This is a genomic window from Ruegeria sp. BC1 (assembly GCF_056539305.1).
The window spans coordinates 54,127-269,113 of the sequence record NZ_JBQFUT010000007.1 but is presented as its reverse complement, the minus strand read 5'-3'; the positions used below and the strand labels follow the sequence as shown (position 1 = coordinate 269,113).

Genomic DNA, 214,987 nt, shown 5'->3' with positions numbered 1-214,987 from the left:
CCGTCCCAGAACTGACCGAGAAACTCGGCTGATCACAACAACCGGTTTTCCAACAAACTCCAAAAAAAGGCCCGCCAACGCGCGGGCCTTTTTTAGTGGAGGTTTCGGATCGGTCCAATCAATGCTTCCGCAATAGATTTGTGCGCAGCCGGGCCAATCATATGTTCTGTCATAGGCTGTTGAAGCGTTCCGAACAGCATGTCTTCAAGTTCATTGGAATGACCTGACACGTGGGCCGTCACCTCAACGCAATCTGCGCTGAACGGGCGCAGAGCTGCCAGCATCTCCTGTGATACCGCGACCGTCTCTTTCCAGCCCCGATCTTCGCCGTCGTTTTGATGCAAAACCCGCAAGCCCAAAAGTACGACCGGGATTTCCAATCTGCTGAGCAGCCCACTCATTCTGAAAACCCAGCTACGGCGAAGCTCCTCGGCCACGGCTTCGAAACGGGCATCGCGATGGGCCTGCAAAAGGCTCATCAGGTGGCCCACGAAATGAACATCGGCAAAATCGATTTCGGGATACAGATCGATCAAATCCGGCGTTGGTGCCAAAACCCGGTCATTGCGCCGAGGGTGGACGCGGTAAAAGTGATTCGATTGACCCAGCACGCCCGGCGCTTCTAGAACGCACAGTTCAGCCGCGTTCAACAGGGTGAACAGCCCTTCATCGCTGCACAACGCTTCAACCCCGCAAAACAGGCTGCCAAAGTTCAGACAGCGCCGATCCAACCTGTTTTCGAGAATTGTCGCAAAAGGTCTTTCAACAAACCGTCCGAACGTCTCGTCCCCGCCCGCGCAAGCCACGTAAGCCGTGTCCAAAGACCGTTCTGGCCCACGAAACCAAAGACGTGAATTACCATAGTTGCACACGGCTTGCCCGGCCCCCGCCGAGCCTGTTTGATGATAGCTCATAACACTCACCTATTTTCACCCGACTGCCATCTTGCAGCCGCATGTCTTGAGAAAATCCTAATGCGCGCATTTGAAGCAAATTCGATGCGCCTGATCCCCTTGCCGCTTCTACCGTTCTGTCGATATTGTCGCCGTAATCCTTTGCATAGAGGCACCAGAACATGGATGTAAAATCAGTCGGAGTTATCGGCGCAGGTCAAATGGGTAACGGCATTGCCCACGTTCTGGCACTAGCGGAATATGACGTTCTACTGAACGATGTGAGCCAGGACGCACTGGACGCTGCTGTCGCGACGATCGAGGGCAATATGGCGCGTCAGGCATCGCGTGGAAAAATCACGGACGACGCCATGCAGGCGGCGCTAAAGCGGATAAAAACCACGCTTAAATTACCGGAACTTGGTCAGACGGACTTGGTGATCGAAGCCGCAACTGAACGCGAGGCAATCAAACAGGCGATTTTTGAAGACCTGCAGCCACATCTTCAGCCTCACACGATTCTGACGTCGAACACATCGTCGATTTCTATCACACGGCTGGCCAGCCGCACCGACCGGCCCGAACGCTTTATGGGCTTCCACTTCATGAACCCGGTGCCGGTCATGCAACTGGTCGAGCTTATCCGTGGTATCGCCACCGACGAACCGACGTTCAGTGCTTGTAAAGGCGTCGTTGATCGTCTGGGCAAGACGGCGGCCAGCGCCGAGGATTTCCCTGCCTTCATCGTGAACCGAATTCTGATGCCGATGATCAATGAGGCGGTCTACACTCTGTATGAAGGCGTAGGCAGTGTGCAATCCATCGACCAGTCGATGAAACTTGGCGCGAACCATCCGATGGGGCCGCTGGAATTGGCGGATTTCATTGGATTGGATACCTGTCTTGCGATCATGAACGTGCTGCACGAAGGGCTTGCAGATACCAAGTACCGGCCCTGCCCGCTGCTGACCAAGTATGTTGAAGCCGGTTGGCTCGGGCGCAAAACCCAACGGGGGTTCTATGACTACCGGGGCGAAGTACCGGTCCCGACGCGGTAATGTGGGGGCCAGCCCCCCACGCCCCGGATATTTCTAGCCAGGTGAAAAGGCGAATTAACGTTTGAACGTTCCGCCCAATGCCATCGTGTGCTTTCTGAGCCATGCCATAAAGCCGCGCGGATCGCGTTCGAGCAATTGCATATCCTCGTCAGAGATCGGATCGCCAATCACAGGTGATTGCGGCTTGTTGCAGGAACGAACGATCTCATGCAGGAGCAGTCCCTGTCGCAGGATTGGCGACAATTTATTGGCGATCTGATACGCGCGAGAGTTCCTGCCAGGGAAGAAAATCGGTACCACCCGAGCGCCAGAGCGGCGAATCATCTTGGCGGTAAACACGTTCCATTCCTGTTCAATTGCCGGGCCAAACCAGTCGTCCGATGACATCACAACACCCGACGGGAACAGGGCCACGACGCCGCCATTCTTCAGATGCTCCATCGCCTTGCCGCGCATCTCCAGCATTTTGGTCTGCGCTTCGGGATCGTGAGGGAACGGAACCGGGATCATGAAGGACGTCGCAGCCTCATCCAAACCTGTCAGCACCGAGCGCGTCAGGATACGGTAATCGCTGCGCACCTGTCCGATAAGCTCTGCCAAGATCATGCCATCGACCATGCCGTGCGGATGATTTGCCACGACGACCACGGGGCCCTCTTTCGGAATACGGGCAATCTGTTCCTTGGGGGTGGTCAGGTCGATACCCATAACCTCAAGCGCGCCGCCCCAGAATCGCTGGCCACGATAGTATTCGTTCTTTTTCTCAAACTTGTTGACCATACGCAAAATGGTCAGCTTGCCTGTGCACCATTCGATGGCGCGAATGGCGGTCGAGGTCCAGGCGTCGTCAAACGAGTTCGCGTAGGTCAGGGTTCTACGATCGTAGATTTCGCCCTGATCCGTTGTCCCATCAACCACCGGGCCTGTCTTGGTCTCGTGCGTTGTTTCCGCCAATTCCTGGTCTTCCCGTTTTCATCGCGTGGCCGATATGGTCAGAACCCTTCCCCGAACTTGTCGTTCACCAGGGTTTCCAAAGCATCGGCCAACGCCTCAGCATCCGGTCCGGACGTCTCGACGTCAATAGTCGTTCCGCGGGAGGCTGCCAACATCAAAAGGCCCATGATACTGTCACCTGACGCAGAAAATCCGTCTTTTGATACCTCGGCCTGCGCGTCGAAGCCCTCGACCACCTCAACCAACTTGGCCGAGGCACGCGCGTGCAGACCCTTTTCATTAATGATTTTCAAGCTACGGTTGGTCATTCTCAATCAGCCCGGTCTTCTTCTAATGTCACATTTTGCGCATTGATATATTTGCGTCCAGCCTCCATTGCCTGCCGCACCGCATCTGCGATGGGCAAGTGGCGGGATTTGGCCAGTTTGATCAACATAGGCAGGTTTGCACCGTAAAGGATGCGGCGATCCTGAGGGGCGCAGGCGCGCAGACTCAGATTCGAGGGACTGCCGCCAAACAGATCCGTCACGACAACTACCCCGTCCCCGACATCGACACTGTCGGCAGCAGCACAGATTTCTGACTGCTTCGCCTCGCGATCATGGTCAGCCTCGATCGAAATCGCGACCAGGCCGGGTTGCTTTCCGACCACATGCTGCACCGCCGCCAAATACTCTTTGGCCAGCCCGCCATGTGCTACGAGTACAATCCCGATCAATCCGGCCTCACATTCAACGATCGACGTTCCATTTCGCGGTGTCTAATTGCCACTTGCTGCCCCTCCTCTGCAAGGGCTTTTGCGACCGCCTCGGCCATGGCCACGGATCTGTGTTGCCCTCCGGTACAGCCAAAGGCCACCGACAAGTGCGCTTTGCCCTCGGCCCGGAAGGTCGGCAGCAACAGCTTCAGAAGATCAACCACCCGGTCAAAAAACGGCGCGTAGTTCATATCCGACTGAACATAGTGTGCCACATCCGGGTTTCGACCATCTTCCGCCCGCAATTCGGGGCGCCAGTATGGATTGGCCAGAAACCGGCAGTCGAACACCATGTCCAATCCCCGCGGCAGACCGCGTTTGTATGAAAATGACTCGATAGAAACAGCCAGATGCCGCCCGCCCTGAGGCGCAAACCAGCGCTCAACCTCTTCACGCAACTGGTGAACGTTCAGCGAAGTCGTATCGATCAGAATGTCGGCGATCTCGCGGATAGGGGACAGCAGTTCTTTTTCCTGCCGCACACCGGTTTCGGGGCTCGCATCGACCGCCACCGGGTGCCGCCGACGGGTTTCCGAGAAGCGCCGCAGCAACACTTCATCACTGCAATCCAGATACAGAGTGGTCAGTTCGACCTGCTCCATGTGGCGCAACCGCACTGCCAACTCAAGGAAGCCGGTTGTTGAAAAGTCCCGATTTCGGGCATCGATGCCCAGCGCCATCGGGCGGTCACCTTGGGGGGCTTCCAACAGGCGCATCAACAGACCCATCGGCAGGTTGTCGATGGCCTCAAAGCCCAAGTCTTCCAGCACACGGATCGCCGTCGAGCGACCTGCGCCTGAGGGGCCAGTCACCAGAACGATACGCTGTTGCATTGTCATGTCTTGGGCCATTCCGGGTCCACGCGCCCCATTTTCATGAGTTGTAAAAGTGCTGCGGCCAAGTTGGGGATATCCGCCGCCCGCAGCAAGGGAACAGTTTGCTTCAGCACAACGGTTGTAATCGGGTTCGGTAGCCGCGCTGGTTCGGTTTGGTCCAGATCCACAACATGGCTGATCGGGGTAGGCCCTGCGGACGCAGCGCGCAACAGGCCGATACCCCGCGCCTCGATCAGCCCCCGAATGTTTGGTGCAGCGTCGGCAACGGCTTGCCCCTCGACCATTTGAATATTCACCCGGTCATCAGCGACCAGCACCGCCCCAACGGCCATCATCTGCAACGCCAACCCGGATTTACCCGCACCCGAAGGCCCCACGATAAGGACGCCACGTCCATCAATCGCAACGCAGCTGGCGTGTAGGATGGCCGATTCCTGATATCGAATATCTGAGAGCGCTTGACCACTCATGCTCTTACACAGGCAGCCCCACAACAAACCGCGCGCCCTGCGGGTCCGAGGTGATATCCGCCTCGGTTGGACGAATGTTCTCAGCCCAGATCACACCACCGTGCGCCTCGACAATTTGTTTTGAGATCGCCAACCCAAGGCCCGAATTGTTGCCAAAATGCTCTTCGGGTCGTTGTGAATAAAACCGCTTGAATACTTTGGTCAGGGCCTGCTCCGGGATACCGGGACCAGTATCTTCAACAACGATCAGAACACGGTTTTCCCGACGCCGCACCCAGACGCGGATCGCATCATGTTCTTCACAGAATGAAATCGCGTTGGTGATCAGATTGACAAAAACCTGCGCCAGACGCGCCTCAAGCCCGTTCACAATAATCGGCTGATGCGGCAGATCGGTGATATAGTCGATACCTTTGGCGCGGGCATCTTCGCCCAGATATTGGCCGATATTGTCCAGAAGCTTTAGCAGGTCGAAGGGTTGCTCTTCTTCCTTGACCAGTTCAGCGTCCAGTCGGGAGGCGTTGGATATATCACTGACCAGACGGTCCAGCCGCCGAACGTCATGTTCGATCACGCCCAGCAGCTTTTCGCGCTGGTCGTCGCGTTTGACCATGCGCAAAGTGCCAACTGCCGATTGCAAGCTGGCCAGCGGGTTCTTGATTTCGTGCGACACATCGGCCGCAAATTGTTCATTGGCGTCTATGCGGTTGTAAAGCGCGGTCACCATTCCGCGAAGTGCGCGGCTGAGTCGCCCGATTTCATCCGGTCGCGCGCTGAGATCGGGAATACGGATGCGTCCTGGATTGACACCGGCACCTCGGTCCTTGCCCATCTCGGCAGCGGCAGCCAGATCGGCAAGAGGGTTGGCGATGGTCGAAGCAAGGACAAGGCTGAGGCCGATGGATACCAACAAGGCAACAACGAACATTTGCAGAATGCGCTCCTGCTCGCGCCGGGCCAGTGCGTCGATTTCGCCAGGAGGCCCGGCCATTGCCACCGCGCCAACCGGTTTTCCACCCAGAACGATCGGCGCTGCCGCGACGATGACCGTCTGCCCCAGGTCGTCCTGTACGGCCTGAACGTGCATCCGGCCTTCCAAAGCCGTCGGAATGATCCCTTGAACCCGTTGCGCGAGCGTCGGAGAATCGCCCCCTCCGGAGCCCGTAAAGACGCGGGACAACCCGGTCCAAACCGCATTAAGCGCGTCGCTTATCAGTGTACTGCCCGTCTGAACATCCGCGTCGGACCTGAGAAGGACCGGCATCTGATCCGAAGTCGGCGCGCCGCGTGTCCAGCCGATCAGCGTCCCGCCTGCGTCATAGACAAAAACCTCTCCTCCCGCCGGAAGGCTTAGGCCAGCCAAAGTATCTTTCACATCCAGCGTCGAGGCATCTCCGGTGACACCTGACTGGTTTTGACGCAACTGAGCCTCGAAAACGTTGCTGACCAGCTGCGCGTCACCAGACAGATTGCGCGCCGTCTGTTGGACTTGCTCGTCGCGGGAATCGTCCAGGTACAGCAATCCCGTGACAAGGATCACAAGCGCAATCAGATTGAAGGTGATAATCTTCCGCGCCAGCGGCGATCCGCGGAGCGAAAACAGATTGCGACGACGGCGCGATGCACGCAACTCGGCCGAATCGGGATCCTGTGGGATAACCCAGTCATCCCCCAGAACGACATCACCGTCCCGCATTTCGCTGGCTTGTTCCGTATCGCGCACGAGACCCGTCTACCCCTTACTAAGCGGCCACGCTTATTCTTCGTTGTACCGGTATCCGATACCGTACAGCGTTTCGATAGCTGAAAACTCAGGGTCGGCTGCGCGCATCTTCTTGCGCAGGCGTTTGATATGGCTATCGATGGTGCGGTCATCCACGTAGACCTGATCGTCATACGCGACATCCATCAACTGATCCCGGCTTTTGACAAAACCTGGACGCTGCGCCAGCGCCTGAAGCAACAGAAACTCGGTCACGGTCAGCGAGACATCCGACCCTTTCCAGCTGACCGCGTGGCGCAGTGGATCCATTCGCAGATCGCCCCGCTCCATCACCTTGGTGTCGCCAGTGTTGGCACTTGCAACATCGCCTTCAGTCGCTTCCTGACGACGCAACAGCGCACGGATGCGTTCCACGAGCAGTCGCTGGGAAAAAGGCTTTTTGACATAGTCGTCCGCACCCATCCGCAGGCCCAACACCTCGTCGATTTCATCATCCTTCGAGGTCAGAAAGATAACCGGCATCTGGGTTTTCTGCCGCAGCCGCTGCAACAGATCCATGCCGTCCATGCGGGGCATCTTGATATCCAGCACGGCCATATCCGGCAATTTCTTGTTGAATGCATCCAGGGCAGCCTGCCCATCGTTATAAGTTTCGACCTCAAACCCTTCGGCTTCGAGAGTCATGGAAACGGACGTCAGAATGTTTCTGTCGTCGTCCACCAGTGCAATCTTTGACATCGGGATTACCCCTATTCCTGCTCACTCATGCAATATTCTGCTTATTAGTAGGGCATTTTTGGCGTTTTTATGGCCGCGAATCAATGCGTATCTGCGAATCGTGCGATTGTTGTCACACATATGCGGCAAAAAAGCCGTTAACCCGCGCCGAAAAGCGCTATGATTTTGATCAGAAAAACCTTGGTGGCGCTAAACTTGAACTTGGTGGCGCTAACTGCGCCAAACCGTCCTGTTCATGCCCCAAACGACCGTGATAAGAGGCGCCTGACCGCCGGGCTTTCCGGCAAAATGCCCCAAGAGCGCATTTGGCCCCAACTGCCACCGCGCCGCCACAGGAGAAGACACACATGACATCTGGACGGGTTAACCCGCAATTCCGCCTCGAAGATCAGGGCATCGAGGGTCTGGGCAATGTCTATTACAACTTCATGGAACCGGCGCTGATCGAAGAAGCGCTCAAGCGGGGCGAAGGCACCCTGGGCAATGGCGGTGCGTTTCTGGTCACTACCGGCAAGTTCACCGGTCGTTCGCCCAAAGATAAGCATGTTGTCAAAACCGACAGCGTCGCCGACACGATCTGGTGGGAAAACAACGCCGAGATGACACCCGAAGGGTTCGACGCGCTATATGCCGACATGCTCGAGCATATGAAGGGCGGCGACTACTTCGTTCAGGATCTCGTCGGTGGTGCTGACCCGGCCTATTCGATCAATGTCCGCATGGTCACCGAGCTGGCCTGGCACAATCTGTTCATCCGCCACCTGCTGCGCCGCCCGGATCGCGAGGATCTGGATGACTTCACCGCCGATTTCACCGTCATCAACTGCCCCAGCTTCCAGGCAGACCCAGCCAAGCACGGTTGCCGCAGTGAAACCGTGATCGCGCTGAACTTTGACCGCAAGCTGATCCTGATCGGCGGCACCGAGTATGCGGGCGAGAACAAGAAATCAGTATTCACCCTGCTGAACTACATGCTGCCCGAAAAAGGCGTGATGCCGATGCACTGCTCGGCCAACCACGCTGTTGGCAACCCGGTCGACACGGCCGTGTTCTTCGGCCTGTCCGGCACTGGCAAAACCACTCTGTCCGCCGACCCGGCGCGTACGCTGATCGGTGATGACGAACATGGCTGGTCGGATCGTGGCACCTTCAACTTCGAAGGCGGCTGCTATGCCAAGACCATCAATCTGAACGCCGAGGCCGAGCCCGAGATCTACGCGACGACCAGCAAGTTCGGTACCGTGATCGAAAACATGGTCTTTGACCCGGAAACCAAGGAACTGGATTTCGACGACGATTCGCTGACTGCGAACATGCGTTGCGCCTATCCGCTCGAGTATATCTCGAACGCGTCCAGCAGCGCCTTGGGCGGCCACCCCAAAAATATCATCATGCTGACCTGTGACGCCTTTGGTGTTCTGCCGCCGATCGCACGGCTGACCCCGGCGCAGGCGATGTACCACTTCCTGTCCGGCTTCACCTCGAAAGTGGCCGGGACTGAACGTGGCGTGACCGAGCCACAGCCGACCTTCTCGACTTGCTTCGGCGCTCCATTTATGCCGCGCCGCCCCGAGGCCTATGGCAACCTGCTGCGGGACAAGATTGCCCAGCACGGTGCGACCTGCTGGCTGGTCAACACCGGCTGGACCGGTGGTGCCTACGGTGTGGGCAGCCGGATGCCGATCAAGGCCACTCGCGCGCTGCTGACCGCCGCGTTGGAAGGTTCGTTGCGCGATGCCGAGTTCCGCAAGGACGCCAATTTCGGTTTCGACGTGCCCGTGTCGGTGCCCGGCGTGGCCGAGGTTCTGCTGGACCCACGCCGCACATGGGACGACCAAGCCGCGTTTGACAAACAAGCGGAAAAACTGGTGCAGATGTTCGCCGAGAACTTTGAACAGTATCTGCCGTTCATCGACGAAGACATCAAAGCCGTCGCAATCGGCTAACTGGATTGAGGGGGGGCACCAGCCCCCCTTTTGCGTCAGGAGAGTCGCGGCGATCAAATCTTCTTAGGGTTGCATAATGATGAATGCGCTTACAAATGCGTTGCCCGCTGCCCTTGATTGGGGTATTTCACGAGGTCATTGAACGAATAAGCCCGGCGCTTGCGCACCGGGCCAAAGTAAAAAGACCTTTGGGTGGCTCATGCAAACTCTCACATCAGCAAATTGAGCAACCTAATCAGATAACTAGTGAATGCAAATGGGATGTGTGTCAATACGATACTTACTGAATATACACTCTAATCAGTAATTCTGAATGGGTCGCATATCAGCGGCAATTGGCACTAAGTGATGGGTAGAATATGACCGAAATCTCAAAACTGACTGAACTACGCAAATTGATGCAGAGTATGGAGCGGACGCTGGGTCTGGAACATCTCTCTCCGGTTGAGCGTGACATTTATTACGCGGCAGAGGAATTGTCCAAATCCGACCAGGAGGTTCGCACATTCGGATTGATCGAACACACATTGGTTCAAAGCGTTTCACGCCCGACATTTTTCCGCGCGCTCAAATCGTTGGTGAACAAGGGATACCTGTCGCAAAGTGGCAGCGCTAACCGGGGTCGGTACATCGTTCATGCCCCCAAGTGATGCCTTTAAACTGCGTAGCGGTGGCTGATCCCCGTGCGCAGATGGGTCTCTGACACCTTCTTTGCCTCATTGGCTTATGTGGTCGCTTCGTTCCTTACGTTCGAGGTTCTGATGCCACTTCAGAATGTGTTCTTTCCTGAATACCCCAGCCGGGCCAGCCTGCTGTTTTTGCCGCATGGGGTGCGGGTTCTGTCCGCGTGGTTGCTGGGGTGGCGAGCGATCTTCGCACTACTGCCGGGCGTCTTTCTTGTATTCGCGTATCTGGGTGGCAGCGACGTTTTCCTTCCGAACCGACTGATGGCGATAGCCATCGCTGTTACTACGGTTCCTGCAGTGTTCTACCTGTGCAAATGGGTGGGTTGGGATTTGTTCCCCAAACCGGATCGCAAGCCCTGCTGGTCCTGCGTCATGGGGGTTGGAGTTGTCACGTCCTTCCTCGTCGCCGGACTGACAAACATGGCCTTTGGCAGCGCCGGTGTCGAATACATCGCCTTTCTGATCGGCGATATCTCTGGCCTCTTCTTCCTGATGCTGGGGCTGTATTTCACCCTGCGCGCTCTGGATAGCCGCAGTTAACCCATCATCCCGCGCCGCAACAGGTTCAGCCCTGCAATCAGTAGGATCAGCAACGTTACCTTGCGAAACAACGCTTGATCAATTCGGGCTCCCAACAGAAATCCGACCCACATCCCAACCATCGCTGGTGCAATCAGAAACGCTGAAAACGGTGCCGTCTCGGCCCGCATGATACCCGACCCCAGATGCGCTACCATCAGGGCCACTGCACCTAGCCCATAGATCACCCCCTGAATCCGCATCTGCACCGCCTTGGGGGTGTTCAAAGCTGTCAGATACGCCACTGTCGGCGGCCCCCAGACGCCGGACATGCCGCCTACAAACCCGGCAACCGCGCCGACTCCGGCCTCGACCGTCGCTGACTGGTTGCTCAGTGTCACCTGCGCGCCCAGGATCTGAATCAGCGCAAAAAACGTGACCGGCAGGCCGATCATCATCAGAAATGTCGAAGCTGAAACAGCGCTGACGACCTGAGCTCCGGCCATCAGAAAGACCAGGCCCACAAGCAAAAAAACACGGAATTGCCGGATCGACGACATCGCTGCCGGAAGTCCTTCGCGCAGCGCCTGAACGCCATTGGTGACCAGAGTGGGCAGGATCAACCCGGCTATCACCAGATCGGGAGGCAGGAACATGCTCAGCCCCGAAACCAGAACCATGGGCATTCCAAAACCGACCGTACCCTTGATGCACCCCGCAATGAAGGCAACGAGCAAAGCCAGCAGCATATCCTGCGGAGTGAGCAAGGAAAACAAAGTCATATGCCAGTGATAGCATTCTTGGCGCGCGCTGCACTGCAAAATTGCTTAAGCAATTTTCGAACTTTTTTGCCGCATAATTCGCATTTTTGTTGCGCTGCACATGCAGCATGATATGACCGAGCGACACCAGAGAAGGACTGATTCATGGCCCATGACGGACAGGATATGACCCAGATGACGACATCCGCAGTTTTGCCCGACCTTCTGACATTGACCCGTGCGGCCCTGCCCGCAGTCGAAACCGTTTTTGAACGCGCCCGCGAGTCAGTCCGCGCAATGGTCACCGCTGATGGGCGGGTCTCTGGCGCGCTGATCGAGGCCAATCAGACCGCCGCCCATGGTTTGTCCTGGCTGGCGACATACAATCAATCACTGCAACAGATGCAACGCTGGGCCGAAGCGCTGAAGACCGACGGCAAGTTCGGTGAAATCGAGCAACTGCTGCACCAGATCGCCTTTGGTGAATATCTGCATCAGGTCGCTGGCGGCATCCCCATGAACCAGGGTGAAGTTGTGCGCCTTCAGGACATGGGCCTGGGCTGGGACGCGCTATCCGGGTTCCAGAGCGCAGAAGTCCAAACATTAATGGCGCAAGCCAACTCGCAGGCAGCCCGCACTCGCCTGGTGGCCTTGATGGGAGATCAGGCCGGCGCAACTATGTTTGGCGCATCCGGTCTGGATGAAGAACTTGAAATGATCCGCGACCAGTTCCGCCGATATGCGCAGGAAAAGGTCGAGCCGAATGCCCATGACTGGCACCTGAAAGACGAGCTGATCCCGATCGAAATCATCGAAGAACTGGCCGAGATGGGTGTCTTCGGCCTGACCATCCCCGAAGAGTTTGGCGGGTTCGGTCTGTCCAAAGCCTCGATGTGCGTGGTCTCAGAGGAACTTTCGCGCGGCTATATTGGCGTCGGCTCGTTGGGCACCCGCTCTGAGATCGCTGCCGAGCTGATCATCGCTGGCGGCACTGATGAGCAAAAAGCCAACTGGCTGCCCAAGCTGGCCAGCGCCGAGATCCTGCCGACCGCCGTGTTCACCGAGCCCAACACCGGATCGGACCTTGGCAGCCTGCGCACCCGCGCCGTCAAGGATGAAAACGGCGATTATGAGATTACCGGCAACAAGACATGGATCACCCACGCGGCACGCACACATGTGATGACCCTTCTGGCGCGGACCAACCCGGACACAACCGATCACCGTGGCCTGTCTATGTTTCTGGCCGAGAAAACCCCCGGCACCGACGAAAACCCATTTCCCACCCCCGGCATGACCGGTGGCGAGATAGAGGTTCTGGGTTATCGCGGCATGAAAGAATACGAACTGGGCTTTGACGGGTTCAAAGTCAAAGGCGAAAACCTGCTGGGCGGCGAGGAAGGCAAAGGCTTTAAGCAGCTGATGGAGACCTTCGAATCCGCCCGTATCCAGACCGCCGCCCGCGCCATTGGCGTAGCGCAAAGTGCGCTGGATATCGCCATGCAGTACGCACAGGAACGCAAGCAGTTCGGCAAATCTCTGATCAACTTTCCTCGCGTGTCCGGCAAACTGGCCATGATGGCGGTCGAGATCATGATCGCTCGTCAGCTGACCTATTTTTCGGCCTGGGAAAAGGATCACGGCCAACGCTGCGATCTTGAGGCCGGAATGGCCAAGCTGCTGGGCGCCCGTGTGGCTTGGGCTGCAGCGGATAACGGGCTGCAGATTCATGGCGGCAACGGCTTTGCGCTGGAATACAAGATCAGTCGCGTTCTGTGTGACGCACGCATTCTCAACATTTTCGAAGGGGCTGCCGAAATTCAGGCACAAGTCATTGCGCGGCGTTTGCTGGGCTGATGTGAATCGGCACCCCGTTTCCCCACCTGAGCCCGGCCTTGCGCCGGGCCATTTTTTTGGACAGGAAACCAAAACCTTCCTTAGGCTGGGAAACTCTCCTTGAATAATGCCTGGTCCGGCACAACATGGCCGCCTTGGCCACTGCCCTGCAAACTTCCCCTTTGCTTGCCCCCGGAACCCCGGTAGAGCACGATGCGAACCACATCCGGCTGGGGACTGATGAGCACAAAAATGATCCGAGTTTTTTTCGCACTTTGGGCGACGATCACAGCACTGGCGCTGGCCGGCTGTACGCCTAGCCATCCGACCGCCACTCAGGATGACATCAACGAACTGGCGCGGTCGATTCAAGCCCTCGGCCCCAACGTCGACCCGCGCGAGGCGCAAGAGGCCGCTACGATCGCCTATACATACTCCCAGCAGCTGAAACGGGAATGGCAGGTGACCGATCCCGCCATCATTCATAACACAAAAATCATAAACGGTTTCCGGGAACGGGGCCTGTGCAACGATTGGGCCCAGGCCATGACGACGCGCCTGCGGCAGGAAAACTTTCGCACGCTGGATCTGCATTGGGCAACTTCTCCACCGACAGCGTTTCGGATCATTCATCATTCGGCTCTGATCAGCGCCAAGGGCGACTCGATGTATGACGGCATCATCCTTGATCCGTGGCGCAACAGCGGTGCATTGTTCTGGGCGCCGGTTCGCGAGGATACCAGGTACAACTGGAGGCCTCGCAGCGAAGTGCGGGAAGAACTGATAAGCGGCGAGAACCCCTTTTGACCGGATCCCCGACAGTTCCCCAATACTCTCGAACAGGGTAAGAGACAGTTATGACACGCCTGATCCTTGCACTACCGGTTTTGGCTCTGTTTCAGTGCGACAGGGACGAATCCGTTGCCGCATATGGCGCCGCGGATCAGACTTGGGCTTTGCAGGAGATCGACGGCCAACCCTATGAAGCCAGCGCCCTGCTGCGCTTTCCCGAAGAGGGCAAGATCGACGGCAACGCCCCCTGCAATAGCTACAGCGGCAGCCTGAACGCCCCCTATCCTTGGTTTGAAGTCACCGACCTGACTGCCACCCGCGCGGCCTGTGTGGGGCTTGAAGCTGAAGGTTTCTATTTCGCTGCACTCTTGGCGATGACCCAGTCCGAAGTTTCAGGCGATGTACTGATCCTGCGCAATGAGGACGGGAATGAGATGGTGTTCAAAGCCGTCGAATGAATTGATCCACAAACCGCGCCCTTGCCTCGGGCAGCGGATGGTGCCCAAGCGACCGGGCCAGATGGTTTTCCAGAAAATAACCCGTCGTATGTAGACCCTCGGCAATTTCCGCATCCGGCGCTGCCCCCTCGCCACGCAAGCACGGCGGCAGAGGCAACAGTTTGTCCGCCCATTCCCCCGCCCCTTTTGCACTGATTGCGCGACCGCTCTTGGGCGACACATAAACCAGCCCCTCGGCGGACCCGGTCACCGCGCAAGCGGACAGGTCGAGGCCGAAACCCAATTCCTCAAGCAGCGCCAGCTCCCATCGCAAATAGGCCAGCGGCCAGATATCGTCCTGCCCCAGCAGGTCCATCAATTGCTCGGTCTGTTTGTAGATGCCCGGATGCGGTTCCCGTTCGGGCAGGCAAAACGACAGCAGCGACACCACCGCATTCAACCCAGCCAGCGCCAAACGCCCCGAAAACGCAGCCGCCGCACGCGAGCGCAAAGGCTCGACCTGAAAGGTTCCGATATGCTCCTCAAGCCGCGCCCGCCACAGAACATACAACTGCGCGCCGGGTTGCAGGATCGGAGCGATCTTGCGGCTGGTCCCCCCACGCACGACACCAGCATGACGCCCGTGGCCTTCGGTAAAGACCTCAATGATCGCCGCTGTCTCGCCGTGGCGGCGGGAGTTCAGAAGTATGCCGTGATCGCGCCAGTCCAAGTGTGGATCCTTTTAGTGATTTTAGTCGCCTTCACTACCAGATCGTGCTGACCATCAATCTGCAAGCCTTAAGCCTGTTTATTGAAAGCAGTTGAGTTTACCGGGAGGTTCGAAGGTGCGACTCAATGCCCGCTATGCGGACAAAGCAGACTTTGTCATCCGCAACAACTATCGCCATTCTGGATCGGCGGGCAAGGCACCGTGGCATAGGAGCAGTAGACACAACAGTCCCCTTCCAACGGCTTCAAGACCGCTGCGCAAGACTTGCATTCATAGAACCACTGGCAAGCATCCGTCGGCATTAATTCGGTTTCGCTGTGACCGCATTTCGGGCATGTAAGGGTGCTTTCAAGCACTACAGTTTGCTCTGTCATTGTTTCACATCTGCATTATCAGGTAATCGTTGATCCGGGCCTCGTTAAAGACGACGACCCAAGCTAACGCGGTGATTGCGGTCGTCCCCGAAAGCCACCATTTCAACTTTGTTAGGGAACCGCGCTGATAAGATACAAGCCACGATATAGCGACAAGCGCCGTCGAAATCGCCAATATGTAGTAGCTTGCCGCCGCGATCTTTCCGAAAATGGCCAGCCAACTGCCTCCTAGTCCCAGCAACATCATTGTCATGGGCAATACACAGCAAGTCGCGACGCCGAGTGCTGACAGTGACCCCAGATAACTAACGCTAAGGTACTTTTGCATTTCATTCCCTTGACTGGTTGGAGTTGTCGAAGTGTCAGCCTCTCGTATAACTTCTGTAGTCGCTACAGGATCAAGACGGGAAAACTCACATGTTTGCGATTGGGGAAGCATCCCGGCAAAGCGGTGTCGGCATTGAAACGATCCGCTACTATGAACGCGAAGGGATCGTGCCCAAACCAGAACGGGCACCGAATAACCGGCGGATGTACTCCGCGCACGACGTTGGAAGGCTTCGTTTCCTGAAGAAATGCCGTGATTTGGGCTTTCCACTAGCCGATACAAAGACGCTTCTCAGCCTGTCCGAAGGCGGCGGAGAAGATTGCCGATCCGTAAAAGAGCTGGCTGAGATTCATATCTTCAATGTGCGTAAAAAGATAAACGAGCTGAAGCGATTGGAAGCAGCGCTAAACGAACTCACAGCCAACTGCGACAGCGGGAATGTCTCCTGCCCCATGCTCTCAAAACTGCGTACCGACTAGTGAAACTTTGGGCTCGGTGCGATCGTTCGTCGAATTGTCGTGAGAAACCGCAAGCGGACATAGTTGCCATTCACCCTCGACCAATAACTCTCTTTTCGTCGCGGTCTCGCGTCTGACGTGCGCTTGACGACGCAACTCATATCAAACGATCATCGTCGAACTATTTTGCGGCGGCCCAAAGGATAACCCATGGAAGTGTTTGGAAGTGATGCACAGCGACGCATGTCGACCATGGGTGAGCATCTTATCCAGCTATTGGGTGATGACCCTCGATTTTGTAGCCATGGGCGCGGTATTCAAATTGCCAACGAGTACAGCGGGGCTTTGGATGATGCCGTTGCAATGGCCCGAATACTTGGCATCACGGCGATAGAAAGCATACCGCGTCAAGAGGTGGCAAAGGCGCGAGAAGTCATTGAAAGTCAGGGATTAAAAACTGACACAATAGCTTGTTATCTTGGCGGGCTGAACTGTGTTGACATTGCTCGGAAAATAATTGCCACACGAGCGTTGCCCGAGGATTTGACTGTACGTGTGATTGATCGAGACTCTCCGCCAGAATGGCTCGAAGCTTTCGCAGAGGTCGCGATGAGCCACGGTGTTCTGCCGCCAATAGGGCCGGTTATGCGCGGATTGTCTCGCCCCGGATTTGCGATGGTCGTCTTTGACAGCTCAGGCGCTCCCGTTGCAACCGCGGGCTCAGTTCTGTGCCATCCGCCCAGCAGTAGGCTGCATCGTCGCGCTCAATGGGGGCAACTATCGACCAAACCTGAACGCATGGGTGAAGGTGTAGCAAAAGTCTTGGGGGCCAAAGCTATGATACACTCTCATGAAAAGCTTGGAGCAACTGGGTTCAAGACAGGCATTGCTCCGGGCAACGTTGCATCAGCACGGTTGTGCGAAAGACTTGGCTTGGAGGATAGCGGCAGCGACATAGTCGCGATCATCGACCCGAATGTATACTCGGAAGATCGGTTGACCAAGTGAGCCATTCGGAAGTTTGTTGTCGCGGTATATCAACGACACTCGCGCGAACCTGACTGAAACTTCTTAAAAAACTAAGATAGGACGAGTTCTAGTCTGCATTGGGCTAGTTGTAGCCGCTTGCTGGAGGTTACTGGCCAATTGCTTTGCCGAATCCAAGGCCGCGTCCAGATTTCATCGAAAAATCTCCAAGGATCGTCATGTGGGCGAAATTGCTATACGGAGCTGGATCTCGCGGTATGGCAGCCGTTAATAGGAAACGATAAAGTGGTATGCGGCGCAGGGCTGGTGTAAAACAATCTTCCCATCAAAGGCTTGGACCGACCGGTTGAATGCACCTTCCACGTCGGAAGAAACCTTTTCATAAGCTCTAGAACGATCTGGATCCGGCCAAACAATCTTTTCCAGGAACGCTTCGAAAGTCGGATATTCACGGGTAAGGACGTACTCAATTTTTTTTTCCAGCCGAAACCCGTCTACTCCGTCCAATTGGTTAAGTGTTTTATGAGAATGAGTTCGAACGAGGGTTTCATCTTCCACCAATCGAACAACGTCAAACATTGTCCCGTAAGGATAGGGCTCCACTATGTGCAACCGCCCACTGTTTCCAAGAACGCGGCGAATTTCAGTGAAAGCAGTGTGCTGAACTTCCACTGGAATGTGATGAAGTGAGAAGAACAAACACGCGAGGTCCTGCGAGCCGGACTCGAGGGGCAGATCTTCAGCAGCCCCAAGCCTAACGTCGATGTTTCTTGGTAGATCTTCTTTGGCTTCAGCAACTTTGTCCGGATCTATCTCTATTGCGGTGACTTTGGCTCCTGCAGCGTACAAGTCTCGCGAATAGACGCCGTCACCCGCACCAACATCGACGACTTGAAGCCCATTAAGTTCGCATATCGATTTTAGGTGATCGATGTGAGTCATTGCCAACTCCAGAAAATCTGAATGGTCTTGCAACAGTTTAGCACACCAGCTCCCCTATTTCCGCTTAAGGTTCGGAGCGGACCTTAATCTCCCGCAGAAAATGTTTGTCCGGTGACGTGTTGAAAATCGCTCTGCGGTGGCATTTATCCATCCTGTGAAGGCACCAACGTTTACTCAGGCGAGCGTGATCAGCCACCCGCCCCAGGCAATCAAAACCACGCCCAATCCGCGGCTCAGAAACCGCCCGAATTGCGACGTCTTTTCTGCCAACACTACGATTGTAAGTACGGCAACCCACGGCAGGTTCATAACGCCCAATACAAACAACAGCACCATCAGCATCCAGCAGCAGCCAAGACAGTAGGCCCCATGGTGAAGCCCCATCTTCGCGGCACCCAGGGTTCCCTCGTGCCAATGAGTCGTCAGAAAACTCATGGGCGAGCGGCAATGCTCTAGGCAAGCGTTCTTGAGCGGCGTCCATTGGAACAACCCGGCAAGTATCAACATCACGCCGCCCACAGTCGGCGCAACTCTCCCCATCATTGAGGAAAGCGCGCCACCAGTGTGCAGCCACCAATTCAATACAGTCGCCGCCAGCGAGAACCCCAGCCAAACCAACAGATACCCCGCCACGAAGCTGCCCGTTGGCACGAAGGGTCGCCCTGCCTCCTCCCGCTTCGCGCGGACCCGCTCGTAGATCATTACGGCGGGTGTAACCGAAGGCAGCATCATCGCGAACATCATCACCGCCCACATGACAAACATGAAGACAAAATCCGCGACGGACCACTGCATCATCATCGGCATGGCCATGTCGCCAACCATCGTCATCGAGGACGAACCAAGCCCGAGGTAGATTGTATAGGCCCACGCCAGCGCCGTGAGCGCGACTAGCGCTGCCAGCACCAGCGCCCGATCTCGTCGTGCGACCCCTACAGCTTTCATTATGATGGCCTGAAGATCCGGCCCGGCCTCAGCCGGCCCAAGCGACTTGTCCGACCACACCCGACCGGCCCGTCCAGGTCACGGGCATATCAGCGTCGTTCCAAGTGGTTCCTTCACTGGGGGCCAGATCACCTTCATGCTCCTCATGCCCGAAGGCGAGGCTGAACGCGGCGTTCTGCAGTTTCATCTTGTTGCCGAGGTCATTGACCAGGCGACGGGATTTCATCTCGCCCACACCGGCCACGCTTGCAGTTATTTCGCCATCGGCCTCGGTCACGCTGATCCCGGCGCGTTTGGTCGGAAGCCAGGTCGACAACAGGCTTGCCGGCACCTCCATGCCGCCGCCGGACGCACCCTGCAAGATAGTCTCCAATGCCGCCGCCTGCGCATCGCTGGCGTTTTCGTCAATGTACACTCGCCCGGTGCCGTTGGCGTCGAACAGTGTCGGCCCAGGGAAATGCAATGAGACAATCGCGTTTTGGCCAGAAAGGTCCACGCCTTCATGAGAGCCCTCGCGAATGCGTATCAACAGGGAAGTCGCGCAATACCCTTGGTCCAAGAGCATGAGGTCAGCTTGTCCGAACCAGCATGGGCAAAGCATGTTGCAATTGCAGGTTTCGACGAGTTCACCTGAAACATTCCAAGACATGATTTCTCCTCCCATCCCACGTTTTCCACGGCTGTATTTTAGCAGAAAGGCTGCTTTTCACCAATCAACCAGAAGGTTAACTATGTCTCCTTAGGGCACAGAGCTGCCTATCCCTACAGCTTACATGATTAGCTGGTTGGCAGCCCAAGCCTGTCCTTCGCAACAATACCGCCATTCGTCACCAAGCGATCCAAACCGAAATATCATTGGGTTCGAAGCTTAACTGATTTGATCATGCTGGTTTTATCAATGTTCCCAGATATGCCCGAGTGTCGGCATCCCACGAGCTGGGGTCCTCTCCATGAGCGACCACCGCGTGGAGCTCCATGAGTTTCCATACTTCATCTTTGGTCGCTGCGATCACTTTGCCTGGGCAGGCCTCCATGCCCTCGCAATCCTTGCAGGCATATGAAAATGCGGTGTTCATCATTTTCTCCTCTTTCTGGACGGGAAAGTTGATCAAAACTCAGGAAACGTCGGGAGACCGTCGTCGAGTTTTATCCATGGCTGCTGGCGTGATACGAAGACATGGGCCTTGGGTTGCGCAATCGATGGGTCATCCAACGTCACAGCAGAAAACCAAGCATCTGCGCTCCAGTCTTGGCCCTCAACTTCATTTAGGGCAGCATAAGTCAACGTCGTTCCACATTCCCGACAAAACCCTCGGCGAATACCCGGAGTTTTCTCAATGTGTTGGATTTCGCCTTTGATCACTTCAAAGTCTTCGGCGGCCACTTTAGCCCAAGTTACAAAGGCACCGCCAAGGGCCATTTGGCACGAACGGCAATGGCAATGACCCGACCAAACTGGCGGTGTCGCTATCTGATACCGAACGGCACCACAGTAACATCCACCTTGAAGTTTTTCCATCGTATCAAACTCTCCTGACGTGCGGCTCTGCAAACATCAGCGTTGAAGCGTTCGCCTTTTCCCCAGCACAAAAACAGATTTCACTGTGAATATTGTCAAGAAAACCGTTATCATGCGAAGCAAATAGTCTGAGGATACATAAGAAAAACTATAGTATGGATTGGCTGCACCTTCCCCCGATGAACGCTTTGCGCGCTTTCTCAGCGGTTGCGGAAGCAGGGAGTTACACCGTGGCGGCTGAACGCTTGAACGTGACCCAAGCAGCTGTCAGCCAGCAGGTGAAATCGTTGGAAAGGCATTTGGGTGTAGCTCTCGTTGCTAAACGTGGGCGCAGCATTGAGCTGACCGAGCCAGGCATCATACTTGCACGTGAACTGGGTATCGGGTTTGAAATCATTGGAAGGGGTGTCGAACGACTGGCAGAACACACAGCAAAGCGTCCCGTTCAAGTGACCATGTCACCAGCATTCGCGGTGGAGTGGCTATTGCCGAGAATGGCAGAGTTTCAACGTGAACACCCAGAGATCACTTTGATGCTGAACCCAACTTCGGAACTGGTTCAGATACGCCCCGGCGGTATAGATGTCGCCATTCGGTATCACGACAGACGCATGCCAAGAAAAAAAGAGGATACTGTCCTTGTCACCGACATGGTAGTGATCGGAGCACCTTCATTGGTGAGAGACCAAGACCTGCGTGACCCGGCCTTTTTAACGAAGCTGCCCTGGTTACAGGAACTGGGCACCAACGAGGCGGCTGACTGGTTCACCTATCACGGGGTTGTTCCTGCCGAGCCATTGACCATAAACCACATGCCGGGGAACCTGATCATGACTGCGGTTCGCCGGGGTGACGGTATCACGTATTCTGCCAGAGCTTTTTTTGAGGAAGATCTTTCATCTGGTCGGATGATTGAATTGTTCTCTGAGCCACTCTTCGGCGTCTACTACATCCAGACTCAAGCAGAATTTCAGCGTCCCGAGGCTAATGTGTTCGTCAACTGGCTTATATCTCAGTCGCAAGTCGTCTCGGCAAACACGTCCGAAAACTGATCCAGTTGCAGTTGGAAACCTTCGAACCAAGCTAGGCTCGAGGCTGTCGCGCACCTCAATTGTTCGAAGTGGAATTCAAGTGATCAACTACATACTCCGCGTCCTCGCCCACGCCATAAAACAGGCCTGACCCTTGTGTATGCATCCAATGCAGTCCGCAGAAGTACATGCCATCTACGTCTGTAATACCTCGCTCATATAGCGGATAGCCAGTCTCATCGAAGACTGGCAAGTCGATCCATCCAAAATCGCGGTGAAACCCGGTTGCGTATATGACGGTTGAAACATTTGCTGCAGCCAAGTCGAAGAACGGTGGTTCAGGTTTGGGCTGCCAGTTGATCGGGACAACAATTTCCTTGGGATCATCGAGTCCATTCTCTGCAACAAACGTGTCGATGCTCTCCATTTCCGCGCGGCACACATCGTCCACTGCCTTGAGCGTCTCTTCAAGTCCGCCCGCCAAAATCAGACACCCGTCTTGAACACCCTCAATCTTGCTGTGTAGTTTGACCCCGTCGAGCGCCATCTGGCGAAGATCAATAATACGACCACCCTCTCGCCCAGAGAGATGTGGATGGGCTTTGAACCGGATAGCTGTCCCTTTGGGATGGTCCTTTACCGCCATGTTCATGTACCCAGTCGCCAAGTCCCATTCAAAAATGTCGCGCCCCCTATAGCGACGTGGGATGCGGCCAGCACTGCCCACTGCGAGATGTACGTCGCGCCCGGATAAGTGCAGGTCCTCAGCGACCTGACACTCTGACTGACCACTTCCAATAATGAATACCGCGCCATCCGGTAGGCTCGCTGAGTTGCGATAGTCACACGTATGAATGCCAGTAACCCTTTCAGGCAGATCGTAATGCCAACTTGGTATATTCGGGTGTTGATGCGTGCCGACGGTGACGATCAAGTTCTGTGCTCTGATTTCGCCATCTGATGTGGTTAGTTTGAACCGACCCGGTCCTGCACTTGCCTCGATTCTAGCTACCTCAACGCCCCCTCGATAGGGCGGACCAAAACTGCTCGCATAATCTTCGATGTACTTGACGATCTCATCGCGGAGCATGAAACCATCGGGATCATCCCCATCGTAATGGAAACCTGGAAGTCGGCAGAGTTTGTTAGGAGAGACCAGGCAGAACGAGTCCCAACGGTTACGCCATGTATCGCCGATCTGCCCGCGGTCCAAAACAACGTGATCATGACCAGCCTGCTTTAAGTGCCAGCTAACAGAAAGACCAGCTTGACCTCCGCCCACAACCACAGTGTCAATCAGGGTGTACATAGCAGCAAACCTCTCTATGAAACTCTATCGGCGACAGCTAGTTGCTTCAACGTATCAATGTCCGCTTTGGGCTCAGAGCAGCCGTTCACGGGGTTGCTACTCCAACCCTTCTTCCCCCAGCAGATGCCGTCCCTGCCGGTCCTCGACCTCAATCACCCAGAGGTCGGGGTCAAAGCTGCGTTGGCGCTGGATGGCCTCGTCCACGTCCGCCTCGAGGCCAGAGGACAGCTCGACCCATTTGCGCTCACCGCTCATCAGGTCAAAGCTGCGTTGATAAGCCACCGCCTGCCCGTCCAGCGTGTTGAGTTTCACCAACACCGCCCCTGCCGTATCGTCTCCGTGCGTTACGACAAAAGCAGGGATCTCCTGAAACCGCAGCCGTGCCAGATAGGCGTGGACCCAGAAATCAGCTGTCAGGCGGGTCATGCGTTGCCGTCTTTGAAATCCAAACCCATTTCCGAATACCGCTCGGATTCCTCCAGCCAGTTGGGGCGGACTTTGACCTGCAGGAACAGGTGAATCTTGCGGTCGAGGAATTCTTCCAGCTCGGCCCGCGCGGCCTGACTGACCGCCTTGATCGTCTCACCGCGTTTGCCCAGCACAATACCCTTGTGACCGTCGCGCATCACATAGATGACCTGATCGATTTTGGCTGAGCCGTCCTTGCGCTCTTCCCAGTTCTCGGTCTCGACGGTCAGTTGGTAAGGCAGTTCCTGATGTAGGCGCAGGGTCAGCTTCTCGCGCGTCATTTCAGCGGCGATCATGCGCAGGGGCAGATCAGCGATCTGATCTTCGGGATAAAGCCACGGGCCTTCGGGCAGTTCCGAGGCCAGCCATTTGCGCAGATCGTCAACGCCGTGACCTTTTTCGGCAGAGATCATGAAGGTTTCGGCAAAAGGATAACGGGTGTTCAGGTCGCTGGTCAGCGCCAGCAACTTCTCGGACGGCACCTTGTCGATCTTGTTGATGGCCAGCGCGATGGTGCGGCCCTGCCCGATCTCGTCGAGCCCTTCGAGGATGCGTTCAACCCCTTCAGTGATACCACGATGAGCCTCGACCATCAGCACAACAACATCGGCATCCGCTGCCCCGCCCCATGCGGCGGCAACCATGGCGCGATCCAGACGGCGGCGAGGTTTGAACAGGCCCGGCGTGTCGACGAACACCAACTGCGCATCGCCTTCCATCGCCACGCCGCGGATACGGGCGCGCGTGGTCTGCACCTTATGCGTCACGATCGAGACCTTGGCCCCGACCATGCGGTTCAAAAGGGTGGATTTGCCTGCGTTGGGCTCTCCGATCAGGGCGATAAATCCGGCGCGTGTGGTCATGTGTCCTGCGATCCTGTTTGCAAGTGCGCACCCCTATAGCAGAAAAGACCTATGGGCCAGAGGGATTTGTCGCATTGCAGCCATGCATTGAGGGTGGCAGGAACTGGGCTGAGCCAAGCCAAACTCAGCCAGGAAAATGTCATTTCAATGAGGCAGTGATGAAACGTCGTGAGTTTCTTTTGGGCAGCGGTGCCACAGCCGGAGCAATTGGGTTGGCCGGTTTCGGATTGGCGGACAGTACGCAGGAGCTTGTCGTCCAACCAGCCAGCTTTGCGCTACGCGATCAAGTCACAACAGGCATGGTGAGCTTATCGCCGAATGCGCCACCTCCGGTTATATACGGTACTCAGGGCAAAACCATGAGGATGCGGGTGCGCAACACCCTGCCTGATTATACCGCAATGCACTGGCACGGATTGCGCATTCCCAATGGAATGGACGGAGTGCCCTATTTGACTCAAATGCCAATCGGTTCGAATGAGGTGTTCGAGTATGAATTTACCCCACCTGACGCGGGCACCTACTGGTATCACCCCCACTGTATGACGATGGAGCAGATGGCCCGTGGACTGACTGGGGTCATGGTCATTGCGGAACCTGAGGATCCCGGTTTCGACAGTGAGCAGGTGATTAACCTACGTGATTTCCGGCTGGATGAGGATGGCAGTTTTCTTCCGGCATATACCGCACGTGGGGCAGCCCGTGCTGGAACCTTTGGCAACACACGGACTGCCAATTGGCTGGATGCACCGGTTTACGATCATCAATCGGGCGGTCTGGTGCGGTTGCGCGTTGTCAACACTGACACCACCCGCGTTTACAAACTGCATTTGGTAGGTTCCGAGGCGCGGATCATCGCCTGGGACGGACATCCTGTGAATTTTGATGTCCCAATGCCCAGCGCGGATGAGCCGCTTTTGGTCGGGCCGGGTCAACGCGTAGACATGGCGGTCGCAATGCCTGAGATCGAAGGGCAAACGGTCGATCTGATGGCTAAATTCCCCGGCCAAGCGCATCGGCCGATGACCCGGTTGCGCGCCTTGGGTGCATCCGGTGCCCGCGATCTGCGTGAATTGCACCCGTTACCGGAAAACCCAACTGCGAAGCCCGATTTGGTCAATGCCGAGACACACGAGTTTGTGTTCGGCTGGACACCCGAGGGCGGCGAACCAGCAAACGGGTTCTGTGGATCACTTGGATACAATTTCTGGTCGATTAACAGAAAACCCTGGCCCGGTGACGCCGCGCAGGACGTTGGACCGTTGGCGACACTGGAACTTGGAAAAAGCTACGTCTTTCGGCTGCGCAATGAATCCCCGAACCTGCATCCGATACACCTGCACGGGTTGGTCTTTGTGCCGTTGAAGTCGAACCTGAGAAGGTTGCCCCCGCTGCTGACCGACACCATGCTGTTGTTAAAAGACGAGGTGGTCGAGATTGCTCTGGTTGCCGACAATCCCGGAAACTGGGCGTTTCATTGTCATGTGATCGAGCACCAGAAAACCGGGCTGACCGGATTTATTCGGGTGGTTTGACTGTCGAATTGGCCACGCCAATCCTACTGATCGAGGGGCCAGCCCCCGCGCCCGAGAAAATTTCAATCAGATGAAGCTGGATCCTGCAGATCACTTCGGCAGGCGATCCAATAGTGCCTTCGCCGCCGCTTGTTCGGCCTGACGTTTTGAGCCAGCGGTGGCCTGCATCTCGGTCCCATCCTGCAGGCGGGCGGCGATTGTGAAAACTGGGGCGTGATCGGGGCCGCTGCGGTTGATTTCAACATAGCTGGGTGGCTTTTGCCCCCTCGCTTGCGCCCATTCCTGCAATGAGGTTTTGGCGTCGCGAGCATCGGCTTCGACCGTGTGAACGCGATCCCCCCAGAGAGAAAGAATTACATCGCGCGCAGCCTCAAACCCGGCATCGCGGTAGATGGCGGCGATCACCGCCTCCATCGCGTCACCCAACAGAGCTTGTTTGCGACGGCCACCGGACAGCATTTCAGACCGACCCAGTTTCAGGACGGCGCCCAGATCAATCTGGCGGGCCACGTCAGCACAAGCCTCTTTTCGAACCAGCGCGTTGAAACGAGGGGCCAGTTGCCCTTCAGAGGCTTGCTTGTCGGCCTCAAGCAAAGCAGTCGCCATGACCAAACCCAGCACCCGGTCGCCCAAAAACTCCAAACGTTGGTTGTCGGCGCGAGTCGGGGATGACACCGAGCCGTGGGTCAAAGCCCGAACCAGCAACTCGGGGCTGTTAAATTCGTACCCCAGGCGTTGCTGAAACGCTTTTATTTCGGCCGAAAGCTTCAATTGACCGCCTTGAAAAAGCGATCACCGCGCCAGGTCCAGAAAAACAGCATCGACCGGCCCGCGGACGAGAACATGATGCGGTCAGCACGACCAATCAGATTTTCATAAGGCACATAGCCGACCCCACCTGCGGATTGTGGCAGGCGGCTGTCACTTGAATTGTCACGGTTGTCGCCCATGAAGAAATAGTGACCTTCGGGCACAGTATAGATGCCGGTGTTGTCTGCACCTTGATTGCCAATGTTCAGAACATCATAGGCCACGCCGTTGGGCAAAGTTTCAACAAAGCGCGACTTTTCGCAAACGCCACCGATCCCAACAGGGCCGTTTTCACAGCGCGGGCGCAGGCCTTGCGGCCCCTGCGGTGCGGCAATTTCAGTAAACACCCCATCGGGTTGTTGCGGCACGGGGGTGCCGTTCAGAATGATCTGACCTTCTCGGACCTGTATCCGATCACCCGGCAGGCCGATCAAACGTTTGATATAATCGCGTCCGGTGACGGGATGACGAAAGACGATGACGTCGCCGCGCTCGGGCTGTGCGCCCCAAATGCGAGTGTTATCGTCGCCCTGCATCCAACCGCAGATATCCTCGGCATCAATATTTAGACCGACGCTGGGGATGATCAGACTGGGGCAGGAAGCGTAGGAATAGCCATAGGCCATCTTGTTGACGAACAGGAAATCTCCGATCAGCAGGGTTTGTTTCATCGAACCCGATGGGATCCAGAACGGCTGGAAAAACAGGGTGCGGAATACGCCCGCGATCAACAGGGCATAGACGATAGTTTTTATCGTCTCCCACACGGGATTTCCGGTTTTGACGTCCTCGGCCATACTGCTCTCCGGTCCTTGGTTTGTTGGAGTGCTACATGCGTGGCGGATTGGGCCAAGTCAAGGCCACGCCAGGATCAGAGGCTGGGCGCGCCTCGATCACCACAAAAGCCTGCGCCCAGGGGTGATCGTCTGTCAGGGTGACGTGGATGATCGCCTCATGCCCTTCGGGGGTCATCTCCTTGAGGCGCTCAGCGGCCCAACCGGTGACATGCATCACTGGCTGGCCGGTGCGCAGGTTGCTTACGGCCATATCTTTCCATGAAATGCCCATTCGCAGACCGGTACCCAGCGCTTTGGAACAGGCCTCTTTCGCGGCCCAGCGTTTGGCGTAAGTGCCCGCAACATCCGCTCGGCGTTCGGCTTTGCGCTGCTCAATCTCGGTAAAAACACGATTGCGGAAGCGGTCGCCGAACCGCTCGAGCGTGCCCTGAATACGGTCGATATTCGCGAGGTCTGTGCCTATGCCGAGGATCATGTGCTTCGGTTTTCTTTTTTCAGAACAATCGAATAGCCACTTTTGACACCAAGTATGAATGCGAACCGGCACGAAACGAGCGAGATGCAGCCGGCGACAACAATCTGGACACCGTAAAGTACCAGAGCCGTTCCATCCGCAAAAACCGCAAAAAAACCAAACGCAAAAACCTGAATCAGAAAAAGGCCCAGAACGACACAGAGGCCCGTCAGAACCATTTTTTTGGCTAGAACCCAACTTTTGAAGGACGGTCCGCGTTGCTTACCATTTGTGCCGACCCACCCCCCGTAGAAGTACGCCGCAACAATAAGTGCGATGCTCATGGGCATCAGCGAAACAGGAAAGTCCACGTCGAACAGGCGCCGGATCAACGACAAAAACACCAGCACTGAAAAGACAAACGCCAAGTACGTGACGTAGTCTAACCTTACCTTGTCCTTTGTCGTAGATATGGCCATTGCTCGTTTCAAGCGCGCGCCTCGTCCATCAGTCGACGCATCTCGGCGATGGCCGGGGTGAGCCCCAAAAAGATCGCTTCACCGATCAGGAAGTGGCCAATGTTCAGCTCGCGCACCTCGGGGAAGGCGGCAACCGGTTTCACGGTGTCATAGGTCAGGCCGTGGCCTGCGTGAACCTCTAGGCCCAGAGAATGGGCATAGGCAGACATCTCGCGCAGGCTTTCCAGTTCGCGCGCGGCTTCATCGATGTGGCCGTCGGCGTGGGCATCGCAATAGGCGCCGGTATGCAGTTCGATGACCTCAGCTCCGATGCGATGTGCGGCGTCGATCTGGCGCTGGTCGGCGGCGATGAAGATAGACACCCGGCAACCGGCTTCGCGCAGAGGGGCAATGAAATGGGCGAGTTTGTTTTCCTCGCGGGCGACTTCAAGCCCGCCTTCAGTCGTGCGTTCCTCACGCTTTTCCGGGACGATACAGACCGCGTGCGGCTTGTGGCGCAAGGCGATTTTCTGCATCTCAGGGGTTGCCGCCATCTCAAAGTTCAACGGCACCGACAGGACTTCCATCAGACCATCGATATCGGCGTCCGAAATATGGCGGCGGTCTTCGCGCAAATGCGCAGTGATGCCGTCGGCCCCTGCCTCTTCGGCCAGTTTGGCCGCACGCAACGGATCGGGATAGGCCCCGCCGCGCGCATTACGGACCGTGGCCACATGATCAATGTTCACGCCCAGGCGCAGGGGGTTGTCAGACATCACGTGATTCCTTTTCCGAATTCCGGCCCGAGCCTAGTGGGTTTGTCACGGAAACGGCAGCCCTGGATTCGGCAAGCCGTTTGATTTCTTCAAACTTTGCCTTGATCTTGGACCGGCGGCGAAGCTGATAGGTGCGTATCAGGGGAAGGCTGAGATAATAGCAGACTACGCCCGCCAAAAGCCCCGGAATGATGCCGCCGATCATATAGGGAAAGAACACCTCGTCATAGAACACGCTAAGCCCGCGCCAGTCCGCATCACGGTCGGTGAACATGGCGATGAAGTTGTTTTTCAGATCGCTGAGCGCCCTAGCGAAACTGTCCATCAGACCGTGGGTCTCGCCTTCTTCAAAATCGTCGCCAAGCAGAAAGTGGCCCGTTTGCAGACACACCACACCGATGGGAACATATGTCAGCGGATTGCCAAAGAATGTGCCGCTGAGTGCGGCCAGCATATTGCCGTTGATCAGGCGGGCGATCACCGCGGCAACGACGAAATGCAAACCGTAGAATGGCGTGAAGGCAGTAAACACACCGGCCCCTATTCCACGCGCAATGCGTTCAGGCGTGTCCGGCAAGCGTCGGACGCGGTGTTTGACGTAATGGAACGCCCGGGTCCATCCCCCGCGGGGATAGACGAATTCCGAAGCGATCTGGACAGGCGAGCGTCGATCTCGGCGCTTGAAAACCACTCCTGATCACCCCTTCTCAGCCAGCCGCGACCGCGGTTTTTTCTCTTTCCCGGTACCGCTCGACCGCAGCAACATCGCTTTCGGCCTCAAGCATCAGCATCAGCGAATGCAACTGTTCAAGGTCGCGCAGTTCGACACTGATCAGAAGGCGATAAAAATCCGGTTTACGGTCAACGAATTCCAAGTTTGAGATATTAGCCTTTTTCTCACCTATCAATGTGCAAATACGCCCCAGAACGCCAGCATCGTTACCGATGGTCAAATCCAGCGTAACACCGTACACGGCCGGGTGTGTGCCCGAATGCCAGTGCAGATCAACCCATCGCCCCGGTTCGCTTTCGAATTCGGTCAAACGGTCACAATCGATGGCGTGTACCACAACGCCCTTGCCGCGATATGTAATGCCGACGATACGCTCGCCCGGCAACGGCTGGCAACAGGGGGCACGATCGAATTTCTGACCCGGCTCAAGGCCAATCACCGCGCGGCGTGGGGAAATGGCATCGCCGTCGTCCTGAGTGAGTTCGGGATAGACTGCGCTAACCACGTCATGCGCTGTCAGTTCGGCACTTCCGAGGCGGGCCAGCAACTCGTGCCGGTCCTTCAGGCGCAGGTGTTTTGCAGCGGTGTCCAGCGCCTTGTCGGTGGCCTTACGACCGACGTGATCAAATCCCGAGCGCGCAAGCTCTTTGCCCAGCTTGATGAACCGTTCGCGATCCACTTCGCGCAAGGCGCGGCGGATTGAGGTACGGGCCTTGCCGGTCACTGCAATCTCAAGCCAAGTGACCTGCGGTGTCTGACCATCCGCGGTGATAATATCCACGGATTGACCATTCTTGATCCGGGTCCACAGCGGCACGCGGATGCCATCCACCTTGGCCCCAACACAGGCATGGCCGATCCGGGTGTGAATCGCATAGGCGAAGTCAATCGGCGTCGCCCCGCGCGGCAGCTTGACCACATCCCCCTTGGGCGTGAAGCAGAACACCTGGTCCGAATACATCTCAAGCTTTACCGCTTCGAGGAAGTCTTCGTGATCATCTTCGCTGTCGAATTGTTCGGTCAGGTTCGCGATCCATTTGGCCGGGTCTACAGCAAAGGGGTTTTCCGAGCGCACGCCGTCGCGATAGGACCAGTGTGCCGCGACGCCGGTTTCGGCCACGTCGTGCATCTGGCGGGTACGGATTTGGACCTCAACCCGTTTGCCGTCACGCCCCGATACGGTGGTGTGGATCGAGCGATAGCCGTTTGACTTCGGCTGGCTGATGTAATCTTTGAACCGCCCCGGAACGGCGCGCCAACGCTGGTGGATCGCTCCAAGAGTGCGATAGCAGTCTTCCTCGGACCGCGTGATGATGCGGAAACCATAGATGTCAGACAGGCGCGAAAATCCCTGATCTTTTTCCTGCATCTTGCGCCAGATTGAATAGGGTTTCTTGGCGCGGCCGAACACCTCGGCCTCAATACCGGCCTTTTCCAATTCATGCCGCATATCGCCGGTAATGCGATGGATCACATCCCCGGTTTCGCGTTGCAGCGTGATAAAGCGGCGAATAATCGACTGACGGCCTTCGGGGTTCAGGACGCGGAACGCGAGGTCTTCGAGTTCTTCGCGCATCCATTGCATACCCATGCGGCCCGCAAGCGGCGCGTAGATGTCCATCGTCTCTCGCGCTTTGACGATCTGCTTTTCCGGGCGCATCGCCTTGATCGTGCGCATGTTGTGCAGACGGTCGGCCAGCTTGACCAGAATAACTCGCAGGTCCTTGGACATAGCCATGAACAGCTTACGGAAGTTTTCCGCCTGCTTGGTTTCGCGGCTAGAGAGTTGCAGGTTGGTCAGTTTGGTCACGCCGTCGACCAGCTTGGCGACCTCATCCCCGAACAGCTCGGCAATCTTGCCATAGCTGGCCTTGGTGTCCTCGATCGTGTCGTGCAGCAGCGCGGTAATAATGGTGGCATCATCCAGACGCTGTTCCGTCAGGATGGCAGCAACAGCAACGGGATGGGTGAAATAGGGCTCGCCGGAATGGCGGAACTGCCCTTCATGCATCTGTTTGCCGAACTCGTAGGCACGGGCAATACGTTCAGCATTTGTTTTTGGATTGTAGTTGCGGACCAGCGCAATCAGGTCGTCAGCAGAAATCATCCGGTCCGCACCTTCGTCTTTGGGGATTACCCCTGGCCTTGAGCCTCCATCAGAGCGCGCAGCAGCTTCTCTTCGGACATGTCGTCATCAGCAGGCTTGTCTGATTCCGCACCCATTAGCAGAGCCATCTGATCTTCTTCGGGCTCGTCCACCTCGATCTGAGTCTGGTTGGCCTCGATCAGACGCTCACGCAGCTCGTCTGCGCTCTGAGTTTCATCGGCGATTTCGCGCAGCGACACGACAGGGTTTTTGTCGTTGTCACGATCCACAGTGATCGACGCACCAGCGGAAATCTCGCGCGCCCGATGGGCTGCAAGCATCACCAGTTCGAACCGGTTCGGGACCTTGTCTACACAATCTTCGACCGTAACGCGGGCCATGAGGCGCTCTCCGTAAATGAATCCGTGGCAAGAAGGGGTTTATCTAAGCGCGATTCCCCGCCTTGACAAGCAGGAAATGGTGCTATTGCGCCAATCACAAAGGAGTGACGGCCTCAATATCTTCGGCAGGCAGGTCCGCCAGCATTTCACTGACGCTTTTCCCCAGCACCGGATGCCGCCAGTCAGGTGCCACGTCCGCCATCGGGACTAATACAAAGGCCCGGTCCTGAAGGCGTGGATGCGGCAGAATAAGCTGGTTTGGCGCCTGCTGTTTCTGCCTATCCGGCGGCAAAGTCAGCCACCGGTAAAATTCCGTGCTATCGGGCAGAACAAGATCGTTGAAACAGACGAGGTCCAGATCCAGTGTCCGCATACCCCAGCGCTGAACCCGCTCGCGGCCAAATTCTTGCTCAATCTCGTGCAGCAAACGCAGCAACTCGACCGGGGTCATTTCCGTCTCCAGCAGAGCCGCCGCATTCACATAGTCCGGACCTGCTCCGGCTGGGAAGCAAGGGGTCTGGAAAAAGCGGCTGATCGCGCGAATCACCACCCCCTGACGCAAAATCGCGTCAATTGCCCTTTCAAGTGTCACCTTGGGCCCTAGTTCTCTCAATTTGAGATTCGCACCCAGTGCAATTACCGCATTAGATGTAATTTTGCTCATTCTACTCCCTATATTCGGCGAATTGCATGCTTGCGATACAAGTTAAAAGCCCTAATTATAGGCATATCAGCGCGCCGCTCTTTTTCTAGCTCACTCACCTAACATCCGGCGTTCTGGTTTGTACCGGAAGGATCTATTTATGTTTTATAAAGACGAACGGCTAGCGCTGTTCATCGATGGCTCGAATCTTTATGCAGCCGCTAAAGCACTGGGGTTTGATATCGACTACAAATTGTTGCGCCAGGAGTTCATGCGCCGCGGCAAGATGCTCAGGGCTTTTTACTACACAGCGCTACTGGAAAATGACGAGTATTCGCCGATCCGTCCCCTGGTTGACTGGCTGCATTACAACGGCTTCACCATGGTGACCAAACCGGCAAAAGAATACACCGACAGCATGGGGCGTCGGAAAGTCAAAGGAAACATGGACATCGAACTGACGGTGGACGCCATGGAACTGGCGCCGCGCGTCGATCATATCGTGCTATTCTCGGGCGATGGGGATTTCCGCCCGCTGATTGCCAGCCTGCAGCGTCAAGGTGTGCGCGTTTCGGTGGTTTCGACCATTCGCAGCCAGCCACCGATGATTTCGGACGAACTGCGCCGCCAGGCTGACAATTTCATCGAATTGGAAGACCTGCGCGACGTGATCGGACGACCACCGCGCGAAATGCCGATGGAACCGCGCAGCGTCGCGGCCGCTGGCGGACAGTAAGACCCGGCCACTCACTACCGGGGGAAGAATTTGGCGCGGTCAGGATACGAAATCCGGACCGCGCCATTTTTAACTATGAACAGGTGCTAAAACACCTATTGCCTAACACTGATTCATGTCAGGGAAATGACAAGCTCCTGTCTGGACCATGGCCGGGAAAAGACTTACCTGTGACCTATGGAGACCGCGACATGACGAAGCCCCCCCTGACCCTTTACCTCGCCGCCCCCCGCGGATTCTGCGCCGGTGTCGACCGCGCCATCAAAATCGTCGAGATGGCGCTGCAGAAATGGGGGGCACCTGTCTATGTGCGTCACGAAATCGTGCACAACAAATTTGTTGTCGACGGGCTGCGCGCCAAGGGCGCTGTTTTTGTCGAGGAACTGGACGAATGCCCCGATGACCGTCCAGTGATCTTTTCGGCCCATGGCGTGCCTAAATCGGTACCAGCCACTGCGGAACGGCGCGAAATGATTTATGTCGATGCCACGTGCCCGCTGGTCTCCAAGGTTCATGTCGAAGCACAACGCCACGCCGAGGCTGGCTTGCAGATGATCATGATCGGCCACAAAGGCCACCCTGAAACCATCGGCACTATGGGTCAGCTTCCCGAAGGAGAGGTTCTGCTGGTCGAAACCGTCGACGACGTGGCGCAGGTTCAGGTGCGCAACCCGGACAAGCTGGCTTTTGTCACCCAGACCACTTTGTCGGTGGATGACACCAAGGACATCATCGCTGCGCTGGAAACGCGTTTCCCGGCAATCGTCAGCCCCCATAAAGAAGATATCTGCTACGCCACCACCAACCGACAAGAGGCCGTCAAGGCCGTAGCGCCGAAATCGGATGCCCTGTTGGTTGTCGGCGCGCCCAATTCATCCAACTCGCGCCGTTTGGTCGAGGTCGCCTCGCGCGCCGGATGCGATTATGCGCAATTGGTGCAACGCGCGTCCGAAATCGACTGGCGGGCACTCGAAGGCATTTCGTCCGTGGCTATCACTGCAGGCGCTTCGGCCCCCGAAGTGCTGGTCAACGAAGTGATCGACGCGTTCCGGGATCATTACGACGTGACGGTTGAACTGGTCGAAACCGCCGTCGAAAACGTCGAGTTCAAAGTGCCCCGCGTGCTAAGGCAGCCTGCATGAGTGGTATTCCAAGGGTCCCGCTGATCCTCGGGCTGGCAGGGTTGATCCCATTTGTCTGGGGTGCATTAACGTATCTGAGCGACGACCTGCACAGTTGGGGCACTCAGGCACTGGGCGCGCGGTTTGTGGGGCCGTATGTGCAGCTGTTCTATGGGTCTGTGATCCTGAGCTTTATGTCCGGCGTTCTGTGGGGGTTCTCCTCGAAAACCTCCGGCAGCAAGGCGGCCACATGTTACACGCTGTCGGTTCTGCCTGCGTTGTGGGCCTTCTGGAAAACCGGTGGCGGCCCGGTTAGCGCTGGCACCAACCTGATGTATGGGTTCGCCGGGCTGCTGGTGCTGGACGCCATGTTCGCCTATTGGCGGCTGACACCAACTTGGTGGATGAGGCTGCGCCTGTTGCTGACTGCAATTGTATTGGCCTGCCTTGCTGTAGGGGTTTATCTGTGACCGACAAAAGAACAATCGACGCCTACGCGGCCCGCGTGGCCGACTATCTAAAAGTCCCCCTGCCCCCGGAACAGATCGAGGCCCGTCTGGCCTTTGCCGAAGCCGTTGGGACAGGCCATGTGCTGGATTTGGGTTCAGGCCCCGGATCGGACAGCGCATTCTTCATGCGTGAAGGGCTGACAGTACGGGCGCTGGACGCGACCCCGGCCTTTGTTGAATACGCTCGGGACAACGGTGTGGACGCACATCTGGGGACCTTCGACGATGTAACCGAACTGGATGCCTATGACGGTATTTATGCCAGCTTTTCTCTGCTGCACGCCCCGCGCGCTGATTTTCCGCGCCATCTATCTGCCATTCACAAGGCCCTCAAACCCGGCGGCATCTTTTTTCTTGGCCTGAAACTAGGCACAGGCGAACATCGCGACGATCTGGATCGCCACTATACGTATTTCTCGCAGACCGAAATCGAAGAGGTGCTAGCAGAAATCGGGTTTACGATCGACCGGATTACTACCGGCATGGGCACAGGCCTAGCCGGATCATATGACGGTTTCATTCTGGTCCTGGCCCATGCCTGAACTGTTTGCCTATACCGACGGCGCCTGTTCCGGCAATCCCGGCCCCGGCGGCTGGGGCGTTCTGCTGCGGGCAGTAGAGGGCGATAAAGTTTTGAAAGAACGGGAATTGAATGGCGGTGAGGCCGAAACCACCAACAACCGCATGGAACTTCTGGCCGCCATAGCCGCGTTGGAAACACTCGAACGCGCCTCGAAGATCACCGTCGTTACAGACAGCGCCTATGTCAAAAACGGTGTGACAGGGTGGATTTTCGGTTGGAAACGGAACGGCTGGAAAACCTCGAACAAGAAGCCGGTCAAAAATGTCGATCTGTGGCAGCGACTGGATGAGGCGCAGACCCGCCACGACGTCACGTGGGAATGGGTCAAAGGCCACGCGGGCCATCCAGAAAATGAAAAAGCTGACGAGCTGGCCCGCGCGGGAATGGCTCCGTTCAAACCTAAAAAGACACAGGCATGACCTGGCTTGCCTTTCTAGACTATGCCTCGGTTCTGGTGTTTGCCCTGACCGGCGCGCTAGTGGCCAGCCGGGCGCAGTTAGACCTGGTGGGGTTTGCCTTCATTGCCTGCCTGACCGCTGTGGGCGGAGGCACAGTGCGCGATCTTCTTCTGGACCGGCATCCGGTTTTCTGGGTCGGGCAGCCGGATTACATTCTTATCGCCGTTGCGGCGGCAGTCCTGGTGTTCTTTACCGCGCATCTGGTTGAAAGCCGGTATAACTGGCTGATCTGGCTGGACAGCTTTGCCCTTTCAATCGCCGCGGCCGCAGGCACCGGTGCGGCCATATCTTTGGGCCACTCAGGCGTGATCGTGGTGCTCATGGGCGTGACCACTGGTTGCCTTGGAGGATTGATGCGGGACGTTGTTTGTAACGAGGTGCCGCTGGTTCTGAAGCAGGGCGAGCTGTACGTCTCTTGCGCGTTTGCCGGGGCGCTTACTGCAGTGCTGGTCACTCGTTTGGGTGCCGAAACTCTGTTTGCGCTGGGCCTATGTGCCTTGGTTTGCTGGGCTTTGCGCGCTGGATCGATGCTGTTCGGTTGGCAGTTGCCCGTTTACAAAGCACGTCCGCCGCGCCGCTAGAAACCCAATTGCACCATTGAAATCCTTTATGATCCGCTGCCCGATGTGACAGGATGGCAGGAAATCAACTTACCCGATTTTCACGCCGGAGCAGACATCATGGATATGAAAAAGATTCTTGAGGATTTTGACGCCGCCTACAACGACGCGTTCAACCGTGGCGATGCTGCCGGTTGCGCCGCCTTCTTTACCGAGGACGTTATGCTTTTACCACCGGGCGAAGCTATGACGCGCGGGCGGCAAGCGTTTGAAGATACCAACGCGTCAAGGATCAAGGACAATAGCGGCGGCACGCATACCAACAAACTGGTCGATTTCGGCGTGTCCGGAGATATGGCCTATCAGATCGGCACATACGCCATCGAAGACAGCGATCCGCCCGAGCGAGGCAAGTTTGTCAACATCCTGAAACGCCAGCCAGACGACACCTGGAAAGTCAGCATATCCATCTTTAACAGCGACCTGCCCTAGGCCGGTATCACCGCCGAAAGTAGGTCTGCCAGATCCATATCACCAGTAGCGCACCCAGCACGGCGCCGACAAAGCCTGACAGCCATCCCGCCAGTGTCACCAACGCGCGCAGCAAGAAACCACCCACCAACGCCCCTACTATGCCGATCAGCATTGTCGTCGGAATGTCTGCCTCGATCCGCATCACGCGCGTGGCGAGAAAACCCGCTGCTGCTCCGATAATGATCAGGGCGATAACCGACATCTCACTTCCTCCAGTGAGTCGGGACAATGATCAGGGCGCCAATGGATGAGATCACCGCATCCAGACCCGGCGGACCAAAGCTGATACCGAACATTATACGGACAAAGTAGAACAGGAACGCGCCGCCGACGCAGATGATGATCGAAGGCAGGTAACCGTTATGGGTAAAGCCCGTTTTCTCGGACAGGTATCCCACGATCCCAGCGATCGCTACAGTTCCCATCAGGATCATGAACATTAGGTATCACTCCGATGAAAAACGGGTGCCGACCGCGATGGGCCAGCCACGCAAAAAGGTTTCTCTATCCTGTGCGCCTTTGCCCGCCCGTTGCAAGCGCAGCAGTTCGACGGCCCCAGTACCACAAGCGATGCGCAGCGAGTCGTCCAGTACTTCACCCGGCGCGCCCTGCCCGTCTGCCAGACGCGATGCCAACAGTTTGATACGCGTGCCATCAACCTCGGTCCAGGCACCCGGAAAGGGTGACAAACCGCGAATTTGCCGGTCGATTTCGGTGGCCGGGCGGGTCCAGTCAATTCGCGCCTCGGCCTTGTCGATTTTAGTGGCGTAGGTCACCCCGTCGTTTGGCTGCGGTTCAGGGGCCAAATCGGGCAAACGCTCCAGCGCTTCGACAATCAGCTCAGCACCCATGTCCGACAGGCGATCATGCAATTGATCAGTTGTCTCCTCGGCCCCGATCCCGGTCGTCTTTCGCAGCAAAACCGGACCGGTGTCCAAACCAGCCTCCATTTGCATGATACAGATACCAGTTTCCCCATCGCCCGCCATGATAGCCCGATGGATCGGAGCGGCACCGCGCCAACGCGGCAACAGGCTGGCATGAATGTTCAGACACCCCTTTGCTGGCGCGTCAAGAACGGGCTGCGGCAAAAGCAGGCCGTATGCAACGACTACGGCAACGTCAGCGTCCAACGCGGCAAATACCTGCTGTTCATCCTCGGATTTGAGTGACACCGGGTGGCGAACGGGCAGGCCCAGCGCCTCAGCCCGTGCATGGACAGGCGTCGGGCGATCCTTTTTCCCCCGACCTGCGGGGCGCGGAGGCTGACAGTAGACCGCAGCGATCTCGTACCCGGCTTCGACCAGCGCATCCAGCACCGGGACCGAGAAATCGGGCGTTCCCATGAAAACGACGCGCATCTCTACCCCTGCTTTTTGGCTTTACGCAGCAGCATGTCGCGTTTCACTTTGCTGAGCCGGTCGAAATACATCCGACCATTCAGGTGGTCGATCTGATGCTGAACACTGGTGGCCTCAATGCCGACAAAATCGCGGCGGTCGATGATGCCCTGTTCGTTCAGGAACTTCACCGTCACCGCACGGGGGCGTTTCACCTTGGCCGAGACACCGGGCAGGTTCGGGCTGGCCTCATCATGTTCACGCAGCTCGATCGAACTGTGCAGGATTTCCGGGTTTGCCAGCCGTACCGCCTTGCCCCGTTCAGTCGAACCATCAACCACCGCCAACCGCAGCATCACGCCAATCTGAGTGGCGGCTAGGCCAACACCCGGCATGGCCTCCATTGTGTCGACCATGTCGTCCCAGATCGCTCGGATTTCGTCTGTGACCTCGGCCACAACCTCGGCCTTGGTCCGAAGACGCTTGTCGGGCCAGGGCAAACAGGTACGGACGGTCATGTGCGGGCCTGCTCGCGTTTCAGCTTTTGCATTTTCCGGGTGATCATCTGCCGCTTGAGCGGCTTGAGGTAATCGATGAACAGCTTTCCGTTCAGATGATCGATCTCGTGCTGGACGCAAGTGGCCCAAAGACCATCGAAGGTTTCCTGGTGTAAATTGCCATCGCGATCCATCCAAGAAACATCCACCACTTTGGGGCGCGTTACCTCGGCGAATTGTTCGGGGATCGACAGACAGCCTTCCTCGTAGACGTTGGTTTCGTCAGATGAGGCGATGACCTCGGGGTTGAACATGACCAGAGGGCGGGGTGTTTCGCCTTCTTCCTTGATACAATCCATTACGATCAAGCGGTTAAGAATACCGATCTGCGGTGCAGCCAGACCGATACCCGGCGCGTCATACATCGTCTCCAGCATGTCATCGGCCAGTTTGCGCAGCTCGTCCGTGATGTCGGCCACTGGCGCGCAGACCTTTTTCAAGCGGGGATCGGGATGGATCAGGATATTGCGTTTCATGGGGCTGATTTAGGCCATCCCGCGCCCCGCCGCAACGCCCCCCTTGCACCCGCTGGAATTGTGGCTAGCTTTCGGCAGGACAGATGGAGCAGACATGACTTTCAACGACCTGATCGACCGCCGGGAAACCAACACCTCGAAATGGGATAAAATGGAGCGGCTCTATGGCGTTTCCCCCGATGAGGGGCTGGCCATGTGGACGGCAGATTCCGACTATGCCACGGCGCCATGCGTAATCGACGCGGTGCGCAAGGCTGCTGATCATGGGGCGTTTGGATATTCCTGGGAATATCCCGCATATCTGGAAGCCGTTCAGTGGTGGATGAAAACCCGCCACAACTGGCAAATCGACACCGATTGGGTGCTGACCTCGCAAGGGCTGGGCAACGCCATCGCGCTGTGCCTAGACGTCTGGAGCAAACCCGGCGATGGCGTAGTCATCTTCACTCCCGTCTACCATGAGTTCGCTTACAAGGTGAACAAATCGGGCCGTCGCGTGGTTGAATGCCCGCTGGTACGCGAGGGGGACACTTATGGGGTTGATCTGGACGACGCGCAATCGCGGCTGGATGGGTCGGAAAAGCTGTTGCTGTGGTGTTCGCCGCAGAACCCCTCGGGGCGGGTCTGGACGCCCGAGGAACTGCGCGCGGTGGCCGCGTTTGCGGAACGCAACGGGCTGATCCTCGTTTCGGACGAAATCCACCACGACCTGGTTTATCCCGGACATACCTTTGTGCCGATGGACATTGCGGCCCCTGACGCGCGCCCGTGGACCGTGACACTGACCGCAGCATCCAAGACCTTCAATATCGCAGGCCAGCGCACCGGCAACATGATTATTCCTGACGCTAAACTGCGCGCCACCATGCGGCACCGGCTGGCAACGCTGGACTACGCCCCCAGCGCCTTGGGCGTGGCTATGATCACAGCCGCTTACAGCCCCGGAGGTGCAGAATGGGTCGATCAGCAGGTCGCTCATCTGGACAGCAACCGGAACCTGTTTGACGCAACTATCGCCGAAATCCCTGGTCTTTGGTCGATGCCACTGCAGGCCACGTATCTGGCGTGGGTCGATTTTTCGGGCACCGGAATGGATCATGGCGAGTTCACACGCCGCCTGCGCGAGGATGCAAAGATCGCCACCTCTCCGGGCCCGGGTTTCGGATCCGGAGGAGAGACATTTGAGCGGTTCAATCTGGCCACTCAGCGCGCCCGGGTCGAGGACGCTTGTGAACGTCTGAAACGCGCGTTTGGCGATCTGCAGTAAGGCATGCGCCGGATTGCGCTGATATCGCTGTTGGCGGTATTGACGGCTTCCCTGTGGGTAGGCTGGCACCTACTGGAACAACAGTCGAAATCCGCCCTTAGTCGTCGTAGCCAAGTAACGCAATCGGCGCATCCGGGTCACGATAGAAATCCAGAGGCGCTTTATCGGTAGCAGCGGTGCTGCGTTTGAATTCGTAACGCATCTCGCCTGAATCCTCATCATCCGCAATGATTAGGCATTGGTACAGATGGTTTGCGCCATCAAAGATATCTACAAGTCCTCGCAATTGCGGTGTGGTTTCCGCCTCGACAGTGAACCCATTCTTCCACAATCTCAGTATTTTAAAGCTATTGTTGTCGAATTCGACACGTAAGCGGCTGGTCTTCTTTAGGGCCGCGATTCGCGCCGCACCCAATTCAGCGCGTATTTCCTTTGAAACATAGGTACTCATACCAAATCTTCCCTCGCAATATCTTCTATTGTGCGGCAGGATTTGTAAAAATCCAATGATGCCGCGCGTACAGAGCCGTTCGGATTCAATCTGTTGCGCGGCAATCCCACCTGGACCTGTGCACGAACGCAGGTCCGGTGCGCGTCCGCATGCATAGGAACGGGGCAGCCGTACCCCTATTTTCTTCGAAACGGAAAACGGAGGATACCCAATGGGTCTATTGGTCGATGGCGAATGGCACGACACCTGGTATGACACCAATTCTACCGGAGGCGCCTTCAAGCGAAGTGCGGCACAGTTTCGGAACTGGATTACGACAGATGGCCAGGCCGGTCCTTCTGGCAAAGCCGGATTTAAAGCCGCCCCCAATCGGTATCACCTATACGTCAGCTATGCCTGCCCATGGGCGCACCGAACATTGATCTTTCGCGAGTTGAAAGGGTTGAGCGATCTGATTTCCGTTTCCGTAGTGCACCCCGACATGCTGGAAAAAGGTTGGACGTTCGAAACTGACGATGCCGGTGCGACCGGGGATGCGCTCTATGGCCTTGACTACGCACACCAGATCTATGCCAAAGCCGATCCCAGCTATTCAGGCCGTGTCACCGTGCCGATTCTTTGGGACAAGGAACAGGAAACGATTGTTTCGAACGAAAGCTCCGAAATCATCCGCATGCTGAATTCGGCCTTCGACAAGATAACTGGCAACACGGACGACTACTGGCCCGAGGCCATGCGGGATGACATCGAAGAGGTCAATGCGCGCATCTATTCAAACATCAACAACGGTGTTTACAAAGCCGGTTTCGCCACCAGCCAAGCGGCCTACGATGCCGCTGTGGAGCCGCTGTTCGACACACTGGATTGGCTTGAGGATCGCCTGACTCATAACCGGTATCTGATGGGTGACCGCGTGACCGAGGCCGACTGGCGTCTGTTCACCACCCTGATCCGGTTCGACCCTGTCTATCACCTGCATTTCAAATGCAACAAACGGCGTTTGGTCGATTATCCCAACTTATGGGCCTATACCCGTGAGCTGTACCAATGGCCCGGCGTCGCTGCGACGGTAAATTTGGATCATATCGTGCGCCACTATCACTTTAGCCACGACACAATTAACCCTCACAGGATCATCCCTGTGAACCCCGAGCTGGACTACCTAGCCCCCCATGGGCGCGGTCAGCGACCCGCAGCGTAATGTTCGACCATTGCCGCCAGATCCTCTGGCGGCGTCGCACTTTGCACATATGCGCAGGCATTTGGGCTGTGGGCGAAAATCGAACCATCTGAGAAAAAAGTAGTGTTGGTTACGAAAATCACACGCGTCCCTGGTCGGCGGTAGCTGGCAAAATCGGCAACTGCCAACGCGCTGCCGGTTTCCAGAACAAGATCCAGCACGATGATATCAAAGTCGCGGCCATACAACGCGAGAATGGCGGCCTCCTGACCGTCGACAAGCGCCACATCTGCGCCGTGCCTTTCAAGATGCCTTTTCCAGACCTGACCCAGGTCGGGGTTACTTTCAACAATCAAAACATTCATTTTCAACAACCTCGGCACTTGCTAAAATGTTTGCGCCGACCCCCATAGATTGTGATCACGCTTATTCGTTAACAAAGTGTTAATGACGCTGATCGAAGACTTCGTTCACGCGGATTGGCTTGTGTAAGCGGCAAAAATCCGCTTGAAGCAGGCTGAAACAGGCGATTCCGGCGAGATACCCATGACCAGCCCTGACGAACATCTAAACCCGCGAGCCGTTCGCGATCATGGCGGCGGGCTGGACAGTGCCATCGCAGCCTATGGTGGCACCCGTTCGAACTGGCTGGATTTGTCCACGGGTATCAACCCACTCCCCTATGAGGTGTCTGGGCTGACCGCCTCGGACTGGACCGAACTGCCCGATCACGGTGCCTTTGCGCGTTTAACCGAGGCTGCACGCAGGTTCTGGTCGGTGCCGGAGAGTGCGGCAGTTCTGCCCGCACCCGGCGCGTCCGCCCTGATCGCCCGCATTCCGGCATTGGCCACCCGGGGTCACGTTCAGATCACGACCCCCACCTATAACGAACACGCCGCCGCTTTTGCGGCACAGGGCTGGACTGTCGCATCCGAGGGCCCAGCCGAAACCCGTGTGCTTGTGCATCCAAACAACCCAGATGGGCGCATCTGGCAGGCATCCGATGTGAGCGCCCCCTTAACCATCATTGACGAGAGCTTTTGCGATGTGCGCCCCGACATTTCGCTGACTCATCTTACCGCCAAGCCGGGGGTGATCGTTCTCAAGAGCTTTGGCAAATTCTGGGGGTTGGCCGGGTTGCGGTTGGGTTTTGCCATTGGCCAACCCGATCTGATCGCCCGGTTGAACGACCTGACCGGCCCATGGGCGGTGTCCGGCCCAGCGCTGCGGATCGGCGAGCGTGCCCTGCGCGATGTCGAATGGGCCGATGCCACGCGCCGCGACCTTTTACAAAGCGCGGACAGGCTGGACAAACTCGTCACCGCCAAGGGCGCCGAACTGATCGGTGGCACCGCGCTTTTCCGCCTGTATCAGGTCGATGACGCTGCGGCGTGGCAAAACCGGCTGGCCCGCGCCCAGATTTGGAGTCGCGTCTTCCCCTATTCCCAAACCTATCTGCGGCTGGGCCTGCCTCCTGCGAACAGTTGGGACAGATTGGAGGCCGCGCTGTGAGCACGGCCTTTCTGCTGGTCTGCGCCCTGTGTCTGGATGCAGCACTGGGCGAGCCGGGCTGGTTATGGTCACGGGTGCGACACCCTGCAGTGTTGATGGGCAACGCCATCGGCTGGTTGGATGCGCATCTGAACCAAGGGGCACAGCGGCATCTGAAAGGGGTTGCCGTGGTCGTGCTGCTGGTTTTCGGCGCGTTGATCCTCGGGCGTGTGTTGGCGCTGCTGGGTCCGGTGGTCGAAATCCTCGTTTGCGCCATCTTGGTGGCGCAGAAGTCTCTGGTCTCGCACGTGTGGGATGTGGGCGACGGGCTGCGCACCTCGCTGGACGAAGGCCGCGCCAAGGTGGCGATGATCGTCTCACGCGATACCCGCGACATGACCGAGGCACAGGTCGCCCGCTCTGCAATCGAAAGCGCCGCGGAAAATCTGAGCGACGGGGTCATTGCCCCTGCTTTCTGGTTTCTGGTTGCCGGGCTGCCGGGATTGCTGATCTACAAGGCCGTCAACACTGCAGACAGCATGATCGGTTATCGCACCGAGAAATACCACGATTTCGGTTGGGCCGCTGCCCGCCTGGACGATGTACTGAACCTGGTACCTGCCCGTCTAACCAGTGTGATGATCGTGGCCCTATCCGGCCAATGGGTGCGCTGGTCTGAGATTGTCGCGGACGCGCGCCGCCATATCTCTCCCAACGCAGGCTGGCCCGAGGCCGCAATGGCCCGCGCCCTGAACGTGGCCCTCGCCGGGCCGCGCAGCTATGATGGGCAGATGCGTGATCTGGCCTGGGTGAACGGCGATGCGCCGCGCAACATCGGCGCGCCGGAGGTTTTCCGCGCATGTGATATACTATGGAAGGTTTGGGGGCTTGCGTTGGGCGTCCTGTCGGTGTGGGTTGGGTTCAGCTTTATCTTCTGACGGACCCGCTCATGCGTTTTCTCTCTGGCCTTGTCGCCGCCGCCCTTTTCGCCTCGCCCGCTTTTGCCCAATGCGGTGGCGGGTTCAATTCCTTTGTGAAGGGGCTCAAGGCCGAGGCAGTTCAGCAGGGGTTCGACAAGTCCACCGTGAACAGCTTTTTCAAGGGCGTTCAGCAAGATCAGGCGGTACTCAAGGCCGACCGGGCGCAGGGCGTGTTTCAGAAACCCTTCATCGACTTTTCCCGCCACTTGATTTCACAAAACCGAATTGATCGCGGTCAGGCCATGTCGCGCAAATACGACGCGGTGTTTGACCGGATTGAGCGGGAGTACGGCGTCTCGCGCGGCGTTCTCTTGGCTTTTTGGGCTTTTGAGACCGATTACGGCGCGTTTCAGGGCGATTTCAATACCCGTAACGCGCTGGTGACTCTGGCCCATGATTGCCGCCGTCCCGAGTTATTCCGGCCTCAGATATTTGCGGCCATCGAATTGTACAGCCAAGGGAATTTCGACCCCGCCCGAACCACCGGAGCTTGGGCCGGAGAGATTGGAATGGTGCAAATGCTGCCCCGTGACATACTCGAGAACGGGGTCGACGGTGATGGCGATGGCAAGGTGTCTCTAAAAACATCGGCCCCGGATGCATTGATGTCGGGGGCCAAGATGCTGTCGCATCTGGGATGGCAACCTGGCCAACCCTGGCTGCAAGAGGTCACAGTCCCCGCACAGATGGATTGGTCGCTGTCCGGCCCCGGCAAACCACGCCCGGTGTCCGACTGGCAAGCGATGGGCGTGCAGGCCCGCAGCGGATCACTGGCCAACCTGCCCGCCTCGCTGATCCTACCGCAGGGGCGCAACGGCCCTGCCTTTCTGGCCTATCCCAATTTCGACGTCTATTTCGAATGGAACCAGAGCTTTGTCTACGTCCTGACCGCCGCCTATTTCGGGACACGGCTGGAAGGTGCGCAGATATATAATGCGGGCAATCCGGCGCAGGGCTTGTCTGGGGCGCAGATGAAGCAACTGCAGGGTAAGCTGCAGGCGCGCGGGTACGACGTGGGCAAGATCGACGGTATTTTAGGAGCTGGAACGCGGGCCGCTGTGCAGGCCGAGCAACAACGGTTGGGGCTGCCTGCGGATGCGTGGCCGACGGCAGAGTTGTTGGGGCGGTTGTGACGAGACGTCGGCTTTGAGCCCATGTGATCAGTACGGAGTGATCTACGAATGTCTGCTTTTGTGACGGGCGTGCGCCATTGTTTATCTAACTTGTCAAATCAATCCCGCACCCTAGCAGGTTGGGGTTATTCTCAAGGATGCCTGATGATGGCGAGTCAGCGTAGTCTTCAATACTTTGATCATTTGTGATGTCGATACAGATGATCACTTCTAGCATTCGCTTTGCAATCGCAGCAAACTTTGGGCCGTACTCCAACACGGTACCGGGGTGGTGTCGGCGGCCATTTAGAACTATGTTTGTTGCATAGGGGTAGACGACGATGACGCTACAGATATCCAACTGCCCGGCCTGAGAGTTCTCCCGCGCAAGAGAACATTTGAAACCGTGAGCAATCTCGCTATCCTTTGGGACAAAAAGCAAAGAGCGAAACCCGTTAGAGTATGTGTCGTATCCTTCTACTTGCAAGATTGGGTCAAGAGTTGCATCGTAGAAGCAGGTTTTGCAGTCCAAGGTTGGATCAGGGGCCAACTCCATTTGAGATGCAAGATACCGAGCCCCGGTGAGACTCGAGTCTTGGGTACGTCGAAGAACGAAGTCTTGGTACTTCAATACTGGGTCATTATCTAAAAATTCTCTTAGCCAAATCGATGAGCGGACCATAAACGAAACGCGGTAATCATGAGTCGCTTTCGGCCACTCGTGAAGATCACCCATCCAAAACATGCGCCTATTCACGTGCATCACACCGCCTTCGAACTTGTTTTGAAGAACTTGCTCTTCTTGCAGAAAGGCCGCGTATCCTGCTTCGTCAGCGCGCGCGGGTTCTGATGCGATTAGTGATATGACAATCAGGAAAAACCTCATGATGCGTATTTCCGTAACCAATACAAAACTTTAATAGTAGCGAATGCAGCCAATTTTATGGCGAAATTTAACATACCAGGCATTGGAGCACTTGCAACGTACGTCCGCTTTGTCCGCTAAGCAGTCGTTCATGCCGAATGCACCGAATGACCGCACCGAGCCCAAAGTGGCATTAAAAAGAGGTCACCTTGCTACCGGCTTGCTCCAATAAGTGACAAGTTCCATGCTGGTTCGAGTCGATGTCCCAATGGACGTCAGCAGTTAAATGGCTCATCCGTGTGTCATGTCGGCTTCTAGTAAAGGAGGCAAGAAAGAAAGAGTGCTCGCCAGGGTTGTGCAATTCATAGTATTAGCACTGGCAGTGTCTCTGGCCGGAGCGATTTTGCTTGGATTTACCGGTAAGGTCTTTCCGCCGGGCGACTCGTTCGCGGTTGTTCGTCCGGTCTCTGCAGCTCTACTCGTGTTTCTTGCCGCTGCGCTTTGGGTTCTGAATTTCCGGCGTTTCTCTCTTGTGTCCTTGGTGCTCGCAAGTGTTGCCATTACCTCCATTGCACCGGATTTCTTGCGCGCAGAGGAGAATTGCGAAAGCCACTGCATTACACTTTATCAAAAGAATTTACACTCAAAGGCTTGGCCGCGATATCAGCTTGCCGACGATATTGTCTCTTCGACTGCCCAGGTGGTGACCCTTCAAGAAGTATCCGATCACAATCGCCAATACATGGCCAAACTGTTCGATCATTACGCTTTCTCCATATCCTGTGAGTTCAGGCCCAAACAAGAGGTGGCTATCCTGACGTCGTTGGCCACAGTCCCCGGATCAGAGTTCTGCTTTCCGGTTGAGGGAATTGCCGGCGTTAAAGTCGTACTTCCAGACAATCGTCTGGTCTGGTTCATGTCGGTACACCTAGAATGGCCCTTTCCTTACGGGCAGTTCAACCAAAGCCGCAATGTTTCGGAGAGGATCAAAAAGCTGGATGGTCCAGTTGTTATTTCCGGTGACTTCAACATGGTTCCCTGGGGTGCAAGCGTTCAGAGGATAAGAAAGGCTGCCGGTAATGAATTTTTGGGAAGGGCCCGAAGCTCGTATTCGCCTGGAATTTGGCTACTACCACTGCCGATTGACAATGTTATCGTGCCAAAAGGTGCTATAGGCTCAATTGAGATGCGCCCAAAGTTGGGTTCCGATCACCTTGGCGTTTTAGCCAGAGTGGAACTCCGCTGAGCGAAGAGTTTCTTTCGTCCGTAAAGCAGTCGTTCATGCCGAATGTACCGAATGACCGCACCGTGCCAATTTCGCCAAATGCTGCTGATCGTTTCTGAAACCATAGGCATCCCTCTGATTTCTTGAAGAATGCGGTCGGTAGTCGACGCAACCAAGCTTTTGTATGGTCGAGAAAGACGGATACCGCGACTTCGTTCCATGACAAGTATTATCTCCCCGATGAGCCCGGATATTATGAACACACCTGGTATGATCGTGGCGAAAAACGTTTCGATACCGCTCGTCTGCATGGTACGCGGCTTGGTGTCCAAATCTGTACTGAAATGTGTTCTTCGAATGGGCGCGACACTATGCTGCTTCGCGGGTGGATTTGCTGTGCGTTCCGCGTGCCACGCCTCATGGTTCAGTTGAAAAGTGGCTGGCAGGTGGGCAATCGGCGGCTGTTTGTTCAGGCGCGTACTGTCTTTCTTCAAATCTATGGGCACCTAAAGGCAACGGCCCCGATCTTGGTGGTTTGGCCTGGATCATCGCCCCTGAGGGAAACGTCTTGGCGACGACTGACACAGACGATCCCTTCGCTACCGCCGAAATCGACTTGGACTTCGCCAAAACGAGCAAGGCGACCTATCCACGATACGTACCGGAGTGAATGCAGAGATAGGTGATCGGAACAGGATCGGCTGCTTTAGTCCGCACACCAGCCATTCATAGAAAACACTAGCAACGCATGTTCGCCCTCACTCCGGTCGCACCGGATACCGATCCCCTTTCTCATCAATCAGAATCAGCCTCTCGCCGTTGCGCACATACAGGTCGCAGCGACTGAAACCGTTGCGGTAGGCAATGCAGACACTGCCGTCTTCCGCAATGGAATAGGTGCCATAAGCAGCATCTCCACTGGCATAGGTATAGGAATACGCCCCTCCGGCTGAGAACTTGGCCTGACCGTCATCGTAGAAGGTCAGTGTTCGGCCCGCCAATGCATCCAATTGCTCGGCGGTCAGAGGAATGTCTCCGGGTTTGGTAGGCCACTCAGCGGCCAAAACCGGGCCTGTGGACAGAAAGGCAAGGATCAGAATTCGGGTCATGCTGCCAGCTTAACCCGTTGCACCCAAAGAAGGTCATAACGTTGAGGTGAGCGGTCAGGCGACCATCTGCTCGGCTTTCTTCAGATCGACCGAGACCAACTGACTGACACCTTGCTCCTGCATGGTCACACCGAAGAGCCGGTCCATCCGTGCCATTGTCACCGCGTGGTGGGTGATGATCAGAAAGCGGGTATCCGTTTGGCGGCACATCTCGTCCAGCAGATCGCAGAACCGTGTGACGTTGGCGTCGTCCAACGGCGCGTCGACCTCGTCCAGAACACAGATCGGGGCCGGGTTGGCAAGGAAAACACCAAAGATCAGCGCCGTGGCGGTCAGGGTCTGCTCACCCCCCGACAGCAGGCTGAGGGTCGACAGCTTCTTGCCCGGCGGCTGGCACATGATCTCAAGCCCTGCGTCCAGTGGATCGTCGCTTTCAACCATGACCAGATTGGCCTCGCCACCGCCGAACAGGTGCTTGAACAGCATGGCAAAATTCGAATTCACCTGTTCAAACGCGGTCAGCAGGCGCTCACGACCCTCACGGTTGAGGCTGGCGATGCCGCTGCGCAGGGCCTTGATCGCCTCTTCCAGATCGGACTTTTCTGAGTTCAGCGTGTCGAACTCTTCCTGAACTTCTTTGCTGTCTTCTTCAGCGCGCAGGTTTACCGCGCCCATCGCATCACGCTGGCGTTTGTGGCGGTTCACTTCGGCTTCCAATGCATCTGCTGCAGGCATCTGGTCCGGGTTTACATCCAATTGGTTCAGCAATTGGTTTGGGGTCAGTTGCTGATCCTCGGCAATGCGCTCTGCCGCTGCGGTGACACTCTCTTTGGCCGCATCACACCGCGCCTCAGCCGCAGCACGGGACTCTCGCGCCTCAGAAGCCATCCGTTCCGCTTCGCGCTCAGCCAGAACAACCTCGCGCTGCTGGGTTTCGGCCTCGGCCAACTTGTCGGCGGCCTCGGCGCGGCGGGCTTCAGCCGCTTCGATCAGTTCGTTCAGTTCCTCACGCGCCTCGGCAATCTCGGCGGGCGCAGCCATCGCCTCGGTCAGTTCCTCTTCGGAGCTTTCCTTGCGTTCGGCCAGTTCGGAAATCCGCTTCTCGGCGGTTTCCAGGCGGTGTTTCCAACCGCTTAGGTCCTTTGTCACCTCCTGCGACCGGCGCGTACGGGCATCGCCCTCCCGCCGCAACTCATCATGGGACGAGCGGTGGGTCAGCATGGTGATCCGAGCGGCTTCGACTGTTTGCTTGATGTCCTCGACCTGAGCACGGGCGCTGTCGAGGTCACCAAGACCGGTCAATGCGCCTTCGGCCTCACGCAGTTGCGCGCGGGCGGACATGGCATCTTCTTTGTGCCGGTCAACTGCAAGGCTAAGCGTTTCCAGCTTGCCCTGCGCAAGATTGCGATCCGCCTCGGCCCGGCTGAGCAAACGCGCGGTTTCTGCCATGCGCTGATCGGCGGCACGGCGGGCTTCGCGGGCACGGCGATCAGCCTCGGTGACATCGGCCAGTTGTTGCGACAGCGCCTCATGCGCAGCACGGGCACCTTCGGCCTGCGCCTCGGTGCGGGTGAGTTCCTGTTTCAGCGCCTCCAGCTTGTTCAGCTGTTCCAACCGCAGGGCCGCAGCGCTTGGTGCATCCTCGGCCCACGCGCGGAACCCGTCCCAGCGCCACAGATCACCGGACCGTGACACCAACCGCTGCCCCGGTTTCAAAGACGCCTGTAAACGAGCACCCTGATCCGCATCCACCAGCCCTATCTGAGCGATCCGGCGGCTCAGGCGATCGGGACCAGACACATGCAGCGCCAGCGGCTCAGCCCCTTCGGGCAACGGTTGATCGGCATCGTAACCAGCCACCTGCACCCAACCTGACGGCCCATCGCCTTCGACCAGCGGCGCGCGCAGATCATCGGCCAACGCCGCGCCCAACGCCTTTTCATAACCCGGCGCCACCCGCAGCAGGTCCAGCACCTGCCCTCCTTCGGCAGTGTCGCGTTCAACCAGCTTGGCCAGCGCCGTCGTCTCAGCCCGGATCGCGCCCAACTCGCCTTCGGCCTCGGAGCGTTGCGCGCGGGCCTCGGCCTCTCGCGCTTGAGTGTCATTGCGCAGCTCATCGGCAGCGGCCAGCGCCTCTTCGGCGGCCTCGGCTGCCTCGCGGGCTTCTTCTTCGCCTTCTTGCGCAGCTTCAAAAGCTTCACTGGCACGCGTCAACGCCGTTTTGGCGTCCGCAACGGCAGCACGAGCTTTTTCCTCTTCGCCCTCAGACCGGGCAAGCGTCTTGCGGCTGTCCTCGACCAAGCGTTGAGCGGATTGGTGTCGGGCGACAAGGCGCGCCATGTCCTCGGTTTCCTGCGACAGGTGCTCCTCGCGATCCTGCAGGACGGCAGCGGCATCATGGGCAATTTCCGCGGCCTCGGTCAGCTTGTCCTCATGGCCTTCGGCGGCCTTGGCCAGTTCCCGGGCTTCCCATTCCAGCCGCTCAATCATCTGGCCCGCATCGCGGTTCAGGCCAGTTTCGCGTTCGATATCATTGCCCAGCTGCTGAATGCGGTTGGTCAGGGTTTCGATGGTCTGACGAGCGCGAGTTTCCTGATCCGCCAGCGCATCACGCTGCACCTGCTGGCGCTGCAAGACGGCGGCGGCAATGGCCTCCTCTTCGCGCAGGGGTGGCAGGGTTTCTTCGATCTCAGACCGCTTGGCGGCAGCGGCGCGGGCGTCGGCCTCGGCGCGGGAGGCTTCGGTGATCCGTTCACGCAGCTTGTCCTCGGCTTGCTGGCGGGCCTCGTCCGCCTCTTTCCAGCGACGGTACAGCAGCATCCCTTCGGCCTGACGCAGTTGTTCTCCGATTTCGCGATAGCGAGCAGCCTGCCGTGCCTGACGGGCAAGTTGCGCCAGTTGCGTGCCCAGCTGTTCCAGTACGTCATCGACGCGGGTCAGATTGGCCTCGGTGCCTTTTAGCTTCAGCTCTGCCTCGTGCCGACGCTGATAAAGGCCCGAGATCCCGGCGGCCTCTTCCAGAATGCGGCGGCGGGCGCGGGGTTTAGCGTTGATCAGCTCGGCAATCCGGTTCTGCCCAACCAGCGCCGGTGAATGCGCACCGGTCGAGGCGTCGGCGAACAGCATCTGCACATCACGCGCCCGCACGTCCTTGCCGTTGGTCTTATAGGCACTGCCCACATCGCGCGTGATCCGTCGGATGATTTCCAGCTGGTCGCTGTCATTAAACCCCGAAGGCGCCAGCCGTTCCGAGTTATCCATGGTCAGGACAACTTCGGCAAAGTTACGGGCCGGACGTGTGGCCGCTCCGGCGAAAATCACATCCTCCATGGCACCACCACGCATGGATTTGGGTCGGTTTTCCCCCATCACCCAGCGCAAAGCTTCCAGAAGGTTGGACTTACCGCAGCCATTCGGACCCACCACGCCGGTCAGACCGTCAGCGATGATCAGATCGGTCGGATCAACAAAGCTTTTAAAGCCCGTCAGTTTGAGTTTGCTGAAACGCAAAGGCAATGAGTCCCGTGATTCCTATATCTGAAAGTCTGCGCAACAGATTGGGGCTGAGTCAACGGAGTTACGCAGGATATGGGATAACACCCCGACTTATCCACAATATCTTGCCGAAATGCGCAGGAAAACGCGTAAATCAGTAAGGCGTGCACTCAAAAACCTGATAGCCCGAGTTCTTTCCCACATTCTCATAGATGCCATAGTCGACGCATTCATAGTTCGGGGTCGAGATTGCGGTCAGCAGCAGCCTTTCCCCGGCTTCGCGATCACATGCTAATACACCGACCGTCACTGCCGCATCGCCAAGAACATCTAGGATGGGACAGCGGGAAACCTGCGCCATGGCCAGCCCGGCCCGATCGCGGATCGGGCCCAACCGTGGGGCGTATTGCATGTTGACCCGCACCGCCTCGGCCAGTTCCCCGCGCACGCGCACATCAAAGACACTACCGTTCACGGCAACACGGGTGGCGGGTGCATCTCGAAAATAAGGGGTGCCCGCCGAACATGCGGCCAGCAACAGGAGGGACAGATACCGGATCATGTGCCCAGCATTGGCGCAATTTGGTTAACAGATCCTTTCCATTGCTCAGGCGCGCAAAACGTCTCCCAAACGGCGAATACCCTCGGGGATCGTGGCCTCGTCTGAATTCGAAAAGCTCAACCGGATTGTGTTGGCGCCAGAGCCATCGGGAAAGAAGGCCTGACCGGGTACAAACGCCACTTTGACCGTCTCAAGCGCGCGTTCCAGCAAATCAGCCCCGCTCATACCTTTTGGCAGTGTCACCCAGATGAACATGCCACCCTCGGGCTTGGTCCATTCCACGCCTTCAGGCATATGGTCTTTGAGCGCGCTCAGCATGGCATCACGGCGCGCACCGTAGACTTGGCGCAGCATGGGAATATGCGTGTCAAAACAAGCCCGCGCAACATGATCAATGGCCATTTGGTTGATCGTGGCAGAATGCAGATCGGCGGCCTGCTTCATCAACACCAATTGCGAGATTACCGGCTTCGCCGCCACAACCCAACCGACCCGAAGGCCTGGCGAAAGGGTTTTCGAGAAAGTGCCGCAATAGATGGTCCGGCACTTTTCGATTGAGCCCTTGCGGGCCAGTTCCAGGGCCAGAACCGGCGGGATCGGTGCCCCGTCATAACGCAGGGCCTGATAGGCGCCGTCTTCGATGACTGCACAGTTGAGATTCTCGGCCAAGTCCAGCAAGGCTTCCCGACCACGCAGGTCAACGGTTTCACCCGTCGGGTTCGCGAAATCCGGCGACAGATAAGCGAATTTGACGGCCCCATCACCGGCCGCGGCCTGATATTCAGCCACCCCTCTGTTACCATTGACAGAGAGCCTGTCAAAACGTGGTTCATACGCGTTGAAGGCCGCAAGCGCGCCCAGATAAGTCGGCCAGCCAACCAGCGCCGTGTCGCCTGGAGACAGGTACAGCTTGCCCAGATAGTCCAGCGCCTGTTGCGAGCCCGACGTGATCAGGATGTTATCCAACCCGCAGTCTATACCGATCTGGCGCATGTGATCGACCAGCCACTCGCGCAGCGACACGTATCCTTCGCTGACCGAATATTGCAGCGCTTGCGCCTGACTGTCCGGCCCCAAAGCACTCTGAAACGCCGCTGCAAACCCATCTGCAGGAAACAAGGCCGGATCGGGAATACCGCCCGCAAAGGAAATGATCCCCGGCTGGTCCAGCAGCTTGAGCAATTCGCGTATCTCGGACGCCTTCATCCGCGACGTCCGCGTGGCAAACAGGTCTTTCGTCGACATGAGTCTCCTCCCCTCTCACAGCCGGCAGACTAGGTATCGCGGCATTAAAGTCAATAGTTCTGACCTATTAATTCAACACACCGGTACCGCTTTCTTGAAACAACCCGGATTACGTGGTCATATGATTTGACCAATTTTGGAAATACCCGCATGCCCTTTCAGAAAATTCAGACCGAAAAGCTCTCAATATCCGTCGTGAAACAGATCGAGCTATTGATTCTGCGCGGCATCTTGCGCCCCGGAGAGCGCCTTCCGGCTGAACGCGAACTGTCCGAACGGCTAGGCGTATCGCGCCCGTCGCTGCGCGACGCCATATCGGACCTGCAACAGCAAGGGCTTCTAACGGCCAAAGCCGGATCGGGCATATATGTAGCCGAGGTTCTTGGCTCGGCCTTTTCCCCTGCGCTTGTGCGCTTGTTTGGCAGCTATGACGAGGCGGTGTTCGACTACCTCTCGTTCCGCCGCGATATGGAAGGGTTGGCCGCCGAACGCGCCGCGCGACTGGGATCGGACAGCGATCTGAAGGTCGTTCAGGCAATATTCGACAAGATGAAGGCGGCCCATGCACGCAATGCGCCCGATGACGAATCCCGACTGGACGCCCAGTTCCATATGGCCATCATCGAAGCCAGCCACAACGTGGTGATGCTGCACATGATGCGATCGATGTATGACCTGCTACAGCAAGGCGTATTCTACAACCGGCAAATGATGTTTCAGCAACACACGACCCGGGATGCCATTCTGGACCAGCACAGCGCTGTCAATACCGCCCTTCAGGCGCGCGACCCCGAGGGGGCACGGAACGCAATCCACCAACATCTGGACTTTGTACAGCGTTGCATGGAGGACCATCAGAAAGCCCTTCGCAATGAGGCTGTCGCGCAGCAGCGGTTGAAGCACGAGACTGGAGAGGCCTAATGTTCATCGGGCATCTACCAAGTGCTTATTTGATCTTCCGAGCAACAGCGCCCAACTTGAGCAAGCTTGCCTTCACGGCTGCAATGATCGGGGCTGTTGCACCGGATATCGACATGCTGTGGTTCTATCTGGTTGATGATCGCGGACACCATCATCACTCTTATCTGACACATCGCCCGATCATCTGGGTGGGCTTTCTTCTAGTCGGCCTTCTGATCCGGCGATGGCTTGAGCAGACCGGCACCTTCCTGACCTTCTTTGGTGCTGGCGGGGTGGTTCACATGCTGCTGGATTCGATCGCAGGTGAGGTTGCATGGTTGTGGCCCTTTTCGGACGCGACACGTCCTTTGGTCTCGGTGCAGGCGACTCATTCACATTGGGTTTTTTCATTTCTCAGTCACTGGACTTTCAAGGTTGAGATTTTGATCACAGTGATTGCCCTACTCGTTTGGGTCATGACCTGGCGCAAATCAAAGAAAAATATCTAGAGTCGCAAACAAAAAAACCCGAGAGTCCTAGACCCTCGGGTTTTTCTTAAGTCATTTGATCAGTACGATCAGTGCAGCTTGTCGCCAACATCTGCGATCGCAGCGTCGATCAGCTTGTTTGCCTGGGTCGCAGTCATCTGCTTGGCCAGAACCGCATTGGCTGCTGAAACAGCTACGGTGATGGCCTGATCGCGAACCTCTTTGACAGCCGAAGCTTCAGCCGATGCGATCTGATCCTGCGCCGCGGCCAGACGGCGGGCTATGGATTTCTCCAGATCAGCCTTGGCCTGTTCAGCTGCAAGCACGGCGTCGTCCTTCGCTGCGGCCACGATTGCGTCCGCCTGCGTCTGAACTTCACGCTGCTTGCGCTCGTAAGAGGCCAGCAGGCTGCGGGCTTCTTCGTGCAGGGCGCGAGCTTCGTCCAACTCGGACTTGATGCCTTCGGCACGGTTGTCCAGGGCCCCGCCGATCATACCGGGGACCTTAAAGTAGAACAGGACCGCAATGAAGACGATGAAGCCCAGCAGAACGACAAAGTCGGTGTTGCCAAGCGAGAAAAACGGACCGCTTGCGGCGAATGCCGGGCTGGCTGCACCGACGGTCAGGATAAGGGCAAGAGTGTTCCGCATGTCACTTATCCTTTCATCTGCGTGTCAACGGCACCGTCGATGGCTTTGGCATCCGCCTCGCCGCCCAGTGCGGTAACCAGTTCAGCCGCCGTGTCCTTGGCAACCACTTGAATGCTTTCCAGCGCACCGGCACGGATTTCGGCAATTGCCTTTTCCGATTCAGCCGCCTTTGCAGCGATTTCCGCGTCCGCCTTTGCAATCGCGTCATCCAAGTCAGACTGGATTTCAGCACGGGCTTCGGCAGCGATCCGCTGCGCTTCGGCACGGGCATCGGCCAGCGCCTTGTTATAGGCCTCTTCAGCCTCGACCGCTTTGGCCTTCAGATCTTCGGCCGCAGCCAGGTCATTTGTAATGGTCCCCTGACGTTCAGCCAGGATTGCCGCGATGCGCGGCAGTGCCACGCGAGACAGGACCAGAAAGATGACGACCAGCGTAATGACCAGCCAGAAAATCTGGTTGGGGAACCAATCGAAGCAGAGCTGCGGCATACCAATCGCCGACCCATGAGAGTCAACGCAGGTGCCTGCAATCTCTTCGTATACGGGTTCTGTCGCCATGATGTCCTCCGTCGGAACGTTGTCTTTACAACAGGTGGGCCGCTATGGCTTGGGCCCACCTGCGCGTAAGGATCAGGTTCCGCAGATTAGACGGCGAACATCAGCAGCAGCGAGACCAGGAATGCGAAGATGCCCAGCGCTTCTGCGAATGCGATACCGATGAACAGGGTTGCGGTCTGCGAAGCAGCCGCCGAAGGGTTGCGCAGGGCGCCGGCCAGGAAGTTGCCTGCAACGTTGCCCACCCCGATTGCGGCTGCGCCGGAACCGATTGCTGCCAGGCCTGCGCCGATGTGTGCGAGATCGCCTTCCATGATGTATCTCCTTACGAATTGGAAGTTTCGATGTTGGGGTATCAGACCTTAGTGCGAAGGATGCAGCGCATCTTTCAGATAAACACAGGTCAGAATGGTGAATACGTAGGCCTGGATAAAGGCCACCAGGACCTCGAGGCCGTACATTGCAGTGATCGCCAGTACGGACACGGGCGAGATCACGGCGACCGCAGCGAAGCCTGCGAAAACCTTGATAACCGCGTGGCCAGCCATGACGTTACCGGCAAGACGAATGGAATGGCTGACGGGGCGCACGAAGTACGAGATCAGCTCGATGATCGCGAGGATCGGACGCAGCGCCAGAGGCGCGCTGGAGACCCAGAACAGACCCAGGAATGCTGCTCCGTTCTTGACAAAACCCAGAATGGTCACGGTCAGGAACACGGCCAGCGCCAGCGGGATGGTAACCGCGAAGTGCGACGTGGTGGTGAACGAGGTCGGGATCAGGCCCAGGAAGTTCGCGCTGACGATGAACATGAAAAGGGTCATGACATAGGGGAAGAACTTGACGCCTTCCTTGCCGCAGATGTCTTCCAGCATCTTGTAGATGAAGCCGTAGGTCAGTTCCGCGATCGACTGCATCCGGCTAGGCACGATTGCGCGCTTGGACGTGGGCAGAACCAGCAGAGCAGCCACAGCCAGTACCGCGAAGAACAGCCACAAGGTCACGTTGGTGACCGTGAACATGCCGACCGCCCCGTCGCCAAACAGCGGCTTAACGATGAACTGGTCCATCGGGTGGAATACCAGGCTGCTGCCTTCTGCTGCGGTGGTCTCAGTTGCCACGTTCAGTCCCTCTCGTCCTTATCGGCCGCGTTTGCCGCCGTTTGTTTCTCTTGAACCTCTTTGGCGCTGCGGAGCATAACTTTCACTCCGGCGACAAGGCCCAGCAATGTAAACAGCACCAGAAAGATCGGGATCGTCCCGAGCAGGCTGTCCAGCCCGTATCCGATGCCAAATCCGATCCCCAGACCGGATACCATTTCGATGACCATCCTCCAGGCAAGCTCGCCCCCGGACACGTCAGCATCTGCACGAGGTTTCGGCTGTTTCGCCTTTTTCGCCGCCTCGATCTTGGCCTCAAGCTGCGCCATACGCTGCTTTTGGTCATCATCGGTCACGGGCGTTATCCTCGCTCAGTCTTGAGTAGGGTGCTAAGGGGCAAGGCGCACAGAGTCAACGGGGTTGAGGTCGCACTTAGGTCGCCGCTAAGCCCCAGATTTTTATGCTAAAAATCTGGGACGTCCGGAGACGCGGCGATTTGCTTTGGTGACGGATCAGGCCAATGAGCCTAAATCCGTATATTCAACCATTTGGTTGATCTTTGTTACCCCTGTCTGCTTGCCAGCGCCTGATGATGCGCCCATCGATCAGCAGCAGGCCCGCAAAAATAGCCGCCATGCCGATCAGATGTTCCGGCAAAAGTGCCTCACCCAGAACCGATGTTCCCAGCACCAGCGCCGAGACCGGGGCGATCAGGGTGACGGTTGAGATATTGGTTGGTCCGACCTTTGGCAGCAGCCAGTAAAACGCGATGAACGCCGCCGAGGTCAGGACAAATCCAATCATCAGAAGTGAGGCCCAGGTCTCGGCCCGGGTGATATGAGGCAGCCCGTCCTGCCACAACGCCAGCGGCGCAATCGCCAGCGTCGCGCCCGTCAGGGCCAGCGCCACCAGAACAACGGGCTGCATATCCCGGAACGCACGGGCGAAATTGACCGAGAAGGCATAGCAGACCGGGGCGAGAATGATGAGCAGAACAGCCCAGAACTCGGACTTTGCGCCCGATTGCAACAGCGGCAGGGACAGCACGACGATACCGGTGAAACCGCAGATCACGCCGAGTGATTTGAGCAACGTAGCCCGCTCGCCCCTGGGACAGAAATGCGAGACGATGACGGCAAAGGCTGGCGTTGTGGCATTCACAATCCCGGCGACACCCGCGCCTATATGCTGCTGGCCCAGCGCATAAAACGCAAATGGCGCTGCGTAGCTGAGCGCGCCAAAGCCTAACAGCCCCGCGGCACGCCCAAACGTCAACTGGACCGGCAAACGTCGGCCCAGCACATAGATCCAGCACCCGAGCGCCCCGAAGCCAACGCGCCCCATCGAGACCGAAAATGGCCCGAGTTCCCGCAGCAAAACTGCGTTGAACATGAAAGACATGCCCCAACCGATGCCGAGGATGCAGATAACCATCCAGTATTTCAACGGCATCGCCACGCCCCCTTTCTAGTTCCGGCGCAGCATGGCGTGGGTGCGGAAATTGTCAAACCGGTTCCTGCGTATTAGGAAAGAGCCATGTCCAACGCCCTCGACACCGTATTTGCAGCCCTTGCCGACCCCACCCGCCGCACCATCCTTGCTATGCTGCTGGAAGATGACATGGCCGTCACAGACGTGGCCGAGCCGTTCGAGATGTCGCTGGCTGCAATCTCAAAACATCTGGTGATCCTGACCAAGGCCGGATTGATCAGTCAGGAAAAACGGGGCCGGGTGAAATGGTGCAAACTGGAACCCGACGCGTTGCGCGCCGCCTCAGTCTGGATGCAGGGGTTCGGACAGTTCGAACCGGTCAATCTGGATGCCTTCGAACGGTTTCTCGAGATCGAACTGCCCGCCACGAAAGAATAACGACTCACCGGACTACAAAGACCGAAACGCCGGCGTGTTTCGCCAGATAGCCGGCGTGGCTTGAAAAGATGTAGTCCATGATCCTCGGCGCGTGTGTTCCGACAACAATCAGGTCGGCACCGATTTCATCGGCTGCGCGCGTCAGGTCTCCGTCCACCTCAGCGGCGACATCGACCGAGTGGATATTGCGAAACGCCACGTCGGCTCCGCTTTCCTCGGCCAATTGATTTACAAAGACGCTGAGCTCTTCGTTCGCGGCTTCGTAGGTTTGGGCGACGTCGCCCGGCTGGGTGCCTGTTACACTGACGACAGTAATTTTGGCCCCCTGCCACTGCGCGACTTGAGCGGCGACATCGGCGGCTTTGCGAACCTCGGGCGGCAGATGCAGATCGACGGGGAACATGATGTGGTTGAACATAGAAATCTCCTCCTCGGCGAAAGCATAGAGAAAATCGCATATGTCAACTTTGATCTACCTCAATGGTCAGAACCATCCAGTTTCGCCGCCGAAGAAGTCGCGCGAACCTGATCCTCTGGCTTTAGCAACATCAAAAGCGCGATACATGTCAGAACCACCCCAACAAAAACAAGCGCGACCGGAGCGCCGTTGCCCAGCGCGATCTCCCACAGGATCACCCAGCTGGGGATCAGGTAGGTGTAAGCCATCACCTTGGCCGAAGGCAGGTGCAGGGTGGAATACTGCACCAATACAAAACTGGCCGCAGTCGCAAAGACGGAAACATACAGCACCACCACCCAGACGATCAAAGGCAGCGCCATCCAATTGGTCGCAAGTATGTCGGACCAGCCATACACCAAAAGCAACACGCTTCCGGCCACCAGCGTCCCAAAGGCAAACACCACCGCCGGTTCCCCACGGTTCAGCTTGCGCACCATGGGCGTATAAATGGCATGGGCCACGCAACCCCAGAAATAGATGATTTCACCACGGTCCAGCTCAAAGGCCAGAAACGCCTGCCAATTGGCCCGGAAAATGACCCAGAGCGCACCAATTGCCCCAACGGTAAGCGCCAAAGCCATCCGGGGCGTCGTGACCTGACGCAGCAAGACCCATCCCGCCACAGCGGACAGTACAGGGGTCAATGTGAACACAGCGGCGGTACTGACGGGTGGTGCAGTTTTCAGCCCATGAAACATCAGCACAAAATAGCTGGCGAACAGCCCGCCCAATACCAGATAACGCCACGGGGCTTGCGCCGCGCTGCGCGGCAGGCCAGTGGTCACTTTCGCTGCGATGCCGATCAGCACCGAAGCGATTAGAAAGCGCAAGACCGTGATGGCTTCGGGCGCGATTAGATTTGCGACAACCGAACCCAGTGAAAAGCTGCCCGCCACCAGCGCCGAAAACGTCAGCATAGCCAGGTGACCACGGGCCTGCTGACTCAAGGCAACCAACCTTTGGCCTGATCCTTTAGGAATGTCAGAAACGCCTGAACTTTGGTCGTACGGTGCAGATCGACATGCGTGACAAGCCACAGGTTCCCGAACCATTCCGGCAGAGGGTCTATGACCTCGATCAGGTTGGGCGCGCGGGTGGCTTCCCACCGGGCCATCGCGCCAATCCCGGCACCAGCCAGCACCGCCTCACGGATGCAAAAGTTGTTGGTGCAGCGAAAGGTGATGTTTTCGGCAGGCACTGTCGCGCGCAGCCAGCGCGCGAACGGGGCACGGCTGCTTTCGTCATCGGCACTGACGAAACTATGATTAACAAAGTCTTCAACCCCTGAGGGCTTCCCATTGCGTTCCACATAGTCCGCACTTGCATACAGGCCGACTTCTTGAGTGATGAAAGGTTGTACCACATTGTCCGGTTGGTCTGGGGCTGAACCCGCCCGGATGGCCACATGCGCCTCGCCATACTCCAGGCGGAATAGACGATCACCGGTCAGATAGCGCACGATCAATCCCGGATGCGCCTTTTGAAACTCGCTGAGCACGGGCACGACCAGAGGGGCCAGCGAGGACAACGAAGTGACCACCAATTCGCCCGAGACATCGTCGCCTCGGCCCTTCATCCGCCCGACCAATTGATTGAACTGATCCTCCGTCGCCTGCGCCACGCGCAGCAGATCTTCCCCGGCTTCGGTTGGCGTATAGCCCCGCGCGTGGCGCTGGAACAGTTTGACCGCCAATCGCGCCTCGATCGCATCTATGTGGCGGATAACGGTGGCATGGTGTACGCCCAGCACCTCGGCCGCGCCGCTGACCGTTCCCATACGTGCGACCTGATAGGCCGTTCTGACTTCATCCCAGTTGTCCATTGAATCTTTTCCAGTGTGCAAATTTTAACACCTGATGTTAACTTATCAGAGTTTTGTTCATGCAAGCAACGCTCATATTGGAGCCAGACGCGAATTCACACCTGTTAGGACACACAACATGACCAAGACAATCCTGCACATCGACGCCTCTGCCCGCCGCGAAGGGTCCGCTTCCCGTGACCTGTCGGACCGTATCGTCAAGCACCTGAAGGCCGGGCGCATCATCCGCCGCGACCTGGCCAGCCCCCTGCCGTTGCTGACCGAAGATTGGATCAACGCCAACTTCACCCCTACTGACCAGCGCGACGCAGTGCAGCGTGACCATCTGGCGCTTTCGGATGAGTTGGTGGAAGAGCTTAAACAAGCCGATACAATCGTCATCGGGCTTCCAATCTACAACTTCTCGGTGCCCGCAGTATTCAAGGCCTGGATCGACCTGGTGGCCCGCGCGGGATTGACGTTTGCCTATTCCGAAAACGGCCCCGAGGGTCTGCTGGAGGGCAAGCGCGCGATCCTTGCTGTCGCCTCGGGCGGCACCACCGTCGGATCCGAGATCGATTTCGCCACCGGATATGCCCGCCACGTTCTGGGTTTCATTGGCATCCGCGAGGTCGAGATCATCGCCGCCGACCAACTGGCGCTGAACCCCGAGGAAACGCTGGCTTCTGCTCAGGCCGCCGTGACCGAACTGGCCGCCTGACCCCAACACCGAAACCGGGCGCCACATGGGCGCCCGCATTTCATCTTTTTTGGAACACTCCCGCCGGAGGCACGCGCCTCATGGCGCATATACTACGGTAGCCAGTTCACCTCGCATTCTATCCGGTCGAAAAACGTCAGAAAATTGGGACGTGCGATCGCAACGGTCCGATCATTCACCAACGGGTGCATATAGATAACATCCGCCTGTTGCGCCGCGCCGTCCATGAAGAACCGCACATTGTTCTCAACCCCATTGATCATCGCCAGCGGGCTAACCGCGCCGGGGCGGATGCCGAGATTCTGCATAAGGCGATCTGCCGAGCCAAAGGACAGGTTGCCCGCGCCCAGTTCGGCACCCAGCGCCTTAAGGTCAAGCTCGCGGCTTTGTTCCAGCGTCACCAGATAGTTTCGCTTTTTCTTGTCACGTAGATACAGGTTCTTGAGCCGCAGCGCATTTTCGCCCGGCACCAAAAACTGATCCTCAACGCCCTTGGCGTCCTCGACCGTACGCAGCGGGATATGAGAGTGCAGCCGGTATGCCAGCCCCCAGTCATCCAACTGCGCCAACAGCACATCGGAACTGATAGGCAAAGTGTCCTGAAAGGCAGATGATGCGTCCATAGGAACCTCCTGTATGGCTCGCTCATCGCGTAACACAGAGGCAAATTCAAGGCACGACAGGTCAGGAATTCGGTGCTAGCGTGCCGCCATGAAAGTAACACGAAATACGCCAAGCCAGCTGATCCTCTCGGACACCCCGTGGTTCATCGGCATTACGCTGGTTTTCTTTATCCTCGCCTTCGTTGGCCCCGGCCTGTTCTTGATGAGCGAAGGCGGCGAAGCGATCCTGTTTGGTCTGATCTTCGCCCTGGGCGGCGGTGGGCTGGGATTTGGCGCATTCTGTGCCTTTGTACGTCGCGTGCAGGTCATATTGGATCGCAGCAAAAACAGCATCGTGATCCGGCGGCAATCAGTTTTCGGCTATGAGGCGGTGGAACATACGCTCTCAAACCTGTCCCATGCAGAAATCGAAAGTACAGTTTCGAGAAGCGATAAGGGGACGACGACCCTCTATCGACCTGTTCTCATACTGAACAAAGGCATGAGCGCAGGGCGGCATCCCATTGTAGAGGCATATTCCAGCGGCAGTGGCGCGCATCGGTTGGTCGATGAGGTCAATGACTGGCTTCCGACCCGCAAGGTTGACTCTGACAGCCAATCGGCCTAAAGCCCCCTCCAACATCCGGAAGCATGTGATCTTCCGGTCCCTTGAGTCGATCAGGGATCGCCCCCCACCAGCGAGTTTCGCCCGTGGGGGCGTTTGTGCATTTAACCGGCACATCCTATCTAGGAGGCGCCACCAGATAACCGGCTAAGGAGGCCGAAGGCATGTTTGAAAATCTATCCGAACGCCTCTCTGGCGTCTTTGACCGGCTGACCAAACAGGGCGCTCTGTCCGAGGAAGACGTCAAGACCGCCCTGCGTGAGGTTCGGGTTGCACTGCTCGAAGCCGACGTCTCGTTGCCGGTCGCGCGTGAGTTCGTCAAGAAAGTGCAGGATCAGGCCACCGGTCAAGCGGTGACCAAGTCGATTACCCCCGGTCAGCAGGTCGTCAAGATCGTGCATGACGCACTGGTCGATGTGCTGCGTGGCGAGGAAGACCCCGGCAAGCTCAAGATCGACAACCCGCCTGCCCCGATCCTGATGGTCGGCCTGCAGGGCTCGGGTAAGACGACCACAACCGGCAAGCTCGCCAAGCGCCTGAAAGAGAAAGAGGGCAAAAAGGTCCTGATGGCCTCGCTGGACGTTTACCGACCAGCGGCGATGGATCAGCTGGCAGTGTTGGGTACTCAGGTCGGCGTCGATACATTGCCAATCGTTCCCGGCCAGAAACCCGTCGATATCGCCAAACGCGCCAAGCAACAGGCGACGCTGGGTGGGTATGACGTCTACATGCTCGACACTGCCGGTCGTCTGCACATTGACGAAGTGCTGATGGATGAGGTTGAGCAGGTCCGCAATGCGGTCGATCCGCGAGAGACACTGCTGGTGGTCGACGGCCTGACAGGTCAGGTCGCCGTTGAAGTGGCCGAGGAATTCGACGCCAAGGTTGGCATCTCGGGCGTGGTCCTGACCCGGATGGACGGTGACGGGCGCGGTGGTGCGGCGCTGTCTATGCGCGCAGTCACGGGTAAGCCGATCCGCTTCGTGGGTCTGGGTGAGAAGATGGATGCGCTCGAAACCTTCGAGCCGGACCGGATCGCAGGTCGTATCCTGGGCATGGGTGACATCGTTGCTCTGGTCGAAAAAGCCCAGGAAACGATGGAGATCGAACAGACCGAGCGCATGATGAAGCGCATGATCAAAGGTCAGTTCAATATGAACGACCTGAAAATGCAGCTGGAACAGATGATCCAGATGGGCGGCATGCAGGGCATGATGGGCATGATGCCGGGCATGGGCAAGATGGCCAAACAGGTCGAAGAGGCCGGCATGGACGACAAGGTGCTCAAGCGCCAGATCGCCATGATTCAGTCGATGACAAAGCGCGAACGCGCCAATCCGCAGCTGTTGCAAGCGAGCCGCAAAAAACGGATCGCTGCCGGTTCGGGGATGGAGGTCAGCGACCTCAACAAGCTGCTCAAGATGCACCGGCAAATGTCGGACATGATGAAGAAGATGGGCAAGATGGGCAAAGGCAAGATGCTGAAACAGGCCATGAAAGGCATGTTCGGCAAAGGCGGCCCATCACCTGAGGAAATGGCCGCAGGCATGGATCCCAAGGCGCTGGAACAGGCAGCCAAAGCGATGGGCGGCAAGATGCCTGGCGGCATGCCCGGCATGGGCGGCGGCATGGCCCTGCCCCCTGGCCTCAGCGGGTTCGGGAAAAAGAAATAGATGAACGCCCTTGCGCATCATATCCCCCGGCTTGAGACCGAGCGTCTGATCCTGCGCGCGCCATCCGAGGCTGATTTGGAGGCAGAAGCAGAGTTCTACGCCAGTGACGCGTCAGAATTTGTCGGCGGTCGCAAACGCCAGGACGAAACCTGGCGCATGATCGCAATGCTTTTGGGACATTGGGCGCTCCGCGGGTATGGCTTCTGGGGGATCGAAGAAAAAGGCACCGGCACCTATGTCGGCCGCGCTGGCCTTTGGTTCCCAGAAGGCTGGCCCGAACCCGAAGTCGGTTGGACCTTGATGAACCACGCAACCGGCAAAGGCTACGCGACCGAGGCCGCTCTGGCCGCGCGCGCACATGCCTATGACATACTGGGCTGGGACACGGCAATTTCCCTTATTGCCCCGGACAATCATGCCAGCAAGGCTGTCGCCAAACGACTGGGTGCAAAGTTCGACTACACTTACGAACACCCCCAATTCGGCTCCAGCGAAGTCTGGCGTCACCCTGCCCCCGCCGATCTGGTGGATGGCGGGATGGAGGCCTACGCATGAGCATCATCGCCTTGATTTCCGAAAGGACCGGCCAATGACCAACCCCGTGACACAGGCTGCCACGCTGTTGAAAGAGCACCGCGAAAGCATCGACCGGTTGGATGCGATCCTTGTCTATACGCTGGGCGAGCGATTCAAGCACACGCAGGCCGTTGGCAAGCTCAAGGCCGAACACGACCTTCCCCCGTCCGATCCCTCGCGCGAGGCAGCGCAGATCGCACGGTTAGAAGACCTGGCGAAAGAGGCCGATCTGGACCCCGATTTCGCCAAGGCTTTTCTGAATTTCATCATTCAGGAAGTCATCCGACACCACAAGAAACACCAGAATTAGCCGGAAACGATCCCGGTCTCTACAAAGACACGCCTCTGGCGTGATGCCATCCAAAGGAGATACCACCATGGCAATGAAAATTCGTCTCGCCCGCGGCGGCTCGAAAAAACGTCCCTTCTACCGCATCGTGGCTGCTGACAGCCGCATGCCGCGCGACGGTCGTTTCATCGAAAAGCTGGGCACCTACAACCCGCTGCTGCCGAAAGACAGCGAAGAGCGCGTAAAAATGAACATGGAGCGCGTTCAGTACTGGCTGGATCAGGGCGCACAGCCCACCGACCGTATCGCACGTATGCTGGAAGCAGCCGGCACCCGTGAAAAGGCCGAGCGTAACAACCCCAACAAGGGTACTCCGGGCAAGAAAGCTCAGGAACGCGCTGAAGAAAAAGCCGCAAAGGCTGCTGAGGCGGCCGAAGCCGCTGCTGCACCGGCTGAAGAAGCTGCGGCAGAAGAATAAGCAGGCGGGCGCGTGCGGGATCAGACTTTTTCCGACGATTTTCGCACGCAGTTCGATCTGTTGATGCGGCTCCGGCGCGATGTGCGCCGGTTTCGCACCGACGCAATAGACGAGGCAGTGCTGACGCGCTGCCTCGACGCATTTCGGCTCGCCCCTTCGGTGGGGCTGAGTGAACCCTGGCGCGTCATACGCGTCGAAAGCGAGGCCGCACGCGCTGCGGCACTTGAGAATTTCCAAACCGCCAACGCACAGGCGCTGGAAGGGTATTCCGGCGAAAAAGCGCAGCTATACAGCCAGCTAAAACTGTCGGGGATGCAAGAGGCACCCGTGCAACTCGCCGTGTTCTGTGATGATGCCACTGACAAGGGGCAAGGTTTGGGTGCCGGAACAATGCCCGAAATGCGGCGCTATTCCGTGGTGTCGGCCATCACCCTGTTCTGGCTGGCCTTGCGGGCCGAAGGGCTGGGTTTGGGCTGGGTGTCCATTTTTGACCCTGATCAAATGGTGCGCGATTTGAACGTGCCGGACAATTGGCGTCTGATCGGCTATTTTTGCGTCGGCTGGCCCGAAGTCCTGTCGGACACGCCGGAACTGGAACAGGTTGGCTGGGAATGCCGCGACGACAGCCTGGCTATCGAGGTACGATAGGCGGATGTTCGGGCTGTTACGACTTCCCATCCTGCTGATGATCGCTTTTATTGTTGGTGTGTTCTTCGAACGCTCGAACCAGCGTGAGGCCTGCACCGCACGCGGGCAATGGCAGGACGGGGTATGTATGACAACGGAAGGTCAAAATGAGTGATCTGATCTGCGTAGGCAGCATTGCAGGCTCGTACGGTGTACGGGGCGAGGTGCGGCTGAAAAGCTTCTGTGCCGTGCCCGAAGACATCGAGAGCTATTCCCCCCTGACCGACGAACAGGGCAAGGAACGCTATCCGCTGGTTCTGACGCGCCCGATCAAGAACGGATTTGCCGCACGGCTGGGCGGGATCGAGACCAAGGAACAGGCGGATGCCATCAACGGCCTGCGCCTGTTTGCGCGACGCGATCAACTTCCATCGCTGCCGGACGATGAATTCTACCACACCGACCTGATCGGGCTTGAGGTCTACGACACCGGCGGCACCCTGCTGGGCCGGGTCAAATCCGTGCAGAACCACGGCGCCACCGACCTTTTGGAGCTGCATGGTCCTGGGCTTAAGACAACCGTTTTGTTGCCCTTTACCCTAGAGGCCGTGCCGACGATCGATCTGGACAAAGGCCGTATCATCGCCGACCCGCCCGAGGGCCTGATCTGATGCGACGCGTCCTGCTGCATCTGGGCCTGCACAAGACGGGCACCACTGCGGCGCAGTCCTTCCTCTACGAAAACCGCGATTTGATCTGGCCGCATTTCGCACTGGTTCTGCCCTATCGCACCCGCAACTCCGGCCTGTCACGCGCCGCGACCAATCACTCGGTATATGGCACGGTTGGTACCCTCTCTGAATTTGGCACTCAGATGCGTGCCTTTCTGGATACGCTCGATTTCGGTGACAAACGCGGGCTGATTGTCAGCGAAGAGAACTTCGCCGGCCTGCGCCCCAGCCGCAATATTGAACAGGGATATGCAGCCGCGCCGGAACTTGCAGCCTGTCTGGTCGAGGCGATCCGACACCGGTTTTCCGGCCAACAGGTCGATATCACTGTATACCTGTCCCTACGTCAGCGTGGCGGCTGGCTGCGCAGCCTGTGGGCGCATGATCTGGAACGCATGCGTCAGGTGCAGGATTTCGACACTTTCCAGTCGAACATGGGTCACCTCCCCGCGCTTGAGGAAACTGTGGACCAGATCCGCGACAAACTCCCCTCGGTCACAGTGACGTCGGAATGGCTGGAAGAATTGCAGTTGCGCCGCTTTGGCCCCGGCACGCCTTTTGCCGAATACCTGGGGCTGCCGCGCGACAAGGCCAAGCTTTTGGTGCCACCCACGAAAACCAACAATCGACTGCCCGAGGACGTTCTGGCCGAACTGCTGGACCTGAACCGCTCGCGACTGGACGAAGCCGCGCTGATGGCGCAAAAGCAGGCCCTCATTGAACACGCGAAAGAAACGTTGATCGGCACGACATGACTGATAAACCGAGTAAATCCTACGGTCGCAAGGCGATCCGCCCAACGCTAAAGCCGCGTGAATTGCTGACCCCAACGCCCGACCTGCATGGGGTGTGGAAGGCCAAGATCATCACCCTGTTCCCTTCGGCCTTTCCCGGAGTTTTGGGCGAAAGCCTGACCGGCAAAGCGTTGCAAGAGGGGTTGTGGCAGCTGGAAACCGTCGATCTGCGTCAGTTCGGTGTTGGAAAGCACCGTAATGTGGATGACACACCTGCAGGTGGTGGCGCGGGCATGGTACTGCGTGCTGATGTGCTAGGCGAAGCAATCGAACACACGATGGCGGGCATTCAAGGCAACTGGCCGTTGATCTACCTCAGCCCACGCGGTCGCCGCATGGACCAGCAGATGATGCAGAACCTCGCCCGGTGCGACGGCATGACCTTGCTGTGTGGCCGGTTCGAAGGGGTGGACGAGCGGGTGCTTGAACACTATGGCGTTCAGGAGGTCAGCTTGGGCGATTTCGTAATGACCGGCGGCGAGATTGCGGCGCAGGCACTGATCGACGCGACGGTAAGGTTGATCCCCGGGGTGCTTGGTAATCAGGCTTCTGCCGAAGAGGAAAGCTTTTCCTCGGGCCTGTTGGAACACCCTCAATACACCCGCCCCGCCGAATGGAAAGGCCACCCAATCCCGGACGTCCTGATGTCGGGTCACCATGGCCGTATTGCCGATTGGCGCCACGAGATGTCAGAACAGATCACCCGCGAACGGCGGCCCGATCTGTGGGAGCGCTTTCTGAAGAAACCGGATTAACCCCCGGCTTTCCAGCGCGACCAGATATCCGGCGGGCCATTGAACGTGTTGATGTCCACCTTGTCCTGCACACCTGGCACCAGACCGGTTCCGGTATATTGCCAGAACCTCCAGATCGCGCCGGGGTAGACATTGCGCGGGTGACCGGCCACCGAACGCAACCAGAATTCGGTTTTGGCCAGGCGGTTAATTTCGGTATCACCGTAGAAATCCACAGTGGTATATACAATCGGGCGACGGCCGTAGTGACGCTCGAGGATGTCGAGGAACCGCTTCGCCTCGGCCCGGACGGTGCGGCCATCCGGGCGCAGGGTGCAGGTTTTTGAATGGGGCGTCCATTCCATGTCCAGCACATGTGGCAGATCGGCCCCTTTTGGTACGTTCTCAATGAACCACCGGGCCTGTTCATGCGCGGGCCGACAGAAATAGTAATAGTGATACGCCCCCCACGGCACCCCGGCCGCCTGAGCGCCGCGCCGATGATCATCGAACATCGGATCGGCCACATCACCGCCCTCGGTCGCTTTGATGAACACAAAACTTACACCTGACGCCTTAGCCCTGTGCCAGTCAATCGGCCCCTGCCAGCGGGAAACATCCAGTCCGTGCACGGGGTAATGGCCGGGATGGCGACCGTCCCAGTCATGCGGGTCGGCATCGCCGAAAGCCGGGAAAATCACCGACGGGGACGTGGTATCCAAAAAGGCTTTCGCCTCGACCTGTTGAGGCGGAGGGCTGCTGCGACCGCAGGACAGGGTCGCAAAGGCCATAGCGGCCAGCATCAACGCAGTGCGCATGATATGTTCCTGTTTTAAATTTCTGCTCGTATAATTGAGACCAGAATGCCCGATCAGCCTCACAAGGCAACGGCGTATTTCGCGGACGGCGAAAACCCACCGCCTGAGCTTGAAAATACGGCGATTTTGTCTTGATCCCTGCCCGCAAAACCCGTAAAGCACCGCAATCCGGTGCCGCGTCCGCGCGACTCCGGTGTTTTGGTTTGCATCATGGCGCAACGCAAGGCTTTCTTCAGCCACGGCGTGTCAGGGCGGACCGGACCAAAGAAACATTCGATCTGAACTCTGGCGGGCTGCACGCAGGACCCGGTGAAGACCAAGAGCTCTCGGACCGTGCCCAAACTTCGTGGACCAACCACGAGCAGATAGGAGTAACTGCGATGGACCTGATCGCACAGCTTGAGGCGGAACAGATTGCCGCCCTGGGGAAAGACATCCCCGATTTCAAAGCCGGTGACACCATCCGTGTCGGCTTTAAAGTGACCGAAGGCTCGCGCACCCGTGTGCAGAACTATGAAGGCGTCTGCATCTCGCGCAAAAACGGCAGCGGCATTGCCGGCTCGTTCACCGTTCGTAAGATTTCGTTTGGCGAAGGCGTGGAGCGTGTGTTCCCGCTGCACTCGACCAACATCGACAGCATCACCGTTGTCCGCCGTGGCCGCGTTCGTCGCGCCAAACTGTACTACCTGCGCTCGCGTCGTGGTAAGTCCGCACGTATCGCAGAAGTCACCAACTACAAGCCCAAGGCTGGCGCCGAGGCGTAAGGAGCGGAAAGATGAAAAAAGACATCCATCCCGATTATCACCTCATCGACGTCAAAATGACCGATGGCACCGTGGTTCAGATGAAATCCACCTGGGGCAGCGAAGGCGACACCCTGGCTTTGGAAATCGACCCCTCCGTGCACCCCGCTTGGACCGGTGGTTCGTCGCGCCTGATGGACGCTGGCGGCCGCGTGTCGAAGTTCAAAAAGAAATACGAAGGTCTGGGCTTCTAATCCCAACCCGTTTCGAATGCGAAAGGCCGTCCCTCGGGGGCGGCCTTTTTTCGTTAGAGTGCCTCACAAGTTGCAGGCGCAGACCATGATCGGCAGACGGTGGAAATCCGTCCAGATACGCGCCATACCCCACAGTTATTCTATGAGCCATTGGCGTATGCTGCACTGAGCGGTAGGATAAAACCAGACACGATGGAGACCCTGAATATGCCCCAGTACAACGACATGATCGAGCTTTCGGTAGAGGACATGGACCTGATCGAAACGGCGTTGCGCGGCTCGGCCGCTTCGTTGTCGCAGGCAGCGCTGGACGACGACAGCGACAGGGCCGGCCGCGATGAGACTCTGCGGCGCATTCACGATCTTCTCGGCAAATTGCACGATCAGAAGGTATTTTTCCGCCCCAAGAAGGGGGTATATCTTGGCGGCTGAATTGTTTTAGCCCGAGGCGGAAAACATCCCAAAGATCACCGGGGGTCGCGGGTCAGTTCTGCCGCGCTGTGCACCGGCGGGACCGGGCCGCGTAACAATACCAACGCCAACGCCATTCCGACCAGCGCCGCAATCGCCGCGGACATAATGGCGCTGTCAAAGGCGTTGTCCTGTAAATCCCGGAGCGCTTTGGCCAATGTGGTTCCGGCCGACGGGTCCATTTCAGCGATCAGTTGACGAATTTGGCTGGGCGTTCCGTGGGTCAGCGCATGCGCCAGATCAGAGCGCAGGGTGGAGCCTGCGGGCAGTGCGTCTATAACCTCGGACAGGCCCTTACGGATGGTGATGGATTCGGCCAGCCCACCGACTACGGCCCCCAGAGTGGCACCAAAATAGAGGCAGGCGTTTATCACACCGGACCCCTGCCCCACATGTTCCTCGGGCAGAAGACGCAGGCCCAAGCGCGGCAGCAGAGAAAAACAGATACCCATGCCGATCCCTACGATCACAAGCTTCCACCAGAACTCGGTATATTGCGTGGTGCTCGATGTCGTCATCAACAGCAGGAATCCGCATGCCATCGCACCTAGACCAATGGCGATAGGCCACTGGAAACTGTAGGGGGCAAGAAACCGGGGCGCTGTGACCGAGATGACAAACATGCTGAGGCTAAGAGGCATGATCGCCAAACCCGCGCCGACAGAGGTATACCCGAATGCGTCCGGCGACTGAACGAAGATGTTGAAATAGACAAAGAAGCAGAACAGCGTGAAACCGGTAAAGAACATGCCCGCCGCCGCCATGAAATAGCGGGGATGGCGAAAGTACCGAAGCTCGATCAACGGGTCATCGCTGTGGCGTGAAACAATGACCAAAGCAATTGTCGCGACGGCAGCCACCGCCAGCGGCACCAGCGTCAGTGGAGTGGCCCATCCACCGCTTTCACCATTGCTAAGCGCGAAGGACAGAGGACCTAGAAACAAAAGGATGGCGACAGCCCCGGGATAGTCGAACTTCGCTCCGGCCAGTCGGGTGTCAGGTATGTAATTCCGTTTACTGACATACAAACCGATGGCAAAGGCCACCGCCAGCAACAAAAGGTCGGTCGCAAAAACCGCGCGCCAGCTAATGTAGTGGCCAAAAGCTCCGCCCACGATCGGGCCGACCCCGATGGCCAGCCCCACCACAGCGCCCCATGCACCGGTGACACTTGCCCGTTGTTCCTCCGGCGTGGCAGCCGTCAACAGGGACAAAGAGGTCCCGAACAGTGCCGCCGCCCCTGCCCCCTGCGCACCGCGGCCGACCAGCAGCATTGTTCCATCCTGCGCGAACAGGACTGTAGCGGACCCAATGGCAAACACAACCATGCCAAAGAAGAACACGCCCATCTTGCCGGTGATATCACCCAGACGGCTGACGATCGTCACCAACGTAGCGCTGGCCACGGAATAGGTCGCCATCACCCATTGCAACCCCGAAGGCGTCAAATCAAATTCAGCTTTCAGGTTGGGTAAAACTGTTGTCACGGCGGTGGTGTTGAAGCCGACGACCATCATACAGATCGCTGTCATTGCCAGCACCACGCGGGCGCGCGCCTCAGGACTCACTTCTGCGGCCGTTTTATTGCTCATCGACTCATCCTGCTCTTATGGCTCTTTAATGCAATTAATCAGAAGTTTAGCGAAATTTACCTCTGCGCATAGGGTGCGCGTCAAATCCAATAAGACAGAGCAACCGGCAGAACGATGATCGTCGCCAACGTCGATACCAGGATGAACCCGGCAACGTCTGACCCATATTCAGGCACGTGCTGATCAATGAACAGGTAAGTCGCCACTGAGGACGGCATTAAACAACACAGGATAACCGCACCGCGCTCGGCCCCGGTGAAGCCAAACGCCCAGACCAGCGCGCTGGCAATCACAACCGCCATCACCAGATGCAGAGCTGTCAGCATGACCGCCCGATTTATGCTCTGGACCCGCAAACCTGCCAGCGTGTGCCCCAGTGTCAGCAGCATCAACGGGATCGAGAGGCCCCCCAAAATATCGAAGGATTTGGCCACAGGCTGTGGCAGGCTGTATCCCGTAGCCATCAAAATCAGCGATATGATAACCGCATATATAATCGGAGACGTCACAAGTTTTCGCGGCGAATACTCTCCGGCGGGGATCCACATACCAACCGTGAAGATGCTGATCAGAACAACAACGACAAACCCCATGGTGTAGGCCATACCCGAATTGCCCAGCGCCAGCAGAGTAATCGGCAACCCGATATTGCCGACATTCCCATGCATCATCGGCGTCAGAAAAGCGCGCACCGGCAGGCGCATGACCGTGAGTGCGATGAACCCCAGCGCTCCAAAGCCAGCAATCGCCAGCGCCGCAGCGGCCATCACATCCAGAAACGCGCCAACTTCGATTTTAGTGGTGGAAAGGTGCGAGATAATCAAGGTCGGGTAGCCGACCTGTGACACCAACCCTCCGATAACCTTGTTGTCGAACGGCGCTTTGATCACCGCAAGCACATAACCGATTCCAGCGCAAATCAGCACCGGCAGAACCACGTTCAGAACAGTCAGAAACAGATGGTCCAACCGCCACCTCAGATACAAAAACCTGAGCCGGACAGTGAAACAGGGCATCACTTTTGGCAAGTGTGCGGTCTAAACCGCCCGCAGGGTTGAGTTTTCCAAAATAGAGCCTGATATTGCCCTGCGATGGCGCTTGGGGTTCTTCCCTTCCCGGCCTCCACAACATATAGTGGTAGGCAACAACGTGTGGTTAAGCACGGCGGGACATGGGAATACAGGCATGGCACATATTATCGTAGTGGGGAACGAGAAGGGCGGCGCGGGCAAATCGACCGTGTCCATGCATGTGGCCACCGCACTGGCTCGACTGGGGCACAAGGTCAGCACGCTGGACTTGGACCTTCGGCAGCGCAGCCTCGGGCGTTACTTCGAAAACCGCGGCAATTTCATGAACGGCACAGAAGCCAGATTGCCTAGTCCACGCCACCATGACCTGCCCGAGATTGATGCCACCCAGCTGAAGCCCGGAGAGAACATCTATGATCACCGCCTGTCCGCTGCGGTGGCCGAACTGGAAAGCGACAGTGACTTCATCCTGATCGACTGCCCCGGTTCGCACACCCGCCTCAGCCAGGTTGCGCATTCGCTGGCCGACACGCTGATCACCCCGCTGAACGACAGTTTCATCGACTTTGACCTGCTGGCGCGAATTGATTCAAAGGGTGAGAAAATCCTAGGGCCGTCCGTCTATTCCGAAATGGTGTGGAACGCCCGCCAATTGAGGGCGCAGGCTGGGCTAAAGCCCATCGACTGGGTGGTAGTACGCAACCGGGTCGGTACGCAGCGCATGGTCAACAAGGAAAAGATGCAGCGCGCGATTGAGATGCTGTCGCAACGCATCGGCTTCCGCGTCGCGTCGGGTTTCTCCGAGCGTGTGATCTTCCGCGAACTGTTCCCTCGCGGCCTAACCTTACTGGATCTTAAGGATATCGGGGTAAAACAGCTGAACATCTCGAACATCGCGGCGCGCCAGGAATTACGCGACATGATGAAAGAGTTGAACCTGCCCGGTGTCGAGATCGACTTCTGATCCACAGATAGGCCAGGGGTCGATTACAGCGCCAGATACCCGATCAGTGGCACGGCAAACAGACTGAGAACAAAGGTCGCAACCAAAAGCGCCGACGCAATGGCCGCATCGCAGCCATATCTGGCGGCAATCACTGCAGCCAGGGCCCCTGAGGGCATCGCCGCCTCGACCACCAGAATGTCACGCTGAAAATCCGGCAATCCCAGCGCAACGGCGAACCCACCGGCGATCAGCGGCTCAAGGACAAGCTTGAGAACACAGACTAGCGCGAACAGGGCGGCAAAGCGGCGGAACGCGACAGGACGCAGCATCAGCCCAATTGTAAACGCCACAAGAAAAGTCAGCGATGCACCGGCGATCCCAAGGAAGTCATCCAACAGTTCCACGATCCGGTGGTCTTGCGGCAGCCCGATGGCAGAGGCCAGAACACCCAATACAAAAGCCAGAAATATGGGTGATCGTACAAAAGACCTGAAGGCGTCCCCGACCGTGGGCCCCGCATCACCATTATCGCCAAAATAGCTGGCGATGGCGACGCCGACAGTAAACAGGGGCAATATCACGCCAATCTCACCCATAACGACAAGCTGGCTCATGATTTCGGTGTTTTCACCATAGATATTCTGCAACAGCGAATACCCTAGCGTCGATGTACTGCCGACCCCGGACACCAGGATCACCGAGCCCAGCACAGGCCGATCCAATCGCATCCAGCGCCCCGCCATCCAGGCAACAGCCATGACCACGGCGATGGACACAAACAGAACAAATGCCAATTCGAAATTCTGCGGTCGGAACGGTTCACTGCTGAGGTTGGCAAAGATCAGGGCCGGTAGGGCAAAGTCAGTGACGAGGCGGGCGAACACGCCCTGTTCCCTATCCTGAATGACGTTTCTGCGACGAAACCATACCGCGGAACCGACCAACGCCAGCATGACAACAAAAGAGTCGAATAGACTATTGAACTGCACGGTCTGTCCGGCTCCTTACAAATTCACCCAGTTCACCATCACGGTCTTCGAACGCATGCCCGGATGATACAGCAGAAGCCGTTTCCGTCAAAATCGCCAAGAATCAGCAGGTTGGCAAGAGCCGACCGCAACCGGTGCGCCGAGAACCCGATCACAGAATGGACGCGGTAAAACCGCTAGTGCGGAGCTTGATAGACCGTAAACAGTTCCTTCGGTTCCGTCACGCCGCGCAGCATGTAACGCCCAACCGAGATCAGGTCCTGACCGCAGGGTTGCGCCGCGCGGGCGACGTCATCCGAAATCAGAATCCTCTGCCCCAGCGACCGATGCATCCCGGCAATCCGAGCGGTCTGGTTTACGGCTGGGCCGATGACGGTAAAATCCAGCCGAGTTTCCGAACCGATATTGCCGTACAGGATCTCGCCCGAATGAAGGGCCAAGGTGAAATTGGCAACGGGTAAACCGTCGGCCTCGCGGCGGGCGTTCAGTTCCTGCATACGCTGTTGCAACATCGGAACAGCCTTCAATGCGGCCCGCGCGTCCTCGTCGATTTCACCGACATCGAACATCGCCATCAGCCCGTCGCCCATGAATTTCAGGATATTGCCCCGGTTTTCGTGCACAACGCCCACGGCCACTGCTAGGTAGTCGTTCAGCATGTCGATGATCTCGGTGCCTGGTAGTTCCTCGGACAGGCTGGTGAACCCTTCCAAGTCAAAATTCCAGATCACCGCGTCGATCTGCTGTAACGAGCCCCGCCGAATTTCACCCGAAAGCACCCGCCGCCCTGCGTCGCGGCCCAGATAAACACGCATCAGGTCTTTTGAAACCCGCGCATTTGCCGCCGATTTCAATGCCAGCCCCAGATGCGGCAACGCCGTATTGATCAGAGTCAGATCGCTGTCGCGAAATCCCTCGGGCGCATCAGAAGTCCAGGATAGCAGAACTCCATCCACGGCTTCTTTGCTATCATGCGTCACGGTTTGGGTCGGAACGTCAAAGCTCACTCCGGTCGCGTAATAATCAGTGGCGCCGATCTCTCGAAGGTCGTTAAGCAGCGGAAAACGGTTGGCTTCATTTTGGTTGACCAGACGTTCACGGATCATATCTGCATCTCCGTTCAGAATGGCGTAGAGAGGGCTTTGCACCCACACCTCACTGGGTTCCTCGGAGTATTCGAAGGATTCAGATTCGCCTCCGCGCCCCTGATACCAACTGAAACCAATTCCGCCATAAACCGGGTGCAATACCGATTGCGCTGCGTGAAAGCGCATCAGCGGCACTCCCAACTCCAACAGTTTGTTGCAGTAGCCGTCCAGCAATTCTTCTTTGGGCGCACCTTCCAAGCCCCGAGTGACCAACCAGTCTATGAGATCTGTAGATTTTGCCGTTTCGGCGTTTTTGGGTGTCATTTTGTTTTAATTCCAATGTCCGCTCTGGATGTCATCTGGGGGCGGAACTCAGAAAATCCAGAGCTCATCCCATATGCGCCAGTTGTCGCAGCATTTTTCGTAACAGAGCGGCCTCATCTGCGCTGAACCTTGCGGCAAGCTTGGTGTCATATTGTTGCGCGATACCGCGTAGTTCCCGGTAAACCGATTGTCCCATCTGGGTTAATCGCAGGTTTTCGACCCTGCGGTCAGTCTCACTGCGATTACGCGTCAGATACCTGCGGGTTTCCAATTTGTGCACGGCGCGACTGATCTTGGTTTTGTGGATTTTCGCGCGCTCACCAATCTCTTTCGCGGTCATTTCGCCGTAGTTGCCAAGATGAAACAATACCCGCCACTCCGTGCGCAACATCCCGTAGCGGTCTTTGTATACCTGCTGAAACTCTAACGAGACTTCCTCGGCCGCCCGATTCAGCAGGTAGGGCAGGAAATCCAGCAAATCGAAGTCATCTTTTTTTGTGCAATCTTCCTGGGTCATCCTTGTTAGTTACAAAATCAACTATTATTCGACAAGAAGCAATTGGAGGAACACAGGATGAACCATCCGACGGATCCGCATAAAATGACCCAAGCCAGCAGCCCGGTTGGAACGCATGCAGGCTTTATGCCCGGCTTTGGCAATGATTTCGAAACCGAAGCCTTGCCTGGTGCCTTGCCGCAGGGAATGAACAGTCCGCAGCGCTGCAATTACGGCCTCTATGGCGAACAGCTGAGCGGAACGGCTTTCACCGCGAACCCGCCCGAGCGGACGTGGTGTTACCGCATCAGACCATCCGTAAAGCACTCGCACCGTTACGAAAAAATCGACCTGCCGCTTTGGAAGTCTGCCCCCTGTGTCGATTCTGACGTGATCAGTCTGGGCCAGTACCGTTGGGACGCAGTACCCCATTCCGATGAGGGGCTGACCTGGTTGACCGGCATGCGCACAATGACCACAGCAGGGGATGTGAACACGCAGGTCGGCATGGCCAGCCACATCTATTTGGTCACTGAAACCATGGAGGACGACTATTTCTTTTCGGCCGATTCCGAGATGCTGGTGGTACCACAGGAAGGCCGGCTGCGCTTTGCGACCGAGCTGGGGATCATAGACCTTGAGCCCAAGGAAATCGCCATCCTTCCGCGCGGCCTTGTCTACCGGGTGGAAGTTCTGGAAGGCCCGGCTCGTGGATTTGTTTGCGAGAATTACGGCCAGAAATTCGAACTGCCGGGACGTGGCCCGATCGGCGCCAATTGCATGGCCAATCCGCGTGACTTCAAGGCCCCAGTAGCGGCGTTTGAGGACCGCGAGGTGCCCTCGACCGTGACAGTTAAATGGTGCGGTCAGTTCCACACCACGAAAATCGGTCAAAGCCCGCTGGATGTCGTCGCATGGCACGGCAACTATGCGCCCTACAAATACGACTTGCGTACCTATTGCCCGGTCGGCGCGATCCTGTTTGACCACCCTGATCCGTCGATCTTTACAGTATTAACCGCGCCCTCGGGCCAGCCGGGCACGGCCAATATCGACTTTGTCCTGTTCCGTGAACGATGGATGGTGGCCGAGGATACATTCCGCCCGCCTTGGTATCACAAGAACATCATGTCCGAGCTGATGGGCAACATCTACGGCCAATACGATGCCAAACCGCAGGGCTTTGTTCCCGGCGGCCTGAGTCTACACAACATGATGCTGCCGCACGGGCCGGACCGCGAGGCGTTCGACAAGGCGTCGAATGCCAATCTCGGCCCCGACAAGCTGGACAACACCATGTCTTTCATGTTCGAAACACGCTTCCCACAGCATCTGACCCCGTTCGCCGCCAACGAGGCGCCCTTGCAGGACGATTACATTGACTGCTGGACCTCGCTTGAGAAAAAGTTCGACGGAACCCCTGGCAATAAGTGAGGCCGTGATGAGTATTGATATCTGGATCACCTACGTTGCGACGGTCTTGCTGCTGATGAGCACACCCGGGCCCAGCCAATTGCTGATGCTGTCCAACTCCGCGACAAATGGCCTGAAGCGCGGGATGTTCACAGCTGCCGGAGATTTGACGGCCAACTTGCTGCAGATGCTGGCGGCTGGTCTGGGTCTGGCAGCGATCATCGCTGCCTCGGGCACAGCATTGGCCGTGATCAAATGGCTGGGCGTGGCCTATCTAGTGTTTCTCGGTGTGAAGATGATCGTGAAGGCCGAGCGAAAAACGACAGAGACCGCTCCACAGGCCAGCCGAAAGACACTTTGGATGCAGGGCTTTATCACCTCGGCGGCCAACCCCAAGGCGGTGGTGTTCTTTGCTGCCCTGTTCCCGCTTTTTATCGACGGCGCGCTGCCGGTCTGGCCACAATTCGCCATCCTCTCGGCCACCTATCTGACGCTCGACGGGTTATTTCTGACTGCCTATGGCGGCAGCGCCAGCTGGCTTGCAATGCGGCTTAGGGGCTCGGCGCGGCTATGGCTGGACCGGGCCGGAGGCGGGTTCATGATACTGGCCGCCCTTCTGCTGGGGCTGAAGTCCCTGCGGGACGCTTGATAGAAATGACAAACAAGGATTACAGATGCCTTTGATGAAATCCTGGGTGGCCTCGGCCAACGACCCTGCTCATCCGTTCCCACTGAATAACCTGCCCTACGGCGTGTTTTCCACGGACGGGTCGGAGCCGCGCTGCGGTGTGGCAATCGGAGATATGATCTTCGATATCACAACGGCCGAGTCCGAGGGCCTGATCGACCTTTCAGATGAACCACTGTTCGATCTGCCCTTCTGGAACCCGTTGATGGAAGAAGGTCCAGCCGTCTGGACCGCGCTGCGCAACCGGCTGACAGCACTGCTGGCCGAAGGTGCCGAGGAGCAGGAAAAAGTCGAGCCATTGCTGGTCCGGCAAAGCGACGCCGAACTGCACCTGCCTTTCGCTGTCAGCGAATACACCGACTTCTATGCAGGACGACATCACGCCCAGAATGTAGGCACCATGTTCCGTGGCCCTGAAAATGCTCTGCCACCGAATTGGCTGCATATTCCCATTGGCTATAACGGGCGGGCGTCTTCGGTTGTTGTGTCCGGTACGGATATCCGGCGTCCTTGGGGGCAATTGAAGTCACCGGATCAGGATCGCCCCGCCTTTCTGCCCAGCCGCCGTTTCGATATCGAGCTTGAGATGGGCGCAATCGTCGGCACTCCGTCCGATGGACCAATTTCGGTTCAAGAGGCGGACGAAAACATCTTTGGCTATGTCCTGCTGAACGACTGGTCGGCACGGGATATTCAAGCTTGGGAATACCAACCCCTTGGTCCGTTTCAGGCGAAAGCCACAGCGACCTCGATTAGCCCGTGGATTGTGACCAAGGCCGCGCTGGAGCCGTTCCGCTGTGACACGCCCGAACGTGAGGTCGAACTGCTGGATCACCTGAAAGATTGCGGCCCGATGCTGTATGATATTGAGTTGGAGGTCACAATGGCCCCCAACGGCAAGGGTGCCACCACCATTGCCCGGACGAACTACAAGGAAATGTACTACTCTGCCGCGCAGCAGCTGGCGCACCATTCCACGTCGGGTTGCCCGATGAACACCGGCGATTTGTTGGGTTCTGGTACCATTTCAGGCCCAACCAAACCCGAACGCGGATCACTGCTAGAGCTGAGTTGGGGCGGGAAGGAACCGTTGACACTGGACACAGGTGAAACCCGTAGCTTTATCGAAGATGGCGACACCCTGACTCTGGCGGGCGCAGCCAGAGGCAAAGGCTATACGATCGGGTTCGGCGATTGTGTAGGAACGGTACTGCCCGCCCTTCAAATCCCCTACGAACGATAAGGGCGCATCATGGCTAAGGCATTCGCATCCCAAGGGGACATGTCTGAAAAGAATATCTCGTTCCCCGAAATCGGTGACGGGTTATATGCCTTTACTGCGGAAGGTGATCCCAATTCAGGGGTCATTATCGGGGACGAAAGCGTGATGATTGTCGAGGCACAGGCCACGCCGCGCCTGGCGAACAAGGTGATCGAGTGCGTTCGATCCGTTACCGACAAACCAATTACCCATCTGGTGCTGACGCATTACCACGCGGTCCGCGTGTTGGGCGCAAGCGCCTATGGGGCGCAGCAGGTGATTATGTCGGACGTGGCCCGGGCTATGGTTGCCGAACGCGGGCAGCAGGATTGGGACAGCGAGTTCCAGCGCTTCCCCCGTTTGTTTGAAGGACACGAAAGCATCCCGGGCCTGACATGGCCCACGACCACGTTCAGCGGCACGATGACCGTTTATCTGGGCAACCGCCGCGTCGACCTGATGCATCTGGGGCGCGCGCATACGGCGGGGGATATCGTTGTCCATGTCCCGGATCAGAACGTCATGTTTACAGGTGATATCGTCGAATACCATTCGGCTTGTTACTGCGGTGACGGGCATTTCACAGACTGGGGCAAAACGTTGAATGCGATCGAGGGGTTTGACGTAGACGCCATTGCCCCTGGCCGGGGTGACGCCCTGATCGGGGCAGACATGGTGAATGCGGCCATTGAAAATACCCGAAACTTTGTCACCAGCACCTATCGCCCTGCGGCACGAGTCGCTGCACGGGGCGGATCTCTGAAAGAGGCGTGGGATGCCGTTCGTGCTGAATGCGACCCGAAATTCGCCGATTATGCGATTTATGAACATTGCCTGCCTGTCAACGTCTCACGCGCTTATGATGAAGCGCGCGGCATTGACACCCCGCGCATCTGGACAGCGCAGCGTGATCTAGAGATGTGGGCTGCACTTCAGGGGTAAGGACATTCCGTCGCATTTGATCCAGATCGTTTTGCCCCGGGAAAATCAGTGAAAGCATTGGGCAAGACCCCCCTGTTCGATCGTTCCGGGGGACTGGATCTTTGCGCCTCGGGCGCAAGTGTATCGGGGGAGAACCCATGAACAAGATTTTTGAAGTCCCACTATATGCCTACAATCGCAGCCCGGATCAGGATGCGGCAAGCTCGGTTCGGCACAAGGTGATCGTGATCGGCGCGGGTCCCATTGGCCTTGCCACCGCAATTGATCTGGCGCAACAAGGGATCGAGGTTGTGGTCCTGGATGACAACGACAAGGTCAGCTTTGGCAGCCGTGCGATCTGCTTTTCACAGCGCACGCTCGACATTGCTGACCGGCTGGGCGCGGGGCCATCGCTCTTGGAAAAAGGCGTGCAATGGGACCGAGGGAAAGTCTTTTTTGACAGACGTCAGGTTTATGAGTTCAACCTGCAACCAGATACGGGTTACGCAAACCCCGCGTTCATCAACCTACAGCAATACTACTTTGAAAACGCTCTGGTCGACCGCGTCCGCGCCTTGCAAGCCGAAGGCGCGCCCATCGAAATTCGCGGACGCAACAAAGTCGAGGCCATCGGCACCCACGACACTCATGTCGCGCTTGAAGTCGAAACCCCCGAAGGTCCCTATAACGTCGAAGCCGAGTGGCTGATCGCCTGTGACGGGGCGAATTCTTCGACCCGGCGGATGCTGGGTCTGGATTTCGATGGTCGCGTTTTTGAAGACAATTTCCTTATCGCCGACGTGGTGATGGAGGCGGACTTTCCATCCGAACGCTGGTTCTGGTTCGACCCTCCGTTTAATCCCGGACAGTCTGCGCTGCTGCACAAACAACCCGACAATGTCTGGCGTATCGACCTTCAACTGGGCCGGGACATCGACAGAGAGCGGGAAAAACAGCCTGAAAATGTCATTCCTCGACTCAAGGCGATGCTGGGCGAGGATGTCGCCTTCGATCTGGAATGGGTATCGATCTATACCTTCCAGTGCCGTCGAATGGAACAGTTCCGCTATGGCCGGGTGTTGTTCGCAGGTGACAGCGCTCATCAGGTCAGCCCGTTTGGAGCACAGGGCGCCAATTCGGGGATGCAGGACGCAGACAACCTGTGCTGGAAACTGAAGCTGGTTCTTGACGGCAAAGCCCCCGAGCTGCTGCTGGACAGCTACACCCGCGAAAGAGCACAGGCGGCAGATGAGAATATCACCAAGTCCAGCCGTTCGACCGAGTTCATTACGCCCAAGTCTGAAATGTCACGGCTATTGCGGGATGCGGTGCTGGATTTGAGCGAACACTACGAATTCGCCCGCCCTCTGGTCAATTCCGGGCGCCCGAGTACGCCCTGCACCTATGAAGGATCTTCGCTGAACTCAGCAGATGCACTGAACGGGCCGGACATAACCCGCCCGGGATCTGCCTGCCCGGATGTACCTTTGGGGGAAGAGTTTCTATTGCCAAAGCTTGCGGGCAAGTTCACCCTGCTGACCATCGATGCCGACGCCCCCGAACGGATTGAGGAAGGCGGTATTGAGGTCACGCGATTGGCGCTGTCGGTGAAAGACGATCTGACGCTGGAGCTGAAACGCCGCTATCTGGGCGAAGCGACCAGCGCAGTGTATCTAATCCGCCCGGATCAACACGTTGCCGCCCGGCGCGACAGCTTTGAAGAAAACGCATTCCGGCAGGCGATCCGCCGGGCAACCGGAAAGGAGTAAGCAAAATGGCCGATCTGATCCTCACCCCGAATCTGGACGATGCAGATGATTTCTATGCCGGGCTGCTGGCGGCCCATGACGGGCTGGAAAAAACTGATAGCGATGCGCTGAATGCGCGGCTGGTTTTGGTGCTGGCCAACCACATCGGAAACGCGGATGTTCTGGCACAGGCTTTGGACGCGGCAGCGCCCAAAAGGTCATAGCCTCATGGGCGAAGTGGTTCTGTATGACTACTGGCGGTCATCGGCCAGTTATCGGGTTCGCATCGCGTTGAACCTGGCCGGGATCGCCTATCGCAAGGTCCCGGTCGAGCTGCGCACCGGAGAACAGAATGCAGAAGAACATCTCGCCCGAAACCCTCAGGGGCTGGTGCCCGTGCTGGATATCGACGGGTTGCGGCTGACGCAGTCGCTGGCGATCATCGACTATCTGGACCAGACGCGGGGCCTTGGGCTTTTGCCCCCCGACCCGGCCCATCGCGCCAGGGCCTCTGCACTGGCACAGTCTATTGCCATCGATATTCACCCGGTCTGCAACCTGTCTGTGGCCCGATATGCCACGACACTCAGCAATGGAGCAGAGGGGATGCCTGGGGATTGGATGCACCATTTTATCCGCCCCGGCCTGTTGGCTTTCGAAGCCCTGCTGGGCGAATTCGAACAGGCCCCGTTTTGTACAGGTACCCGGCCCGGTCTGGCCGATCTTTGCCTGATCCCGCAACTCTACAACGCGCGTCGCTGGCAGATTGACCTGTCCGACCTGCCCCGCAGCCTGAGTGTCGAGGCCGCTTGCGCGGAGCATCCCGCCTTTGCTGCCGCCTACCCAGAGACGCCCTCGTGAACCCACGCAAACCGCCTGTGTATGCACACGGCTAGGAATGATCGCGGATTGCCCCTACCCTGTACCTACACATAAGGGAGGCCCTCATGCCCGAAATTACTGGCTATCACGCCCATGTCTATTTCGACGCCGATACCTTGGACGTCGCGCGCGAGGTCTGCGAAGAGGCCGCCCGCCTTTTTCCGGTGCAGATGGGCAGGATGCACGAGCGCAATGTCGGCCCGCACCCCCGGTGGAGCTGCCAGCTGGGCTTCGCAGCTGCGGATTTCGACAAGGCCTTTCCCTGGCTGATCCTAAACCGACAGGGCCTGACCATCTTCACCCATCCGGAAACCGGCGATCATCTGACCGACCACAGGGATCGGGCCGTCTGGATGGGTGAGTTGCTGGAGCTAGACCTGTCGATCTTCGACTGACGCCTACTCTAATGCCCGCGCCTGATCCCGCAGCTTGAACTTCTGGATCTTGCCGGTCGAGGTTTTCGGCAACGGCCCGAAAACCACCGTCTTGGGCGCCTTGAAATGGGCCATATTATCCCGGCAGAACGCGATAATCTCGGCCTCATTCGCCTGTATGTTGGGCTTGAGCTCGACAAAGGCGCAGGGCGTTTCGCCCCATTTCTCATCCGGGCGGGCGACCACGGCCGCCTCCATCACGGCGGGATGCTTGTAAAGGATATCCTCAACCTCGACCGACGAGATATTTTCGCCGCCCGAGATGATGATGTCCTTGGACCTGTCTTTCAGCGCGATATAGCCGTCGGGATGCATCACCCCCAGATCGCCCGAGGCAAACCAGCCACCGCGAAACGCCTTATCCGAGGCCTCGGGATTTTTCAGGTATCCTTTCATGACGACATTACCCTGCATGAAAATCTCGCCCATGGTTTCGCCATCGGCCGGAACCGGCTCCAGCGTGTCGGGGTCGGCTACCATCAGCCCTGACAGCGCGGAATATCGTACGCCCTGACGAACCTTTAGCGCTGCCCGTTCCGGGCCTTCTTTGCTGTCCCATTCGTCTTTCCAGGCGCAAACAACCGATGGGCCGTAGGTTTCGGTCAGGCCGTAGACATGAGTCACTTCGATGCCCATGCCCTCCATGTTTTCGATCACGGCGGCAGGCGGCGGGGCGCCTGCGGTCATAACCTTGATATCATGGTCGAAGTCTTTCAGATGGTCTGGCGCATTGGCCAGCATGTTCAGAACGATCGGTGCGCCGCAAAAGTGGCTGACCTTCTCATCCCGGAAGGCCGCATAGATGGGCTCTGCCCGCACAGCCCGCAAACACACCGACACGCCCGCGTTGGCCGCCATTGCCCAGGGGAAACACCAGCCATTGCAGTGAAACATCGGCAGGGTCCACAGATAGACCGAATGCTTGGGCATATTCCAGTCCAGCAAGTCCGACTGCGCGTTTAGCGCAGCGCCTCTGTGGTGATAAACAACCCCTTTTGGATTGCCGGTCGTGCCAGAGGTGTAATTCAGCGTGATCGCATCCCATTCGTTCTGCGGCAACGACCACTCGTACTCAGGATCGCCCTCGGCCAGCAGAGCATCATAGGTCAGGCCGCCCAGCTTTTCGCCCCCGTCAAAGCTGGGGTCCTCGATATCGATGACCAGAATGTCATGTTCGACCTGTTGTAAAGCCTCTTTCACCACGCCGGAAAACTCAGGGTCGACCAGTAACACCTTGGATTCCGCATGGGTCAAAATAAAAGAGATGATAGGGGCATCCAGCCGTGTGTTGATCGCGTTCAGAACAGCCCCCATCATCGGCACGCCAAAATGCGATTCATACATCTCGGGGATATTGGCGGCGATTATCGATACCGTGTCGCCGCGCCCGATGCCCCGCGCGGCAAGACCCCCTGCCAAACGACGGCAACGGGTGTATGTCTCAGCCCAGCTATAGCGGCGATCCCCGTACACGACCGACGGGTAATCCGGGTAAACCTGCGCCGTCCTCTCGATAAAACTCAGCGGGGTCAAAGGTGCGTAATTGGCCTGATTCTGATCCAGGTGACGCTCGTAAATCCCTGTGGCTCCCATCCACCGATCCTCCCAATCGTATTTGGCGCGACTTGATCACAAAACGGGGGATCTGACAAATCCGTAAAAATACGACGCAGGCGTGGACTGGAGCTACGGGATGATGCAATCTGGCCCTATCTCCGGCTGCTCTTTCGCGGTGATCTGAAGCATCGAAAACACTGCCGGACCGGGGCTGGCCCCAAACTCCGCGCACCGAATCTGATTGAAAGGACATGTCATGGACGGCACGTTCAACGAAAACGATCTTTCCCGCGTCGTCGAAGCCGACCGCGCCCATATCTGGCACCACCTGATCCAGCATAAATCCTTTGAAACCAATGATCCGCGCATCATTGTCGAAGGCAAAGGCATGCGTGTGTGGGACCAGAACGGCAAAGAGCATCTGGACGCCGTGTCCGGTGGCGTCTGGACTGTGAACGTCGGCTATGGCCGCGAATCGATCTGTAAGGCGGTTTATGACCAGCTGATGAAGCTGTGCTATTTCGCCAATTCCGCAGGTTCGATCCCCGGATCGATCTTTGCCGAAAAGCTGATCGACAAGATGCCCGGCATGAGCCGCGTCTACTACACCAACTCGGGGTCCGAGGCGAACGAGAAGGCCTTCAAGATGGTTCGCCAGATCGCTCACAAGCGTTACGGCGGCAAGAAGACCAAAATCCTGTACCGCGACCGCGACTATCACGGCTCGACGCTTGCGACCATGTCAGCAGGCGGCCAGGACGAACGTACCGCGCAGTATGGCCCCTTCGCGCCCGATTTCGTTCGCGTTCCGCACTGCATGGAATACCGCAAGCACGAGCTGGACGGTGCTCCTGTTGAGAACTTTGGCGAATGGGCCGCAGATCAGATTGAAGAAGTGATCCTGCGCGAAGGCCCCGACACCGTGGGCGCCCTGTGCCTTGAGCCGGTGACAGCAGGCGGCGGCGTAATCGAAGCGCCCGAGGGCTACTGGCAGCGTGTGCAGGAGATTTGCAAGAAATACGACGTGCTGCTGCACATTGATGAGGTCGTCTGCGGTGTTGGCCGTACCGGCACTTGGTTCGGCTACCAGCAATACGGCATCAAGCCGGACTTCGTGACCATGGCCAAAGGCGTAGCCTCAGGCTATGCAGCGATTGCCTGCATGGTGACCACCGAAGAGGTGTTCAACATGTTCAAAGAGGATCCATCGGACCACATGGGCTATTTCCGCGACATCTCGACCTTTGGTGGCTGTACCGCAGGTCCCGCGGCAGCGATCGAGAACATGCGGATCATCGAAGACGAAAACCTGCTGGGCAATTGTGTCGACATGGGCGACCGCATGATGGGCAACCTGCAGGCACTGATGGAAAAGCACAAAGTTATAGGCGACGTGCGCGGCAAGGGCCTGTTCCTGGGCGCGGAACTGGTTGCGGATCGCGGCACCAAAGAGCCGGTTGACGAAAAACTGGCTCAGGCGGTTGTTGCCGATTGTATGGCGCAGGGCGTGATCATCGGTGTCACTAACCGTTCGATCCCAAGCCGTAACAACACCCTGTGCTTCTCGCCTGCGCTTATCGCAACGGCAGATGACATCGACCAGATCACAGATGCAGTCGATGGCGCGCTGGGGCGCGTGTTCGGGTAAAGCACCCGCACAATTCTGACCACTTAAACCATTGAGAACCGGCGCGGGCTGCGCCGGTTTTTTTCCGCGTACACGCTACGGTTGCCAATTTTTTGAACTGAGATAGCCTGTTACCACCCCAAGCAGGAGATCAGAGCGATGATACGTTCTTACGTCCGCAGCCTTGTCGCAGCGCTTGCGTTTGCCGTCGCAACACCGGTTGCTGCTGAAGACGGCAGCGGCTTCCCCCAAATCGTGGGCACTTGGACCGGCACTTATCTGGTAGCTTTCGCCAAATCCAATCCTAACCACGAAAAAGGTTTACTGAAAACCGAGATGGAGCTGGAGATCACCAAGCTCGATGGCAACCTCATCACTGCCACCAACCGGTGGCGGCGGATTGGTGACACCGAATGGATCGTAGAAGAGGCAATGGGCACCTTCTCACTGGACGACCCTACGCGGTTTGTGCTGGCCGAAGCCGGAATATCGGGCGAGGATGTTTCCGCTGGAATTTTCAATGGGGTCTATCTGGATGATGTCATCATGGTCACCTATGCCGGGCCGGGCACCGGTGTCGCATTTGCCGCGCAACTGGTGAAGAAAGGTGGCGACAACTAGATCGGCGCGCGCCTCATTCAGGTTTTAAGATTTCGACCTCATCAAAACGGAATGTGCCTGTCCCAAAGGCTGCCAGCCCAATACCAGCCCGCCCGTCCGTTTGACGATTGCTGGACGTTCTTTTTGAAAATGGGACCTGCACAACCTTCGTTCCTTTGGCAAAAAACAGGACATGCGCGCCACGCACCTTAAAGCTCAGCTCATTCGGGCCGCCGACGACAATCGCCTCATGCGTATCACTGTGGACGACCCGAAGTTGCCGACCGTCCTTTTTGAAAACCCGAAAGCGTCCCAGCTCATCAACGGTAAACGCGGTGTAGAGGCCGACTTTACCGCTGCCCACAAGTATGCCGACACCGCCATTTCCGCTGATTTCACTGTCAACGACCGCGGAAATGATTAGATCTTCGGTCGATTCCACAGAATCCTCGCCTGGGAATTTGACCCAGGTGATGTCGTTGAACTGAAGGCTGCGGGGCTCTTGCCTGTTTTCCATGACCAGCGCACCGTCCGTCACATACACCGACCAAGGTGGTTTTGCCCCCAGGAAATCTATCGCACCCCCCAGCATCAAAGACTGATCATCGCCATCAAACGATTCTCGGATGACGTCCGGGCTGGTGGTTTCTGATGTCTGCTCTTGCGAAAACACCGCAGGTGCGATGGCAAAACTCAAAAAGACAGCCGAGGAAATTGCTTTTGCAATATTTTTCATGAATCTCATTTTTCTAACCCTGAACTCAACCAGAAGGCGTCAGAATCCAACGGTCGCATCAAAAAAACAAATTTAACAGTGGGGTTTACCCCACCTACTTCACGGTGTCAGTGTTTCAAGACCAGATCGACACATTTATAAGTTGAGCACTTTCTAGATGATGTAGCCACGTGCTGGGCAACCCCTACCAAGATAGAAAAGATCCTTATAGCGCGATTTCAGGAATACGCGCATCTTTGGGGTCTTCGGAATAATCAAAATTCTCAAAGACCCAGCTCATTGAATTCTTCACTGCGTCGATCGATGCATCGTCATAAAAATCGGCAACAGGAACCTCACCCCATTTTCGGATGCCCTTGTTGTACCCCGGCAACGGGTCCAGTGGCCGATCAAAACCCAGTTTTTGAGCGATACGCGCAAGATCCTCAGCGAGGCATTCGTACCGGATCGCATCCTGAGCCACGAACTCGCCGTCAATCATGACAATATCCGTATCGCTCGCATAGCGCGGGCGAATACAGAACTGCCGAAAGGCCGAACGCACCTCATCGAAACTGTCCGATTTTGCAATTTCATGCTCACGACGCAGCCAGAAAAAATGCGAGACAACCCGGTCAAACGGGTTTCTGACTGCAGTGAACCTAAGATAGTTATCCCACTTCTCGCGCCCCAGACGCCGACGCACGCGCGCCGCCGGGATATGAGGTCGCCACCCTTCGGGGGCTGGACCACGGGCAACCCCCTCAGCATATCTGTTGTCCGCCAGCTCTAACGGCTGGTCGTTTTCAAGTGTTGTGCAAAACGGAAACAAAGCGCGTTCAATACTCGTTCCAGCCGTCTTTCGGGACTTCAGGAAAACGAATTTGTACTTGTTGCTGATGGCAACCATTTTCTCACCTGCTCAAACGTTTCCGGCACCATTAATCGCCCTGAGCGCTCTGGCAACCTGAAATGCGCTTGCCCGACCGCCGATGCGTGACATTTAACAAGAACCCCTGAGGTTTCCACCCCGCCTCACAAACACGGTTCTGAGTGTTGTTTTCGGACCCGGTCCCAACTTGCAATCCACGCCCCTTTCGGTTCCCGCTTGACCCGCGCATCCTGAACGATGACCGTGTCACCGCACTTGCAACGAGACAGGACATGACAACACTTTTGTGTGCAGGGGATTCACACTCTCGGCTGATTGGCACGACGCCCGACGGATCGGCGTTCAGATATGGGCGGGTCTGCGCAACTGATGTCAGCGGTTTCGATGCAGCACATGTCGTTAGCATCAAAGGCGCAACAGCTGCTGGATTTTACCCCAAACAGCAACGGAACTCTTCGTTTTCCCGCACAGTCCGCGCCATCAACAAGCTGAACCCGGATGTCATCTGCTTTGGCTTCGGGCAAGTTGACGCTGAGCTCAGCTGCTATTTCGTAGCCTTCCGGGACGGCATTCCCCTGGCAGATGCGGTCGAGACACGGCTCGCCGCACAGAGCCGCTATATCGACGCCTGCCGCAATGCGGCCGGAGACCGGGCGATCGTCATAAAGGGCCTGAACACTGCCACGATCCAAGACCCCAAAGATCTGCGGAAGATGTTGCACCGCCGGATCCGCACGCGCCTTGAGGTTTCGCGCGGACAATTCTCGAAACGGATCGAAGAAATGGGGATCACGGTAGAGCGGCATTGGGAAATCAACGCCGAATTGTCAGCCGGGTTGCGGCAGAAGTCCGAAAAACAAGGGCTTGCGTATTTCGACTTGCGCGACACGACCAGTCAGGCCGGTCAACCGGGCTTGTCGAAACCTGAATACTGCGTCGGCGGAGGAGATGTTCACTTACGCCAGTCCCCAGCCATTGAAGCCCAGTTTTCGGATGCTGTGGCTGTGACCACTCAGAAAATTGCTGGCCTATTCAGCGAATGAAAGCGCGGTCGGCTGCTTTTCTGAGAACCTCACATAAAAAAGGCCGCCCTACATAGGACGGCCTTTCATTCACTGTCTCTCAAAAGAGGATCAGGCAGCCAGAGCGGCCTGAGCTTTGGCGACAATCGCGCCGAACGCTTCCGGTTCGTGCACGGCCAGGTCAGCCAAAACTTTGCGGTCCACTTCGATGCCGGCCAGATTCAGGCCGTTGATGAAGCGGGAATATGTCAGTGCTTCGTCATGCGAACGAACAGCAGCGTTGATACGCTGGATCCACAGCGCGCGGAAGTTACGCTTGCGGTTCTTGCGGTCGCGGGTTGCATACTGGTTGGCCTTATCGACGGCCTGACGGGCAACCTTGAAGGTGCTCTTGCGGCGGCCATAGTAACCTTTAGCGGCCTTGATGACCTTCTTGTGACGGGCGTGAGTTACGGTTCCACCTTTAACGCGGGACATCTCTTAATCTCCTCTTAGCGGTCGTAGGGCATGTAGCCCTTGACGATCTTGGCGTCGGGGGCGGACAGGGTGGTGTTGCCACGGGCGTCGCGGATGAATTTCTTGGTCCGCTTGATCATGCCGTGACGTTTGCCGGCCTGGCCAGCAAGGACCTTACCGGTCGCAGTCACCTTAAAGCGCTTTTTGGCGCTCGACTTGGTTTTCATCTTAGGCATTTCCGTCTCCTTTCAGGGTTCGGTACTAAACGCGACTCGGCATGCCATCTCGGCCGGTCACGCGATCAGAAGCGCCGTTTACGCAAGTTCTTCTATACTGGCAAGGGGGTTTGGACCAGAATCTGCGCTTTTCGCGCGGCTGATCAGGCACCGGGGCAGCGCAGGCCGCCCCGGTGGTAAGGCTTAGTGGCCGAACTTGCGGATTTCACCGCTTTTCAGTCGGGCCGCGTAAGAGGCCAGCTCTTCCCGCACCACCTTCATCAGGAAGTACAGCGCAAAGACGTTCACAACCGCCATCGCAAAGATCGCCGCATCCGAAAAGTCGATGACCGGACCGAGATTGGCCGCAGCCCCGATGATCACGAAGATGCAGAAGATCACCTTGAACACCAGCTCTTTGGTGTGACCCTCGCCGAACAGGTATGTCCAGGCCTTGAGGCCATAGTAGGACCAGCTGATCATGGTCGAGAAGGCAAACAGCACGACAGCAATTGCCAAGACATAGGGGAACCAGCCAAACGCGCTGCCAAAAGCGGCTGAGGTCAGGCTGACGCCGGTATTGCCTTCGACAGTGGCAATGACGCCGGCTTCAGTCACCATGTACTTACCGGTATCGGGATCAATAATCAGCTGCTGGGTGATGATGATCACAAGTGCTGTCATCGTACAGATCACAACCGTGTCGATGAACGGCTCCAACAGCGATACGAAACCTTCGGTGATCGGCTCGCTTGTCCGAACCGCCGAGTGCGCAATGGCCGCAGAACCCACGCCCGCCTCATTCGAGAACGCCGCGCGCCGGAAGCCCTGGATAAGGGCGCCAACCATGCCGCCAGCGACACCAAGGCCGGTGAACGCACCCGCGAAGATCTGACCAAAGGCCCACCCGATCTGGTCTGCATGCATGAGAATAATGACCAGCGCAGCAGCCACATACATCACACCCATGAAGGGCACGACCTTCTCGGTCACGCGCGCGATGGACTTCAGGCCGCCCACGATCACCATGAACACGATGATTGCAAAGACGACACCTGTGATCCATCCGGGGTAATCCCCGGTAATGCCCGCGATCTGCTGGTGCGCCTGGTTGGCTTGGAACATATTGCCGCCGCCCAGCGCGCCAAGGATACAGAAGATCGAGAACAGAACCGCCAGTATTTTACCACCCGGCAGGCCCAGCTCGCTGAACCCCTTTGACATATAATACATCGGGCCGCCGGAAACGGTGCCGTCTTCGTATTCATTGCGGTATTTCACGCCCAGCGTACATTCAGTGAATTTCGACGCCATACCCAATAGGCCCGCAACGATCATCCAGAAGGTTGCGCCGGGTCCACCGATGCCAACAGCCACCGCCACACCGGCGATGTTGCCAAGGCCGACAGTCCCCGACAGCGCGGTTGCCAGCGCCTGAAAGTGACTGACCTCACCCGCGTCGTTGGGATCGGAATAGTCGCCTTTTACCAGGCTAATCGCATGGCCGAAAAAGCGCATCTGCACGAAAGCGAAATACAGCGTGAAGACTGTCGCCGCGACGACCAGCCATCCCACGATCCACGGGAACCCGGTTCCGGGGAACGGTGCAAAGATAAAGCTGACGAATGGCCCGGTGAAATCGGCAAAGGCCTGGTTGATCTTATCGTCCAGGCCCGGCGCTTCCTGCGCCAGTGCGGGGCTGGCGAACAGGGCGGCAGCCGTGCCAAGGCTCAGTTGTTTTAGAATATTCATTCTCGTCCCTCCCCTTAGTTCACGACGGTGACAGGAACATCGGCGTGCATGACCAAATTCTGGGTCGAACTGCCGAATAGCCGTTTCTTGAACCCGTCCGCTGAGGCGCGCCCAACAATGATCTGGGTACCGCCGTTTTCAACCGTGATCGCATTCAGCGTTTCAGCCACATCGCCATGGCGAACTATGCCATGTGCCGTAAAGCCAGCAGCGTTTAACGCGTCTACAGCGGGGGTGACGATCCGGGTCGTGGCTAGATCAACCTCTTCCTCGCGCCGTTTATGCCGCAGTGCGTTTTCTTCAGGTGTTTGAAAAGTGAATGGAGACCATTCGATCACATAAACCACCAGCAACTCGCAAGCTCCAATCCGTGTAGCCAAATCCTTGGCAAAGGCGATTGCGCGCTCCCCGGTTTCTGTCCCGTCCAGCCCAATGACAATTTTTGTTGTCATGACGTTCCTCCGATTATTTTTTGATTGAACCCAAGGGTGTACCCCGGGCAGGACAGCCGGAACCTGGAACTTTCTGAGTAGACCGCCCTGCGGATGAGTATCCCGGAAAAACACCAAAAAACAGAGAGGATTTTGCCAGATTCAACCAATAGTTCGATTAATATTTGAAATCATTATATATTTATTGCCTAATAATTGGGCAGATCCTCCGCAATCCCATCTTGCAGAGGATCTTCGTCCCCCGGATCAACCCGGATCTGTGTTGTAAATCAGACGCTCGTCACAGGGGGCGATACGCAAAATGTTGGTTGTTCCGGGGACGTTAAACGGCACACCGGCGGTTACAACGATCTGATCGGTTTCGGACGCGAATCCGCCGGAACGAGCGGCGCGGGCAGCGTTGACAACGGCCCCTTTGAAACGCTCCAGCTCGGGCGTCATCACGCAGTGGCAGCCCCACGTCAGACACAAGCGGCGCGCGGTTCCGGTGGCGGGGGTCATGGCAATGATCGGCACCCCAGGGCGTTCACGCGCGGTCAGCAAGGCAGTGGTGCCGCTTTGAGTAAAGCAGCAAATCGCCTTGATATCCGTTTTCTCCGCAATTTCGCGCGCCGCAGCGACGATCCCATCTGCAACCGTTGTCCCCTTGGCCGTTCGGGATGAGGCGATGATCTGATCATAAGTCGGGTCGGCTTCGACCTCGATTGCGACCTTGTTCATGGTCTGCACGGCCTCAATCGGATACGAGCCCGCCGCCGATTCCGCGCTGAGCATGATAGCGTCGGTGCCCTCATAGATAGCTGTGGCAACGTCCGAGACCTCGGCCCGGGTCGGCATCGGGCTTTCAATCATGCTTTCCAGCATCTGAGTTGCCACGATCACCGGCTTGGCCGCAGCCCTGCACCTGCGCACCAGCCGTTTCTGGATCGGAGGCACGGCCGAGACGGGGAGTTCGACCCCCAGATCACCCCGCGCAACCATGATTCCGTCGGAGGCGTCCAAAATATCGTTAAATGCCTCGACCGCGGCTGGCTTTTCGATCTTGGACAGGATCGAGGCCCGACCATCAGCCAGCGCGCGGGCTTCAAATACGTCCTTGGCACGTTGCACGAAACTCAGCGCCAGCCAGTCGACGCCCAACTGGCAGACAAACTCCAGATCGTCCCGATCCTTGGCCGACAGCGCAGCCAGCGGCAAAACCACATCGGGCACATTAACGCCCTTGCGATTCGAGATCGTGCCGCCGACCTCAACCGTGCAGTTGGCAAAGTCCTGGCCGCAATCCTGGACGATCAGGCGAATCTTGCCGTCGTTGACCAGTAGACGCGCGCCAGGTTCGAGTGCAGCAAAAATCTCGGGGTGCGGTAGGCAAACGCGCCCAGCGTCACCCGGCGCCGGGTCTAGGTCCAGACGGAAGATTGCACCTTCCTCCAATTCTTCTGCGTCGTTGGCAAACACACCGACCCGCAGTTTCGGCCCTTGAAGGTCGGCCAGAATCGCAATCGGGCTGTCCAGATCCTTTTCCACCTGACGAATGATCCGGTGCCGTTCGCGAATCTCATCGTGGCTGCCGTGGCTCATATTCAGGCGAAACACATCCGCACCCGCCTCGTGCAATGCACGGATGGTGTCATAGTCATTAGACGCCGGTCCCAGCGTCGCCACGATTTTCACTTTTCTTAGGCGTCGCATTTATATTGCTCTCCTCGCGTCTTTCCTTGGCATTGCACAAATGTTACCGCAAACATTTCTTCATGGTGCTTATTGCGCAATTCCCTTTTCGAAGCAACTGCCCTACACCTGCGACAAACTAGATGACAGGCTTATGACGTATTCCCCGTTTTTTATCCACGGCGCGGACCGCCCTTCTCGCTGGCTGATCACATGCGACCACGCAACCAACACCGTGCCGCCTGAAATCAATGGCGGAGATCTCGGCCTGCCGCGTGAGGATATGGAGCGTCACATCGCATATGACGTTGGTGCCTATGAGGTGTCGAAACATCTTGGCGAGATTCTGAATGCGCCTGTCATCGCCGCCAATTTCTCGCGCCTGGTGATCGACCCTAACCGGGGCGAAGACGACCCGACCCTGCTGATGAAGCTCTATGACGGCACAATCATCCCGACCAACCGCCACGCCAACGCGGCCGAGCGGGAACGTCGACTGAACATGTACTATCGCCCCTACCACGAAGCGCTGGAGCGTTTGGCGGGTCTTCCCCATGCGGTCATCGTGTCGATGCATTCCTTCACACGTCAGCTGCGCGGCCGGACCCCACGCCCGTGGCATGTCGGCGTGCTGCACACATCGGACGAGCGGTTCGCACGCCCACTGATTGATCGGCTTGAGGCCGAGGACGATCTGTGTGTCGGTGTGAACGAACCCTATACCGGCGTACTGCCAGGCGACTCCATTGACCGGCATTGCAGCGTTCATGGCCGTCCGAATGCCCTGATCGAACTGCGCAACGACCTGATTGCCGATCACACCGGCCAGCGCGCCTGGGCCGAGCGTCTGGCCGTTATCCTGCAGGACGCCCTGACGGAAAGTCGCCTTTGATTTCAGTGGGTTTCGAGCCAGAACCATTGCGCGCCCTAGCCCTGATCCCCATATACTAGGGGAAAGGAGACCATGATGACTCCGGAATTTCTGACCTCTGTCTTCGGGTGGATGGCCGTGCTGAACATCGCCGTGCTGCTGTTTACCACACTAATGATCGTGTTACTTCAGGACTGGATCGCCGGCATCCATGGTCGAATGTTTCAAATGGAACAGCCGGATGTGAAACGGGCGTATTTCAGGTATCTGGCCAACTACAAAACCCTGACCCTGATCTTTTGCATCATGCCATGGTTGGCATTGAAACTGGCCTGACATTCAGTTTGTTGAAACATCACCAGCGGACCGCTAGTTCAGGTACAAAGATACTATCATCCGGAGCCAGACCATGGACAAGCAAACCGAAATCGAACTTCAGGCCGCCGCATTCCGCCGGTTGCAAAAACACCTGATGGAAGATCGCACTGACGTTCAGAACATCGACATGATGAATCTGGCCGGGTTCTGCCGCAATTGCCTGTCGCGCTGGTATCAGGAAGCAGCCAACGCCAAGGGCATCGAAATGGGCAAAGATGAAGCGCGCGAAATCTTCTACGGCATGACTATGGATGATTGGAAGGCCAACTATCAGACCGACGCCAGCCCCGAGAAGCAGGCCGCCTTCAAGGTCGCCTTCGACGAGAACGTCACGAAAAAGCGCTGACGCCCGAAACGAAAAAAGGCCCGCCAAATCGGCGGGCCTTTTGTTTAGATCGCTGCCTTGCGGCTTTCGTCCAGATAAATCTCGCGCAAGCGCTTTGAGATCGGGCCCGGCGTCCCATCGCCCAGCGCGACGCCGTCGATCTCAACCACCGGCATGACAAACGCACTGGCCGAGGTTGTAAAGGCCTCGTCTGCCTCTTTGGCCTCGTCAATGGTGAACAGACGTTCTTCGACTTCCATCTGCGCTTCGGCCGCCATGCGCAGCACGGCCTTGCGGGTGATGCCGTGCAGGATGTCGTTCGACAGCGGTCGGGTGACGATCTTCCTGTTCTTGACGAAATAGGCGTTGTTGCTGGTGCCCTCGGTCACATAGCCGTCTTCGATCATCCACGCATCGTCACAGCCCGCTTTCTTGGCCATCATCTTGCCCATCGACGGGTAAAGCAGCTGAACGGTCTTGATGTCGCGGCGGCCCCAGCGGATGTCCTCGATCGAGATGATCTTGGCGCCTTTCTTCGATGCAGGGCTGTCGGCAAGGCCCGGTTTATTCTGGGTAAACAGAACGAGGCTGGGTTTAGTGTCAGCAGAAGGGAAAACAAAGTCGCGATCCCCATCCGATCCGCGCGATACTTGCAGATAGACCAGACCTTCTTCGATGCCGTTCAGCTCCACCAGCTTGCGGTGAATTTCCAACAACTCGTCCTTAGTGCAGGGCTCGGCCATATCTAGTTCGTCCAGCGAGCGTTTCAGACGCACGGCGTGGCCTTCAAAATCAATCAGCTTGCCGTCCAGAACGCTGGTAACCTCGTAAACGGCGTCCGCAAACAGGAAACCACGGTCAAAGATGGACACCTTGGCCTCAGTCTCGGGCAGGTATTCGCCATTTACGTAAACGGTGCGGGTCATATATTGTCTCCTCAACCCCAAAGTGCGGCCACGGGCGGGTGCACTCCGGCGTCATCAAAAATCAGCGGGTTGTCGCGGTCTTCGGCCAACAGAAGCGGGCCGTCAAGGTCTGTCACCATCGCACCCTGCGCCAGCAGTGTCGCTGGGGCCATAGCAAGCGAGCTGCCGACCATGCAACCGACCATGACTTTGTAGCCCTCGGCCAGTGCCGCTTCGCGCAGGGCCAGCGCTTCGGTCAGGCCGCCGGTTTTGTCGAGCTTGATGTTGACCACATCATATTTGCCCTTCAGCGCCGGTAAGCTGCTTCGATCATGGCAAGATTCGTCGGCGCAGACAGGCACCGGGCGGTCCATCCCGATCAGCGCAGCATCCTCGCCAGCGGGCAGAGGCTGTTCGACCAGTGCCACCCCCAGCCTTACCAGATGCGGGGCGAGATCGGCGTAAACTTCGGCCGACCAGCCTTCATTGGCATCCACGATGATTTCCGCATCCGGCGCACCCGCGCGCACAGCCTCCAGACGAGGCATGTCATCCGGAGTGCCCAGCTTGATCTTGAGCAAGGGGCGGTGCGCATTCTCTGCTGCCTGTGCCTGCATTTTCTCGGGCGCATCCAGCGACAGTGTATATGCCGTTATCTCGGGCACCGGCACCGGCAACCCGGCCAATTCCCAGGCACGCTTGCCGACCCGCTTTGCCTCCAGGTCCCACAGCGCACAGTCCACGGCGTTCCGAGCGGCACCCGCAGGCAGCAAGTCCATCAACCGCTCACGGTCAAATGTATCCGGCAGGCCGGCAATTTCTGCCTCAACCGATTCCAGCGTCTCGTCGTACCGAGCGTAGGGCACGCATTCACCCCAGCCCTGGTGCGCACCGTCCGACACGCGTACGGTCAGCACCTTGGCTTCGGTCCGAGACCCGCGCGAGATCGTAAAGACCTGAGCCAGCCGGAATACATCACGAGAGACGTCAATCTGCACGCACCCTCTCCTTCATCTGTTCAAAATACTCCCGCCGGAGGCGCCCCGGCGGGTTCCTTTGATCACATCGCAGCCAGTGCGTCGACCAGTTTGCCTGACCCAAAGCGGAATGGATCGGTCGCCGGTAGGCCCATGTCGGCCTCGACCTTTGCCAGATACGCAGTGGCGTCCGCTTCGCTCATATGCTGGGTGTTGACCGAAACACCGACGACCTGACAATCCGGGTTCGCGACCCTGGCCATCGCCAGCGCGGTGTCGCGCAGGGTTTCAAGCGACGGCAGCGTATAGGTCGGCAGGCCGCGCATGTGTTCGCGGGTGGGCTCGTGGCTCAGGATCAGCGCATCTGGCTGGCCACCGTGGATCAGCGCCATGGTGACACCAGAATAAGACACATGGAACAGCGACCCCTGCCCTTCGATCAGGTCCCAGTGGTCGTCGTCATTGTCTGGTGTCAGCCATTCGACTGAACCGGCCATGAAATCCGCGATTACTGCGTCCAGCGGCACACCGTCCCCGGTGATCAGAATGCCCGTCTGGCCCGTGGCGCGGAAGGTAGATTTCATACCGCGCTTGCGCATCTCGGCATCCATCGCCATCGCCGTGTACATTTTGCCAACCGAGCAATCCGTACCAACCGCCAGACACCGCTTGCCCTTGCGTTTGATGCCATTTGCGATGGGATATTCCACCTCGGGCACCCGAACATCGTGCAACTTGCGGCCGGTGGCTTCGGCCACGGCAACCAGATCGGGCTCGTCGCGCAGAAGGTTGTGCAGGCCCGAGGCCAGATCGAACCCTTCTTCCAGCGCCATCACCAGCACCTTCTTCCATTCCTGGCTGATCACACCGCCCCGGTTGGCGACGCCAATGACCAGAGTTTTGGCCCCGGCTTCCTTCGCTTCGGTCAGGTTCATATCTGTAAGGCCCAGATCGGCCTTGCAACCTTCCATCCGGTATTGCCCAACGGCGTTTTCAGGACGCCAATCCTTGATGCCAACAGCCACTTTGGCCGCCAATTGGTCGGGCGCATCGCCCAAAAACAGCAGGTACGGTGTCTCGATCATTGCGGTGCACTCCTTTGATTCCGACGCAGCCTATGGGACACGTTCAACGAGCATTTCGTTTTTTCAGTTGGCAATTCCTCCCAAGGCGGGGATTTTTTGCACATATTTGACAAATGGCGCACAATTTTCTCAAGTTTTCACAATGATTAAACTTTAATCACTGTAAAAACCGCCCTTCGCATCGATTGCTGCAACTGCATTGCCGCACCCGCACAAAGATGCTTGCGCACACTTGCGCAATTTAATATCTCATTGGCAACCAAAATTGTAATTTCATTTCTCGCACGAGGTCCAAATGAGCTTTCGTATCCAGCCCGCCGCCCCTGCGCGCCCGAACCGCTGTCAACTGTTCGGGCCGGGATCGAACACCAAACTGTTCCCGAAAATGGCCGCATCAGCGGCTGACGTGATCAACCTCGATCTTGAGGATTCGGTGGCTCCGTCGGACAAGGACGTTGCCCGCGCCAATGTTGTCGAGGCCCTGAACACCGTCGAGTGGGGTAACAAGTACATGTCGGTGCGTATCAACGGGCTGGACACGCCCTATTGGTACCGCGATGTGGTCGATCTGTTGGAACAGGCGGGTGACCGTCTGGATCAGATCATGATCCCCAAAGTCGGGTGCGCCGAGGATGTGTACGCAGTGGACGCTCTGGTCACCGCTATCGAGCGCGCCAAAGGCCGGACCAAACCGGTCAGCTTTGAAGTGATCATCGAATCCGCCGCCGGCATCGCTCACGTCGAGGCGATTGCGGCCTCGTCCCCTCGCATGCAGGCCATGAGCTTGGGCGCGGCCGACTTTGCAGCCTCGATGGGAATGCAGACCACCGGAATCGGTGGCACGCAGGAAAACTACTACATGCTACGCGAGGGTGAAAAGCACTGGTCCGATCCATGGCACTGGGCGCAAGCTGCTATCGTCGCGGCGTGCCGGACCCACGGCGTTTTGCCGGTAGACGGTCCGTTCGGCGATTTCTCGGATGACGAGGGTTACATCGCACAGGCCAAACGCTCGGCTACGCTGGGTATGGTTGGCAAATGGGCCATCCACCCCAAGCAGATCGCGCTGGCGAACGAGGTCTTCACCCCGTCCGACGAAGCCGTCTCAGAAGCGCGCGAAATTCTGGCCGCGATGGAACAGGCCAAGGCCAATGGCGAAGGTGCCACCGTCTACAAAGGTCGTCTGGTCGACATCGCCTCGATCAAACAAGCCGAGGTGATCGTGGCGCAGGCAGAACTGATTGCTGCCAATGGTTGAACGGAAAAGGCGCCCTACGGGGCGCCTTTTTCTTACCGACCGAAGACATCATTGGGCGTCCAGGTGAAGCGCTCCCCCTGTTTGCCCGACTTCATCATCAGGCACGATGTACCCAGTTTTTGAAAATAGATTATTTTTAGTGGGTACCAGCCCGCCTTTGGCACTTCTACCTCGGTGCGTTGATTGGCTTCACACCCCTGAATACCGTTGACCCGTCCGATCTCCTGGCCACCTACCCAGGCCTCTATACCGTCATTCGACCATGTTTCGAGCTCATAAACTCCGGGTGAATCAAAACGCATATAGCCCGTGACTTCGGCGGCAACGTTGTAAGCGCTATCAAACGTCAGGACATCGTCACCCTTGCTTGTGTCCCTGTAATCCAGCCCACGTAACGGCTTTCCGGGCTGCGCTTTCGAAAGCATGCTCTTTGCTTGGTTCAGATCGCGGATTTTTTTGTGTTGATTGCCGGTGCCAACGTATTTCACGTTTAAACCAGCTTTAGCGCTGGGTTGCGGATTGGCGGGTTGTAGTTTCAAAGGCGCGGACAAAGCTGCCCCGGCGATCAACGCCATGGCTGCGGCAAACGCTCCGGTTCGGATATGTGTCATGATTACCTCCAGAGTTTGGCCTGTTGGGGTTGCTCCCTCATTATTAGGCCTTCGAGATGACAGTAAGACGAGAGCTTTTGCCCCGCAAGACAGTTAGAGATCACATTCCATGCCGTCAGGCACGCATGTCTTTCGGAGACGCCATCACAACGTAAGACGTAATCGAAGTCACCTGCGGAAGGGTGCCCAGCACATCTGTATGAAAGGTTTTGTACGCGGCAAGGTCAGCACATTCCACGCGCAACAGGTATTCGATAGTTCCGGTAATATTGTGACACTCGACCACTTCGTGCGCACGTTGCAAGGCATGTTCGAACCCCTCTTGCGCAGCTTTGGTGTGCTCCCCCAGACCCACCCCGATATAGGCAACAAACCCGACGCCCATTTCAATCGGGTTCAGTACAGCACGATAGCCCACGATTACACCCGAGCGCTCCAATTCCTGAACCCTGCGCAAACAGGCCGATGGTGACAGGCCAACGCGATCAGCCAAATCCAGATTGCTGATGCGACCGTCCCGTGAGAGTTCATGCAATATTTGCTGATTAATTTGATCAATTTTCGCCATTAATTGCTAAATTATCGCAAACACGCGCCAGAACGCAATTTCATTTGGCTGTGAGTGAGCAATTATTCACGGCATGACGCACGATATACTCCTGGCTCTGATCGCCTTTGCCTTTGTCTCGTCCATTACACCGGGACCCAACAACCTCATGCTGATGGCGTCGGGAGCAAATTTCGGATTTCGCCGCACCGTCCCACATATGCTGGGGATCGGCTTGGGGTTCACCGTTATGGTTCTGTTGGTCGGCGCCGGTTTGGTGCAACTGTTCGATCGGTATCCGGTCAGCTACACCGTGTTGAAAGTCGCCTCTGTGGTATATCTGCTTTTCCTGGCATGGAAGATCGCGCATGCCGCCCCGACCAACGGCGAGATAGCCAAGGGCGAGCCCATGACCTTTCTTCAGGCCGCCGCGTTTCAGTGGGTCAACCCCAAGGCGTGGGCGATGGCCCTGACTGCCACCACGGCCTATACGCCGGATCACACGTTGCAAGCCATCGTGATCGTGGCTTTGATTTTTGGCGCTGTAAACCTGCCTTCGGTCAGCACCTGGACGGTTCTGGGCCAGCAAATGGCGCGTGTCCTGACGAACCCGCGCCGTCTGGTGTTGTTCAACTGGACTATGGCGGCGCTGCTTGTGGCGTCACTCTATCCGGTTCTGTGGCCGACTTGAATTACTTCAGAGGTAGGCAAATTTCGGTCAGCAGATCTTCGGGCGCGGTCTCACGGGGATCGTTCAGATAGATTTCGTAGCAGGGCTGATCTGCGGGTTCCTCGCCCGAGTCCGGCAACCAGCCGCCAAACAGGCTATGATAAGCCGCTTCCAGACCGGAATACGGGCCCTTGAAGGTCAGCACGGCCGTTTTGCCGCCGGGGATCTTCAGGGCTTCCAGTCCTTTGGGTGTCGAGTCACCATAGAACTCGGCCCCGGCGTAACTACGCAAGTCGTCTTTGGGCACCGCATCGGGGCTGTCGAGATACAGGCCGATCACCGGACCAAGCTGGGGTGTCAGTTCCCGAGATTCGCACAAGGCTCCAAATGCCTCAAAGCTTTTGCCAATCTCGGCGTAGGCCCCCTTATGAGGCAAGGCGACCACGCGGCGGGCGGGTTCAGTACGGGTGGTTACAGGATACATGGGATAATCTCCGGTTCTGAATTGTGGATGGGCTGGCAGAAACTGCCCGACCTTACGAAAAGATGCGGGGCTGCTGCCGTAGGCCTCGGAAAAGGCCCGCGCAAAAGAGTTCAGGTTGGGATAACCGACATCGGTCGCGATCTGCGACACTGCTCGGTCCGATTGCACCAGCCCCACAGCGGCGCGATGCAATCTGATCCGACGCACGGCCTGTGCGCAGGTTTCACCGGTTATCGCGCGAAAAACGCGATGCCAGTGAAACCGCGACATGGCGGCCACATCCGCAAGCGCATCCAGGGAAAGATCCCCGGCTGGGTTATCATGTATATAGTCCAACACGCGCAGAATGCGGTTTTCATAGCTGGTTGCCATGTCCGGCCTTTCTTCTCTTTGCCCAATCGAGCATGCATATTCCTCATTCACAAATCTTGCTGAGTTGCATCCCGGGCGACGTCAGGTCATATAGCAGGGAACTTCCGCGTTGAGAGGCGTCATGACCCAGTATCTGGATTTCGAAAAACCCCTGGCCGAAATTGAAGGCAAGGCCGAGGAATTGCGCGCGCTGGCCCGCGCCAACGAAGAGATGGACGTGGCCGAAGAAGCCGCGGCGCTGGATGCCAAGGCCGCCAAATTGCTGGACGAATTGTATGGCGATCTGACGCCCTGGCGGAAATGTCAGGTAGCCCGCCATCCCGAACGACCCCATTGCAAAGACTATGTCGAAGCGCTGTTCACCGAATTCACCCCACTGGCGGGCGATCGCAACTTTGCCGACGATCTGGCCGTGATCGGTGGTCTGGCGCGCTTCAACGATCAGCCAGTCATGGTGATCGGCCACGAAAAGGGGTCGGACACCAAATCACGGATCGAACGCAATTTTGGCATGGCCCGCCCTGAAGGGTATCGTAAGGCCGTGCGTCTGATGGAGATGGCTGGCCGCTTTGGCCTGCCCGTCATCACCCTGATCGACACCGCCGGGGCCTATCCCGGCAAAGGCGCCGAAGAACGCGGCCAGTCCGAAGCCATTGCACGGTCAACCGAGATGTGCCTGAAGATTGGTGTGCCGCTGGTTTCGGTTATCATCGGCGAAGGCGGCTCCGGCGGGGCGGTGGCCTTTGCCACGGCGAACCGTGTCGCGATGCTGGAGCATTCAGTCTACTCGGTGATCTCTCCGGAAGGCTGCGCCTCGATCCTGTGGAAAGACGCCGAGAAGATGCGCGAAGCCGCCGAAGCGCTGCGCCTGACCGCTCAGGACCTACACAAACTGGGCGTCTGTGACCTGATCATCAACGAACCCAAGGGCGGTGCCCATCGGGATCGTCCTGCGGCGGTCGAGTCCGTGCGCGACGCCATTACCCTCATGCTGAAAGAGCTGGAGGGCAAGGATGCGGCGGCCCTGATCAAAGACCGCCGTCAGAAGTTTCTGGATATCGGATCAAAGGGGTTGGCGGCGTAACCCGTCAGCCGCCCAACTGACGCAGCAATGCGACCGACGGTTCGCCCGTCACGGACAGACCGTTGGCGCGCTGGTAGGCGCTTATGGCGGATTTGGTATTGTTCCCGATCACTCCGTCCGCACCCTGCGTATCATAGCCCGCCGAGGTCAGGCGGCGCTGCAGTTCTTTCCGATCATCCAGCGTCAGGCCGGTCGCATCTGGTCCGAACGAGGCCTGAAACGGTGCGCCACCTGCAATCCGGTCGGCCAGATGCCCGACACCGATCGCATAGCTGTCTGAGTTGTTATAGCGCTTGATCACCTGAAAATTGCGGAACACAGCGATCCGCGGGCCCGGCTTTTGTGGCTGCAACACCGCGACGGGCGTGCCGGACACAGTGCCCGCCTCTCCGCCCCAGGGTTGCCCGCGCACCCAACCGGCGCGCGCCAGATAAGCTGCGGTCGAGGCCAGTGAATCCGTCGGGTCCTCGGACCAGATATCCCTTCGCCCGTCGCCGGTGAAGTCCACGGCATAAGCCAGATACGAGGTTGGGATGAACTGCGTATGCCCCATCGCTCCGGCCCAACTACCAGTCATGTTCGCAGGGGATGTGTCACCCTCCTGAATGATCTTGAGCGCCGCAACCAGCTGTTTTTCAAAAAGCGCGCCACGTCTTCCGTCATAGGCCAGTGTCGACACCGCCGAAATAACCGGCACGTCACCACGCCGGGCACCATAGCGGCTTTCCAACCCCCAGACGGCAACCACGATCTCTTTATCAACGCCGTATTTCGCCTCAATCTGCGATAGCGTGCCCGCGTGGCGCACCAGCATCTGCTTACCCGTAGCGATCCGCTCGTCCGAGGCCGCGATGGCCAGATAGTCTTCGAGCGAACGCTTGAATTCCACCTGATTGCGGTCGCGTTCGATCACGTCGGGCAAATATCCAGCACCCTGAAAGGCAAGGTTGAGTGTAGTCTGTGAAATTCCCTGCGACGCCGCACGGCCTTTGAAACCGGCGACCCAGGCATCCCATCCGGCGTTGGGCACAGCCCGCATGCGCGTCGCGGGTGCGCTGCTGGGCGCGCCAGTGGAACACGCGGCCAGCAGGGTCGACCCGAGGCCTAAGGAAAATATCCGTCGATTGATCATGGCTAAAATCTGCTCTTGTTGTGATTGGGGTCAGAGTAGCTCAGACCCAGTCCTCAAGCCAGAAGGACTATGCCGATCCACCACAGATTCTGAGCTTCGGCGACAAGCCGCTCAGCTTACCAGCATCCGCAGACCCTGTGTCACATCAGAACGCACTGCCAGACGCAAACCCGGCTCATCCCCCGCCTGCAATGCAGCAATGATCAACTTGTGATAATGTGGCGGATCGGTTCTCCGCAACCGGCCATAAAGCGCACGCATGGTCGGCCCAAGCTGCAACCACACGGTCTCTGCCATGGCCAACATCGCCGGGGCCTGCGCCCGCAGGTAAAGCGTGCGGTGAAATTCCAGATTTGTGCGGATATAGCCGACGGCATCACGTTTGGTGACCATCTCGGCCACGGTCATGTTGATGCTTTGCAATCGATCGATCAGCGCCATATGCGCCCGCGGCAGGGCACGGCTGGCCAGCTCGACCTCAAGCAATGCGCGCAGGGCAGCCAGTTCCTCGATGCGATCATTGGTCAACTCTGGCGTTGAAACCCGGCCAGACGTTGACAAGGACAATGCCCCTTCCGCCGCCAGCCGCCGCACGGCCTCGCGCGCGGGGGTCATCGACACGCCGAACTCTTTGCCGATCCCGCGCAGAGTCAATGCCTGACCCGGAGCCATTTCTCCATGCATGATCCGTGTTCGTAGCGTGCGATATACCCGATCATGCGTGGCTGTCTGGGACTCGGAGGGACGTGCGCTTAACATTCCCCCATGTGATCACAAACGACGCCCGGGTCAACTCTCGCCGGCCTCAAACCTGTACTGATGCAACTGCGCTCCGTTGTCACGTAGCCAGCGCCGCTGTTGGCGATAGTCTCCGAAAATCCGTTCAACCTGCTCCCAGAATGCCGGTGAATGGTTCATCTCAGCCAAATGCGCCACCTCATGCGCCGCAACATAGTGCAGGATTTCAGACGGAGCGAAGATCAACCGCCAGGAAAACATCAACCCACCAGCAGAGCTGCACGACCCCCAGCGAGAGCGGGTATCCCGAATGGTCAGGCTGGAATAGCTCCGGCCCAGCATCGCCGCATAGTCATCGCAAGCGCCGGTCAGGCGATCCCGCGCCAGTTCCTTGAGAAACCGGGCTAGGCGGCGCGCCTCAGCCCCTTCAGGCACCGCAATCTCATTGTCCCGCAACAGAACCCGCCGCCCTTGCGCACGCACGATTCGCCGCTCAACCCCTTCTATGGGTATGGTCTGATCAAATTGGACCACTGCCGGGTCGGGGCGATCCTGCAGGTGCTGGCGAATCCACTCTTCCTTTGTACGGGCAAAGTTCAGCGCTTCGATTTCGGGCACGCCCTGAGGATAGGTTAGCGTAACCCGCCCATCCAGCTGGGAAATCCGCAGACTGATCCGCCTTGCCCGTGCCGATTTGCGCAATGTCAGCGGCACCGGCGGTGTTCCGGGCAGCGCGTGATCTCCCATATGCCTGTTTCTCCTGCTCAAAGGCTTTGACAGTGCCCGCTGCATGTGGCACGTGACCTGAATCGTTGATACGACTCACCTGATATCAAGGGGATTTGACATGCCCAAGGAAGAATGGGGCGTAAAGCGCGTTTGCCCGACAACTGGCAAGCGGTTTTATGACCTGAACAAGGACCCGATCGTTAGCCCCTACACCGGCGAGATCGTGGAGCTTGAGACCGGCAAAAGCCGGATGATCGCCGCAGATGCGGAAGATGCTGCATCGGCCAAAGCGCGTGAAAACGCGTCGGATGAAGATCTTGTTCTGGACGATGACGACAATGTCGATGTCGAACTGGACGACGATCTGCTGGACGATGACGACGATGAAAATGATAACGTCTCGTTGGACGACATCACCGATATGTCGTCGGAAGACGAAAACTAAGACCGGTCAGAGGCGGCCCCATCGCCGCCTCGCACCCCCGGACGCTAAGCGGAACTTTTTGGCAAATTCCATTTTTTGGACTTGCACTCCTCGCCGCCGTCTCATAAACGTCCGTCCACTGCTTCGGCAGTACCTTGATGGGGCCTTAGCTCAGTTGGGAGAGCGCTTGCATGGCATGCAAGAGGTCAGGGGTTCGACTCCCCTAGGCTCCACCAAAACCTAACAGAACAACTAGATGGTTTGAGTTAAAGCGGTGCGGCGCAAAACATAGCTGCGCGCGTATCTCGCTGTCGCGACACAGCTATTACATCTTCCGCGACCCGCTGCTCAGGCCAAGACCAAATCCTGCCCCCCGACGAAACACTGCCCGCAAAAGTGATTATTTTTGTGGCAGGCAAGCGCATAACTCTTCCGACAATTCCCGCCATGTTGCTGGTTCTTGACGATCAAATACGGTGGAAGGCGGTAGGGTTCCTAGCCTGTCTTCAATACTTAGCATGAGTATCAGACTGAGGATGGAATCCAGAAATGGATGAGTGCTGTCCGGGTCAAACCTTGCCCGCGGGATCAGGCCCTCATGATTTGCGAAGTCTCTTAACAGTTCTAACATGGGGGTCAGAGATTTCTCAGAGGTTGCCGCCCCCCTGCTGGTCGACACCATCAATCCAAACGCGTCAGAACAACCGCTTTCCAGAGCCGCCTTCAGTCTCTTTCGATCCAGTTTCCCGCTGGGCAGGCGTGGCAATTCCTCTAAGTACAGGCTGCGCACAGGCGCGGCGGCAGAAAAGAACCTTTTGGTGATGGCTTGCCGCAGTTCTATTTCCAGAATGCCGGCGTCTTTGCGTTTGGTCTCAACAGCAATGGCAACGGCATCGGCGTCACGAACAGTAATAGCGGCGGCAAATACTCGCCCGACCCCTTCCACGGTTTCTGCTGTTTCGGATACGCCCGTCATTGACAATCTCCGCCCTCGAATGTTGACGATATCGTCGACCCTACCCAGAACATCCAAACTTCCGTCCGACAGAATTGTCACCCAATCGTCCAGAAGAATCGCATCCTCGAGTGGGTCACAGACCCGATCGCCCGATTGCAGGCTTTTGAAATCGCCCAAGGTTCGATCGTAGCCCATGGCTTTGACACGGCCAATCTCACCAACTTGCAACTCACGCCCTTCTGAATTGACCGCCTTTGCCCCCGGCAGAAGCATCCCCCCGGGAGACCCCTGATAATTGGTAAAATCTTCGGCGGCGAGCGTTCCGTGTGAGACTTCGATAAACTCCGAAGCCCCATAGGTCGCATTTATTTCAGCCTTCGGAAAACGCCTTACGAGATCCTGAATGAGACGTGCCCGGCTCGGCTCTCCCCAAGGGTAAAAAACGGTTAGTTTTGGCAGCAACTCTGGCGAGAAATCGGGGTTTTGCAGCATTCCGTGCAGTACGCTGCACGGGGCGGAAAGGGCCGTTGTGGATGTTGCGATCATAAGATCACAGAGCTGTTTCAGATTGGTAAACCCGTTGGCGGGAGGCAAGATTATCGTGTGGCTTCCCACAAATGCCGGCAGCGTCTCTAAGGCTGTTGCCGTATCCCAACGCACAACCGTCAGCAATGTTTGCGGCGCATCATAATTGAACACGCGCATGCGCGAGGCCATGCCTGCCGCCAAAACGACACCCTTGGGCTTTCCCGAACTGCCCGACGTGTAGACGACGTAGGCCGGACATTTAAGGTCCAGGGGCGGCAGCGCCGGAGCTTCGGCAAAACTCTCCAAAAGGAAATGCAAGTCAGCCTGATCACAAGCCTCACCGATAATCAGAGCGTTCCTGCTCTCTAGTTCCGGGTGGGAAGCAATCAAGCGGCTCCATCGCGAACACGTGACAACAATCAGATCGGGATCAAACGCATCTATACGCTCGGCAAGCTGTTCGTCTGAATCCTCGGGCAATCCCATGCACAGCAGACTTCCACTTGCGGTGCTGGCCAGCTGTGTCACGATTGCAGCCGGGCTGGCTGGCAGCAAACACAACACCCGATGCTGATCTTCGAATTTCCGGTCAGGAGCTGTGTGACGAGGCGCAGTATCCTGAAAATGCAACAGCATTTGGGACATACGCAAACACAGGCTTGCCAGGCAACCATAGGAAACTGACTCGGATGCAGTTCGTATCGCAATTCGGTCCGGGTCATGATCGGCAAGCCAACACAACTTGCTTTGGCGAACCGTTTCGCTTTGCATCCAGGTTTCCAAGTTGATCAACTTGCGCTTGGGCATCGGTCCGCCATATTCGGCGATCAGTTGCCGTCGGACCGGCATGTTCTGCGCCATTGCAAAACTTCGGCAAGCACGCGCGAATTGTTGCGTTAGCCACAATGTCCGAACCAGATTTGAGCCCGCTCGAGGCGGTGCGACAAGTGGGATAATATCGATGACCGGCGCCCCATCCTGGTCAATCCACGTTGCGGCAAAGCATATATCGGCGCCGCTGGAAATCGCCAATTGCGCGGGAAACCCTGGCAGTTTTGCCGGTCGCAGCAACCACGGCACGAAAAACCGTCTGCCGGGGGCTCTTTGCCCGTCAAAATAGACTTGGAGCACCGCGCCCGAGCGCAAAAAATCCAAGTATCGGCCTGAGTAAGAGTTGCGCCGGGTCAACCACCTGCCCGACAACGTGATGTCGTATCCCTCGTTTCGTACCGCAGTCAAAAAGTCCGAGGCTTCAGCCGGATCACCAACCTCAGGCGCGACCGAGACGATCGTCTGGACCGGCTTACCCGTTTGCGCCAAGGCAACCTGTAGCCGCCGTGACGCAAAGGCAAGGTTTTGCGCGTGCGGAGAAAACACGATCGTTCCATTTGTTTTTTCTGCCCCGCTCTGCAACCACGCTTTCGCGCGTCTTGTAAGCACGGACGCGATTCCATGAGCCGTGCCGTTGGATGTGGTTTTATAGTCTTGATCAGCGGCAAATGTATTGGATGATGGCTCCGGTTCAACCACGCGTACACCTTGGGATTTTGCCAATTCTGTCAGCGGGTCTTGTCCAAAGGCCGCCCTGCCCTTCGCAAGTAGGTAAAGATCATCAAATAATTTCTTTTTCTCCGGCTTATTTTGGGGAGGTGCTAACCTCCCTGACATCGCACGCAAAAGCGACGCCTCGACAAAGTATGTTTGACCGCGCGAGAGCGCCTCTTGCAATGCATCGGCCAAAAGGTTTTCGTCGACCCAATGCCAGTGTGAAAACATCACGAAACGCGCCATCGGCGCCAAGCGCAACGCTGCGGCGATCAACTTAGGCTTGAAACTAGCGTCCAATCCGTTGTGCAGAAAATCAATCAAGGAAAGGGCACGTTTTGGTATAGCCGCGATGTCAGCAAGCAGCGTATCAATTTCTGCTGTGCTCGCAGTTTCTTTACCACAGACGAAGTCGACGATCTCTTGATTAGCGATGCGCTGATCGGCTTCAGAGCTTGCCGCTGGTTTGTGGGTGCCGGTCGAAGCGGCTTGCCGGTGACCAGCAAGCCAGTGGCCGCATTCCGGAACTGGATGGCCGCTCTCAAGTTTGGTCAACCGCCGCTGGAGTGGTTCAAATCTATCGCCCAGATCGGTTGTATTTTGCTCAAAGAGTTCGCGCGCACTGCGAATTGCGCCTAAATCGATAAGGTTCCGAACTCTCTTGGCAATACGGCCGGGGCCAACAATTGCAGTGTTCACTTCTTCGGTGTGAGCCTTTGTCAAGGCGGCTACTGCGTCATCAAGTGCTTGTGGCAATCTCCAGCGCGGAACTCGTGCAAGCTCCAAATGCGGCAACGATTTCAGAACGACCCGGCCCAACCTTTTGCGGGGCGCTACTCCGAACAAGAACAGCAGCCAGCCAGCTGCACAGATTTGGTTTCGGCGCAACTGAAAGTCAAAATCCGGGTTGGGAAGATTCAAACTTGGATAGTCGGGCGACTCCTTCGCTTGACGCTCCAAGCCGTCTGAAACAGCACAAAGGATTGTTTCTAATTTGCTCATGCCGGTTTGAACTGGTGCCGCCTGCGTTTTGCCCGGCCCCGAACTCCCTTTACCGGGTCTATAGGTCCGCATCCAGCGCTAGTCTCCTTGAGCAGCCCTCCAGGGTCAAATGCAAAGCGTCCTGCGGCAAGGTGATAAACCCTCACCTTGCCGCAACACATAGTGCCGATCTCGAGTTGTGATCGCCCCACGCCGGATTATTGGCACTGAACAGCCGACTACTGACCGGATTTAATCCCCGTCCACATGCGTGTTACGAAACGCTGCGTATCGGCATCCCACGGTGCCTTCATATACAAGTTTTTCATCGCCTCTTCTGATGGATAGAGGCCTGGGTCATTCAAAATCTCTTCGTTCAGAAACTCTTGCGACGAAAGGTTGCCGTTCGCATACCAAACGTAGTTTGAAATCGCCGCCGCGTTCTCGGGGTCCATCAGGAAGTTGATAAAATTATGGCCCAGTTCCGGGTTCGGTGCGTCCGCCGGGATCGCAATCTGGTCAAACCACATTCCAGACCCCTCTCTGAATGCGCCATATGCAATTTCGATCCCGTTTCCAGCTTCTGCTGCCCGGTTCCGAGCCTGCAGCGCGTCTCCGGACCATGCCATTGAAACACACACTTCACCCGTTGCCAGATCGTTAATATAGCCGGTCGAGTTGAACTTTTTCACATATGGGCGAACCGCGTCTAGAACAGGTTTGGCCTTTGCAATAACGTCGGGATTCTGCGAGTTCGGGTCCTCTCCGATATAGGTCAGTGCAGCTGGTACAAGTTCGGTCGGCGCGTCCAGAAAATTCACGCCGCATTCGGCAAGCTTGGATACGTAATCGGGGTTGAACAGCAACTCCATCGTGTCCAATGGGATGTCTTCGCCAAGCGCTTCGCGAACTTTTCCGACATTCACTGCAATGCCCGTTGAACCCCACATATAGTTAACCGAGTATTTGTTTTCGGGGTCGAAGGTCGCAGTGCGTTGCTCGATGGCGTCCCACAGGTGGACAGAGTTCGGCAACTGCTCCTTGTCGAGCGGCTGAAAAACTCCGGCTTCGATCTGACGTTGCAGAAAACCACCAGAGGGAAACACCACATCGTACCCGGCGTTTCCTGCGAGCAATTTAGTTTCCAGCAGGTCGTTGGAGTCGAAATTGTCATAGACGACTTTGATCCCGGATTCGGCTGTAAATTTATCCAGCAGAGACTCGTCGATATAGTCGGCCCAATTGTAAACATAGACGGTTTCTTCAGCGTGCACCGCAGATGCGGCGATAACGATCAGCGCAGCTGCTGTTAACGTGGATTTCATTGTAACCTCCCAAGCCTTTCCTGCATGATTTTGACTGCTTTTTAACTGCGTATTCGGTTCGGCTTATGGTCATGCGGCCGATTGAACAAGCCTGTATTGAAAATAGTGAGCAGAGCAATGCCTGGACGACGGGATAAGCGAATAGTTATTCCGACCGCCAGAATATCGAGCACAACCCAAAGCCTGCCCCACCGCAGCAACGGCACAGGTCCTTTAACCACTGGGGTTCAGCGTTGGTCACTTTTCGGAAGGGTCGCTTTCGGCATAATCCCTGAGGCGTTCAACATCCGAAATCTCGGCGTGGTTTCGATTGATTTTCACACCTACTGATTTCAGCCGGGAAAACGCTCGGCTCAGGCTCTCAGGCTTCATTCCAAGACGCCCAGCGATCAGCATCTTGTCGTATGGCAATTCTACATCGCATTCGTCGACTTCGGCATCGCAGAGGTTCAGCAGAAACTCTGCCACGCGCTGAGCCCCGGTCTGCGCCTTGAGCTGTTCCAGCTGTGCGACCAGCGAATGAAGATGAGTGAAGGTCGAGGCCAGGATGGAGACACCGATTTCTGGGTCTTCCTTCATCAGCGACAACAGAACCGGGCTTGGAATGTGCATGACTTCACAAGCCGATACTGCCTCGGCCGAAACAGGGTAAGGCACGTTTCGCAAAGCGACAGCCTCACCAAAGCTTTCACCACGGGTAAAAACGCTGACAACGGCCTCGGCCCCGGTGGGCGACATCCGAAACAGCTTGACCCAGCCCGCCAAAACCACGTGAACGGCTTTGGCTTCTTCTTCCTGCAGGAAAATCGTCTCACCCCGATCATAGCTGCGCCAGATCGCGTGGCTGAGCAGCGTGTTTACGTGCTGTTCGGGCAGGCTTTTGAGCAAGAGCGACTGCCGCGCAATTGCCTTTTGTGCTTCATGCGCCAAGAAGGTTCCCCTTTTTCCCTGGCCGGTTTTCCGGCCGGTACATCCTTCGAGCTCAGGCTATGCCAAAGCGCAGCCAAACGCACCAGTCTTTTCCCGGGTCAACTTGACAATTGTCATGTTGCAAGCATCGCCGCAGGCCTAATCTCGGCCCAATGCCAGTAATCCGGGAGGCTTGCAAGATGGACTACGAGCGATTTTTCACCCAGAGTCTGGACGACCTGCGGGACGAAGGGAATTACCGTGTTTTCATCGACCTGCAACGCCGCTGCGGATCATTTCCAAACGCGCGTCAGACCGATGGGTCGGTGCAGCGGGACGTGCGCATCTGGTGCTCGAACGATTATCTGGGAATGGGTCAGCACCCTGCCGTAATCGGTGCAATGCATGATGCGCTGGATCGGTGTGGTGCAGGCGCCGGGGGGACACGAAATATTTCAGGCACCACTCACGATCACGTCCTGCTTGAGGCCGAACTGGCCGATCTGCACGGCAAAGAGGCTGCATTGTTGTTCACCTCGGGCTATGTGTCGAACTGGGCGGCGCTTGGAACACTGGCTGCGAAAATCCCCGGTTTGATCGTGTTTTCGGACGCGCTGAACCATGCCTCGATGATCGAAGGTATCCGCCATTCGCGGGCACAAAAGGTGATCTGGAAACACAATGATCTGGAAGATCTTGAGAAAAAACTGGCCGCCGCTGATCCCAATGCCCCCAAAATGATCGCCTTTGAATCAGTTTATTCGATGGATGGCGACATCGCCCCGATCCAAGAGATTTGCGACCTGGCCGACAAGTACGGTGCCATGACCTATCTGGACGAGGTGCATGCTGTTGGTCTTTATGGCCCTCGCGGTGGTGGTATTGCCGAACGCGAAGGGCTGATGGACCGCCTGACCGTCATAGAAGGCACATTGGGCAAGGCCTTCGGTGTGGTGGGCGGGTATATCGCCGCCTCGGCGGCGCTGTGCGATTTTGTGCGCAGCTTTGCGAGCGGCTTCATCTTTACCACCGCCCTGCCCCCTGCAACCGCCGCAGGGGCCGCTGCGTCGATCCGACACCTGAAGAAATCAAACTCGGAACGCGATCTTCAAAAGGCCCGTGTGGCACAGGTCCGTGCCCGTTTGGACGCCGAAGGCATCCCGCATTTGCCCAATCCCAGCCACATTATCCCGGTGATGGTGGGCGATCCGGTGAAATGCAAGTTCATCTCGGACACGCTGCTGGAAGAGTTTGGCATCTATATCCAGCCGATAAACTACCCAACCGTTCCAAAAGGGACCGAGCGACTTCGGATCACGCCGTCTCCGGTTCACACGGATGACGATATCGATCATCTGGTTGGGGCGCTGTCGGCCTTGTGGCAACGCTGCCAGATCGCCCGGATGCCGATAGCGGCCCAGTAAAACGGCCACTGACAGGAACAATTGCCGCCCTCCGGGGCGGTATTTTCTTTTTGCGACACACTTCTGCCGAAATCCTACCCTAACCGGAACGCATGAAGCAGTTTGTCCTCTTAGGTTGTGTTTTTCTGGCCTTGAGCAATTGTAGTCGCGATACCCCACGCGACAGAATGTTCGACGAATTGCGCGCGCAAAGGGACGCGAACACACCTTTTCCCAAGGCGGGCTTCACCTATGCCAGCTTTGACACCGGGCACGGCTATCAGATCGAATACCTTGATCCAAACGGTCGAGCCTATCTGTGGTACCCGGGCAATCGCAAAGCGGTTTCTGGCAACTGGAAAATCGTGCTGGACGAACTGTGTTTCCAATACAGCTCCAACACTTTCAACCCGCAAACTCTGCAACGCGGCGGATCCTGGACTTGTGAGTATGCAGGAATAATTGGGTTTCGCGTAACGGCCTACCAGCCAGGGGACATCTTTAACCTAAAATCGGGAACCATTCCCTATTCGCGCGGCAAATGCGATCTGCCTGATGGCCTGAAACAAGTTAAGAAAGTGAGTTGCGAATGAAAGTTATCTTGTCTGCCTTGGCGCTAGTCCTTCTGAGCCAGACCGCCGTCAGCGCTTGCACCAGCATGAAGCGACTGCCGGTCTTCAACTACAAAAAACATGCCAGTGGTGACGCCGACTTCTACGGTGTTGATCCCAAGAAGGGTCGCGCCATCGTCATCCGCCATACTGGTGGAATATCAAAGATCGAGATCTCGGCCAAGCGTGGCGCAAAAGGACAATACGCCAGAACTGGAACCGGAGAAGCCTTGCCTGTGACGGTTCTGGTGTCTGAAAATCTTTGCGTTCAAGGAAGTAAACGTCTTTTCACCAAAAAGTTTCACGCACGGTTAAAAGACCAATACACAACGCAATTTTACGCGCCGTTTTCAGCGTCTCAAAACAAATCTCAGGCCATATCTCTGGCGCAGTCAGTATTACGGGCCACGTATTGTCCAAAGGGTGAAATCGCGCTCAACCACAATTTTCAGTACGTTGACAAATCCGGCCAAAATCCGGTGGTGAAAACTGCACCGGCAGCGCGTGCATGGGGGTCCGATCCGTTCGACGAAAAGTGGATCGTGCAATTGACCTGCTCGGAGTGGCGCAAGACCTAACCTTCGCCACTCATGCGCCGACCAGTTGGCGGTAGATTTGCGGTAGCGCCATCGTCAGACGATGCGGGTCGGGGATGACGGCAAATCCGCCCTGACCGAACATACGCGGAAACCAGCTTTTGCCAGTTTTGTCGATGGTGACACCGAACACCGAATGCCCGGCCCGGCGTGCTTCGCGCACGGCCATGCAGGTATCTTCGATACCGTGACGGCCCTCGTAATGGTCCAGATCGTTGGGCTTGCCATCCGTGATCACCAGAAGCAGCCGACGGTTGCGGGATTGCGCGGCAAGATCTGCGGAACAGTGGCGGATCGCCGCGCCCAGCCGCGTGTAGTGCCCCGGTCGCAGCGACGCGATGCGCTGCTCGACCAGTGCGCCCATCGGCTCGTCAAACCGTTTGCACCGCTGCACGTAGACGCGCTGACGTTTAAGCGAGCTGAAGGCGTGGATGGCGAAATCATCACCGCAGGCGTTCAATCCCCAGGCCAGAGCTGCCAGCGCCTCGCGCTCGATGTCGATCACAGCACGACCGGTGACGGCGCTTTCGGTAGACCGGCTGACATCCAGCAGAATCGAGACCGCCAAATCACGCGCCTCGGGACGGGATTGCATCCAGACACGTTCGTTCCCTTCACCGCTGGCATGGCGGTCAGTTTCGGCGCGTACGGCGGCTTCGATGTCCAGCTGGTCTCCGTCCAGATGCCCACGTGTCATTATCCGACCGGGACGCAGAGCCTCGAACTGGCGTTTGACGGCACGAATGCGGCGGGCGGTGGCGGGGTCTTTGCCGAAATCGGCGGCATTGTCACGAATATCGGCGTCGGACAACAAGACATTGACGTGATCGGGCAGATACTGGCCTGTCCGCACATCCCATTCCGGGTACAGAATCCGGCCCGAAAGACGCTCGCGGTTCACATCTTCGGGCGCAAGGTCCAAATGCAGTTTCAGGCGTGTCGGGGGCGCTTTGGAAATCTGGCCCAGCCCGATCTCATCCTGATCGTCGGCGGCCTTTTTGGCGTTGTCCGGGTCATCGTCATCGACCCGCCGATTGAGGTTCAGAAACTCTGCCCAGCTAAGGATCGCTTCGAATTTATGCAGGATAAGACTGTCCTGGCGCTCGGCCTGATCGGATTTGCGGCGGCGGGCACGGTGGGTTTTCTCGCCCGATTCTTCGGGCGGACCTTCGGTTTCTGGGTTCTCTACTTCGGTATGTTCCGAGAAACCCACAGCGCGTAATTCGGGCCATAGGGGAACAGGCCGGAAATGCTGATAGCCACGAGGGGCAATCAGGTCATCACCCAGCGCCAATAGCTGCTCGGCCTTCGGGGACAAGGGGGCGGGATCGCCCAGCATGTGACGGATCAGGTCCTCGACCGCAGCCTCAGTTGGCGGCAGGTCCGGGACACTGCGTTGATGCAGCAGGCCCTTGCACAGTTCGGAATACAACGGACGCAATCCGGGGGCATCGTCAAGCGTTGCCGCGACCATCTGCCGGGCCGCCGCCAGCGCACGCAGATCGGCGCGCAGCGGGTCATCTTCGTCAATTCGTGTTCCGGCATTGGCCGCTGCGGCGGCAAGCCAGACAAAAAGTGCCCCATTTGCCTCGCGCGAGGGGTAAACCGCCAGCCGGTCCGGCAGGCGCAAAACCTCACCGTCAAACGAGGCACGCGGCATCAGTTCAACTTCGGTCCCCAACCGCCGCCGCCAGCTTAGCCGGTGGCGCGAAACCTCGGGTGAGACCGGGCGCAATTCAACGCCCGGACTACCCCCAAGCCCTCGGAAGAGGACTGCCAGCCGCCCCGCGACCTCCGAGAGGTCGACCGCGGCTCCAACATGCACCTCAGGTGCATCGAGGCGGCTGGCAAGGGTGTGCCACAGTTTCCCGATCGTTTCTTCGGGTTCCCATGGCTCAAAATCGATCTTGACCATCGGCCGGCCTCACCCAAAGACAGCCGTGACAAGATCGAGGAGCCCGCGTTTGATATCCTCGTCATCGGTCAGAGGTTCGATCATCGCGGCAAGGATGGCGCGGTCGGTCGACATGCCTTGCGCGATCAGGGTCGCGGCATAGACGACCAAACGGGTGGAAACGCCTTCCTCAAGATCCTGACCCTTGAGCCCGCGCAGCTTGTTCGCCAGCCGGATCAGCGGCTTGCAGCGTTCCAGTGCAAGGCCGCTTTCCTGCGCGACAACTTCGGCTTCCATCTCGGGCGACGGGAAGTCGAACTCCAGCGAGATGAACCGCTGACGGGTCGAGGGTTTCAGGGTTTTCAGGATGTTCTGGTAACCGGGGTTGTAGGAGGCCACCAGCATGAAGCCGGGTGCGGCCTCAAGTTCTTCGCCGGTGCGGTCGATCGGCAAGATGCGCCGGTCGTCGGTCAGTGGGTGCAGCACGACGGTGACGTCCTTGCGCGCTTCGACCACCTCATCCAGATAGCAGATCGCGCCTTCACGCACCGCCCGGGTCAGGGGGCCATCAACCCAGACGGTTTCGCCCCCTTTGAGCAGATAACGTCCAATCAAGTCCGCGGCAGCCAAATCGTCGTGGCAGGCCACAGTGTAAAGCGGGCGGCCAAGCTTTGCAGCCATGTGGGCCACAAATCGGGTCTTGCCACAGCCTGTCGGCCCTTTCAGCAGCACCGGCAAATCGTTTTTATAAGCGGCGGTGAAAACATCGCATTCATCGCCTTGGGGCAGGTAGAAGGGGGCGTTTGCCGCCCCCGTTCCCATTTGTATGGAGCCGTCCATATCCATTACTCCGCAGGGGTTTCAGCTTTGCCAGGTTCAATGACCTCTTTCCGGGGAACCCAGATCGAGTAGATGAACAGCAGCGCACCGATAACCACGACCAGCCCCGAACCAAAGCGCATCCAGTAGAAGATCGCGACCTGATCCTGGACATCCATGAAGTAGTCTCCGACCACCCGCTGCATATGCGTCTGCACGGTTCCGGCGAAGGTCAGCACAAAGGTCATGAACACCATGCCGCCGGTCATCAGCCAGAACGAAGCCATGTTCAGCACCTGATTGTACGGATCACGGTTCTTCAAGATCGGCATCGCATAGGTGAAGATCGCCAGGTTGAGGCAGACATAGGCACCGTAGAAGGCCAAGTGGCCGTGTGCCGCGGTGATCTGCGTGCCGTGGGTATAGTAGTTCACCCCGTGCAGCGTGTGCAGGAAGCCCCAGACGCCCGCGCCAAAGAAAGCCAGCGTGGCACAGCCCAACGACCACAGCAGCGCCGCCTTGTTGGGATGATCCCGACGGCCCTTCCAGACCATCACGAAGGCAAAGGCCATCATCGCGAAGAACGGGATCACCTCAAGGCTCGAGAAGATCGAACCGATCCACTGCCAGTACCCCGGGGTACCAATCCAGTAATAGTGGTGACCCGTGCCAAGGATGCCCGAGAACAGCGCGGCAGCGACGATGACATACAGCCATTTTTCTACCACCTCTCGATCAACACCGGTCAGCTTCAGCATCAGGTAAGCCAGGATCGAGGCCATGATCAGTTCCCAAACGCCTTCGACCCACAGGTGCACGACGTACCACCAGTATTGCTTGTCCAAGGCCAGGTTGCCCGGATTGTAGAAGGCAAACAGGAACAGCAGCGCCAGACCCCACAGACCCAACAACAGGATGTTGGAGATCGCAGTTTTCTTACCCTTCAGAACAGTCATCGACACGTTGTAAAGGAAGATCAGCGCGGCCACGACGATACCCGCCTTGACCCATTTAGGTTGCTCAAGGAACTCACGCCCCTCTTTGCCCAGCAGCCAGTTGCCTTCGAACAGGTTAAAGACATAGGTGACCACCACGCCCAGCGTGCCGACCACGAGGATCAGCAATTGCAGATAGGCCAGTTTGGTCGAGTGGATCTCGCGCTCGGCCTCTTCCGGGATCAGGAAGTAGGCGGCGCCGAAGAAGCCCAGGATCAGCCAGACGATCAGCGCATTGGTGTGCAGCATCCGAACAATGTTGAACGGCAGCAGGTCACTTGCGAAATTGGGGGATACGTAGATCCAGCCGGCCAGCAAGCCGCCGGTCACCTGGATCGCGAATAGGCCCATCGCCACTGCGAAGTAGGCGTAGGCAATTTTTTGGGATTCGTACTTCATTTCTCCGTTCCCTTCTTAGCCTGCCTCGTTGGGCGGCCAGCCCTGAGCGTCGATATTGTCCGTCCAGATCAGGAAGTTGGTCAGATCGCGGAGTTCTTCGTCGCTGAGGTTGAAATTGGGCATCTGACGGCGGCCGGGAATTCCGGTCGGCTGTGCCTCCATCCAGCCCTTGAGGGATTCAAAGGCCGATTCCGGGTCGTCCAGGACGCCCCAGCGGGTCATCACATTACCAACCTCGGGGGCGAAATAGGCACCTTCACCCAAAATCGAGTGGCAGTTGATACAGGCGTGTTTTTCCCAGACATGTTTGCCCCGGACCACACTTTCATCGAGCTTTGCCGAATTCTCGGAATTGACGATATACCAGTGGGAATGGGCCGACAGGCCCAGGAAGATGAGAATAAAGAACAGTGACCCGCCATAGAATATATTGCGGGCCATGCTCTTGGTCATGACTTCTCGCATCGCGCTCTCCTTTGCGCAGCTTAGCTAGTCCTGACACAATGACCGCCGGTTCATGGGGTCGCCTTAACGAAAGTCAAGACCGACGGGGTGAATTGGCATCTATCCCGCCCGCATGGCCCGAGGCCCGGCAAGCGCGGGCCACATCGCGATCAGATACAGCGCAAAGGCACAGACCCACAGACCGTCCGAAAGCAGCATCGCAACCAAGTAGCCCGCGTTGAGATCAGCCCCGACCCAGCGCGACAGGGCAGCCACCGCCATCAGCCCATAGGCTACGACCATCGGCCCCGGCGCGACCAGGGCGCGGCCGCTATGGCCCAAGGCGGCACGGCTCATGACTGCCAGTGTCATGCCGCCGACGCAGCCGATGCCCAGTACGTGCAGGGCCGCGATTTCGTTGCCGTAGCCAAGAACCGCCAGCCCCCATAGGATCAGGCCCAGCGCCAGCATCCCCAGCCCCACATGCAAGGCCAGCAGAAGCGGCTGTCGCACGGTCCAGCGCGCGCGCCAACGCGCCATGCGCAAAGCTTGCACGATCCCAAGCCCTAGCGCAGTAACGCCTGCGATGGCGCCCGCTCCTGATATCAGGACGATCAGCGGCAGAATTAGGGCCAGAACTATTCCCGCCTTGTCCAGCTTGACCACAGAGACAGGCCAGTTCGCCTCGGGGACACCGGCGCGTTTCATGGCATTGCGGGTAAAGGCCGGTGTGATCCGCCCCCCCAGAATGGCGATCATCGAGCACAGCGTCAGCAGCCCGGCGCGCAATCCGGTTTGCAGGGTATCATCTGCCACCCCCATCCATTCCAGATGGGTCAGCAAATCGGCCACCCAGATATAGCAGAGCAATAGCAGGAAAATCATGTTCTGCGGCTTGGGTCGCCGGAGCAGTTGCGAAGCGATCTTAGCCGCAAGAATCGGAACAAAAATCAAATCGATCACTGCCACCATCACGGGCGACAGCATCCCCGAGAACCACATGGCCATCCGACCAGCCAGCCATAACGCAGCCGCAAGAGTAATGAATCGCGCCCGCGCCTCGGGCGTGCCGGTCCAATTTGGTACCGCGGTCAGAAAGAACCCGCCCAAAGCGGCGGTGGCGTACCCAAAAATCATCTCGTGCGCGTGCCACATCGGCGGCGACATCGCATAACCGGGGTCCACATAGGGTACCGCCAGCCACAGGCCCCAAACCAGCCCGACAAACAGGCCATATAGCCCGGCGGACAGGAAAAAAACGCGAAACCCCTCACCAAGAATACGGGTGACGATTGTGGGCATGCCTGCTCTCCTCGGTTGTTTCCCAAGGCCTATCAACCCGCACGCCCGAGCGACTTAACCAAAATCAATCATTTCAAAAAACATGACCCTAAGACATAGATTTTTTGGCGCTCTTTTTTCGCGATTTACCCTGCCCAGCACTGGAATAGGCCGCGCCTTGTTGACTTTGGTCAAGGATCACACCGCCGTGATGTCTCACCCTCGGGCCTGCCTCACCACGCATATGGAGAGTGATCATGTCACTTGGAATCAGCTACAACAAAACTGGCCGCGCCTTGGGGGCCGGTTTGGCAATGCTGCTGGGCAGCGTCGCCGCGCCAGCCTTTGCCGAACAGCCAACATTAAGCGACGAAGCGTTTGAATCGTCCAAGCAGCTCTATTTCGAACAATGTGCGGGCTGCCACGGCGTACTGCGCAAAGGCGCCACCGGTAAGAACCTTGAACCCCACTGGAAGAAGACCGCAGACGACGGCACCGTCACCGAAGGCGGCACCCTTCAACTGGGGCAGGAACGCCTTGAAAAGATCATCGCCTGGGGCACCGAAGGCGGCATGAACAACTTCTCGGACATCATGACCGAGCAGGAAATCAAAGACATGGCGACCTACATCATGATGGATGCGCCAAAGCCCCCTGAAATGTCGCTGGACCAGATGAAGGCGACCCGCAAGGTCTATGTCGAAGAAGCCGACTACCCGACCGAGCCGCTGCACGGTCGCAACTGGGAAAACTTCTTTGTTGTCATCGAGCGTGACGTGGGCAAGGTTGCCGTGATCGACGGCGACACCAAAGAAGTGCTGACCCACATCCCGACCGGCTATGCCGTGCATGTTCTGAAAGCGTCTGAACACCATTCGCTGGAAGAACCGGAACAGCCCGGCCGCTTCTGGTACACTATGGGCCGCGACGGCAAGATGACCAAGATCGACCTCTGGCAGACACCGGACAAGATGTTGGTTTCCGAAGTTAAAATCGCCTATGACGCCCGCGACGTAGCGGTGTCCGGTGACGGTAAATATGTCATCGGTGGGGGCTACTGGCCGCCGCACTTTGCGATCGTTGATGCGCAAACCATGGAACCGGTCAAGGTTGTTTCAACCCGTGGCGTAAACGTGGACGGCGACTATGTGGAAGAAGCCCGTGTGGCCGCCATCTACACCACACCGAACGAACCCACCTGGATCGTTGCGATCAAGGAACTGGGCCAGTTGTGGCAGGTCGACTACACCGATCTGGACAACCTGCGGATCGACAAGATCGACAGCGCCAAGTTCCTGCATGACGGGTTCTTCGACCCGACAGGCCGCTATTTCCAGATCGCCGCGAACGCGTCGAACAAGATGGTGGTCGTCGATACCGAGACCCACAAGCTTGAAGCGATGATCGACACCGCGGCCCTGCCGCACCCCGGCCCAGGTGCCAACTGGGAGGACCCCAATTGTGGTCCGGTGGCAGGTACAACCCACCTTGGCGTTGGTACTGTGACGGTCTGGGGCAACGACCCTGAAAACCGGCCAGATGATGCCTGGAAGGTCTGCTATGAAGTGGAAACAGACGGCCCTGGCCTGTTTGTCCGCACCCACCCGAACTCGGACTTCATCTGGGCTGACCAGACCAAACACCCCGAGCCCGAGGTACAGCAGTCTGTTCAGGTCATCTCGAAAGAGACCGGCGAGATCGTGAAAACGATCCAGATCACCGAAGAGGAAGGCAATGCCGCCGTCCACTTTGAATTCAACGCCGATGGTACCGAGGTCTGGGTCTCCAAGTGGAACCTGGCGGATTCGCTCGAACCCAATGGTGAGATCGTGATCTTCGACGCCAAGACGCTGGAAGAAATCGGCCGCATCAAGGGTCTCTATGCCCCGACCGGCAAGTTCAACGTCTACAACCGCTCGAACCACGTTACCTGACAGGTTCACAACCAGAACCGGAAAGGGCGGGCCCCTCGCCCGCCCTTTCCTCGTTTGACCCATCAGCCAAACACGCCCGCCAGACACGCCGGGCCAGTCAATACAGCTAAAACGGAGCCCGGATATGACCTCCGAACCGGATAAAAAACCACCGATCTGGCGTCGGTATTTCCTGTGGGGAATGCCCGTGGCCGGCATCGCCGCGGCCTTTGTCGGCGGCATCATCTTCTGGGGCGGGTTCAACACCGCCATGGAAGCCACAAACACCAAGGAATTCTGCGTCTCGTGCCACGAGATGCGCGACTTCGTCTATGAGGAATACCAGGGCACGATCCACGACGTGAACCGATCCGGCGTGGGCGCGGTCTGTTCCGACTGCCACGTCCCCAAGGACTGGACCCACAAGATCATCCGCAAAATCAAAGCGTCCAAAGAGCTGTATGGCAAGATGGTCGGGACCATAAACACCCGCGAGAAGTTTGAGGCCAAGCGCGTGCACCTGGCGATGAACGAATGGGAGCGGATGAAGGCCACCGACTCGCGCGAATGCCGCAATTGCCATGATTTCGAGTCGATGATGCCCGAGTTCCAGAAACCCCGCGCGCGTCAGCAACACCTGAACGCAATGGAGATCGGTCAGACTTGTATCGACTGTCACAAGGGTATTGCGCACTCGGACGCTCGTAACCGGGCCGACGAGGAGTATCTGGAGGAGCTTGAAGCACCGAACCCAGCGTTCATCCGCCCGATTCCGCCGGAATATCTTGCAAGCCTTGCCAAAATCGAGGCTCAGGAAGCCGCCGACGCCGAAGCTGAAAAAGCCGCGAAAGCAGCTCAGCATGAGGCCATTCAGGCCCAGATCGCAGCCGCTGTCGATGCAGCTGTTGCCGAAGAGCGCGCCAATGCAAGCGGAGATGAAGCTGCAGCGCCCGCAGGCGGTGGTGGCAGTGATGTCGGTGGCAACATCGACTGGAACGCCGTAGCCAGCGCGGATATGAAACTGTTCTATCCCGGGCAGGCTTCGTTTGAATGGGTGCAGAACGGTAAGTTCCACGGTGGCGCGCGTCCGCTGACCAAAGGCGGCGACCAATGTTCAACCTGTCACGCCAAGGAACTGGATGCGATCGGCAACAAGATCGTGGCCGGCGGTGATCTGGAACCAACGCCGATCCCCGGAAAGCGTGGAGTGATAGACGCGACCGTGCAAGCCGCGCACGACGACGAAAACCTGTATGTCCGCCTGCAATGGCCGGATGCCGGTCACAACCCTGCCCCCTTTGTCGAGGGCGGCAAGATGGATCCGGACAACCAGATCAAGGTTGCCATGATGATTACCGGCACCGGCATCGAATTGGGCGATCAGGTGGGCTGCTGGGCCTCGTGCCACGCCGACAACACCTATATGCCGTTTGCCCCCGACGCGGATGCGATCGCCGCTAATGGTGACGTCGCGAGCCGCATGACGGCGCAGGACACCGTGACCAAATACATCAGCGAAAGCCGCACGGATGTTGAGGTCAAAGGCCGCCGTGGCAAAGCTCTGGGCGGCTGGGACAAGCTGGAGGCCGAGGCGCAGATCGAGCAGTATCTGGCCGATGGCACCTATCTGGACCTGATGCGGGTTTATGCCGATGGCAGCGCGACAAATGGCTATTTGCTGGAACAGCGCGTGATCAATGACGGCGAGATTGCCGCCTCGGCCAACTTGTCCGGTGGCATGTGGACCGTGGTCTTTAGCCGGCCGCTGAACTCTGGCGCGCCCGGCGACGTGCCGCTGGAGCCCGGTCAGACCTACACGGTCGGCTTCGCCATCCACGATGACTTTGCCGCCGCACGCTTTCACCATGTGACGTTGAACACCAGCTTGGCGCTGGATGACGACAACGCCAACATCAACGTGGTGAAACAGTAATGGATGGGGGCCGGATGATCCGGCCCCTGCCCCTTTTCCGGAACGGAGAGTTGGATCATGAAACCCCACCGCCTTCTTCCAGTGTTGTTGCTTGTAACCGCGCCCGCGTGGGCCGATGAAACCGCCGAAGTCTGCGCCGAGGCCGAGGAACGATACGTCGATCTGTTTGGCCAACCCTCATCCGACGTCGAGGATGCTGAGGTGGTACTTATGCACAAATACAACTTTTGCCCCGCTGAGCTGACCGTCAAAGCAGGCACTACGGTCCGCTGGGTCAATGTCGACAAACGTACCAGTCACAGCGTGCTGCTGAAGGACGGCAGCGCGCCCGAAAGCGACCGGCTGTTCCCTGAGGAAACATTTGAGATGACGTTCCTCACTCCCGGTCCACAGGATTACCTGTGCGGGCCGCATTGGGAGACACAGAACATGATCGGAATGATCACCGTCGATCCCTGAGCCGAGGCAAGCATACAGGCAGGGAGAAAGGAGCGCGGAGGCTAATTCCGCGCTCCTTAACTTTAGTCAAGGAATTCGCATTGAGAATTCGCCAACCTGCCCCCATGACACGCCCGGTTCGCCCAGCAACGTCCCTTATTCGCGGGAAAACCCGGGCTGCGAAGACATTCAGACCAAGCGAGTTTGCACATGAGCGGTAAGGTTTTTCTGATTGGCGCTGGCCCCGGCGACCCCGAACTGATGACCCTGCGTGCCCTGCGTATGCTGCAAGAGGCCGACGTGGTGGTTTATGACCGTCTGGTCACGACCGAAATTCTTGCGCTTCACGCGGGCGGTGCACGGCTTATCGCCGTCGGCAAGGCCCCCAAATGCCACACTGTCCCTCAGGACCGTATCAATGAAATCCTGCTGGAAGAGGCACGGGCCGGACACAAGGTTGCACGCCTGAAGGGCGGTGATCCAATGATCTTTGGCCGCGGCTCGGAAGAGGCGGCCTATCTGCGCGCTCACGGCATCGCAGTAGAATATATACCGGGTATTACAGCGGCTCAGGGGGCCTCAAGCTCGACCGGTGTGCCGCTGACCCATCGCGGGCTTGCCACCTCGGTGCAATACGTCACCGGGCACAGGCAAGCGGATCAGGTTCTGGATCTGGATTGGAAACGGCTGGCCGACCCGGACACCACGCTGGTTGTCTATATGGGCGTTGCCAATATCGGCCAGATCGCCATGGGCCTGATGACCGCGAACCTGCCCGGCTCAACCCCGGTCATGGCCGTCGGCAAAGCCACCACACCGGAGGAACGACGCCTCGTGTCCCGGCTGGACCGGATCGCGGCAGACACCCGCGATACCAACCTTCAGGCCCCTACCTTGTTCATTATCGGGCGAGTCGTTTCGCTCTATGCGGAACAGCCGCTGGATGACCTGCTGGATCAGGCCCATGGCTGAACTTGTGCGAAACACCAATAAACCCGGCTGGGCGGCTCATGCCCTTCTTACGACTGCCATTCTGGTGGCAACGTCAGCCTTTGCCGCCGATGCTATCGACCCAAACGTTCTGAAACGCCTTGTGCATCAGGACTGCGGCTCGTGCCACGGGCTGTCACTGAAAGGCGGCCTCGGGCCAGATCTTCGATCCGAAACATTGCAACATTACGATCCTGACGTCCTGACCGGGGTGATCCTGGACGGCATCCCCGACACGGCGATGCCGCCCTGGCGCCCCCTCATCAGCGAAGAAGAAGCCGAATGGATCGCCCGTTACCTGCTGGAACAGGAGGCACAATGAAACAGATTGTTCTTGGCATCGTCGCCACCCTGATGATGACGACCGCACAGGCCGAGCCTACGGCCACAGGCGACCTTGGGCTGGTGATCGAGCGAGCCAATGGGTCAGTCCTGCTGATCGATCAGTCTGATCGCGCGGCGCTGGCCCGGATCGAGGGGCTGGGCGATCTGTCCCATGCCTCGCTGGTCTATTCGCCGGACGAACGCTTTGCCTATGTGTTCGGGCGCGATGGCGGGCTGACCAAGGTTGACATAGTTACCCGGCAGATCGTGAACCGTATCGTACAGGCTGGAAACGCCATTGGCGGCGCGATCTCGGACGATGGTGAATTGGTGGCCGTGTCTAACTATGAACCCGGCGGCGTCCGTGTCTTTGATGCGGACACGCTTGAGATGGTCGCCGACTTACCCACTGGTGGCAAAACCATCGGGCTTGTCGATGCACCTGGCCGTCGGTTCGTGTTCACCATGTGGGATAGCGGTGAGACCTGGATCGCCGATTTCGCGGACGATATCCCTGAGATCACAAAAATCCCCGACATGGGCAAAAACCCCTACGACGCGCTGATCACTGCCAATGGCCGCACCTATATAACCGGTCTGTTCGGTGAGGACGGTTTGACCGCGCTGGATCTGTGGGATGAAACCCCCAAACCCATCCGCGTGTTACCCGGCTATGGCCGCGGGCAAGAGGAGATGCCGGTCTACAAGATGCCCCATCTGGAAGGGTGGGCGCTGACCGGACGCGAATTCGTCTTGCCCGCCGTTGGCCATCACGAGGTGCTGTGGATCGACGCCGATACCCTGACCGAGACCGGGCGCACTCAAACTCACGGCCAACCGGTCTTTGCCATGGCCCGTCCCGACGGGCGGCAGGTCTGGGTGAATTTCGCCCACCCGCTGAACGACACGATTCAGGTGATCGACAGCCTCAGCAAGGACATCATCCACGAATTCAAACCCGGTCCCGCTGTGCTGCACATGGAGTTCACTCCGCGCGGACACGAGGTTTGGATCAGCGTGCGCGATGCAAATAAAATCATGGTTTACGACACACAGACCTTCGAGAAGCTGCGTGAAATCGATGCTGACAGTCCTTCGGGCATTTTCTTTACCGCCCGTGCTCACAGAACAGGGCTGTAACCAATGCAGCACATAACTGACCCGATTGACCGCCGCCTGCTGGACGAATTCCAACGCGACTTCCCTGTCACCGATCGACCTTTTCTGGTCCTTGCCGATGCGCTCGGACTGGATGAAGCCGAGGTTCTGGATCGTCTTGCCCGCATGCGAACTGCTGGCCGGATCACACGCGTCGGGGCCACGATCGCCCCCGGTGCGGTCTCGGCCAGCACTTTGGCCGCCGTCGCCGCGCCCGAGGAGCGACTGGAAGAGGTCGCCGCCCTGATCGACGCCGAACCCGGCGTAAATCACAACTACCAACGCGAAGATATGTGGAACTTGTGGTTTGTCGCAACCGGCCCTGACCGCGCGCATGTCAATGACACTCTGGCCCGGATCAGCCAGCGGTCCGGCCTGCGGGTTCTGGATCTGCGGCTTGTGCGCCCCTTCAACGTCGATCTGGGGTTTCGGATGTCGGGCAGGGCACGAAGTGTTCCCCGTCCGCGCACAGCGGACTGTTCGGTCATGCAAAACGGTGATCGGGCGTTGTTACAGGCGCTCAGCTCGGGTCTGCCGCTGGCCACCGAACCCTATGCCATGCTGGCCCGAGGGTTTAATCGCAGTGCGCCGGACGTAATGGCCCGGATTACCGCGCTGCACGCGGCGGGTATTATCTCGCGCCTGGGCGTCATTGTCCGCCACCGTGCGCTTGGTTGGTCGGCCAACGCCATGGTGGTCTGGGACATACCCGCCGGACAGGTGTCCTCTGCCGGTCCGGTTCTGGCTGCGCATCCCGGCGTGACGTTGTGCTATGAGCGCAACCCGGTCGAGGGCGTCTGGCCCTATCGCCTGTATTCAATGATCCACGCCCGCTCGCGCCCCGAAGCACTGCAGGTCCTGTCGGAAGCCACCGCTTTGCCGGAACTGACAGGTGCCCGCCACAAGGTTCTATTCTCGACCCGCTGTTTCAAACAGACCGGCGCGCTTATCCAGCATAAGGAAGCCGCCGCATGACCCTAGATGACACAGACCGCGCCATTTTGAACCGGATGCAGGATGACCTGCCACTCACAGCGCATCCGTACGCCTCCATCGCAAAAGAGCTGAGCATAACCGAAAACGAATTGCTGGCCCGCCTGACCCGGATGAAAGAGGAACGCATCATCACCCGCTTTGGCCCCTTTTTCGACGCGGCTGCCATGGGCGGCGCGTTCTGCCTGTGCGCAATGGCTGTTTCTACCGAAGATTTCGAAACCGTCCTGACCAAAGTCAATGCGCATGCCGAGGTCGCCCATAATTATGAACGTACGCACCGGCTGAACATGTGGTTCGTTCTGGCCACCGAAACGTCCGAGGGGATCGAGGCCACCGCCGATGCAATCGAACGGGAAACGGGGGTCGAAGTTCTCCGTTTCCCCAAATTGCAGGAATTTTTCATCGGCTTTCGGGTGGCAGCATGATCGACGCGACAGACAGACAGATCGTTCAGGCGCTTCAGGGCGGATTGCCCCTGACCCCTGCCCCTTATGCGCAGGTGGCCTGTGATCTGGGTATCAGCGAGGATGCACTGCTGGATCGTCTCGCCGGCCTTAAGGCCCGTGGCGTGATCCGCCGTATTGCCGCCGCCCCCAACCATTACAAGCTGGGGATGACCTCGAACGGGATGACTGTCTGGGATGTGGACGATAACTACATCACCGAACTGGGTTCGCAAATCGGAGCGCTACCCTTTGTCACCCATTGCTATGAACGCCCCCGCTCCCTGCCCGATTGGCCCTATAACCTGTTTGCCATGGTGCACGGCAAAGATCGCTCCGAGGTCGAAGAAAAGCGCGCGGAAATTGCCGCCATTCTGGGATCGGCTTGCCGGTGCAAAGATATCCTCTATTCCACGCGCATCCTGAAAAAGACCGGGTTGCGCCTGAAACAGAAAGGCTGAGACATGTTCCGCCTGACCGAATACATGCAGCAACTGGTCACGCCGACCCCAGTGCGCAAACGCCGCCCTGGTCCGGTAAAGCCAGTGGTGATCTGGAACCTGACGCGACGCTGCAATTTGAAATGCCGCCATTGCTACACCGTTTCGGCGGATGTCGCGTTCCCGGGTGAGCTCAGTCACGAGCAAGCCATGGTAACCCTTGAGGATCTGGGCCAGTTTCGCGTCCCGGCCCTGATCCTCTCGGGTGGGGAACCACTGGACCGGTTCGATTTCTTCGACATCGCCAACCGCGCCCGCGATCTGGTGCCGATGCTGGCTCTGTCCACCAACGGCACGCGGATCTACGACGAAACCGCTGACATGATCGCCGATGTGGGGTTCAACTATGTTGGCATTTCTCTGGACGGGATCGGGGCCACGAATGACTGGTTCCGTGGCGTCGACGGAGCCTTTGCAGATGCCCTGCGCGGTGTGCGCGAATGCAAGAAACGCGGCATTAAGGTTGGCCTGCGGTTCTGCTTGACCGAGGGCACCCAGCATCACCTGCCCGACCTGCTGCAACTGTGCGATGACGAGGGGGTCGATAAATTCTATCTGTCCCATCTGGTTTATGCCGGGCGCGGCGATAAGAACCGGGGCGAGGATGCCGAGCACCTGCGCACCCGCAAAGGTCTGGACCTGCTGCTTGACCGCGCGTGGGAAGCCGCGTCGGGTGGGCGACCACTGGATATCGTAACGGGCAACAATGACGCCGATGCAGGGTATTTCCTGAATTGGGTAAGAGCCCGTTTCGATGAAAACAAAGCCGCCCACGTGCGCGAACATCTGGCCGCTTGGGGTGGAAACTCCAGCGGATTGGGCGTGGCCAATATCGACAATCTGGGCCGCGTGCACCCTGACACCTATTGGTCGGATTACACGGTTGGCAATGTGAAGACCCAACCCTTTTCCGAACTTTGGACCAGCGAGGACCCCATGTTGGCCATGCTGCGCACCCGACCCCGCCCGTTGAAAGGCCGGTGTGGCGCCTGCCACCTAAAGGACGTCTGCGGCGGTAATACTCGTATCCGGGCCTTGCAACTGACCGGCGATCCCTGGGCCGAAGACCCGGCCTGCTATCTGTCTAACCAAGAAATCGGCGTTGAGGATGCGGGCGAACGCCTGCAGGTCACGCCGTTCCGGGGGAAACGTCATGATCCAGCACATCAATTCTTTTGACACACTGAAAATCGGCACGCTCTGTTCTGTGCTGTTGACAAGCGCCGTATGGGCGGATGCCTCTTCGGACTACGCCGCACATTGCGCCTCGTGCCATGGTGAAAACCGCCTGGGCGGTGTTGGTCCTGCGCTGATCCCCGAGACATTGAAACGGATGCGCGGCCCCCGAGTAGCCGCCGTGATTGCCGAGGGCCGGGCGGCCACCCAGATGCCCGCCTTTTCACACGAACTGGATGCCTTGCAGATCGAAGAACTAGCGGGGTGGTTGAAATCCCCGCTGGAGGTAGACCCAAACTGGGGCGAGGCCGAGATCACATCCAGCCGTGCATTGGACGCAGATTACACGTCAGTCGAGGCACCGGTTTGGGACAGCGATCCGATGAACATCACGCTGGTGGTGGAAACCGGTGATCACCATGTCAGCGTTCTGGATGGCGACACGTTCGAGGTTCTGGACCGCTTTGAAACCCCCTTTGCCGTACATGGTGGACCAAAGTTCAGCCCCGATGGACGATTTGTTTTTATCATGTCGCGCGACGGCTGGGTGCAGAAGTACGACATCTGGGCATTGCAACAGGTGGGCCGCGTTCGGGCGGGCCTCAACAGCCGCAACATCGCCATGTCGGGAGATGGCAAGTGGCTTGCGGTCGCGAATTACCTGCCAAACAGTCTGACTTTGCTTTCGACCGAAGATCTGTCGGTGGCCAAGGTCATTGACGTCAAAGGCAAAAAGGGCAAACCTAGCCGTGTATCTGCCGTTTACCAAGCGCCGCCGCGCGAAAGCTTTGTTCTGGCCCTGAAAGACGTGCCGCAAATCTGGGAGGTGTTTTACGGCGACAACCCGCCTCAGTTTGGCATCGGTCACGATTTCCGCATCGAAGGTCAGTTCAAGAACCCCGACCCCTTCCCTGTGCGTAAAATCACCACGCCCGACTACCTGGACGATTTCTTCTTCGATCAAAGTTACGAATACGTCATGGGCGCGTCGCGCGATGGCAAAGGCGGTCAGGTCATTGATCTGGTCATCGGCCAGAAAGTGGCCGATCTGGACCTACCGGGCATGCCGCATCTGGGCTCGGGCATCACTTGGCGGCATGGCGAAACAACCGTTATGGCAACGCCGCACCTGACGGATGGCACTGTATCGGTGATCGACATGGATACCTGGCAGACCGTGAAACGGATCAAGACCGAAGGGCCGGGATTCTTCATGCGCAGTCATGAAAACTCGCCTTACGTCTGGGCCGATGTGTTTTTTGGCCCGAACAAGGACGCAATGCACGTCATCGACAAGCAAAGCCTTGAGATCGTGAAAACTCTGCGACCTGCCCCCGGCAAGACCGTAGCCCATGTCGAATTCACCAAGGACGGCAGCCACGCGCTGGTCTCGATTTGGGAAGATGACGGCGCGGTGATTGTCTATGACGCGCAGACGCTGGAAGAGGTTCGCCGCCTGCCGATGCGCAAACCTTCGGGAAAATACAATGTCTGGAACAAGATCACCTTCTCGGAAGGCACTAGCCACTGAGGGCAAATGGCCGGTATGGAAGCTGGCCATTCTGCTGTACCCGGCCACCATGCTGACCGTGGCCATCAACCTGTTCTTGATCGGCCTGATCCTGCACAGCGCCGGGTTCGGTGCGATCCGGCCAATACCCGCGATCTTGTGGTCGCTTCCCTTGGGATTACCAGCCTCGTGGCTGGCTGGCCGATGGCTGCGCAGCCTGATGGATGAGGCCGAGGACTAGATCACAAAGTTTCGGTTACCTGACCTAAGTCAAGTCTCTGGCTGAGAGAAACCCCTAGGACTCAGGTAAAGAACGCCGAGTTGGATTCTCCATGTCTGCCCTTGCCCCACTGCACACCTTCTTTAGCCGCGCTCCGCGCGCGGTGTGTGCCATGGCAGGCATCTTCCTTCTGCTGTCGCAAATGCTTGTTCCGGCGCTGGCGAGTCCCGGACAAAGCATGTGGGTGGAGATCTGCTCGGAGGCAGGGGCGGTTTGGGTCCAGATTGACCTGGAGGAAGGTACCGATGACCCGACCGCGCCCTGTCCGAAATGTGCCGACTGCGCCCTGTGCGCCGTAACCGTCGCGGCTCCGATGCCAGCCCTGCCCAAATTGGCGCGGGTCGAGTTTGAACAGCACGTACAAACCGTTACCGGCAACCAGTGCGAACACGGATACTCAGTCTGGCTGTGGCCCGAAACCCGTGGCCCCCCGACCGGGCTCAAATTTAAAACCGAACGCGCCCCGCGCGCGTCCGTGGCGTCAATCCAAGTAATCGGAGGTGCGCCGTGGTCGTAAGTCGCGCAATCCATTTTCTGCTGGCCCTTGCCCTGTCCTGCCTTATGGCGCTCAGCGCCCGTGCCGACAGCCTTGCCAGTTTCCTGCCAGACCTGAACCCTGCCGACCTGGCCGCCGGAGCTGATGCCTTTGGCCCGGTGCGGGATGACGTGCCTGTTGCCCCGGTCCTGAAAGGGGGCGAGACGGTCGCCTGGGCCTTTCTGACATCCGATTTCGTTGGAACCACCGGCTATTCCGGCAAACCCATACACGTGGTTGCGGCTATTGACGGCGATGCGGTTCTGACCGGTGTCCAACTGGTCAAACACTCGGAGCCTATTGTTCTGATCGGCATCCCCAATTCGCGCATGGTCGAGCTGACCGAAGGCTATGCCGGGCTTGACCTGAAACGCGAGGCTGAAACGGGCGGTGAGGGGCATGACCTCGACATCATCTCGGGCGCGACGGTCACCATCATGGTGATCGACGACAGCCTCGTGCGCGGCGGCATCAAAGTGGCCCGTGCGCTGGGGCTGGGTGGTCTGTCCCCGGTACAGGCCGATGGGCCAAAGCGCGAGGTCGATCTGGCGCAGGACACCACCTATGACTGGACCACCCTGTCCGGCGACGGCTCGATCCGGCGGCTGACGCTGGATGTCGGGCAAGTCAACGCGGCGTTCGAGGCCACCGGCGATCAGCGCGCCATCAAACGTCCCGAACCTGGCGAGCCCGATGACACGTTCATCGACATGCATATGGCGCTGGTATCCGTCCCCTCAATCGGCAAGTCACTTCTGGGTGAGGCCGAATATCAGAATTTGGTGAATTGGCTGGATGAAGGCGAGCAGGCCATTCTGGTTTTGGGTCGTGGTGCCTACAGCTTTAAGGGCTCGGGCTATGTCCGCGGCGGGATTTTCGACCGAATTCAGCTGATCCAGGGCGACAGTTCGGTGCGGTTCTTCGACAAGCAACAACGGCGTCTGGGTGAGGTTGCAGCACCCGATGCACCCAGCTTTACCGAACTGGACATTTTCAAAATCCCCGCGAATGCCGAGTTCGACCCAGCCCAGCCTTTCCGCCTGCAGCTGCTGGTGCAGCGTGCGGTGGGTGCGGTCGAAAAAACCTTCCTGACATTCGATTTGGGCTACAAGCTGCCAGAACACTACCTGCTGCCGGTCGCAGCCCCCACCGTGGTCGATGACGCCACCGGCGAGGCCGCCGCCAAAGCCGCTTTGTGGAAACGCATCTGGAAAGATCGCACTGTAGAGATCGCCGGGCTGGGCGTCATGCTGCTGGTGCTGACCGCAACTTTCTTCTTCCAGTTCCACGCCACGATGAATGCGCGGGTCTTTTACTGGTTCCGCATCGGCTACCTGACCATGACATTGTTCTTCATCGGGTGGTACGCCAATGCGCAACTCAGCGTGGTGAACCTGATGGCACTGGCCGGAAGTCTGCGTACCGGGTTCAGCTGGGACGCCTTCCTGCTTGATCCGCTGGTCTTCATCCAATGGTTCGCCGTGGCCGCTGCACTGCTGTTCTGGGGTCGTGGGGCCTATTGCGGCTGGCTGTGCCCGTTTGGCGCGCTGCAGGAACTGACCAACAAGATCGCGCGCGCATTTAAAGTGCCGCAGTGGACCTTGCCCTGGGGCCTGAACGAACGCCTTTGGCCCGCAAAATACATGATCTTCCTGGGTCTTTTCGGCCTAAGCTTTGTTTCGATCCCGCTGGCCGAAAAATATGCCGAGATCGAACCCTTCAAGACCGCGATCATCCTGAAATTCATGCGCGACTGGCCGTTTGTTGTCTTTGCGCTGCTGCTGCTGGGGGTCGGGCTGTTCATCGAACGGTTCTACTGCCGCTACCTCTGTCCGCTGGGCGGAGCGCTGGCGATCCCTGCCCGAATTCGCATGTTCGACTGGCTGCGCCGCTACAAGGATTGCGGCACCCCCTGTCAGACCTGCGCCAACGAATGCCCCGTTCAGGCAATCCACCCCACTGGTGAGATCAACCCGAACGAGTGCGTCACCTGCCTGCATTGTCAGGTGCTCTACCAGTCCGAGACGAAATGTCCCGTCGTTATCCGCCAACTGAAACGGCGGGCCAAGACAGGGTCGGTCGACCTCAAGACCCCGCTCGGACAACCACCGGCGAACCATCCAAACGCCAAACCGCAAACCGTTTCCTAAAAAGGAGGAACGATCATGTCGGACACTGAAAACAAACTGAACATCACACGCCGCGGAATGCTGGGAGCTACAGCCACCGGTGCGGTTTTGGCCGGGACCGGGCTGGGCTCGACCCTGATGACCGCCCGCGAAGCCAGCGCTGCTGCCAACGCCCATCTGGAACCGGGCGAGCTGGACGAATACTATGGTTTCTGGTCCTCGGGCCAGACCGGTGAGCTGCGCATTTTGGGCGTGCCTTCAATGCGTGAACTGATGCGGGTGCCGGTGTTCAACCGCTGCTCGGCCACGGGTTGGGGTCAAACCAATGAATCGCTGAAAATCCTGACCGAAGGCCTGCTGCCCGAAACCAAAGAGTTTCTGGCTGCAAACGGCAAGGTCACCTATGACAACGGTGACCTGCACCACCCACACATGTCCTTCACCGATGGCACCTATGACGGACGCTATCTGTTCATGAACGACAAGGCCAACACCCGCGTTGCCCGTGTGCGCTGCGACGTGATGAAATGCGACAAGATCATCGAGATCCCGAACGCGCATGACATCCACGGTCTGCGTCCGCAGAAATACCCGCGCACCGGGTACATCTTTGCCAATGGTGAGCACGAGGCCCCGCTGGTCAATGACGGCCAAATCCTCGACGATCCGTCACAATACGTGAACATCTTCACCGCCATCGACGGTGATACGATGGAGATCGCGTGGCAGGTGATGGTGTCGGGCAACCTCGACAACACTGACTGCGACTATCAGGGCAAATATGCGTTCTCGACCTCCTATAACTCGGAAATGGGTATGAACCTGGCCGAGATGACCGAGAACGAGCTGGACCACGTGGTGGTGTTCAACCTCAAAGGCATCGAAGAGGCTGTGGCTGCCGGGAACTATCAGGAACTGAACGGCGTCAAGGTCGTGGACGGCCGCAAAGAGGCCGGCGGCAACCTGACCCGCTATATCCCAATCCCGAACTCGCCGCACGGTGTGAACGCCGCACCCGATAAGAAACACATCATGATCAACGGCAAGCTGTCACCGACCGTTTCCGTGATCGATGTTGAGAAAGTCGATGCGCTGTTTGCAGAGGATGCTGATCCGCGCTCGGCCATCGTCGCCGAACCGCAGCTGGGCCTTGGCCCGCTTCACACTGCATTCGACGGCAAGGGCAACGCCTACACCACCCTGTTCCTGGACAGCCAGGTGGTGAAATGGGACATCGCCAAAGCCATTGAGGCCTATGGCGGTGCGGACGTTGATCCGATCCTCGACAAGGTGGACGTTCAGTATCAGCCGGGCCACAATTCGACCTCGATGGGTGAAACCGCCGAGGCTGACGGCAAGTGGCTGATTTCGATGAACAAATTCTCGAAAGACCGCTTCCTGAATGTGGGTCCGCTGAAGCCTGAAAACGAGCAGCTGATCGACATCTCGGGCGACAAGATGAAGGTGGTCCATGACGGCCCGACCTTTGCAGAACCGCATGACTCGATTCTTGTCCACCGGTCCAAAGTGAACCCGGTCAATGTCTGGGATCGCAACGACCCGATGTGGGAAGATGCGCGCAAACAGGCTGAAGCTGATGGTGTCGATCTGGACTATGGCGCGGATGAGCCGATCCGGGATGGCAACAAGGTGCGGGTCTATATGACTTCCGTGGCACCTGTGTTCAGCATGGAGAAGTTCACCGTCAAGCAGGGTGACGAAGTCACTGTCTATGTCACCAACCTTGATGATGTGGATGACGTAACCCACGGCTTCTGCCTGTCGAACTTCGGTATCGCGATGGAAGTTGGCCCACAGGCGACCGCCTCGGTCACCTTCATTGCCGACCGTCCCGGCGTCCACTGGTTCTATTGCCAGTGGTTCTGCCACGCGCTGCACATGGAAATGCGCGGCCGGATGTTCGTTGAGCCGCGGAGCGCGTAACCATGCGTTGGCCCCTGCTCATACCGCTCCTGCTCGGCTCGCCCCTCTGGGCAGCGGATTGGGATGTGCCCAACCGGGCGGGGGCCATCACTGAAATACTGACGCAGGCGGCGGATGGAGACACTCTCCGCCTGAGTCCCGGTGTCTACACCGAGACTTTGGTTCTGGACCGGCCCGTTACCCTCGACGGGCTGGGACAGGCCACTATCGACGGCCAAGGCGAAGGCAGCGTCATTACCGTGACCGGGCCCGGCGTAACCGTGCGCGGGCTGACAGTGATCGGGTCCGGTTCGGATCATGACGGGATCGACAGCGGCATCCAACTGACCAAGACGGCCCAAGCGCCGGTGGTCGAGGACAATGTGCTGCTGGGCAATCTCTACGGCATCGACATTCACGGAGCGAAAGACAGCATCGTGCGCGGCAATCGGATCGAAGGGCGTCAGGACCGGCGGATGAACGACCGCGGCAATGGCGTCTATGTCTGGAATGCGCCGGGTGCAGTTGTCGACGGCAATGATATTCGGTACGGCCGTGACGGGATCTTTGTGAACTCATCCAAGCAAAACACCTTCACCGGCAACCTGTTCCGCGATCTGCGTTTTGCGGTGCACTATATGTACGCCGATGACTCTGTTGTCAGCGATAACGTTTCAATCGGCAATGATCTGGGCTATGCGGTGATGTTCTCAACCAATGTAACCGTGGCCAACAATATCTCCATCGGCGACCGAGAACATGGCGTGATGCTGAACTATGCCAACAAAAGCGTCATCACCGGCAACGTTGTGAAAGGTGCGAAGGAAAAATGCACCTTCCTCTATAACTCGAACAAGAACGATTTCACCGACAACTGGTTCCAAGGCTGCGGTATCGGCATCCACTTTACTGCGGGGTCCGAACGCAACCGCATCCTTGGCAACGCCTTTGTCGGGAACCGGACGCAAGTGAAATACGTCTCGACCAAATGGGTCGAATGGTCCGAAGACGGGCGCGGTAACTACTGGTCCGACTTTGCCGCCTACGATGTGGATGGCAACGGCATCGCCGACGCCCCCTATCGCCCCAATGACAGTATGGACCATGTGCTGTGGACCCAACCCGCAGCCAAAATGTTGCTCGGCTCTCCTGCCGTGCAGCTGGTGCGCTGGTCTCAATCGGCCTTCCCGGCACTGCTGCCGGGCGGTGTGATGGACAGCAACCCACTAATGCAAGCCACTGAACCCTCAGCAATGAAAAAGGTGCCTCATGACGGATAAGGCCCTGTCTATCGACCATGTCTGCAAGGACCGAGGGAAGACCCGCGTTCTTGACGATATCACCCTGTCCCTAGCCCCAGGTCAGCGCGTTGCGCTGCTGGGTCATAACGGCGCGGGCAAATCGACCCTGATTAAATCCATCCTAGGTCTGACACCGATCCGCGGCGGAGCAATTCGGATCGGCGACGCTGCCCCCGGCAGCGCGCAGGCGCGGCGCGAGACGGCCTATCTACCCGAGGCGGTGTCGTTCCACCCGGCCCTTACAGGGCGCGAGCAATTGACCCTGTTTGCTCAGCTTTCGGGAGCAAAAGTCGATGTACCCGGTCTGCTGGAGCGCGTTGGTCTGAGTGACGCATTGGACCGACGGATCGGCACCTATTCCAAAGGGATGCGGCAACGTCTGGGTCTGGCGCAGGTTCTGCTGGGCCAACCTAAGGTGGCGCTGCTGGATGAGCCGACAAGCGGGCTGGATCCGATTTCCCGGCAAGACCTCTACGCCATTATCGACGAACTGGCCGCGCAGGGCACCGCCGTTCTGATCGCCAGCCATGCTTTGACCGAGGTCGAAGCCCGGACCGACCGCATCGCGATCATGCGCAAGGGTCGGATGGTGGCCGATGACACGCTGAACAACCTGTCAGCACTCGCCGGTCTGCCGATCCGCCTGAAAGTCCGCGCCAGTACCAACCCTGACGCGCTGGCCGCGGAACTGGGCGGCAACCGGATCAATGGCGCATCCGTGGAACTGCTTTGCTCACCCGATGACAAGATGGAGGCCCTGCGCCGCATCGCCGGGCTGGGTGACGCCGTAGCAGATGTGGAAATGACCCCGCCCAAGCTGGAAGACCTCTATCGCCACTACGCCCAGGAGGATTTGCAATGACCCGCTTCCTCGCCATAACCCGCACCGAGATGCTGATCCTGCGCCGCAATCGCTGGCTGCTGGTCGCCACGCTGATCATGGTGCTGTTCGCCTTGGCGCTGACCTTTGCGGGCAGCGCCCCAACTGGCACGCTGGGCGTTGACATGCTGACCGTTTCGGTTGCCTCGATGACCACGCTGTCGGTCTACCTCGCGCCCCTTCTTGCGCTGATGATCTCGTTCGACGCAATCGCCGGAGACGTGGACCGGGGCAGCCTGTCGCTGTTGCTGTCCTACCCTGCGGGGCGCGGCGAGATTCTGTTGGGCAAGTTCACTGCCCATCTAGCCGCGCTGGCCTTCGCCATGACCGTCGGCTTTGGCACCGCAGGCGCGGTGGCCACCTTCTTCGGCGGCGCGGGGCCGGAAAGCCTGATGGCACTGGTCCGCCTCATCCTCACATCCATCCTGCTGGGCGCCGTGTTTCTGGCGCTGGGTTACCTGCTGTCTGCTCTGGCTAGGGGCGCCACGGCGGCGGCAGGTCTGTCGGCCGGGCTCTGGCTGGTTTTTGTCGTCCTCTATGATCTGGGCCTGTTGGGGGCCGTCGTCATGGATAAGGGCGGCACCTTCACCCAATCCGTCTTTCCATGGGTGATGGTGGCCAACCCGGCCGACGCATTCCGCTTGTGGAACATCGCCGCGACCGAAGGTGTGGCGATGGCATCCGGTATGACCGGGGCCGCTCAGGCCCTACCTGCTTGGGCCGCACCCGCGTCGTTGTTGATCTGGCCGGTGATTGGCTTTGCACTTGCCCGCACCGCATTCCGGAGGGTTGAGCCATGAAACGCCTGGCACTGATCACCCTCATCGCCCTGACGGCCTGCAAGGAGGAGGTGGCCGAGGCCCCCGACCCAGTCGACCTAACCCCGGATGCGCTTAGCTTTTTCTGCCAGATGAACATCGCCGAACATGGCGGCCCCAAGGGACAGATCCATCTTGAGGGCTATCCTACGCCGCTGTTCTTCGCACAGGTGCGCGACATGGTAGCGTATCTGAAAAGCCCTGAACGGGATGCCGAAATCACCGCTGTCTATGTCAGCGACATGGGCATCGCGCCCAACTGGCGACAGCCGGGCCAATCCAACTGGATCGCCGCCGATGGCGCGACCTTTGTGGTCGGGGCCAATGTCGCGGGCGGCATGGGCGCGCGCGAGGTCGTGCCTTTTGCCGATCCCGCCGATGCTCAGATCTTCATCAGCCAATATGGCGGCGGCGCCCTGCCCTTGTCCGACATTCCCGATGCCGAAGTTCTTGGTCCCGTCGACCTGGACCTGAAACTGGAGACCCCCTCATGACCCCGCTCTCCCGCCGCCGGTTCCTGACCATGTCCGCCGCCTGCGCGGCCTTTCCTGTCAGCGCAAAGCCGACACCGGTGGCCCATTGGCGCGGCGTCGCGCTGGGGGCAGCAGCCAGTTTGCGATTGGAGGGGCTGACCGACACGCAAGCCGCACCGATCTTCGCGGCAGTCGAAGCAGAATTGGACCGGCTGGAAAACATCTTCAGCCTTTACCGGCCCAAATCCGAACTCAGCAACTTGAACCGCGATGGTCAACTGTTCGCGCCGGCCCCTGAAATGCTCAACATCCTCAGTCTGTGCACGGCACTTTTCGAAGCCACCGAAGGAGTGTTTGACCCTTCCATTCAGCCGCTCTGGTACGCGCTTGCAACCGGCGCATCCCCAGCCTTTGTCGAGAAGGCCCGCGCTTCGGTCGGCTGGCACCGCGTATCTGTACAAACCGGCGAAATCCGCCTTCCTCAACCCGGAATGTCCGCCGTGACGCTGAATGGTATCGCGCAAGGCGCCATCACCGACCGTATCGGTGCAATGCTGATATCGCACGGACTGCAAGATGTGCTGGTGAACATGGGAGAGATCGCCGCCCACGGGAAGCGCGGCGACGGGCGGGACTGGCAGGTTGGTCTAGCCGGGCATGCTGGCAAGGTCCCAAAAACCATCACGCTGCGGGACCGCGCGGTTGCGACCTCGGACGCTGGCAGCCTGATGCTGACCGCCGGGCAAGGTCATATCCTCAACCCCACGTCGGACAAACGCCCTCATCGTATTGTTTCGGTCTCCGCGCCCAGTGCCGCCATCGCAGATGGGTTGTCGACGGCGTTGTGCGCACTGCCTGAAGAGCAGATGAGCACAGCGATCAGCGCCTTTCCCGGTGCCCAAATTGAAATGGCTATCTGATCGCCAAAACGTGCCTCGCGCGGCTGTCGGCGGGCAGCACAACGACAAGATACGCCCGCACAGTGCATGGTAAATAAACTACCAACTCTGGAAACCATTGTTCAGAAGGACCAAAAGCTGGTCTGCGCGAACAATCAAATTGGACCACTCAAGTAGGCCTGATCAAACTGTTTCCCTAATCGACGCATTGACCGTGATGCATCAAACTTCTTTTGTGGATGTGTTTCGCTTTTGCGCACTTCTGGTCATTCAAAGTTCACCGGTCCTTTGAAACGGTGATCGAGACAACCAGAGATCGTTATTTGCCCGCAACGATCGCGAATAAGTCGCCCAAGAACCGCCAATATCGACACATGCGCACGCCAGCACCTTACATCAGAATCTTCTGACAACGCCCGTTTTGCCCCGATGGACAAAGGAATGCTCTTGGCCTATCAAACGTTAAGGGCCACCTCCGTCGGGCCGACCTTGACCTGCGCCAATTCTCTAAGCCCACTGTCGAAAAATGATGACGAATTCCCCCTCAACCAACCCTGTTCTGAGTGTGGTCGTTCCGCTATACAACGATGCCGTGTATGTCAGTGAAAATCTGAACAGCGTCCTGAAAAATGCCGAGACCCTGGATCTGGAGATCATTGTTGTCGATGACGGCTCTACGGACGAGAGTAGCCAGATCGCTGAAACCCTCCTGAACGCATCAAATGTGCGCCATCGGATTGTGACACAGCCCAATAGCGGACTTTCCGCAGCGCGAAACACGGGACTTTCAGAAGCTGAGGGCGAGTTCATCGCGTTTCTTGACAGCGATGACTTCGTTGCACCAAGGGTGTACCGGCAATTAACGGATTTTGCTTCGGAGTTTCGCTGCGACCAAGTATTTGCTCGCACGCTGATTCACGGCGAGCCGAGCGGCGAAAAGCGCCCGTTCTATGACGAAGCCGTATGGAGCAGAATTCTGCAGGGTAATTTATCACGGGTTTTTCGACCCTCTGACGTTCCAGAGGTTTACATTACCCAACCAAAGGTCTGCGCCCGTATTTGGCGCCGCGAGTATCTATTGGAGAACGACATTCTTTTTCCTTACGGAAAGGTTTTCGAGGATGTTTGCGTCCACCTGCAAGCCTTAGCGTTGAATGGTCGAGTGGGCATTATTGATACGGTTGGATTGTACTACCGCGAAGGGCACGGCGACCGAATTACCGGTGACAAAAGCAGAAAGCGGTTCGACGTCCTCGACAATGCTCTGAAAATGTTTGAGCTGAACCATATCCAAAATCTCGGACCTATAGATGGCGGATATATGCTAGCCGGGTTGCTCAAGATGGTCTTTTGGTGTCGGATGGGGCTTCATTCCAACCTAAAGAAAGAGTTCGATAATCAGGTATCAGAGTTGTTTCCACTCATTTCACAAGATTGGATTCCACAGGCAAGCCGGATCGACGCAAAAGTTGTTCGGAGATTGTTGAAGGCAGTTCTCAAGTTTGGCCCAAACGCCGAACGTGTCAGGGCTCTCAAGGCATGGGTCAAAACTGGCTTGCTTTCCACACAGTATAAGGCCGGTACATAGAGTAATAGGCAGGGTGGCTGCGGCAGGAAACGCGGTCAGCACAATTGCCTGGCCAGCGAGGAAACACATTGAGGCCATATGCATGATCTCTCTATGATTAAAGGATCAGTAGTGCGGGTCATCTGATGGACAGTCGGCGTGAATCTGCGCAATACTGAAGGGGATCGGCAGTTGCCATGCTGAGGTTGCCGGTCTAGGAACGCGCAGACATATTGTAAAGGGTGCAAGTATGCCAGATAGTTCCGAGTTTCCAGTCTGGATGTACTGGGAAAATCTTCCAGGCAAACAAATGCCAACCTATCTCAAGATGTGCGCGGAAATCGCGGAATCGCGATTGTCTGGACGTTTTCAAATTGTAGGGCCCGAGGAAATCAACAACCTTTTAGGCGAAATAGATATTGATTTTTCAAAGATCCGAATGTCGGATCCTAACAGAAACAACCTGGCCTTGAAAGTCGACTATTACCGCGTTGCCTTGCTGCAAAAGTTTGGCGGTTTATGGCTTGATGTCGATTGCATCGTTAGGCGCGATATTATCCCCGAGATTCAAAGCAAACTGAACGAATACGATTTCTGGGGAATGAAAAAAACCGAAACGATCAAGAAAGTTACTAATAACATTATGGCCAGCAGGCCAAATGGCGTCGTAATTACAAACTACAAAAACGAGATTGACGCCAAGATCAGAGAAAAGATAAAAAATGATGAATTATTCGAGTGGACAGAAATTGGTGCCGACCTACTGACGCCGATTGTTGAAAACCATTCGAATAAATGCCACTTGGAGGCAGAAGAAAAGCTTCACCCAATACATTTCAAAGATTTCGAGAGCTTTTGGGTAAGACGGGATGACCATATCAAGTTTGAACCCCGAGTTGAAGATTCCGACGTTGTTATGCTTTACAATGCTCTGTTCACGAGTGAACAAAAAAAGCTTACGCGCCGACAAATTCTGAACCACAATAGCTTAATTGGCGCATTGATGCGGGAAGGATTGCCCTCGCAGGTTAAAAGATCCACTCCCTCTATAAAATCAGAAGACGACGCAACCAATCTCAAGAAAAGTGACGTCACGATAATATTCACAACAACAAAGCGCCCGCAGTGTTGTTTGGATTTTGTTAAGTCTATTCGGAAGCAATTGGGTTACGACCTAAAAATTAATATCGCCGCACAAGGCAAGTATGAACCAGAATACAAAACCATTGAAGACAAGTACAAAGCAAAAATCTTCCTGGTCGAGGAAGATGCAGGGCTGTCCTACTCTCGAAATCTTCTAGTCAAGGAAACCAAGGAGCCAATCGTTTTCCTGTGTGACGACGATTTTGTATTCGACAATAGGCTGAATCTGGATCGCGCTCTGGAAGTACTTAACGAGCGCCCCGAAATCTCCATTATCGGAGGGATGTTTGAAAACTATGACTATCGAAATGGCAAGGTCAATTCAATTATACCAACGTCCTTTGCCCACTTCATAAAAAATCATGAAGGCAGGCTAACATTTTTTCCAGCCGTTTATATTGAGAACAGTAGGGAATTTCTTGATGAATGCGCTTTTGTAGCGAAAGTAGAGACCGTGAATAATTTTGCGCTCATACGTAGAGAAGTGTTCACAGATCACGGAATTAGTTGGCTGGATGACATTAAAATCATGGGTGAGCACGAGCATTTCTATTATCAAGTCTCAAAGCTGTCAGAAAAGATCGGCGTGTATTACACAAATCTTCTGATAACGCAGCACCACCGCAAAACAAATCCGGAATTCAGCACTTTGCGCGGACGCCTAGACGGTCTCGCAACTTCGATGGCCGCTATTGGCGTAAAGTTCTTTCTGTTCCCTGGCAAGAGAACTGACGCGGCCTTGAATGATCATAAAGCGATACGGTTGCAACATTCCAATTGGGAGCTGGAACTTTGACAGCTAAAGCCTTTTTTCAAGAACTATTGGATCAGAACTACTGGGGCGACCTAATCTGGAATGATATGCTGTATCTTCCGAAACGGCGCATCATTTTCGTCTCGTGCTCAAAGAATGCAAGTTCCAAAGTCAAGCTCGAGCTTTGCCGAATTGAAAACGGGAAATATCCACCCGAGGGAAAAAGCCCGCACAATAGACGGGCCATGAACTTTCTTAGTCCTTTGGATCTTGGCTATGACGAGTTCTACAAACGCCTTTTAGACCCGAGCGTTGTTAAGTTCACTGTTTTGCGTGAACCCTGGTCAAGGTTTGTATCTTGTTACCGTTCTAGGGTCAGCGAGTACCTTATGGAAGAATATGACAACCCAAGCTACGCTCGCAATGAATGGTTGGTAAACCGCCAAAAGATCATTAAGGCGACAACCGGGAAAAGCACTTCTGAAATCAGCGCCATTTCAGAAAATATTAGTCTGGAGCAGTTCCTTGAATTCGTGACCAATCAAGACGACTACTCAATGGACCGCCACTGGTATCATCAGCATAAATCAGTATTTTTTGACTATTTTCCCTATGACCTCGTAGGAGTCGTGGAAAATCTTGCCCCCGCTATGATGGATCTGGCAAAAAAAGTCGGCGCGACTGAATACCAATTTGAAGAAAAGAGGCTAAACGCTTCTCGTCGTTCTAAGGGCTCTCAGGATGTAGATCAAAGCCTGAAGGATAGTTTTTCAAGAAAATTCCACCGAGACTTTGATATCTTTAAAGCCGCAGCGGAGAAGTACGACCTATGAATGGTGAAAACCAACAGTCCGTTTTGCTGGTTATGCTGTGCGGCACCAAACGAGAATTGATTGAGGCTATGGCTTCGGTCACGGCGATAGACGAAGTGCAAGTTTCTGCGCTGTTTATTGTGAATTTCGAATTCGAAGAAGGCGAAGTAACAAGCCGCGACAACAGGGTAAAAATATCAGTCCTATCGACCCCGAAGGACGGGATGATAAACATTGTCGACAAGATTAAAACCTTCGCTTCGTCGTGCAATTACGTGTGCTTTTTACCTAGGTTTTTCCTTTTCTCGAGGTCAATTGGTTTGAAAGCCACCCTGGAACTGATCGAAGCCAAGGGTATCTCTCAAGTCGCAGGGCTGGTAAAAACGCCCCAAGGTTGGAGAAGTGATGCTTACTTCTCTGATCGCCTAAACAATGACCAGACGCTTTTTCATACCCCGGTTGAGATGTCTGTGGACGTTTGGAACAGTTGGTATGCCAACTCATATGTAAAGGCGGATCTGGGCGGAGATATTGTAGTCAGAAAAATTGACGCCTTACCCGAGTTTTTGCCGCCTTTCATCCCAAATCTTACTTGGGGGGCCTTGCTCAACCTTTGTGACGAAACGGAAGCCGAAAACAATGGTGTTTGTTATTCGGGTCTGCAGGGCCAGGTGTCCGACGTGAGCGTGGGCGAATTTTGCATGTACGGCCCGTGCAGCTTCAAGCTTTACGAAGCCATGGAGCAAAAAGGGCTGATCGAAATCGTCTATCTCGGCCAAGGCAAACTTGTTAGGGACGATGACCTGCAAAATGCTGTTTTTCAGGAGTTAGGGGGCCTTGACGCTTACGGCAACAACGTTGGGAGCTTTAAAATTTCCAAATTTTACACAGTACAAGCTGCCCGAGAACTATTGGGTCCGCTCTACACCATTACCGAGGAACTGCCCCCGTTCGAGAGGCGGCTTCATTCTCCCGCGAAGACTTTGCGACATCAAAGCGTGGCAGAAATGGAAACCAGGATTCAAGAATTGCAACTGCGCTCAGTGGATCATTTCAAACTGAACAGGCTGTGGGAAGTTGCGATAAAAAGAACATATCTTGCCGTCTTCAAAAAGAAGAAAGCGTAAGGGAGCCGTATAACGGAGAAAAAATCGCAGGTTTTAAGTCGACGAAGCAAAAAGGGTGAGAACCAGATCAAACTCGGGTCCGGGTAGCGATACTGGTGTGGCGATTACCAAATAGCAACGACCTTAGGTCGCTACGGCAACGAGTTCTGAGCCACTTGCGCCAACGAACGCAGATGAGACACCGCACAGGACGACACGTACACTACAATCATCGCTCTGTTTTGAATGGTGAAGCTTGATTTACTTGCGGATCCATTATTTTTTGCCCCCGATCCAATATCCAAAGAGACCTGTGAGCTAGGGCTGAGTTTGGCTGATTCATCCGTCGCAACGAAATGCATTCCAACACACTCAGGATGCCAATATGTGGGGTATTTTCAATGATGTCCCACACTATCATTCAAATTCAATGGTGTATGGCGGAGACGAAGGGATTCGAACCCTCGAGACCCTTCCGGGCCTACTCCCTTAGCAGGGGAGCGCCTTCGACCACTCGGCCACGTCTCCGCTGGCCGGTATATCCTTGCATGTCCACCGGATACAAGGCGATTTTCGATGCCTCGGACATTTTTCTTCCAACGACCATCTGTACCTCTTTCTACGGCGCGGCACACACTGAACTCTGATGTCCATTGCGCACAGCGCTTTCTCTTACCAAGATGGAATCTCCCCCACGGCTCGGCTGAAATTTACGGAAAACTTGCCAAAGACAGGGGTTTTAAGGCATATTTGTCTGGATTTATTTACAAGCAATTCAAAAAACTGGATTTATTGAGGCACAAACCGGGCAGTGGGCGCAGCGCGCCCAATGTGTACCTTTGGGGGAAGGGAATTGTGGTTTGGCCCGGTTTATATCTGTACTCGTTATTTGGTTTCTCGTGCTTTTGCCATCTCTGGCTTTAGCCAACATCGGAAAGGTCATCGGTGTCAAACAAGGCGCCGAGATCACGCGCGCAGGTAAATCCCAACCTTTGCGGGAAGGCATGGACATTGCTTCGGGGGATTCAATCTCGACCGACAGCAGCGGTGTGGTTCAGTTGGTTTTCGTGGACGAAACCAAGATCGCAATAGGCCCGAATGCAAAAATGGTCCTGGACGTAACCATGTTACGCGGCAATCGAAAAGCCAAGAATTTTGCCGTTCAGGCCCTTGGCGGCAGTTTCCGGTTTATCTCGGGCAAAAGCAAAAAGCGGGCGTATTCCATCAAAACACCGACGGCAACTATGGCCGTACGGGGCACAACTTTTGATATGTGGGTTGCGTCAGGTTCGCAAAGCGCCATGCTGGTTCTAGAAGGTCGGGTGGAAATGTGCGGCCTGAACGGAAACTGCCAGGCCACAGGTCGTCAGTGCAGCCTGTTTGCGACGACACAAGGCGGAGGCGTCGGTCGCCCTGTCGATCAGGATCAATACGAAAAAGCGCTACTGTCCGGGTTCCCCTTTGTTCAATCACAGGAACAGCTGTTGGCTCCGCTGCAGGTGAGTTTCGGTGGCTGCGGGACAAATACACTACCTGTTCCGCCGCAAAGGTCCGAGCCAACTCGACAACCCACCCGCCAGCAGCAGGCGCAAGGTGAAAGCCCAAGTTCCAGCGCACCACCGGAACCACGAAGCAAGCAGCCCGATCCCCCGGCAAGCAGCACCGGTAGTGGTAATGGTGGCAACATTGGAGGCGGCACAGGCAGCGGCAGCGGCAATGGTGGAAACATCGGGGACAGTGGCAGCAGCGGCAACGGCAATGGCGGGAATGTCGGGGCTGGCAGCGGCGACAGCGACGGCCAGGGTGGTAGCATTGGTGGCGGCTCAGGCAGTGGCGGACCCGGAACCGGCGGCACGATTGGCAACAATACCGGAGGCAATTTTGGTGGCGGGACCGCCGGCAGCGGTGGCGTCGGCGGAAATGGCGGCAATAGTGGCGGTTGAAAACGCCCACCCCGCGTCATGGCATCAATTCAGGCGATGCCGTGGTGGTAAAAGCCTTCGGAGTGCAGACCAAGGCAAGTCTCACCACGGCATTCGGAGGCCCACTTGACCGGAAAGCCCAAAGAACGAACTGGGCGAAGACGCGCCTTTCAACTTGTCGGGTTGGCGTTGATCCTAGTGGGATGTTTCATCAGGGTTCTTGACCCCTATCCGGTTCGGATGACGCGACTGATCTACTTCGATATCCTTCAACGCATCTTGCCGCGAGAATACAATCCGGATTTGCCGATCAGGGTCGTCGATATAGATGAACGGTCGCTTTCAAACTGGGGACAATGGCCGTGGCCCAGAACCCTGATGGCACAGATGGTCGAAAATCTCGGCGAATTCGGCGCGGCAGCTATCGCGTTTGACATGTTGTTCGTGGAACCAGACAGGTACTCTCCGTCGCGCCTGTTGAAAGATCCTTCTCTTTCCGGGGTGATTTCAGTGGAAAGTCACGCCGAGAAACTGGACAACGATGTGGTGTTTGGGCTGGAACTTGCCGAATGGCCGGTGGTTCTTGGCGTTGCTGCACGCATATCAGACGAGGGTCAGCACGTCACATCAAAGGCAGGGCTTATAGAAATCGGCGAAACGCCGACCGCCGGTTTGGTGACCGTACCTTACTGGACACCGATCGCACCCCCGCTTGATCAGGGGGCTGCAGGGATTGGGGGGGTCAATGTCTCGCCACTTGGGGGAACGGGTATTGTCCGTCGAGTGCCAATTCTATGGCGAGGGCCGGACGGGACTTTGCCCGGCCTTGGCATCGAAGCGCTAAGGGTGGCATTGGGTGACTCGATAATCATTGCCGAGGGGACACCCGACGAAGCTGGAATAATGCTTGCGGTCGAAGTTGGCGGGTTCCGACTGCCTACTACGGAAAACGGCGAGGTCTGGGTTAGGTACAGGCGTGACAACTCTGATCTTTATCTGTCTGCTGACGATGTTATGCGACCGCAGGAAAACGCGGATTTACGCTCGGAAATAGAAGGCAGGATTATATTGGTCGGTACATCGGCCGCGGGTTTGTTCGACATGCATCAGACCGCTTTGGGTGAAGCTGTCCCGGGCGTCTCGATCCATGCACAAGTCCTTGAACAGATCATGACAGGGGAAATGCTCAGCCGTTCAGATGTGACCGCAGCGCTGGAACTGCTGTCTTTTGTCATTCTTGGGGTCGTGGTTACCGGTGTCATGGCAAGGTTCGGCGCGGTCGCTTCGTTCGTTGCGGGCGGTGTTTCTGCTGCTGTTGTTCTCGGGATCAGTTGGCTGGCCTTTCGAAACCAACTCGTCCTGTTCGATGTCACATTTCCTTTGATGGGCGGTATGGCCAATTTTGGATTGTTGGCGGGCTATCTGTTCATTTCGACCGAGCGAGAAAAACGTGCGATCCGGCAAATATTCTCACACTATGTCGCACCGGAAATTCTGGACGAAATGGAGATATCGGGGCACCAGCTACAACTGGGTGGCGAAACGCAAGAAATCACCGTGATGTTCTCGGATATCCGGGGGTTTACGCCGCTGTCCGAGTCGGTGTCAGCCACCGATCTTGTCACCTTGCTGAACCAATTGTTTTCCCAAATCGGAGACCGGATTCTGCAAGAGCGGGGGACCATCGATAAGTTTATCGGTGATGCGGTAATGGCATTTTGGAACGCGCCCCTGCCGGTCGAAGATCACCCGTGCCGCGCTGCGCAGGCGGCGTTGCTGATGCGGCAGGCACTGGTGGACTTCAATGCCTCGGACGTGATGCGGGATCGGCCACCGATCGCACTGGCGACAGGATGCGCCACCGGCCAGGCCTGTGTTGGCAACATCGGCTCCAAACGTCGGTTCAACTACACCGTGATCGGTGACGTGGTGAATGTCGCCGCGCGAATCGAACAAAGTTGCCGTCATGTCGACTATGACGTTCTTGTTTCCAACTCGGTTTTCGAAAAAATCAGACAGGATATGGCTGTGCTCGAAGCCGGATACGTGGATCTCAAGGGGCGAACCGAACCAGAACCGGTTTTTGTTTTAGTGGGGGATCAAAATGTGCTGAAGTCGCCCGCATTCCAAAATCTTGAAGCCACCCACAAGAAGTTAATTGCTGCCATCCGAGACCGTCAGCCTCATGCTCTGATCGAACAGATATGCAAGGACTGCGCGGCGCTGTCAGGGCAAATCGAGCCCGGGCTGTCGAGGTTCTTTTCCACCTTGCCCGGCAGGGCAGCAGACTTCCGGTCAGATTTCCAATCAACCCAACTGATGTTCAGCCATCAAAGCCGCAAACGCCAGTCAACGGGCTGAGCACATCTACCGCTGGGTTTTTGCCGTTCGGAACAGCAACAGGAAAACAAACACGGACCCTATGGAAGTGGTGACTATCCCGACCGGCAACTCCTGCGGGGCCAACAGCAACCGGCTGAGGATGTCCGAGCCCGTCAACAATGCCGCGCCCACAATCGCAGCGGTCGGCAACAGCTGGCTGTGCAACGGCCCGGCAATACCGCGGGCAATATGGGGTACCATCAGGCCGACAAAGCCGATCACGCCAGCCACCGAAACAAACACCGCGGTCGCAAGAGCTGCCACAAAGAACATGCTGAACCGCAACCCCTGCACCGGCACACCCAATGTCGAGGCGGTCAGGTCTCCGGTCAGCAAGGCATCAAGCCACCGGCTGCGATAAAGCGAATAAGACAGGACCAGCAGCAACCCGACACAGACCAGCGGGAAGGTTTCCCAACGGGCCAGCCCCAGTCCCCCGAGCATCCAGAAGATAACGGAATGAGCGGCGCGGTTGTCGCCTGCGAAGATCAAGTAGTTGGTGATCGCTGAAAACAGAAACGAGACCGCAAGGCCCGCAAGGATCAGTTTCTCGGGCGCACTTGTGCGCAGCCCGTGCACCAGCGCCAGAACAATCCCGGATGCGACAAGCCCCCCGCAAAACGCAGCCAAAGGCAGGGTCCAGAAGCCCAAGACATCCCCGGTTACAGTGATGACGAATACAGCCCCGGCCGCAGCGCCCGATGACAAACCAAACAGAAACGGGTCGGCCAGATCGTTGCGGGTGGTGGTTTGCAGAACGACGCCAACAATCCCTAACCCGGCACCGATCACTGCCGCGAACAAAGCACGCGGTAGGCGCAGGTCAAACACGATCCGATGCAGCGGTGACATCTCTCCGCTCGACAACCCTGTGCCCAAGGCGATCGCCCTAATCGTTTCGGACAGGGGAATGGAAGTTGTGCCGTAGATCGTCGAAATCAGCAAAAGGGCGGTCAGAACGACCGCCCCCAGCAAAAGTGTCAGGCCAAGTCGGCCCATATCAGTTAATGCCCGGATGCATGGCCTGAACCATTTTCGCGATCGCCTCGATATTTGCCGGTCCCGGCGTCAACTCCTCGTAACGCAGGCCAATCCACCGTTCATTCTTGACGGCGTCGGTCTGGGACATCACCGGGTGTTCCTGCAGGAACTTGAACGTATCTTCTGCGCCATTACCGGTCTGATAGTCGAGCAACACCAGAAATTCCGGGTTTGCAGCAGCCACGGCCTCCCACGAGGTCCGGCCCCAGCTGGTGTCCATGTCATGCGTGACATTTTCGCCCCCTGCGGCGGCGATCATGGCGTCAGGGATCGCGAATTTGCCCGCGGTGAACGGCGCATCCGCCGGACCGTCCAAAAGGAATACGCGGGGTTTGGGCAGGTGGGTTGTCTGCGCCTCAATGGCGGCCAGTTCCTCTTTCCAGCCGGTCACCAGTTCCTCGGCCTTGTCCTCGACATGCATGACTTTGCCCAGTCGCAACACGTCGTCAAACAGCAGATCCATGCTGGCTTCGGGCCGGTTCTTGTCCAGATGCACGCAGCTTTCGGTCAGGATCATGGTCTTGATGCCGAAAGGTTCCAGCGTATCCGGGGTCACGTCGCCGCCCGGTTTCATGCCGTAATACCAGCCAGCAAAGAACAGGTCGGGCTCAACCGCGACCAGATTTTCGACCGTTGGGTATTTCGGTGCAAGCTCGGGGATATCGCCACGCAGCGTGTCAAACTCGGGGCTTGTCTTGTACCAGCCAGTGATGCCCGTCAGACCGACGATCTTGTCCTGCAGACCTAGTGCAAAGGCCATGTCGGTCATGTTCATGTCATGCACAACCAGACGCTCGGGCTGGGTTTCAAACACCAGCGGCTCGCCGCAATTGTCGACTGTAACCTCATGCGCGGACGCGCTGCCTGCCATGGCTGTGACCACCGCCACGGACCAGATGTGTTTCATTTTGAAATATTCCTCTTGTTAGGATGAAACGTTAGTTTTTCGGATATCCAGCGCTGGGATCACGCGGCCTTCGTGGTGAAAGCTCAAGTAATCGACGCCAAACGTGTCGCGTACCCGTTCGGATGTCAGCACCTCGTTCACCGGGCCGAAACCGGTCAGGCGGGCGGACTTCATCAGCGCAACATGGGTTGCGAATTCGGGGATCATCACCAGATCGTGGACAATCATCACAACGGTAATGCCAAGGTCGGCGACCAGTGACAGCATTCGCCCCTTAGCATCCGGGTCCAAGTGATTTGTGGGTTCGTCCAGAAACAGCAGCGACGGATTCTGCGCCAACGCCCGGGCGATATGCGCCCGCTGACGTTCCCCGCCAGACAACACCGTCATACGCTTATTCGCCAGCCCAGAGAGTGCCGTCAGATCCAGAATTCTATCCAGTTCGCGCGAGTGCTCTTGCATGGAGCGATCCGCCCTTATCGGAATCTGCCCAAGGGCAACATAATCCCGCAGCAGCAGCCTGCCATCCGGCAGCTCCTGCTGGCTCACTACTGCAATCGTCCGGGCCCGTTCCGCTGCCGACAGGTTCCGGAGGTTGCGGCCATTGACCAGTACGTCACCCAAAACCAGATCAGCAACCCCGCAGAGTAGATTCATCAAAGTGGTCTTGCCCGCCCCATTGGGCCCGGCAATCGCCAGAATCGAACCCTCATCCAAGTTAAAGGAAGCGCCTTGCAACAGGACGTCACCGTTCAGCGCATAATATTCGAGGTCACGCGCAACAAGAAACGCAGAGGTTGTCATCCCGACTCCTCCAATTGGATACAAGGCAACCGAGAAAGGGTCTTTGAAATCAGCGCGCGCGGTCGCTCGGTGGCATTGGTCCAGCCATCCGCGCTATTTTTATACTGATGAGCAAACTCGGCCAGAGCATCCACATCACGCGAGGTTTGAATGTCGCCGAACAAATACTGCGCTTTGCCGACGGCCTGAAATCCAACCGTCGTTGGCTGCGCGCAACCTGCCATGCAATCGACATTTCGGATCGCAAACTCGTCCGGCAGCCTCTGTGCTAGCGCGCGAGTCATCCATTCGGCGCAATTGCCTCCTTTGCAGGTCGTACAGACAAGTAGGAAGTGTTCAGATTTTTTTGGCATCATGCGTACCGTTTACTTTTGGGTAAAATAGATTGCAATGTTATAACATAACTTCATTAATTTTAACTACTTTCCAGAACGCCGCGCAGCTGCGGGCGTTACAACTGAGGATGAAGTGATCAGCTAGGCCCGACATTGTCCGCTCCGCTTGAAACCAAACGCGGACCGAGGGTGTCAGTCATGTTCACACGTGTCAGACGTGCCATCATTGCCTCCTTCCAGGACGCCCCGTCCTGGGTTGGTTTAACACATGATGGCAGGTCTCCTGACTTGCGGGTCGATGCTTGGCCATCCTTCCCGGTCCCTTGGACCAGTGGTTGTGTGGCGTCGCTCACCGCTTACAGTTGCGGGGGCAGTTACGGACTTGGCGCCAGGAGGCGAACCGCACCGTATTCCCTTTTCATCCCTTGGGCACACCTTCGGGAACCATCTGAAAATCGATGTGCCCCAGATCAATCCATCCGTCAACAAGGAATTGTAGCCGTTTTGCTGATCAGCGTCGCCTTACTGTGCGGGGCCAGACCAACCCAGATCGATAAGTTTATCGATGACTTCCAGGGCATGGCGGTCCTCTCGATGGATACTCTTCAGCATCCGATCTAATGGCGCATCCGGCCATGCGCGCTGCAACTCCTCAAGCTTTGCGCGAGCTTCGCGATCCCGACCCAGGGAAGAAAGCGCAGCGGTAACGTAGGCCAACGAAGGGGCGCTCAGAGGATCACCAAGTTGCTTTGCCTCTTCGAAGCGCTCAATTGTTTTTTTGTATTCGCCTAAATGGAAATGTGCCGCCCCGGATATGTTGCGATTGGCAAATCTCTGATTGCTTGAATCCAGCAGGGAAAATCGATCAGCGGTCTTGATGGCCTCTTCAAATTCCCCCGAAAACAATGCAACCGCCCCCAGGAAATCCAGAACCGCGCCGTCACTCGGATCAAGCTTTGCAGCACGTTGGCCCAGCATCATGGCGTTCTCGTAATCACCATTAGCGAAATACGCCCAGCTTTTCGCCGACTGACTCCAGGCCTGATCCGGGGCCAACCGAACGGCTTCGTTGGCAAAGTCCATTGCGGCCGACGCATAGTCGGATTTGGCGTCCGAAACGGGTGTGATAACTGCCAATGTAGCCAGAGCCTGTGCAGCGCCAGCATATCCGCCGTAATAGTCGGAATCCATCTCGATCACGCGTTCAAACACCGACAGCACAAGCAATTGCCGAGGGCGATCAAAGATCGGGAAAATCATCACCCGCGCCTGCTGGGCCAGATTGAACGCCTGCAACGCGGCCGGAGATTTTTCGTAAATCGCCGCGCGTTGCAACAATTCCGGGGTTTCCCCGTCCGGCACCGCAGAGAGAGGCTGTAGCACTTCTGGACTTTCGGGTATCAGGGCCGTTGTCACAATCGCTCCGGTAATCGCGCCGACCGCAAATGCCCCGATTGACACCCAGACACGTCCGGAACCGACAAACGGGAACCCACTCTCGCGAGCCGGGTGGACGGCCTCAAACCGGGGACGATAGCCGCCACTGTCCAGATGCAGGCGGATGGGATCATCCTTGCCAGCGCCCTCATAGTGCAGCTCCAAAAACTGCCGCAACCGGCGGGCGTCCACGCGCACCACATTCTCGGGGTCTGTGCCTTCTGACGTATCACGGTCATAAACATCCTGCGCAATCGTCTTGCCACGAATGTCCGCGCCCCGCCCGGCCAGCTCTTCATCAACGATATAGCTCAGGAACGCGCGCAGGCGGTCAGCGCCATCTAGATGCGCATCGTTCAGCAACCGGCCAAGTGCTTCGCGTTTCTCATCGTCCGTGGTTTGGTCAATGCGCTGGTTCATATTCCTATTTTTGCAACTAATCGCGCGTGAGTCACCCCGTAACTCATCGTGTGTCACTTACGTTCGTACCCGCTAAGGCGCAGGATTGTTTCAGGTTCTCTCGGACACGCCGCTGATCAGGGTGCTTGCCGAACTGTCGAGCCCAAAGGAGGAGTCACAATGGCGCATCGTTCAGATTTCACCAACCTTGGAAAGTTTTTCGCAATCGGGCTTGCTTTCGGGGCGTGGGCAGTCGTGCCGCATTCGGTCACCCGGGCCGTGATTGACGTCGTCGCACCATCTGCAGCCATAGCGCAGGAAGCCGAAGAGGTATCCCCAACCGATGTCCGCGACCGACCTCGGGATGTTTATTACCCCAACACCGAAGATCTGGCCGAGGACGAGATGCGTGTGATCGCATGTGGGACTGGAATGCCTACAACACGCGCCGCGCAAGCGGCTGCCTGTTTCCTCGTGGAACTGGGCAACGGTGACAAATTCCTGTTCGACATCGGCTCGGGGTCTGCCGAGCGGATTTCGTCGCTGCAAATCCCGTACAACTATTTGAACAAGGTCTTTATTGGACACCTGCACACCGACCATTTCGGTGCGTTGCATGACTTATTCATCGGTGGTGCGCTGATGGGGCGGAACGTACCGCTTCGAATTTGGGGGCCAAGCGGGCCGGTAGAGGAATTGGGAACGCGCTACGCGCTGGAAAACATGCGCCGGATGCTGACATGGGACCTCGCCGCGCGAGCTGGCAATACAGACTTTCGGGGTTACAGCCTGGAAATCAATGAGTTCGACTACAAGGGCGAGAACCAGGTGGTTTACGAAAATAACGGCGTGACAATCCGTTCTTTCCCCGCAATCCACGCTATCGACGGCTCGGTCAGCTATGCGCTGGAGTGGAACGGTCTGAAGTTCGTCTTCAGCTCGGACACCTATCCAAACAAGTGGTTCAAAGAATACGCAAAGAACGCCGACCTGGCGATCCACGAGTGCTTTATCGCGGTGCCGGAATTGGTGACAAAAATGAAATTCACGCCAGAATCCGCTTTGCTCGTCGGCACGCAGGTCCACACTGCGCCGGAAGCCTTTGGCAAAGTCATGAGTGACATCCAGCCACGCATGGCAGTCGCCTACCACTTTTTCAACGATTACGACACTGCGAATGGCGTCTATGAGCGCATCCGTTCGACCTATGATGGCCCTCTAAGCCTTGCCGATGACTTCATGGTCTGGAATGTGACCAAAGACGAAATCACTATTCGAATGGCAGCTACCGAAGAGCGCACTTGGGCTCCGCCACTGGCCGCACCTGCCCAAGCGCCCGACATGCAAGACCGGATCAATTTTTCTGAGAAAGCTGGTGTTCCACAGGATGCAATGACGTTTTCCGAATTCACGCTCGGGGGCGTCGATGACGTGGACGATGTCTTACGCCCAATCTACGAAGAAGCATCCGAAGTGTTGGGGCAAGACTTCCCCTACCCCGGAGACGAATGACCCCTAGTGCACACTATAGGCGCGGATGAGATACCGCGCCTTTTCCATCTTCTTAGCATTCAGGGAAATACGATGAGGAACGTATTGAAATTGGCTTCCCGTATTATTCTGTGCCTCGGAATCGCATTTTCAACGGCGCAGGCTGCAAGCGCACAGGCATTGTCCCGCGATCAGGCAGAGGACGGAACCTGGCGCCATTCGATTACGCCATATTTGTTCCTGCCCCTCATCACCACCGGAACATCAACAATTGACGGCAGCAGCGTCGATCTGGACCTGAGCCTGAGCGAAGTTCTGGATATCCTTCAGGGCGCGGCTTCGGTGCGCTACGAAGGCTGGAACGGAGATTTCGGGATAATCTCCGAGGTTTATTACGTAAAGCTTGGCGAAAGTGGAACGCTCCCCGTTGCCGGCGCATCCGTCGATGTGGATGTCAGGCAGACATTCTTCAATATTCAAGGGGCTTATCGGTTTGCGGATAGTGTGAATTCCTCGGGGCGGCGATATGCGCTCGACGCCGCGGTGGGTGTGCAATGGAACCGCCTGAAACAGGAAATCGATATCGCGGGCCCCGGCCCCGGCATGACGCTGGGCGGAACCGAAGAGTGGTTCGAGCCGATGGTCGCCTTGCGATATGCGGTCGAACTCAATGACACATGGAGTTTTGCCAGCAGAGCCGAGTTGAGCGGCTTCGGAGTGAATGGTGACGATCTTCAATATCTGCTGCTGGCCGGCTTCGACTGGAAAGGCTGGGAAAACACATCACTGCGGTTTGGTTATCAGTTCTATGGAATTGACTATTCGACCGACCGTTCAGGTGGAGAGTTTGCTTATGACGTTGATCAAAATGGCCTCTATGCTGCGGTGGCGTTTCATTTCTAACGCGCGCGGCCGAAATTTCACCTGGTATATCGCGCTGACCGCCCTGCTCCTTGGCGCGAGACCCGGCTCAGCGGACCTCGTGTCGCCCTATGGCGGTGAAACCGCGCCAAATTTTGTCGAGCTCTCCGTCGAAGATGATCATGTACGCGTCATTCTTGAAATCGACCTCGACGCCTACCCGCATTTTGTGACCCCTGACGATGGCTCGGGCGTGTCGTTGGCGGAACGCACTGGCGCGAATTTCCTTGTCTCTGCAGATAATGTCACCTTGGATCGTGTCATCAACGCAATTGACGTACGCCCGCGCGTAGTGCGGCAGACGACCGCCAGCAAAGTGATTGCCCCGCGCCCCCGCAGTTCCGAGGTTGTCTATGTGGACATGGAGTTTCCCTTCCACGGCCAACCGGAACGGATAACCTTCACTCCCCCACTCAGCCCGGACGGCCTCCCCCTCGCCTCGATCGGACTGATGGCCGAACATACAGGCGTGCCGGTGACCGATTACAGATACCTCTCGCAGGTTGAAACAATGCTTCCTGACTGGGACGACTCCTGGTTTACCACTTTCGAGAACCCAAACCTGACCCGTCACCATAAATCCCCCCTCATGTCCTTTCTGTCGATGGAACCTCGCGAGGTGCGGCACGAGGTGATCTTTCGGCTGAAAGACTTAGAGGAATGGACGGATTTGGACCTCAGAGATGCACAGCGCCTGTCCCCTGACCAAGTGGTAGGGATCAAATCCGAGGCGGCTGACTTCTTCGCCACGCGGAACCCGGTCACTATCGACGGCACTGCCATTCTCCCGGACGCAGTGCAGGTGGCCCGCCTGTCCGTCGGCCCAGAAGGGCTGCGTATCCTGCCGGATCAGGCCGAAGCTGAACGAACAACGATGCTGTTGGGGGTCGTCCTGTCCTATCCCAATAAGACTTTGGCCAATCGAGTCGACATGAACTGGCAGCTTTTCCCGGCAGGGGTGGACACCATTCCCGTGACGCTCAGCGATCCCGCTGGGTCCGTTCCTTCTCAAATCTACAAATCCGATCCCACTGTGACCTGGAACAACTATCTGACGAAATGGGAAAATCCGCAAACACGCCCCGTTGTCGTAAAAACCGCAGCACTGACGGAGGTGCCCTTGGTCGCGCTGGGATTGGGGATGATCGCAACGATCTTATTGGTCGCCGTCTGGCGCAGCAGATCCGCGGTGCGCACGGTGCTGATCGCAATGGTTGGTGCATTTACCGCAGCAGCGTTCGTAACCCTCCCGCTCAAACACCCGGTGCCGTTCCTGTCAGCGCCTCAATTAGACGAGATCGCAACACATCAGGTTGTTCAGGCCCTTCTGGATAATGTCAGTCTGGCCATGCTCGAGCCGCGCGAAGAGGCCCTGACAAAAGCGCTCGAACCATTTGTCGACCAAGCGCATCAAAAGGATGTGCGCACGGAAATCCGGCGCGGTCTGTCGGTGACCTTGCCATCAGGGGCGATGGCTCGCACAGACGACATCCTGGACCTGCAGGTCGAGGATTTCACGGCAGGTGAAGTGAATAACAAACACCGGGTTCTCGCCAACTGGAAGGCTCAGGTCAGTGGTAGCCACTGGGGGCATCTCCATCGTCAGGCCGTAAGGTTTCGCGGGTTACTCAATCTGTCCCGGGACGGCGACCAGTGGTTGCTGGACGGGTTGACTGTACTGACGGCGCAAAAAGAAGGGTGACAAGATGGACCGCCTGAAACTACGACTACTCGCCTGCCTTTCGGCGGTAATTTTCTTTTCCACAGGTTGCGCGTATGCGCATTTCAACCTGAATCAGAATGTCCGCGTGTTCCATGTAGTGCATGATCAGAACGGTCTAACCATCCTGTTGCGCACCCCTATGGCCTATGTGGTTGCGGACAAGGTCGGTCCTGCAGACGGAGATGGCCTTCCTACCCCAGCACCATTCACGGTGAATGAAATTCAGGATGGTGCGCTGATGCATATGGTTGATCCTAATGCGATTAACCATGACCCCCTGGGCCTCGCCCGGATTGTCCTCGATGAGTTAGTTGTGCATTCGGATGGCACCAGACTGTCAGGAGAAGCTGTTGCCCTGAACGTGTATCCCCTTGGGACGGAACCAGGATTTGCAACCAAAGGCGAAGCGCTGGAAGCCTTGGCCAATCCCACCCGTTTTGCCGAAGACGCGCGTCCAACCTATGTAGGAGACGCAGTTGTGGATGTCGCGCTGCGGTTCCCCGACATTGGCACCACCTACACGCTGCGCATGCTGTCCGATCCCGGCCTGCCGGGGCAGGAGGAAACCGCGAACCTGATCCTCGATTATCATGAGGGCAACACCCGCACCTACCGGGCGACCGGGTTACTTGCCAAACCGGTTGAGATCTCGGGGACTGTGACCTCCGCCGCCAGTACTTTTATCGTCGAAGGTATCCGTCACATTGTCGAAGGCATTGACCACGTCCTGTTCGTCCTGTGCATGGTGATCGGAGCATTGAATCTGCAAGCCCTTCTTGCTCGTGTGACCGGGTTTACGCTTGGCCATAGCGTGACTCTGATATTAGGATTCTTCGGTCTGGCGCCGTCAGCCCCCTGGTTCATTCCAGCCGTGGAAACGGCCATAGCCGCCACAATCATTTTGGCCGCCGCAGATGCTGTGTTCCAAAAACCCGAACGCGCTCGGCCCGCCCTTGCGGCAGCCGGCGTGACCGCCTGTGTCGGACTGCTGCATGGATTTGGCTTTTCATTCATGTTGCGAGAGATTTTGCAGGTCGATGCCAGCAATGTCTGGCAAAGCCTGCTGGCCTTCAACGTCGGAGTGGAAATTGGACAGTTGATGATCGTTCTGCTGGCTTGGCCAGTGGTCATCTATCTCAGAAACAGGCCGGCGCGCGTTTGGGCCGGTGCTCGAAATATTACTGCAGGCGCAATTTCAGTCATTGCCGTCTATTGGGCCGTCGAACGGTTCGCAGGTATCGTAGCCTAAGTATTGTGCATGAAGCCGCGCGTCAGCGTCCGCGCAAACCGAAATCGCAATAGCCGATCCTGTCCCTGAGTTGGTGATCAGACTTTTGCCACGTATCTCACAGGTGTCAGTCACAAGGGACGTTTCAGCCTTTAAGTGATTGAGCTGCAGTAAGAAAGTACCGAACGTCCTTTTACTCAATCGTACGTGACCTTAGCGAAACGTTCCGCCACGAAATCAATCAATGTACGCATCCGATGCGGCAGGAAAGCCGTTTCCGGGCGCAGAATGAAAATGCCGCCACCTGCGTCGGACGATGAGTAGCCCTCGAGCACCGGCACCAGACGCCCATGCAGCAGGTCATTGGAAATAAGAAACTTCGGCAACCAGGCAATGCCACGCCCCGCGCAGCACGCCGCATGAAGTGCTTCAAGGCTGTTGCATGCAAACCCACCCCCAAGCCGCGCTATGACCCCTTGTGTTTGAGCAAAGCCCCAGTCTGAAAGCTGCCGTTCTTGTCCCAAGCGCAGACATCTATGCGCTGAGAGGTCTTCGGGCTTTTCAGGAAAACCATGCCGCTCAAGATACGCCGGTGCAGCACAAGGCATACGTGGATTGCTCATCACTTTGCGCGAAACAAGAGAGGAATCGGGCAAGACGCCACTGCGAATGGCCAGATCATAGCCGTCTCCGATCAGGTCGATGACCTTATCCGTCAACAACAGCTCAATCTCGACCTCGGGGTGGCGCTCCATGAACTCGATGACCATAGGGATGACGTGTATGCGACCGAGGGCGGCCGAACTTGTCAGGCGTCTCGTACCGCGCAGCGTATCTGCATTGTCGGAGATATCTTCTTCCAAAGCCGTCAATCGGGCAAAAATATCCCGCGCTTCCTCGACATATTGTCGGCCCGCGGTTGTCAAAGTCATCCGCCGAGTCGAGCGGACAAGAAGCGGAACCTGCAACCGCTGTTCTAGCTGATGCACCCTCTTGCCAATGGCAGAGGGGGTGTACCCCAGTGTTCTAGCCGCAGCCGAAAAACTACCGTGATCGACAACGGCCAGAAAAATTTCCAGTTCGGTTCTCTGTATCATTTGTTCCAATAACTATCAGCTTTTGATCCTAGATACCTAATTTAAGCCGCATGCCATCCAATTTATCTCAAATAAACACAGGCACACCAAGGAGACATGCTTTGCAGACAACATCGAACCCAGCTCTGTTCACACCTCTGACCCTGCCAAACGGACGCGTTCTGAAAAACCGGATCATCAAATCAGCAATGTCGGACTCTCTGGGGGATGGTCAAGGTAACCCGACCGCCACGCAAATGCGGTTGTATGAACGCTGGGCTGAAGGTGGGGTGGCCGCATCAATTGTCGGAGAAGTCCAGGGAGATCCGCGATATCCCGAGAAACCAGGCAACCTGCTTTTGGACGACGAGGCCAATGTGTCGGCGTTTCGAGAATTGGCCCGGCGCGGGGCTGCAAATGACGCGCAACTCTGGTTGCAGCTTGGGCATGCCGGGGCACTGGCTCATCTGCCGATCGGCGAACCCAGTGGACCAAGCGAAATTGAATTCCCGGATTTTCGCAGCAAAGCCATGTCTCTTGCCGAGATTCTGACAGTGCCAAATAGTTTTGCCCAAACCGCAAAGCATGCGGCAAAATTGGGGTTTGGCGGGGTGCAGATTCACGCTGCACACGGCTTTCTTCTAAGCCAGTTTCTGTCCCCACTCTTCAATCATCGAACCGACGCTTATGGCGGTTCGATACAGGGAAGGATGCGATTGCTGATCGAAACGGTTGAAGCCGTCCGGGCGGTGGTTCCTCCCAATCTTGTGGTTGCAGTAAAACTCAATGCGACCGATCAGCTTGACGGCGGGCTGACTGAGGAGGATGCCCTCAAGGTTGTAGCAGAGCTTGACGGCAAGGGTGTCGACCTTCTGGACATAAGCGGAGGCACCTATTTTCCCGGCGCGCTGTCCAGTTCGGAGCGCGCAGGCACTGGGCCATACTTTGTTCAATTTGCCCGAGCTGCGCGTCATCTGACGTCAATCCCGCTAATGGCGACAGGCGGATTCAAGCGGCGTGATGAGGCTGAGGCAGCCATCCGCACAAAGGCTGTGGACGTCGTGGGTGTGGCACGGGGGTTGGTTCTTGATCCATCCCTCCCAAAAACCTGGCAGGTAGGTGAGAATGATCCTGCCTTCCCTCGCTTCACCACGTTACCGCCTGGCGGCATGACTGCCTGGTTCACTATGCGCATGACTGATTTAGGAGAAGATCGGGAAAATCTGGTGAATCGGGCCGTAAGTGAAGCCTTGACTGAATACGAAGAACGCGACCAACAGCGTATTGCGGCTTGGAGAAACAGAAATTTGGACCAGATTACCTGACTTTCACGGCAGCATAAATGGATAGGGCATCTTCCAATTCGACACCGAAATATCAGACTGCCTATGGCATTTTTGTCGGCCAACCAACACGTGACCGATGGATGCAGAACCAGCACGCGAATGAAATCAACAAGTTATCGCCCAGAGGTCAACCTTTATGTGTGAGCGCCTAAATTTAAGAAATCAGTTTTGAGACCAAGTTTTTTCAACCAGGTTCACTTGTTGATCGACCGGGAGCCAAAATGTTTCGGGAACAACGACTGAAGGACATACTGACAGACGTTCAAAGCTTCTGCGGGTTTGAAGATATCTGAGTGCAAATGATAATCGGTCCAGAGCCCTTCCAGCAAAGCAATCAATGCGTCTGTTGCAAGTTTGGCGTCTACGTCATCGTATGCACCTTCAACTTTAATTTGCTCCAACAGTTTGAGGATCGCAGCGCGGAAAGCTCTGTCTCGTGAGTCGATATAAGGAAATATGTGTGGATTCGAGAGCGCTTCAGCGCGAAACGAAAACCAGATCGCCACGTCCCGCGCGTTAAGGACGAAGGGATCGAAATCCGCCTTGATGACAGAGACCAGCTTTTCAGCAGGGCCTAATGTGGGATTGTCCGCAATTGCCATCCATTGCCCAGCATAACGGGCCGACAGGTCCTCGGCCACGGCAAGCAGCAGCTTCTCCTTGGAGCCGAAGTGGAGGTTCACCATTCCTCGCGACAATCCTGACAATTCCTGAATTCTCGCCGAGGTCGTTCCTCGAATTCCATATTTATGGATGGCTTCAGCAGCCGCTTGGATCAGTTGTTTTCGGTTCTGCAGCTTACTCAGATCTCTGGCGCTGGTTGGGGTATCGGGTTCAAGTGTAATCGTATTTGTCCTTCACTGGCGCTCTCACTTTTGTCTTCTCGCATCTTGCAGAGCGAAAATACAAGGATTGACAATGTATGAACGTTTGTTCATTTTGTGATAAATGTTTCATACAGGTGCCACATGACCCTTTTGAACTCTGACTTTCAATCTGTACGCAAGTGGGACAACGAACACTTCCTGCACCCTTGGGAGGGGATGTCGCACCTGGGGACTAACGAACGAACCTTTGCCGAAAGTGGCCTTGGCGTTCATGTTGTGACAGAGGACGGAAAGCGCCTGATAGATGGCCCTGCCGGGATGTGGTGTGTTCAATTGGGCTATGGAAACACCGAGATTGCCGACGCGATGGCCCAGCAGGCAAAGGAAATGGCGTATTTTTCGCCTTTCAATAATACCAACTCAGCCCCGGCCCGACTGGCACATGAAATCGCCAAGAGAACGCCGGGCGACTTAAACCATGTGTTCTTCACAACCGGTGGCTCAACAGCCGTTGATAGCGCACTGCGTTTCGTGCAGTTCCGCAACAACTTGCTGGGCAAACCTGAAAAGAAAATCGTGATTTCGCGCCAGAAAGCCTATCACGGATCGACTTATTTGGCGGCTTCGGTATCCGGGAAAGAGCGCGACAAAGGATGGCTTGATCAGGCCTCTCACCTGACGCGTTTTCTGCCGAACGTGAATCCGTACACGCGTCGCCCCGGTCAGACGGTTGAGGATTTTCTAGATGAGAAAATCGCTGATCTAGAGAACATGATCGTAGAAACCGGACCAGACAAGATCGCGGCTTTCATTGCCGAACCGATCCTGTGCTCTGGCGGTGTTATTGTTCCTCCTCAGGGGTATCACAAACGCTGTCATGAAATCTGTCGGAAGTACGATGTCCTGTATATTTCAGACGAGGTCGTAACTGGGTTCGGGCGGCTCGGGCATTGGTTTGCGTCCGAATCTGTCTTTGGAATTCAACCCGACATCATCACCTGTGCCAAGGGAATGACGTCCGGATATGTACCGATGGGGGCCTGCATAATCTCTGATCGGCTGATTGCTGATGTAAGCGGCGGCAACGCGCAAGACGCTACGTTTTCAAACGGCTTTACATATTCGGGCCATCCGGTAAGTGCGGCGGCAGGCTTGAAAACCATCGAAATCATGGAGCGCGACCGTGTTCTGGAACATGTCCGTGCGATCACGCCTCTGTTCGAAGAGCGTCTTCAGGCCCTGGCAGAACTGCCACTCGTTGGTGATGCACGAGGTATGGGGCTGGTAGGTTGCGTCGAGTGTGTTGCCGACGCCAACGCAGAAAACCAATTGGATCTGGATAAGTCAGTTGGTGCGTTGATTGATCGGCATTGTCAGGAGAACGGGCTGATCCTGCGGCCGATCATCAATATGTGTGTGTTTTCACCGCCTCTGATTATCACCGACGACGAGTTGAACCAGATGTTCGATATTCTTGAAAAAGGCATCCGGCTCACAACAGAAGAACTGACACGCCAAGGCGCGTTCAAATCTTAGGTTTCGGCATGTTGAGGCATCGCATCCAGATCAGTTGCGCTGCCTTCGTAGTCTTGACTGTTCACCCAGCGCGCATCGCTTCAGGTGGCAGCTTGATCGGGAACCTGGACCGGGCTTCCTCATCCGCTTTGCCACCAAAGTAATTTGGATAGTGATTGGTCAATATGTCTTCGACGACAGCACGGCTGCGATCAAACATGTCCTGACGTCCGGCCTTCTCCCAAGTGTCCGTCAATTCCCTGTCTAATAGGGTTGGATAGACGTACTCGGTCTCCATGTATTGCAAGGTTTGTGCATTGCCGAGGAAATGACCGGGATCGATGGCACATTCATGTATGACGTCGACCGAAAGCGTATCGTCGCTCACCTCGATCCCGCGCACCGTTCGCGAGATCATGCCCGCAGCCTCGTTGTCGATGACCATGGATTCAAAACTACAGCCCATCAGACTGCCAAGCATACCACCAAACTCGCAGAGCCTGTTGGCTCCTGCATGGGCCGCCAAGGCAAAGGTCAGCGCCTTTTCCAAACCGTATTGCGCATCCGGGATTTTGGAATCCGTCATGCCGCACCCAACGCTAGTCGGCAGGTTATAGAAATTGCCCATCTGGATGGCCGCAGCCGAAATCAACGCCTGTTCGCCGCTGCCACCCGTAAACGAGCCGGTACGCAGGTCGGTGATAAATGGCCAAGCCGCAAAGACGACCGGTGTCCCTGGGTTGATCAGGTTGGCAATGGCGACACATGACAGGGTCTCAGCCACCGCCTGCGCCAACGTACCAGCCAACGGCGCAGGAGACGTAGCCCCAGCTTGCGGCGGCACGGCAAGATCGCACACCAGCCCCATCTTCGCCGTATCAATCAGGATTTCCAGGTTTTCCCGCCCGAACCGGAGCGGGGATACGATGGGGCAGCCACCAAAAATGACCGAAGGCTTTTCAAGGAACTTACCCTCTCCGCCCGACGCCAGATCGAACAGATGGATCGCATCTTTAATGTGCTCGCGCGTGCGAAATGTCAGACAAGATGGTTTTTCGCTGCCCGCCAAGATGGCGTAAAGCATGCTCATGTCATGCTCGTAATCCTGCGGTACATCCGTCGCCAGAACCGTATCACCGGTCATGTGAATGTTATCCAGCCGATCTACCAGACGGGTGAAGTCGTAAATATCCTTGAGCGTTGATGGCCGGTAACTACGCGTTTTCGCGTCGAAAGTGGTCACTGCAGTGCCGGAGTTTGCGTAATACACCTTGTCCTTGGTGCAATGCATGTCGTCTTTACCCGCCCGCGAGCCGCGCGCGTGAACATAAAATTCGCTGGCGGCTTTGGCCAACAGGTCTTCCATCAAAGCGCGCGGAAAGCACAGCCTTCCGTGATCGTTCACCGTCGCCCCCTTGGGCAACACGAGATCAAGGACTTCTTGTGTGGGGTCCCCAACACCTGTGCGTTCCAGAATGGTGAGGGCAGCCTCGTGAATGCGCACCATGTCTGCGTCCGACAAGGGCCTGTACCGCCCACCCGAAATGCCTGGCCAGATTGCCTGTGAGGCCGCGTTGCTGGTTCGCACTGCCGCGCGCGCTTCACGCCCGCCTCCGCGCCGTCTTGATCTGCGCTGAGTTAGTTCTGTCATGTTCGTTCTCCGAAATCTGAGCGTATCAGATCATGTTGAAGTAATTGCGATAGAAGCCGGGAATGCTCCATTCCATCTCGGACAGCGGCCCAGGTTCGAAACGGTGTGAATTCACGCCTTCCTGGTTGTGACGGATAATCCGTTCGTCATCGAGCGACGTGACATGCCAAAGCCAAGTCAGAGCATCCTTGTCGTAATCGCGTCCCTCTTCTGCGTCACCGCGCACGTACCATACGATCTGGATATCTGTTTCTTGCAGAGCACGCGGGACGAACCGATACCCGACCACGTGATCTGCGTAGACGAGGAAGTAGTTCAGTGTCCCGATCCCCAGATCAGTTGCCCCGCCGTCGTGGGCTTTCAACTTACCCAAGGGGGGTGCCAGAGGTACTCCATCCTTGCTGCCGGTCAGAAAACCCGGGAACAGCGGGTAGCGTCGCCAATAGACATCTGCGCCCGGTGCGCCCGCATTCTCTCCGGTCAGATCCAGTTCCTCAGTGGGCACTCCGGCTTCAGCCATCCGTTCATGAAGTGCCCCGCTGAACTCAAGTACCTGAGCTGGGTCTTTGAGAGAGTGACTGCGCGAATAGTCCTGATGGGACGGCGCACAGTGATAACATTCCAGGTAATTCTCAAGGGCCAGTTTCCAATTTGCTGGAACCGGGTATGAGGCCTCGTGGGCGACCTTCAGGTTTTCAAATTCGAACGGCTCGGAAAGCGGGGCCAACCTGTCCAACGCTGCATCCAGCGGCGGGGCATCTTCAGCTGTACAGACAAAAATCAGGCCCTGAAAAATCTTCACCTGAACCGGGAACAACCCGTACTGGCCCGGGTCAAAATCCGCTCCCATTGATCGTCCGTTCCGGAGCTTGCCGTTCAGGTCAAAGGTCCACGCGTGATAGGGACAGATGAAACTGCGCGCCTTGCCTTTCTGCTCAATGCAAACCCGCGATCCCCGGTGGCGGCAAACGTTCAGATGCGCGCGCACCTCGCCCTCGCGGTCCCGAACGATGATGATGGACTCGGGCCCATAATCGAACAGGAAATAATCACCCGGTTCTGCGATCTGGCTGACGTGACCGACCCAGATCCAGTTGCGGTTCCAGAACGTACTGATATCGTTCTCGTAAACTGCCTGAGACGTATAGAAATGACGTGGCAAGGCGAAGCCTTCCCGCTGCGCTTCCATCAAGTCGCGCATTACTTGCAAGTCATCTTTTGGCATGGCGCACCTCATACAATTTCAAGGGAAACGATTTCACGGCGGAAAAATTCGCGGTCGACATCGCCCGCGTCGCGTTCGAAATTCCGGGCAGCCGTGTGACCGGAATAAACAGCGTCGGCGATCAGACCGGGGTTCGCAGCGTCACCGATCATTTCCAGATTTTTTAGCGGGCTGTCGTTCAAGTCGCGAAGCGTGTCGTAAAGGGCAGTTTCCCGCATTCGCTGCGTCACCAGCACGACAGAACCACATTCAATAATTTGCTCGCGTCCAGTGTAGGCACATTGCAATTTCGCCTGACCGGGCGCCGCACTGGTCAAGAGGTGGGACATGACCAACTGAACGTCCTTTTCAAGAAGACTGCGCTGCACCTTGGTCTGTTCCAAAGTCAATTCTGTGAACGGTGAAACCATCGACGCCGGGGTTACAAAGATGACCTCTCGCCCGGCCTGAGCCAAATGATCCGCCAGCACGCCACCGAGATACGCCTGATCATCATCGTAGAGCACAATCGGGCCGTCACCCGGCACTACCCCGGACATGATGTCGTCCGGAGTGAAAGTCTTAGTGCCTGGCTCGATCGAAATGCCCTGGAATGCGGACTTCCCGCGCCCATCTCGCCGCCACGAGGCACCGGTCGCCAGAAAGACATTCGGAATGCCTAGTTCGACCACCTCCTGCGCGGATAAAACGCTGTCGGTGAAAAGTTGCACATTCCCGCGTTGCTGCAGGTCGTAGATCCGGTGATCTGTCACGCGTTTCCAAGCCGATAGCCCGGCTAGGCGGGATTCCTGCAAAACGCGGCCACCAAGCTCTTTTTTCGCGTCGGCCAAGGTTATCTCATAACCCCGACGCGCCAGTTGCATGGCGCATTCAAGCCCGGCCGGCCCGCTGCCGACAACAAGTGCTCCCTGCTCTTTCCCTCTGGATTCGATGATTTCAGGATGCCAGCCCCGCCGCCATTCTTCGCCCATCGTCGGGTTTTGCGTACATCTGATAGGGACACCCAGCGAGTCGGACGAAACACAGATATTACAGCCAATGCATTCCCGAATTTCTTCGATGCGGCCTTCCCTGATTTTGTTTGGCAGAAACGGGTCAGCAATGGAGGGTCGCGCGGCGCCGATAAAGTCCAGAATGCCCTTTTTGACTAATGACACCATCAGATCCGGTGAGGTTAAGCGCCCGACGCCCACTACAGGCTTGGACGTCACATGTTTGACGAACTCGATATACGAGGTTTGAAACCCATCACGAGGCTCAAAACGGGTCGTCGCAGAGTCATTACTCCAATCCGCAACGTTGACGTCCCAGAGGTCTGGCAGTTCTGCCAGCAATTCGACTACGGCACGCCCTTCTTCCTGCGCCTGCATTCCGTCGGGCCCCATCAGTTCATCAACAGCAAACCGAAGGGCAATGGCACAGTCATCCCCAACCTCTTCCTTCGTTTCTTCCAGAAGCTCTCGGGTCAGACGCACCCGGTTTTCTAACGAACCGCCATATTCGTCGGTTCGGTCATTGAACTGCGGCAGCAGAAAATGGTGCGGCAGGGTCATGTGGTGGCCTGCATAGACATACACGATGTCAAAGCCCGCCTCGCGCGATCGTCGCGCTGCCGCACGGTGCCATTTACGGAACTCTCGTATGTCGGCCTTGTCCATTGCCCGTGCCTGCTTGGGATAGGCAGTTTGCAGGGCGATCTCGGACGGGGCTAACAAGGGTGCACGGCTCAGATGGTTTTGCGCATGATGACCATTATGCGCCAGTTCAATCGCCGCCAGCGAGCCCTTTTCATGAACTGCTTCGGTCATCAGGCGCAGCGCCGGGATATCGCGCTCATCCCAAAGCCGGTTTTCAGCAAAGGGGGCCAGGTCTGAAGTGGGGTGAATTTCAGTCTCTTGATTGCTCACAACGGCCCACCCGCCTTCGGCCTTCATCGCCCGCATCGCGGCTTCGGCCCGGGGACGCAAGTGCCCTAAACCATTGCAGTGGGGCACCTGATAGAACCGGTTTCGGGCCGTCACAGGACCGATCTGAACCGGTTCAAAGAGAACAGAGTATCCGTCAGCGCCTGACATTGTCGCGCTTCCTCCAGAAATTTGGAAATAGTTCTGTGGGAGTGGTAGGGCTTTAAGCTGCCACCACTCCCGGCTGTGTCATGAGTTTTTAGAATCCGGCTTTGATGCGCTCGAACTCCTTCAACATCTTGGCTTCAAGCTCGGGGTTGACCGCGTCGAAGAACAGGCTTCCGTCAAAAAAGCTGTCCACGTCCGAGAACCCGTAAGTTTCGATCAACTCTGGATCTGCCTGCGCGAACGCATCCTCGTTGGCATGCGCGTATCCCCAGCTTTCAATAATGTACTTACCACTGGCGGCAGAGCTGAGCGCATTCAGCATGTCATAGACCTGTTCATCCGACTGCTTGGCGGATTTCAGGTGCACATAACCGCAAACCCAGGTGGCGATGCCTTTGTCTACATCCCGCATCATGGCGGCCGGGGTTTCGTTCCAGATAAGGTTCAGTTCCGATTGGTTCCAACCCCAGCCCAGTGTCACCTCACCGCTGGCAATTGCCTGATCCAGCTGACCCGCATCAGACCAGTAAAAGCGCACATTCGGATGAATCGCGCGCAGGTAGTCCGCCGCTTTCTGGAACTCCTCATCACTCATATCGGTATAACTGGTAGCCCCGGTTGCCAAAGCCGCCATGGCAAATGCGCTGGATGCAGCGTCTGGAATGGCAACCTTGCCCTGATAGGCAGGATCCATCAGCAATTGCAGCGAAACGTCGTCCGCTGAAATCATGTCGGTGCGATAAATCAGCCCGGTATTGCCCCACTCAAACGGCACCATGTAAGTCTGACCGTCAATCGTGATGCCATCGACCTCTTTGATCTTGGGCATCAGCTTATCCCAGTTCTCAAGCTTGCTAGTGTCGATGGGCTTGAGCATATCCGCTGCGACCCATTTTCTGAGAGCGTCGGTACAGGGATGGGCCAGATCGGCCTCGAACCCGGATTGCAGCTTGGTAAACGCCTCTTCTACGCTACCGAAATAGGTATAGCTGGGTGGCCCGCCGTATTTTTCGACGTAGTCGCCATAAAACCCCTGATCCTCATAACCGGACCAGTCGAAAACGGTCAGGTCGGCGGCATTTGCAAGCGCCTGGCTTGCGGCAAAAGTGGCAACGACTGCTGCCGTAAGTGATACTGCTTTATTCATTTGTCTCCTCCCAAAGAGTCATGTGTCTCGTTTGCCCAGATCGATCACCGACGCATTCTGAACGCCCAGCCAGACAGTGTCGCCGCGGCTGTGATCGACCGTGTGAAAATAATTTGGAACCGCGACAGCGATGGTTTCTGTCAATCCATCGACGCGAACGTGGTAGTGGACACTCTCGCCATAAAAGGCAGCGTCAGTCACCTGGCCCTGAACATAAGCGTCATAACTGTCTGGCTTTTCAGCAGAGATTTCCAATTGCTCGGGCCGTATTCCGACCAGCAGCTTTTTGTCATGTGCATAAACGTTGGGGTTCACCCTAATCGTCATTTTCCCGAAGCCCTGCACGGTGACCTCAAAAGCTTCGCCGTCTTCTTCTGTTACGTCCGCATTCAGGAAATTCATTCCGCCAATGAATGATGCCACTTCCCGATTACACGGTTGAGAATACAGAACCTCGGGCTTATCCACTTGCTTGAGCTGCCCGGCGAACATCACGCCGATGCGATCGGACATGGTCATCGCCTCGTACTGATCATGCGTGACCATCACGAAGGTAATTCCAAGCTTCTGCTGCAGGCGGCGCATTTCCAACTGCATCGCTTCGCGCAGGTTCTTGTCCAGCGCAGACAGGGGTTCATCCAGCAACAACACCTTCGGTCGCATGACCAGTGCACGTGCTAACGCCACGCGTTGGCGCTGACCACCGGACAACTCATTTGCCTTGCGGTCCTGCAAGCCACCAAGCTCAACCATCTCAAGTGCTTCTGCAACGCGGTCCTTGACCTCTTTCCGCGAGAGCTTTGTTTTGCGCAACCCAAATCCCACGTTGTCGCCCACATTCAGGTGCGGAAAGATTGCGTAACTTTGGAACACCATATTTGTGGGGCGCTTGTTGGCAGGCACGTCGCCCATCGTGCGTCCATCAATGCGGATTTCGCCCTCTTCATGATCCTGAAACCCTGCAATGATGCGCAAGGCTGTTGTCTTCCCGCAGCCCGAAGGCCCAAGCAGCGAAAAGAACTCGCCCTCTTTCAAAGTCAGGTTCAGATCGGACACGGCGACAAAAGAACCAAAGCGTTTTTCGACGCCCTTAATTTCTATGATGTTCTGTTCGCTCATCTTGTTCGGTTCCCTTGGCTTCAATCTGAGGACTGGGTGGAGCGGCGGCGGAAATATTCGGCGATCAACAGCAACAGGACCGAGGACAGTAAAAGCAGCGACCCCAGTGCGAGCGTGTTGGGCAATTTTGCCGGAAAGCGGATCTGGCTCCAGATATAGACCGGCAGTGTCGGACTGTTTCCGGACAGAAAGAAGGCCAGAACGAATTCGTCAAATGACACGGTGAACGTGACCAGCAGGCTGGCGATAATGCCCGGCGCGACGATAGGCAGAGTGACACGCCGAAACGTTCCCACAACGCTTTCGCCAAGATCGAAGGCGGCCTCTTCCAGGGATTGGTCGAAATCGTCAAAGGCGGATTTCATAATCGAAACGGCGAACGGCAGCGCCACAAAAACATGCCCAAGGATCACCGTTGTCAGCGATGGTTTCAGCCCGATGCTGATGAACAGAACCAACATCGAACTGGCAACAATGATGCCTGGAATGACCAGCGGAAGCATGACCAACCCTTCAGACATCTCCCGCCCTTTGAATTTGTACCGGACATAGGCACGTGCTGCGAAAAGGCCCAATGACGTTGCCATAACCGCAGTTACACTTCCAACAATCAACGAATTTACCATCGCCTGCAGCAGCGTGTCCTGCTGACCAAGTTGCGCATACCATTTCAGCGTGAAGCCCTTGAGAGGAAAAGCCACGATAGTTCCGTCGTTGAACGAAAACAGCGGCAAAAGCAGAACCGGCAGGTAGAGAAACACCAGATAGGCAATGGCGTAAACAAGCAGCCAGGGTATGCGGATAGCTTTGGTCATCTGATCCTCCGCCCCAGGGCCGTGACGACCACCACAAACAAGACCGCAACGCAGCCAACCGAAAGCATGGCAAGCAGCGAAAGGGTTGCACCCAACGGCCAGTTATTGGCCGCGCCAAACTGTACCTGAATCAGGTTCGCCACCATTTTACCCTGCGAACCGCCGACAAGGGCTGGCGTGACATAGTCCCCTACTGTGGGAATGAAGATAATCAGGCAGGCCGCAATTATCCCTGGCACCGTCAACGGCAATGTCACGCGGATAAACCTCTCAAGCTTGCTGCAACCAAGGTCGGTTGCGGCCTCCAACAGGCTGCGATCGATTTTTTGCAGGGACACGTAAATTGGCAGGATCGCAAACGGCGCCCAGGCATGAGCAAGCGTAAGAACTACGGCAAATTCGTTGTAGAGAAGGAAGGTCAGCGGCTCCTGGATCAACCCCAACGAAATCAAGGCAGAGTTCATCACTCCATTAAAGCCAAGGATCAGTTTCCAGCTGAACACCCGCAGCAGGTAGCTGCTCCAAAACGGAATGGTTATCAGCAATAGCCAGAGAGTCTTCTTCTCCGTCCGAAAGGCGATGAAATACGCAATCGGATAGGCCAGACAGACGGTTGCCAGTGTCACCGCCCCCGCAATCGCGACAGACCGGATCATTAAGTGGCGAACCAAAGGGTCGGTGAACGCCTCTTGGTAATTCGCCCATGTCAGCGTGCGGTCGATCTCGACATATGTCTGCGTCCAAAAGCTGTAGGCAACTAGAATACAAAGAGGCACCGCAACAAGCAGCCCGACATAGAGCGTCGCAGGCGCGCTCAGTGCCAGGCCCTTGCCCGTTTCACTTCTTATGACTCCGGCCATGTTTCCCTGCTGAACTTTGCTTTTGATGGCGTGACAATTTCGATCACAAAATGGACAATCGTCCATTTAAATCTGGAATTTTCTGACTACCTGTGTCAACTGATATTTTCACAACCAGAGCCGACCAAATTCACAAGGGTCGCCAGCAGACAACGCAAGCAATTGAAAACAAAAAGAACCACCTGATAAAATGACCGGAAAGCGCCAAGAAATACGCGAACGAAACCGCCTATCTCTGATCGAGGCAGTACTCGACTCTGTTGCAGAGAAAGGTATTTCTGAGACCTCTGTCAGTGAAATCATTCAACGCGCCGACTTGTCCCGCGGCATGATTCACCTCCATTTCGGTGGCAAAGACAACCTTGTTGATGAAGCCGCACGCTACTCGTCCGAGCAATATTACAATGGCATCTATGCGCTTCTGGAAAGGACCGGGCAAACGGGTCAGGAACATATTGAAATGATTGTTCGGGGCGATTTGAGTGAGGCCATTCTTAACGCGAAGAATGTTTCAATTTGGTACGCATTTCGAGGTGAGGCCAGAAACCGAGCTGCAATCGCTGCATTTTCCGATACCCGCGATGCAAAGCTTCGGAACCTTGTCTTTAATGCGTTCGTGAGAATTGCGAAAGAAGACGGCATCGATAACCACAATCAGGTTGCACGCGACGCTACGCACGGCACACTCGCCATGCTAGAAGGCATGTGGACAGATTACCTCCTCCACCCGGATTCGTTTGATCGTAACGAGGCAATAAGGATTGTCTTTCGGTTTTTACGCGCAATGTTCCCCAAACACTTTGATCTCAGCGGCGCACTTTTGCTTGAATGAGATTTGCGGCAAAGGTCCTATTCGGTCGCTTTGGAACGGTGCAATCTCCATCCTTAAACCGACACAATGGCAGCGTTGTACGGAGCAAAAAGCTCACTTGAGCATGCGGTAAGGGCAACGAGGTCCAGCAGAATTCCGCGGTGAAACAAAACCCGGGTGTAAAACACAGCATGCAGGGCGGGCCAAGCAAACGGGCACTAACTTGAAGCCTTTTCTCAAAACCCTGACGTGCCAGCGCACTAAAACCGACCAGAGGGCTGCCAGTTGAGTGCACACACACCGCTTCAAACAATCTCAATCCCCAGGAAATGAGCGCCTCACGTCTTTCAACTCTGACCCGGAGCGACTACTTGTCATCGACGCCGTGGATAAACGCTCAAAGGTCCTGTTTGACACTTTCCAACCAGTGTCATTTATCCGCCCCAGTCCAAGCTTTCTTACAATTCCCAAAGAAGCTTTAGTAAAGACCCGCGACCTTTGCCCTCAGTTTGACCAGTGACGCTACGGTGTCGATTGTTGGCGTTGAGATCCCGGTAAGTTGTCCCAGTTCTTGCACTGAAGTTACCAAGGCATCAATTTCCATCGGCCGGTGCAACTCCAGATCCTGCCACATAGAGGTTTTATGCGCACCGACTGCCGCCCCGCCGTCGAGCCGTTTTTCAACATCTATCGGGAATTTCACACCAAGCTTCTCACCGATTTCCTGCGCCTCAAGCATCATCCCGCGTGCTACGGAACGAGAACCTTGATCGGCACACAAGACGTCCAGCGTTGAGTGAGTAAGAGCTGAAATCGGGTTGAACGACAGATTACCCCATAGCTTCAGCCAAATTTCGTCCCGAATTCTTGGTCTTACGGGCGCGCGCAGTCCGGCAGAGGACAGTGCAGCCGACATTTTGGCAGCGCGGTCTGATTTAGAACCATCGGGCTCGCCCAACGAAAAACGATTGCCTTCAACATGCTTGATTGATCCCGGCGCAATGACCTCGGCAGCAGGATAAACAACACATCCGAGAACTCGATCTGGCCCAAAACCATCCCACTGCACGTTACCGGGGTCGACTGATGCCAGCCTCGTCCCCTCGTAGGGGCCGCCCAGTTTGTGGAAATACCACCAGGGCAATCCGTTCACTCCACTTACTATTGTTGTCTCGTCCCCAATCAACGGCTGCATTGAGCCCACGACGGCCGGAACGGAATGTGCTTTCAGTGTGATGAAGACGTAATCTTGTGGCCCGAGATCGGATGCATTGTCTGAGGCGCGTATTGGGACGTTTACCGGATCCCGCCCGTCCTCAAGAATAGTCAGCCCATTCTCTTGCATTGCGGCCAGATGGGGGCCACGCGCGACGACACTGACGTCGACGTCAGTCTGCGCGAGTTTCGCGGCAACGAAACCTCCGATGGCTCCAGCACCAAATATACAAACTTTCATGTTTCTATGCCTTGGTCAGTCCCAATTTAGCAGCGAGCCCGATCCGTTGAATCTTACCAGTCGCACCTTTTGGAATCTCATCCAGAATTACCACTGAAGTCGGCACCTTGAATTTCGCGAGCCGCGCGCCAACGAAATCCCGGACCTCTTGACCTGCGATCACAGCGCCTTCTGCCAGCACCACTGCCGCTGCTATGTCCTCTCCCAGTTTTTCGTGGGGAACGGCAAAACAAACGGCCTGAGCAACATCGGGATGACTCAGAAGCACGGAGTCGACCTCAAGCGGGCTGATTTTCTCTCCGCCGCGATTGATAAGTTCCTTTAGGCGTCCGGTCAGGCGCAGATAATTCTCATCGTCGAACGCCCCTTGGTCACCGGTGCGGAACCAGAGTTTTCCGTCCGCTTCAAAGAAATTATCTGCATTTGCCTGCGGGTTGCTCTCGTATCCCGGTGTCACATTCGGCCCGCTGATAACGATTTCCCCAACGTCCTGGGAAGCGATCAGAACATTTTCCGTCTCGTCTGCAATTCTGACTTCGGGACCCGCTGCTACTCCGACGTACCCGGGCTTTTGCCTTTGTGGAGGAAGCGGGTTGCAACACATTTGATGCGTGGCCTCAGTCATGCCGTATGCTTCGATTACGGGCGCATTAAATGTCGCCACCAGCTCTTCCATTACCGGCGCGGGCAACGACGCGGAAGAAGACCGCAAAAAACGCAATCGCGATTGCTCAATGACCGGTTGGTTTCGGGCAGCTCGGGCGAGAATGGCTTGGTGCATTGTCGGAACTGCCGTGTACCATGTTGGATCGACTTCAGCGAACTGAGCGAAAAAGCTAAGAGCGTTGAAGCCTTGAGTGCAACTAATTTGAGACCCAGCGCCTAGAGAAGCAGCGACAGCAGCAATCAGCCCGTGGATATGAAACAGGGGCATAATGCTCAAACAGCGGTCATCGGCTGTAAGATTCAATGATGAAGCCACGTTTCGTGCCGACGCGTAGATATTGGCCTGCGTCAAAGGAACGATCTTGGGGCGCGACGTCGTTCCTGATGTGTGGAGTATGAGGGCAACATCATCTTCAGCCGGCGCGGACGCATCAGCAACGCCAATTGGGTCACAGGACAGAACGGAAAACTGTCCGGCTTTGCACGAGCTATCGTGAGATACCCTTAGGACAGCGACACCCAGATCCCTTGCAGCACTTACGGCCGGGCCCTCTTCGTTATCATTTACAAGAAGGGCCTTGGCGTTCAGGTCCTTGAGATAAAAAGTGTATTCTTCATAGGTATAAGCAGGATTGAGTGGCGCCGTCGTCGCCACCTGAGCCACGGATATGAACGCCGTCGCCATCTCTGGGCCGTTGGGCAACACAATTGCCACTCGGTCGCCGCGACCTATTCCGATCTGGTGCAGGTCCTTTTTGACCTTTGCGCAAAGCGCGCGTAGCTCAAGGTAGCTCAACCAAGATCGGCCTGGAGCGCCTACGGCATTCGCGGACTCAGCGTGGTGTGCGATCAATTCAGCGACTAAATGGGGCATCCGTTTTCCGTTCACTCAAGCATCGGCAACTCTCGCAGAGATAGGGGATCACGCTGGCTGCTAAGTCACGCGGACAGACAGGCTGCCCAGCTTGTCGACTGCCAAAACCATCACATCGCCACGGTTTACAGGGCCAACGCCAGAAGGGGTCCCTGAAAGGATAACGTCTCCGGCAGCGAGCTCAAAGTATTCACTCAGGTAAGAGATCATCTCCGGGACCTTCCAGATCATCTGGATCAAGTCTCCCTCTTGCCGAATTTCACCATTCACAGTCAAAGTAATCGGGCCTCTGTCGAGATGCCCGACTTCTGAAACCCTGTGAACAGGTCCGCATGGGGCCGAGCGCTCAAACGCCTTTCCAATTTCCCACGGACGACCCATTTTTTTCATCTGCCCTTGCAGGTCCCGGCGGGTCATGTCCAGCGACAGACCATACCCAAAGACATGATCTAGTGCATCGTCTACTGCAATATTTGTACCGCCGGACTTGAGCGCCACGAACATTTCAGCTTCGTGGTGCACGTCGGAACTGTGCGGTGGGTACGGGAATTCCCCTGAAGGGTCTAAGTTGTTCGGGTTCTTCTGGAAGAAAAACGGAGGTTCCCTGTTCGGGTCATGGCCCATTTCAATCGCATGCGCCGCGTAATTTCGCCCAATACAGTAGACACGACGGACCGGGAACGTGCCGCCCCCCGCTACGGGTATTACATGCACCTGCGGCGCGGGAATGACGTGATCGGACATCGCTTTCCTCCTGATCGTTTGATTGCCACAGATCGGATTTCCACGCGGACAGAAACCTTCCGATCGATGCCACGCCACATTCAAACGGACGTGGCCGCTTATCAAGTCATCGCCAAAATTTGCGCTGGTTTGCAAGAGCCACGGCTGCGATCCACCCCAACCATTTCCTAAATTGGTTGGGCATGAGCACTGCTTCAGTCCTCGGATTGAATGCTTGCTGGCAGCACACGTGAATAAACAGATTTCAGGTGATCCACCATGGCACTGGCCGCAAGTTCACAGTCTCCCTTTGCTATGGCCGACACGATCACATCATGTTCGGTAAAGCTGGAATAGTTTTCTGCGGGCTTAAGGGTTTCGCGCGGCTGCCCCCAAACAATCGATCTTCGAACCGAGTTCAAAGTCTCAAAAAAGTATAGAAAGAGTTGGTTACGGGTGGAACGGGCTATAGCGTGGTGCAAGTTGTTGTCCCAAGCTTCGTAAGTGCGCCAATCCTCTGCAGTACGACATTTGTCTGCGCAGAGCCTCATTTGCTCACGATCAGAGCGAGTAGAGTGGAGCGCCGCCAGGCGGCTAAGCTGCGGCTCGATCGTAAATCGCACCGATACAACCTGTTCAGGTTTGATTTGATTGCCTAAATAAGTAACGTCGGTGAGGTTGAGAACCGGCCTTGAACCGACGAAGGTTCCCCGACCGACATGGCGCCAGATAAGCCCCTGCGCTTCAAGCTCGGCCAATGCTCTTCGCAATTGGTTACGGGTTGTCCCAAGCTTCGAACAGAGTTCACGCTCAGGCGGGAGCCTGTCGTTATGCCGGTATCCGGCGTTGTTAATCAGGTCGCGTACGCTTTGTGCAAGTTCGGTTGGTTCGCTCATATCTCCACCCAATTCGGTGATTGGTTGATTGATTGAAACGCCAAGTCGGAAAAAACTCAAGGGCAAGAGAAAAGCAAGAAACGAGTCGTCGGACAAGATCCGCGACCGCAGCTTGACATCAGCACGAGGGAGGAGTGCCGAGTGCGATTAGCAACTGTTTCGGTAGAGGGTCGCGCCGTTTGCGTGGCAATACTTGGCGACAACAGCAGGTTGGACGTTTTGCGCGCAGCACAAATGATTGGCAAAGCGCTGGACGCCAGTTCAATGCAGCAGCTTATAGCAGGTGGCCAAGCGACGCTTGGAGTATTGAGAACCATCGTTTCATCGGCCGAAGCAGGTGAGTTGAAAGACGCATTGGTCCCCGAAGATGCGCCATTTCTGGCCCCTATTCCTGCTCCGCGCAAAAACGTGTTCTGTGTTGGTCGCAACTACGCTGAACACATTGCCGAAGGTGATCGGGCACAAAAACAGAACGTTGGTGTAACCGAGCATCCGGTGTTTTTTACAAAGCCACCGTCCTCAATCGTAGCACCTGAGGCAGACATTCTGGTTTTCCCCACAGTTTCAAACGCCATCGACTATGAGGTTGAATTGGCAATTGTGATTGGAAAACCAGGGCGCAATATCGCTAAGGCCGATGCATTCGATCATGTATTTGGCTATACGATCCTCAACGACGTTACAGCCCGCGACATCCAACGTCGCCATGGCGGCCAGTACTTCAAAGGCAAGGGTTTGGATGGGTCGTGCCCATTGGGTCCCTGCATAGTGACGGCTGATGCAATCAGCGATCCGCACTCACTATCAATTGGATTAACGGTCAACGGTGAACAGCGTCAAAACGGAACTACGTCGGATATGATTTTCGACATTCCTACGCTGATCGCGTCCCTGTCAGAAGGCATGACCTTGGAACCGGGTGATGTAATCGCAACCGGCACGCCGTCTGGTGTCGGCTATGCAATGGATCCACCACAGTTCCTGAAAGATGGAGACATGGTGGTTTGCGAAATTTCAGAAATTGGCACGCTCAGAAACACCGTGCGCGCCGTGTAAGTGGCTCCTGCATCGCTGAATCTGCGGGGTGCCAACCATGCAAGGGAGGAAGACTACAATGATGAACAGAAGGACTTTTACAGCGTCCTTGCTTTCGGCGGTTCCGGTAGCAGGAGCACTAGGAACAAAAGGCTTTGCGCAGGACTTGCGTAAAATAACCTTCGTTCAGCCAAGCCCTTCGGCAATCAATTCATTTCCGGTTTTTGTCGCCATTGGAGAAGGGTATTTTGCGGATGAAGGGTTGGATGTGACAGTTGAGGCGATCAACGGCTCAGGCGCCGTGCTTCAGGCGTTGTCCGCAGGTCAAGCCCACTTCGGCCGCCCCGGCCCCGGCCCGCTGATTGCCGCACGCTCGCGCGATGTGGATGCGGTTCACATCTACAACGTTGCGGCTCGCAGCAACTTCGGCATCGCCGTGCCAGAAGACTCTGACATCCAAAGCGTTGAAGAATTGCGGGGCAAAGTCATCGGGACAGGTACTGCCGATGGCGCGGAAGTGGGCTTTGCACGCAACGTGATGACTGGCGCGGGAATGAAAGAAGGGGAAGACTTTACCTTCCTGACTGTCGGCGACGGTGGCCCTGCGACCGCGGCTTTCCTGAATGGCGAAATCGACGCGTATTCCGCGTCCACCGCTGACACGGCAATTCTGAACCAACGCGGAATGGCCGTGCGCGACATTACGCCTGCAGAGTTCGGGCGTTTCTTCGGTAACGGCATCGCCACAATGGCCGACACAATCGCCAACGACCGCGAATTGGTCGAAGCCTGGAGCCGCGCTTTCGCTCGTGGTCATGCCTTTGCGCTGGATGATGCCAACCGCGAAGCTGTGTTGAAGCATCTGGCGGACGGCAATCCGCAGGAAGGCGAGGACAAGGAGTTCCAGTCAGCGCTGTTTGATGCCGTACGCTCGAAAACCATAGCAGCAGATCCAAGCAATGGTCTGGGATGGTACCCCGCCGAAGTTTGGCAGGAATGGCAAGACGCACTTGTTGCAGGGGGCGAAATCCCAGGGCCGCTGGATGATCTGAGCGCCGCCTGGACCAACGAATTTGCCGCCATCGGCAACGAGGCCGCCAGCAAATGAACGCTGAAGTCACACATGAGTTTTCCGGCGCGCCCTTGGGCACGCCGGTTTACGAGTTGACCCATGTAAGCAAGACCTATGCGCGCAATCTTGTTGTTGCGCTTGAGGACATTAATCTGACGCTTCGGAAAGGCAGTTTCACATCTGTCATCGGGTCCAGCGGATGCGGAAAGTCAACTCTGCTCAAGATCATGGCGGGTCTGATCCCGCCCACCAAAGGGCGTGTGATCCTTCAGGGGCAACCCGTGACGGGAACCCGCCGGGACATTGGTATGATGTTCCAGCAGGCAACGCTTTTCCCGTGGAAAACTGCAGTCGAAAACATCGTATTGCCGATTGAGATCCGCGACGGAAAGGCCGCGGCCAAGCAAGCTATGGCCAAGGCGCAGGAACTTTTGGACATCGTGGGTTTGCAAGGGTTCGAGAACGTATATCCGAACGAGTTATCGGGCGGCATGGCGCAGCGCGCCTCGATCTGTCGGATGCTGATTACCGAACCAGCCGTACTTTTGATGGACGAACCGTTCAGTGCGCTCGACGAATTGTCACGTGACATGATGAATATGGAGTTGCAGCGGATTTGCCGGGAACAGGATGCGACCGCTTTTCTTGTGACGCACTCAATTCAGGAAGCTGTTATCTTGTCTGACGAAATCGTCGTTTTGAAGCCGCGCCCGGGCAGGATTGCAGAAATCGTTGAGGTCGACCTGCCACGTCCACGAACACTCGATATGATGACGACACCGAAATTCGGCGCTATCGTAGACTACATTCGCAGCCTCCTGGATAAGGGAGAAGAAATGTGAGCGAAGTTCAGAATTACTCACCTTCCGTAAAAGACGCTGACGCCTCAGAAGACACTGTTTGGGAGCAGAAAGTTCACTTTATCGACTCGGTTCCTCGCTGGCTGGCGATGACCTTTGTCTTCGTGGTCTTCGTCGGAACCTGGCAGACTGTGACCAGCCTTAAACTAGTCTCTCCAATCATTCTGCCGACGCCTATGGAAACCCTTAAGGACATGATTTTTGTGGGGCAAAACCTTTTGACCGGTGGTTACATGCTGGCAGCGCTGTGGATCACCATAAAAGAGGTCATATATGGATTTGCGCTAGCAATCGCGATCGGGTTTTCTCTGGGTGTTTTGGTTGGCGAAACGGCCTTTGGCGAAAAAGCTGTAATGCCGTACTTGGTGTCTATCGATACGATGCCAAAGGTAGCTTTCGCCCCTCTGTTCGTAGCTTGGCTAGGATTTGGTATTGAATCCAAGGTGGCACTTGCCGCCTTTATCGCCACGTTCCCAATCGTGGTTGGTACTGCGGCTGGACTTCATGCCGCCGACGAAAACGCGCGCATGTTGTTCAAGACGATGGGCGCGAGCCGGATGCAGACGCTGATCAAGATGAAGCTGCCGACGGGCCTGCCGCAGATATTCACCGGCCTCAAGATCGGAGCAGTCGGCGTTATGGCAGGCGCGATAACAGGAGAGTTCCTGGGCGGAGGAAAGGGATTTGGCGAGCTGATCCGTGTCGCGGCCTCGCAGCTCAATACACCTCGGGTGTTCTCGTTGATCCTGTATCTCAGCCTCGTCGGGCTGGCCGTTTTTGCAACAGTGGTTTGGACACAGCGTAAATTGGTATTCTGGCACAAAGAGCAAGTTGGAAGAGATGACTTCTGAATTTGTGAAAATAAACTGCCAGACCCTGCGTGAATTTGTGGCGAGCGCACTCGAAACTCAAGGTGTGCCAACAGCAGATGCGGGAAAGGTGGCCGCCCTGATGGTCGAGGCCGACATTTATGGTTACGGTACGCACGGTGTCTTTCGCCTGCGCCAGTACCTTGCGCGGTTGGCGGGTGGCGGCTCTAATCCAACGCCAAAAGTCGCTGTAGCACATGAGACTGTCGCAACGGCTTTGATCGACGGAGATGACGGTCTTGGCCATTTGGCTATGTCGGCGGCGCGAGATCTTGCAATAGAAAAGGCAAAAGAGGCCGGCATCGGATGGGTCGGTGTACGGCGCGGCAACCATGCAGGACCACTCGCACTATATGTGCGCCCGCAAGCCGAGGCTGGGATGCTTGGCATGGCCGCAGCGGTGGGCAGTGCAAACCACGTGCCGCCTTATGGCGGTAGCGACTTGCTTCTTGGTACCAATCCCATCGCTTTTTCTGCCCCTGCCGAAGAGCCTGATCCGTTTGTTTTTGATATGGCGACGACTGTCGCCGCGATGGGTAAGATCAAGACCCTGTTACAGCAAGGCAAGCCCATGCCCGAGGGTTGGATGGTTGGGCGCGATGGCAACCCATTGACGGACCCTGCCCGCAAGTCAGAAGGATTTCTGTTGCCGATCGGCGGTCCAAAAGGTTTCGGTCTTTCTGTAGCTATCGGGTTGATGGCCGGGGTCTTAAACGGCGCTGCCTTCGGCTCTGACGTGGTCAACTTCACCTCTGACACGACATCATCCACAAACACAGGGCAATTTGTAATGGCGCTTGATCCGGCAGCCTTTGGAATGGAAAAAGACTTTGCTTCTAACGCAGCCCGTGTCTTTTCCGAAATGCGCGCATCCGCCCCCCTGCCCGGTCATGAGCCGGTACGCTTGCCCGGAGATAGAAAAACGGCCGCGGCTGAAGCCCGCCGCAAAGACGGTGTGAGGCTTAACCCCGCGCTTTGTCGAGATCTCAACAAACTGGCCCTGGACTGTGGGCTGAAGCCCCCATTTCCTGGTATCAACACTGACTAGGGACTTATCCGAGGAAAATTGGCAAGCGCTTTGAAACAGAACTCAGCAGAGCGACCCGTCCTCTGCCTCTAGTGCTTTCACAAGGGCCGAAAGCTTGTTCATCATGTGTAGCTTCATGGTTTTGCCAAGCCCATCTGCATCACGAGCTTTTAGCAATTGCATCATGGCTTCGTGTTCATCAATTGCCTGTGCCCAGCGCTCGTCCGACAAGTTGGCCATAAAACGCGCGCGGCGGACCCGCCCGGCCAACAGCTTGTGGTGGCTTTCCAAGATGTCGTTTCGCGCGCCCTTTATTAATGCCTGATGGATGTCCTGATTGGCTTTAAAATACGCCTGCCGGTCACGTGACTTATAGGCTTTCAGCATATCCTTGTGGCAGCGCTCGATCTGTTTAATTTCCGAAGAGTTCATCCGTTGACACGCCAACTCTCCTGCCAGTTGCTCAAGCCTTGCAAGCACTGGAAACGCATTCTCCAACTCCTCTCGTGTGACACTTGCGACCCGGGCACCTCGGTTGGCTTGAAGTATCACAAAGCCTTCTGATGCAAGCACCTTAAGAGCTTCACGCAAGGGTGTCCTTGAGACGCCCAACGAGTCACAGAGTTGTTTTTCGGGCACTTTTTCTCCCGGCTTCAGAACATCTTCGACAACAAGGTTGCGCAAGCGTTCGACCAGTTCTTCGTGAAGGGTTGGGCGATCAATGCTATCTGTTAGGTTCATTTTTCATTTCCTAAACATCAAGAACCATATCCAACAGGCGTGCGACGTGAATTGCTTGGCGCGGCGTGCCTTCGGCGATCTGGTGGCGGCAAGATGTGCCATCTGCCACGATAACTGCATCCATAGGCGCCGCTTCCAGCGCCGGGAACAAGTCGAGTTGTGCCATCTTCATAGAAACATCGATAGTTTCGGGCGCGTATCCAAATGCGCCGGCCATGCCGCAACAACCGCTTTCAATCATGTGAACTTGTGCTCCGGGAATGCGTCTCAAAAGGTTGAGCATGGGTTTATCGGCATCATGTGCTTTCTGGTGGCAATGTCCATGCAGGTAAATTGGGCGATCTAATGGCTTCTGGGGCAAGTCCGGTTGTTTGATCAGAAATTCCTCAAAAGTATGTGTGACGCTCGACAACTTCTCCGTTTCCGGTCCTGGACAAAGAGCCATAAACTCATCCCGGAAAGTGAGGATGGAAGAAGGTTCCAGTCCAACCACAGGCACACCTTTGGCAACCGCCTCTCGCGTCGCGCCAATCACGCGCTGTGCCTCGTGGCGCGCTTCGTCAACACAACCCATGGCCAAGAGAGTGCGCCCGCAATCCAGCGGCCTTCCTGTCTGGTCATCCCGGGCTACAGCGACCCGTAGCCCTAGCGCACGCAGAACCCGGACTGCGGAGCGCAGGTTATCAGGCTCGAAATACCGGTTGAACACATCGGCAAACAACAAAACCTGCGGATCGTTGTCCTGCGCCTCGGCATCTCGGAACGGATCGGAGGACCACTCTGGAAGGTCACGTCGCGCGGCAATGCCAGTTGGGCCTTCCAAGAGCTTACGCAAGGGTCCAATTTTATTTCGTAAATTCAAAAGCCACGCAACTTTTGCGGTTTTTGGCGCATATCGGGGCAGATAAGCTATTAATTTATCGGCTAGTTTCAGCCCTTCTCTTTTTCGCTTCTCAGACAGCACTTCAATCTTCATTCGGGCCATGTCGATGCCAGTGGGACATTCCCGAGCGCACGCCTTACAGGATACGCAGTATTTCATCGTGTCCATCATCGCGTCTGACGTTAAACCGCCCGGCATCTGCCCGCTGATGGCAAAACGCAACGTGTTCGCCCGTCCACGCGTTGCATCGCGTTCGTTTCGGGTCGCGCGGAAGGAAGGGCACATAACCCCACCCTTTAGTTTGCGACACGCACCGTTGTTGTTACACATCTCGACGGCGCCCTGGAATCCTCCTCCAGCACCTGGCCAAGCCGACCAATCCAACGCAGTCTCGAATTCTGGAACGGAATAGTCCGAGCTGTAGCGGAATAGTCGGCGGTCATCCATGGCAGGTGCGTGTACGATCTTGCCGGGGTTCATCACACCCAAAGGGTCAAATCGCGTCTTAACTTCTTCAAACGCTGACACAATACGTTGGCCGAACATCTTGCCATGAAACTCTGATCTTACGATCCCATCACCGTGCTCACCTGAATGAGACCCTTTGTACTTCTTGACTAGATCAAAGGTCTCTTCGGCAATCTCTCTCATCGTCCGGACGTCTATATCCTGCCGCATGTTCAGGACAGGACGAACATGTAAACACCCGACCGAGGCATGCGCGTACCATGTCCCCTTGGTGCCATGTCGGGCAAAAATTTCGGTCAGGCCAGCGGTGTAATCGGCAAGGTCGGGCAACGGGACGGCGCAATCTTCAACGAATGAGATTGGCTTGCCGGCCTCTTTCATCGACATCATGACATTCAACCCGGATTTCCGGTACTCGGCGATAGCATTCTGCAAAGAGTTGTCCGTAATTGAAACAACTCCGCCCCATCGGTTCTTTACCCCGTTGAAATCAAAGCCGAGATCTCCCATCAGTTGCGAAAGCTCGACCAGTTTTTTGGCATTGGCCTCGGCGCTGCCCTCGGCGAATTCAACCAGCAGGAGGGCCTCGGGATTGCCTTCTACAAAAGCTTCAATCGTTTCGCGAAACAAAGGGATTTCATGCCCCAATGCAATCATGGTGTCGTCGATCAACTCTACCGCCTGAGGGTTGAGCGTCACGATGTGCTGGGTGGCCTCCATTGCGGCATGAAATGTCGGGAAATGGCATATGCCGGATACTTTTTCGCCCGGCAATCGCGCCAGGTTCAATTCCAGTTCCGTGAAATAAGCCAGCGTACCTTCTGACCCCACCAGCAAATGGGACATGTTGATGTCGTTACCTACGAGCGCGTCGATATTGTACCCGCCTACACGACGCTGGACTTTGGGAAAACGAGCTTCAATTTCAGCAGCTTCGCGACGGCCCAGAGCACGCATGTCACCAACAAGATCTGCATAATCGCCAGATGCGGTCGTATCAGCGCTGAACCGCGCTTCCATGCCGTCAACTAGGATTGCGTTTATTGCGCGGACGTTATCTCGCATGATCCCGTATCGCAGAGACTTTCCGCCTGAAGAGTTGTTTGCTGCCATCCCCCCAAGAGTGCAACGAGACGCGGTTGAGGGGTCAACGGGAAACCATAGGCCATGCTTTCTCAACGCTTGGTTCAATTGATCCAGAACAACACCGGGCTGAACGCGCGCGATACGTTTCTCAACGTCTACATCTAGAATGCGGTTCAAGTGTTTTGTGTTGTCCAGCACAACACCTTGGTTGACCGTTTGTCCGCATTGCGACGTGCCGCCGCCGCGAGGAAGAACCGAACATCCTTCGTCCCGCGCAACGGACATCACGGCTTGAACATCTTCTGTGGATCGGGGGATCACCACAGCGTCCGGCATCATCTGATAGATTGAGGCATCGGTCGCGTATCGGGCACGCGATGCCAGTTCTGACATCACTTCCCCCCGAACATCAGACAGCAGTCGACGGTACAACGATCCCTTTTCTACCATCAGGTTCGCCTTCTCTTCCCTGTAAGCCCAACTTAACGCTTCACTTCACCATTGACTGAATAATGAATTCATAATTAACTTTTGCAATAGGTAATCGCACCGCTCTTTTGGCACCAGCGTAAGGATCACAGTTCAAATGCGTCAGGCGGGTAGACACTTTTTGCAAATTCCAGGGCCAAGTGCTGTGCCCGAGCGCATCCTAAAAGCCATAAGCACGCAGACCATTGATCACCGAGGAACCGATTTTGCCGAAGTTGGGGAAAAGGCCCTCAATGGCATGAAAACGATTTTCAGGACAAAACAGAACGTCTTCATCTACCCTTCATCCGGCACAGGCGCATGGGAAGCCGCACTTGTGAATACAATGTCGCCGGGCGAAAAAGTGCTCATGTTCGAAACCGGACATTTCGCCTTCATGTGGTGCAACTTGGCTGGAAAACTAGGATTGCAGCCAGAGCTGATTGAAGGAGATTGGCGTGGTGGTGCGGACCCCAATCAGATTGAAGACCGCCTACGCGGAGATAGTCAGCATGAGATCAAGGCGGTTTGCGTTGTACACAATGAAACGTCCACCGGGTCAGTCTCGCCTATTGAGGACGTGCGCAGAGCTATGGACGCTGCGCAGCACCCTGCACTTCTGATCGTCGACTCCATCTCTGGCCTTGGATCAATTGAATTTAGGTTCGACGATTGGCGCGTTGATGTCTGTGTCTCAGGCTCGCAAAAAGGGCTGATGCTACCGCCTGGCCTAAGCTTCAACGCTGTGAGCGATCGTGCACTGGAACACTCAAAATCCGTGACCACGCCGCGAAGTTATTGGGATTGGCGGGGTATGGTCGAGCCAAACCAAAATGGTTTCTTCCCCTATACGCCCGGCACCAATCTTCTCTATGGACTGAATGAGGCGATCGATATGTTGCACGAGGAAGGGCTAGAGAACGTTTTCGCTCGGCATACTCGCCACGGAGCCGCGACTCGGGCTGCCGTGCAAGACTGGGGCCTCGAGGTTTTATGCGCTCGCCAAGGACAGGAGTCTGGCGTGCTGACCGCAGTTAAAGTGCCTGAAGGGCACTCCGCCGACGCCTTTCGTGCAGCGGCACTGGAACACTATGATATCTCGCTAGGAAATGGTCTGTCCAAAGTGGCCGACAAAGTATTTCGCATAGGTCATTTGGGCGACTTCAACGACCTGATGTTGATGGCCACACTCTCAGGCGTAGAACTGGGGCTGGCCAAAAGCGGGATGCCTCACAACGCAGGCGGCACTCAGGCCGCATTGGAACATCTCAAGGCTGCGTAAAACTGGACTGAGTGTCCAATAACAGAACCATGACCCTTTGATCTGACAATACCCCACGGTTTGAACCGCCAACTCATCAGGAGATTCACCATGACTCGCATGACGGCAAAAGACTTCGACCAGGAACTTCTAGATCTGTACGATTATTATGCGCACGGTAAGATCACCAAACGCCAATTTCTGGAGCGCGCCGGAAAATTCGCGGTTGGCAGCTTAACGGCTGCCGCGCTGCTGAACATGCTCAGCCCCAACTATGCATTGGCCCAGCAAGTGTCATTCAACGATCCCGATATCCACGCGGACTACATTACCTATCCTTCACCGAATGGAACCGGCGATGTCCGGGGCTACCTTGTTCGTCCCGCTGGAGTGGAAGAGCCCCTGCCCGCGGTGCTGGTCATCCACGAAAATCGCGGCTTGAACCCCTACATCGAAGATGTGGCGCGCCGATTGGCGAAAGCCGGGTTTATGGCGCTGGCTCCGGACGGCCTGACTTCGGTGGGCGGATACCCAGGCAATGATGCTGATGGGCGCGAGCTGCAAAAGACAGTCGACCAGGTCGAACTGATGAACGATTTCTTCAATGGCTTTGAATACCTGTTGAACCGAGAAGATTGCACCGGAAAGGTCGGCGCTGTGGGTTTCTGCTATGGCGGTGGTGTCGTCAGTGCAATTGCGGTGGCCTACCCAGAACTTGCCGCCGGTGTGCCTTTCTATGGCCGTCAGCCAGCCGCTGAAGATGTGGCAAAAATTCAGGCACCGTTGCTGATTCAAATGGGCGAGCTTGATGAACGTATCAATGCAGGTTGGCCGAATTTCGAAGCCGCTCTGCAGTCCAACGATAAGGTTTACGAGGCGCATATTTACGAAAATGCCAACCACGGTTTTCATAACGACAGTACGCCACGCTATGATGAGGAGATGGCAAACCTAGCCTGGGAACGGACAATCGATTGGTTCAACACTTACCTCAAGTAATTGAAGTGGGCTGCTAACCCAGGCAATCATCGGTATCGCATCGTCGCAATCCTAACAGGCAAAACAGTGTCTTCGGCATCTGGTCTGCAAATCAACCATGATCTTCCCAAAAAGGTTGTCGGGATCAATCAAATCGGTTCGACACTGGATGATGGACGTGAGGCGAAAATGGCAAGGCTCCGTCGCTGGTGGCAGAGTTATATGTCGCCTTACAATTCATGTGGGGCGACGCATAGGTTTGCCAGTGAAGCACAGATAATCCATTGTTTTTGTTACACTCTGCTTTCCAGGGGCGCACGGACTCTGCCATTTGCGACTCAAAGCCTTTCCATTAAATCAGCACCTTTACTGAAATTCATCCGGTATTCGCTGCGTCTCGATGAATGCGCAAGTGTGCTTCTCGCGGGCATCTTCTGTGGACTGTACCGACTGGGGGTCAGCGCCCATACAGGGCCTTCGGCATCATCCATAGTCTCGCTCGTGTCGCAAATCGTGAAGACCCGGTTGTCTCAAAATCGTTTTGTGGAGTTCCGAACAACGAGACGTGTATCAAGCTCTTCGGATTTGGGTGCCTGATTAGTTTCGATCCAATTGGCTAGGGCATCTGCTGCTCGTTCACCCATTTGGGAAACGGGTAGATGTACGCTTGTCAGTGGCGGAACGGTCACGGACGATATTGGAAGGTCGTCAACGCCCACCATAGAAATCTGGTCTGGGACGCTGATGTTTTGGGCCTGAAGACCAAGCAAAACCCCCAGGGCGACGACGTCGGATAGACATAGAATTGCCTCGGGTTTGGTGCTCAGACCGCCTAGATGTTTTGCAACGTCTACCCCGCCCTGATGGCTAATCTCGGTCTCGAAGGTTGAAAGCTTTCCGGTGAAGGGAAAGTTTGTAATGCCGGCAAGGCGAGCTCGAGTGCGGTCATTGTCGTGAACCGGACCATGCACGACAGCAATGTTGCGATGTCCGAGCTCGACAAGATGTTGCAAGCCAAGTTGTGCCGCAGCCGCGTTGTCATATCCGATGGTCGGCAATGGGTTTTCGGGGTCAAAGAAAGACGTAATGATTGTGGGCAACATGGCGCGCTCGATCAGATCGAGAAGCGTAGGATTGTGCGTGGCTCCTGTGATAATCAGACCCTCGGCTCCGATATCCAGCAGGCTTTTGGCTTTCTCGGCTTCGATATCCAGACTTGCTTCGGTGGTCGCTACGATCAGCGACAATTGGTGGTCCGATAACTTACGTTCTAACGCCGCAAGAAAGCGGGCAAAAATCGCGTTGTCCAAAGTTGGGACCAAGGCGCCGACAAATCTGGTGCGTCCGGAGTTGATGGCGCGCGCGGCGGCACTTGGGACAAATTTCAGGTCAGCAATGGCAGCTTGAACTTTTTCCAGAGTGTCTTTCTTAACCACCTTCGGTTCATTCAACACCCGCGACACTGTAGCAACGGACACGCCCGCAGCTTTTGCGACATCCCTGAGATTTGCGCGTTTTTTAGGCTCTGGAGCTTTTTGCATCGTTGGTTTTGGCGTCCGGTTCGCTGGTTTCTGAGTAAAGTGTTGACATATGTAACTAGTTTCATCAACCTATGTAACTAGTTACATTTTAGGAAATCAGCAGCGATATGCAGGGGTCATCTGTCTTACATGCGTTCACGAATTCAGGGTTTGACGGCCCTGGCCGCCTGTTCCCTGGGTTTCAAAAAGCGTCTGACACCCGCATGCATAACCTTACTCCGCGTGAGGCAGTTCGACTGATCGCAAAGCCCGGTGATTTGCTTTCCATAGAAGGGTTTGGCCCAAAGCAAGCACTGGATGTTGTGGCGTTCAGCAATGATGGGGAATCGGGACTGGCAGCGCTGAATTTGGCGGCAACCGGGCTGATCAAATGGGGCGATTTTGACAGTACACGGCTCCTGACTTGGGTCACGGCGAACGGCGGAAATCGGCAGGTTCCCTGTCACAGATTGGACCACGCGCCCGAGCCGCTGATTCTCCGCGCGGACCACATGGTAACGGTCTGGGTGATCCATACCGCTGGGGTTGCAGGGTTGATTGAAGGCCGTGCGACCGGGAACATAACTGTCCTGCACAAATCAGCAACATCCAAAGGGCCGCTTTTGCCACCCTTGCTGGGCGACACGCGGGACGAATTCACGGTACAGCGCGGTAGTGCGCTAGCCTATGAGCTGAAGGCTGGCGAACTTGTTCAGATCATTGATATCGAAGGCCAGCAGTGTTCTGACTTCATGGCGCTGCGGGCGTCTGGGTTGGATCAGGGGCAAGAGTGGATGATCGACTCAACCGCGACCCGGTCGATGGTACGCCGCGCCTACCCCGGCCCCGGCTTGCTGGACAAGTTCTTTGATCGCGAGATGCGGCCGCTGTTGAACGTCGTGCAGGATACATGCGGTCGACATGACACATTCGGGCTGGCCTGCACCGCGCGCGGGTATGAAGAGCGGGGATTCCCTGGCCATCTGAACTGTTCGGACAATATGTCAAACGCCTTGGCCCCCTACGGCGTCTCACGGCGGGCTGCGTGGCCTGCAATCAACTTCTTCTGGAATACATGGATCGACCCGACGAACCATCACATTCTGACCGAAGAATCCCACTCGCGTCCCGGTGACTATGTCGCCATGCGCGCTCTTGAGGATCTGGTTTGTGTCTCGACCGCCTGCCCGGACGACATTGATCCCATCAATGGCTGGAACCCTACCGATGTGCATGTGCGCATCTACCGCCCCGAAACACCCATCCGCCGAGCGGTTGCTTATCGCGAAAAGGAAGACGCTCCCATGTCGATCAGTCAGGAGTCCGCGTTTCATGACCGTCTCTCGCCGCTGACACAGCATTTCGCCCCGGCACGTGATCTCTGGACGCCCGTCAGTTACCCTGCCTACGGCACGTTGGGTGAATACTGGGCCTGTCGCCAGGCAGTGACTGTTCAGGACATGAGTGGACTTCGCAAGTTCGACATTGTCGGCCCGGATGCCGAGGCGCTGATGCAATTGGCCACCACACGCAATGTGGCTAAGCTACCGGTCTGGCGCGGGTCTTATACATTGATGTGTGACGAGAGCGGCTCGGTCATCGACGATGGTACCCTGTTCCGACTTGCCCCCGAGATCTTCCGATGGTGTTGCGGCACCGAGGAAAGCGGGCGGGCGTTGCAAGAACTGGCCGATGCGCGCGGCCTGCAAGTGCGGGTCCATGCCTTGCGCGGGGCGATGCCAAACCTCGCCATTCAAGGGCCAAAGTCGCGAGAACTGCTTCGCAAGATCGCCTTTACGCAACCGCATGTGCCGGGGTTGGACCATCTGAAATGGTTCGGCGTAACTGTCGCGCGGCTATACGACCGCGAAGGTGCGCCATTCATGCTGTCACGCTCGGGATATACCGGTGAGTTGGGGTATGAGGTCTTCTGTTCCAAGTCAGATGCCGTTGCGATCTGGGATGCGGTGATGACGGCTGGGGAAGAGTTCGGGATCACCCCAATGGGCTCGGCCGCCCTGGACATCATCCGGATTGAGGCGGGGCTGGCCGCGGCCAATGCCGAGTTTGCACCGGGTATCGATGCGTTTGAGGCCGGTCTGGGCTTTGCCGTCGATCTGACCAAAACCGAATTCACGGGAAAAGCCGCACTGGAACGCAACGCTCGCGAGCCACGTCGGGCACTCAAAGGGCTTTTGATCGGCTGCGATGATGTGCCAGCGCACGGTGCCCCCGTCTACGCGGGTGAACGGCAAGTGGGAGTGGTAACGTCTGCCACCCGCTCACCGACGCTGGAACACGCAATCGCAATGGTGCGGTTATCCATCGAACACGCGGAAAATGGCACTCAACTTGAGATCGGACAACTCGACGGGCGGATGAAACGCCTGCGTGCCACCGTCACGGACATTCCATTCATAGACCCGCAACGTAAGCGGGCGCGCGCCTGAAGGCGCATGCAACTCAACGCAACGGGAGAAAATACATGAAAAAACTGACACTTATTGCATCCTTGACCCTCGCTTTCGGCGCAACAACGGCGATGGCACAGGAAAAGGTTATGGTGGGTGAACCCAGCTGGCCCGGAGCCAAGATCATGAGCCGGGTGATCGGTCAGGTCATCGAAACCCGTCTGGGTGGCGAGGTCGGCTATGCCCCCGGCGCAAACGCGGTGATCTTTGCCTCGATGGATGGCGGTCGTGGCGACATCGACGTGCACCCGGATGTCTGGCTGCCGAACCAATCGTCCTTCACGGACGAATACGTTGATCAGAAAGGCACAGTAGCGCTGTCTTCTGGCAGCTATGAAGGGCGTGCTGGAATTTGCGTACCGAATTACATGGTCGAGGATCACAACATCCGTTCGATCTACGATCTGGCCACGCCGGTGGCGCAAGAGCTGTTTGATTCCGATGGTGACGGCATGGGTGAGGTCTGGGTTGGAGCCTCAGGCTGGGCCTCGACCAACACGTTCAAGGTGCGGGTACGGGATTATGGGATCGAAACCTTCCTGACGCCGACAACTGAAGACGAAACCGTGTTTTATTCGCGGCTGAAGGATCAGATCGACCAGCAGAAAGGCGCAGCTTTCTACTGTTATGCGCCGCATTACGTGCACGCCTTATATGACGTGACCATTTTGGAAGAGCCCGAGCACGACGCGGCCACTTACAAGATGGTTCAGCCGGATCAGGATGCCGATTGGTACAACAAATCCCATGTCAGCACGGGTGAACCGGTCAAAACCGTGACCGTCGCACATTCGAAATCGCTGGAGCAGCGCAACCCGGCGGCGGCCTCTTTCCTGGCCAATATCGACATGGATGCCGGTGAACTGAGCGGTCTGACTTATGAGGTCGTGGTCAAGGGCCGTGACACGGATGAGGTCGTAGCTGAATGGATCGCCGCCAATGGCGATACCGTAGACAGCTGGTTGGGTCTGACAACCAACTAAAGCCCGTGCGCCCCCGACAATCGGGGGCGCGAACCAACACAATTCCAATGGGGCCAATATGACAGCGGAAATAGCAATCGACGCAAAAGGCGTGTGGAAAGTGTTCGGTGCACGCTCGCAGGAGGCTTTGAACGCTATCCACAGCGAGGGGCTGAGCAAGGCTGAGGTGCTGGAGCGCTTCAACTGCGTTGTCGGCGTGGCTGATGCCAGCTTTGAGATCGAGCGGGGCGAACTGTTCTGCGTCATGGGCCTGTCGGGTTCGGGCAAATCGACACTCGTACGCCATGTGAACCGTCTGCTGGAACCCACTGACGGCCATATCTATCTGGATGGCGAGGACGTGATGGGCCTGAACGATGAAGGCCTGCGCGATCTGCGTAACCGGCGCGTTGCGATGGTGTTCCAGAACTTTGGCCTGATGCCTCACCGCACCGTTCGCGACAACGTGGCGATGCCATTAGAAATCCGCGGCACTGGAAAAGCCCGGCGCTGGGAAGAGGCAGACCGGGTGCTGGAACTGGTCGAACTGAACGGCTGGGAAGACAAATACGCGCATGAGCTGTCTGGTGGTATGCAGCAACGCGTGGGTCTGGCCCGCGCCATCGCTGCTGACCCTGAAATTCTGTTGATGGATGAGCCGTTCTCGGCCCTCGACCCGCTGATCCGCAAGCAATTGCAGGACCAGTTCATGGAGCTCAGTCATAAGCTGAACAAAACCACGATGTTTATCACCCACGACCTGGATGAAGCGATCCGCATTGGCCACCGCATCGCGATTATGAAGGACGGGCGCATCGTGCAGATCGGCACACCGGAAGAGATCATCCTCAACCCGGCCGACGACTATGTGGCCGATTTTGTGGCCGGAATTTCCAAACTAAACATGATCTTCGCTCATGCGGTAATGAAACCCGTCGATGAGTTCGAAGCACGTCACGGCGAAGTGCCGGACGATGCCAAAGAAGCGCATCCGGATATGGATTTGGCCGATTTGATGAACCTCTGCGTTGATGGTCATGGCGTTGTGGCGGTGACGCAGGACGGAAAGACCGTAGGCGTAATCAATCGCGCAGGTCTGATCCGCGCGATTCAGGACAGCCAGGCATAAGGGGGCCGAAATGAAACATGTTGATATGCAACAGATCCAACCGGAAACCGCCGACCGCCTGGATGGATTGATCGGGGACTTCGTAGGGCAAGGGCAAGCCTATTACCAAAAGACCTTCGCCTATATGATGCAAGCCCCCGGCTATCGCTTTACGCTGAACAAGGCGGCGGCGATCCTAGGGCCGATATGGTTTGGGGCGCGGGGCCTATGGTCGTGGTTTCTGGGGTTTTTGGTTTTGGAAACGCTGGCCTACATCCAGATCGGTCTGGGCTTGTTCGGTGATCTTGGACGCGAGTTCCGCGAGCGTGCGGTTCAGATCGAGCAGACGCTAGAGCTGCGCAGACAGCAGATTGCAGCGGCAGAGCAATCCGGATCGGCCACGTTGGAGTCATTGAAACGCGCGTCGGAGTCTCTCGAAGGAGCTCTGGCTGGCGCGCAGGAGGCTGCTCGGACAGCGGATTCTACCGGTTTCACGTATCTGATCATTGGGATCGTTCTTCTGCTGGCGGTCAAGTTTCTGGCTGCCTCGCTGGCCAACTGGACGCTTGAAGGGCAGTTTGCGCGCTGGCGTTCAGACGCCAGTGTGGCCCATGGCTGGTCGATCCTCCGGTTGATCGTGGCAACAGCGTTGACCGCTGTGGTGGTGATCCTCTCGATGATCAAATTTGCACAGCCGGACGCGGTGGCAGTGCTCAAGACCTTCCCGACCAACCGGGATTGGCGTCTGAACGTAGGCGACGGTGTGCAGGCGGTTTTCGAATGGACTAAAACCGCCGGGCGTGGCTTCTTTGACGGTCTGACCTTCGGGATGCGCACCTTGCTGGACTGGATCGAGGTCGTGCTGGTCGATACCCCCTGGCCGGTTGTGGCATTGGTGATCATCATGCTGGCTTACCTGTCTGCCGGTCCCCGTGTGGCAATCTTCACCGGTGCCGCACTGGCCTATCTGGGCCTGCTGGATTTCTGGGAAAAGGCGATGACGACGATTGCCCTGCTGGGCGCGGCGGCTCTGATTTCGATCACGCTGGGCATTCCGTTGGGTATTTATTGTGCCCGCCGCCCACGCGCCTTTGCCATCGTGCGACCTATCTTGGATTTCATGCAGTCGATGCCTTCTTTCGTCTACCTGATCCCGGTGGTTGCGTTCATCGGATCGGGCAAGCCCGCAGGCGTGGTCGCAACAATGATCTTCGGCAGCCCGCCGGTGATCCGTTTTACCGTGCTGGGTCTGCAACAGGTGCCCGAAACCGTGCGCGAGGCCGCCTTGGCTTTCGGGGCAACGCCTCGCTACCTGCTGTGGCGCGTGGACCTGCCTTTGGCGCACAAAACCATCATGGCGGGCGTGAACCAGACCATCCTGATGTCGCTGGCCATGGTTGTTGTCGCCTCGCTGATCGGCGCCAAAGGTTTGGGCGAGGACGTGTTGGAGGCGCTCCAATACGCTGCGGCGGGACAAGGAATTCTGGCCGGTTTGGCAATCTTGTTCTGCGCATTAATCTTGGATCGGATTGTGGCCGGAAGAAAATAACAATTACGGCGATCGCACGATCATCCGTCTGAAGTTCGAGGTGTGTTTTCAAAGCCAGTTGGTGGTGGGCACTGCCCTCTTGATCGCGCCAGCGTTTGCGCAAAATATTTCCAGAGTTTCGTTGCGCCAGCGAAACTCTGGATTGCGGTGGTCACCAAACAGAATCTCGAATAACACGTTACTGCAACCACGGGATGATGGGCCAATTAGCTAATAGCCTTTTCCAAAGGAATGACGGCTACTCGCGCTTTACGGTTCCCGAAACCCAGAATTCGTTTCGCCGGGACCGGACCCGTTCGGCTAGAAAGTCTACGAATAGCCGGACACGAGCGGTGTTCCGAAGATCACGATGCAGCAAAAGCCAGATGCTCCGATATGGCATTGGTTTTTGAAACGGGGCGCGGATCAAATCGGGGTGGCGGTCACCAAGGTTGCACGCAAGATAAGCCATCCCCAAACCCGAGGCCGCCAAGGTGATCAGAGGAACCAGTTCTGAGACACGGTGCTTCAACGTGGCCTTGGGGTAGTAGCTGTCCTTCACCCACTTCGCTGTGGTCGCCTCTTCCGATTCATGCCAGCCGATCAGGTGCAGCCCCTCGCCCCCATTGTCACCAATCCGTTCTGCGTATTCACGTGTGCAATAGGCTGCCTGTGACATTTGGACGAGTTTTCGCCCAACCACATCGTCGGTCACTTCGTCAGCCACGCGCAGCGAAACGTCAGCTTCCCGACGCATCAAATCGCGGACATCATTGGTGAAGTTCATGTTCAGGATGATGTCCGGGTAAAGGTCTGCAAAGGCAGCAAAATCATCCATCAACGACGTCATCGCCAAACCGTGGGGAAGCGTGACATAGACTGTGCCCGAGGGTTGCGCATCCCGACCGACAATGACGCGTGACGCAGCGGACATTTCCTGCTCGACCCGTTCAGCATGCGGCATCAGATCTTCGCCGAGCTGCGTCAGCGCAAGGCCGGATTTAGAGCGATCGAACAACCGGCTGCCAACACGTTCTTCCATGACTGAAACTCTGCGTGTCAGCGTGGTGTGGTTCACCTGAATACAATCAGCCGCTCCCCGCAGTGTTCCGGTCCGGGCAACGGCCAGAAAGTACTTCAGATCGTCCCAATTGAGGGTGTGGCTTTCCTTAATCGTCATAAGCAATGTGTTTCATTTTTGAAGCACTGTGTCCAGAAATACCTATCTACAGACCATTTATTGACCGGACTACCTTGGACCCATCAAACGCAAACCCAAGGACCCAACCCGATGAACCAGATACAATCTGTTTTGATCACCGGCGCAAATGCCGGACTGGGCCGCGAGGCGGCCCGGCAGCTTGCGCTGCAGAAAGGTATCTCCAAAGTCTATCTGGCATGCCGAAACCCAACCAAAGCGAAAGCCGCAAAAACATCGCTAGAACTTGAGACCGGACGCAAGATTTTTGAAATCGTTCTGATGGACGTGACCGATCCGGCCTCGGTTCGCGCGGCTGTGGCCAAACTTTCCACCTCGATCGACGCTGTAATCCTTAATGCGGGCGGCACGGGTGGGCAGCATCCAAACAGCCTCACCAGCGACGGTGTCACCAATATCTTCGCAACAAATGTTCTGGGCCATGTGGTGCTGGTAGACGAATTGTTGGAGCGGCAGTTGGTGACGTCCACAATCCTCTATGCCGGATCTGAGGCCGCCCGCGGCATTCCCAAAATGGGTATGCATCGCCCAGACCTGAACGATGGAACGGTGGACGAGTTCAAATCAATCGCCGATGGCAGCAAGTTCGGCCCCGAGGGCGATCCGATGCAGACCTACGGCTATGCCAAACTTACCGCGACCCTGTGGATGGGAGCGATGGCGCGTCAGCACCCTCATGTTCGCTTTGTCACCATGAGCCCGGGAGGCACCGCAGGAACCGCTGGCTTTGACGACCTGCCGCTTATGAAACGCATTGTCTTCAAACATGTAGGTGGTGTTCTGATGCCGTTGTTCGGGATGATGCACAGCGTTGAAGCCGGGGCAAAACGGTATCTGGACGGGTTGTTGAGCCCGGAATTCAAGACCGGTCACTTCTACGCCAGCCAAACCGGTTACCCCACCGGACCGGTCGTGGACCAAGCCAGCATCGACGGGACTCTGTCAGACATCACCACTCAGGACAACGCAAACCAGGCACTGCGCCAATTCGTCTGATTCAAAGGAGTAATGAAATGGAAACCACACTTAATATTTTCGTCATCCTCGCAACCCTCATGCTGTCTGGCCTCGGCATCATGTCGATGTTTGCCCCGCGACGCATGGTCGCCAACTTTGCCATCGAACCGGTAGGAACTGCTGGACTCAGCACGGTACGTTCCGTGATCGGTGGGCTGTTTCTGGCTTCAGTGGCCTTGCTGGTGATCGGTCTGACCACCGGTCAAACACTGAGCTTCGTGGCTGTTGCGATCCTGATGGCTGCTGTCGCTCTTGGGCGCATAGTCGGCATTCTCGCGGACGGGTTCGACAAGGCGGTTCTTCCACCGCTGGTCGTTGAGTTGGTGATCATCGCGGTGTTGATGACGGCCTACACTCAACCTTCAGCTTAGGCGGACCGAGTTCAGACGGGCGGCGGCTGGTAGACAACTACCGCTGTCCGTTATGCACTTGATCGGATCAAAGAGTCGGCAGTCGAGCAGTTTCGAAAATTTGCGTAACTCGGAAACGCCAAGGCCTACTTCTGATCGACTGGTTTGGGCTGCAACTGGCGGCTAACGGGCCATCCAAAGGGTGGAGTCCATTTCGAGCTCCAGCAACTGATCTGCAGTTCAGGATCTAATTCCGTTTCCAAAAGGATGATTCTCTTGGGGCGCCATCCAATGTCGAACGTTCACCTTGTTTCTGGTCCAACTATAATGGTCGGTTCAGGTTCGTGCGGTGTTTAACAAGAAACCAGTGGAGGACCGAGGAGCAACCGTATATTTTCTGTAATTTTTTGTTAAATATAAGTAAAAAGATATGCATTAATACGCATACCACACAGACCATTGGAACTGGCGCTTCAAAGCCTCAGGTTCGAGCATAACGGAACGACCGGCAATCATATAGCAGACACTCATACAAAGTGCAGCGAACGTCTTCTTCGAGCCCATCCCAACTAATTTCTGCGGCTGCGAAGTCGCAACGGTTGCGCGGTCACCTGCGTGCTTCTAGACTGGCGATGTGCAACCGAAAGCAGTCCCCCTGTTTGTTCGCGGTACAGCAAGGCTGAGCGCACACAAACTTCCAGTGAGCAGCCACAGTATTGCGGATATTCCCGCACCGTATACAGGAGACTGACTTGAACATCCTTTCCCTCATTGCCCATCCGCGACCAGACAGTTTTTGTCATGCAATATCTGAAGCTGCGCGTAACAGTTTGCAGGCGACTGGGCATGCAGTTACACATCACGACCTTTATGCAGAAGAGTTCGATCCATGCCTCAAAGCTTCGGAAGCCTACACTCTAGGCGACACGTTCGAAGAAGTACTTGCGCGTTCTGAAGACCCCTTGATTCAAGAACATAGGAGGCAGATCGGCGAAGCCGAAGGGCTATTAGTAGTGCACCCGAACTGGTGGGGAAAGCCCCCGGCAATCCTTGCAGGATGGATGGACCGCGTTCTCGTTCCCGGTGTGGCCTATCGCCTTGAAAGCGCGGACGGACGCCCTGAAGCGCTCTTGCATCTAAAGAGCGCCGTAGTGTTCAATACGTCCGACACAGAAGCAGATAGAGAGCGGTTAGAGCTCGGAGATCCGCTTCAGTCAATTTGGGCGCGATGTGTCCTTCCCTATTGCGGAGCAGAGGACGTGCATAGGCATGTCTTCAGGCCGGTAAATGGAAGCTCGGACACAATGAGGCAAGATTGGCTGAACGAAGTTGAAAAGGTCTGTCGGATCGCCTTTGGAGCTTAGGGCGAACGGCAGCTTCGTCCGCAAAGTAGACGTTCAAGCAAGTTGCAGTGGAAGTCCGAATTGCGGACAAAGCCAAACTTCGCTGCAAAGCGGTACTGGAATAATGCTATAAATGGCCGCAGACGGACCCGATTGAAAGCTTTATTTACTCTCGGGCATTCCAGAGACTCGCATCGCTTCGCTCCATAGTGCCATCGTCGCCGGGTTTCGCCAGCTGCCGGAAAAATCTGCAATTTCGTCCTCAACTGTGCGACCGGGATTAGAACCCCGATACTTCGCCATCGTCCGCTGTGCCGACGTGACATCGCCAACGCACACCTCAAGCGCTGCCTTAACGCGTAGTGAACTGGGGTTCGCGACCGCCATCTTTTGAAGAGTGGCAAGCCCGGCATCGCACCGCCCAATGCTCCATTCGGCCCAGGCAAGTTGATGAAAGTACCAGCCTGGCGTCAGAGGATTAAGGTCGATGGCTCGTTGGATCATCTCGATTGCTGTCTCACCTTCGCCAAGGAAAACCAATGGGTCGGTGGCTGAGACCAATACGAGGACGTCGTTGGGATTAAGGTCGAGCGCCGTTTGAAAACGCACCCTGGCTTCTTCGAGCTCTCCGGCGGCCACGTGGATGTCGGCGCGCGCGACATGGGCAAGGTGATAGTTCGGATCCAGCTGCAGCGCCTTGTCAGCAAGAATTTCGGCCTGCTTCAACTTGTCCTGTCGCGACAAATCCGGTGACACCTGATTGGACCAGAGATCCCGCCACAAGACCCAGACCGCCCCGACATAACCGAAAGGGGTCTCGGGGTCGGTTTCGATGGCCATGTGGAACAGGTCTCTTGCCGCAAGTGTTCCGGCCAGTGTGTCTTTCTGGAACTCCTCCATGCCCAACAGAAAATAGTTGAGCGAGTTGACCGCTTCCCGCGTGCCCGAAGGGGGCGGATTACGCGATACCTCATGGCCGATCCGGTTGGTTATCTCGTGCACGATGCGGCTCTGAAAATTGAACAGGTCGCTGAGGTCGCCCTCATAATCCTCGGCCCAAATATGCGCCGCGCTCCGGCCATCTATAAGTTGTACCGAGACGCGCATTCTGTTGCCGAATTTCTGCTTGCTACCCTCAACAAGATAGTCAGCTCTCAGCGCATCCGCGATCTTGACAAGGCCGAGGTCACTGTTGCGGAACTGAAAACTGGAGTTGCTCGCAATAACCTGGATTTCTCGGTAGCGGGCGAGTTCCGTCGTAAGGCTCGCGGCAACGCCGTTACCTAGAAAACCACGATCCGGCCCGGCACTTAGATCGTCGAATGCAAGGACGGCAATGCGCGGTTGCGATTGACCATGCGGGGGCGATTGAGTCAGCCAGGTGTTCGCCAGCATTGCTGCCAGTAACGCGACCAAGACCGCGGTCGCCGCGAACCGGCGGTTGATCCGAAATTCAGACCGTCTTGACGTTTCGATCGAGTAGCCACGGCCCACGTGGTTGACCAAAATCGAATGATCCTTGTCCTGAATGGCCTTGCGTATTTCAGCAACGCATTGGGTCAGGCTTTCTTCCGTCACTGCGACATCCGGCCAGACCGACGTCAGAATTTCATCCTTCGAGACGACCGTTCCAGGATCCGACGAAACGCGCGCCAGAACTTCGAGAGACTTCTTTCGCAGTTTGACGCGATCACCGTTCTGATCCCGCAAATCCAGTGCGCCCGGGCTAAACCGGTAATGTCCTAGGCGAATTTCATCAGAATCTAACAAGAATTTCAGCCAGATCTCATTACGTGGCGACCCCTGAAGCGAATTCTGGAGGCCGGTTGCCCTTCTACATTGCCGGATAACTTGCGCAACGCGCAAGAAGGGCGCCTTCGGGGACCAGTATTTCAGGCTGACGATACCCCGACCTTCCGGTGAAATGAAGGAGGCTATCCAATGCATACCCTTTCTACTCAGCGGTCGGACGGTGGGCGTGCGCGATTATTCTGCACCAAGGTGCTTATGGCCATATGTACGGTGTTCGCCTGTAGTTTTTCGACAACGCCAGCGGTGGCGGATCCAGTGGTCTTGGGTGCCAAAGATGCAAGAGAAGCCAAGGCGATCGGTGAACTCGTTCTGGAGCTTGAGGCATGGCTTGATCGGGAGAGCAACTACCCAGCCGCCAAGGCAGCGCCGGCCGCGATTGTAATATCTGCTCCGGGCACATTGGAGGACGTCGATTTTGATCCTCTGCTTGCGAGAAGCACCACGGCCGGGATTTATGATCCAGACACCTTCACAATCTATCTTCAACACCCGTGGTCATGGGACAACGACCGCGATGTTTCCGTTTTGCTGCACGAGCTGGTACACCATCGACAGATCAACGCGCGCCATTGGTACTGCCCGAAATCCATGGAATGGGACGCTTACAAACTTCAGGAACGGTTTCTCGCAGAGCGCGGCCTAGAGAGCCGCATCCATTGGGTAGCAGTCGTCCTAGAGTCGAGTTGTTCGCGGCGTGATCATCATCCTGACAACTGAGCGATTCCCTTTTGGGTCGATGTGTCCACGTCGGGCTCGGAGAAGCCATCCAAGCACTTCGCTCGAACGACTGCTTTGTGTTGGTGACCAATCGGTGCCCAATCAATGGATCAGCTTCTGCAGTTCCTTGTCGGCTCGGATAAATTCATTGATCGTCTTGCGCATTTCCTCGGATTCTCTCGACCGTTCCCTATGCTTCCAGGACGGATGGCTTGGCCCAGCAGCATGCCCACCTTCTTTGACCTCGACGCGTTCGACGCGGTCTCAGAAACTGAGCTGTCCTGTTGTCCGAGAATTGCGACTTGATCCATCACGCCTTCGAAGAACCGATAATCGACTGTGCCAAGCTCATGCATCGCCAAAGTACAGGCCGCCTTTGGATCTTTTTCTTTGTGGCCAATTGTAAGTCTTCGCGTCTCTTCATCGTAGTCCAACTTGATGTCCGGGACCCGAACACGTGATCTCTTCCGTTCCTTCAAATCGGCATCCGACCGCTTGCCCTTGGGAGATCGACACCTACTCATCGCGACACCTCCGCTTGAAGTGCTCGGGCAAGTCTTCCAGTTCGGGGATTTCGCAGCCGATATGCGCCCGGACGAGCCGGGTTAGGCCTGGTTTGGACACACAGTACCCAAGTGTGTCCCAGGCCCCTCCCCCGGCCGGAAATTGCGGTCTCTGGCGCTGAAACAGCCATTGGTTACCGTCCCGGCATACGGCGACGCGGTAGATACCATGGCGAAAGAGCTCGCCACTGTTGTTCTCAGCGGTTTCCCGATGATCGGTTCGGGAAAGAGGGCCAGTGTCTGGCCCCCTTTCGTGACTGGTACAGTTCGAATTGGAAAAGGACATGTCAGCCATGCTCGATCCGTCCTTTCCGTACGATCACCCGCTCGACCGAGTGGCTTAAGGGCGACCAGTAGTACCGGCGCTCGTTAGGTCTTGTCGGCGCGGGGCATCCTGTGGCATCAACTGGACTTGTTAGGGTGGCAGTTGATGTCACTGGAAAAGCCCCATCTCCGCGCTTGGAGTTGGGGTTTTTCATTATGCAGCCTCGTTGTTGGGATCGGTGCGTCGAGCCTTAAGCCAGGCATTCAGGTCGGCGCCATGATAGGCGATCCGCCGCCCAATGCGGATAAAGGCCGGACCACACATGCGGTGACGCCATTGAGCCAGCTTTTCGCGGTTTCCCAGCAATTGCATTTCAGGGTCTTCTGGGAAATAGACCCGGTCATCATTGAAGACGTTTGCCATCGTTGAAATCCTCTTGGATCAGTTGCGATGGCTCCCAATTATGGGCAGCTTTGTCGAAGTGTTACCAGGCTTTTTTTGTGCCTAAGCGCTTTCCAGAAGTGAGAAAACGCTTATGCGTTTTTACTGAAAACCGCTTCGTATCTGGATTTGAAAGGTTCCTCTGAACGCAGCGCCGTTCCATAGTCCGCATGCGTTTTATGCGACTTTGGGAAGCCCTTTTGTGTTGCAACTGACTTTTCCAAAGCTTGCTCGACAATGCGCTCTTCACTGATCAAGCCAACCGCGCCTGAAAGCTGCTCAATTTGTTGATCAGAATCTCAAGGTTTGCCAATCTTCGAGCGCTAGAAGCCTTTCCGCCACTTGAACCAGCCTGATCGTATTGTTGATTCCTATTCACAATTTGGGCTTCAAATTGGAACTTCCATCTATAATGCTCAACCAGGCGCCCCAGTTTCACAGCATCCGCAATGTACCTGTTTATCCAAAAATTGCGCATCTTTCCATTGAGCGGATTTCCGGAAGAACAATCATCTTCGCTTGAAGTCTCGATTTGCTTGATGGCATAAGAAATCTCCCTTGAGAGAGTCAGGGCATGACGTTCAAACCAGCGTTTCGTGTATGGGTATTGTGCGCTCTCGATCCATTGTTCAAAGCTTGGTCTATCTTCAAACGAGGAATTGAAGGCATCTTCGTTCTGAAAATGGCCGAAATAGCGTTCTGTATATTCCGAAATTACTTCTTTTCGCTTTTTCTCGAAGTACGCTTGGATTTTCAAAAAATTGAATCCGAAAGGTATCGACCAAAACGTCTCCGAAGACCAATTTGTTTCCTTGAAGAAGCCGGAGGCGTCCATATTCTCGGATTGCGTGACCGATCGGACGCCTTGATCATCAAAATAACTCCGGCTCGAAACATAGACGACGTCTTCAGACAAAGGATTTGTGTGAAAAAGGTCTCCCATTTCGACTTTCTCTAGTTTCAAACCAGGGAGGTAGTCGTCCTTGAAACCATCTTCTAAGGCTTCCTCGAGCTCTGTCATTTCTTACTGGGATAACTTTTCGCATATATATCTTTTATCCACTCAAATTGAGGCCGCGAACATGACGTGACCATAATTGGATCAACTCTCGCCGCCTTTCCAACATATCCGACCGGGCGTAGGCCCGCTCCACATCAGACCCAACCTGATGGGCCAAAGCCGCCTCTGCCAGTTCGCGCGGTGCGTTTGCAACCTCCGCCGCCCAGTCCCGAAAGGAACTCCGGAATCCATGCACTGTGACGCCATCCTGCCGCATCCGGCGCAGCAGCATCAGCATGGACATATTAGACAAGGGCTGATGTCGCTTTTGCCCCTCGAACACATAGTCGGATGCCAGCGCACGCAGCGGCTCCAGAATGGCCAGCATTTCGTCGGTGAGAGGAACACGATGGACCTTCCCGCCCTTCATGCGCTCCGCCGGGATGGTCCACAGGCGCGCATCAACATCAACCTCAGGCCATTTCATCTCCAGGACCTCTGAGGTCCGGCAGGCGGTTAGGATGGTGAACTGCAGCGCTTTGGCGGCCATGGCCGAGCTGGTCTGCAACTCGGCATAGAATGCGGGCACTTCTTGCCACGGCATCGCGTCATGGTGCTGAACCTTGGCTTTGACGGTAGGCAGCACCTTGCCTTCGCGGATTGCGGTCACCGGGTTCTCGCCCGAGCGGAAGCCCTTGGACTTTGCAACGTCGAGCACCGTCTTGATCCGCTGAGACAGTCGCTTTGCGGTTTCGTGTTTCTCTGTCCAGATGGGTGCCAGGCACATCAGCACTTCGGGCTGATCAATGCTGTCCACAGGCATGCGTCCTATCTTGGGGAACGCGTAGTCGCGCAAGGTGTTGAGCCATTGCTGGCCATGCTTAGCATTCTTCCACGTCGGCAGGCGGTCAATGTGAACCTGTCGGCTGAGCTCTTCGAAGGTCGGGATTTCGCGTTGCGCGTTGAAGCGCGGATTCAATCCGGCTTTCGCCATGCGCCGATATTCGAGCGCTCTTTCTCGAGCCTGGTTCAAAGTTACAACATCTGCGCCGCCCAAACCAAAGTCCGTTCTTAGCGGCGCGCCCTTGCGGTTCTTTTGCCCTTTGACCGTTACACGCACAATCCAGCGCCGTGCGCCCGAGGGATCAACAACAAGGTACAGGCCAGAACCGTCGCCATGCCGACCCGGACCGAGATTCTCTACCAGCTACTTTGTCAGCTTCCCACAGAGCGTAGCCATGAAAGTACCACAAAATATACCACTTAATGTAAGCATACTGGTATAATCGGATAAAATCCAACGAAACCCATAAGCGCGGCTACGGCCATAAAACACAGAGGCTTAAGCAGCCTAGTATATCTCGTCGAGATTTGGGTAAATCACCAAGTGGCGGACCGAGGAGGATTCGAACCCCCGACCCCTTGATTCGTAGTCAAGTACTCTATCCAGCTGAGCTATCGGTCCGCGTTGGTGTGGCGCTATGTAGACCCACCTCTGGGGACGTGCAAGCCGATTCTGCAAAAAAAATCTAAAAAGTCCCATCCCCCCTCGGGAGCCTGACTTCAAAGGTTGTCCCTTGGGGTCCGGTATCCGCAAGGATCAGATCACCTCCGTGACCGCGCACCAATTCTTGCGAAATAGCAAGCCCCAAACCCGCGCCCCCTTTGCGCACACCCCCCTGGAATGGTGTGAACAGGTTTTCGCGGGCCTTGGGCGGCAGGCCCGGACCGGTATCTCTTATTTCAACGCACCAGTCGTCTTCGTATTCGCAGCCCGCAATTGTGATCGTGCCGGGCTTGCCCGACGCTACCAGCGCCTGACGGGCATTGCGCACCAGGTTCATCATGACGCGGTAAATCTGTTCCGGGTCCGCGCGGGCGACCAGATCCTTAGGCACTTCATTCATGATCTCAATATGGGCATCAGCTACGGCAAGTTTCTCGCTTGCCACCACATCCTCGGCCACGTCGCGCAGGGGCACCATGGTTAACGTGGGCGCGGGCTCTTCCGCCCGACCAAAGGCCAGCGTGCTTTCACACAGGGACACCGCCCGCGTGATCGAGTTCACCAGCTTGGGCGCCATGCGCCGGACCAGTGGGTCGTCGCTAGACTCGATCCGGTCGGTGAACAATTGCGCCGAGGTTAGAATGTTGCGCAGATCATGGCTGACCTTGGCCACAGCACCGCCAAGCTGCGCCAGCCGCTCACGCTGTTTCAGAGCTTGTGTCAGTTCGGTCTGCAGCTTTTGCAGCGCCTCTTCGGCTTCGCGCAGCTCGGTGACTTTGGAGTTGGGTGAAATGATTCCCCGCGCATCTTCGGGCGCACCCGCATACCGTTGCATATAGCCAACAACACTTTTGATCGGTTTCACCAGAACGACGCGGACGGCGAGGAACAGAAAGAACGCCGTGATGATCGAAATCACGAAGGACAGGCCCAGAATGCGCAGCCCATAGTCGGTCATCGCCATCCGCAGTGGCATGCTGTCTATCGTGACTTCAATCAACAGCCCCGCGCCTTTGACCGGTTCGCCGATCACGCGGATTACCTCGTTCTCCGGAGTAAACAGACGTGTCATGGCATCGCGGATCAGGATCCACGGTCCGGCGTCGCGCAAGTCAAATGTCTTGGTGATTTGCTCGGGGATGGGCGAGGACAACATCAGCTGCCGCACCTCGTCCCGCCGCAGCACAACATTGTAGACGCCCGCATTGACCAGCAACTCGGCCTCAAGGTCTTCGGCCAGCATGTCATCGGCCAGCAAAGCCAGCGAGGCGATCTGGGCGCGCTCAAGCCGGTTCAGCAAGAAGTCCTCGCGAAACCGCGCGATTGACGGGACAAAAATCAGAACTTCGGCCAACATCACGAAGACCGTCGTCAGGATCAGAAATCGGCCCGACAGCGAGTTCAAATTGCGCTCCCTTCCCGGTCAGGGCATCCAGCGCTGGACGAACCTGACCACTCGTTTAACCATTTGATTCTCAAACAGCCTTGGCGAGAAATAGGCACCCGCCACACGTTTGTTAACCTCTCCGATCGTCGGATAGGGCGAAACCATCGCAGCGATCTGCCCCATCTTCAGGTTATTGGCCAAGGCCAGCGACCACAAGTTGATCAGTTCGCCTGCCTGATGACCCACGATTGTAGCGCCCACCGGCCGGCCTTTTACGACCATGACCTTAATGAAGCCCTTGGTCTTGCGTTCCGAGATCGCACGGTCGTTGTGATGAAAGTTGAAACGAGCGATTTCGACCTTGCCGCCGTGATGTTCGCGTGCCTGCGCCTCTGTCAGGCCGACCTGTGCCAATTCCGGGTCGGTGTAAGTGGCCCACGGG

The 214,987-nt window shown here is 56.7% G+C and carries 222 protein-coding genes, 3 tRNA genes and 1 riboswitch (1 of these 226 cut by a window edge); of the genes, 113 read left to right on the top strand and 112 right to left on the bottom strand.

The genetic code is table 11. From position 1 onward, the window contains the following. Positions 1-92: 92 nt before the first annotated feature. On the bottom strand, positions 93-914 hold the full coding sequence (locus tag ACR0IY_RS16215) for a DUF6473 family protein (RefSeq protein WP_480675059.1): 822 nt from the start codon (positions 912-914) through the stop codon (positions 93-95). Between the two features lie 161 nt (positions 915-1,075). On the opposite strand from ACR0IY_RS16215, the gene ACR0IY_RS16210 reads away from it, so the two are divergent. Then, a complete protein-coding gene (locus tag ACR0IY_RS16210; protein ID WP_480675057.1) occupies positions 1,076-1,951 on the top strand; it encodes a 3-hydroxybutyryl-CoA dehydrogenase in 876 nt (291 codons plus the stop codon). Between the two features lie 54 nt (positions 1,952-2,005). Here ACR0IY_RS16210 and ACR0IY_RS16205 read toward each other — a convergent pair whose 3' ends face one another. Genes ACR0IY_RS16205 through ACR0IY_RS16175 form a run of 7 tightly spaced genes read right to left on the bottom strand, consistent with a single transcriptional unit; the run spans position 2,006 to position 7,429 of the window. Next, positions 2,006-2,905, bottom strand: a complete 900-nt coding sequence (locus ACR0IY_RS16205) for a lysophospholipid acyltransferase family protein (RefSeq protein WP_480675055.1) — start codon at positions 2,903-2,905, stop codon at positions 2,006-2,008. Between the two features lie 38 nt (positions 2,906-2,943). Beyond that, on the bottom strand, positions 2,944-3,213 hold the full coding sequence (locus tag ACR0IY_RS16200; RefSeq protein WP_170328297.1) for an HPr family phosphocarrier protein: 270 nt from the start codon (positions 3,211-3,213) through the stop codon (positions 2,944-2,946). A gap of 2 nt (positions 3,214-3,215) precedes the next feature. Next, entirely contained in the window at positions 3,216-3,623 is a 408-nt protein-coding gene (locus ACR0IY_RS16195) for a PTS sugar transporter subunit IIA (protein ID WP_480675053.1), read from the bottom strand. Further along, a complete protein-coding gene (gene rapZ / locus ACR0IY_RS16190; RefSeq protein WP_480675066.1) occupies positions 3,620-4,501 on the bottom strand; it encodes an RNase adapter RapZ in 882 nt (293 codons plus the stop codon). The genes ACR0IY_RS16195 and rapZ overlap by 4 nt, the downstream gene beginning before the upstream one ends. Then, positions 4,498-4,968 carry an HPr kinase/phosphorylase gene (locus ACR0IY_RS16185; RefSeq protein ID WP_480675051.1) on the bottom strand — a complete coding sequence of 157 codons (471 nt, stop codon included), beginning with the start codon at positions 4,966-4,968 and terminating at the stop codon, positions 4,498-4,500. The genes rapZ and ACR0IY_RS16185 overlap by 4 nt, the downstream gene beginning before the upstream one ends. Positions 4,969-4,972: 4 nt before the next feature. After that, positions 4,973-6,691 carry a sensor histidine kinase gene (locus ACR0IY_RS16180; RefSeq protein WP_480675049.1) on the bottom strand — a complete coding sequence of 573 codons (1,719 nt, stop codon included), beginning with the start codon at positions 6,689-6,691 and terminating at the stop codon, positions 4,973-4,975. Between the two features lie 33 nt (positions 6,692-6,724). Beyond that, positions 6,725-7,429, bottom strand: a complete 705-nt coding sequence (locus ACR0IY_RS16175) for a response regulator transcription factor (protein WP_480675047.1) — start codon at positions 7,427-7,429, stop codon at positions 6,725-6,727. Positions 7,430-7,776: 347 nt separating this feature from the next. On the opposite strand from ACR0IY_RS16175, the gene ACR0IY_RS16170 reads away from it, so the two are divergent. The 3 genes from ACR0IY_RS16170 (at position 7,777) to ACR0IY_RS16160 (ending at position 10,601) form a co-directional block, all read left to right on the top strand. Further along, positions 7,777-9,375, top strand: a complete 1,599-nt coding sequence (locus tag ACR0IY_RS16170) for a phosphoenolpyruvate carboxykinase (protein WP_480675045.1) — start codon at positions 7,777-7,779, stop codon at positions 9,373-9,375. A 359-nt stretch (positions 9,376-9,734) separates the two neighbouring features. Next, positions 9,735-10,025 carry a hypothetical protein gene (locus ACR0IY_RS16165; protein ID WP_480675043.1) on the top strand — a complete coding sequence of 97 codons (291 nt, stop codon included), beginning with the start codon at positions 9,735-9,737 and terminating at the stop codon, positions 10,023-10,025. 33 nt (positions 10,026-10,058) lie between these two features. Then, positions 10,059-10,601 (top strand): hypothetical protein, encoded by a 543-nt coding sequence (locus ACR0IY_RS16160; RefSeq protein WP_480675041.1) that lies wholly within the window; start codon positions 10,059-10,061, stop codon positions 10,599-10,601. Here ACR0IY_RS16160 and ACR0IY_RS16155 read toward each other — a convergent pair. Further along, positions 10,598-11,362, bottom strand: a complete 765-nt coding sequence (locus tag ACR0IY_RS16155; protein ID WP_480675040.1) for a sulfite exporter TauE/SafE family protein — start codon at positions 11,360-11,362, stop codon at positions 10,598-10,600. The genes ACR0IY_RS16160 and ACR0IY_RS16155 overlap by 4 nt on opposite strands. A gap of 144 nt (positions 11,363-11,506) precedes the next feature. Between ACR0IY_RS16155 and ACR0IY_RS16150 the strand changes: the two genes are divergently transcribed. From ACR0IY_RS16150 to ACR0IY_RS16140, 3 genes are all read left to right on the top strand, one after another. Further along, positions 11,507-13,198: an acyl-CoA dehydrogenase family protein gene (locus ACR0IY_RS16150; RefSeq protein ID WP_480675038.1), complete on the top strand. Its 1,692-nt coding sequence runs from the start codon at positions 11,507-11,509 to the stop codon at positions 13,196-13,198. A 231-nt stretch (positions 13,199-13,429) separates the two neighbouring features. Then, entirely contained in the window at positions 13,430-13,984 is a 555-nt protein-coding gene (locus ACR0IY_RS16145; RefSeq protein WP_480675036.1) for a hypothetical protein, read from the top strand. A gap of 50 nt (positions 13,985-14,034) precedes the next feature. Continuing rightward, positions 14,035-14,427 (top strand): META domain-containing protein, encoded by a 393-nt coding sequence (locus ACR0IY_RS16140; protein ID WP_480675034.1) that lies wholly within the window; start codon positions 14,035-14,037, stop codon positions 14,425-14,427. Here ACR0IY_RS16140 and recO read toward each other — a convergent pair. From recO to ACR0IY_RS16125, 3 genes are all read right to left on the bottom strand, one after another. Beyond that, positions 14,411-15,136, bottom strand: coding sequence for a DNA repair protein RecO (gene recO, locus ACR0IY_RS16135; protein ID WP_480675032.1), 726 nt, complete (start codon positions 15,134-15,136; stop codon positions 14,411-14,413). The two genes, ACR0IY_RS16140 and recO, sit on opposite strands and share 17 nt — an antisense overlap. Before the next feature lie 155 nt (positions 15,137-15,291). Further along, the gene (locus ACR0IY_RS16130) at positions 15,292-15,510 is read right to left on the bottom strand and encodes a GDCCVxC domain-containing (seleno)protein (RefSeq protein ID WP_480675030.1); all 219 of its coding nucleotides are present in this window, start codon (positions 15,508-15,510) and stop codon (positions 15,292-15,294) included. A 4-nt stretch (positions 15,511-15,514) separates the two neighbouring features. Then, complete coding sequence (locus ACR0IY_RS16125; RefSeq protein ID WP_480675028.1) at positions 15,515-15,838, bottom strand: hypothetical protein; 324 nt, start codon at positions 15,836-15,838, stop codon at positions 15,515-15,517. 89 nt (positions 15,839-15,927) lie between these two features. On the opposite strand from ACR0IY_RS16125, the gene ACR0IY_RS16120 reads away from it, so the two are divergent. Together ACR0IY_RS16120 and ACR0IY_RS16115 are read left to right on the top strand one after the other, a co-directional pair. Continuing rightward, positions 15,928-16,317 (top strand): MerR family transcriptional regulator, encoded by a 390-nt coding sequence (locus tag ACR0IY_RS16120; protein WP_480675026.1) that lies wholly within the window; start codon positions 15,928-15,930, stop codon positions 16,315-16,317. A 189-nt stretch (positions 16,318-16,506) separates the two neighbouring features. Continuing rightward, positions 16,507-17,304 carry a hypothetical protein gene (locus tag ACR0IY_RS16115; RefSeq protein WP_170745579.1) on the top strand — a complete coding sequence of 266 codons (798 nt, stop codon included), beginning with the start codon at positions 16,507-16,509 and terminating at the stop codon, positions 17,302-17,304. A gap of 246 nt (positions 17,305-17,550) precedes the next feature. On the opposite strand, the gene ACR0IY_RS16110 is transcribed toward ACR0IY_RS16115, so the two are convergent. From ACR0IY_RS16110 to ACR0IY_RS16090, 5 genes are all read right to left on the bottom strand, one after another. Then, entirely contained in the window at positions 17,551-18,225 is a 675-nt protein-coding gene (locus ACR0IY_RS16110; RefSeq protein WP_480675023.1) for a class I SAM-dependent methyltransferase, read from the bottom strand. A 174-nt stretch (positions 18,226-18,399) separates the two neighbouring features. Beyond that, positions 18,400-19,170 carry a DUF2182 domain-containing protein gene (locus tag ACR0IY_RS16105; RefSeq protein WP_480675021.1) on the bottom strand — a complete coding sequence of 257 codons (771 nt, stop codon included), beginning with the start codon at positions 19,168-19,170 and terminating at the stop codon, positions 18,400-18,402. A 28-nt stretch (positions 19,171-19,198) separates the two neighbouring features. After that, entirely contained in the window at positions 19,199-19,819 is a 621-nt protein-coding gene (locus ACR0IY_RS16100; protein ID WP_480675019.1) for a DUF1326 domain-containing protein, read from the bottom strand. Between the two features lie 232 nt (positions 19,820-20,051). Further along, positions 20,052-20,246 (bottom strand): DUF1059 domain-containing protein, encoded by a 195-nt coding sequence (locus ACR0IY_RS16095; protein WP_058272354.1) that lies wholly within the window; start codon positions 20,244-20,246, stop codon positions 20,052-20,054. A 32-nt stretch (positions 20,247-20,278) separates the two neighbouring features. Then, entirely contained in the window at positions 20,279-20,689 is a 411-nt protein-coding gene (locus tag ACR0IY_RS16090) for a GFA family protein (RefSeq protein ID WP_170558299.1), read from the bottom strand. 155 nt (positions 20,690-20,844) lie between these two features. Here ACR0IY_RS16090 and ACR0IY_RS16085 point away from each other — a divergent pair, with 155 nt between their 5' ends. Continuing rightward, positions 20,845-21,741 carry a LysR family transcriptional regulator gene (locus tag ACR0IY_RS16085; protein ID WP_480675017.1) on the top strand — a complete coding sequence of 299 codons (897 nt, stop codon included), beginning with the start codon at positions 20,845-20,847 and terminating at the stop codon, positions 21,739-21,741. Between the two features lie 55 nt (positions 21,742-21,796). Here the strand turns inward: ACR0IY_RS16085 and ACR0IY_RS16080 are convergent, their stop codons facing one another. The 3 genes from ACR0IY_RS16080 to era form a co-directional block, all read right to left on the bottom strand. Then, positions 21,797-23,029 (bottom strand): flavin-containing monooxygenase, encoded by a 1,233-nt coding sequence (locus tag ACR0IY_RS16080; RefSeq protein ID WP_480675015.1) that lies wholly within the window; start codon positions 23,027-23,029, stop codon positions 21,797-21,799. 96 nt (positions 23,030-23,125) lie between these two features. Then, a complete protein-coding gene (locus ACR0IY_RS16075; protein WP_480675013.1) occupies positions 23,126-23,455 on the bottom strand; it encodes a DUF1491 family protein in 330 nt (109 codons plus the stop codon). Further along, complete coding sequence (gene era / locus ACR0IY_RS16070; protein WP_480675011.1) at positions 23,452-24,360, bottom strand: GTPase Era; 909 nt, start codon at positions 24,358-24,360, stop codon at positions 23,452-23,454. The genes ACR0IY_RS16075 and era overlap by 4 nt, the downstream gene beginning before the upstream one ends. 158 nt (positions 24,361-24,518) lie before the next feature. Here era and ACR0IY_RS16065 point away from each other — a divergent pair, with 158 nt between their 5' ends. Then, the gene (locus tag ACR0IY_RS16065; RefSeq protein ID WP_480675009.1) at positions 24,519-25,895 is read left to right on the top strand and encodes a multicopper oxidase family protein; all 1,377 of its coding nucleotides are present in this window, start codon (positions 24,519-24,521) and stop codon (positions 25,893-25,895) included. Positions 25,896-25,985: 90 nt separating this feature from the next. On the opposite strand, the gene rnc is transcribed toward ACR0IY_RS16065, so the two are convergent. From rnc to folK, 9 genes are all read right to left on the bottom strand, one after another. Next, the gene (rnc, locus tag ACR0IY_RS16060; RefSeq protein WP_480675008.1) at positions 25,986-26,666 is read right to left on the bottom strand and encodes a ribonuclease III; all 681 of its coding nucleotides are present in this window, start codon (positions 26,664-26,666) and stop codon (positions 25,986-25,988) included. Next, positions 26,663-27,502: a signal peptidase I gene (gene lepB / locus ACR0IY_RS16055; RefSeq protein ID WP_480675006.1), complete on the bottom strand. Its 840-nt coding sequence runs from the start codon at positions 27,500-27,502 to the stop codon at positions 26,663-26,665. The genes rnc and lepB overlap by 4 nt, the downstream gene beginning before the upstream one ends. Positions 27,503-27,533: 31 nt before the next feature. Then, positions 27,534-27,977, bottom strand: coding sequence for a holo-ACP synthase (gene acpS, locus ACR0IY_RS16050; RefSeq protein WP_480675004.1), 444 nt, complete (start codon positions 27,975-27,977; stop codon positions 27,534-27,536). After that, the gene (locus tag ACR0IY_RS16045) at positions 27,974-28,435 is read right to left on the bottom strand and encodes a hypothetical protein (RefSeq protein WP_480675002.1); all 462 of its coding nucleotides are present in this window, start codon (positions 28,433-28,435) and stop codon (positions 27,974-27,976) included. Before ACR0IY_RS16045 ends, acpS begins: the two co-directional genes overlap by 4 nt. An 8-nt stretch (positions 28,436-28,443) precedes the next feature. Beyond that, the gene (locus tag ACR0IY_RS16040) at positions 28,444-29,190 is read right to left on the bottom strand and encodes a pyridoxine 5'-phosphate synthase (protein WP_480675000.1); all 747 of its coding nucleotides are present in this window, start codon (positions 29,188-29,190) and stop codon (positions 28,444-28,446) included. Further along, the gene (locus ACR0IY_RS16035; RefSeq protein WP_480674998.1) at positions 29,183-29,881 is read right to left on the bottom strand and encodes a DUF2062 domain-containing protein; all 699 of its coding nucleotides are present in this window, start codon (positions 29,879-29,881) and stop codon (positions 29,183-29,185) included. The genes ACR0IY_RS16040 and ACR0IY_RS16035 overlap by 8 nt, the downstream gene beginning before the upstream one ends. Before the next feature lie 16 nt (positions 29,882-29,897). Next, the gene (locus ACR0IY_RS16030) at positions 29,898-32,030 is read right to left on the bottom strand and encodes a RelA/SpoT family protein (RefSeq protein ID WP_480674996.1); all 2,133 of its coding nucleotides are present in this window, start codon (positions 32,028-32,030) and stop codon (positions 29,898-29,900) included. A 26-nt stretch (positions 32,031-32,056) separates the two neighbouring features. Further along, positions 32,057-32,410: a DNA-directed RNA polymerase subunit omega gene (rpoZ, locus tag ACR0IY_RS16025; RefSeq protein WP_170333724.1), complete on the bottom strand. Its 354-nt coding sequence runs from the start codon at positions 32,408-32,410 to the stop codon at positions 32,057-32,059. A gap of 94 nt (positions 32,411-32,504) precedes the next feature. Beyond that, the gene (gene folK / locus ACR0IY_RS16020; protein ID WP_480674994.1) at positions 32,505-33,074 is read right to left on the bottom strand and encodes a 2-amino-4-hydroxy-6-hydroxymethyldihydropteridine diphosphokinase; all 570 of its coding nucleotides are present in this window, start codon (positions 33,072-33,074) and stop codon (positions 32,505-32,507) included. 139 nt (positions 33,075-33,213) lie between these two features. On the opposite strand from folK, the gene ACR0IY_RS16015 reads away from it, so the two are divergent. The 7 genes from ACR0IY_RS16015 to ACR0IY_RS15985 all read left to right on the top strand — a co-directional run bounded on the left by ACR0IY_RS16015 (position 33,214) and on the right by ACR0IY_RS15985 (position 37,512). Next, entirely contained in the window at positions 33,214-33,789 is a 576-nt protein-coding gene (locus ACR0IY_RS16015; RefSeq protein ID WP_058283597.1) for a LabA-like NYN domain-containing protein, read from the top strand. A gap of 191 nt (positions 33,790-33,980) precedes the next feature. Further along, positions 33,981-34,931 (top strand): 4-hydroxy-3-methylbut-2-enyl diphosphate reductase, encoded by a 951-nt coding sequence (gene ispH, locus ACR0IY_RS16010; RefSeq protein WP_480674992.1) that lies wholly within the window; start codon positions 33,981-33,983, stop codon positions 34,929-34,931. Further along, entirely contained in the window at positions 34,928-35,380 is a 453-nt protein-coding gene (locus ACR0IY_RS16005; RefSeq protein WP_480674990.1) for a DUF3429 domain-containing protein, read from the top strand. The genes ispH and ACR0IY_RS16005 overlap by 4 nt, the downstream gene beginning before the upstream one ends. Next, positions 35,377-35,961 (top strand): class I SAM-dependent DNA methyltransferase, encoded by a 585-nt coding sequence (locus ACR0IY_RS16000; protein ID WP_480674988.1) that lies wholly within the window; start codon positions 35,377-35,379, stop codon positions 35,959-35,961. The genes ACR0IY_RS16005 and ACR0IY_RS16000 overlap by 4 nt, the downstream gene beginning before the upstream one ends. Beyond that, positions 35,954-36,421, top strand: coding sequence for a ribonuclease HI (rnhA, locus tag ACR0IY_RS15995; protein ID WP_480674986.1), 468 nt, complete (start codon positions 35,954-35,956; stop codon positions 36,419-36,421). The genes ACR0IY_RS16000 and rnhA overlap by 8 nt, the downstream gene beginning before the upstream one ends. Next, positions 36,418-37,041, top strand: coding sequence for a trimeric intracellular cation channel family protein (locus ACR0IY_RS15990; protein ID WP_480674984.1), 624 nt, complete (start codon positions 36,418-36,420; stop codon positions 37,039-37,041). The genes rnhA and ACR0IY_RS15990 overlap by 4 nt, the downstream gene beginning before the upstream one ends. Before the next feature lie 99 nt (positions 37,042-37,140). Beyond that, on the top strand, positions 37,141-37,512 hold the full coding sequence (locus ACR0IY_RS15985; protein WP_480674982.1) for a YybH family protein: 372 nt from the start codon (positions 37,141-37,143) through the stop codon (positions 37,510-37,512). A gap of 7 nt (positions 37,513-37,519) precedes the next feature. On the opposite strand, the gene ACR0IY_RS15980 is transcribed toward ACR0IY_RS15985, so the two are convergent. From ACR0IY_RS15980 to def (ACR0IY_RS15960), 5 genes are read right to left on the bottom strand one after another with little or no spacing between them, the layout of a single operon-like run. Beyond that, entirely contained in the window at positions 37,520-37,756 is a 237-nt protein-coding gene (locus ACR0IY_RS15980) for a GlsB/YeaQ/YmgE family stress response membrane protein (protein ID WP_480674980.1), read from the bottom strand. A gap of 1 nt (position 37,757) precedes the next feature. Continuing rightward, positions 37,758-37,994, bottom strand: a complete 237-nt coding sequence (locus ACR0IY_RS15975; protein ID WP_480674978.1) for a hypothetical protein — start codon at positions 37,992-37,994, stop codon at positions 37,758-37,760. A gap of 6 nt (positions 37,995-38,000) precedes the next feature. Next, positions 38,001-38,915 carry a methionyl-tRNA formyltransferase gene (gene fmt, locus ACR0IY_RS15970; RefSeq protein ID WP_480674976.1) on the bottom strand — a complete coding sequence of 305 codons (915 nt, stop codon included), beginning with the start codon at positions 38,913-38,915 and terminating at the stop codon, positions 38,001-38,003. A 2-nt stretch (positions 38,916-38,917) separates the two neighbouring features. Then, positions 38,918-39,412 (bottom strand): peptide deformylase, encoded by a 495-nt coding sequence (def, locus tag ACR0IY_RS15965; protein WP_480674974.1) that lies wholly within the window; start codon positions 39,410-39,412, stop codon positions 38,918-38,920. After that, entirely contained in the window at positions 39,409-39,927 is a 519-nt protein-coding gene (gene def / locus ACR0IY_RS15960) for a peptide deformylase (RefSeq protein WP_480674972.1), read from the bottom strand. Before def (ACR0IY_RS15960) ends, def (ACR0IY_RS15965) begins: the two co-directional genes overlap by 4 nt. Positions 39,928-40,021: 94 nt before the next feature. Between def (ACR0IY_RS15960) and ACR0IY_RS15955 the strand changes: the two genes are divergently transcribed. Beyond that, on the top strand, positions 40,022-41,194 hold the full coding sequence (locus ACR0IY_RS15955) for a MalY/PatB family protein (protein WP_480674970.1): 1,173 nt from the start codon (positions 40,022-40,024) through the stop codon (positions 41,192-41,194). A gap of 97 nt (positions 41,195-41,291) precedes the next feature. On the opposite strand, the gene ACR0IY_RS15950 is transcribed toward ACR0IY_RS15955, so the two are convergent. Further along, positions 41,292-41,645 carry a hypothetical protein gene (locus ACR0IY_RS15950; RefSeq protein ID WP_480674968.1) on the bottom strand — a complete coding sequence of 118 codons (354 nt, stop codon included), beginning with the start codon at positions 41,643-41,645 and terminating at the stop codon, positions 41,292-41,294. Positions 41,646-41,856: 211 nt separating this feature from the next. Between ACR0IY_RS15950 and ACR0IY_RS15945 the strand changes: the two genes are divergently transcribed. Then, positions 41,857-42,846, top strand: a complete 990-nt coding sequence (locus ACR0IY_RS15945; RefSeq protein WP_480674966.1) for a glutathione S-transferase family protein — start codon at positions 41,857-41,859, stop codon at positions 42,844-42,846. On the opposite strand, the gene ACR0IY_RS15940 is transcribed toward ACR0IY_RS15945, so the two are convergent. Beyond that, on the bottom strand, positions 42,828-43,190 hold the full coding sequence (locus ACR0IY_RS15940; protein ID WP_480674964.1) for a response regulator transcription factor: 363 nt from the start codon (positions 43,188-43,190) through the stop codon (positions 42,828-42,830). The genes ACR0IY_RS15945 and ACR0IY_RS15940 overlap by 19 nt on opposite strands. 181 nt (positions 43,191-43,371) lie before the next feature. Between ACR0IY_RS15940 and ACR0IY_RS15935 the strand changes: the two genes are divergently transcribed. From ACR0IY_RS15935 to ACR0IY_RS15925, 3 genes are read left to right on the top strand one after another with little or no spacing between them, the layout of a single operon-like run. Next, entirely contained in the window at positions 43,372-44,337 is a 966-nt protein-coding gene (locus tag ACR0IY_RS15935) for a threonine-phosphate decarboxylase (RefSeq protein WP_480674962.1), read from the top strand. Then, positions 44,334-45,254 (top strand): adenosylcobinamide-phosphate synthase CbiB, encoded by a 921-nt coding sequence (gene cbiB, locus ACR0IY_RS15930; RefSeq protein ID WP_480674960.1) that lies wholly within the window; start codon positions 44,334-44,336, stop codon positions 45,252-45,254. The genes ACR0IY_RS15935 and cbiB overlap by 4 nt, the downstream gene beginning before the upstream one ends. An 11-nt stretch (positions 45,255-45,265) precedes the next feature. Further along, positions 45,266-46,429 carry a lytic murein transglycosylase gene (locus ACR0IY_RS15925; protein WP_480674958.1) on the top strand — a complete coding sequence of 388 codons (1,164 nt, stop codon included), beginning with the start codon at positions 45,266-45,268 and terminating at the stop codon, positions 46,427-46,429. A gap of 85 nt (positions 46,430-46,514) precedes the next feature. On the opposite strand, the gene ACR0IY_RS15920 is transcribed toward ACR0IY_RS15925, so the two are convergent. Continuing rightward, positions 46,515-47,294 (bottom strand): hypothetical protein, encoded by a 780-nt coding sequence (locus ACR0IY_RS15920; protein ID WP_480674956.1) that lies wholly within the window; start codon positions 47,292-47,294, stop codon positions 46,515-46,517. A 382-nt stretch (positions 47,295-47,676) separates the two neighbouring features. On the opposite strand from ACR0IY_RS15920, the gene ACR0IY_RS15915 reads away from it, so the two are divergent. Together ACR0IY_RS15915 and ACR0IY_RS15910 are read left to right on the top strand one after the other, a co-directional pair. Then, the gene (locus ACR0IY_RS15915) at positions 47,677-48,519 is read left to right on the top strand and encodes an endonuclease/exonuclease/phosphatase family protein (RefSeq protein ID WP_480674954.1); all 843 of its coding nucleotides are present in this window, start codon (positions 47,677-47,679) and stop codon (positions 48,517-48,519) included. 325 nt (positions 48,520-48,844) lie between these two features. Continuing rightward, entirely contained in the window at positions 48,845-49,168 is a 324-nt protein-coding gene (locus ACR0IY_RS15910; protein ID WP_480674952.1) for a nitrilase-related carbon-nitrogen hydrolase, read from the top strand. An 88-nt stretch (positions 49,169-49,256) separates the two neighbouring features. On the opposite strand, the gene ACR0IY_RS15905 is transcribed toward ACR0IY_RS15910, so the two are convergent. The 4 genes from ACR0IY_RS15905 to ACR0IY_RS15890 form a co-directional block, all read right to left on the bottom strand. Further along, entirely contained in the window at positions 49,257-49,607 is a 351-nt protein-coding gene (locus ACR0IY_RS15905; protein ID WP_480674950.1) for a hypothetical protein, read from the bottom strand. Between the two features lie 54 nt (positions 49,608-49,661). After that, the gene (locus ACR0IY_RS15900; protein ID WP_480674948.1) at positions 49,662-53,117 is read right to left on the bottom strand and encodes a chromosome segregation SMC family protein; all 3,456 of its coding nucleotides are present in this window, start codon (positions 53,115-53,117) and stop codon (positions 49,662-49,664) included. A gap of 139 nt (positions 53,118-53,256) precedes the next feature. Further along, a complete protein-coding gene (locus ACR0IY_RS15895) occupies positions 53,257-53,664 on the bottom strand; it encodes a hypothetical protein (protein ID WP_480674946.1) in 408 nt (135 codons plus the stop codon). A 45-nt stretch (positions 53,665-53,709) separates the two neighbouring features. After that, on the bottom strand, positions 53,710-54,909 hold the full coding sequence (locus tag ACR0IY_RS15890; RefSeq protein ID WP_480674944.1) for an aminotransferase-like domain-containing protein: 1,200 nt from the start codon (positions 54,907-54,909) through the stop codon (positions 53,710-53,712). Positions 54,910-55,059: 150 nt separating this feature from the next. Here ACR0IY_RS15890 and ACR0IY_RS15885 point away from each other — a divergent pair, with 150 nt between their 5' ends. Together ACR0IY_RS15885 and ACR0IY_RS15880 are read left to right on the top strand one after the other, a co-directional pair. Continuing rightward, complete coding sequence (locus ACR0IY_RS15885) at positions 55,060-55,830, top strand: FadR/GntR family transcriptional regulator (protein WP_480674942.1); 771 nt, start codon at positions 55,060-55,062, stop codon at positions 55,828-55,830. Next, on the top strand, positions 55,830-56,318 hold the full coding sequence (locus ACR0IY_RS15880; RefSeq protein ID WP_480674940.1) for a metal-dependent hydrolase: 489 nt from the start codon (positions 55,830-55,832) through the stop codon (positions 56,316-56,318). The genes ACR0IY_RS15885 and ACR0IY_RS15880 overlap by 1 nt, the downstream gene beginning before the upstream one ends. Positions 56,319-56,386: 68 nt before the next feature. On the opposite strand, the gene ACR0IY_RS15875 is transcribed toward ACR0IY_RS15880, so the two are convergent. The 6 genes from ACR0IY_RS15875 to ACR0IY_RS15850 all read right to left on the bottom strand — a co-directional run bounded on the left by ACR0IY_RS15875 (position 56,387) and on the right by ACR0IY_RS15850 (position 60,053). Continuing rightward, positions 56,387-56,947, bottom strand: coding sequence for a F0F1 ATP synthase subunit B (locus tag ACR0IY_RS15875; protein ID WP_480674938.1), 561 nt, complete (start codon positions 56,945-56,947; stop codon positions 56,387-56,389). Between the two features lie 5 nt (positions 56,948-56,952). Beyond that, positions 56,953-57,504 (bottom strand): F0F1 ATP synthase subunit B', encoded by a 552-nt coding sequence (locus ACR0IY_RS15870; protein ID WP_480674936.1) that lies wholly within the window; start codon positions 57,502-57,504, stop codon positions 56,953-56,955. A gap of 86 nt (positions 57,505-57,590) precedes the next feature. Continuing rightward, complete coding sequence (locus ACR0IY_RS15865; protein WP_005981269.1) at positions 57,591-57,815, bottom strand: F0F1 ATP synthase subunit C; 225 nt, start codon at positions 57,813-57,815, stop codon at positions 57,591-57,593. A gap of 48 nt (positions 57,816-57,863) precedes the next feature. Then, positions 57,864-58,622 (bottom strand): F0F1 ATP synthase subunit A, encoded by a 759-nt coding sequence (locus ACR0IY_RS15860; protein ID WP_170328351.1) that lies wholly within the window; start codon positions 58,620-58,622, stop codon positions 57,864-57,866. Positions 58,623-58,624: 2 nt separating this feature from the next. Beyond that, positions 58,625-58,957 (bottom strand): AtpZ/AtpI family protein, encoded by a 333-nt coding sequence (locus ACR0IY_RS15855; protein WP_480674933.1) that lies wholly within the window; start codon positions 58,955-58,957, stop codon positions 58,625-58,627. A gap of 184 nt (positions 58,958-59,141) precedes the next feature. After that, a complete protein-coding gene (locus ACR0IY_RS15850) occupies positions 59,142-60,053 on the bottom strand; it encodes a DMT family transporter (protein ID WP_480674931.1) in 912 nt (303 codons plus the stop codon). A gap of 84 nt (positions 60,054-60,137) precedes the next feature. Here ACR0IY_RS15850 and ACR0IY_RS15845 point away from each other — a divergent pair, with 84 nt between their 5' ends. Further along, the gene (locus ACR0IY_RS15845; RefSeq protein WP_480674929.1) at positions 60,138-60,470 is read left to right on the top strand and encodes an ArsR/SmtB family transcription factor; all 333 of its coding nucleotides are present in this window, start codon (positions 60,138-60,140) and stop codon (positions 60,468-60,470) included. Positions 60,471-60,474: 4 nt separating this feature from the next. Here the strand turns inward: ACR0IY_RS15845 and ACR0IY_RS15840 are convergent, their stop codons facing one another. Genes ACR0IY_RS15840 through ACR0IY_RS15830 form a run of 3 tightly spaced genes read right to left on the bottom strand, consistent with a single transcriptional unit; the run spans position 60,475 to position 62,752 of the window. Then, on the bottom strand, positions 60,475-60,888 hold the full coding sequence (locus tag ACR0IY_RS15840; protein WP_480674927.1) for a universal stress protein: 414 nt from the start codon (positions 60,886-60,888) through the stop codon (positions 60,475-60,477). A 59-nt stretch (positions 60,889-60,947) separates the two neighbouring features. Further along, positions 60,948-61,877: a DMT family transporter gene (locus ACR0IY_RS15835; RefSeq protein ID WP_480674925.1), complete on the bottom strand. Its 930-nt coding sequence runs from the start codon at positions 61,875-61,877 to the stop codon at positions 60,948-60,950. After that, positions 61,874-62,752: a LysR family transcriptional regulator gene (locus ACR0IY_RS15830; protein WP_480674923.1), complete on the bottom strand. Its 879-nt coding sequence runs from the start codon at positions 62,750-62,752 to the stop codon at positions 61,874-61,876. The genes ACR0IY_RS15835 and ACR0IY_RS15830 overlap by 4 nt, the downstream gene beginning before the upstream one ends. Positions 62,753-62,870: 118 nt before the next feature. Here ACR0IY_RS15830 and ACR0IY_RS15825 point away from each other — a divergent pair, with 118 nt between their 5' ends. After that, complete coding sequence (locus ACR0IY_RS15825; RefSeq protein ID WP_480674921.1) at positions 62,871-63,452, top strand: FMN-dependent NADH-azoreductase; 582 nt, start codon at positions 62,871-62,873, stop codon at positions 63,450-63,452. Positions 63,453-63,544: 92 nt separating this feature from the next. On the opposite strand, the gene ACR0IY_RS15820 is transcribed toward ACR0IY_RS15825, so the two are convergent. Further along, positions 63,545-64,075, bottom strand: coding sequence for a prolyl-tRNA synthetase associated domain-containing protein (locus ACR0IY_RS15820; protein WP_480674919.1), 531 nt, complete (start codon positions 64,073-64,075; stop codon positions 63,545-63,547). A gap of 88 nt (positions 64,076-64,163) precedes the next feature. Here ACR0IY_RS15820 and ACR0IY_RS15815 point away from each other — a divergent pair, with 88 nt between their 5' ends. From ACR0IY_RS15815 to trmD, 9 genes are all read left to right on the top strand, one after another. Then, positions 64,164-64,682 (top strand): hypothetical protein, encoded by a 519-nt coding sequence (locus tag ACR0IY_RS15815; protein ID WP_480674917.1) that lies wholly within the window; start codon positions 64,164-64,166, stop codon positions 64,680-64,682. Positions 64,683-64,843: 161 nt separating this feature from the next. Continuing rightward, positions 64,844-66,352 carry a signal recognition particle protein gene (ffh, locus tag ACR0IY_RS15810; protein ID WP_480674915.1) on the top strand — a complete coding sequence of 503 codons (1,509 nt, stop codon included), beginning with the start codon at positions 64,844-64,846 and terminating at the stop codon, positions 66,350-66,352. Beyond that, positions 66,353-66,907, top strand: a complete 555-nt coding sequence (locus ACR0IY_RS15805; RefSeq protein ID WP_480674913.1) for a GNAT family N-acetyltransferase — start codon at positions 66,353-66,355, stop codon at positions 66,905-66,907. A 34-nt stretch (positions 66,908-66,941) separates the two neighbouring features. After that, entirely contained in the window at positions 66,942-67,238 is a 297-nt protein-coding gene (locus tag ACR0IY_RS15800) for a chorismate mutase (protein ID WP_050605269.1), read from the top strand. Between the two features lie 67 nt (positions 67,239-67,305). Beyond that, positions 67,306-67,695 (top strand): 30S ribosomal protein S16, encoded by a 390-nt coding sequence (gene rpsP / locus ACR0IY_RS15795; RefSeq protein WP_170428928.1) that lies wholly within the window; start codon positions 67,306-67,308, stop codon positions 67,693-67,695. A 12-nt stretch (positions 67,696-67,707) separates the two neighbouring features. Further along, complete coding sequence (gene bluB, locus ACR0IY_RS15790; RefSeq protein ID WP_480674910.1) at positions 67,708-68,343, top strand: 5,6-dimethylbenzimidazole synthase; 636 nt, start codon at positions 67,708-67,710, stop codon at positions 68,341-68,343. A 146-nt stretch (positions 68,344-68,489) separates the two neighbouring features. Beyond that, positions 68,490-68,993, top strand: coding sequence for a ribosome maturation factor RimM (rimM, locus tag ACR0IY_RS15785; RefSeq protein ID WP_480674908.1), 504 nt, complete (start codon positions 68,490-68,492; stop codon positions 68,991-68,993). Then, positions 68,993-69,808 carry a molecular chaperone TorD family protein gene (locus tag ACR0IY_RS15780; protein ID WP_480674906.1) on the top strand — a complete coding sequence of 272 codons (816 nt, stop codon included), beginning with the start codon at positions 68,993-68,995 and terminating at the stop codon, positions 69,806-69,808. The genes rimM and ACR0IY_RS15780 overlap by 1 nt, the downstream gene beginning before the upstream one ends. Further along, the gene (gene trmD, locus ACR0IY_RS15775) at positions 69,805-70,602 is read left to right on the top strand and encodes a tRNA (guanosine(37)-N1)-methyltransferase TrmD (protein WP_480674904.1); all 798 of its coding nucleotides are present in this window, start codon (positions 69,805-69,807) and stop codon (positions 70,600-70,602) included. The genes ACR0IY_RS15780 and trmD overlap by 4 nt, the downstream gene beginning before the upstream one ends. Here trmD and ACR0IY_RS15770 read toward each other — a convergent pair. Further along, on the bottom strand, positions 70,599-71,399 hold the full coding sequence (locus ACR0IY_RS15770) for a glycoside hydrolase family 25 protein (protein WP_480674902.1): 801 nt from the start codon (positions 71,397-71,399) through the stop codon (positions 70,599-70,601). The two genes, trmD and ACR0IY_RS15770, sit on opposite strands and share 4 nt — an antisense overlap. A gap of 380 nt (positions 71,400-71,779) precedes the next feature. Here ACR0IY_RS15770 and rplS point away from each other — a divergent pair, with 380 nt between their 5' ends. The 3 genes from rplS to ACR0IY_RS15755 all read left to right on the top strand — a co-directional run bounded on the left by rplS (position 71,780) and on the right by ACR0IY_RS15755 (position 72,828). Then, positions 71,780-72,163 carry a 50S ribosomal protein L19 gene (gene rplS, locus ACR0IY_RS15765; RefSeq protein WP_480674900.1) on the top strand — a complete coding sequence of 128 codons (384 nt, stop codon included), beginning with the start codon at positions 71,780-71,782 and terminating at the stop codon, positions 72,161-72,163. A gap of 11 nt (positions 72,164-72,174) precedes the next feature. Continuing rightward, on the top strand, positions 72,175-72,396 hold the full coding sequence (gene rpmE, locus ACR0IY_RS15760; protein WP_480674898.1) for a 50S ribosomal protein L31: 222 nt from the start codon (positions 72,175-72,177) through the stop codon (positions 72,394-72,396). Positions 72,397-72,603: 207 nt separating this feature from the next. Continuing rightward, complete coding sequence (locus tag ACR0IY_RS15755) at positions 72,604-72,828, top strand: hypothetical protein (RefSeq protein WP_480674896.1); 225 nt, start codon at positions 72,604-72,606, stop codon at positions 72,826-72,828. A 35-nt stretch (positions 72,829-72,863) separates the two neighbouring features. Here ACR0IY_RS15755 and ACR0IY_RS15750 read toward each other — a convergent pair whose 3' ends face one another. Together ACR0IY_RS15750 and ACR0IY_RS15745 are read right to left on the bottom strand one after the other, a co-directional pair. After that, positions 72,864-74,459: an MFS transporter gene (locus tag ACR0IY_RS15750; RefSeq protein WP_480674894.1), complete on the bottom strand. Its 1,596-nt coding sequence runs from the start codon at positions 74,457-74,459 to the stop codon at positions 72,864-72,866. Positions 74,460-74,539: 80 nt separating this feature from the next. Further along, positions 74,540-75,427, bottom strand: a complete 888-nt coding sequence (locus ACR0IY_RS15745) for an AEC family transporter (protein WP_480674892.1) — start codon at positions 75,425-75,427, stop codon at positions 74,540-74,542. Positions 75,428-75,644: 217 nt separating this feature from the next. Between ACR0IY_RS15745 and ACR0IY_RS15740 the strand changes: the two genes are divergently transcribed. Next, on the top strand, positions 75,645-76,454 hold the full coding sequence (locus tag ACR0IY_RS15740; protein ID WP_480674890.1) for a division plane positioning ATPase MipZ: 810 nt from the start codon (positions 75,645-75,647) through the stop codon (positions 76,452-76,454). 23 nt (positions 76,455-76,477) lie between these two features. Here ACR0IY_RS15740 and ACR0IY_RS15735 read toward each other — a convergent pair whose 3' ends face one another. From ACR0IY_RS15735 to ACR0IY_RS15725, 3 genes are all read right to left on the bottom strand, one after another. Beyond that, on the bottom strand, positions 76,478-77,425 hold the full coding sequence (locus ACR0IY_RS15735; protein WP_480674888.1) for an AEC family transporter: 948 nt from the start codon (positions 77,423-77,425) through the stop codon (positions 76,478-76,480). A 176-nt stretch (positions 77,426-77,601) separates the two neighbouring features. After that, positions 77,602-78,837, bottom strand: a complete 1,236-nt coding sequence (locus ACR0IY_RS15730) for an adenylate/guanylate cyclase domain-containing protein (RefSeq protein ID WP_480674886.1) — start codon at positions 78,835-78,837, stop codon at positions 77,602-77,604. A 64-nt stretch (positions 78,838-78,901) separates the two neighbouring features. Then, positions 78,902-79,354, bottom strand: coding sequence for a MarR family winged helix-turn-helix transcriptional regulator (locus tag ACR0IY_RS15725; protein WP_480674884.1), 453 nt, complete (start codon positions 79,352-79,354; stop codon positions 78,902-78,904). A 57-nt stretch (positions 79,355-79,411) separates the two neighbouring features. Here ACR0IY_RS15725 and hmgA point away from each other — a divergent pair, with 57 nt between their 5' ends. From hmgA to ACR0IY_RS15685, 8 genes are all read left to right on the top strand, one after another. Continuing rightward, a complete protein-coding gene (hmgA, locus tag ACR0IY_RS15720) occupies positions 79,412-80,767 on the top strand; it encodes a homogentisate 1,2-dioxygenase (RefSeq protein WP_480674882.1) in 1,356 nt (451 codons plus the stop codon). A gap of 7 nt (positions 80,768-80,774) precedes the next feature. Next, positions 80,775-81,395, top strand: a complete 621-nt coding sequence (locus tag ACR0IY_RS15715) for a LysE family translocator (protein ID WP_480674880.1) — start codon at positions 80,775-80,777, stop codon at positions 81,393-81,395. Between the two features lie 25 nt (positions 81,396-81,420). Further along, a complete protein-coding gene (gene fahA, locus ACR0IY_RS15710; protein WP_480674879.1) occupies positions 81,421-82,677 on the top strand; it encodes a fumarylacetoacetase in 1,257 nt (418 codons plus the stop codon). 9 nt (positions 82,678-82,686) lie between these two features. Then, positions 82,687-83,637, top strand: a complete 951-nt coding sequence (locus tag ACR0IY_RS15705; RefSeq protein ID WP_480674877.1) for an MBL fold metallo-hydrolase — start codon at positions 82,687-82,689, stop codon at positions 83,635-83,637. Between the two features lie 137 nt (positions 83,638-83,774). Then, positions 83,775-85,385: an FAD-dependent oxidoreductase gene (locus ACR0IY_RS15700; RefSeq protein ID WP_480674875.1), complete on the top strand. Its 1,611-nt coding sequence runs from the start codon at positions 83,775-83,777 to the stop codon at positions 85,383-85,385. Positions 85,386-85,390: 5 nt separating this feature from the next. Beyond that, positions 85,391-85,588, top strand: coding sequence for a DUF2783 domain-containing protein (locus ACR0IY_RS15695; RefSeq protein WP_480674873.1), 198 nt, complete (start codon positions 85,391-85,393; stop codon positions 85,586-85,588). A gap of 4 nt (positions 85,589-85,592) precedes the next feature. Then, complete coding sequence (gene maiA / locus ACR0IY_RS15690; RefSeq protein ID WP_480674871.1) at positions 85,593-86,225, top strand: maleylacetoacetate isomerase; 633 nt, start codon at positions 85,593-85,595, stop codon at positions 86,223-86,225. Between the two features lie 86 nt (positions 86,226-86,311). After that, positions 86,312-86,641, top strand: a complete 330-nt coding sequence (locus tag ACR0IY_RS15685; protein WP_480674869.1) for a DOPA 4,5-dioxygenase family protein — start codon at positions 86,312-86,314, stop codon at positions 86,639-86,641. 3 nt (positions 86,642-86,644) lie between these two features. On the opposite strand, the gene ACR0IY_RS15680 is transcribed toward ACR0IY_RS15685, so the two are convergent. Beyond that, positions 86,645-88,273 carry an acyl-CoA synthetase gene (locus ACR0IY_RS15680; RefSeq protein WP_480674867.1) on the bottom strand — a complete coding sequence of 543 codons (1,629 nt, stop codon included), beginning with the start codon at positions 88,271-88,273 and terminating at the stop codon, positions 86,645-86,647. Between the two features lie 220 nt (positions 88,274-88,493). Here ACR0IY_RS15680 and ACR0IY_RS15675 point away from each other — a divergent pair, with 220 nt between their 5' ends. Together ACR0IY_RS15675 and ACR0IY_RS15670 are read left to right on the top strand one after the other, a co-directional pair. Beyond that, on the top strand, positions 88,494-89,885 hold the full coding sequence (locus ACR0IY_RS15675; protein ID WP_480674865.1) for an aminotransferase family protein: 1,392 nt from the start codon (positions 88,494-88,496) through the stop codon (positions 89,883-89,885). A gap of 138 nt (positions 89,886-90,023) precedes the next feature. After that, positions 90,024-90,485, top strand: coding sequence for a hypothetical protein (locus ACR0IY_RS15670; protein ID WP_480674863.1), 462 nt, complete (start codon positions 90,024-90,026; stop codon positions 90,483-90,485). Between the two features lie 13 nt (positions 90,486-90,498). Here the strand turns inward: ACR0IY_RS15670 and ACR0IY_RS15665 are convergent, their stop codons facing one another. Then, positions 90,499-91,200, bottom strand: coding sequence for a hypothetical protein (locus ACR0IY_RS15665; RefSeq protein WP_480674861.1), 702 nt, complete (start codon positions 91,198-91,200; stop codon positions 90,499-90,501). A 205-nt stretch (positions 91,201-91,405) separates the two neighbouring features. Beyond that, a complete protein-coding gene (locus tag ACR0IY_RS15660) occupies positions 91,406-92,089 on the bottom strand; it encodes a sulfotransferase family 2 domain-containing protein (RefSeq protein ID WP_480674859.1) in 684 nt (227 codons plus the stop codon). 254 nt (positions 92,090-92,343) lie between these two features. On the opposite strand from ACR0IY_RS15660, the gene ACR0IY_RS15655 reads away from it, so the two are divergent. Next, positions 92,344-93,114, top strand: a complete 771-nt coding sequence (locus ACR0IY_RS15655; RefSeq protein WP_480674857.1) for a hypothetical protein — start codon at positions 92,344-92,346, stop codon at positions 93,112-93,114. A 90-nt stretch (positions 93,115-93,204) separates the two neighbouring features. Here ACR0IY_RS15655 and rplT read toward each other — a convergent pair whose 3' ends face one another. The 5 genes from rplT to pyk all read right to left on the bottom strand — a co-directional run bounded on the left by rplT (position 93,205) and on the right by pyk (position 97,660). Beyond that, a complete protein-coding gene (gene rplT / locus ACR0IY_RS15650; protein ID WP_008756009.1) occupies positions 93,205-93,570 on the bottom strand; it encodes a 50S ribosomal protein L20 in 366 nt (121 codons plus the stop codon). 14 nt (positions 93,571-93,584) lie between these two features. Next, positions 93,585-93,785: a 50S ribosomal protein L35 gene (gene rpmI, locus ACR0IY_RS15645; RefSeq protein WP_010443552.1), complete on the bottom strand. Its 201-nt coding sequence runs from the start codon at positions 93,783-93,785 to the stop codon at positions 93,585-93,587. A gap of 183 nt (positions 93,786-93,968) precedes the next feature. Beyond that, the gene (locus tag ACR0IY_RS15640) at positions 93,969-95,516 is read right to left on the bottom strand and encodes an alanine/glycine:cation symporter family protein (protein ID WP_480674855.1); all 1,548 of its coding nucleotides are present in this window, start codon (positions 95,514-95,516) and stop codon (positions 93,969-93,971) included. Positions 95,517-95,530: 14 nt separating this feature from the next. After that, positions 95,531-95,968: a universal stress protein gene (locus ACR0IY_RS15635; protein ID WP_480674853.1), complete on the bottom strand. Its 438-nt coding sequence runs from the start codon at positions 95,966-95,968 to the stop codon at positions 95,531-95,533. Between the two features lie 246 nt (positions 95,969-96,214). Then, a complete protein-coding gene (gene pyk / locus ACR0IY_RS15630) occupies positions 96,215-97,660 on the bottom strand; it encodes a pyruvate kinase (protein ID WP_480674851.1) in 1,446 nt (481 codons plus the stop codon). Between the two features lie 133 nt (positions 97,661-97,793). Between pyk and ACR0IY_RS15625 the strand changes: the two genes are divergently transcribed. The 3 genes from ACR0IY_RS15625 (at position 97,794) to ACR0IY_RS15615 (ending at position 99,234) form a co-directional block, all read left to right on the top strand. Continuing rightward, positions 97,794-98,531 (top strand): N-formylglutamate amidohydrolase, encoded by a 738-nt coding sequence (locus ACR0IY_RS15625; RefSeq protein ID WP_480674849.1) that lies wholly within the window; start codon positions 97,794-97,796, stop codon positions 98,529-98,531. 75 nt (positions 98,532-98,606) lie between these two features. Next, positions 98,607-98,846: a DUF6868 family protein gene (locus ACR0IY_RS15620; protein WP_480674847.1), complete on the top strand. Its 240-nt coding sequence runs from the start codon at positions 98,607-98,609 to the stop codon at positions 98,844-98,846. Between the two features lie 73 nt (positions 98,847-98,919). After that, on the top strand, positions 98,920-99,234 hold the full coding sequence (locus ACR0IY_RS15615) for a DUF1244 domain-containing protein (RefSeq protein ID WP_480674845.1): 315 nt from the start codon (positions 98,920-98,922) through the stop codon (positions 99,232-99,234). A gap of 44 nt (positions 99,235-99,278) precedes the next feature. Here the strand turns inward: ACR0IY_RS15615 and ACR0IY_RS15610 are convergent, their stop codons facing one another. The 3 genes from ACR0IY_RS15610 to dgcN all read right to left on the bottom strand — a co-directional run bounded on the left by ACR0IY_RS15610 (position 99,279) and on the right by dgcN (position 102,180). Next, positions 99,279-100,139, bottom strand: coding sequence for a D-amino-acid transaminase (locus tag ACR0IY_RS15610; RefSeq protein ID WP_480674843.1), 861 nt, complete (start codon positions 100,137-100,139; stop codon positions 99,279-99,281). Positions 100,140-100,150: 11 nt separating this feature from the next. Further along, on the bottom strand, positions 100,151-101,116 hold the full coding sequence (gene dgcA, locus ACR0IY_RS15605) for an N-acetyl-D-Glu racemase DgcA (protein WP_480674841.1): 966 nt from the start codon (positions 101,114-101,116) through the stop codon (positions 100,151-100,153). A gap of 62 nt (positions 101,117-101,178) precedes the next feature. Then, positions 101,179-102,180, bottom strand: a complete 1,002-nt coding sequence (gene dgcN / locus ACR0IY_RS15600) for an N-acetyltransferase DgcN (RefSeq protein WP_480674840.1) — start codon at positions 102,178-102,180, stop codon at positions 101,179-101,181. A 295-nt stretch (positions 102,181-102,475) separates the two neighbouring features. Here dgcN and ACR0IY_RS15595 point away from each other — a divergent pair, with 295 nt between their 5' ends. Beyond that, on the top strand, positions 102,476-103,438 hold the full coding sequence (locus ACR0IY_RS15595) for an L-malyl-CoA/beta-methylmalyl-CoA lyase (protein WP_480674838.1): 963 nt from the start codon (positions 102,476-102,478) through the stop codon (positions 103,436-103,438). A gap of 32 nt (positions 103,439-103,470) precedes the next feature. Here ACR0IY_RS15595 and ACR0IY_RS15590 read toward each other — a convergent pair whose 3' ends face one another. Both ACR0IY_RS15590 and ACR0IY_RS15585 read right to left on the bottom strand, forming a co-directional pair. Beyond that, positions 103,471-104,013 (bottom strand): PA14 domain-containing protein, encoded by a 543-nt coding sequence (locus ACR0IY_RS15590; RefSeq protein WP_480674836.1) that lies wholly within the window; start codon positions 104,011-104,013, stop codon positions 103,471-103,473. Positions 104,014-104,164: 151 nt separating this feature from the next. Then, positions 104,165-104,617, bottom strand: coding sequence for an Lrp/AsnC family transcriptional regulator (locus ACR0IY_RS15585; protein WP_480674834.1), 453 nt, complete (start codon positions 104,615-104,617; stop codon positions 104,165-104,167). Between the two features lie 73 nt (positions 104,618-104,690). Here ACR0IY_RS15585 and ACR0IY_RS15580 point away from each other — a divergent pair, with 73 nt between their 5' ends. Next, positions 104,691-105,287, top strand: coding sequence for a LysE family translocator (locus ACR0IY_RS15580; protein ID WP_480674832.1), 597 nt, complete (start codon positions 104,691-104,693; stop codon positions 105,285-105,287). 1 nt (position 105,288) lies between these two features. Here the strand turns inward: ACR0IY_RS15580 and ACR0IY_RS15575 are convergent, their stop codons facing one another. Then, positions 105,289-106,122, bottom strand: a complete 834-nt coding sequence (locus tag ACR0IY_RS15575; protein WP_480674830.1) for an AraC family transcriptional regulator — start codon at positions 106,120-106,122, stop codon at positions 105,289-105,291. A gap of 121 nt (positions 106,123-106,243) precedes the next feature. On the opposite strand from ACR0IY_RS15575, the gene ACR0IY_RS15570 reads away from it, so the two are divergent. After that, the gene (locus ACR0IY_RS15570) at positions 106,244-107,206 is read left to right on the top strand and encodes an acetyl-CoA carboxylase carboxyltransferase subunit alpha (protein WP_480674828.1); all 963 of its coding nucleotides are present in this window, start codon (positions 106,244-106,246) and stop codon (positions 107,204-107,206) included. A 4-nt stretch (positions 107,207-107,210) separates the two neighbouring features. On the opposite strand, the gene ACR0IY_RS15565 is transcribed toward ACR0IY_RS15570, so the two are convergent. The 3 genes from ACR0IY_RS15565 to ACR0IY_RS15555 all read right to left on the bottom strand — a co-directional run bounded on the left by ACR0IY_RS15565 (position 107,211) and on the right by ACR0IY_RS15555 (position 109,823). Continuing rightward, the gene (locus ACR0IY_RS15565) at positions 107,211-108,338 is read right to left on the bottom strand and encodes a lytic murein transglycosylase (protein ID WP_480674826.1); all 1,128 of its coding nucleotides are present in this window, start codon (positions 108,336-108,338) and stop codon (positions 107,211-107,213) included. Between the two features lie 111 nt (positions 108,339-108,449). After that, positions 108,450-109,097: a GntR family transcriptional regulator gene (locus ACR0IY_RS15560; RefSeq protein ID WP_480674824.1), complete on the bottom strand. Its 648-nt coding sequence runs from the start codon at positions 109,095-109,097 to the stop codon at positions 108,450-108,452. 30 nt (positions 109,098-109,127) lie between these two features. Continuing rightward, entirely contained in the window at positions 109,128-109,823 is a 696-nt protein-coding gene (locus tag ACR0IY_RS15555; protein WP_480674822.1) for a M48 family metallopeptidase, read from the bottom strand. Positions 109,824-109,923: 100 nt separating this feature from the next. Here ACR0IY_RS15555 and ACR0IY_RS15550 point away from each other — a divergent pair, with 100 nt between their 5' ends. Beyond that, positions 109,924-110,250 carry a TIGR02300 family protein gene (locus tag ACR0IY_RS15550; protein WP_480674820.1) on the top strand — a complete coding sequence of 109 codons (327 nt, stop codon included), beginning with the start codon at positions 109,924-109,926 and terminating at the stop codon, positions 110,248-110,250. A 139-nt stretch (positions 110,251-110,389) separates the two neighbouring features. Continuing rightward, positions 110,390-110,465, top strand: a tRNA-Ala gene (locus ACR0IY_RS15545). A gap of 164 nt (positions 110,466-110,629) precedes the next feature. Here the strand turns inward: ACR0IY_RS15545 and ACR0IY_RS15540 are convergent. Next, complete coding sequence (locus ACR0IY_RS15540; protein WP_480674818.1) at positions 110,630-113,092, bottom strand: AMP-binding protein; 2,463 nt, start codon at positions 113,090-113,092, stop codon at positions 110,630-110,632. A 474-nt stretch (positions 113,093-113,566) separates the two neighbouring features. Between ACR0IY_RS15540 and ACR0IY_RS15535 the strand changes: the two genes are divergently transcribed. Further along, complete coding sequence (locus tag ACR0IY_RS15535; protein ID WP_480674816.1) at positions 113,567-113,899, top strand: hypothetical protein; 333 nt, start codon at positions 113,567-113,569, stop codon at positions 113,897-113,899. Between the two features lie 581 nt (positions 113,900-114,480). Here the strand turns inward: ACR0IY_RS15535 and ACR0IY_RS15530 are convergent. Beyond that, entirely contained in the window at positions 114,481-115,566 is a 1,086-nt protein-coding gene (locus tag ACR0IY_RS15530; RefSeq protein ID WP_480674814.1) for a polyamine ABC transporter substrate-binding protein, read from the bottom strand. Positions 115,567-115,803: 237 nt separating this feature from the next. Then, positions 115,804-116,496 carry a Crp/Fnr family transcriptional regulator gene (locus ACR0IY_RS15525; protein ID WP_480674812.1) on the bottom strand — a complete coding sequence of 231 codons (693 nt, stop codon included), beginning with the start codon at positions 116,494-116,496 and terminating at the stop codon, positions 115,804-115,806. Positions 116,497-116,675: 179 nt separating this feature from the next. Here ACR0IY_RS15525 and hemA point away from each other — a divergent pair, with 179 nt between their 5' ends. From hemA to ACR0IY_RS15510, 3 genes are all read left to right on the top strand, one after another. Then, a complete protein-coding gene (gene hemA / locus ACR0IY_RS15520; RefSeq protein WP_480674810.1) occupies positions 116,676-117,899 on the top strand; it encodes a 5-aminolevulinate synthase in 1,224 nt (407 codons plus the stop codon). A gap of 167 nt (positions 117,900-118,066) precedes the next feature. After that, positions 118,067-118,471: a hypothetical protein gene (locus ACR0IY_RS15515; RefSeq protein ID WP_480674808.1), complete on the top strand. Its 405-nt coding sequence runs from the start codon at positions 118,067-118,069 to the stop codon at positions 118,469-118,471. Between the two features lie 65 nt (positions 118,472-118,536). After that, a complete protein-coding gene (locus ACR0IY_RS15510; RefSeq protein WP_480674806.1) occupies positions 118,537-119,067 on the top strand; it encodes a hypothetical protein in 531 nt (176 codons plus the stop codon). Positions 119,068-119,077: 10 nt separating this feature from the next. On the opposite strand, the gene ACR0IY_RS15505 is transcribed toward ACR0IY_RS15510, so the two are convergent. From ACR0IY_RS15505 to ACR0IY_RS15485, 5 genes are all read right to left on the bottom strand, one after another. Beyond that, complete coding sequence (locus ACR0IY_RS15505) at positions 119,078-121,000, bottom strand: nitric oxide reductase activation protein NorD (RefSeq protein WP_480674804.1); 1,923 nt, start codon at positions 120,998-121,000, stop codon at positions 119,078-119,080. A gap of 9 nt (positions 121,001-121,009) precedes the next feature. Beyond that, positions 121,010-121,819 carry an AAA family ATPase gene (locus ACR0IY_RS15500; RefSeq protein ID WP_480674803.1) on the bottom strand — a complete coding sequence of 270 codons (810 nt, stop codon included), beginning with the start codon at positions 121,817-121,819 and terminating at the stop codon, positions 121,010-121,012. Between the two features lie 5 nt (positions 121,820-121,824). Continuing rightward, on the bottom strand, positions 121,825-123,192 hold the full coding sequence (locus tag ACR0IY_RS15495; protein ID WP_480674801.1) for a cbb3-type cytochrome c oxidase subunit I: 1,368 nt from the start codon (positions 123,190-123,192) through the stop codon (positions 121,825-121,827). A 15-nt stretch (positions 123,193-123,207) separates the two neighbouring features. Continuing rightward, positions 123,208-123,657 (bottom strand): c-type cytochrome, encoded by a 450-nt coding sequence (locus tag ACR0IY_RS15490; protein WP_480674799.1) that lies wholly within the window; start codon positions 123,655-123,657, stop codon positions 123,208-123,210. Between the two features lie 99 nt (positions 123,658-123,756). Further along, positions 123,757-124,938, bottom strand: coding sequence for an NnrS family protein (locus tag ACR0IY_RS15485; RefSeq protein ID WP_480674797.1), 1,182 nt, complete (start codon positions 124,936-124,938; stop codon positions 123,757-123,759). A 236-nt stretch (positions 124,939-125,174) separates the two neighbouring features. Between ACR0IY_RS15485 and ACR0IY_RS15480 the strand changes: the two genes are divergently transcribed. From ACR0IY_RS15480 to ACR0IY_RS15365, 24 genes are all read left to right on the top strand, one after another. Next, positions 125,175-126,851 (top strand): cytochrome D1 domain-containing protein, encoded by a 1,677-nt coding sequence (locus ACR0IY_RS15480; protein WP_480674795.1) that lies wholly within the window; start codon positions 125,175-125,177, stop codon positions 126,849-126,851. 124 nt (positions 126,852-126,975) lie between these two features. After that, the gene (locus ACR0IY_RS15475) at positions 126,976-128,763 is read left to right on the top strand and encodes a NapC/NirT family cytochrome c (RefSeq protein ID WP_480674793.1); all 1,788 of its coding nucleotides are present in this window, start codon (positions 126,976-126,978) and stop codon (positions 128,761-128,763) included. 57 nt (positions 128,764-128,820) lie between these two features. Continuing rightward, positions 128,821-129,222, top strand: coding sequence for a cupredoxin domain-containing protein (locus tag ACR0IY_RS15470; protein ID WP_480674791.1), 402 nt, complete (start codon positions 128,821-128,823; stop codon positions 129,220-129,222). Positions 129,223-129,411: 189 nt separating this feature from the next. Beyond that, positions 129,412-130,173: a uroporphyrinogen-III C-methyltransferase gene (gene cobA, locus ACR0IY_RS15465; protein ID WP_480674789.1), complete on the top strand. Its 762-nt coding sequence runs from the start codon at positions 129,412-129,414 to the stop codon at positions 130,171-130,173. Continuing rightward, the gene (locus ACR0IY_RS15460) at positions 130,166-130,513 is read left to right on the top strand and encodes a c-type cytochrome (RefSeq protein WP_480674787.1); all 348 of its coding nucleotides are present in this window, start codon (positions 130,166-130,168) and stop codon (positions 130,511-130,513) included. The genes cobA and ACR0IY_RS15460 overlap by 8 nt, the downstream gene beginning before the upstream one ends. Next, positions 130,510-131,655 carry a cytochrome D1 domain-containing protein gene (locus ACR0IY_RS15455; protein ID WP_480674785.1) on the top strand — a complete coding sequence of 382 codons (1,146 nt, stop codon included), beginning with the start codon at positions 130,510-130,512 and terminating at the stop codon, positions 131,653-131,655. The genes ACR0IY_RS15460 and ACR0IY_RS15455 overlap by 4 nt, the downstream gene beginning before the upstream one ends. A gap of 3 nt (positions 131,656-131,658) precedes the next feature. Then, positions 131,659-132,648: a siroheme decarboxylase subunit beta gene (gene ahbB / locus ACR0IY_RS15450; protein ID WP_480674784.1), complete on the top strand. Its 990-nt coding sequence runs from the start codon at positions 131,659-131,661 to the stop codon at positions 132,646-132,648. Then, on the top strand, positions 132,645-133,094 hold the full coding sequence (locus tag ACR0IY_RS15445) for an Lrp/AsnC family transcriptional regulator (protein ID WP_480674782.1): 450 nt from the start codon (positions 132,645-132,647) through the stop codon (positions 133,092-133,094). The genes ahbB (ACR0IY_RS15450) and ACR0IY_RS15445 overlap by 4 nt, the downstream gene beginning before the upstream one ends. Further along, on the top strand, positions 133,091-133,573 hold the full coding sequence (gene ahbB / locus ACR0IY_RS15440) for a siroheme decarboxylase subunit beta (RefSeq protein ID WP_480674780.1): 483 nt from the start codon (positions 133,091-133,093) through the stop codon (positions 133,571-133,573). Before ACR0IY_RS15445 ends, ahbB (ACR0IY_RS15440) begins: the two co-directional genes overlap by 4 nt. A 3-nt stretch (positions 133,574-133,576) precedes the next feature. Then, positions 133,577-134,791 carry a heme d1 biosynthesis radical SAM protein NirJ gene (gene nirJ, locus ACR0IY_RS15435; protein ID WP_480674778.1) on the top strand — a complete coding sequence of 405 codons (1,215 nt, stop codon included), beginning with the start codon at positions 133,577-133,579 and terminating at the stop codon, positions 134,789-134,791. Beyond that, positions 134,766-136,319 carry a cytochrome D1 domain-containing protein gene (locus ACR0IY_RS15430; RefSeq protein ID WP_480674776.1) on the top strand — a complete coding sequence of 518 codons (1,554 nt, stop codon included), beginning with the start codon at positions 134,766-134,768 and terminating at the stop codon, positions 136,317-136,319. The genes nirJ and ACR0IY_RS15430 overlap by 26 nt, the downstream gene beginning before the upstream one ends. Further along, positions 136,276-136,539, top strand: coding sequence for a hypothetical protein (locus tag ACR0IY_RS15425; RefSeq protein WP_480674774.1), 264 nt, complete (start codon positions 136,276-136,278; stop codon positions 136,537-136,539). The genes ACR0IY_RS15430 and ACR0IY_RS15425 overlap by 44 nt, the downstream gene beginning before the upstream one ends. Positions 136,540-136,630: 91 nt before the next feature. Next, complete coding sequence (locus ACR0IY_RS15420; RefSeq protein ID WP_480674772.1) at positions 136,631-137,095, top strand: DUF2946 family protein; 465 nt, start codon at positions 136,631-136,633, stop codon at positions 137,093-137,095. A 44-nt stretch (positions 137,096-137,139) separates the two neighbouring features. Continuing rightward, the gene (locus ACR0IY_RS15415; protein ID WP_480675064.1) at positions 137,140-139,263 is read left to right on the top strand and encodes a 4Fe-4S binding protein; all 2,124 of its coding nucleotides are present in this window, start codon (positions 137,140-137,142) and stop codon (positions 139,261-139,263) included. Between the two features lie 15 nt (positions 139,264-139,278). Then, on the top strand, positions 139,279-141,186 hold the full coding sequence (nosZ, locus tag ACR0IY_RS15410) for a TAT-dependent nitrous-oxide reductase (RefSeq protein WP_480674770.1): 1,908 nt from the start codon (positions 139,279-139,281) through the stop codon (positions 141,184-141,186). A gap of 2 nt (positions 141,187-141,188) precedes the next feature. Next, the gene (locus ACR0IY_RS15405) at positions 141,189-142,445 is read left to right on the top strand and encodes a nitrous oxide reductase family maturation protein NosD (protein WP_480674768.1); all 1,257 of its coding nucleotides are present in this window, start codon (positions 141,189-141,191) and stop codon (positions 142,443-142,445) included. Continuing rightward, complete coding sequence (locus tag ACR0IY_RS15400; RefSeq protein ID WP_480674766.1) at positions 142,435-143,328, top strand: ABC transporter ATP-binding protein; 894 nt, start codon at positions 142,435-142,437, stop codon at positions 143,326-143,328. The genes ACR0IY_RS15405 and ACR0IY_RS15400 overlap by 11 nt, the downstream gene beginning before the upstream one ends. After that, positions 143,325-144,146, top strand: coding sequence for an ABC transporter permease (locus ACR0IY_RS15395; RefSeq protein WP_480674764.1), 822 nt, complete (start codon positions 143,325-143,327; stop codon positions 144,144-144,146). Before ACR0IY_RS15400 ends, ACR0IY_RS15395 begins: the two co-directional genes overlap by 4 nt. Next, positions 144,143-144,658, top strand: a complete 516-nt coding sequence (locus ACR0IY_RS15390) for a nitrous oxide reductase accessory protein NosL (RefSeq protein ID WP_480674762.1) — start codon at positions 144,143-144,145, stop codon at positions 144,656-144,658. Before ACR0IY_RS15395 ends, ACR0IY_RS15390 begins: the two co-directional genes overlap by 4 nt. Next, positions 144,655-145,557 (top strand): FAD:protein FMN transferase, encoded by a 903-nt coding sequence (locus ACR0IY_RS15385; protein WP_480674760.1) that lies wholly within the window; start codon positions 144,655-144,657, stop codon positions 145,555-145,557. The genes ACR0IY_RS15390 and ACR0IY_RS15385 overlap by 4 nt, the downstream gene beginning before the upstream one ends. Before the next feature lie 505 nt (positions 145,558-146,062). Then, positions 146,063-147,124, top strand: a complete 1,062-nt coding sequence (locus ACR0IY_RS15380; RefSeq protein ID WP_480674758.1) for a glycosyltransferase family 2 protein — start codon at positions 146,063-146,065, stop codon at positions 147,122-147,124. A gap of 229 nt (positions 147,125-147,353) precedes the next feature. Continuing rightward, positions 147,354-149,042: a glycosyltransferase gene (locus ACR0IY_RS15375; protein WP_480674756.1), complete on the top strand. Its 1,689-nt coding sequence runs from the start codon at positions 147,354-147,356 to the stop codon at positions 149,040-149,042. After that, positions 149,039-149,833 carry a sulfotransferase family 2 domain-containing protein gene (locus ACR0IY_RS15370; RefSeq protein WP_480674754.1) on the top strand — a complete coding sequence of 265 codons (795 nt, stop codon included), beginning with the start codon at positions 149,039-149,041 and terminating at the stop codon, positions 149,831-149,833. The genes ACR0IY_RS15375 and ACR0IY_RS15370 overlap by 4 nt, the downstream gene beginning before the upstream one ends. Further along, entirely contained in the window at positions 149,830-150,939 is a 1,110-nt protein-coding gene (locus ACR0IY_RS15365; RefSeq protein ID WP_480674752.1) for a hypothetical protein, read from the top strand. The genes ACR0IY_RS15370 and ACR0IY_RS15365 overlap by 4 nt, the downstream gene beginning before the upstream one ends. 417 nt (positions 150,940-151,356) lie before the next feature. Here the strand turns inward: ACR0IY_RS15365 and ACR0IY_RS15360 are convergent. Continuing rightward, positions 151,357-151,446 (bottom strand) — tRNA-Ser (locus ACR0IY_RS15360). Positions 151,447-151,817: 371 nt separating this feature from the next. On the opposite strand from ACR0IY_RS15360, the gene ACR0IY_RS15355 reads away from it, so the two are divergent. After that, a complete protein-coding gene (locus ACR0IY_RS15355; protein ID WP_480674750.1) occupies positions 151,818-152,861 on the top strand; it encodes a FecR family protein in 1,044 nt (347 codons plus the stop codon). A gap of 105 nt (positions 152,862-152,966) precedes the next feature. Further along, the gene (locus ACR0IY_RS15350) at positions 152,967-155,201 is read left to right on the top strand and encodes a CHASE2 domain-containing protein (RefSeq protein ID WP_480674748.1); all 2,235 of its coding nucleotides are present in this window, start codon (positions 152,967-152,969) and stop codon (positions 155,199-155,201) included. Positions 155,202-155,207: 6 nt separating this feature from the next. Here the strand turns inward: ACR0IY_RS15350 and ACR0IY_RS15345 are convergent, their stop codons facing one another. The 5 genes from ACR0IY_RS15345 to ACR0IY_RS15325 all read right to left on the bottom strand — a co-directional run bounded on the left by ACR0IY_RS15345 (position 155,208) and on the right by ACR0IY_RS15325 (position 160,166). Continuing rightward, positions 155,208-156,221 carry a FecCD family ABC transporter permease gene (locus tag ACR0IY_RS15345; RefSeq protein ID WP_480674746.1) on the bottom strand — a complete coding sequence of 338 codons (1,014 nt, stop codon included), beginning with the start codon at positions 156,219-156,221 and terminating at the stop codon, positions 155,208-155,210. Between the two features lies 1 nt (position 156,222). Then, positions 156,223-157,170, bottom strand: a complete 948-nt coding sequence (locus ACR0IY_RS15340; protein WP_480674744.1) for an ABC transporter substrate-binding protein — start codon at positions 157,168-157,170, stop codon at positions 156,223-156,225. An 18-nt stretch (positions 157,171-157,188) separates the two neighbouring features. Continuing rightward, complete coding sequence (locus tag ACR0IY_RS15335) at positions 157,189-157,974, bottom strand: ABC transporter ATP-binding protein (RefSeq protein ID WP_480674742.1); 786 nt, start codon at positions 157,972-157,974, stop codon at positions 157,189-157,191. After that, positions 157,971-158,258, bottom strand: coding sequence for a DUF1636 family protein (locus ACR0IY_RS15330; RefSeq protein ID WP_480674740.1), 288 nt, complete (start codon positions 158,256-158,258; stop codon positions 157,971-157,973). Before ACR0IY_RS15330 ends, ACR0IY_RS15335 begins: the two co-directional genes overlap by 4 nt. A gap of 307 nt (positions 158,259-158,565) precedes the next feature. After that, a riboswitch (cobalamin riboswitch) is annotated at positions 158,566-158,773 on the bottom strand. Between the two features lie 58 nt (positions 158,774-158,831). Then, positions 158,832-160,166, bottom strand: coding sequence for a tetratricopeptide repeat protein (locus ACR0IY_RS15325; RefSeq protein ID WP_480674738.1), 1,335 nt, complete (start codon positions 160,164-160,166; stop codon positions 158,832-158,834). Between the two features lie 159 nt (positions 160,167-160,325). On the opposite strand from ACR0IY_RS15325, the gene gntH reads away from it, so the two are divergent. From gntH to ACR0IY_RS15305, 4 genes are all read left to right on the top strand, one after another. Beyond that, complete coding sequence (gene gntH / locus ACR0IY_RS15320; RefSeq protein WP_480674736.1) at positions 160,326-161,657, top strand: guanitoxin biosynthesis MBL fold metallo-hydrolase GntH; 1,332 nt, start codon at positions 160,326-160,328, stop codon at positions 161,655-161,657. Between the two features lie 72 nt (positions 161,658-161,729). Continuing rightward, on the top strand, positions 161,730-162,539 hold the full coding sequence (locus tag ACR0IY_RS15315; RefSeq protein ID WP_480674734.1) for a hypothetical protein: 810 nt from the start codon (positions 161,730-161,732) through the stop codon (positions 162,537-162,539). Beyond that, positions 162,490-164,259, top strand: coding sequence for a hypothetical protein (locus tag ACR0IY_RS15310; RefSeq protein ID WP_480674732.1), 1,770 nt, complete (start codon positions 162,490-162,492; stop codon positions 164,257-164,259). Before ACR0IY_RS15315 ends, ACR0IY_RS15310 begins: the two co-directional genes overlap by 50 nt. A 4-nt stretch (positions 164,260-164,263) precedes the next feature. After that, positions 164,264-165,529 (top strand): HupE/UreJ family protein, encoded by a 1,266-nt coding sequence (locus ACR0IY_RS15305; protein ID WP_480674730.1) that lies wholly within the window; start codon positions 164,264-164,266, stop codon positions 165,527-165,529. A 176-nt stretch (positions 165,530-165,705) separates the two neighbouring features. Here ACR0IY_RS15305 and ACR0IY_RS15300 read toward each other — a convergent pair whose 3' ends face one another. Then, complete coding sequence (locus ACR0IY_RS15300; RefSeq protein ID WP_480674728.1) at positions 165,706-166,605, bottom strand: LysR family transcriptional regulator; 900 nt, start codon at positions 166,603-166,605, stop codon at positions 165,706-165,708. A 101-nt stretch (positions 166,606-166,706) separates the two neighbouring features. Between ACR0IY_RS15300 and ACR0IY_RS15295 the strand changes: the two genes are divergently transcribed. Beyond that, positions 166,707-167,909 (top strand): NADH:flavin oxidoreductase/NADH oxidase family protein, encoded by a 1,203-nt coding sequence (locus ACR0IY_RS15295; protein ID WP_480674726.1) that lies wholly within the window; start codon positions 166,707-166,709, stop codon positions 167,907-167,909. A 215-nt stretch (positions 167,910-168,124) separates the two neighbouring features. Here ACR0IY_RS15295 and ACR0IY_RS15290 read toward each other — a convergent pair whose 3' ends face one another. Continuing rightward, complete coding sequence (locus ACR0IY_RS15290; protein WP_480675062.1) at positions 168,125-168,706, bottom strand: TetR/AcrR family transcriptional regulator; 582 nt, start codon at positions 168,704-168,706, stop codon at positions 168,125-168,127. 192 nt (positions 168,707-168,898) lie between these two features. Here ACR0IY_RS15290 and ACR0IY_RS15285 point away from each other — a divergent pair, with 192 nt between their 5' ends. Continuing rightward, positions 168,899-170,293: an aminotransferase gene (locus ACR0IY_RS15285; RefSeq protein WP_480674724.1), complete on the top strand. Its 1,395-nt coding sequence runs from the start codon at positions 168,899-168,901 to the stop codon at positions 170,291-170,293. A gap of 61 nt (positions 170,294-170,354) precedes the next feature. On the opposite strand, the gene ACR0IY_RS15280 is transcribed toward ACR0IY_RS15285, so the two are convergent. The 7 genes from ACR0IY_RS15280 to ACR0IY_RS15250 all read right to left on the bottom strand — a co-directional run bounded on the left by ACR0IY_RS15280 (position 170,355) and on the right by ACR0IY_RS15250 (position 179,161). Further along, positions 170,355-171,923: a trimethylamine methyltransferase family protein gene (locus tag ACR0IY_RS15280; protein ID WP_480674722.1), complete on the bottom strand. Its 1,569-nt coding sequence runs from the start codon at positions 171,921-171,923 to the stop codon at positions 170,355-170,357. Positions 171,924-171,948: 25 nt separating this feature from the next. After that, positions 171,949-173,148 (bottom strand): aromatic ring-hydroxylating oxygenase subunit alpha, encoded by a 1,200-nt coding sequence (locus tag ACR0IY_RS15275; RefSeq protein WP_480674721.1) that lies wholly within the window; start codon positions 173,146-173,148, stop codon positions 171,949-171,951. Between the two features lie 8 nt (positions 173,149-173,156). Then, complete coding sequence (locus tag ACR0IY_RS15270; protein ID WP_480674719.1) at positions 173,157-175,223, bottom strand: oxidoreductase; 2,067 nt, start codon at positions 175,221-175,223, stop codon at positions 173,157-173,159. Positions 175,224-175,311: 88 nt separating this feature from the next. After that, positions 175,312-176,367: an extracellular solute-binding protein gene (locus ACR0IY_RS15265; RefSeq protein ID WP_480674717.1), complete on the bottom strand. Its 1,056-nt coding sequence runs from the start codon at positions 176,365-176,367 to the stop codon at positions 175,312-175,314. 18 nt (positions 176,368-176,385) lie between these two features. Continuing rightward, a complete protein-coding gene (locus tag ACR0IY_RS15260) occupies positions 176,386-177,486 on the bottom strand; it encodes an ABC transporter ATP-binding protein (RefSeq protein WP_480674715.1) in 1,101 nt (366 codons plus the stop codon). Positions 177,487-177,506: 20 nt separating this feature from the next. Beyond that, a complete protein-coding gene (locus tag ACR0IY_RS15255; protein ID WP_480674713.1) occupies positions 177,507-178,301 on the bottom strand; it encodes an ABC transporter permease in 795 nt (264 codons plus the stop codon). After that, a complete protein-coding gene (locus tag ACR0IY_RS15250; protein ID WP_480674711.1) occupies positions 178,298-179,161 on the bottom strand; it encodes an ABC transporter permease in 864 nt (287 codons plus the stop codon). The genes ACR0IY_RS15255 and ACR0IY_RS15250 overlap by 4 nt, the downstream gene beginning before the upstream one ends. A 190-nt stretch (positions 179,162-179,351) precedes the next feature. On the opposite strand from ACR0IY_RS15250, the gene ACR0IY_RS15245 reads away from it, so the two are divergent. Then, positions 179,352-179,993: a TetR family transcriptional regulator C-terminal domain-containing protein gene (locus tag ACR0IY_RS15245; RefSeq protein WP_480674709.1), complete on the top strand. Its 642-nt coding sequence runs from the start codon at positions 179,352-179,354 to the stop codon at positions 179,991-179,993. 457 nt (positions 179,994-180,450) lie between these two features. Here ACR0IY_RS15245 and ACR0IY_RS15240 read toward each other — a convergent pair whose 3' ends face one another. The 4 genes from ACR0IY_RS15240 to ACR0IY_RS15225 all read right to left on the bottom strand — a co-directional run bounded on the left by ACR0IY_RS15240 (position 180,451) and on the right by ACR0IY_RS15225 (position 184,683). Continuing rightward, on the bottom strand, positions 180,451-181,428 hold the full coding sequence (locus ACR0IY_RS15240; protein ID WP_480674707.1) for a 2-dehydropantoate 2-reductase: 978 nt from the start codon (positions 181,426-181,428) through the stop codon (positions 180,451-180,453). Positions 181,429-181,432: 4 nt separating this feature from the next. After that, a complete protein-coding gene (locus tag ACR0IY_RS15235) occupies positions 181,433-182,968 on the bottom strand; it encodes an acyl--CoA ligase (protein ID WP_480674705.1) in 1,536 nt (511 codons plus the stop codon). Between the two features lie 60 nt (positions 182,969-183,028). After that, positions 183,029-183,712, bottom strand: coding sequence for a fumarylacetoacetate hydrolase family protein (locus ACR0IY_RS15230; RefSeq protein ID WP_480674703.1), 684 nt, complete (start codon positions 183,710-183,712; stop codon positions 183,029-183,031). 194 nt (positions 183,713-183,906) lie between these two features. Further along, entirely contained in the window at positions 183,907-184,683 is a 777-nt protein-coding gene (locus tag ACR0IY_RS15225) for a FadR/GntR family transcriptional regulator (protein ID WP_480674701.1), read from the bottom strand. Between the two features lie 45 nt (positions 184,684-184,728). Here ACR0IY_RS15225 and ACR0IY_RS15220 point away from each other — a divergent pair, with 45 nt between their 5' ends. Genes ACR0IY_RS15220 through ACR0IY_RS15200 form a run of 5 tightly spaced genes read left to right on the top strand, consistent with a single transcriptional unit; the run spans position 184,729 to position 189,471 of the window. Beyond that, the gene (locus ACR0IY_RS15220) at positions 184,729-185,643 is read left to right on the top strand and encodes a fumarylacetoacetate hydrolase family protein (protein WP_480674699.1); all 915 of its coding nucleotides are present in this window, start codon (positions 184,729-184,731) and stop codon (positions 185,641-185,643) included. A 58-nt stretch (positions 185,644-185,701) separates the two neighbouring features. Beyond that, complete coding sequence (locus tag ACR0IY_RS15215) at positions 185,702-186,730, top strand: ABC transporter substrate-binding protein (RefSeq protein ID WP_480674697.1); 1,029 nt, start codon at positions 185,702-185,704, stop codon at positions 186,728-186,730. After that, entirely contained in the window at positions 186,727-187,536 is an 810-nt protein-coding gene (locus ACR0IY_RS15210; protein WP_480596280.1) for an ABC transporter ATP-binding protein, read from the top strand. Before ACR0IY_RS15215 ends, ACR0IY_RS15210 begins: the two co-directional genes overlap by 4 nt. Continuing rightward, complete coding sequence (locus ACR0IY_RS15205; protein ID WP_480674694.1) at positions 187,533-188,405, top strand: ABC transporter permease; 873 nt, start codon at positions 187,533-187,535, stop codon at positions 188,403-188,405. The genes ACR0IY_RS15210 and ACR0IY_RS15205 overlap by 4 nt, the downstream gene beginning before the upstream one ends. Next, positions 188,395-189,471, top strand: coding sequence for an Ldh family oxidoreductase (locus ACR0IY_RS15200; RefSeq protein ID WP_480674692.1), 1,077 nt, complete (start codon positions 188,395-188,397; stop codon positions 189,469-189,471). The genes ACR0IY_RS15205 and ACR0IY_RS15200 overlap by 11 nt, the downstream gene beginning before the upstream one ends. Positions 189,472-189,513: 42 nt before the next feature. Here ACR0IY_RS15200 and ACR0IY_RS15195 read toward each other — a convergent pair whose 3' ends face one another. Both ACR0IY_RS15195 and ACR0IY_RS15190 read right to left on the bottom strand, forming a co-directional pair. Continuing rightward, positions 189,514-190,191, bottom strand: coding sequence for a GntR family transcriptional regulator (locus tag ACR0IY_RS15195; RefSeq protein WP_480674690.1), 678 nt, complete (start codon positions 190,189-190,191; stop codon positions 189,514-189,516). 10 nt (positions 190,192-190,201) lie between these two features. Next, the gene (locus ACR0IY_RS15190) at positions 190,202-193,078 is read right to left on the bottom strand and encodes an FAD-binding and (Fe-S)-binding domain-containing protein (RefSeq protein ID WP_480674688.1); all 2,877 of its coding nucleotides are present in this window, start codon (positions 193,076-193,078) and stop codon (positions 190,202-190,204) included. 136 nt (positions 193,079-193,214) lie between these two features. Between ACR0IY_RS15190 and ACR0IY_RS15185 the strand changes: the two genes are divergently transcribed. Next, positions 193,215-194,378, top strand: a complete 1,164-nt coding sequence (locus ACR0IY_RS15185; protein WP_480674686.1) for a pyridoxal-phosphate-dependent aminotransferase family protein — start codon at positions 193,215-193,217, stop codon at positions 194,376-194,378. Between the two features lie 90 nt (positions 194,379-194,468). Then, entirely contained in the window at positions 194,469-195,356 is an 888-nt protein-coding gene (gene yghX, locus ACR0IY_RS15180; protein ID WP_480674684.1) for a YghX family hydrolase, read from the top strand. Between the two features lie 509 nt (positions 195,357-195,865). Here the strand turns inward: yghX and ACR0IY_RS15175 are convergent. After that, positions 195,866-196,876, bottom strand: a complete 1,011-nt coding sequence (locus ACR0IY_RS15175; RefSeq protein WP_480674682.1) for a LacI family DNA-binding transcriptional regulator — start codon at positions 196,874-196,876, stop codon at positions 195,866-195,868. A gap of 203 nt (positions 196,877-197,079) precedes the next feature. On the opposite strand from ACR0IY_RS15175, the gene ACR0IY_RS15170 reads away from it, so the two are divergent. Genes ACR0IY_RS15170 through ACR0IY_RS15155 form a run of 4 tightly spaced genes read left to right on the top strand, consistent with a single transcriptional unit; the run spans position 197,080 to position 202,945 of the window. Beyond that, positions 197,080-199,305 (top strand): DUF1989 domain-containing protein, encoded by a 2,226-nt coding sequence (locus ACR0IY_RS15170; protein ID WP_480674681.1) that lies wholly within the window; start codon positions 197,080-197,082, stop codon positions 199,303-199,305. 35 nt (positions 199,306-199,340) lie between these two features. Next, positions 199,341-200,309: an ABC transporter substrate-binding protein gene (locus tag ACR0IY_RS15165; RefSeq protein WP_480674679.1), complete on the top strand. Its 969-nt coding sequence runs from the start codon at positions 199,341-199,343 to the stop codon at positions 200,307-200,309. Positions 200,310-200,367: 58 nt separating this feature from the next. Beyond that, the gene (locus ACR0IY_RS15160; protein ID WP_480674677.1) at positions 200,368-201,417 is read left to right on the top strand and encodes a quaternary amine ABC transporter ATP-binding protein; all 1,050 of its coding nucleotides are present in this window, start codon (positions 200,368-200,370) and stop codon (positions 201,415-201,417) included. Between the two features lie 10 nt (positions 201,418-201,427). Then, a complete protein-coding gene (locus ACR0IY_RS15155; RefSeq protein WP_480674675.1) occupies positions 201,428-202,945 on the top strand; it encodes an ABC transporter permease in 1,518 nt (505 codons plus the stop codon). A gap of 238 nt (positions 202,946-203,183) precedes the next feature. On the opposite strand, the gene ACR0IY_RS15150 is transcribed toward ACR0IY_RS15155, so the two are convergent. Continuing rightward, positions 203,184-204,104 carry a LysR family transcriptional regulator gene (locus tag ACR0IY_RS15150; RefSeq protein ID WP_480674674.1) on the bottom strand — a complete coding sequence of 307 codons (921 nt, stop codon included), beginning with the start codon at positions 204,102-204,104 and terminating at the stop codon, positions 203,184-203,186. A 111-nt stretch (positions 204,105-204,215) separates the two neighbouring features. On the opposite strand from ACR0IY_RS15150, the gene ACR0IY_RS15145 reads away from it, so the two are divergent. The 3 genes from ACR0IY_RS15145 (at position 204,216) to ACR0IY_RS15135 (ending at position 206,874) form a co-directional block, all read left to right on the top strand. Next, positions 204,216-205,139 (top strand): SDR family NAD(P)-dependent oxidoreductase, encoded by a 924-nt coding sequence (locus ACR0IY_RS15145; protein WP_480674672.1) that lies wholly within the window; start codon positions 204,216-204,218, stop codon positions 205,137-205,139. 17 nt (positions 205,140-205,156) lie between these two features. Continuing rightward, a complete protein-coding gene (locus ACR0IY_RS15140) occupies positions 205,157-205,531 on the top strand; it encodes a DUF4345 family protein (protein WP_480674671.1) in 375 nt (124 codons plus the stop codon). A 731-nt stretch (positions 205,532-206,262) separates the two neighbouring features. Further along, positions 206,263-206,874, top strand: a complete 612-nt coding sequence (locus tag ACR0IY_RS15135) for an NAD(P)H-dependent oxidoreductase (protein WP_480674670.1) — start codon at positions 206,263-206,265, stop codon at positions 206,872-206,874. Positions 206,875-207,015: 141 nt separating this feature from the next. On the opposite strand, the gene ACR0IY_RS15130 is transcribed toward ACR0IY_RS15135, so the two are convergent. Beyond that, complete coding sequence (locus tag ACR0IY_RS15130; protein ID WP_480674668.1) at positions 207,016-208,623, bottom strand: winged helix-turn-helix domain-containing protein; 1,608 nt, start codon at positions 208,621-208,623, stop codon at positions 207,016-207,018. A gap of 171 nt (positions 208,624-208,794) precedes the next feature. Here ACR0IY_RS15130 and ACR0IY_RS15125 point away from each other — a divergent pair, with 171 nt between their 5' ends. Then, positions 208,795-209,382, top strand: coding sequence for a DUF6647 family protein (locus tag ACR0IY_RS15125; protein WP_480674666.1), 588 nt, complete (start codon positions 208,795-208,797; stop codon positions 209,380-209,382). 1,041 nt (positions 209,383-210,423) lie between these two features. Here ACR0IY_RS15125 and ACR0IY_RS15120 read toward each other — a convergent pair. The 6 genes from ACR0IY_RS15120 to ACR0IY_RS15095 all read right to left on the bottom strand — a co-directional run. Further along, on the bottom strand, positions 210,424-210,633 hold the full coding sequence (locus ACR0IY_RS15120; RefSeq protein ID WP_480674664.1) for a MerR family transcriptional regulator: 210 nt from the start codon (positions 210,631-210,633) through the stop codon (positions 210,424-210,426). Between the two features lie 271 nt (positions 210,634-210,904). Continuing rightward, the gene (locus ACR0IY_RS15115; RefSeq protein ID WP_480674662.1) at positions 210,905-211,672 is read right to left on the bottom strand and encodes a hypothetical protein; all 768 of its coding nucleotides are present in this window, start codon (positions 211,670-211,672) and stop codon (positions 210,905-210,907) included. 34 nt (positions 211,673-211,706) lie between these two features. Further along, positions 211,707-212,858: a tyrosine-type recombinase/integrase gene (locus ACR0IY_RS15110; protein ID WP_480675061.1), complete on the bottom strand. Its 1,152-nt coding sequence runs from the start codon at positions 212,856-212,858 to the stop codon at positions 211,707-211,709. Positions 212,859-213,039: 181 nt separating this feature from the next. Further along, a tRNA-Arg gene (locus ACR0IY_RS15105) sits at positions 213,040-213,116 on the bottom strand. Between the two features lie 64 nt (positions 213,117-213,180). Further along, the gene (locus ACR0IY_RS15100) at positions 213,181-214,563 is read right to left on the bottom strand and encodes an ATP-binding protein (protein WP_480674660.1); all 1,383 of its coding nucleotides are present in this window, start codon (positions 214,561-214,563) and stop codon (positions 213,181-213,183) included. Between the two features lie 18 nt (positions 214,564-214,581). Next, on the bottom strand, positions 214,582-214,987 hold the 3' end of the coding sequence (locus ACR0IY_RS15095; protein WP_480674658.1) for a dihydrolipoyl dehydrogenase family protein. It continues 1,013 nt past the right edge of the window; only the last 406 of its 1,419 coding nucleotides appear in the window; its start codon lies off the right edge, out of view; it ends in the stop codon at positions 214,582-214,584.

Coding starts and splice junctions, on each gene's coding strand:
- ACR0IY_RS16215 (WP_480675059.1), bottom strand. CDS start 914: ATGAGCTATCATCAAACAGGCTCGGCGGGGGCCGGGCAAGCCGTGTGC.
- ACR0IY_RS16210 (WP_480675057.1), top strand. CDS start 1,076: ATGGATGTAAAATCAGTCGGAGTTATCGGCGCAGGTCAAATGGGTAAC.
- ACR0IY_RS16200 (WP_170328297.1), bottom strand. CDS start 3,213: ATGACCAACCGTAGCTTGAAAATCATTAATGAAAAGGGTCTGCACGCG.
- rapZ (WP_480675066.1), bottom strand. CDS start 4,501: ATGACAATGCAACAGCGTATCGTTCTGGTGACTGGCCCCTCAGGCGCA.
- ACR0IY_RS16185 (WP_480675051.1), bottom strand. CDS start 4,968: ATGAGTGGTCAAGCGCTCTCAGATATTCGATATCAGGAATCGGCCATC.
- ACR0IY_RS16175 (WP_480675047.1), bottom strand. CDS start 7,429: ATGTCAAAGATTGCACTGGTGGACGACGACAGAAACATTCTGACGTCC.
- ACR0IY_RS16170 (WP_480675045.1), top strand. CDS start 7,777: ATGACATCTGGACGGGTTAACCCGCAATTCCGCCTCGAAGATCAGGGC.
- ACR0IY_RS16165 (WP_480675043.1), top strand. CDS start 9,735: ATGACCGAAATCTCAAAACTGACTGAACTACGCAAATTGATGCAGAGT.
- ACR0IY_RS16155 (WP_480675040.1), bottom strand. CDS start 11,362: ATGACTTTGTTTTCCTTGCTCACTCCGCAGGATATGCTGCTGGCTTTG.
- ACR0IY_RS16150 (WP_480675038.1), top strand. CDS start 11,507: ATGGCCCATGACGGACAGGATATGACCCAGATGACGACATCCGCAGTT.
- ACR0IY_RS16145 (WP_480675036.1), top strand. CDS start 13,430: ATGATCCGAGTTTTTTTCGCACTTTGGGCGACGATCACAGCACTGGCG.
- ACR0IY_RS16140 (WP_480675034.1), top strand. CDS start 14,035: ATGACACGCCTGATCCTTGCACTACCGGTTTTGGCTCTGTTTCAGTGC.
- ACR0IY_RS16130 (WP_480675030.1), bottom strand. CDS start 15,510: ATGACAGAGCAAACTGTAGTGCTTGAAAGCACCCTTACATGCCCGAAA.
- ACR0IY_RS16125 (WP_480675028.1), bottom strand. CDS start 15,838: ATGCAAAAGTACCTTAGCGTTAGTTATCTGGGGTCACTGTCAGCACTC.
- ACR0IY_RS16120 (WP_480675026.1), top strand. CDS start 15,928: ATGTTTGCGATTGGGGAAGCATCCCGGCAAAGCGGTGTCGGCATTGAA.
- ACR0IY_RS16115 (WP_170745579.1), top strand. CDS start 16,507: ATGGAAGTGTTTGGAAGTGATGCACAGCGACGCATGTCGACCATGGGT.
- ACR0IY_RS16110 (WP_480675023.1), bottom strand. CDS start 18,225: ATGACTCACATCGATCACCTAAAATCGATATGCGAACTTAATGGGCTT.
- ACR0IY_RS16105 (WP_480675021.1), bottom strand. CDS start 19,170: ATGAAAGCTGTAGGGGTCGCACGACGAGATCGGGCGCTGGTGCTGGCA.
- ACR0IY_RS16100 (WP_480675019.1), bottom strand. CDS start 19,819: ATGTCTTGGAATGTTTCAGGTGAACTCGTCGAAACCTGCAATTGCAAC.
- ACR0IY_RS16095 (WP_058272354.1), bottom strand. CDS start 20,246: ATGAACACCGCATTTTCATATGCCTGCAAGGATTGCGAGGGCATGGAG.
- ACR0IY_RS16090 (WP_170558299.1), bottom strand. CDS start 20,689: ATGGAAAAACTTCAAGGTGGATGTTACTGTGGTGCCGTTCGGTATCAG.
- ACR0IY_RS16085 (WP_480675017.1), top strand. CDS start 20,845: ATGGATTGGCTGCACCTTCCCCCGATGAACGCTTTGCGCGCTTTCTCA.
- ACR0IY_RS16080 (WP_480675015.1), bottom strand. CDS start 23,029: ATGTACACCCTGATTGACACTGTGGTTGTGGGCGGAGGTCAAGCTGGT.
- ACR0IY_RS16075 (WP_480675013.1), bottom strand. CDS start 23,455: ATGACCCGCCTGACAGCTGATTTCTGGGTCCACGCCTATCTGGCACGG.
- era (WP_480675011.1), bottom strand. CDS start 24,360: ATGACCACACGCGCCGGATTTATCGCCCTGATCGGAGAGCCCAACGCA.
- ACR0IY_RS16065 (WP_480675009.1), top strand. CDS start 24,519: ATGAAACGTCGTGAGTTTCTTTTGGGCAGCGGTGCCACAGCCGGAGCA.
- lepB (WP_480675006.1), bottom strand. CDS start 27,502: ATGGCCGAGGACGTCAAAACCGGAAATCCCGTGTGGGAGACGATAAAA.
- acpS (WP_480675004.1), bottom strand. CDS start 27,977: ATGATCCTCGGCATAGGCACAGACCTCGCGAATATCGACCGTATTCAG.
- ACR0IY_RS16045 (WP_480675002.1), bottom strand. CDS start 28,435: ATGGCCATATCTACGACAAAGGACAAGGTAAGGTTAGACTACGTCACG.
- ACR0IY_RS16040 (WP_480675000.1), bottom strand. CDS start 29,190: ATGTCTGACAACCCCCTGCGCCTGGGCGTGAACATTGATCATGTGGCC.
- ACR0IY_RS16030 (WP_480674996.1), bottom strand. CDS start 32,030: ATGATTTCTGCTGACGACCTGATTGCGCTGGTCCGCAACTACAATCCA.
- rpoZ (WP_170333724.1), bottom strand. CDS start 32,410: ATGGCCCGCGTTACGGTCGAAGATTGTGTAGACAAGGTCCCGAACCGG.
- folK (WP_480674994.1), bottom strand. CDS start 33,074: ATGAGCAAAATTACATCTAATGCGGTAATTGCACTGGGTGCGAATCTC.
- ACR0IY_RS16015 (WP_058283597.1), top strand. CDS start 33,214: ATGTTTTATAAAGACGAACGGCTAGCGCTGTTCATCGATGGCTCGAAT.
- ispH (WP_480674992.1), top strand. CDS start 33,981: ATGACGAAGCCCCCCCTGACCCTTTACCTCGCCGCCCCCCGCGGATTC.
- ACR0IY_RS16005 (WP_480674990.1), top strand. CDS start 34,928: ATGAGTGGTATTCCAAGGGTCCCGCTGATCCTCGGGCTGGCAGGGTTG.
- rnhA (WP_480674986.1), top strand. CDS start 35,954: ATGCCTGAACTGTTTGCCTATACCGACGGCGCCTGTTCCGGCAATCCC.
- ACR0IY_RS15990 (WP_480674984.1), top strand. CDS start 36,418: ATGACCTGGCTTGCCTTTCTAGACTATGCCTCGGTTCTGGTGTTTGCC.
- ACR0IY_RS15985 (WP_480674982.1), top strand. CDS start 37,141: ATGGATATGAAAAAGATTCTTGAGGATTTTGACGCCGCCTACAACGAC.
- ACR0IY_RS15980 (WP_480674980.1), bottom strand. CDS start 37,756: ATGTCGGTTATCGCCCTGATCATTATCGGAGCAGCAGCGGGTTTTCTC.
- ACR0IY_RS15975 (WP_480674978.1), bottom strand. CDS start 37,994: ATGTTCATGATCCTGATGGGAACTGTAGCGATCGCTGGGATCGTGGGA.
- fmt (WP_480674976.1), bottom strand. CDS start 38,915: ATGCGCGTCGTTTTCATGGGAACGCCCGATTTCTCGGTCCCGGTGCTG.
- def (WP_480674974.1), bottom strand. CDS start 39,412: ATGACCGTCCGTACCTGTTTGCCCTGGCCCGACAAGCGTCTTCGGACC.
- def (WP_480674972.1), bottom strand. CDS start 39,927: ATGAAACGCAATATCCTGATCCATCCCGATCCCCGCTTGAAAAAGGTC.
- ACR0IY_RS15955 (WP_480674970.1), top strand. CDS start 40,022: ATGACTTTCAACGACCTGATCGACCGCCGGGAAACCAACACCTCGAAA.
- ACR0IY_RS15950 (WP_480674968.1), bottom strand. CDS start 41,645: ATGAGTACCTATGTTTCAAAGGAAATACGCGCTGAATTGGGTGCGGCG.
- ACR0IY_RS15945 (WP_480674966.1), top strand. CDS start 41,857: ATGGGTCTATTGGTCGATGGCGAATGGCACGACACCTGGTATGACACC.
- ACR0IY_RS15940 (WP_480674964.1), bottom strand. CDS start 43,190: ATGAATGTTTTGATTGTTGAAAGTAACCCCGACCTGGGTCAGGTCTGG.
- ACR0IY_RS15935 (WP_480674962.1), top strand. CDS start 43,372: ATGACCAGCCCTGACGAACATCTAAACCCGCGAGCCGTTCGCGATCAT.
- ACR0IY_RS15925 (WP_480674958.1), top strand. CDS start 45,266: ATGCGTTTTCTCTCTGGCCTTGTCGCCGCCGCCCTTTTCGCCTCGCCC.
- ACR0IY_RS15920 (WP_480674956.1), bottom strand. CDS start 47,294: ATGAGGTTTTTCCTGATTGTCATATCACTAATCGCATCAGAACCCGCG.
- ACR0IY_RS15905 (WP_480674950.1), bottom strand. CDS start 49,607: ATGACCCGAATTCTGATCCTTGCCTTTCTGTCCACAGGCCCGGTTTTG.
- ACR0IY_RS15895 (WP_480674946.1), bottom strand. CDS start 53,664: ATGATCCGGTATCTGTCCCTCCTGTTGCTGGCCGCATGTTCGGCGGGC.
- ACR0IY_RS15890 (WP_480674944.1), bottom strand. CDS start 54,909: ATGTCGACGAAAGACCTGTTTGCCACGCGGACGTCGCGGATGAAGGCG.
- ACR0IY_RS15885 (WP_480674942.1), top strand. CDS start 55,060: ATGCCCTTTCAGAAAATTCAGACCGAAAAGCTCTCAATATCCGTCGTG.
- ACR0IY_RS15880 (WP_480674940.1), top strand. CDS start 55,830: ATGTTCATCGGGCATCTACCAAGTGCTTATTTGATCTTCCGAGCAACA.
- ACR0IY_RS15875 (WP_480674938.1), bottom strand. CDS start 56,947: ATGCGGAACACTCTTGCCCTTATCCTGACCGTCGGTGCAGCCAGCCCG.
- ACR0IY_RS15870 (WP_480674936.1), bottom strand. CDS start 57,504: ATGGCGACAGAACCCGTATACGAAGAGATTGCAGGCACCTGCGTTGAC.
- ACR0IY_RS15865 (WP_005981269.1), bottom strand. CDS start 57,815: ATGGAAGGCGATCTCGCACACATCGGCGCAGGCCTGGCAGCAATCGGT.
- ACR0IY_RS15850 (WP_480674931.1), bottom strand. CDS start 60,053: ATGCCGTTGAAATACTGGATGGTTATCTGCATCCTCGGCATCGGTTGG.
- ACR0IY_RS15845 (WP_480674929.1), top strand. CDS start 60,138: ATGTCCAACGCCCTCGACACCGTATTTGCAGCCCTTGCCGACCCCACC.
- ACR0IY_RS15840 (WP_480674927.1), bottom strand. CDS start 60,888: ATGTTCAACCACATCATGTTCCCCGTCGATCTGCATCTGCCGCCCGAG.
- ACR0IY_RS15830 (WP_480674923.1), bottom strand. CDS start 62,752: ATGGACAACTGGGATGAAGTCAGAACGGCCTATCAGGTCGCACGTATG.
- ACR0IY_RS15825 (WP_480674921.1), top strand. CDS start 62,871: ATGACCAAGACAATCCTGCACATCGACGCCTCTGCCCGCCGCGAAGGG.
- ACR0IY_RS15820 (WP_480674919.1), bottom strand. CDS start 64,075: ATGGACGCATCATCTGCCTTTCAGGACACTTTGCCTATCAGTTCCGAT.
- ACR0IY_RS15815 (WP_480674917.1), top strand. CDS start 64,164: ATGAAAGTAACACGAAATACGCCAAGCCAGCTGATCCTCTCGGACACC.
- ffh (WP_480674915.1), top strand. CDS start 64,844: ATGTTTGAAAATCTATCCGAACGCCTCTCTGGCGTCTTTGACCGGCTG.
- ACR0IY_RS15805 (WP_480674913.1), top strand. CDS start 66,353: ATGAACGCCCTTGCGCATCATATCCCCCGGCTTGAGACCGAGCGTCTG.
- ACR0IY_RS15800 (WP_050605269.1), top strand. CDS start 66,942: ATGACCAACCCCGTGACACAGGCTGCCACGCTGTTGAAAGAGCACCGC.
- rpsP (WP_170428928.1), top strand. CDS start 67,306: ATGGCAATGAAAATTCGTCTCGCCCGCGGCGGCTCGAAAAAACGTCCC.
- rimM (WP_480674908.1), top strand. CDS start 68,490: ATGAGTGATCTGATCTGCGTAGGCAGCATTGCAGGCTCGTACGGTGTA.
- ACR0IY_RS15780 (WP_480674906.1), top strand. CDS start 68,993: ATGCGACGCGTCCTGCTGCATCTGGGCCTGCACAAGACGGGCACCACT.
- trmD (WP_480674904.1), top strand. CDS start 69,805: ATGACTGATAAACCGAGTAAATCCTACGGTCGCAAGGCGATCCGCCCA.
- ACR0IY_RS15770 (WP_480674902.1), bottom strand. CDS start 71,399: ATGCGCACTGCGTTGATGCTGGCCGCTATGGCCTTTGCGACCCTGTCC.
- rplS (WP_480674900.1), top strand. CDS start 71,780: ATGGACCTGATCGCACAGCTTGAGGCGGAACAGATTGCCGCCCTGGGG.
- rpmE (WP_480674898.1), top strand. CDS start 72,175: ATGAAAAAAGACATCCATCCCGATTATCACCTCATCGACGTCAAAATG.
- ACR0IY_RS15755 (WP_480674896.1), top strand. CDS start 72,604: ATGCCCCAGTACAACGACATGATCGAGCTTTCGGTAGAGGACATGGAC.
- ACR0IY_RS15750 (WP_480674894.1), bottom strand. CDS start 74,459: ATGAGCAATAAAACGGCCGCAGAAGTGAGTCCTGAGGCGCGCGCCCGC.
- ACR0IY_RS15740 (WP_480674890.1), top strand. CDS start 75,645: ATGGCACATATTATCGTAGTGGGGAACGAGAAGGGCGGCGCGGGCAAA.
- ACR0IY_RS15730 (WP_480674886.1), bottom strand. CDS start 78,837: ATGACACCCAAAAACGCCGAAACGGCAAAATCTACAGATCTCATAGAC.
- ACR0IY_RS15725 (WP_480674884.1), bottom strand. CDS start 79,354: ATGACCCAGGAAGATTGCACAAAAAAAGATGACTTCGATTTGCTGGAT.
- hmgA (WP_480674882.1), top strand. CDS start 79,412: ATGAACCATCCGACGGATCCGCATAAAATGACCCAAGCCAGCAGCCCG.
- ACR0IY_RS15715 (WP_480674880.1), top strand. CDS start 80,775: ATGAGTATTGATATCTGGATCACCTACGTTGCGACGGTCTTGCTGCTG.
- fahA (WP_480674879.1), top strand. CDS start 81,421: ATGCCTTTGATGAAATCCTGGGTGGCCTCGGCCAACGACCCTGCTCAT.
- ACR0IY_RS15705 (WP_480674877.1), top strand. CDS start 82,687: ATGGCTAAGGCATTCGCATCCCAAGGGGACATGTCTGAAAAGAATATC.
- ACR0IY_RS15700 (WP_480674875.1), top strand. CDS start 83,775: ATGAACAAGATTTTTGAAGTCCCACTATATGCCTACAATCGCAGCCCG.
- ACR0IY_RS15695 (WP_480674873.1), top strand. CDS start 85,391: ATGGCCGATCTGATCCTCACCCCGAATCTGGACGATGCAGATGATTTC.
- maiA (WP_480674871.1), top strand. CDS start 85,593: ATGGGCGAAGTGGTTCTGTATGACTACTGGCGGTCATCGGCCAGTTAT.
- ACR0IY_RS15685 (WP_480674869.1), top strand. CDS start 86,312: ATGCCCGAAATTACTGGCTATCACGCCCATGTCTATTTCGACGCCGAT.
- ACR0IY_RS15680 (WP_480674867.1), bottom strand. CDS start 88,273: ATGGGAGCCACAGGGATTTACGAGCGTCACCTGGATCAGAATCAGGCC.
- ACR0IY_RS15675 (WP_480674865.1), top strand. CDS start 88,494: ATGGACGGCACGTTCAACGAAAACGATCTTTCCCGCGTCGTCGAAGCC.
- ACR0IY_RS15670 (WP_480674863.1), top strand. CDS start 90,024: ATGATACGTTCTTACGTCCGCAGCCTTGTCGCAGCGCTTGCGTTTGCC.
- ACR0IY_RS15665 (WP_480674861.1), bottom strand. CDS start 91,200: ATGAAAAATATTGCAAAAGCAATTTCCTCGGCTGTCTTTTTGAGTTTT.
- ACR0IY_RS15660 (WP_480674859.1), bottom strand. CDS start 92,089: ATGGTTGCCATCAGCAACAAGTACAAATTCGTTTTCCTGAAGTCCCGA.
- ACR0IY_RS15655 (WP_480674857.1), top strand. CDS start 92,344: ATGACAACACTTTTGTGTGCAGGGGATTCACACTCTCGGCTGATTGGC.
- rplT (WP_008756009.1), bottom strand. CDS start 93,570: ATGTCCCGCGTTAAAGGTGGAACCGTAACTCACGCCCGTCACAAGAAG.
- rpmI (WP_010443552.1), bottom strand. CDS start 93,785: ATGCCTAAGATGAAAACCAAGTCGAGCGCCAAAAAGCGCTTTAAGGTG.
- ACR0IY_RS15640 (WP_480674855.1), bottom strand. CDS start 95,516: ATGAATATTCTAAAACAACTGAGCCTTGGCACGGCTGCCGCCCTGTTC.
- ACR0IY_RS15635 (WP_480674853.1), bottom strand. CDS start 95,968: ATGACAACAAAAATTGTCATTGGGCTGGACGGGACAGAAACCGGGGAG.
- pyk (WP_480674851.1), bottom strand. CDS start 97,660: ATGCGACGCCTAAGAAAAGTGAAAATCGTGGCGACGCTGGGACCGGCG.
- ACR0IY_RS15625 (WP_480674849.1), top strand. CDS start 97,794: ATGACGTATTCCCCGTTTTTTATCCACGGCGCGGACCGCCCTTCTCGC.
- ACR0IY_RS15620 (WP_480674847.1), top strand. CDS start 98,607: ATGACTCCGGAATTTCTGACCTCTGTCTTCGGGTGGATGGCCGTGCTG.
- ACR0IY_RS15615 (WP_480674845.1), top strand. CDS start 98,920: ATGGACAAGCAAACCGAAATCGAACTTCAGGCCGCCGCATTCCGCCGG.
- ACR0IY_RS15610 (WP_480674843.1), bottom strand. CDS start 100,139: ATGACCCGCACCGTTTACGTAAATGGCGAATACCTGCCCGAGACTGAG.
- dgcN (WP_480674840.1), bottom strand. CDS start 102,180: ATGATCGAGACACCGTACCTGCTGTTTTTGGGCGATGCGCCCGACCAA.
- ACR0IY_RS15595 (WP_480674838.1), top strand. CDS start 102,476: ATGAGCTTTCGTATCCAGCCCGCCGCCCCTGCGCGCCCGAACCGCTGT.
- ACR0IY_RS15590 (WP_480674836.1), bottom strand. CDS start 104,013: ATGGCGTTGATCGCCGGGGCAGCTTTGTCCGCGCCTTTGAAACTACAA.
- ACR0IY_RS15585 (WP_480674834.1), bottom strand. CDS start 104,617: ATGGCGAAAATTGATCAAATTAATCAGCAAATATTGCATGAACTCTCA.
- ACR0IY_RS15580 (WP_480674832.1), top strand. CDS start 104,691: ATGACGCACGATATACTCCTGGCTCTGATCGCCTTTGCCTTTGTCTCG.
- ACR0IY_RS15575 (WP_480674830.1), bottom strand. CDS start 106,122: ATGGCAACCAGCTATGAAAACCGCATTCTGCGCGTGTTGGACTATATA.
- ACR0IY_RS15570 (WP_480674828.1), top strand. CDS start 106,244: ATGACCCAGTATCTGGATTTCGAAAAACCCCTGGCCGAAATTGAAGGC.
- ACR0IY_RS15565 (WP_480674826.1), bottom strand. CDS start 108,338: ATGATCAATCGACGGATATTTTCCTTAGGCCTCGGGTCGACCCTGCTG.
- ACR0IY_RS15560 (WP_480674824.1), bottom strand. CDS start 109,097: ATGTTAAGCGCACGTCCCTCCGAGTCCCAGACAGCCACGCATGATCGG.
- ACR0IY_RS15555 (WP_480674822.1), bottom strand. CDS start 109,823: ATGGGAGATCACGCGCTGCCCGGAACACCGCCGGTGCCGCTGACATTG.
- ACR0IY_RS15550 (WP_480674820.1), top strand. CDS start 109,924: ATGCCCAAGGAAGAATGGGGCGTAAAGCGCGTTTGCCCGACAACTGGC.
- ACR0IY_RS15530 (WP_480674814.1), bottom strand. CDS start 115,566: ATGAAATCCACGTTAACAGCAGCTGCGCTGATCGTTATCGCCGCATCT.
- hemA (WP_480674810.1), top strand. CDS start 116,676: ATGGACTACGAGCGATTTTTCACCCAGAGTCTGGACGACCTGCGGGAC.
- ACR0IY_RS15515 (WP_480674808.1), top strand. CDS start 118,067: ATGTTCGACGAATTGCGCGCGCAAAGGGACGCGAACACACCTTTTCCC.
- ACR0IY_RS15510 (WP_480674806.1), top strand. CDS start 118,537: ATGAAGCGACTGCCGGTCTTCAACTACAAAAAACATGCCAGTGGTGAC.
- ACR0IY_RS15505 (WP_480674804.1), bottom strand. CDS start 121,000: ATGGTCAAGATCGATTTTGAGCCATGGGAACCCGAAGAAACGATCGGG.
- ACR0IY_RS15500 (WP_480674803.1), bottom strand. CDS start 121,819: ATGGACGGCTCCATACAAATGGGAACGGGGGCGGCAAACGCCCCCTTC.
- ACR0IY_RS15495 (WP_480674801.1), bottom strand. CDS start 123,192: ATGAAGTACGAATCCCAAAAAATTGCCTACGCCTACTTCGCAGTGGCG.
- ACR0IY_RS15490 (WP_480674799.1), bottom strand. CDS start 123,657: ATGCGAGAAGTCATGACCAAGAGCATGGCCCGCAATATATTCTATGGC.
- ACR0IY_RS15485 (WP_480674797.1), bottom strand. CDS start 124,938: ATGCCCACAATCGTCACCCGTATTCTTGGTGAGGGGTTTCGCGTTTTT.
- ACR0IY_RS15480 (WP_480674795.1), top strand. CDS start 125,175: ATGTCACTTGGAATCAGCTACAACAAAACTGGCCGCGCCTTGGGGGCC.
- ACR0IY_RS15475 (WP_480674793.1), top strand. CDS start 126,976: ATGACCTCCGAACCGGATAAAAAACCACCGATCTGGCGTCGGTATTTC.
- ACR0IY_RS15470 (WP_480674791.1), top strand. CDS start 128,821: ATGAAACCCCACCGCCTTCTTCCAGTGTTGTTGCTTGTAACCGCGCCC.
- cobA (WP_480674789.1), top strand. CDS start 129,412: ATGAGCGGTAAGGTTTTTCTGATTGGCGCTGGCCCCGGCGACCCCGAA.
- ACR0IY_RS15460 (WP_480674787.1), top strand. CDS start 130,166: ATGGCTGAACTTGTGCGAAACACCAATAAACCCGGCTGGGCGGCTCAT.
- ACR0IY_RS15455 (WP_480674785.1), top strand. CDS start 130,510: ATGAAACAGATTGTTCTTGGCATCGTCGCCACCCTGATGATGACGACC.
- ahbB (WP_480674784.1), top strand. CDS start 131,659: ATGCAGCACATAACTGACCCGATTGACCGCCGCCTGCTGGACGAATTC.
- ACR0IY_RS15445 (WP_480674782.1), top strand. CDS start 132,645: ATGACCCTAGATGACACAGACCGCGCCATTTTGAACCGGATGCAGGAT.
- ahbB (WP_480674780.1), top strand. CDS start 133,091: ATGATCGACGCGACAGACAGACAGATCGTTCAGGCGCTTCAGGGCGGA.
- nirJ (WP_480674778.1), top strand. CDS start 133,577: ATGTTCCGCCTGACCGAATACATGCAGCAACTGGTCACGCCGACCCCA.
- ACR0IY_RS15430 (WP_480674776.1), top strand. CDS start 134,766: ATGATCCAGCACATCAATTCTTTTGACACACTGAAAATCGGCACGCTC.
- ACR0IY_RS15425 (WP_480674774.1), top strand. CDS start 136,276: ATGTCTGGAACAAGATCACCTTCTCGGAAGGCACTAGCCACTGAGGGC.
- ACR0IY_RS15420 (WP_480674772.1), top strand. CDS start 136,631: ATGTCTGCCCTTGCCCCACTGCACACCTTCTTTAGCCGCGCTCCGCGC.
- ACR0IY_RS15415 (WP_480675064.1), top strand. CDS start 137,140: ATGGCGCTCAGCGCCCGTGCCGACAGCCTTGCCAGTTTCCTGCCAGAC.
- nosZ (WP_480674770.1), top strand. CDS start 139,279: ATGTCGGACACTGAAAACAAACTGAACATCACACGCCGCGGAATGCTG.
- ACR0IY_RS15405 (WP_480674768.1), top strand. CDS start 141,189: ATGCGTTGGCCCCTGCTCATACCGCTCCTGCTCGGCTCGCCCCTCTGG.
- ACR0IY_RS15400 (WP_480674766.1), top strand. CDS start 142,435: ATGACGGATAAGGCCCTGTCTATCGACCATGTCTGCAAGGACCGAGGG.
- ACR0IY_RS15395 (WP_480674764.1), top strand. CDS start 143,325: ATGACCCGCTTCCTCGCCATAACCCGCACCGAGATGCTGATCCTGCGC.
- ACR0IY_RS15390 (WP_480674762.1), top strand. CDS start 144,143: ATGAAACGCCTGGCACTGATCACCCTCATCGCCCTGACGGCCTGCAAG.
- ACR0IY_RS15385 (WP_480674760.1), top strand. CDS start 144,655: ATGACCCCGCTCTCCCGCCGCCGGTTCCTGACCATGTCCGCCGCCTGC.
- ACR0IY_RS15380 (WP_480674758.1), top strand. CDS start 146,063: ATGATGACGAATTCCCCCTCAACCAACCCTGTTCTGAGTGTGGTCGTT.
- ACR0IY_RS15375 (WP_480674756.1), top strand. CDS start 147,354: ATGCCAGATAGTTCCGAGTTTCCAGTCTGGATGTACTGGGAAAATCTT.
- ACR0IY_RS15365 (WP_480674752.1), top strand. CDS start 149,830: ATGAATGGTGAAAACCAACAGTCCGTTTTGCTGGTTATGCTGTGCGGC.
- ACR0IY_RS15345 (WP_480674746.1), bottom strand. CDS start 156,221: ATGGGCCGACTTGGCCTGACACTTTTGCTGGGGGCGGTCGTTCTGACC.
- ACR0IY_RS15340 (WP_480674744.1), bottom strand. CDS start 157,170: ATGAAACACATCTGGTCCGTGGCGGTGGTCACAGCCATGGCAGGCAGC.
- ACR0IY_RS15335 (WP_480674742.1), bottom strand. CDS start 157,974: ATGACAACCTCTGCGTTTCTTGTTGCGCGTGACCTCGAATATTATGCG.
- ACR0IY_RS15330 (WP_480674740.1), bottom strand. CDS start 158,258: ATGACTCGCGCGCTAGCACAGAGGCTGCCGGACGAGTTTGCGATCCGA.
- ACR0IY_RS15325 (WP_480674738.1), bottom strand. CDS start 160,166: ATGAACCAGCGCATTGACCAAACCACGGACGATGAGAAACGCGAAGCA.
- gntH (WP_480674736.1), top strand. CDS start 160,326: ATGGCGCATCGTTCAGATTTCACCAACCTTGGAAAGTTTTTCGCAATC.
- ACR0IY_RS15315 (WP_480674734.1), top strand. CDS start 161,730: ATGAGGAACGTATTGAAATTGGCTTCCCGTATTATTCTGTGCCTCGGA.
- ACR0IY_RS15310 (WP_480674732.1), top strand. CDS start 162,490: ATGACGTTGATCAAAATGGCCTCTATGCTGCGGTGGCGTTTCATTTCT.
- ACR0IY_RS15305 (WP_480674730.1), top strand. CDS start 164,264: ATGGACCGCCTGAAACTACGACTACTCGCCTGCCTTTCGGCGGTAATT.
- ACR0IY_RS15300 (WP_480674728.1), bottom strand. CDS start 166,605: ATGATACAGAGAACCGAACTGGAAATTTTTCTGGCCGTTGTCGATCAC.
- ACR0IY_RS15285 (WP_480674724.1), top strand. CDS start 168,899: ATGACCCTTTTGAACTCTGACTTTCAATCTGTACGCAAGTGGGACAAC.
- ACR0IY_RS15280 (WP_480674722.1), bottom strand. CDS start 171,923: ATGACAGAACTAACTCAGCGCAGATCAAGACGGCGCGGAGGCGGGCGT.
- ACR0IY_RS15275 (WP_480674721.1), bottom strand. CDS start 173,148: ATGCCAAAAGATGACTTGCAAGTAATGCGCGACTTGATGGAAGCGCAG.
- ACR0IY_RS15270 (WP_480674719.1), bottom strand. CDS start 175,223: ATGTCAGGCGCTGACGGATACTCTGTTCTCTTTGAACCGGTTCAGATC.
- ACR0IY_RS15265 (WP_480674717.1), bottom strand. CDS start 176,367: ATGAATAAAGCAGTATCACTTACGGCAGCAGTCGTTGCCACTTTTGCC.
- ACR0IY_RS15260 (WP_480674715.1), bottom strand. CDS start 177,486: ATGAGCGAACAGAACATCATAGAAATTAAGGGCGTCGAAAAACGCTTT.
- ACR0IY_RS15255 (WP_480674713.1), bottom strand. CDS start 178,301: ATGACCAAAGCTATCCGCATACCCTGGCTGCTTGTTTACGCCATTGCC.
- ACR0IY_RS15250 (WP_480674711.1), bottom strand. CDS start 179,161: ATGGCCGGAGTCATAAGAAGTGAAACGGGCAAGGGCCTGGCACTGAGC.
- ACR0IY_RS15245 (WP_480674709.1), top strand. CDS start 179,352: ATGACCGGAAAGCGCCAAGAAATACGCGAACGAAACCGCCTATCTCTG.
- ACR0IY_RS15240 (WP_480674707.1), bottom strand. CDS start 181,428: ATGAAAGTTTGTATATTTGGTGCTGGAGCCATCGGAGGTTTCGTTGCC.
- ACR0IY_RS15235 (WP_480674705.1), bottom strand. CDS start 182,968: ATGCCCCATTTAGTCGCTGAATTGATCGCACACCACGCTGAGTCCGCG.
- ACR0IY_RS15230 (WP_480674703.1), bottom strand. CDS start 183,712: ATGTCCGATCACGTCATTCCCGCGCCGCAGGTGCATGTAATACCCGTA.
- ACR0IY_RS15215 (WP_480674697.1), top strand. CDS start 185,702: ATGATGAACAGAAGGACTTTTACAGCGTCCTTGCTTTCGGCGGTTCCG.
- ACR0IY_RS15210 (WP_480596280.1), top strand. CDS start 186,727: ATGAACGCTGAAGTCACACATGAGTTTTCCGGCGCGCCCTTGGGCACG.
- ACR0IY_RS15200 (WP_480674692.1), top strand. CDS start 188,395: ATGACTTCTGAATTTGTGAAAATAAACTGCCAGACCCTGCGTGAATTT.
- ACR0IY_RS15195 (WP_480674690.1), bottom strand. CDS start 190,191: ATGAACCTAACAGATAGCATTGATCGCCCAACCCTTCACGAAGAACTG.
- ACR0IY_RS15190 (WP_480674688.1), bottom strand. CDS start 193,078: ATGGTAGAAAAGGGATCGTTGTACCGTCGACTGCTGTCTGATGTTCGG.
- ACR0IY_RS15185 (WP_480674686.1), top strand. CDS start 193,215: ATGCGTCAGGCGGGTAGACACTTTTTGCAAATTCCAGGGCCAAGTGCT.
- yghX (WP_480674684.1), top strand. CDS start 194,469: ATGACTCGCATGACGGCAAAAGACTTCGACCAGGAACTTCTAGATCTG.
- ACR0IY_RS15175 (WP_480674682.1), bottom strand. CDS start 196,876: ATGCAAAAAGCTCCAGAGCCTAAAAAACGCGCAAATCTCAGGGATGTC.
- ACR0IY_RS15170 (WP_480674681.1), top strand. CDS start 197,080: ATGCATAACCTTACTCCGCGTGAGGCAGTTCGACTGATCGCAAAGCCC.
- ACR0IY_RS15165 (WP_480674679.1), top strand. CDS start 199,341: ATGAAAAAACTGACACTTATTGCATCCTTGACCCTCGCTTTCGGCGCA.
- ACR0IY_RS15160 (WP_480674677.1), top strand. CDS start 200,368: ATGACAGCGGAAATAGCAATCGACGCAAAAGGCGTGTGGAAAGTGTTC.
- ACR0IY_RS15155 (WP_480674675.1), top strand. CDS start 201,428: ATGAAACATGTTGATATGCAACAGATCCAACCGGAAACCGCCGACCGC.
- ACR0IY_RS15150 (WP_480674674.1), bottom strand. CDS start 204,104: ATGACGATTAAGGAAAGCCACACCCTCAATTGGGACGATCTGAAGTAC.
- ACR0IY_RS15145 (WP_480674672.1), top strand. CDS start 204,216: ATGAACCAGATACAATCTGTTTTGATCACCGGCGCAAATGCCGGACTG.
- ACR0IY_RS15140 (WP_480674671.1), top strand. CDS start 205,157: ATGGAAACCACACTTAATATTTTCGTCATCCTCGCAACCCTCATGCTG.
- ACR0IY_RS15125 (WP_480674666.1), top strand. CDS start 208,795: ATGCATACCCTTTCTACTCAGCGGTCGGACGGTGGGCGTGCGCGATTA.
- ACR0IY_RS15120 (WP_480674664.1), bottom strand. CDS start 210,633: ATGGCAAACGTCTTCAATGATGACCGGGTCTATTTCCCAGAAGACCCT.
- ACR0IY_RS15115 (WP_480674662.1), bottom strand. CDS start 211,672: ATGACAGAGCTCGAGGAAGCCTTAGAAGATGGTTTCAAGGACGACTAC.